Raw genomic sequence first — 190,645 nt, 5'->3', positions numbered from 1 at the left:
CTGAAAGACAATAACGTCATCTCGACGTGGCGGCTCTGAATCGCAATATCGGTGGCTCTCAAAGAGTCAAATATTCAATGAGGATAAGCCAGGGGGCAGACATTCACTACACTCGAATATTGTACCGATGCGTTCCTATCGGGGGAGGTACTATAGACTCCGTGATCCAGAGGATCCGTTGGTCTACTTTGCTTCATTGCCTAGAACCGTAAAATAACCAGCTGCACGTTGCCCTAAATACAGGCCTTAGGGGGCATAAAAACGTCATCCACGCTGTGAGTGCCACCAGCCTTCGGAGTTGCGTATCCTGTGGTACCTCAGTGCTTTATCTATTCTGTACCGGCAACGGTTTACGGGCAGGATTTTTTGTGAACATGCCGAGTGATGATTGCAACAGCATTGTCTGTGGGCGGTGCTATTCATTTTCGTCGCATTGGGTATAGCTCTCCAAAGCGATTTTTCGAGTCCTAGAACAACTAGGTTCACAGATCTTCGACTAGCACCAGAGACGGAGCGACTGACAAGATTCCATTTGGCAGCGTTCAACAGAGGGCATGGGCATTCCCTCTGTTCCTCGGATGGTAGATAGCCGAAGGCATCTTCTTGGTGTAGAAGTAATCGAGGTGGGTTGGTCGGATAGTGTTGCTACCTTGCTACCTTGCCAGCTCCGACGCTTACCCTCGAATCTAGTGGTACGGATCGAAAGGCAATATTCGGTGACACTCAAGGCTCCGAATACTCATGTATTCACGCATAGAATCATCGGCTTTCCAGTGGCGTCGAGGACGCTGATATTTGACCGTAGGTCCAAACTGAGCTCCGAATGCTCGAGCGTGTTCGGTTTAAAATTAGCTAGACGCGATCGGTGCTGGTCTCGCTAAAGCTCCGGTTCGTATTCAATAAATCAGAATATCTTGGATATGGGGCATGCTCTGTTTCACGTGAAACATGGCGCCATGGTTCGGCTGACATCGGAACTACATTGCGTGTCACCAATGTAGAAGGAACTAGCGGGCTGGATCGAATCCCAAAATCATAGAGTGATCATAGTAAGTACTGAGAACCGATGATGAGGATAATCTCTAGATGCTCTGCCAGGGGGCGCCTGCAGCGCATCTGAAGTCCAACACCGACATCGAGATTACCTACGACATCCAACACGCTGATTGAATTTCAGTTCAGACAAGTCGGATGGCAATATTTCTCAACCCTGCCGCCAACACTGTCAAAGCTGTAGCGGTTCGAGCTCAATCCTTAGATGATATCGATAGTTGGATCGGCATCACGACTAGATACAAGATACTTCTGAATGAATTTGGCACCGCCCAATCGATCACGGCGAATAATATCCTTGGAAGTCCAGCTGCACCATGGGAGTGCATGCTTCTATCCTGCAGCAATTTCTAGTGATACCCATGGTGGAACCCCAGTCACGAAGAAGATCAGGGGAGTAGGGCGTATGTGAAATATCGGGACCTTTCAGTTCTTGAGCGCTGAACAAGTGTCCGATGTAGAGGTTACCAAGAAGCGGTAGACAGGTCCGACTGACGAGATCAGGGGCGTAGCAGACGGGATGCATACCTTCGGAATGATCGGTGATCTGATGTCACTCCGACAGTACGGCACACGCTTCGATTGAAGTTGCGTTCGGTACTTTCGCGCGGTAGCTCCAAATCCCATACTCAATGAATACTGATCGAATATCTGGAGGTATGGGAGCCTCCGGATATACCCTTCCATAGCCACCAATGTGCTTGTTGAGGGCCCGAACCTTTCGGGAGGCACCACGTAACCGCAACAACATCCTATAGCCTAGTCCAAGGACCTTTTCTCCCTCATGTTGTAGCTCGTAGTATCGACTCAGATCGTATTTTGCCCGATCCGCTCCATGATCGCGTCCATGCAGGAATTTGAGTGTCACTCCGACTCTCGGGAATTGCTTAGACACCGTATTCCAGTCAGGCGGAGTGAACGAGCCCTAATGCTCCCCGAGGCCAGGGACTAAAAACTACCAAACAGGTTCCTATAGTTTGCCTGGGTTCCCGTTCCGGTGTTTTCGGTTTCTAATTCGGCATCTAGGACGTTGTATGCGTTGTTTCTGAAGATGTTTCGCGAGACGTCGATACTCCGCCCCGATATTCCTTCGACGGGAAGCAAGCGTGTCAGCTTCGCATTGTTTTATCGCACCAATTGCATTGCTCCCTCCAACAGATGTTGTCATATGGCGGAAGGATTCCAATTCATGGCTCTCAGGGGCGCCATTGGCGGTTCTGAGTGGCCATATTGGCGCTTTCAAATCGTCAAATATTCAACTGATCCGCTTCCCGAGCGATTTCACGATCGTATTTTTCTGAACGTCTACTCCTGTGGCAACCGACGGTACTACGTGTGGGACTATCCCAAAGAAACATGAATGTTCTCTTTGGGCACTGCCATAGGGTTCACCGGCATCGTTGGGATCTACGTTGCCGAAGGCTGCCCGACCCGACGAAAGAAGCCTGGCAGACTTCGCGAGAAGGATTCAATGGCTACGGTTACGTTCCACAAGTCCATAGCGATGAGAATAACGTCGCGATGGATGGAGTCTTGCCGGCATGTGCCAAGGAAAAATTGCTTCTGGTTCGGAACGTTGCTGCTTGGAGATATGCACGCCGCTGTTGTCGCTCAACGTTATCTTGTACTCAGTGTCTGGAGACTTAGTTACTCGGCATCGGCATCCGTTGCGAGATGAGATGGGCAGGCTCTTCCGCGGTACCATCTGGAACGTTTTCGAAAGGTTCAGAATACTGGAGATCATCCGTGCTGTTGGGCATGGACATTCGCATTGGCGGCCGCTGTATCTCCGGCACAAGTAGGTACCGTCTCCCAACGGAAATATCGGTAGCATCCAGCATGTCGCGCAATCGGGACAGGTGCGAAATGAAGGGCTTATCCCAGATGTAGTGGGGGAGAGGTACTAGGCAAATATCGGCTGTCTGCATCTCGTTCTCGTTTGCCGGCGTTTGAGAGCTACTAGGAGTTCCGCTCAAAAACGATGACTGTGCACTTGTGATTTCTCGCTGAAAGCCAGTGTGGGACAAAAGGTCATCTATCCAGATTAGGCACCTGACGAATCGATGAGAACATCCGACCGAATCACTGGCTGCTCCCGCAGTGATTCTGGAACTCATTACGGGTAATCGGGATGTGGCGCCAGGTTCTACAATGGCGTCTGCGACGAAACGGTTTTTATAGTTCTTGCTACCGTCTAGGCGTAGTGCTGATATTTTTCACTACACTTGGGGCAGTTCGGTTCGCGGTCCTCCTGATACTCATCATCTGCGCGTGTTTCACGTGAAACATTCTTCACTCACTTAAAGGTTGGAATTACAGAATCCATGGTGTTGTATAGCTGGCGACGAGAAAAGCCGCTCCATGTCAGCACAGGACGCAAATATGTTCTTCGGGTACAGAATTGTGCGCTACTGGTCCCTTCCATTATTGAAAACGGCGATCGTCGACGCGCGATTTCGAACGTCAATCAACGGAAGACAGAATGGAATCTAGCCCTTTCGAGGCCAGACCAGAAATGACGTTTGTTTCACGTGAAACAACGCTATTTGCGAGACGACATGGTATTCACCGTTCGACGATCGGGGGCGGGCGGACCTGATTGTCTGATAAATGAGGTTCGGTCGATTTCAGAACTGATTGCGGCTGCGCCAACGAACATTCACTCTTAACGTCAAGTTTTCACTGGCAGATCTCGGGACCTAACTAACCACCAGAAGGTGGAACAGTTCCGGGAGCGACACGTGTATTGATCCTCTGACAACGAAGCCTCTGGCATCAGCGGCTTGGTTCTGGGGTGCATGCGGACGCGATTATGGATCGAATCATTCACAATACGACGTGGTGCGAAACCGGGACGTACAACATGCGTGAGCAGTTGAACCTCGTATAGAAAGGAATACCGTTGGCGGCCAGTGGCACCCTTCAGGGCAGCTGCTGGTCCCCAACGGCAATAACGCTGGCTTTCAAAGGCAATATTGGGTGGTCCCCAAACCTACTAATATTCAACAACACCCTTGATCCGTAGACATGAGGGTTGCACCTACATGTTGAAGTTGCCCGGCTCAACCCAGATCCTATGCTGAACAAACCGATCCAAGTTCGTATCCGCGTGAACCCCTGAATTGAACCTGGCAGGCCAGACAGATTGCTTGTAGTGAGTGCAGAGCCTGTTGCCGTCGAGCCATACGGGCGTTGCTTCGCTTTCTACGACATCCGCCGAAAGTCTCCCCATAGAGGGTCTGCTTATTCAGAGGTCTTCAAGGGCTCTAAGGGTGGCTCAGACGGAAGATTTCGTGTTTCGTTGGCAAGGCCGCTGGAAGGCATTATTGCTGCCTCACAATGAGTCAAATGCTCTACTTGGGGGAGGTGAATCTATTCTAGGAGGACGGATGGCAAACTACCGTGGCATCATGCGTCCACTCGTTCGAGTACACAGACGCAGCGCTATCGTCAGACCCGGGAACTGTCCACCGTGGGCTGCCAACAACACTATGAAGGCCCCTGAACGACCAACTACTTACGACGACTATAGGTCACGTTGATAATCTCGGCGAGGTACAACTGGACCTGCGTTTTCCCAATAGATGACCCCAACAATACGCGTGCTTCTAGGAGCCTGCTTTCTCACCAGTAATCGAATCAATGAAGACCGATCGGTTCTTCTCGTTGCCGCGTTCCCGAGAAAGCTCAGTGAGTTGCTAGTCAGCGCAAAAGAGAAACGGGTATCCGAGATAGCGCCTTATTAGCCGAACCGCGTCGATATCCACGACTTGGCATCGACGCTCTAACACGAGTGCAGCGACTGGACAGCGAAGGTAGTTCAGCGGTCACCAATTCTCAATAACTGGTACACCAGTACCGGTTACGTGGACCGGTCTCCTGGACTTGCTGTATCGAAGTAGAGTAGCGACACATGGTTGCGAACGTTCTGAGGTCCATCCGGTCCGTTCTCGCTCCATGCTTCTGGTCCTGATTACTTGACACATTCAGTGAGGAGAGACGCTTGCCAGGTACGTCGTAGGGCGGGCCGTTACATTGAGAGACCCCCATCCAGCGTCTTCTTCTTTGAGCTCGCAAGGCACCGTTGCACGTCTTCTACTGCCGAATCTCGAAGGTAGTCTTTTTCCTGAATTTTCCTGGTCTATATCCCAAGCAACATAGGAATCAGGAACATGAAAATTTTAAAGATGAGTTCACTTCTGACTAGCACTACTGAGTTTCAAACGAGGATCGACTTGTGCATGGCAGCCTCGGGATTCATGACTGGTAAGAAGATTGGTGCCGCTAGCGGATGTCGTCATCTATGCAAAGTAATCGCCGAAGATGCTCATGTTGGTAAGCGGCTATCGATATCTGGAAGGTGCTCTAAACTACTTTGCACGCTAACGGGTTGCTTCGAAGAAAGTTGAAGTAGCCAGAGATCGAAGCGCACGTGCTACCTGCAGCCGGTTGGGTGAGCGCCGTGTTTTCCGTCGATATGTTGAATCTGACCAACAAACACACATGGAAATGAAATCTCCAATTTACTTGAGAGAAAACAAGCTATATTACTTGGTTAAATACGTCGTAGCTCTGAGGCGCGTTTTCTGAGCATAGCCACCACGCCCTGACTAGCGGTAGGGACAAAAATAGGCGTTGAGCTCGAAAGCTCAACGCCTATTTTGACAACTACTTAGGATCTACAGGTATTCTGCAAATTCCTTCTCAATGACAGCCTTTGGCTTAGCACCGAGCGAGGAGGCGACGTGCTCGCCATCCTTGAAAACGAACATTGCAGGAATGCTGGTGATGCCGTACTTCGCGGAAATCGCCTGGTTCTCATCGATGTTCAGCTTTACGATGGTGACCTTGTCTGCGTGCTCCTCAGCGATCTGATCCAGGATTGGGCTCAGCTGACGGCATGGACCGCACCACTCTGCCCAGAAATCTACGATTACTGGCTTCTCGGACTCCAGAACTTCTGCCTGGAAGGTTGCTTCGGTTACTGCCTTAGCGTTACTCATGTGAGTGAACCCCTTTCTGCGAATTATTAGTTGGTTACCTTGGCCGGGGTCTTGACGTTGGCCAAGTAATGCTCGACGTCCTGAGCAGCGGCGCAGCCGGAAGCTGCGGCGGTGATTGCCTGACGGTAGTTTGAATCGATGACGTCGCCAGCTGCGTAAACACCAGGCAACGAAGTACGCGAAGAACGGCCGTCGACGGCGATGGTGCCTTCTGCGGTTAGCTCCAGCTGATCCTTGACGAGATCCACGCGTGGATCATTGCCGATGGCTACGAAGATTCCGGTGACATCCAGGGTGGACTCTTCGCCGGTGTTGCGGTTCTTCACGACGAGGCCGTTGACCTTGTTTTCGCCGTTAATGCCGACAACCTCGGAGTCCCAGACGAATTCGATCTTTTCGTGTGCCAAGGCGCGATCCGCCATGATCTTCGACGCGCGAAGTTCGCTGCGGCGGTGCACCACGATGACCTTTGCCGCGAACTTGGTCAGGAAGAGAGCTTCTTCCATTGCGGAGTCGCCGCCGCCGATGACGGAGATCGTCTGGTCGCGGAAGAAGAAACCATCGCAGGTAGCACACCAGGAGACACCGTGGCCGGAGAGGCGTTTTTCGTCTGGAAGGCCCAGCTCGCGGTAGGCAGAGCCAGTGGAAACAATGACGGTGCGGGCGCGGTACACGGTACCGTCGGCCAACGACAGGGTCTTGATTTCGCCGTCGAGCTGCATCTCGGTGACATCATCGAAGAGCACCTCGGCGCCGAAGCGCTCGGCCTGCTTCTGCATGTTGTCCATCAGGTCAGGGCCCATGATGCCCTCGGGGAAGCCTGGGAAGTTTTCGACGTCCGTGGTGTTCATCAGTTCGCCACCGGCGGTGACTGAGCCGGCAATGACCAACGGGTTCAGGTTCGCACGCGCGGTGTAAATCGCAGCGGTATAACCCGACGGGCCGGAGCCGACGATGATTACGTCGCGGATTTCGTCGTTCTGTGCTGAAGTCACGAGGGTAGAACCCTTTCGTTCTAATAATGCGAAGTGGATAGCAAGGTCTAACCTCACTATCCACCTCAACGCATTGCTTTGGTAAAAAATTCCGCTTCTGTTACTTGGCGGAGAACTCGCCGATCTGCAAGCCGAATGGACGGGAGGCATTGGCGCCCGAAGCACGGCGTGGCAGGTCAGTGACGTTGAGGAATACGTGCGTGCCTGCCATCTGATCGGAGTCATCGCCCTTGACCGGAACGGAGATCGATGGACCGGAGAACGAGCCCTTGGCCACAGACTTCGCATCGCCCAGATCATCTGAGGTACCTACGAGGATCTCGTAGTCGCCACCGGTGGCATTCAGGCCCTCGAGATTGATTTCGGAGATTCCCGATTCCTCTTCAAGCTCCAGGATGAAGACCATATTCGAGGAGAAGCCACCGAAGTTGCTGGTGGTGTACGAGTAGGTCTTGTAGGTGCTCGAAGGATTGCCGTCGATCATGTCGCCGAGGGTGTTGTCGGTTTCCGCATTAAGCTGCTGGTTGCCTGGCACCAGACGCGAGACATCATCGACCTTTGGAGCCGGCAGTGAAGGCTCGCTTGGCGTTTCAGCCTCGTCCTGGGTCGGTGCGGCCGCGGTTTCGGACGGGGCGGTCGAAGGATCGGCAGTTGTGTCCTTACCTGCGCCACCCAAGAAGTTGAAGGCGAAAACGATGCCGATGATCAGCACCGCGATCAGCACGGCGCCCACGAGCAGACGTACGCCCTTCGAGGTGCCTTCGTCTTCCTCTTCCTCCAGTGGCTCTGGAACGTCCTGTGCAGGAACGCCCTTGGCGGCTGCAGGGAAGGTAGAAGCCTTCGGTGCGGAAGCTGCGGCGATGCCGGCCATAGCTGCTGCCTTTTTCTGCGCAGGCTTCTTTGGCTCTTCTTTTTTCGGCTCCTCTTTCTTAGGAGCAGATCCCTTGGACTGGGCCGCAGCCGCGAGGGCGGCCGTTGCGGTGACATTGGGTTCCTCATCGTCGTCCAGACGGGTCACCTTGGGCTTAGGGGTCGCAGAAGCCTTGTTTGCCGGTGAGATCGGGGTTGCCACCGTGGGGGTGGTTACCTGGGCATTGGGTGCGGTCTGATCGTCGGTATTTTCTTCGACGTACTCGTCTTCATCGACGGATTCCGCGGCGGTGGCATTCTTGCGGCCAAAACGGTTCTTCAAACCGGCGAACCCGCTGCTCAGCGCGTTGCCAACCTTGTTCTGTTCTTCAGGCTCGTCTTCGTAGCGCAGCTGTTCGTAGTATTCAGCATCGTCTTCGTAAGTCTCGGGTACCGACTGACGGGACTCGCCGAATAGCTCGGTGCCCAGGGTATCAGTGAAGAACGGTTCGACGTACGGCGCGTCTTGTGCCTCGAGCACCAGATCCAGCAGGTCGGCTGAGCGGGCGACGTTCGCCACTAAGTAGCTTTGATTCGTTTCGGTGATCCCAAGGTCCAGTACCTGGACGTTGGCCTGACGCTCGCCCATGGCAATTTCACGCGCGCTGGTGGCCAGCTGCGAGGAGTTGGCCGCGGAAGCGACCACGATGCTGACCGATCGGTTGAGCACCTGATCGATGCCGCCAAGCACCAGATCTCCCTCGGCTGTGGTCAGAACGGTTTCGGTGACCTGGTAGCGCCCGCTAAGGACAGAACCGACATCGATGGGCTGCGACACGTGCATCTCCAAGGTTTGATTGCTTCGAACGGCAGGCAGACCCACCATCCTTCATGTTACCTGCCCAAACCCGTCATTTGTTGGTCATTTGAGCAGAATCACGGCTTGGAAAGGCGCGGAATTCTGCGCATAAGCGGGCCGAGGAATCCGGCGAGCTCCGGGACCTTGGTCCGATGCAACAACAACACAAAGCTTATGGCCATAACTAGGCCCACAACACAGATCGTGACAGCGGCGCTGAACAGCGATTCATAAGCGAATCCGAAGCTGAAACCACCCAATAAAGCCAGGGGAATGCAGCCAATAATTGCAGACAGGGTGGCCATCCAACCGATTCGTATATAGGTGTCGATGACCTTGGTGACGCCATAGTCGCCGTAGCGTCGTTTGATCAGATAATGCGTGATGACTGCCGAGATGACATTGGTGATGCCGTAGATGAAGGCAATCGCTGCGGCAATATTTATCGGGTCGACCAGCCAGGCTGCCAACACGGCGCCGATCAGACCGATCGCGGCAATGCTGCTCTGGATCAGCATGGGAGTCCGGGTGTCTTCGTCGGCGAAAAAGACGCGCAACATGAAGAACTGGATCGACTTGAACGGAAGCCCCAGAGCGGTGAGGACCAGCAACTGGCCGATGGCGGCTGCCGCTTGAACGGAATTTTCGGAACTGCCGGCGAAGAGGCGCCCCAACGGACCGGCCAATACGATGAAGACCACGGTGAAGAAAATGATAGGGATTGCGGTAGAGCGCATGCCCTGGTTGAGCAGTGGTCCGATATCTTTGCGCCGGCGGTCGGCAAAGGCTCGGGTGAAGTCATTAAAAAGGACGGTGGCCACGGTCAGTGCGAACAGTGAATGTGGCAACACGGTGATTAGCTGCGAGGTATTCAGCGCGTATTCGCCGGCTACTGAGGCGGCCTGTTCGGCAGATAGTTCGGTACGGGCCGCCGTCGCTCCGGAGACGATTTTCGAGTAGATCAAAGAAGAGATGTTGCCGATGACCATCGCCGCCAGCGTCCAGATAGCTAGCCGGCCGACCCGGCGCAGTCCTATCCCACGCCAGGAGAAATCGAAGCGGAGCTTGAGGTGAGTCTTCTTCAATGGCCAGAGCAGTACGAGAGATTGCATGATGATGCCTAGGGTCGCACCGCCGGCAAGCCATATAGTTTTTCCGGTGCTCCAAGAATCCATCGGATCGCCCGAAGAATAGGCGCCGAAGACCAGCATGAACGAGCCGATTACCAATAATTGGATCAGGTTATTGGCCGCAGGAGCCCACATGAAGGCGGCGAATCTGCCGTGCGCATTGAGGACCTGCCCAAGCACCGCATATAGCCCGTAGAAGAAGATCTGTGGCAAGGACCAATAGGCGAACGCCGTGCCGAGCGCGATCATCGGATCGGTCCAGTTGTTAGTGAGCGCAATGATAATTGGTTGGGCGCACAAGGTCAGCACAACCGTCAGCGTACCCATCACCACGATGGTGAGGGTGACTAGCTTCGAGGTGTATGCGGCTCCACGGTCCTTGGCCTTGGAGGCCTTGATAAGTTGTGGAATCAACACCACGTTGAAGACGCCGCCAGCTAGCAGCATGAAGATGATCGTCGGGATGACGTTCGCCTTCTCGAAGATATCTGCCACCGAGGTGACCGAACCAATGGCCATGGCCAGCATGGCGGTGCGGACGAAGCCGAGCATGCGGGAAACCAATGTGCCCGACGCCATCAGCGCATAGGTTTTTGATCTTCCACCGGAAGCCGGGGCCGCTGGTGTCGCTAGTTCAGTAACCTGTTCGTGGGTTCCGGTATTCGGCTGATCGGGGCTGAGCGGTGAATTAGGAACCTGAGACATACTTCGTAAGGACCTCGCGTGCCAGGTCAGCGATCCGGCGTTCATTAGGGAAGGAAAGACGCTTACCGAGCGCATTCAAGGGTACCCATGCGACATCTACCGCCTCATGGTCTGGGTCGTTCTCGATCGTGAGGTGTCCGCCGGTGGCTTCCAGGAGGAAATGGTGCACGGTCTTATGAACCCGGTAATTGGTTACTGTGAACCAGTAGTCCACAGAGCCCAGCGGAGCGAGGATACGACCGGCAATGCCGGTTTCTTCTTCGATCTCGCGGACGGCAGCTTCCTCATTGATCTCTTCGCCCTCGGGGTGCCCCTTAGGAAGGCACCATTCCAAACGTCCACCGCGGTTGTACCGTGCAATGATTGCGACTGGAAAATCAGGGTTGTCAAAGTCAATAACAATGCCGCCGGAGGAAACTTCTTCGACCGTTGGAAGTGTCTGAGGACCGCCGGACGCCTGCGCAGAAGCCATTGACGCAGTCAATGGCGTGCGCTTTGGGGCAGACGGGATCGGACGGTTCATGAAACCACTCTATCGACTTTTTGGCGATCTACGCCTTAGCGACTTGGACAAGAGAGGTATCTCGCAAGGAAGTTCCGCGATTTTTCAAGCGAGAACACCAGAAATCTGGCACGCTTAAGGAACTATGTACGCACTTCCATCTCATGACGCCCTGCGCCAGATCCTGCCTTCGGTCATTTTCGAGCTCGCCGATCGTTTCGTTCGTGCCGGTCATGAGATTTCCCTGGTTGGTGGTCCGGTCCGCGATCTTTATCTTGGCCGTGTCTCTCCCGACCTGGATTTCACCACCAGCGCGAAGCCGGAGCAAACCGTTAAGGTGATCTCGGGATGGGCCGACAACATCTGGGATGTGGGACGCGAATTCGGGACCATCGCCTTGAAAAAGGGTGAGCACACATTAGAGGTCACGACTTACCGGGCTGACGCCTATGACAAGGATTCGCGCAAGCCAATCGTTGCCTTTGGCGATAACCTGCATGATGACCTGTACCGCCGAGACTTCACCATGAATGCCATGGCGTTACGTCTGCCCGATTTGGAACTGGTGGATCCCTTCGACGGGGTCAGTTCGCTGCGCGATGAACTAATCCGCACTCCAGGTTCCCCCGATATCTCCTTCTCGGATGACCCGTTGCGCATGATGCGAGCCGCACGATTCGCATCGCAGCTTCGCATCGAGGTGTCCTCCGAGGTTCGCCAGGCGATGAGCGAAATGACCGAGCGCATCGATATCATTTCTGCCGAACGAGTACGCGACGAATTGATCAAGCTGATCAACGGAGCCGACCCGCGTGCGGGCATAGATTTGCTGGTCGATTCGGGTTTGGCAGACAAGGTGCTGCCCGAGGTTTCAGCGCTGCGCTTGGAAATCGATGAGCACCACCGGCACAAGGATGTCTATCAGCATTCGCTGACCGTGCTTGAACAAGCCATAGGACATGAAACCGATAGCGAGGGCCCCGTTCCAGGGCCAGATTTCATTCTTCGCTTCGCGGCGTTGCTGCATGACGCTGGAAAGCCTGCAACTCGTAAGTTCGAGTCCAATGGCGCGGTTTCATTCCGCCACCATGACATGGTCGGTTCGAAATTGGTGAAACAGCGCATGCGCGCCCTGCGATTCGACAAGGACACCACCAAAGCGGTGGCGCGCCTGGTTGAACTGCACATGCGCTTTTACGGCTATGGAGACGCCGGTTGGACCGATTCGGCTGTGCGCCGCTATGTGACCGACGCGGGCGAACTGCTTGAGCGATTGCACCGCCTGACCCGGTCGGATGTCACGACCCGCAACCGCCGTAAGGCCGAGCGCCTCGGATTTGCCTATGACGATCTAGAGACGCGGATAGCTGAAATTACCGAGCAGGAAGAGCTGAAGTCCATTCGTCCAGATTTGAATGGTGAACAGATTATGGCTTTGCTGGACATTAAAGCCGGGCCATTGGTAGGTCGCGCCTACAATTTCATGCTCAACCTGCGTTTGGATGACGGGCCGCTGGGAGAGCAAGTCGCCGCAGAAAGACTCCGTGCATGGTGGGCGGAACAACCGGAATCTCAGCAACCAGCAGCCGAATAGTAGTTGCAATTAGCGCAGGTAGGGACGTTTTGGGGCAGGCCCAGAGCGTCCCTACACGGCTTTAAAGAAACTTATTGAAGAATTTGAGTAAATCACTGGCGCGTGCGAAATTCTCCATGTATGCTGAATATTGTGATTGGGAAGTCTCAATGAGACTTGCGGATCAAAAAGACAATACTAAGTGAGTCTCGGGCTTTTGCGCGATTGACTCGGACAGATTTTTAGGAGGTGGGAAACGTGATTACAAATCGAGATAACTGGAATTATGGCGGCATGCGATCAGGCAAAATGGCCTTTTCAAATTGCTGGTTCGGCTTTGCCGCGCGCCATGGCGTTTCCCCTGCCTCCGGAATGATGGATTCCTAGACTTCTACGAATTCAAGCAAAAGTTCCTGGGGCGGTCAGTCAGTAATCGACATTCTCCCTTAGGAACTTTTTTCATGTCTGCTCCACTTTTTGATAGCTCTGTTCAACGGGCCGTTCGAACCTCGGAACTCATCTTCGCAGGTCCCGAAAGCCTGAAAGCTCGCGCAGTTTCTACTACGCACCAGGACCTTCCCACCTCCCCGATCTGTTTAGAAGGGAGGGAACAATAATGAAAAAGCGTTTTGCTAAGAACCGGAAGCAACTTGATAGTGCCGAATTAAACCGCCGACTAAGTCAGCGGGAGTTGGTCAACCATGTGCCACCGGAAATGTACCTCCGTATCCGATAGTTGAGCTCAACGCCATTACCGTTGTTGCCAACTACAGGAAGGGGTGCGAAATGAACTCGCAAACAATTCAGCAGAGGCCCGCCGGCCTATCAGCCGGCGGGCTTCTCCGCGTCCGGGGCAAGCCGCGCGCTATAGAAGGAGCATACAAAAAGATCCGTGCATGGAACTCTATTCCAGAATTCCACGCACGGATCTTTTTTGCTTCGTCCCGGGGGACTTTCTAGCGTTCGATGTCGCCGCGGATGAAGGCTTCGACCTTTGCGCGAGCCGACTCGTCGTCGTACTGCTCTGGTGGGGACTTCATGAAGTAGCTCGAAGCCGACAGGATCGGGCCGCCAATGCCGCGGTCAAGCGCGATCTTGGCTGCACGCACAGCATCAATGATGACACCGGCCGAGTTTGGCGAGTCCCAAACCTCTAGCTTGTATTCCAGATTCACCGGAGCATCACCGAAGTTGCGTCCCTCGAGGCGAACGAACGCCCACTTGCGGTCATCGAGCCAGGCAACGTAGTCGCTAGGTCCGATGTGCACGTCGTCAGCGGTGAGCTTGGCCGAGGTGTTCGAGGTGACTGCCTGAGTCTTGGAGATCTTCTTGGATTCCAAACGATCGCGTTCCAACATGTTCTTGAAGTCCATGTTGCCGCCGACGTTCAGCTGGTAGGTGCGATCAAGCACCACGCCACGGTCTTCGAAGAGCTTGGCCATCACACGGTGTGTGATGGTGGCGCCGATCTGCGACTTGATGTCGTCGCCCACGATTGGCACGCCTGCATCGGTGAACTTCTGTGCCCACTCCGGGGTGCCGGCAATGAAGACCGGCAGGGCGTTGACGAAGCCAACGCCTGCATCGATAGCGCACTGAGCGTAGAACTTTGCTGCGTCTTCGGAACCCACCGGCAGGTAGCAGACCATGACGTCGACCTTGTTTTCCTTCAACGCCTTGACGACGTCAACAGGGTCGGCGGTCGACTCTTCAATGGTCTCCCGGTAGTACTTGCCCAGACCGTCCAGGGTGGGCCCGCGCTGCACGGTGACACCGGTGGCTGGTACGTCGGCGATCTTGATGGTGTTGTTTTCGCTGGCCAGGATAGCGTCGGATAGGTCGAGGCCGACCTTCTTCGCATCCACATCGAATGCCGCAACGAATTCAACGTCGGCCACGTGGTAATCACCGAATCGCACGTGCATCAGGCCCGGAATAGAGGCATTTTCGTCGGCACTTCGGTAGTACTCGACACCTTGGATAAGGGAAGTGGCGCAGTTACCCACACCAACAATGGCAACGCGAATCGGGCTCGCCGACACATGAACTCCTAATGAAATATACAAATCTGTGGGCAAAATGACCGCGCGATAGCACAGTCTATTAATGGGCCCTTAATGATCTTAAGACCTTTTGGCCAAGAAACATTCCCATAGTGGTTGCAATCACCGGATGTTTCAACGGAAGGCAGGCTGATCGTGGTGAGTTTGGCATGCAGCAATCCGGGAAAAGGCGGATCAAGGAGCTATTCTTGTACAAGAGCAAAGCCAATTATGCCTATGACTGCTACTGAAAGAATAACGAATTTCCTACGTCACTCGCATAGATAATTTTGATCATGACATGGACCTTGGGTTTGATTGTCGTGACAACTTCATGTGTCTGCGAATTTTCAGCAATACCCTGAGCACTGGTGTCGGAAGTGCCGTCCGGACCCGTTGACGAAGTGGTTGGTGCTTGATGAAAGCCAGAATCTCGGGATCTGTTTTTAGCTGACCGCCCCGGGCACGATGCGCGAGGATGGTCAAAGATTCATTGAACGTGTTGTCCACACGGTGAAAATAGTTTTCTCGTAGCCAGGGCTTGTTTGCCGGTTCAAAGTTCAGGTCCTCGAGGTCCTGCAGAGTACCGAGCAATCCGGAGGATTCGAAAACGACGTTGATCATCTGGGCATTTACGCCGAAGTCGGAGAGCACCATGGTCGGCAATCCGCGATCGATCGACTCGAGCGCTGCCGTGGATGAAACGGTCACGAGCGCGCTATGCTCCGTAAGCACTTCAGACATGCTGCCGGTCACGAAGCGCAGATGCGTGGACTTTCCCAACCGGCCAGAGCGAACAAGCTCTTCAAAAAGTAGGTCATAGGGGTAGGCCTCGAGATGCGTCTGCGGTTCGCCAGCGCGCGCTCGCAATTTGACCATGACTTCCAGTCCCGGATTGAGCCGAGCGGCCTGCTCGAGCGAGACCAGAATGCTCTCGCGTTCGGTTTTACCGACAGGCACCTTGGCCTGCGGTGCAAAGACCAGTCGCTTGATCGGGGCAGATGAACTGGTGGGAAAACCCGAGGAACGCAGAAAGGGAAGCTTGCTGACCATGATCGTTGGCTGATGACCCTCGTGGTCGAGGTTCATAAATGAAAAATCGCGCGCCTCGGCGTGTGAATGGCAGATGAATGCGTCACCTGGCCGGCGGTAATTCCATCCTTTGCGGGTGGCAGGATAGGCGACCCCGGGAAGCGCGGAGATCAGCGCGGTGCGTCGTTGGTCCACCGGCTCGGTGCGCAGCATTCGAGCATACAACTCGGCGACCACTGGCCCAGTGGCGGCGGCGAAGACGACATCTTCGCCAACGGTTTGCGCATTGAACTGATTCAAGGCTAAGACCTCTAGATCTGCGGGGTCGAGGTCGGTTCCCTCGAATGCTGCGGCGATCTGTTCTTCGGTGGGCATGACAGGGGTGCGCGCCAATACGACGCGACGGTCCCAACTCGGGCCCAGACGGTGCAGGAATGTGGTGGCGAGTTTCAGATACGAGTCTGAATCCGCGACCGCAAGAATTGCTGGTTTCACGAGGATCGTCACACCCTCAACGAGCTTGATAGATGGTCACGAAGATCTTGCGAGGTGCTCGGCGTCCACCAATGATCCGGCACCGGTTGCGCGTACAGGTTACGTGCTTCATTACCGAGCAGGAGGCGCAAGGAGGGTATGACGGTAGAAGGAAGCGCCCTGATTTCTTGTCCGGGACGCAAATCGCGCAATCGCATCTCGATCGGAATCGTATGCTCCTTCAGCACCACGTTGGGAATCTGCTGTAGTTCTTCCAATATCTGCGGAGTCTCTCGGCGGTGCGGGAAGAAGGCTACTGGCCCTTCTGCGGCGATGGAACGAATCCATTGCAGATACGGCGCGGCATGAATAATTCCGTCCGCCGCCATGGCCGAGCCGATGAGCAAGGTCGGTTCGGTGAATCGTTCGGCGACGGGTTGAGTAGCTAGCCACTCGAACCTGTGCTGGGCGAACTTGATGCCCAGCGCATCCATGCGCTTCCTGATTTCCGGTTCAACCTGCAAGGCAGAGACGATCAGCAGACGTCCCTCTCGAGCCAAGCCGCGCAGCCGGTGCCACATCGCCAAGCCCAGGCCCACGCGGGCAGCGGTGTTCTTCGCGCGGGCGCGCACCACAGCGGTAGGTTCCTCGCTGACCAGCTGCCGGATCAGCGCCAACGTGGCCAGCCCATCATCGATGATGACAATTTCCTTGGCCTTGACCCCGGTCAGCATGGTGCGCTGTATCCGGCCCGAATAGGCATCGCCGGTGACGTACCTGTCTCGCGCCGAGCTAGGCTGCGGTGGCCTTTTGGCCGCGGGCATGAAGTGCAAACCAGCCGGCGAATTTCTCAGCAGTGCGCCGGTGGTTGCCTCCAGCGGCATCCCGCGCCGCGGAATGATGCGCACCTCATCGCCGAGCAATCCGGCGGCGTGAGTTTCCACGGCCGAGAGCAGCTGCAGGGGAGATTCCACCCACACATGGGCGGTGCCAAAGCGTGGCCGTGGCACTTCCTGGGTGTCGGGTTGGGAAATTTTGATCATCGTATCGTTCATTTTGCCAGTCGACTCAGGGATTTGGACATGGTGTCCAAGGTCCGTGAGCCGTGGCGCAGCATGTGGCGGGATACGCCACGGACCTTGGCCGGCACCGAACGACGTGCTTGCAAGTGGGCCCACTGCGGTGGCAGCGCAAGCTTGGTGATGCGTCGACGCTTGAAGTGGGCGGAAAACACGCCGTAGTGTTCGGCGAGGAAAGCCTCGGCGACCGGGCGCAAATGCGGGAGCTGCGTGGACTGCATGCAATAAGAAATGGCACCGAGCAAGTCGCTGAGCATGTCGATGCTTCCGGCGCGAGCGGGAGCCGGCAGGTCCTGGACAAAGAGCCCGTGGATGATCGATAGCGGAATACGGTTCGAGTTCTCATAGGGGGCGAGAAGCTGCAGCATCTTGGCGGTACCCACGGCCTGAACCGGCGTACCGAGCACATAGTGGGCGGTGACCAGCGCCGTGGAGAAGCAGGAGATGACAACTTCCGGCTTCGCCGCGAGGATCACGGTTTCGGCCAGATGATCGGTATCGAGCAGATGGAAATCCAGCTCGAGGTCTTGGGCGCGGGCGCGCAATCGGGCCGCCGAGGTGGCGCTGGCCGACGGGTGGGCCTTGAACAAGATGGTGTGCAGCCCTCGGTCCTTGGCGGCTCGGAGCATCTGCTCGTGCAGCTCTAGTTCTTCCTCGGCATCCATCAGGCCGAGGGAACCCAGATACTGGCCGAGGATCAGGGCGGCGCCCTCGGGCAGCTGCAGCTGCGCCTCCCGTGCAAGTTGCGCAAAGACCGGCGCCAGCGCGGTTCCCTGCAAGACCAAGCGTGATGGTTGCTGCTCGGCGAGCAGCTGCGGCTCGAGGCCCGGCACCAGATCGACGTGTATGGTCCCGGCCAGGCGCTGGGCCATTGGGACCTGCAGCTTATTGCGCGTCGGACCGTAGGACATCAGACCGTCCGAATGCACCCAGATCGACGCGTCGAAGAAGATCCGCGCCAGCGCCCGAGCCGGGTTTACCTGGATCGATTCGAGAACTAGCGTCAGCCGTTCGTCTCCCAGATCCCAGGCACTGCGCAGCAAGCGTTCGAAGATGAGCAATTCGTCTTCGCGCGGGTTGAACTGGGCAGGCCGGCGCGGGGAGATCAGCGCGGCGAAATCCACCACCCGATCGAATCGGGCGGCAAGCTCGGCGAATCCCGGGGCTTCGTGAAGGGGCGTGGTCAGTTCGGGCAGCTGCGAGCCATTGGCGAGCACCAGAACATATTCATCTGCCTGCGGCAGCAGTCCGGCGTCGGCCATGGCGGCCAGGGAAGCTAACTGAAAATAGCTGCTGGCCTCGACTAAAGCGATCATTTAGCGGCCCCGACCTGAAGGAAGGAAAGGATGTGGCGGCGGCGCGCAATATCCATTTCGAGCGCTACCTGTTGTGCAATATTAACGTCGATGGTGGTGAATATCTTTCGTAGCTGCTGTTTCATTTCTAGCCGCACCTGTGGCGGGTAGTGCTTGGCGCGTTTCTCGTGATGGCACACGATCGCGAAGAACTGGCGCATCGCCTTGGGCAGGTGGCGGTCGGCGTGCTCATGGGCACGCACCTCCTCCAGGATCCGCGCATAGGCCGGAATGAAGCCGAGCTGGCGCTGGTCGAAGACCTGGGTGAGCGAACCGGGCAACCCGCGGCGGTAGAACACTCCGGGGTAGGAGATCACCGCGTAGCGGCTGGTGCGCAGATGCAGCTTCCAAAGCCACAGCCGGTCCTCGGCGCTGTGCAAGTCCGCGTCGAACAGGTAGGTGTCCTTGCTGCGCATCAGTTCGGTGCGATACATTCCCGCCCAAACGAAGGCATAGTCCACCATCGAGGGGGAGTCGATCGGCTCGATATCATCTGCCGGGTTCAGGGGCAGGCCGCGCAGCGCCTGCGGGGCGCGGTGCAGCACCCGGTTAGTTCCGGTCACCCGCACGTGGTCGGTGCGGACGAAGTCCACGTGCAGGTCTTCCAAGGCCGCGGCCAGGGTGGCGAGGTGTTCCGGAGCGTACCAGTCGTCCGGGTCCAGGAAGGTGAAGAATTCGCCGGTGGCCCGCTCGAGCCCGGCGTTGCGGGCCGCGGAGACTCCGGCGTTTTCGGTGAGGCTGACCAGCTCGAGGCCCTCGAGCTTCTGCTGGTAGCCGAGCACCAGATTCGCGGTCTGATCGGTGGAAGCATCATCGACCACCAGCACCTCTAGTTCCCACTTGCCCAGCTTTTGGCGGGTCAGCGAGGTGAGGGCATCGCAGATGTATTCCTCCTGGTTATAGGCGGGAATCACCACTGATATACGACCGGGGATCAAACTCATGGTTCCTTCTGGGCTAGGCGGGGCAAAAATAAACGGCGGTTGGACCCGTCGGTGAGTCCAACCGCCGGTTGTGTGCCGTGGCTAGGCGTCGACGCGGCGCAGGCGCGAAAGCGGTGCCAGCTCGCCCGGGAAGACCTTCTTCACGCCGTCGCCCATGGCCTGCTCGAGGATGCGGATGTCGCGGATCAGCGATTCGAAGCCCTTTGGCTCCAGCGAAGAAGCCTGATCCGAACCCCACATGGTGCGGTCCAGGGTGATGTGGCGCTCGACGGTGACCGCGCCCAAGGCGACGGCTGCCAGCGAGATCTGCAGGCCGCGCTCGTGGCCCGAGTAGCCTACCGGCACCTGGTAGCGCTCGCGCAGGGTCTCGACCATGCGCAGGTTTGCCTCTTCTGGAGGCAATGGGTAGGTGGAAGTTGCGTGCATCATAACCAGCTTGTCGGTGCCCAGGGTCTCCACCGCGGTATCGATCTGCTCGATGGTGGACATGCCGGTGGACAGGATGATTGGCTTGCCGGTCTGCGCGAGGGCCTTGAGCAGCTCGATGTCGGTGACCGAGGCCGAGGCGACCTTGTGGGTGACTGCACCCTGCTCTTCCATGAACTCAACCGAAGGAACGTCCCATGGGGAAGCGAAGGCGTGCAGGCCCTTGGAAGCAGCGTAGGAGATGAGCTCCTTGTACTGTGCCTGGTCGAACTCGACGCGGTAGCGGTAGTCCAGGTAGGTCATGTCGCCCCATGGGGTGGAGCGGATCTTGTCGCGCATGTCCATCGGGGTGGAGATCTCCGGGGTGCGCTTCTGGAACTTGACCGCGTTGGCGCCGGCCTCGGCCGAGACGTCGATCAACTGCTTGGCGATCTCGATGTCGCCATTGTGGTTGATGCCGATCTCGCCGATGACGTAAACCTGCTGGCCGGTGCCGAGCAGGGATTCGCCGATGGCTACTGGCTTGATTTCGGTGTTCACGGAGGTCATTGACTTGCCTTTCATTGGGAAAACTTGGGAATTCAAACTTGAGGATTGGAGCGGGCCGCGAGGACCAGCTCGGCGAGCTCACGGACCGCACCATTCCCGCCGGGGCGGGTCAGGCGGTGCCGTGCGGCTCGATGCACCTCGTCGCTGGCGTCGGCGACCGTGATCGGCCAGCCGACCAGCTCCATAGGTGCCAGATCATTGATGTCATTGCCTACATAGGCAACGCGGGCCGGGTTGATCGACTCGTCGACCAGCCAGCGGGCCAGGTATTCGGCCTTGTTGTCGATGCCGTGGGCGACCTCGACATTCAGTTTTGCCGCTCGGGCGGCGACTACCGGATTGCGTTCCTTGGACAGGATCAGGAACTTCACGCCGGCCGCTCGTAGCCGGGCCACGCCCATGCCATCGGAGCGCGAGACGCGCACGGTTTCGGTACCGTGTTCGTCCACGTAGGCGGTGTCCGGGGTATGCACCCCGTCAAAATCGGTGACTACCGCATCAACTAGGATCGGTTCGCTGTGCTGCGGGACGCGCAGTTGCGCCAGCGCCAGGTCCGCTTCGGTGTCGATGTCCATCCCGTGTTCCGGGGCGACCTCGCAGATGCGAACTCGGCCGAAGAACCGGTGCTTGGCTGCCTGGAACCCGGCGGTCTCCATGGCGTAGAACGCCCCGGTCTCCAGCCAGCGTGCCTCGCGGTCTTGGCGGCGCGGCCGGTTCGCCGCGTCATGTCCGCTGGCCAGCGCGAGCCCCTGGGGATCGGCGGTCCAATGAAATCCATGGTCGGGTACCGCGGCGAAGCTGACTTCGGCTCCGCCGTCGCGGACCGCGCCCACCGCAGCGTCCAGGTCCGCAGGATCGATCAGCGGGCTGGTGCATTGAATGAACAAGGTGATATCCGGAGTGTCGGAGACCTTGGACAAAACATCGAGAAGCACCGCTTCGCTGCTAGCCGTGTCTCCGGCGATATCTGCCGGTCGGCTGATCACGGTGGCCCCGTAGGCGAGGGCCTCGGCCTTGATTTGTTCATGATCGGTGCTGACCACGACTTCGCTGACTGTCGTCGCAGAACGCGCCGCAAGGATGGCCCTGCCCACCAGGGAGATGCCCCCGATGGTGCGTAGATTTTTGAGCTTGACGCCTTTGGAACCACCCCGGGCTGGGATGATCGCTAGGACGCTGGGCTTGTCGGTTTTACTCACATCCATGAGCCTAGGAAGCCGAGTTGGCCACCTGCCCTACATCAGGTTAACGCAGGGTGAAGAACAGGTTTAGCTTGCTGGGAAAACCCTGTATGCCCATGTCATTGAGCTTATCCAGTCGTTTTACGGTTCCCGGGCCGCTAGTTGGGCGCGCAGCACGGTCAAGTGTTCGTTTAGCTTTTGGCGTTCTTCACCGGCGAAGCGGCGGGCCTGCATATCAAGGACGGCCCGGGTGCCAGACTCGTCTACCTGCAACAGGTTGCCCAGGCTCGCCACGGCCGCGGCGCGCGAATCGACTTTTCGATTGCCGCGAAAACTTCCTCGCGCCGGTCGATGGCTTAGGTGATCGCCCGGAGGAGTTGCGCCGGCTGGCCCAGGCTTTCCTTGGATTGACTGTGCATAGTGGCATCCTGCCGCCTGCTCGAAGTCGATGGAAGCGGTGCGAATAACCGAATCAACGGACTAAATGGTGCAGTGCGGTGCCCCGGCAAACTAGGCTGGAACCTATGAGTGCCCCGAATAAACCGAGCCAGCGTGGTCCGCTGCGGATTACCGTCCCCTCGCGGGCCGACGGATTCCTGCGCCAGTTCACCGCGCTGATCGGTGGCCCGTTGGGTCGCCGCAGCGATCCGGGGCGAGTTAGTCCCGGATTCTTCAGTGTTGAACGCGTCATGATCCTGCTGACCACCCTCGGCGCGCTGTTCATGCTCTTGGCAAAGAACCCCTGCAGGCTTAATGGTTGGGGCGGTTCCAACCCCTACGTATATGCCTGCTACACCGACTGGGTGCCGCTCTTCGGGGCGCGCGGATTCGCCGACAACCCGTGGGTTCCGTTCAGCAGCGGGGCCGAATTCGAATACCCGGTGCTGATGAGCGCGGTGGCCTCGGCGGTTGCCGCGCTGGTCCCGCAGGGTCTGGAGAACCGCTCGCTGCTCTACTTCGATATGAACCTGACCATCGTGGCGATCCTCTGGGTGGTCACCGTGGTGTGCACGCTGCGCATGGGCGGGCGCCGTCCCTGGGACGCGGCGATGGTGGCGATCGCCCCGGGCATCATCCTGACCGCGAGCATCAATTGGGATATGTGGGCCGTGGCACTGCTTGCCATGGGCATGCTGTCCTTCGCCCGCGGACGCATAGTACTTGCCGGGGTGCTGATTGGCTTGGGCGCGGCGATGAAGATCTACCCGTTTTTCATCCTCGGCGCGATACTGGTGATCGCGCTTCGCACCGGAAAACTCAAGGTCTTCTGGGTGACCGGCGGCGCCGCCGCGGCCACCTGGGTCCTGGTAAATCTGCCCTACGCGCTGGCCTATCCGGACTCCTTTAGGCACTTCTTCACCTTTTCCTCGGAACGCGGTGCCGGGCTTTCAAGTTTCTGGCACGCGTGGAACGCGGTGGCAGCAAAAACCGATTCCATGGGTACCTTCGAGGCAGAACAGATCTCCCGTTACGGCCTGATTCTGTTCTTCAGCTGCTGCGCCGGTGTTGCGGTGCTCGGTCTGCTGGCCAAGCGTACTCCGCGCCTGGGGTCGCTGGCATTCCTGATCATCGCCTCCTTCGTGCTGGTCAATAAGGTCTACTCTCCGCAGTTCATCGTCTGGCTGATTCCGTTGTTCGCGCTGGCACTGCCACGCTGGCGGTTGTTCCTGGTCTGGATGATGGTGGAGGTCGCCCACTTCTACGGGCTATGGAACTATCTCGATGCATTCTCCGGAGAGCAAGACCCGCATAAAACCTTCCCGGAAATCGGCTACGTGGTGCTGGTGCTCGCGCATATGGGCATGCTTGCCTACCTGATGTTCCAGGTGGTGCGCTCGATCCTTGACCCGCGCCGCGATCCAATCCGTGCGGTAGGCCAGGAGGACCCGCTGGCTGGTGCCTTCGCCGGAGCCAAAGACGTTTTCACCTTGCGCGGACTGCGCAAGTCCACTAGTACTTCTCAGGAGCAACAGGTATGAGCTCGATTGCAGTGGTTGGTTCGGGACCCAATGGCCTGGCCGCCGCCGCCGTGGCCGCCCGAGCGGGACTGCAAGTTGAGGTCTACGAGGCAAATGAAACGATCGGCGGGGCCGCGCGAACTCAGCCCCTGGAGGGCTCGAGCGCGAAGTTCGACCTGGGTAGCGCGGTGCATCCGATGGCGATGCTCTCCGAGGCGATGCATGAGCTCAACGTGCACGAACGGGTCGACTTCATTGTCCCGGAGCTATCTTTTGCGCATGTCCTTGACGAACGCACGGCCTACGCCTGGCGGGATTTGAAGCGCACCGGTGAGGACCTGGGCGCACGGGACGGGGTCGCCTATACCCGGTTGCTTGGCCCTTTGGTGGACCGAATGACGCAGCTGGGGGACACCTTGCTGAACCCGTTGCTGAGGGTGCCGGCGCATCCGTTGACCCTGGGCATCTTTGGCGCCGCAACGCTCGGCGGCATGGCGCTGAAAGATGTGCTCTCAGGGAAGTTCCCGCAGGCGGCCGCACTCTATGCCGGTTGCGCCGCACATGTGGCTGGCGGATCGCGCGGCCCGGCCAACGCCGGGGCCGGGCTATTTCTCGCGGCCGCGGCCCACAGCCAGGGATGGGCTATCCCGCGCGGAGGGTCGCAGGCCATCTCGGACGCGCTCGCCGCGGAAGTCACCGCCCACGGGGGCAAAATCCATACCGGGCACAAGGTGTCGCATGTTGATGAGTTGGCTGCCGAGTCTATCCTGCTCGACACCTCTGCCGAAGACGCGGCGAACCTGACCAGCGGCAGAATTCCCGAGAAACTAGCCAAGGCGTTGTCCCAGACCCGGCGCTCGCCGGGGAGCTGCCTGATACATTTTGTGCTTCGTGAAGCGGTTCCATGGAAGGACCCGGTCCTCGGCCAAACCGGTACCGTCCACCTAGGCGGGACCGCTCGCCAAATCGGCCGGGCCGAACGCATCGCCAACCGGCGTACCGCCGAGCATCCATACCTGATCGTTGCCCAGCCCTCGGTCTTCGATGATTCGCGGGCTCCGGGTGGAGAACAGGTCATCTGGGCCTACTGCCATGTGCCATTGGGCTCTGCCGCCGATATGAAGCGCCAAATCACCGCTCAAATCGAAGCCGCGGCCCCGGGCTTCAGCGACTTAGTCAGGGAAAGCTATGTCGTTCCGGCCACCGGGTTGGAACGACAGAATGCCGCGCTGGTCGGTGGTGACCTTTCGGGTGGAACCATGGATCTGCTCGGCAGCATCATGCGCCCCCGGCTCTCCCCGGAGCCGTGGTACTTGCAGTCCAAGGGGCTGTACCTGGTTTCTTCGGCGACGCCTCCGGGCCCCTCGGTGCATGGCATGGCCGGCTACCTCGGCGCCAAGGCAATGCTCCGTCGCGAATACTCTCTGGGAAGCTAAGAACTGAGGACTTTGATGGATTCGACGTACTTCGGGGTTTTCCCGGCATTCATCTTGCTGATCGTGTGGGCGGTCTTCATCATTCGGTACCGCAAGGATCCGCGCCGGTTGAGCAACGCGATACTGCTCTTTCCGCTGGTGCTGGGGAGTATCTCGCTGAGCATCAACTTGCTGACCAGCCTGGTGCCCGGCCTCGGCTTGGTGCTTGTGCTGGTCTTCTTGCTGGCTCCACTGATCTATATCGTGTTTGCCGGAGCGTTAATCCACAACGGTGTCGTGATGTGGCGGCGTGAAGGCCCAAGGATGTCGAACCTGCTCTCGCTGGTCGCGGGCCTGGCGGTCCTTGGCCTGCCAGTCTCGGCGTTTGTGATCTTGTCCATTAATACTTGGTGGGCCTACGCGTTCGCCTTTGTCCTGTTCATGTCCTCCTCCTTGGCCGCTTGCCTCTTCTCGATGCTGCTGCTTTATGCCTGGGTGCAGGCGAAGTTCCCCTCCAAGGGGCAAGCAGCCGCGGTGGTAGTACTGGGGGCACGCACCATTAAAGGCAAAGTCACTCCCTTGCTGCGCGGTCGATTGGATAGGGGAATCTCGCTCTACGAAACCGCGTCCGAGCCTAAACCCTTGTTGGTTCCGACCGGTGGGCAAGGTGGCGACGAGGTGGAGCCCGAAGGCGTCAGCATGGCACGCTACCTGCAAGAGCAGGGCATACCCGAAGCGCAAATCATGGTTGAAGATCAGGCAAAGGACACGATCCAGAATCTGGTCTTCTCCGATGCGTTGGTGCGTCAGCAGAAAGTCGAAGGCCAACTGTGGGTGGTGACCAGCGACTATCATGCGCTGCGTGCAGGCTTTGCTTCTCGCCAGCTCGGGTTGGACGCACGGGCTTTCGGCGGCAAGACCGCGGCCTACTATCGGCCGAGCGCCTTCTTGCGCGAATGCGTGGCCATCGTGCGGGATCATAAGCTGACCATGGGGTTGCTAGCGCTGCCTTTCGCCGCGGTGGTCATCGGGGCCTTGATGCTTCTGTTGAACTACGACCAGGTGCTCTAAGCAGCAAATACGTGCACCTATAGGTGTATGCTCATCGCCGCCGAGCTGCTGGCTCAGTCTTTGGAGTGAGAGCCAAGATCAGCATTCGGGGCGGTGCTTTCCAACTGTGCGGTTTCTAAACTGGAAGTATGATTCAGGCACATGAGTTAACCAAAAAATATGGTGCGAAAACCGTAGTCGACAACGTGTCGTTTACGGTGCAGCCGGGAATGGTGACCGGATTCCTCGGCCCTAATGGCGCGGGCAAGTCAACGACCATGCGCATGATCGTGGGGCTAGCCAAGCCGACCGTTGGGCAGGTCACCGTCAATGGCCGGAAATTCGCCTCCTCTAAACACCCGTTGACCGAGGTCGGCGCGCTACTTGAAGCCAAATCGGTACATAAGTCGCTCTCCGCGCGCTCCCACCTGCGATCCATGGCGGCCACCGGGGGAATTCCCACTTCCCGGGTGGACGAGGTTCTGGAACTCACCGGCCTGAGCCAACTTAACCGCAAGAAGGTTGGTGGCTTCTCGCTGGGCATGGGACAGCGTCTGGGGATCGCCTCGGCGCTGCTCGGGGACCCGCAAGTGCTGATCTTGGACGAACCGGTTAACGGACTGGACCCGGAAGGTGTCGCCTGGGTGCGTAACCTGGCCCGCCAGCAGGCGGCCGAGGGGAAGACCGTATTCATCTCCTCGCACCTGATGAGCGAGATGGCGCAGACCGCTGATCATCTGATTGTGATCGGCCGCGGCCGGATCCTTGCGGATGCTCCGATCAACGAGTTCATCGATGACGGGCTCTCGCAAACCATTGTCCGCTCCAGCGATCTGGAGCTGCTGATGAGCAGCTTGGCAGCCGATGGGGTGCAATTGACCCGTCTGGATGCGGAAACCTTGCGCGTCGCCGGCCCGGATTCCGAATCGATCGGCCGCCGCGCCCTGGAAGCCGGAGTCGTGCTGAGCGAGTTGCGTCCAATGCAGCGGACCCTGGAAGACGCGTACATGGAATTGACCCGCGACGAGGTCGAATACAAATCACGAATTCTCAACGAAGCAGTTGCCGGAGGAACGAACTAATGAGTACCCAGCTCGCAACCCCAACACGCGGCAAGGTCACCTTCGGTGGTGTGCTGCGTTCGGAATCAATTCGTTTCTTCTCACTGAATTCCACTCGTATTCTGCTGCTTGTGGCGATCGTGCTCAATATGGGCATTGCCGCAATTGGCGTGTGGGGAGTTGGCTCCTTTGCCGGCGAGGCCCCACCGGTGCCAGGCGCCCCGGACATGTCAAGTGCGGCCTTTACCGCAGAACTCGTGGGTTCCGGCCTGGCGTTCTCCCAGCTGATCCTCGGTGTATTGGGCGTGCTGCTCATCAGCGGCGAATTCACCACCGGTTCGGCGGTGAGCACCTTCTTGGCCAGCCCGCAGCGTCTGCGCGTCTTCGCCGCCAAGGCTACGCTGATTACCCTGCTCTGCGCCGTAGTCCAGGTCATCGGAAGCACACTTGCCTACCTGGTATGCATGCCATTGGCCAAGAACTACAACATGGAGCTGGACTACTTCGGCGGCGATTTCCAGAACGTGCTCTGGTACGGAGTTTTGGCCGTGGTAATGGCTGCGCTGATCGGTTTGGCTCTGGGTGCACTGCTGCGCAACTCTGCCGGTGGAATTACCTCGCTGGTGGCGTTGTTCTTTGTGCTTCCCGCGGTCACCGGGCTGCTCACCTTGGTTGCCGACTGGGTCCAGGACATCGTCCGTTTCCTTCCGGACAATCTGAGCATGTCATTGGCTATGCCGCTGTCCTACCCCAGCGAGCTTGAGCAGTGGCAGCAGCTGCTCGGGGTAGCCGGATGGACGCTGATTCCGCTCATTCTGGGTGCTTGGCTGTTGAAGAGCCGAGACGTCTAAGAAGAGTTGTAGCAGTTGAGCAAACTAGACTGGATGACATGAGCCAAACATCGCTGCAGGAGCCGATAGTCTCCTTCGACGAGCTGGCGGCCAAGCGGATGGGCCGGGTACGCAGGTACCTGCGCACCCATCCGCGTGTGGTCGTTGTGGGAACCGTAGTAATCTACTTCTTCTTGGCGCTCCCCAACACCGTCATGATGGCCTATCTGCCACAGGTACCTCCGGCGCTGTATTTGCTGCTGACGGTGAGTATCGGGCTCGTGCTGCTCTGGCGTCGCAAGGCGCCGCTAACCGTGCTGAGCATCGTTTTTGTCCTTGAATTCGTCGGCATATTAATTGCCGGTCAAGGCGGCGGAATGGGCGGGGTCGGCATGACCATCGCCCTGTACACGGTGGGAACCAGTTATTCTGGACGGCGCGCGATCCCCATCGCGCTGCTCGCCGGCTGCTTCCAACTGTTGATGATGGTGTTGATGGGTTACCCGGACCTTTCGGATCTGACCGCGGAACCAGATGAAGAAAACCTCGATGACGCTGCGGCTTCCGGTATTCTCATCGGTGTCACCGGCGGATTCCTGATTGGTATTTACGCCGCCGCCGCGGCTATCGGTACGAACATCCGCAATGCGCGCATTCACGAGGCCGAGCTCAACCATTGGGCCTCACAGGTCTCGCGCCTTGCCCAGGTGCAGGAACGAAACCGTATTGCCCGCGAAATGCATGACGTGGTCGCCCACTCGCTTTCGGTGATGATTGCATTGTCCGAAGGGGCGCGCGTGGTCGGGCGGCGCGACCAGGAACGTTCCGAGCAGGTGCTCAAAGAACTCTCGGGCACCGGCCGGGCGGCGCTCGCCGACATGCGCCGCATGCTCGGGGTCTTACGCCAGAACGAGACCGGTGAGCCAGAGCTTAAACCAACCGGAGGCAGCCTCGACCAATTGCTTGAGGGCTTCCGTGTTGCAGGATTGCCGCTGACCTATACATACACCGGAAAGCAACTTCCCGAGGACGCCGCCTTCCAGCTGACGATCTTCCGTATTATCCAAGAGTCATTGACCAACTCCTTGCGCTACGCCCACAATGTCAGCAACGTGCAGGTGCGCATGGAACGCTGTGCGAGCCAGGTGCGGATCGAAATCATCGATGACGGTGATGCAACCCGTGTGCCAAGTGTCGGCACCGGTCAGGGACTGCGCGGGATGCGTGAACGCGTGGCGCTTTTTGACGGAACGGTGAACGCAGGGCCGGCGGCCAACGGCGGTTGGATCGTTAAAGCCTCCTTGCAATTGCCCGAATACAGCACGCAGAATCCAAGTCCCAAGGAGTAGCTCATGGAAGAAAATATTAAAGTGTTGCTGGTCGACGATCAGCCGCTGCTGCGCATGGGCTTCCGGCTGATTCTCGAAGGCGAAACCGATATGCATATCGTTGGGGAGGCTGCAGATGGCCTGGAAGCGTTGACGCAGACCGCGGCGTTGACCCCGGACGTGGTGCTGATGGATGTGCGCATGCCGAAGATGGATGGCCTTGAGACGACCGAACGGATCGCCAAGCAGCATCCGGAAACGAAGATCATCATCTTGACCACCTTCGACCTGGATGAGTACGCGTTTTCCGGTTTGCAGGCCGGTGCCAGTGCCTTCTTGCTCAAGGATGTGGCCCCAGAGGAGCTGGTCTCCGCGGTACGGCTGGTTGCTTCGGGGGACGCGGTTGTTGCACCGCGTGTGACCGCGCGACTGCTTGAGACCTATGTGCGCAACGGCGCTAGAGGCCAGCCTGCGAAGAATGCGGAGGCTGTGGAACGCGATCCGTTACTCGATGATCTGACGCCTCGTGAACAGGAAGTGCTGCGCGCCCTGTCCGAGGGGTTGTCCAATGCGGAGATTGCGCATCGGTTTTTCCTCTCCGAGGCGACGGTCAAAACGCATGTGCGACGGATCCTGACCAAACTTCATCTGCGAGATAGGGTGCAGGCCGTGGTCTATGCGTACGAGACAGGATTGGTCATCCCTTCGCAGGGGCTGGACTTCTAAGGCTTTCGCAAAAAAATCGCCGTTGGCGGCACCCGTATAGGGTGCCGCCAACAGCGATTCTGCGCTTAACGGCGCTTCTGAGCCTTGCGCTCTTTCCTGGCGGTGGCGCGCAACTGAATCACGCGGGCAGCCCCAGCTGCAGCAATCAACAAGCCACCGCCGACGGCGGCAATGAAGAGCGCCAGTCCAAGATTTACCTGGCCTTCGTAGGTGAAGTAGCGCAGCGTCACCTGATCCTGATTCTGGGCAATGAAAATGATGAGCAGCACCAGGACAATGAGCCCCAGCACGGATGCCGTCCAGATCCGTCCGAGCCTGGTGACAGGCAACTTGGCCTCCGGTTCAGGTGGCGGGGTCTTACCCTTGGATTTTTTCGGTTGGTCGACCGGACCGGTTACCGGTTTTGTTACCGCAACTTCGTCTGGATCTGGTGTTGGCTCGTGACCAACCGGGATCTCATCTGGGCTGTGAGGAGTCGATGTCATGATTTCGCTCGTTTCCTAGTTGGCTACTTTCTGCCAGCATTGCCCGAATATGGGCACTTCGTCAAGTGCAATACCTTTTGATTCGCTGGTCAGAGCTATTCGATGATCAAGAATGCCGAAGTTGAGCCATGCATCGGGTCAGCCCGTATGCGCCAAGCCAGCCCGGACTCCAAGGATCCGCAGGCAAGTTGCTGAAAACTCCATGGTGCATTCGTTGGCATAGCCGCTAACGGCAGAAGCCCACTAAGCTGGACAAAGCTCGGCAATTCAGGCCGACACCGAAACCTGATGAAAGAAGTGAGCACCCAGTTATGGCACAAGCCGCAGCAATGGCCCACATTGCAGACCTGGCCGAATACGTAGCGACCTCCCCGTCGAGCTTCCACGCGGCAGCCAGCGCCGCCAAACGATTGGATGCCGCGGGCTTCACCGCATTGGACGAATCGGCCGCGTGGAAGCTGAGCGCGGGCTCCTACTATGTGGTGCGTGACGGCGCCGTCATCGCCTGGGTCCAGCCCGAAGCCGCCACCGCAACCAGCGGTTTCCACATCCTCGGTGCGCACACCGATTCACCCGGTTTTAAGCTCAAGCCCAAACCAACCACCGGCTCCAATGGATGGTGGCAGGCAGGGGTTGAGGTCTACGGCGGTCCGCTGCTGAATTCCTGGCTGGACCGCGAACTGGTGCTCGCCGGACGTCTGGTGCTGCGCGACGGGTCCGTGCACCTGGCTCAGACCGAACCACTGCTGCGCATCCCGCAGCTCGCGATTCACCTGGACCGCCAGGTCAACGACGGCCTGACCTTGGACAAGCAGGCCCACACCAACCCCATCTTCGGCGCCGGGGAGCTGGCAGACGCAGACATTCTAGGTATTCTGGCGGCCGCAGCGGGCGTGGACCCGGGCTTGGTTGCAGGCTATGACGTGCTGACCGCTCCGGCCCAGCGTGGCGAGGTATTCGGCCACGGCAAGGACTTCTTCGCCAGTTCACGACTGGACAACCTCACTAGCGTGCATGCCGGGCTGATTGCGTTGACCGGTTACTCGCGGAACCCATCGGGCAACCACATCGCCATGCTCGCCGCCTTCGACCATGAGGAAATCGGTTCGGCATCGCGTTCCGGTGCCAGTGGACCATTCTTGGAAGAACTGCTGGGCCGGATCCAGGCATCCTTCGGCGCGAGCACCGAAGACACCGCCCGGGCGATGTCGGCCTCGGTCTGCCTCTCCGCGGATGCCGGCCACGCGGTGCACCCGAACTATGCGGAGCGCCATGACCCGGCCAACCGACCGCAGCTCAACGGCGGACCCTTGCTGAAGATCAACGCCAATCAGCGCTACGCCACCGACGCAGTCGGGGCAGCTGCCTTCGCGAATTGGTGCGAGAACGCAGGAGTTCCATACCAAGAGTTCGTCTCGAACAACCGGGTACCGTGCGGTTCGACCATCGGCCCGCTGACCGCCACCCGTTTGGGCATCCGCACCCTGGACGTAGGCGTCGCGCTGCTATCGATGCATTCGGCCCGCGAGATGTGCGGCGTGGATGATCCTTGGTACCTCTCGAAGGTCTCCCGCGAGTTCTTCGGAGCCTAGGGAAAATGATCTCAGCTCCAAATGAACTCAAGATCTTGCTTTGATTCCGAGTTCATTTGGAGTTTGAGTTGGTCGTTGCCGCTGAGTTCGCTGGCAACTTCGAGCCTCGAGGTACCGCGGCGCTTGATGGCATAATCGCCTTCATGACGATCTTCGCTCAGGACCTGTTGGTGTTCCAGCAGACCAAAAACATCTCGAAGAATGACTTCGCCATCAGGGACGGCGCTGGCGTGCAGGTTGCCCACGTTGAAACGGGTGGCAGCGCGCTGGGCCGGATGTTTGCCGGGGCCCGGCAGCTTACGGTTTTTGACGGTCCAGACAATCCGGTCATACAGGTGAAAGACACCATGACCTTAGGCCGCGACCGCTTGGAAATCCTAGATGGCCCGGGCAATCCGCTGGCTAGTCTGGTCAAGCGAATCACCTTCTTCAAAACTCGAATCACCATCGATTTTCAGGGTGAGGAGCTGGAAATGTCCGGTGATATTTGGGGATTCGATTTCCAAGTCACCGGAGCGGCGGGTGTGCTAGCCAGCGTTGCGCGCGAATGGTCGGGTGTGGGCAATGCCCTGCTCGGTAAATCCACCTATGCCTTGCGGCTTGCCCCAAGCCTCACAATTGGGCAGCGTCAGGCCGTCATCGGGTCGATCTTGGCCCTCGACCTCATTCGGGAGAAGCAAAAACGTAGTAGCTGAGCAGAATCCCGCACCTTAGCTCCCGGGCACGCGCATCGGCGAGGCAGGGAAGCCTGATATCGAGCCAGCAGTGCCCCGGAGCGGCAGGTGCATGGAGATACGGATTCTCTGGCTTCTTGCAGCTCCGGCGCAGGGGATTGGTACCTGCCGATGGCCTGCGAGTCATCGGATAGTTACTATCCGTTAACCCGGCGGTGGTCGGATAGAACTCTATGAGCTCCCCTCCTGCTGCCCCCAAGAACTTCCGGCCCGAGATCCAGGCGCTGCGTGCCCTCGCGGTCCTTTTGGTGGTTGCCTACCACCTGGAGCCTGGACTGCTGCCCGGCGGTTATATTGGCGTGGACATCTTTTTCGTGATCTCCGGCTTCCTGATCACCTCGCACCTATTGCGGGAGGCGCAGCGTACCGGGACGGTGAACCTGGCCTCCTTCTTCGCCGGGCGTGCCCGCAGGATCTTGCCAGCCGCAATGCTCGTCATATTGGTGGTCGTTGCGGCGGCCCTGGCCATCTTCCCCAAAACCCAGTGGGGGACACTGACCGTGCAGGGCCTCGCCTCGGCCTTCTCGGTGCAGAACTGGGTGCTGGCCGCGGATTCCGTGGACTATCTTGCGTCCGAGCAGGCACCCGGACCCCTGCAGCACTTTTGGTCCCTAGGGGTTGAGGAGCAGTTCTACCTGTTCTGGCCACTGCTGGTGCTGGCGGCCTGCCTGCTGGTCAAACACAACCTCCCCGGCCCGCGAGCCGATCGCTTTGCCTCCCGCCGCCGGATGCTGTGGATCGCCTTTACAGTTATCGCACTGCTTTCCTTGGGCTATTCGATCTTCACCGGATATTCCGGGGACGCCGCGGGCTACTTCGTGACAACTACGCGCATCTGGGAACTAGCGGCCGGAGGGCTGCTCGCCCTTGCAGCGGATGGGCATGCCAATGGCGCCTTCACGCTTCCGCGCTGGGTCAGCTCCTGGTCGGTGCGCAATGCGCTGGTGCTGCTCGCGCTCGCCGCAATTCTCGGTGCGGCCTTCAGCTATGACGCGCAGACCGTATTCCCCGGAATCGCTGCCGCCGTTCCGGTGCTTGGCTGTGCGGCAATCATTGCCGCAGGCACCACCTCGGGTCCCGGTTCGCTGCACGCGCTGGTGAATTTTGCCCCGGTGCAATGGATCGGGTTGGCCTCATACTCTTTGTATCTCTGGCATTGGCCGTTGATAGTTTTCGCCACCCATCTCACCGGGCATGATCCGACCCCGGTGGAATCATTGGCGCTCATGGCAGGATCCCTGGCGCTGGCCTGGGCCAGCCTGCGTTTCGTCGAAACCCCGGCACGCCATTGGCAGCCAGTGGCGGCCTCCGCGAAGCGCTCGCTGCTCGCAGGGGCCACCATGATCGCGGTGGTTGCGTCCGTGGCGCTGATTCCGGGCGTAGCGCAGCGCGAATCGATCGAGCGCGAGCAGCAACAAGTCGCGGCGCTGCTGCAGAACCCGCCGGCCGGCTTCGGCGCCGCCTCCGTATCCGCTGGCGCCCCGGCCTACCTGGCAGATCAGCCCCAGATCATTCCAGTGCCGGCAACGGCCGAAGATGATCAGCCGGATCTAGGCGAATGCGTGCAAGACCCGCAATCCACCCAGATCAAGGAATGCGAATTCGGCAGCAAGGACGCCACCCTTACGGTGGCCCTAGTAGGTGACTCCCACGCGGCCCACTGGTTCGAGGCGCTCGCCGGCCACGCCAAGGAGCGCGGCTGGAAGATCGTGACCTATTTGAAGAACTCCTGCCCGTTCAGCGCCGAAAGTCGCACCGCCGAACGCGAGGGAGGGATCAACTGCGCCGAAGCCAATGAGCAGACACTGATGAAACTCAGTGAACGCGAGGACCTCAACGCGGTCGTTGCGGCCAACTGGGGCGGCGCGAGCTTCGTCGGGGACGCGGCTCAGGGATACGCCGAGCAGTGGGGCAAGCTAGAAAACGCAGGACGCCAGGTGTACGCGGTGGTTGATACGCCGCGGCCGCCGCAGGATTCCTATGCACGCGACTGCGTGGAGGAACACTCCTCCAACCCCGAGCAGTGCTCCTTCGACAAGGAGTCCGCCTTCGAAGAGGGGGATGCCACGCGGCAGGCCGCGAAGCTTGAGCCGCGGGTTCAGGTGCTGGATTTCAGCGATCAGTTCTGCATCGACCAGCGCTGCCCGGCGGTCATCGGAAATGTGCTGGTCTACCGGGATAAGCATCATGTCTCGGACACCTATATGCGCACACTGGCGCCGGTTTTCGGTCAGCGTCTGGAAGCTGCAATGGACGGCGAGCAAAAATGAGTTCATGATCTAGGACACCAAGGGTTCTGCCCCGACCGACATCTCGGGTAGGATTGAAAGGTCTGTGCTACTGCACGCCCGAAACTTGGGTGCCGCGGAGCACGGATAACGCAAGAACCTCCTGTTGCGGAAATGCCGCGACCGTTTAGCCCAAAGGAGGTGGGTTCACATGCGTGCTTATGAACTTATGGTCCTCATCGATCCAGAGGTCGATGACCGCACCGTAGAACCAACCATCGAGAAGTACCTCGAGGTTGTTCGCGCTGCTGGTGGATCGATCGAGAAGGTCGATATCTGGGGACGTCGCAAGATGTCTTACGAGATCCAGAAGAAGGCAGAAGCCATCTACATCGTGGTGAACTACACCGCGGATCCAGCTACTTCGTTCGAGCTTGAGCGTCAGCTCAAGATCAACGAGCAGATCCTGCGCCACAAGGTCACCCGTCCGGAAGAGGCCCGCGTTTAATTACGCTGGCAACATCTTCCGTTGTACGACAAACGTTCATTCTGAGTAAGGAGAGTCAATGGCAGGCGAGACTGTTATTACCGTCATCGGAAATCTGACCGCCGATCCGGAGCTGCGATTCACGCCATCCGGTTCAGCCGTAGCGAACTTTACGATCGCTTCGACTCCTCGCACCTTCGATCGCCAGTCCAATGAATGGAAGGACGGGGAAGCCCTGTTCTTGCGTGCATCGGTGTGGCGTGAGGCTGCAGAAAACGTAGCCGAGACGTTCACCAAGGGCATGCGAGTCATCGCCCAGGGTCGTCTGCGCTCGCGTTCGTACGACACCAAGGAAGGCGAACGTCGCACCGTCATGGAGCTCGAGGTCGATGAAATCGGCCCGTCGCTCCGCTTTGCCTCTGCCAAGGTAACCCGCACCCAGCGCTCCGGCGGTGGCCAGGGCGGCTTTGGCAACAACGGTGGCGGTGGAGGTTTCTCCAACGCGCCGCAGCAAAATGCCCCACAGCAGCCGCAGCAGCAGCCGCAGCAGGGCGGTGGATGGAATGCTCCATCCAACGACCCGTGGAGCACCGGAGGCAACTCCGGCGGTAACAACGGCGGCGGCGGTGGCTGGGGCAACCCAGGCAACGACGAGCCACCTTTCTAACAATTATTTATTCACCATCCCGCAGATCTCTCTGCGGGCTCCAAACCTAAGGAGCTCCACGATGGCTAAGGCTGAAATCCGTAAGCCCAAACCAAAGTCCAATCCCTTGAAGGCCGCTGACATCACCGTCATCGACTACAAGGACGTAGCGTTGCTGCGCAAGTTCATCTCTGATCGCGGAAAGATCCGCGCTCGTCGCGTGACCGGCGTATCGGTTCAGGAACAGCGCAAGATCGCACAGGCAATCAAGAACGCACGTGAAGTAGCCCTGCTGCCTTACTCCGGCGCTGGCCGAGGCTAAGGAAGAGGGATAGCAAAATGGCAAAGATCATTCTGACTCACGAAGTATCCGGTCTGGGTGCTGCGGGCGACATTGTTGAGGTAAAGAACGGCTACGCCCGTAACTACCTCCTTCCACGCGGGTTCGCACTCGTGTGGACCAAGGGCGGTGAGAAGCAGGTTGAGTCCATCAAGGCTGCTCGTGCCGCTCGTGCCGTTGCAAACCTTGAGGAAGCTCAGGCAATTGCGGCGAAGCTGAAGTCCCAGCCGGTGAAGATCACCGTCAAGGCTGGCGCTAACGGCCGCCTGTTCGGCACCGTTAAGACCGCTGACATCGCTGACGCAGTTGAGGCTGCCGGTCTGGGTAAGATCGACAAGCGCAACGTTGAGGTCAACGACCACATCAAGTCGACTGGCAACTACAGCGCAACCGTTCGCATTCACGCGGATGTTGTTGCAAACCTGAAGCTTCAGGTTGTAGCTGCTGCCAAGAAGTAAGTCTGCCTAGACTCACCTCTTCTCAATGGGTGGTGCATTCTCCGCAAGGGGAGTGCACCGCCCATTGGCGTTTAGCGGGTCTTCCGGGAACGGCTTAGCGCGCGTGAGAAGTCGATGAGGATTCCAAGTGCGATAAAGCCCAACGCTGGGAGCCAGGTTTTGGCTATCGTTCCGAGCCCGTTGAGCCCATCGGGGTCTTGGGCGCGATCGATCAGCTGAAATGCTGGCCACAGTATTCCCAAGGCCACTCCGATCATCATGAACATTTGATGCCCCTTTGCCGCGCCCTTTTTGGGGAAGCTGCCGGCGTAGTCATTTGGCGTGCCGAAGTTGTCCGTTGCCTCTTCGTAGTTATTGCACTCTGAGCTCACTTCGCGCAGAATATCGCGAATGGTGTCGGCGTTCAGGTTGCGCAGTGAAAGGCTGAAGCGCAGCTCTTCGAGGTAAGTGTCAATATCTTGCATAAGGCGCTCCTAGCCAATCTGGCGTAGCCAGAGTCGAATTTCTTGCAGGGTCTGTTGGCCCTGCTCGGTGATGGTGAAGTTCTTGCGCGCCGGTCCGCGGTCGGCGATTTCCCACTCGGCTGCGATATCTCCGGCCTCTTCCATGCCGCGTAGCAGGGGGTACAAGGTGCCGCTCTTGATCCCGGTGATGCCGTGCTCATCGAATTTTGAAAGCATTGAATAACCGTGGCTTGGCCCCTGGAGCAATTGGCTCAAGATCACGACGGGCAGCATGGACCGTCTGATTTGATGAACTACCTTATTCTCGTCCATCCCTTAAGTATGATTCTTACATAGCTAGGTTTTCATCCTGCTTTCGGATGATATTTCCCGATTTTCCCTAGTCGTTCGCGCTTAACTACATTCCATGCCATGGCGAAACCCTGTGTTGGCCCATAATTCACCAAATTGACCGGAACTAATGTCGTCATAATCATTGGGGAACGCTGCTGCCGCCCATAGCCTCGAATGTGAGAGTGGCTATGGTTGACCTAAATAAAGAGAAGCGGTGGAACACATGGGCTTTGCGTATGCCGATCCAGATGTATTAACTGATTCCCAGCGCGACGCGGTTGCCGAGCATCGGCGTACCGTGCAGGAGGAATCCCGCAAGCTGTCACTACGCGAAATGCGCGAAGATGCGCAAATGAGCCAGGTGGAACTGGCCGCATCGCTGAAGCTCAGCGTTGATCGCGTGGCCCGCATGGAAACCGGAGATATCGATCGCGTGCAGTTCGCAACCTTGCGCCGTTACGTCGAAGCGATGGGTGGCAGGCTGCAGGCAAGGGTTGTCGGCGAAACCATTCACGTGGACCTGAACTAGGCCAAGGGGCCGCCGCAGGCTAGACCGGTCGGCGCAAATTGGACGCACCTCGTCGCTAATATCCCCACCTATCGCGGATAAGGCCTGGTAGAGGTCTAACTGCAGGCGAATAACGGCTAAAGTATTCCGGTGAGATGCAGGTTATAGACCTGCATCACAAGGAAGTTTAGAAGGGGTTATTTTGCACGAGCGTATTCACCACCGAGCCTTTGTTGACCGTTTGATGAGTGCCGAACAGGCGGCAACTTTTATCAAACCCGGCATGACTGTGGCCATGAGTGGCTTCACCGGTGCGGGATACCCCAAGGCGGTACCCGGCGCGCTCGCGGCGCAGATGGAACGCCAGCATGGCGAGGGCAAGGACTTCAAGATCAACGTGCTCACCGGCGCGTCGACCGCCCCCGAGCTCGACGGAGTGCTGGCCAAGGCCGAGGGCATGAATTTGCGCCTGCCGTACATGTCCGATCCGGAACTGCGCCGCCGCATCAACGACGGCAACATGGAGTACATGGACATTCACCTGTCCCACGTCGCCCAGCACGCCTGGTTCGGCTTCTACGGCAAGATCGATGTGGCTATCGTCGAGGTCGTCGGGGTGACCGCAGAAGGCGACCTGATCCCTTCCAGCTCGGTGGGCAATAACAAGACCTGGCTGGAAATGGCAGACCGGATCATCATCGAGGTCAACACTCAGCAGTCCGCCTCCTTGGACGGCATGCACGATATCTACTACGGCACCGCGCTGCCACCGCACCGCAAACCCATCAACCTGACCACGGTGCGCGACCGCATCGGCCAGAAATACCTGGACATCGACGTCACCAAGGTGGTCGCGGTCGTCGAAACCGACGCGCCCGACCGCTTGAGCCCCTTTGCCCCGGTGGACGAGACCAGCACGCAGATTGCCGATCACCTGCTGGACTTCCTGGATTACGAGATCCGCGCCGGACGGCTCACCGAGAAGCTGCTGCCACTGCAGTCGGGCGTGGGAAACATTGCCAACGCGGTGCTCGCAGGCCTGGCCCGCGGCGGCTACAAGGGCTTGACCGCCTACACCGAGGTCATCCAGGACGGGATGCTGGAGCTGATCAAGGACGGCACCATCGAGTTCGCCTCCGCCACCAGCTTCTCACTGTCGGCGGCGGGCATCGACGAGTTCAACAAGCACGTGGCCCACTACCGCGATCGCATCTTGCTGCGCGCCCAGGAAATCTCCAACCACCCGGAGATCATTCGCCGGCTGGGCTGCATCGCGCTGAACGGCATGATCGAGGCGGACATCTACGGCAACGTGAACTCCACCAACGTGCTCGGCTCGCATGTGATGAACGGGATCGGCGGCTCGGGCGACTTTGCGCGCAATGGCTACCTGTCGGTGTTCATGTCTCCGTCGGTGGCCAAGGGCGGCAAGATCTCGGGCATCGTGCCCATGGCCAGCCACGTGGACCACACCGAGCACGACACCATGATCCTGATTACCGAACAGGGCCTGGCCGACCTGCGCGGGCTGTCGCCGAAGCAGCGCGCCCAGCTGATTATCGACAAGTGCGCGCACCCGGCGTACCGCCCAATGCTCCAGGACTACTTCGACCGGGCCCGGAGCGAAAGCTACGGCAAGCACACCCCGCACCTGCTGGGCGAGGCCTTGAGCTGGCACCAGCGCTACTACGAAACCGGGGATATGCGCCTGGCCCAGTAGTCCGCCGCATACCGTGCAAGGAGCCCGCGAAAACCCTTGGGTTCTCGCGGGCTCGCGCGCGTTCACTGCCCCGAGTTCATCCCGGAGCAGACCAGGTCCGCGGCCAGGCGCAGCTCCATGGCGGACCGCTGCCCGCCGGTTGCCGCGCCCGGCAACGGCAGAGTCCTCAAATAGCCGGCCCAGAGCCGGCTGGCGGCCTGCAGAAATCGCTGATCCACCGCGGAACTCACGCTCAGGCTCAGCAGCTGCTCGATTGACTGCTCCAAATCATGCAGATAGCTTGCCAAGGCTGCCGCCACCTCCGCGTGGGTATGCTGTTCGCGCCACAGCACCACCCGGAGCATGGTGGAGCGCGCCTGCTCCGCGCAGTAGCGTTCGGCGATCATCACGAGGCCCGAGGCAGGATCGCCGGGAACTGCCAGCGCGCCGGAATCGATCTCCGTGCCCTGGAGGCGTTCCTCCAGCAAGGCCGTGAGCAGGGCGAACTTCGCCGGGAAATAGTAGAACAGGAGCCCTTTGGGTACGCCGGCATCCCTGGCGATATGCGAGGTAGGGGTCCCATCGAAGCCTTGCGCCGCGAACAGCTGTTCGGCTGCATTCAGGATGCGGGTGCGTGCGGAGGCTCCGGTTTCGTCGTTGGCACGAGGAGAGTGCTTGCCGCCGTGGGTCGGGGTGCGCAGGGGCATTGGGGAGATCCTTCCGCGATTGAGCTGCGGGCAAGAATGACGCGTGCGACTCAGCGGGCTCTGCCCGTTGTCCCGCACGCGTCCGGTTGCGTGTTGCAGATGGTTGTCAGTGCGCTGCCCGCGTGCCGCCGTGGGCTTCGTGGCGCATGTGCATCGCCGGTGCTATTGCCCAGAGAGAAGCAACCAGGCCGACGGCGCCACAGATCCACGAGACCCAAGAAGCAGTGGCATAGCCGCTTGCATAGGATCCGAGCCAAGGGGAGACGACCAAGAGCGCGCTGACCGCGGCCAGCACCCACTCCAAGCTGACCAGCCGTGGCATGGCGACACTCCATATGCCGACTACGACCATCAGGGCGCCAAGGCCCACCATCAGGTTCATGGACATCGTGGTGCCCGCGACCCATGTTGTCGACAGCGCGGCGTATGCGCCAGCCACCACGACAACCCAATCTTGCCACCGAGTCCACTTCTTCATTGAAAATCACCTTCCTAGAGGTCGGAGTGCTCCCTTTGGGAGTCAATTTCCAATTTATGTTTGATTGACCGCCCGGTCAATAGTTTATCCGGGGTACCGGACTGCGGCTGGGGAGCCGATTCGCGCCGCGCATGCCGCCGGGCAAGCAGCCCTCTGATGGTCGTATTTCCGGTAGCCAACGACGACTTTTTGCCGGTTCACCGGCGCTAGTGATGCAGGCTCGGGCGATAGATGAGCTCTTGCGTCCGGCCATCGAGCAGTCGGGACTCTACGAGTTCCAGGTCGAAGTCCTCGGCCCCCTCGAAGATCGGTGATTGCCCGGTCAGTCCGGTGAGCACCGGGAAGATGGTGACTTGGATATAGTCGACGAGGCCGGCTGCCAACAGCGAACGATTCATGGACAGCGAACCGTGAGAGCGCAGCGGCACCAGCGACTCGGCTTTCAGCCGCGGAACTACGGCAAGGGCATCACCGCGCTCAATGGCCGCGTCGGGCCAGTCCAGCGGGCCGACGAGGGAGTTGGAAATGACGGTGGCAGGCTGCTTGTGCATGGCCTCGCCCCAAGGGTCATCCACATCCGTATATTTCTCCGCCTCGGCCCAGAACTGGGCAAAGAGCCGATAGGTGTTTGCGCCGAAGACCATCCGGCAGGGTGGCGAGTAGTGCTCGAGCCGCCGAGCGAGCAGCTCCGGGCCCTGTTTGCCCCAGTAGCCGCCCCAATTTCCGGTGGCGCTGCCGAAGCCGTCGAGGCTGGAGAAGATGTCGAAGGTATATGTCGCTGCCATGGGAACTCCCCGTGAAATCGGCGCTAAGTGCACCTCACCTTACGCCTCGCAGGTGCGCGGGGGAACCCAAAGCAGGCATCAAGTCAGGCGTTCTCTGAATGCGCTGCAAGGCTTCGATTGCGCAGCACGTTCTTTTGCACCTTGCCGGTAGAGGTGCGCGGCAGATCCTGCGGGAACACGATGGTGCGTGGCACTTTAAATCCAGCTAGCCGTTCGCGGGCAAAATTGATCAGGGTCGCCTCGTCCAGGCTCGAACCTGTGGTGCGAATGACATAGGCGACCGGACGCTCGCCCCATTTGTCGTCGGGGACGCCCACCACCGCAAGATCCAGCACCTGCGGGTGCGCGGCGAGAGCCTGTTCGACCTCAATGGTGGAGATGTTCTCTCCACCTGAAATGATGATGTCCTTGGCCCGGTCACGGACCTGGAGGTAGCCGTCCGGGTGCATCACTCCCAGATCGCCGGTATGGAAGTAACCGCCGAAAAAGGCCTGCTCGGTGGCTGCCTCATCGCGGTAGTAGCCAATCATCACGTTGTTGCCGCGAAAGACGATCTCACCCATGGTTTGCCCGTCGGCGGGAACGTCCACCATATTCTCGTCGACGATGCGTGCGCTTTCGGCGGTCAGCATGCCCACGCCTTGGCGGGAGAGCATTGCGGCTCGCGTGTCCGCATCCAGTTGATCCCAGTCATCCTGGTATTCACAGATGGTGTAGGGGCCATAGACCTCGGTGAGCCCATATACATGGACCACCTCGATGCCCAGCTTCTGCAGCTTCGTGATGATTGCCGGGGACGGCGGGGCGCCGGCGGTGGTGATGCGCAGCGGATCGCCCAGGGCGTGGGCGCGCGGTGAGTCGGCAATGATCGAGCAGACCGTGGGGGCTCCGCAGAGATGTGTAGCGCAAAGATTCTCAATGGCGTCCCACACCGCATCCTCGCGCACGCCGCGCAAGCACAGGTGCGTGCCACCCGCGGCGGTGACCGCCCAAGGGGTGCACCAGCCGTTGCAGTGGAACATCGGCAGGGTCCACAGGTAACGGGTCTTTGCGGTGAAGCCTTGGTGATGGGCCTCGCTCAGCGAGTTCAGGTAGCTGCCGCGGTGCGAGTACAGCACGCCCTTGGGTTTGCCGGTGGTGCCCGAGGTGTAGTTCAACGTGATCGGGGCGCGCTCATCTGCCACCTCGTAGCTCAGGCGTTCCTCGCCGGCCGCGTCCAGCAGCTCGGAGAGCACCGCGTCCACGGCGACCGCCGGTCGCGCTCCGGCGTATTGGTCATCGCTGATCTCGATCAACGCTTCCAAGCTCGGAATCTCGGAACGCAGGGTCGAAGTATTTGCCAACAATTCGGTATCGGCGAACAGCAGCTTCGACTCGGAATGATCCATAATATAGCGCAGCTCGGGCGCCGACAGCCGGGTGTTCAGCGCGATCAGCACGCCCCCGGCCAGCGGAACCGCGTAGTGGGCCATGAGCATCTCGGGAGTATTCGGCGCAAGTACCGCGACGCGGTCCCCGGGCGCGATCCGCGCCTTGACAACCTGGGCGAAGCGCTGCACGCGCCGCTCGAATTCGGCGTAGCTGTACCTGCGGGTCCCGTGGATCACCGCGGTCTTCGACGGGTATACCTCGGCCGAACGCTGCAGGAATCGCAGGGGTGTGAGTTCCGAGTGGTTAGCCTGAGTCATGACCATGTGTGCGATATCCTTCGATTCGTATCCGTGGTTTCCTTCAGCCTGCGCCTGTGAGCTGAAGCACTTGCGACCTTCATGGTGGCATGGACCTCGGGTTCAATCCAAGAACCGCAGTATCAATTCGTTCAGTGGCCGAAATTCAGCGCCGGGTGGCAGTTCGGTCGATGAGCGTCTCCGGGGAGATGCCGAGAATCCTGTCGTCACCCTCTTGCGGGGTGCCGCGACCGTCGGTGTTATTCGTCAGCACCCAGAGCTCGCCGGTCTCGCTGGCCTTCACATCCCGCAGGCGCCCATGGTCACCTACGAGGAACTCGGTGGAATCGTGAGGCGTGCTCAGCTCCACGGTTCGCAGGCGCTCCCCGCGCAGGTTGGCGATGTAGAGGACCCCGTCGTAAATGGTGATGCCGCTGGGGCTCGCGGACTGCGTGCTCCATTGCTGGATCGGGTCGCGGTATTCGGGATCTTCCGCAATGCCTTCGTGCGCCGGCCAGCCGTAGTTGGCTCCGGGCTCAATAATGTTCAATTCATCCCAGCGGTTCTGCCCAAACTCGCTGGCATACATGGTTCCGTCGGGAGCCCAAGCGATACCTTGTGGATTGCGATGGCCGAAACTGAATACCGGCGAACCGGGGAAGGGGTTGTCGCCGGGGACCTCGCCCTGAATGGTCAGCCGCAGGATCTTTCCGCCTAAACTTTCCAGATCTTGAGCCGAGGATTCATTTCCAGCGTCTCCCACGGTCGCGTAGAGCATCGAATCCGGTCCGATGGCTAGACGCCCCCCGTTGTGAATTCCTGCCGATGGCAATTCGGACAGGATCGTCCGCGGATGACTCAGCGCGAGCGCACCGCTGTCGCCGGAAAGTTCGAATCGCTGGATGCGGTTGCCGTCTTCTGCGGTGGAGTAGGCGAAAAGGTAGGGCTGTTGAAAGGCCAGCCCAAGCAGTCCGCCTTCGCCACCATGAACTACGTCGTCCAAGCGGATGATTTGCCGGGCATTGCCCGCTGAATCTATTTCCACGATCCGCCCCGAATCGCGTTCTGAAACGATCAGCGTATTTTCGGCGAAGACCATGGACCAGGGGGCGGCTAGCTCGGCTGCGATCCTTCGCGGTTCGGGCGACTTGGTATCGACTGCCCTGCTGCTTGACGTGGCGCCGGGGGAACGCGGTGCTTCGGCGGCGCATCCGGTGAGCATCGCGGCGCAGGCGAGAATTCCAAGGAAAACCGTGATCTTCGGATTACCAGCTATTCGAGGCCGCATGGTTTCAGGCTAGCAAGATCCGTTCGCTATGCAAGAGGCTGGGCGCTTCGTATCGCACCGAAGGGGAGCGGTATCAGCGGGCCGCGCAGCCGCATCCGAACCCTCCTGTGATTGAATAAATTTCCGATGGACCCTCGAATACTTGTGGCTCATCGAATTTTGGGTTGAATATTTCGATTTGCGAAGCAATTTGTTTGACGCGCGGGAGCTTAGGCCAATATCGTTTTAATCAGAATCATGAGCGTCAGCTAAAGGCCCTGGCTAGCTGGCCGGCAACCCTCTATACGGTAGCGGGGTGCTCCAGGTGAAGATTCGGTGTCGCGCAACACCGCACGATACAAGTACCGCACATCGAGGCGTTAAACCTTCGACGGCGGGTAAGAGCAAGTCAAAGCTGCTTTAGCCTGCCGCCGACCGTCGCCGTACCGGTGGGCATGAAGCAAAGGAAGTCAAGGCATGTCTTTGAATCAAGAACTTGACGCACTGACGCTGCGCAAGGTTTTCGCCCAGCACCCATCGGGAATTGCCACTCTGTGCGCCGAAGTCAACGGGGAAAAGACGGGAATCGTCGCCTCCTCATTCACCGTAGGGGTTTCCTTGGAACCGGCGTTGGTGATGTTTGCCGTGCAGAAAACCTCGAACACTTGGCCGAAGCTGCAGGACGCAAATCGAATCGGCGTTTCGGTGCTCAGCGAGCGCAATGAAGGGGTCTGCAGGCAGATCGCTTCCAAGAGCGGAGATCGATTCCGCGGTGTGGACACCCACACCAGCGACGACGGCTCGTTGTTCATCCATGACTCAACGCTGTGGCTCGACACGACGATCTACAGTGAGGTTGAGGCCGGAGACCATTGGGTCATCCTGTTGCAGGTCCATGGCCATAAGGTCGCCGAGCATTCACCGTCGATTTTCCATGATTCACGATTTCACTCGTTACCAGTCCCGGAACTCGTCTAAATAGTTGTCTTCGCTTCGCGCCACCTGTCATTTTCGCTGACAAGTGGCGCGCAGTCGTTTAACTGGCCCGGCGAGCTTGGACCGCGCGGGCGCGTTAAGTTCATATGACCGCAGAGGGGTGCTCTGCATCGAATTGTGGATTACTCGCCTCGAAGTTACGTTTCAGTAGCTTTTTGGAGCGGTGACTACCGCGTTCTTCACGAAGATTCTTTCCACAAAACTATCCACACCTCTGTGGATGGTACGTTGATAAGTCGATGAAGCGGGTTGAAAACACCGGAATCCCGCGAGATATGCTGTGGATAACGTCATTTGCGAAGGTTGACTCTACAAAGAAATTAACTTTCTATCCACAGGTGTGCAAACAACAAACTCCAAGTCAGATAGTCATTAGCGCAACTTAAGTGGGGTAATCCACAAGCTTCTCCCCAAGTCGCACACAGGGTCATCCACAGCTAGAGGGGGATTATCCACAGATCTTGTGGATAACAGAGTTTGCGGCTATGGATAAGAGACCTACTGTTGGCTTTGGGACTGATATATCCACAGGTACCGCCGACACGATAACGTCGGTTGGCGGTGACATGCTTGAGTGTTGCCATCATGGCACAAGGGTATTTCCCAGAGGGTCAATAGGGGATGGAAGTGTCAGTTATGAGCGCGGAGCCGGTCTACGAGAGTCAGGGTTCGGAAGCGGGTCGCACCCCGCCGCAGGATATTCCTGCCGAAATGTCGGTTCTTGGCGGCATGATGCTGTCGAAGGATGCGATCGCCGACGTGGTCGAGGCGCTGCGCGGAACAGATTTCTATCGCCCGGCCCATGAATCCATTTTTGACGCAATCATCGATCTCTACGGACGAGGCGAACCAGCCGATGCCGTGACGGTCTCCGATCTGCTCACCAAGCGCAGCGAGATCGCCCGCGTGGGTGGCGCCGCCTATCTGCACAACCTCATCCAGCAGGTGCCCACCGCCGCGAACGCCGGCTACTACGCCGAAATCGTGCGCGAACGCGCCGTATTGCGCCGCCTGGTCGATGCCGGGACCCGGATCGTCCAGATGGGCTATTCGCCCGATGGTGAGGTTGACGCGATCGTCAACGAGGCGCAGGCCGAGGTGTACAAGGTCGCCGAGAACCGCAACAGCGAAGACTACGTGCGCCTGAGCGACATCATCGAGGGAACCGTCGATGAGATCGAGAATGCGGCGAACGCCGGCGACGGAATTACCGGCGTGCCAACCGGGTTCTACGAATTCGACGAACTGACCCAGGGGTTGAAGGGTGGTCAGATGATCATCATCGCCGCCCGCCCCGCAGTGGGTAAGTCGACCTTCGCCCTGGACTTCGCCCGTTCCGCGGCAATTAAGAACAACATGGCCACCGTCTTCTTCTCGCTGGAAATGGGCCGCAACGAAATTGCGATGCGCCTGCTCTCGGCAGAAGCATCCATCCAGCTGCAGGATCTGCGCAAGGGTTCGGTGGAAGACGCACAATGGACGAAGATTGCGACCACGATGGGTCGCTTGAACGAAGCTCCGCTGTTCATCGACGATTCGCCGAATATGTCCATGATGGAAATCCGCGCCAAGTGCCGACGGCTGAAGCAGCGCAACGAGCTGCGCATGATCATCCTCGACTACCTGCAGCTGATGAGCTCGGGCAAGCGCGTGGAATCGCGCCAGCAGGAAGTGTCCGAGTTCTCGCGTAACCTCAAGCTGCTGGCCAAGGAACTCGACGTTCCGCTGGTTGCCCTCTCGCAGCTGAACCGTGGTTCCGAGCAGCGCACCGACAAGAAACCAATGATCTCGGACCTTCGTGAATCGGGATCGATCGAGCAGGACGCCGATATGGTAATCCTGCTGCACCGTGACGATGTCTACGACAAGGAAAACCGTCCGGGTGAAGCCGACGTGATCATCGCAAAGCACCGTGCCGGCCCCACCAAGACCATCACCGTGGCGTTCCAGGGCCACTATTCGCGCTTCAGCAACATGCAGAACGACGGCTAGCCTGCCGAGGCAGGCCTACGGCACAGGGCAGGGTCCAGAAATCCGCAAGATTTCTTGGCCCTGCCCCTTGGTTCAGCTGCGTTCTCCGTGCATGGCTTCGTGCCGATGATAGTGCTGAAAGCGCCGTCCATTCGCGCCGCGCGTGGGGCTGGCTGCCTAGAAAAGGCCAAGGACACCGCTGGAGAGTATCCCGGTAGCTCCCACCATCAGCGCTAGGCAGAGCGCGGTGATCTTGACCAGTCGGCGACGCGTATCTTCGTTAAGCATGGGTTCAGCTTACAAAGCCATGCGGTGCATCCACTAACCATCGGTGCCGAATCGGCGTCCGAGAAGTTCAATGAAAGAATGGCCGCATGCCATCACCACGTGACTCTGCGGTAGATTCCGCAACGGTTGAGTCGATCTATGCCGCCAAATATTTGGCGACCACCCTGGGCATGTTCGTCCTGGTCTTCTTGGTGGGTTTCGAAGCGTTGGCGGTTTCCACGATCATGCCGCTGGTCAGTGAGCTGCTCGATGGACAGAAGTACTTCGCGCTGGCCTTTGCCGCACCGATTGCCAGCGCGATGCTTGGCATGGTTGCTGCGGGAGAGGTTTCGGACCGAAGAGGCCCGAAGATTCCGCTGTACGCTTCCGTGGCTATTTTTGCCGGCGGCCTGCTTATCTGCGGCACCGCGGCGGATATGCAGGTGCTGATCCTCGGAAGAATTTTGCAAGGCATCGGTGGCGGCGCCGTGACCGTGGCAATCTTTGTGCTGATCGCTCGGGCATATCCGGCAAAATTGCACAGCAAAATTTTCGCACTTTTCGCCGCCGCCGGGGTGATCCCGGCGTTGCTCGGACCGTGGATTGCGGGCCTGATCGCCACATACCTCGGTTGGCGTTGGGTATTCCTTGGGGTGCTGATCTTCATCGCCTTCGCGATCGTGGCGGTCATCCCGACCCTGCATCGCATGGATTCTGCACGCGATGCAACCCTCGGTCCGGTCTCCATCAAGCGGCTACTGCTCGCGGGGTTCACCGGGGCTTCGGTGATCGCCATGAACCTGCTTGGGCTCATGGACAATGGGTGGCCCTCCGTCGTCGCCCTGCTGTCAGCGTTGGCGCTCGCCCTGTTGGCGATCCGGCCGCTGCTGCCCGTAGGGACCTTCAGCGCCCGGCGTGGAATGCCAGCCACGGTGCTGACCCGATCGCTGGTGGCTGGAGCATTTTTCGGCACAGAGGTCTACCTGCCGTATTTGCTGCGCGAAGACTATTTTCTGCCTCCGGACCGCGCGGGTCTGGTGCTCACCGCCTCCGCATTGTCCTGGGCCCTGGGCTCGTGGCTGCAGGGGAAAGCCGGTGAACGTTTAAGCAATTCCGCATGCATCGGAATCGGCGCCCTGGCCGGGGCGTTCGCCATCTCCACCGCGCTTTATGCCGCGTTGTTCCACCCGTCGGTGGCCATCATCGTGGTTGGTTGGGCGATAGGCGGATTTGGAATGGGAATGATCTTCCCACGCCAAAACGTGAATATGCTGGCCCTCTCCGGCAAGCAGGAACAAGGGTTCAACTCCTCGGCGATGACCATGGCGGATGCGCTGGGCAACGCGGGAGTGACCGCGCTTGGCGGGGTCATCTTCGCCACGGTGGCAGTGGGGCTGGGCTTCGCCGCGGTCTTTGCCTTCTCGTTGTTCCTGATCATCGTACTGCTGGTCGTTACGCCGCGGATCGAATCCCCGGCGGCGGCTGGCCCTAAGTAGCCCAGGCGTATGGAAACTGAGCTCCCAGCCATCGGCGCACCGGCCACCAGGGCGCTGCTAAGCGCTGGTATCACGAGCCTCGAACAAGCGGGCGAAACCGGCGAGAAAGCGCTGCTTCGGTTGCATGGCGTCGGACCAAAAGCGCTGCGCATCCTCCGTGAAGCCCTGGACAAGCAGGGTCTTGAGCTGCGCAGCTAGGCGCGTGGCAGGACTTTCAGGTGCTCTGGGGTCGTCGCGACGAGGTGTGGCTGGTATTCGGCGTGCTTAGCGACATAGGCCTTGACGTACGGGCAAACTGCCACGATCTTGGCTCCACCGGCGATGGTGTTGTCCAACGCGAATTTCACCAGCACACTGGCCAGTCCTTGTCCGCCGTATTCTTCGTCCACGGTCGTGTGGAAAAAGATCCGCTCGGTGCCAGCGGAACCGGTGAATTCTCGAAAGTGGGTTGCGCCAATGACCTTTCCATCATCGTCCAGTGCATATCGCCGACGTTCGGGCAGGAAAACAGGGGTGATTTCGCTCATTTGGTGGCCGCTTTCTAGGAGGGGTTAACTCGTGTACGTAGTCGGACGGTAGGTAGCGCCGGCGCCGGCAATGGCGCGGGAGTGTTTTCCGGAAATGGGCCAAAGCGGTCCTCCGAGCTGTCTCCTGGTTCGGCGCCGATTTCCGCTTGGTACTGCGCGCGGAATGCGAGGACTTCTTCATGGCTGCGTCCCACGAAGTTCCACCACATGAGGATCTCCTCTTTCAGCGGCTCTCCGCCGATCAGCAAAGCGCGGACCGGCTGCTCGCCGGCAGTGATGCGCAGCGTGGTGCATCCGGCCCGGACGAAGCCCAGTTCGCGGTGCTCAAGTGGTTTGCCGTTGACCGTCGGGCGGCCCTGATCAACGAGTACACCGTGTTCGTGATGTGCGGGGACCACGATTTCGACCTCGGTATGCGGGTCGAGGTGCAGTTCGGCCCCGCTGAGTTCGGTATGCGTCTTCACCGGGGAGGTGAGGCTCTGCTCGCCAATCGCGAGAGTGCCGAGGAAAACGTTGAGCATCCATCCTTGGCCGTATATCGGTTCGGGACGGTAATTTTCGAAGGTTGGTTCCATATTGCGCACCCGGTCAGGCAGGGCGGTCCATAGCTGGGCTCCGTGCAAGATCGTGGTTTCTTCGCAGAGCATTTCGGAATGCGTGATTCCGTATCCAGCGGTCATGAGGTTCAATTCACCGGGGCGCACTTTGGCCTTATGCCCGGCCGAGTCGATGTGTTCGATTTCGCCGGAGAAGAGCCAGGAGACGGTCTGCAGTCCGGTGTGCGGATGCCGTGGAACGTTCATCCCGCCGGTGAGCGCTACGTCGTCCGGTCCGTAGTGGTCGAGGAAGCACCACGCGCCGATCAGGCTGCGCTGTTTCTGCGGAAGAGTCCGGGAGACCGTCATGGCTCGCGGGCCACCGAGGGGGACTGGGCGGGGCTCCAGCGCCTGAACCTCTGAGCGTGCATCGAGGTTGCTGCAGTCGATTTCCGCCGGTGCCTGTTCAAGGTTGCTCATAACCTAAGACTAGGCAGGATGCCTGATTCGTGCCACCCATAGGGCGATGGTTCCCGCCCAGCTGGCCACGGCCACCCAAATCACTATCTGCCCCAGCGTAAAGAGAGCCGAGAAATCCGGTATTGATCCCAGGGAAAGGCATGCGGTGGCGAGCATGCCCAGCGGGAAGACAATCGCCCAAAGGCCAGTTTCATAGCTCAGCGGGTGGCGGTGGATGATGTGCCGCCAGATTCCGAAGACCAGCAGCAGGGGGATGAACCATAACCCTATGGCGAGCAACGCCAAGGTGGTAAAGGCGATATTTGCTTGCAGCCAGTTCGGAATCTCACCGCGGTTTGCCAAGCCGAGTAGTTGCGAACCGGTCAATACGCTGATCGCGGTGGACCCCATGAAGATCCAATACGTCGGTGAAAGCGTCTCGGCGCGGTTCGGATAGCGGATCATGCGCACCGTCACGAGGGTAGCGGTCAGCAGATAGAGCGCGCAGCCTAGCAACCAGATAGCTAAGGCAAGCATGGCGGCCCAGGCGCCGAAGCTCGTATGATGCGCTAATCCGCCGGCAACGGATTGGGTGGCCACCACCCAGAGGAACCACGACCCATTTGCGTGGGTCAGTGCCGGTTCCGGACGTTCATGCAGCACCAGCCCGGCGGGAATCGCGTAGGTGGTGATCAGCCAAATGAGCGTCCCGAATATCAGCGCGGTCAGTGCGGCGCCCGGGAGCTTCAAAACCGCCAGTGCGAGGGCTAGGACATTCGAGGCCGCGACCACGGTGAAGAACCCAAAACCAACGGCCGGGTTCAGCGCATCAATTTGCACCGCCGTCGGATAGCGCACGACGCGCAGGACCAGCACCGTGAGTAGTCCGAGGAACATGATACCGGCCAGGATGCAGAAAGCCTGGCCGAGGGCGGAGAACCCGGAAAGCAGCAGACCCATGCCTACGATGCCGGTGGCCATCACGCTGGAGAATACCGACGGGGCAAGGGTGGCTACCCATCGGGTGAATCGTGAGCGGCTAGCACGCAGTTCTGGGTTCACCTAGGTCTCCTTGAAGTCTTCTTTGCCGAGATGTTGAGGCTAACGCCTGTGGCGCTCTGCCGCCAAGCCCCGTCTCAGGATGCTGGCGTACGATCTTAGTGTCGGTACCGGCATGAACCCCAAGGAGAACAAAACATCGTGGACAGCTCCAATCTTCGTCGTGATGATCTGCTCAAGCTTGAGCGGCAGTTGTGTTTTGGACTGGCTGTCGCCTCACGATCGGTGATTTCAGCTTATAAGCCGGTGCTCGACCCATTGGGGCTGACCCACCCGCAATACCTGGTGATGCTGGCCCTGTGGGAATCTGCTCCAATCGGTGCGCGGGAGCTCAGCGAAAAGCTGCATCTGGATCCCGGGACGCTCTCCCCGCTGGTCAAGCGCCTTGAAAAAGCCGGATTGCTCGAGCGCAGAAAGAATCCGCGCGATGAACGCGCGATCTTGATTGAGACTACCCAGAAGGGTGAAATGCTGCGTGAGCAGGCGTTGGATATTCCCCATGAGATGCTGAGTCGGCTGAACTTAAGCGAGCAAAAAGTCGTTGAATTGTGCAAGATTCTGGGCGATGTGGTGGACGCGGGAATCGCGGCGCCCGCCGAGTGATTAAGGATATAGTTGGTGCACCAACTATTGGAGTAGGCTTAAGTCACGGACGCAATTGGCTCCGGCGCCCTGACAAATTGAGGTTTCCCCATGGACGAGTCACCACTGCCCATCATCAGCGACACCACCGGCTTGAGTCTTGGATATCGTGCCCGATGGCGCCTGAAGTATTTGGGGTTGAGTATTTTCGGCCCGGCCGAACGCTCGATCATGACCAGCCCACGCGAACGCATTAAATGGGACCGCGCCATGATGGTGCTGCGCGCCCACGAGGCCGCCGGAACTCAGGCCGATGAGCTAACCGTATATACCGCTAGCCGCATGGAATCCCGTCGCCCCAAATAGCCGGCTTTAGATTCCCCGCCGAGAGCACGGTAAAATCCGAGTATGCAGGAAATGAATGAACTTGTCTTGTCCCGGCAATTCGCCGCTCCTCGTGCTGCGGTCTGGGCCGCATTCGTCGAACCGGAGATTATTACGCAGTGGTGGGGACCGCATGGCTGGACGGTGCAGGAGGGCTCGGTAATTCTCGAGCCGAAGGTCGGGGGACGCCATGAGCTGACCATGGCACAAAGCGATAACCCGGAAGCTCAGGTGCCGCTCAAGGCAGTGGTCACGATCTTTGACGAACAGGTATGCCTGGCCAGCGCCGATGGTCCGCATGAGATGACGCTGGATCTGGTCATTCACACCAAGCTGGACTTCAAGGAATTTGCCGGCCAGACCTATGTGACCTTGACGCAGGGCCCATTGCCACATGAAGTCATCGAGAGCAGCCAAAAGGCCTGGAATTCCGCGTTTGCAAAGCTTGAATCGTTCTTGGCCGAGTACTTCTAAATTGGCTTCGACACCAGATAGCTGCGCGCGGACTTGATCCGTGCGGTTTTCGCTGCTCCGGTAAAGCGCAGCACATGGCTAAAAGCCGCGGAGATATCCTGACCGTTGGTGATATTTCCATCGGTGCTTCCTTCGCGACCGTGAGTGAGCACGCTTTTGAATTCGAGTGATTTCGTATCTCCTGAAATCATTACCCAGCTACAGAGCGCCTCGATCCCGTGCAGCGTTTCAAAGCCAACTATTTCCCATTCAATGTCCTCGGTGAGCCACAGCCTGAGATGATCCAGATCTCGCCCGTGCAGCGCCACGATCACTTCCTGAATCACCAGATGCCGTGGGGCATTACCGCAATTCTCCGGATAGCTCACTTGCATTGCTGACGGTTCGGCGCTCATCTTCTCACTTGCCTGAATTTGGACTCTAAACGGTTCGTCCCACTATAGCCACCAGCTGAACTCCGCGCGCAAAGCGAACTAACCGCGGCCAATATAGGGCATCCCTGCAGCGGTAATGGTGAGCTGATTGACCGAGACGGTGAGTGGGCTGTTAGCCAGGAAGGCTACGGCTTGCGCTGCCTGTTGCAGGTCGAATGTTGGCTCAACCTTGCGCGAGCCGTCGGCTTGCAAGGCTCCTTGCGAGGTGCCGAGTTCGTCCATGATGTCGCTAGCAGTGTTGCCGATGTCGATCTGTGAAGCGCAGATGCCAAACGGGCGGCCATCGAGTTCAATGGACTTAGTCAGCCCCGTGATGGCGTGCTTGGTAACTGCATAGGCCACCGACCGTGGTCGGGGCACTTGAGCGGAAATTGATCCATTGTTGATAATTCTTCCGCCGCCATGCAGCTTCATATGCTTAAAAGCTTCGCGGGCACAATTCATCGCTCCGGTCAGGTTCACCTGGCAGACTTTCTCCCAGTCCTCCGCGCTTAGCTCATCGATGGAGACCGCGGGACCGAACGTTCCGGCATTGTTGAATAGCGTATCGAGACGACCAAAATGCTCGGTCGCCTTCGCAAATAGGCATCGAACCTCTTCGGCGGAGGAGACATCGGCTTGGACCACTAGAGCGTTGCCGTGGCCTTGTGCTGCTTCCTGCAGTGTCTGTTCGGTGCGTCCGGCCAAGACCACATTCCAGCCTTGGGCTAGTAGCAGCCGTGCGGTGGCCCGACCTATGCCGGTGCCGGCTCCGGTGATCAGGATGCTGGACGTCGGCATGTTTGCAGATGGCATATTAACTCCTTTTGGCATCTAGCCTAGTCGCAGGTGCCATGGCAGCCGCGTATGTGAATCCGCCGGAGCATGCCTGAAGTTCGGCAGGTCCAGCGAAGCCGATGCAGGTTGCCGCGGGAAGGACAACTAGGCTTGGAAAGACTCAAAAATGAACTTTGAAGGAGTCTTGTGTTCCTCGACGTGCTGTTCGGTGTCCTGCCGCTGTTCTTCGTGATGCTCATTGGCTACGCGGTCAGTTATTCACCGAAATTCCCGCCCAGCGTGGAACCGGCTCTGAACGTTTTTGTCTTTTACGTGGCACTGCCTGCATTGCTGTACAAGGTGGTTGCCCGGGCCGATGTTAGTCGGGGAGTTCCGTTCGATTTCCTGTGGGTCAGCATCGTCTCGACGTTGGCATTCGCCCTCATCTGTTGGGTCCTTTTCCGCTATGTGTTGCGCGTAGAGCGCGGGCGGAGCCTGGCTGGCATGCTCAGCACCAGCTTTGGCAACGTCTCCTATCTGGGAATTCCGGTAGTTCTCGGGGTGCTCGGCAGCCAGGCCGGTCTCGCCGCAGGCATGGGGCAGCTGGTCCACAACGTTATTTTTATGGTGGGTTTTCCCATCTTGGCCCAGCTGATGATGCCGGCAGGCCCGGGAAACAGGCATAAGCCCAGCGGTCGCCGGATCGCGTTGACGGTTCGCAATGCACTGCTTTATAGCCCGGTTTCCTGGGCCATGGTGTTTGGCGGAGCAGTGGTGATGTGGGGGATCCCCATTCCAAAACCGCTTGATGACACCGTAGACCTCATTGCCGCCGCGGCAGCCCCCGGAGCCTTGTTCGTAATCGGTCTATCCTTGCGGCGCACCGTTCAGCGCACCCTGGACCGGCGGGCGGGGACGGCGCATACCAAGGTGCGTGGAGCCAAGCGAACCATGCTGGTCATGGTGGTTGGCAAGCTGGCGGCATTGCCTCTGCTGACCGTTTCGATGCTCTGGATTTTCGCGCCGGATCTCGAATCGATGTGGTTCAACACCGCGGTGCTTATGGCAGCTATGCCGACCTCCGCCACGGCCTACATCATGGCTCACAATGACACCGGTGACGGTGAGCCGACGGCGCTGGCCATCGTGATTACCTGCGCCCTGTCGGTAATCGCGCTTCCGGTCTTGGCGCAGCTGGTGCTCAAGTAGATCCTCGCGGGCAGCACTTCTCTTCATGGTTGAAGCTCGCGCCGAAGCGGGTTCGTGGAACGATCCCGGTGCCAAGCACGCCAAGCACGCAGCGCAATGATCTTTCGATGCCTCCCTTGAGCCCCACGTCCGTTTGACGTGGGCCATTTAAGAACATAAAGGCCATGCTCGGCGCCTCCGGAACATGGCCTTTATGAAGTTTTGCACCCCTAGGGGTCGGCGAACTAGTTTCTGCGCAGCAGGCGGTCCAGGAAGCTCGGTGCCGAAGTGTTGATGCGTGCCCGCGGGGACATGTCAGGGTCCAGATTCTCGATTGGCTGGAACATGCCCGTCTGGAGCGCCGCGGTCGCCGAGAGGACCCGCGCTTCCTTAGGTGAGTAGTTGATGCTTGCCGACTGGTTGGCGGTCATGGCGACCCTCCTTTTGCGATAAGTTGATTCCGTAATGCGGAAGTTTATTTTTGTCCTACGAAAACAGTATGTCGGGTGAGCGCGGCTCCTGGCAAGGGTTTCGGCCTAAAAACTTCCCTGCGACCGAAATTTCCGACAATAAATCACACTTCAAAAAATTTCCCTCGAAAACCACTTGACGGAGGTAGTGTGAGTTGGCTTACAGTAGTGGAACGAAGATTCCACGATCCAAAAACATCGAGTCGAAGCCGATAGAACCATCGGTGGTAAGGGTGTTCAGCCATCGGATCGTGGTGTAAGAAAAGAGCTGATCACCCGATGGACCTGCATGTTTTTAACAACTTACCCGAGGCAGACGCTGCCGCCGTCTTGCGGCCATGCCTCGATGTGGAACGTTGGATCAACGAGCTTGTGGCCGCACGCCCCTATGCAGACAGTGCTGCGCTAACGGCCGCAGCCCAACGCAGTGCCGCGCCCTTTGGCGAGTCAGAAATCGCTGCGGCGCTGGCGCATCACCCCCGCATCGGCGAACGAGCCCAGGGAGATTCCGCCGAAGCCTCGCTCTCCCGGGGCGAGCAAGCAAGCCTGCGGCTCGATGACGATGTCACCTCCCGTCTGGCCGAAGCCAACCGCCGCTATGAAGCCCGCTTCAACAGGGTTTTCCTCATCCGTGCCGCGGGGCGGAGCAGCAATGAAATCCTCGCCGAATGCGAACGCCGCCTCGGCAATGACGAGGACACCGAATTGCGCGAAGTAGCCGAGCAGTTGCGTGCGATTGCGCTGCTCCGCATGTCCAGCGCGGTCAGCGGCTAAAGCCAACCCTTGAGCTAAGGAGTACTTCATGGATGAATCGACCGCAGCACGCAGTCACATCACCACCCACATTCTCGACACCGGGACCGGGAGGCCTGCCTCCGGTGTCAAGGCCACGCTGGAAGCCAACAGGGCATCCGGCTGGCAAGAAATCGGATCCGGACTCACCGATGCGGACGGCCGCATCAAGACTCTGGGGCCGGCTCAGGTTGAAGCAGGACGCTACCGGATTTCCTTCGAAACCGGCGACTACTTCGGGAAGCAGGGAACGGAAAGCTTCTTCCCCGCGGTAAGCATCGACTTTTACGTCAATGACGTCGACCAGCATTACCACGTACCTCTTCTTATCAGCCCGTTTGCATATTCCACGTACCGAGGAAGTTAGAACCATGACTACCGAAATCAATGCCCCAGCAGGAACCAAGATCGTGCTTGGATCCAACCAGTATGGCAAGGCCGAGGTCCGCCTGGTAAAAATCACCCGCGACACCGATCGCCACCAGATCCAGGATCTGAACGTCACCAGCCAGCTGCACGGCGACTTCACGGCCGCCCACATCGACGGAGACAACGCCCGAGTCGTACCCACCGACACCCAGAAGAACACCGTCTACGGATTGGCCCGCAACGGCGTGGGCGCTATCGAAGACTTCCTGGTTCAGCTGGGAAATCATTTCACCGGCGAATTCGACTGGATCACCGGTGGCCGATGGGCGGCGCAGCAGTTCTTCTGGGACCGCATCAACGATCACGACCACGCCTTCTCGCAGAACAAGTCCGAAATTCGCACGGCCGTCCTGGAAATCGGGTCCGACGGAGAAAAGAGCATCGTCGCGGGGCTGGAAGGCCTCACCGTCCTGAAGTCCACGGGCAGCGAGTTCCACGGATTCCCGGTTGATCGGTACACGACGCTGAAGGAAACCACCGACCGCATCCTGGCCACCGATGTCACCGCCCGCTGGCGCTATAACCCGGAGGCCGTCGCGGCCGGCATCGACTACGACGCCGTGTACAGCTCGGTGCGTTCGCTGATGCTCACCCAGTTTGCGCAGACCCACTCGTACGCGCTGCAGCAGAGCATGTACAACATGGGCCAAGCGGTTCTTGAGGCGCATCCGGAAATTGCGGAGATCAAGATGTCCCTGCCGAACAAGCACCACTTCCTGGTGGACCTGGAAGTCTTCGGCCAGGACAACCCAAATGAAGTGTTCTTTGCCGCAGATCGGCCCTATGGGCTGATCGAAGCTACCCTCTCCCGCGAGGGAACCGAGGTCAACCATCCGGTGTGGGCCAATATCCCTGCATTTATCTAACCCGATGTGAAAAGGGTGTGCCGGTGCGGACACACCGGCACACCCTTTATGGCAGCGACTGACGTAGGAGGTCAGCCTTGAGCGCTACACCTGATGAATCTATCAAAGCATTACGGCCAGAGGACGCTAAATTACCATTTGGCAAGTCACTGGCCTACGGGCTTCAGCATGTCCTGACCATGTACGGGGGAATCATCGCCCCGCCCTTGATCATCGGCGGTGCGGCGGGGTTGAGCAGCGAGGAAGTCGGATTGCTCGTGGCCAGCTGCCTGTTCATTGGCGGGCTGGCAACTATCTTGCAGACTGTAGGAATTCCCTTCTTCGGAGCTCAGCTGCCGCTGGTCCAGGGAACCTCCTTTGCCTCGGTCGCCACGATGGTTGCCATCGTCAACGGGGGAGGAGGCATCCAGGCGGTCTTCGGCGCGGTTCTCGTTGCCGCGCTCATCGGGTTCCTCATCGCGCCGTTCTTCGCGCGGGTGATTAGGTACTTCCCGCCGGTGGTCACCGGGGTGGTCATTACGATGATCGGCATCTCGCTGACTCCGGTCGCGGCGAACTGGGCCATGGGAGGAAGCGCCGAGGCTCCCGATTACGGTTCCTTGCCGAACATCGGGCTCGCCGCCGGTACGCTGCTCGCCGTGCTGCTGCTTTCCAAGGTCGGCAACGCCGCAATTTCGCGGATGTCGATTCTTTTGGCTATCGTCTTCGGCACCGTGGCCGCGGCCCTGCTCGGGATGGCAGATTTCTCCGCGGTCGGTACCGGCTCGGTCTTCGCCTTCCCGCAGCCGCTGGCCTTTGGCATGCCGGTCTTTGAGCTGGGCGGAATCATTTCCATGACCATCGTGGTCCTGGTTATCCTGACCGAAACCACCGCCGATATTCTGGCAGTCGGTGAGATCGCCGGATCCCGGGTGGATTCAAAGCGCATTGCCGACGGGCTGCGTGCCGATATGGCCTCCTCGGCCGTGGCTCCGTTGTTCAACACCTTCACGCAGTCGGCCTTCGCGCAGAACGTCGGTTTGGTGGCCATCACCGGGATCACCAGCCGCTTCGTGGTCGCGGCCGGTGGCGGCATTCTGGTGGTGCTCGGCCTGCTGCCGATCCTGGGGCGTGTGGTCGCCGCGATTCCTACCCCGGTGCTCGGCGGTGCCGGAATCGTGCTCTTCGGCACCGTGGCCGCCTCCGGAATTCGAACCCTGTCCAAGATCAAATATGACGGGATGAACCTAGTCATCGTGGCCGCATCGATCTCCTTTGGCTGCGTCCCGATCGTCAAGCCGGACTTCTATGCGAGCTTCCCAAGCTGGTTCGAAACGATCTTCCACTCGGGGATCTCTTCGGCCGCGATCATGGCGGTGCTGTTGAACCTGCTATTCAACGAACTGAAATTCGGGAATTCGAAGAACTCTTCGGTGTTCTCCGCCGCCCCGCCGCGCATGGTGAAGCGCGAAGAAATCTGCGGGCTGATAGAGGGAGACCACTATGAAGGTGGAAAGCTCATCGACAAAGAGGGTTACGAGATCCCCGTGGTCACGCCGGAAGAATTCGAGCAGATCCAGACGGGGGCCATCGAGATGCCTGTACCCAGAGTTGCCAAAACCGCGGAACACTGAGGAAACGGCTGAACCTGCCCCCAGCGTCGACGAAGTGCTCGATGACGAGAAATAACCATCAGCGGATAGTGCTCGCAAACCCCGGTTTGCGAGCACTTTCATTTGTGCTCCAACTATTCTCCGGCCGCACTTGCGCGGGCGATGATGCCCGCGGCAGCGAAGATGGTCTACCAGCGGACCCCGAGGGCATTGAATTCGGGCGTTCCCATGGAAACAAGCAATGCATTGAATTCCTTGGTCGATGGGCGCAGTGAACCGATTTCCTGTGGAGGCCCTGGGACGGATCCTTCCGGTGCATGCTGCACGAATTCGAACCTGGTGCGGCCACGTTCCGCTCGACGTTTTCCGCACTATGAGCAGTGGGCATAGTAAGCGAGGGAAATCTCGGAAATGGTACAAACCCCAATTCAGCCCTTAGCCGTTGGGTGTCTTCCCGGACTGCGACATCTCGCGAGCGGATGCTACCTTGTAGCCAATCATTTAACCCGGAGTTTAGACCCTGAATCGTTCGGGAGCAGCCCGCTTGGCGGGGGCGGGTCGAAATGAATCGTAGTTGGCGGTAAATAGCCTGCATGAGTCCTGAATTCGCAGGGATGCCAGATGGTGGGCAACGCGTGGAAGGTCGCGCCTGCGCGTGAACAGTCCTAGGCACCAGCGGCGCATTGGAACTGTCGGCGTTTTGCGAGGGTCTAAGCTGGATGACTGTGAGTCCAGCAAATCTTTCCATCGGCGTTGACATCGGTGGCACCAAAATCCTTGCAGCCCTCGTGGACGAAGAGGGGAACGCCTTCGGGCAGATCCGCCGCGAGACGCCCGACCATGATGTGGCGGGGACAGAACGTGCCCTGGCTGAGATGATTCGCGAGCTCTCGGAGGGCAGCGAAGCGTTGCCGGTGGGTATTGGCGCTGCTGGCTGGATGGACCGCAAGGGGCAGAATGTGCTGTTCAGCCCCCACCTGTCCTGGCGAAATGAACCGGTGCGCGACCGCCTGATGAAGCTCGTTGGACACGAGGTGACTCTGGTAAATGACGCTGACGCTGCCGGCTGGGCCGAGCACCGTTTCGGCGCAGGCCGCGGTGAGAGCGATATGGTGTGCCTGACCCTCGGAACGGGAATCGGCGGGGCAGTGATCCTCGGAGGGCAGATCCACCGAGGCAAGTCCGGCATTGCTGGAGAATTCGGGCACCAGGTGATCGTTCCCGGCGGCCATCGGTGCGCCTGCGGCAACCGCGGTTGCTGGGAGCAATACGCTTCTGGCAATGCCTTGGGCCGAGAAGGAGCCGAACTTGTGCGCAGCAAATCGCCGGTGGCCTTCCGGCTGCGCGAGGCCGTGGACGATGACCCGGAGGCCGTCACCGGCGCAGAGGTAACTCGACTTGCCGCAGAGGGCGACCCGGCCTGTGCCGATCTCATTGCGGATATGGGCGAATGGCTTGGTCTGGGCATCTCGAATCTGGTCTCGGTTCTGGACCCGGGAACCGTCGTTATCGGTGGCGGTTTGGGTGCTGCGTCGAAGCAACTGGTTTCCACGGCGGAGGAGACCTATCGCCGCACCCTGCCTGGCAGGGGATACCGTCCTTTTGCGAAGATCAGCCAGGCGGAATTGGGCCCGGTGGCCGGACTGATTGGGGCTGCTGATTTAGCGCGGTTTAATCAGCAACAATAATGAATAACATTGACAGGACATTAGGACTTATCTAGGCTCGGGTTGTTACGCAACATGGGAGCGAGGTCTTGGCATGGTCCTGCGCACAAAACCAAGCCGAATCCGCGGCTGGCCCTTGACTGTCGTTTTGGGGACCTATGCGGTCGCCATGTGCGGTACCACGATGCCCACCGCGTTGTATCCGATGCTTCAGGATGAATACGGCCTAAGCACCGCCGCCTCAACGCAACTTTTTGCGATATACGCCATCGTGGTGCTCGCGGTATTGTGCATCTTCGGTTCCCTATCTGATGCCATTGGCCGAAAACCCGTCATGATCCTGGGGCTTCTCGCTTCGGCCGCCAGCGGAATACTCTATGCAATGGCCGCCGAGGCACCCACTCTGTTCATTGCCCGCACCCTTTCCGGGGTGTGTGCCGGGCTGGTCACTGGAACGGCGACCGCCTATCTGACTGATCTGGTCTCCAGCTCCGGACGCGGTGCCAGCATTTCCAGCGTGGCCAATATGGTGGGTCTGGGCAGCGGGCCAGCCCTGGCTGCATTTCTGACCTTCTTCTTCCCATCCGTCCCGATGATTGCTTTCAGCGTTCACGCAGTACTTTCAGGTCTGTGCATCGCATTGCTTGCCATGGCCCCGGACAGCGTGATGCACCGCGGACACGGATTGAAACTCAGCCTTCCGCTGGTGCCACGCGTCACATTGCGCGACTTCTGCGTGGGCGGGCTGATGACCTTGGGCTTCGCGGTGATGGGCGGTTGCACCGCGATGACTTCCATTTTGGTGGTCCGTGCCTTCGGCATTACGGACCTGCGATTGCTGGGGCTCATCGGATCATTGATTTTTGTCGCCACGGCGGTGGGCCAGAAGGCCGGAGGGAAGCTGGTGAGCGAAAAAATTCACCTAGGGTATGCCGGCTTGGCGATTGGTGCGGTGCTGATAGCTCTAGCACCAAGACTTGGCGGAAGCTTGGCGATGGCGATGTATCTTGCCGGCTTGATCGTTGCGGGACTGAGCCACGGCGCATTGTTCCCGGTAGGCCTGGGAATCGTGTTGCGCCGCATTGAGCCGCGACATCGAGGCAGCGCCAGCTCAGCCTTTTGGGTGCTGGGCTACGCACTGACTGCACTGGGTGCCTTAGGGCTGGGCTGGGTAGGCCAGATCAGCGGCGAATCGATGGCGGTAACCTACTTTGGTGCAGCCATCGCGCTGTGTGCGCTCGGCTGTGCCAAGCTGCATCGCCGCTGGGCCGGTCCTGGGAATCGAGTGATCTCAACTAGTTTTTAGGGCCGGATTTGGCTCGGCAGGTGCTGGCCCAGAAGCCGTGGTTCACGCTTGCCGCTGTTCTCCATGTTGCATAGAACACGCTAATAATTGGAATGAGGCGAAGCTGTTCTTAGTTGGATATCGGTAGAAGAAGACCGAGCCCGGCAGTGGCCCAATCCAGTGGCCGCGGGCCGATCCGAAAGGTATGAGTATGACTATTGCATCTGACGAAACCCAGATCGGCTCCGGCGCGATCAACTCCATCTTTGGCGACTCACGCACCGCCAACGCCTTCGCCGGCGAAGTCACCGAGGCGCAGGCCCAGGAGATCTACGAGCTGGCCAAGTTCGGCCCAACTGCCTTCAACTCCCAGCCGCTGCGCGTGACCTACGTACGGTCCGACGCAGCACGCGCGAACCTGGTCGACGCGCTGTCGCATGGCAACAGGGCCAAGACTGCCGCAGCTCCGCTGGTGGCAATCCTCAGCTATGACACCGCATGGCACGAGCAGTGGGATAACTTCCTGCCAGGCTACAACGCACCCAAGGCCATGTACGACGCCGATGCCGACTTCACTGCTTCCACCGGCAACAACAACGCCCACCTGCAGGCAGGCTACTTCATCCTGGCTGCACGCAGCCTGGGCTTCGCCGTTGGTCCCATGACCGGTGCAGACTTCTCCGCCATTGATGCTTCCTTCTTCCCAGAAGGCGACCAGAAGAGCTTCTTGGTCCTGAATATCGGCCAACCAGCCGAAGGCGAAATCGGTGCACCAAAGGACCGCTTCGACTACGAAGCAGTCGTCCGCACTGTCTAGAGGCCGCTCGACGAACTTTAGCAACGCACAAGCGAAGCCCGGAATTCATTTTCGTGAATTCCGGGCTTCGCTAGTTGTTGAGCCAGTTTGCTAGCGGGTAGCCAGCGAAGACCTCAGCGCAGCATCGGCGTCGAGAAGTACCTTGGCGGCCACCTCAAGCCCCTCAACTGCACCCAATTCGGTATCCTCGTGCTCGATATTCACCAGCATCTCTGGGTCCACTTCGTGCAGGGCACGCAGGAACTCGGTCCAGAACGCGGTCCCGTGTCCCTTGCCCAAGGCCACGAAGTCCCAGGCCGAGTTATCCGGCCATTCATTAACCCATTCGTCCCCGCCCATATTGGTGCGTGGTTCGTCCGCGCTCTTTTTGCGGAAGCTGTTGTCCAGCACCCCTTGGATAGCCGCATGCGGGTTAATGCGCACGTCTTTGGCGGCGGCATGGAAGACCCATGAGCCAAGATCCCGAACCACGGCCACGGGATCCATCTGCTGCCAGAACAGGTGCGAGGCATCGAGCTCAACGCCGATGTTGCTGGTGCCGGCGCGTTCGATGAGTTCACGGAAGCTGGCCGGATTAAAAGCAAGGTTCTGCGGGTGCAGCTCCAGGGCGACCTTGACGTTGTTGTCCTGGGCCAGGATATCCATCTCCTTCCAGAACTCGGCCGCGAGGCCGTACTGGTAATCCAACTGCTCCAGTGCTGCCGAGTTCCAAGCGTTCACCACCCAATTGACTCGGGTGGCACCCGGTTCACCGCCGGGCAAGCCGGACATGGTCACAACACGATGCTGTCCCAGGCGCTGCGCGAGCCTAATGCTGCGGCGGATATCTTCGGCGTGCCGGTCGCCAATAACCGGGTTGGGATGCAAGGGGTTGCCATTGCAGTTCAGCCCGGCAATCTGCACGCCGGCGTGGTCAAAGATCTCCAGGAAGTCGTCCCGGGCGCTATCGCTTTGCAGAATCTGGTCGAAATTGGGCACATGGACTGCTGGCAAGAATCCGCCAGTGTTCAGCTCGATGCCGGTCAGTCCCAGGTCTTTGATGATCTTGAGCGCTTCGGGCAGGGGGCGGTCGTGGAGGATTGCGTTGTATACACCGAGTTTCACAGGGCTGCCTTCTTTCCGTCGTTGCCGGCGGACTGGACGACCGCCTGCAGGATTTGCATATTGTGCACTCCCTCGTCGAATGTCGCATTCGGGGGAAGGTCGGTGTCCAGGCCGCAGACTTCGTCGAGGAAGGCACGGGCTTGATAGCTGAAGGCGTCGTTTTGGCCGAAGCCGACACCTGGTGCGTCCATGGGCAGCCCGCCGCCGAGGTAAGCATGCTCCGGACCGAGGTTCACCGTGCGATAGCCGTTGGTCGCCGAGGGCCCTTCGCTGAGCATGATTTCGATTTCCGACGGACGCAGCTGGCTGAAGCGCGCGGCGCCCTTCTCGCAAAAGACCTCGAAGGCCAGTGAGTTCGGGTGGCCGGCGGCGACACGGGAGACTTCCAGGCTGCCGGAGGCTTCGGCGAACTGGACGTTGAACGCCGCATAGTCGTCGTTCTCCACCGGTTCCGATTTATCACTTAGTTTCACCAGGTCGTGTCCGGTCACGGCGCCGGCCGGCAGGAAGCGTTCGGTGATGCTGGTGCTCAGCTGCCCGCCGCTGACCGAAACGATGTCGCCTGCCAGGAATTCGGCGATGTAAGACAGGTGGCTTCCCACATCGGCCAGTGCGCCAGAGCCGGCCTCACCCTTGAACCGCCAGCTCATTGGAGCCTGTGGATTGTGGCCGTAGTCGGTCCAATAGCGACCAGAAAAATGCAATACCTTGCCCAGGGTGCCATCGGTGATTAGGTTCCGGATCGTGGCGATACCCGGGGTGCGGCGGAAGGTGAAGCCGACGCGGGCAATGGAGTTGGCGTTGCGGGCCGCTGTGGCCATGGCCTGGGCTTCTTCTAGGGTGTCGGCCAGCGGTTTCTCGCACAATACGTGCTTGCCGGCGGCCAGCAGACCTTCAACGGCTTCGCGGTGGAAGCGGTTTGCAATCACTACCGAAACGACATCGATGTCCGGATCGTTGGCCACCTCTTGCCAGGAGCCCAGTGCCTTTTCGTAGCCGTAGCGTTTGGCAACTTTGGCTGCGAGCTCGGTGTTCACATCGGCCACCGCGACGTAGCGCAGCGGTGGCAGGTTGGATTCGTAGAGGGTGGGGGCGGTGCGGTAGCCGGCGATGTGGGACAAGCCTGCCATGCCTGCGCCGATGACGGCGATGCCGATGCTTTTTGTCACGGATTCTCCTGGGTGGAAGTTGTTCAGGGGGATTTTGGAGCGCTCCAAAAAAGTGTAAAGGCGAATCCAAGTGGCGGTCAAGGGGTATTGAGCGGGGATTATCTAGGCGGGGCGAACGGGGGCGCAGGTGCCGCGCTCAACCAGTGCTGGCTCCAGTGACACCTTTTGCGCAGCGCGTTCAGGGTCCGCGAGCCGGGAAAGTACCTGCTCGGCCACGTGCATGCCGAGCTCGCGGTTGCGACTGTCCACGGTGGTCAAGCGCAGCAGGTGCGTGCCGGAGAGCGGCGAGTTGTCGTAGCCGATAATCGACAGATCCTCGGGGACCGAGAGGCCGTTCTCGCGGGCCGCGGCCAGCGCGCCCATGGCCATCGAATCATTGCCGGCCAGGATGGCGGTAATTTCCGGGGTTTCGCGCAGAAGCTGATTCGTGCACTGATAGCCGCTGTCCTCGGTGGTGTGCGGGGTGAGGATGACGATGCGCTCGTCCAGGTCCGCCGCGCTCATCGCATCTTGGTATCCGTTGCGCCTGAGCATTGATGCGCCTCCGCCGCCACCGATGTGCCCGATGTGCCGATGCCCCAGTGAAATCAGGTATTCGATGGCTCGACGTGCGCCAAACCGGTCGTCGCTTGCTGAAATATCCGCTCCGGTCACCTGTGTTGCTCGATTACCTGCCACGATCACCGGGATCTGGGAGGGGAAGCGCATGGCCGGTGTAGGTTCGGTGGCCAGGACCAAGGCCTCGACGCGGGTGCTGAGAAATCCATCCAGCGGGTCCGACTCCACATGCGCGTTCAGCGTGCGGTCCGAGACGGCGATGCGCAGTCCGGCATTGCCCAGACCTTCTTGCAGCCCGCGAAGCAATTCGACAAACCAGACGTTGGTGTAGTCGTCGATCACCACGCCGACGGTCTGGCTGGTGCCACCGGCCAGTGCGGCCGCGGCTTGGCTCGGGCGGTAGTTCAGCTGCTCGATGGCAGCCAGCACCGCGGCGCGGCGTGGTTCGGAGACGCTGGGGGAGCCGCGCAGCACCAGGGATACCAGCGATTTGGAGACGCCGGCGGCTTGGGCGACATCGTAAATCGTCGCGCGGCGGCGTCCTGCTGCCATGGTGCCTCCTGGGCTTGGTCCGGGTTCTTGTTAAGAGCCTAGCGTTCCGCCTGCTTCGAATGCGGCAACGTCAGCTTCGGAGCAGGAATTCCAAACTAGTCAGGTCTTAACGTCAGGACATAGTTCTCGAGAAGACCATAAACTTTTGTCGACTTGGCCTGGTTGATATCCGCAGAATTCCACGGTTTTCCACTCGCAGTGTTACTCATGTTGTAAATATGTCAGTACAAACCTTTGACAGAGCTAGATTCATGGTGCAAAGTATTTCTTGTGGCACCGTTCACATCTTCGGCAGCTGGCCGATCCCTGAACTTCTGACTCGAAAGGACGTCGATCTGCGTGACTTACGACGTACTCACCCTCGGACGCATCAGCGTTGACGTCTACCCGAACGACATCGGCGTTTCCCTCGCCGACGTGAACTCCTTCAGCAAGTATCTCGGTGGCTCTGCCACCAACGTCGCTGTGGCAGCTGCCCGGCACGGCCGCGCGGCCGGGGTGATCACCAAAATCGGCGACGACGACTTCGGCACGTTCCTGGAACGCGAATTGGACCGCTACGGCGTGGACCGCGCACAGGTCACCCGCGATGCCAGCTTGCAGACCCCAGTCACCTTTTGCGCCATCATGCCACCAGATGACTTCCCGCTGTACTTCTACGGACGCTTCCCGATGGCACCGGACTGGAATATCAAAAGCAGCGATATCGACCTCGACACGGTCAAGAACTCCAAGATTTTCTGGAGCACCGTCACCGGCTTGAGCCGAGAGCCTTCGCGCACCGCGCAGCTGGAAGCCTACGAGGCCCGCCCGGCCGGTTCGCTGGCCCCAGGGCAGTTCACCATCCTGGACTTGGACTACCGCCCAATGTTCTGGGACTCCGTTGAGCAAGCCCGCGAGCAGGTAGCCCGGGCTCTGCCCTCGGCCACGGTGGCCATCGGCAACGATACCGAATGCTCGGTAGCCGTTGGAGAAGGAACCCCGGATGAGCAGGCCGACCGCCTGCTGGAGGCCGGAGTGCAGATCGCCGTGGTCAAGCTCGGCCCCGAAGGCGTCATGGCCAAAACCCGCACCGAACGTGTGGTTTCCGCGCCGGTTCCGGTGCAGACCGCCAACGGACTGGGCGCCGGCGACTCCTTCGGCGGCGCCTTCTGCCACGGCCTGCTCTCCGGTTGGCCGCTGGAGCAGGTCTTGGACTACGCCAATGCCGCTGGGGCGATCGTGGCCTCGAAGGTCGCTTGCTCCGATGCGATGCCGGACCCAGAAGAAGTGAACGCCCTGCTGGCCGAGCGCGGCCGCACCGTACCCGCCTCCCAGAAAGACCTGGTCTAGTTATGAAACAGGCATCCGACCTGCACGTGGACCGCGAAGACCCGCGCCGCTACGAATCCATCACCCGCCAGCGGCTAGAAGACCCGGCAGCGGTGCAGCGCGCCGCCTCGCTGCGCCAGAAGCATGCCGGCCCGGTGCTGGGCCGGCAGAACTTCATCATCGCCGCCGACCACCCGGCCCGCGGGGCGCTATCCGTAGGCAAGCGCGCCACGGCCATGGCCGACCGCCGCGAACTGCTGGACCGGCTGCGGATCGCCTTGCAGAACCCCGCCTGCGATGGGGTCCTGGCCTCGCCGGATATCCTCGATGACCTGCTGCTGCTGGGCGCACTGGAAGGCAAGCTGGTTTTCGGCTCGATGAACCGCGGCGGGCTCGCCGGCCTGGTCAACGAGATTGATGACCGCTTCACCGGGCATAGCGCTGCGGCCCTGGCCGCCTTGGGCGCAGACGGCGGCAAGATGCTCACCCGGATCAGCTACGAGGATCCGGACACCGTGAAAACCCTGGCTGCCACCGCCGATGCCGTCTCCGATTTGGCTCGGCACCAGCTGGTCGCCATGGTCGAACCGTTCATCTCCAAGCGGGCCGAGGGCAAGGTAGTCAACGACCTGCGCCCGGAGGCAGTGATCAAGTCCATGGGCATCGCCTCCGGACTGGGCGAAACCAGCGCCTACACCTGGCTGAAAATCCCCGTGGTCCAGGAAATGGAGCGGGTTATGGCCGCCACCACCCTGCCCACGGTCCTGCTCGGCGGAGATCCCGCAGGCAGTCCCGATAAGGTGTTCGCCTCCTGGCAGGATGCCCTGGCCCTGCCCGGGGTACAGGGACTGACCGTGGGCCGGACCCTGCTGTATCCCGAGGACGGGGATGTGGCCGCCGCCGTGGCCACCGCCGCATCGCTCTTGAACACCACCACTCCTGTACGCAGCTGAGAAGGACAAAGCTCGATGACTACACGCAGAATGACCGTTGCTCAGGCGGTCGTAGAATTCCTGGGACGACAGTACACGGTGGACAACATCGGTGGAGCTGCCTATCGAGAGCGCCTGATTCCAGGAATGTTCGGCATCTTCGGCCACGGCAATGTCGCCGGGGTGGGGCAGGCCCTGAAGCAATGGCAGCTCAAAGACCCGAGCCTCATGCCGTACTACCAAGGTCGCAACGAGCAGGCGCAGTCGCATCAGGCGGTGGCCTATGCCCGGCATACCCGTCGCCGCGCCACCTATGCGGTCTCCACCTCCATCGGGCCTGGCTCCTCCAACTTGCTCACCGGTGCCGCGCTGGCCACCGCTAATCGTTTGCCGGTATTGCTCTTGCCCAGCGATACCTTTGCCACCCGTGCCGCCGATCCAGTACTCCAGCAACTGGAAATGCCGCACGGCTACGACATCACCGTTAATGATGCCTTCCGCCCGCTATCCAAGTACTTTGACCGGGTCACCCGGCCGGAGCAGCTGGCCAGCGCACTGCACCACGGTCTGCGCGTGCTCACCGATCCTGCCGAAACTGGAGCGGTGACCATCTCCTTGCCGCAGGATGTCCAGGCCGAGGCCTTTGATTTCCCGGAAGAGTTCTTTGCCGAACGCGACTGGAAGATCCGCCGCCCGGCCCCGGAAACCGAAGACATAGCTCAGGCTGCGCAGCTGATTCGTGCTGCCAAGCGCCCGTTGATCGTTGCCGGTGGCGGAGTGCTCTATGCCTATGCGACCGAGGAGCTTGCGGCCTTCGCTGAGGCCACCGGAATTCCGGTGGGCAATACCCAAGCCGGCGTTGGCGCCCTGCCTTGGGACTCGAAGTATTCGCTAGGAGCCATCGGTTCCACCGGTACTTCTGCGGCCAACGCGTTGGCCGCAGAAGCGGATCTGATCATCGGTATTGGTACCCGGTATGAGGACTTCACCACGGCCAGCCGCACGGCCTTCCAAAACCCCGGAGCGAAGTTCGTAAATATCAACGTTGCCGCACTTGATGCGTACAAGCACGCCACCGTGCTGCCGATCGTCGCGGATGCTCGCAAGGCGCTCATTGCCCTGCGCGAAGCGCTCACCGGGTATCGGGTGGAAGGCGCTCTTGAGGTGTTCACCGCCCAAGAGAAACAACGTTGGGATGCGACCGTGGATGAGGCATTCGCCGAAAGGCTCAGCCCGCTAGTCAGCCAGAATGCCATTATCGGCGCAACCAACCAGGCCATGGATTCCCGCGACGTTGTAGTGTGCGCGGCCGGATCTTTGCCCGGAGACCTGCATAAGATGTGGCGGGTTTCGGATCCTTTCGGATATCACGTGGAATACGGCTTCTCCTGCATGGGTTACGAAATCGCCGGTGGGCTGGGACTGAAGCGTGCGGTGCTTGCGGAGACCGCGCGCGGCGCGGAGAACCGTGACGTAGTGGTCATGGTCGGCGACGGCTCCTATCTGATGATGCACACCGAACTGGTCACCGCAGTGGCCGAGGGGATCAAACTGATCACGGTGCTCATCCAGAACCACGGTTATGCCTCCATCGGGTCGCTCTCCGAATCATTGGGATCCCAGCGCTTCGGCACCAAATACCGTGCACTGGACGCCCAAACGCACTCCTTCGACGAGGGGCAAACGCTGCCAATCGATTTGGCGCTGAACGCCGAATCATTGGGAGTCAAGGTCATAAGAATCGCCCCCGGAGATCGGGCCATCGAGGACCTGGCGGCCGCCATCGCCACCGCAAAGGCAGCGCCGGAAGGATCCGGCCCAATCCTCATCCATATTGAATCGGATCTCTACGCCGATGCACCTTCCAGCCAGTCTTGGTGGGACGTGCCGGTCAGTGAAACATCCGAGCTGGATTCCACGACGAAGGCCCGTGAAGTCTACGAAAGCCACAAGGCGCGGCAGAAGCCTTATCTAGGCTGAATCGCCGCACGTTATCGCCGGCCCAACACTTTTTCGCTACTAAAGGAAGACGAGAGCTAATCATGAGCACAACCGCCACCGAAATTACCGACATCAAGCACTTCATCAACGGGCAGCCAACCGCGGGCAGCGGAACAGCCACCCAGCCGGTTTACGACCCGGCAACCGGCGAAATTACCGGTCAGCTGCATTTGGCTAGCCCCGAAGACCTGGCCCAGACCGTGGCAGCGGCCCGCGCCGCCGCCGACAGCTGGGGCGAAGTCTCCATCGTCAAGCGCACCAAGGTCATGTTCCGCTTCCAGCAACTGCTCACCGAACACACCGATGACCTGGCCCGCTTGGTAACCAGCGAGCACGGCAAGGTACTCTCGGACGCGGCCGGCGAAGTAGCCCGCGGTATCGAGGTGGTGGAATACGCCGCCGGAATCTCCCAGTCACTCAAGGGGGAGTACTCGGACCAGGTATCCACCGGCATAGACGTGTTCTCATTCCGTCAGCCACTAGGCGTAGTTGCCGGAATTACCCCGTTCAACTTCCCGGTCATGGTTCCCTTGTGGATGGCGCCAGTTGCCATCGCTACCGGCAATGCCTTCATCCTCAAGCCTTCCGAGCGTGACCCTTCGGCTGCGCTGTTGATTGCCGAGCTTTTCAAGCAGGCGGGGCTTCCCGACGGAGTATTCCAGGTGCTGCATGGCGGCAAGGAAACTGTAGATGGTTTGCTGTCCCACCCAGATGTGGACGGAATTTCATTTGTCGGGTCAACACCCATTGCCAAGTACGTACACGAGACCGCAACCAAGTACGGAAAGCGCGTCCAGGCATTGGGCGGTGCCAAGAACCACGCGGTCATCATGCCGGATGCGGATATGGAGCAGGCTGCAGACCATATCAATGCTGCGGCATTCGGCTCGGCAGGCCAGCGTTGCATGGCGATCTCCGTGGCCGTGGCCGTTGGCGAGGCCGCTGACATCCTCGTGGACAAGCTAGCCGAACGAGCCCGTGGCGTGAACGTCTCCCACGGTTTTGACGAAAAAGCAGATATGGGACCGGTCATCACACCGGCATCAAAGACTCGCCTGCAGAAGATTGTTGGCGAGGCCGAACAAGCCGGTGCCGCGCTCATCTTGGACGGTCGGGAGCTAGTGGTCAAGGACCATGAAAACGGGTTCTTCGTTGGCCCGACCATCTTGGACCGGGTGAACCGAGAAATGAGTGCCTACACCGAGGAAATTTTCGGCCCGGTACTCGTGGTGCTTCGCGTTGATTCCTTGGATGAAGCCATCGACACGGTGAACGCCAACCCATACGGCAACGGCACCGCAATCTTCACCTCCTCGGGTTCGCACGCTCGCAACTACACCCGACGTATTCATGTGGGCATGGTTGGGGTAAACGTTCCGCTCCCGGTACCGGTGGCATGGCACTCATTTGGTGGTTGGAAGAATTCACTATTTGGCGAGCACCACATTTATGGACCGGACGGTGTGCGTTTCTACACCCGCGGCAAGGCAGTAACGCAGCGGTGGCCGGAGCCGGCACAGCTGTCCACCGCATCGTACAACTTCCCCTCAAACTAGGTTCCTGCACTGCAACTAATTTCCATCGTGCCGATGCCGGCCAGTAAACAGTCGGCATCGGCAATGAGCATCGAAAGATTCTGGTACATGCCATGGCACAGAACATCACCATTGGAACTGCCCCCGACTCCTGGGGCGTCTGGTTTGCCGATGACCCCAAGCAGACACCCTGGCAGCGCTTCCTCGACGAGGTAGCCGAGGCCGGCTACAAAACCATCGAGCTGGGTCCCTACGGGTACCTGCCGACCGACCCCGCCCAGCTGGCCGATGAGCTGGCCGCCCGCGACCTGAACGTCTGCGCCGGCACCGTCTTCACCGCCTTCCACCGCGGCATCGACGGCAGCGCCAGCGCATGGGAGGAAGCCTGGGAGCCAGCCCGCAAGGTGGCCGAGCTGACCGCCGCCATGGGCGGGGAGCATATTGTGGTGATCCCGGCCATGTGGCGCGATGACGTCACCGGGCAAGCCGTCGAATCCGGCACACTGGACGCCGCGGCCTGGGACTCGCTGGCCAAGGGCCATGACCGGTTGGGCAAGATCCTGCAGGAAGAATTTGGCCTGAAACAGCAGTTCCACTCCCACGCCGACTCGCATGTCTGCGGCCAGAGCGACATCGAGAAGTTCCTTGAGCTCACCGACCCGCAGTTCACCACCCTGTGCCTGGATACCGGGCATGCCGAATACGGCGGGGCGTCCAGCGTGGATCTGATCCGCCGCTTCCCGGAGCGCATCGGCTACCTGCACCTGAAGCAGATCAACCCGGACATCCTGGCCACGGTGCGCGCGCAGGACCTGACCTGGGCCGCGGCCAACCTCGCCGGGGTCATGTGCGAACCGCCATCGGGTCTGCCTGACCTCAATGAGGTCTTGGCGGAAGTGGAGAAACTGGGCCGCCCGATCTTCGGCATTGTCGAACAGGACATGTACCCGGTCGCCGACTTCACGGCGCCGCTGCCCATCGCCACCCGCACCCGCGACTACCTGCTCAGCTGCGGCTCGCACACCCGCGTCTAGGCCAGCTTGCCTAACTCAAACCAGGACCACCAAAAAATCTTGAAAGGACTCATCGTGCCAGAAATCCTGCGCGTCGCCGTCGTCGGAGCCGGACGCATGGGCGCCGACCACATCCAGCGCATCCACCACCGCATCTCCGGCGCCGAAGTGGCGGCCGTTGTCGATATTGACACCGACCGGGTCAACGCTGCCATCGCAGACATCCCGGGCGCCAAGGGCTACACCGACCTGCCCGCGGCGCTCGCCGACGGCAAGGTCAACGCCGTACTGCTGGCGACCCCCGGTTTCTTGCACCACGATGCGCTGCTGACGGTGCTTGCTGCCGATATTCCGGTGCTGTGCGAAAAGCCGCTGACCCCGGATGCCGCTTCCTCATGGGAGATCGTCGAGGCGGAGGCCAGACTGGGCCGCAAGCGCATCCAGGTGGGCTTCATGCGCCGCTTTGACGCCGAGTACCGGCAGCTGCGCCAGCTGATCGAGGACGAGAGCCTGGGTGAATTGCTGGTGCTGCACCACCAGCACCGCAACCCATCCACCCCGGACGGCTTCACCAATGAGATGCTGATCAACGACTCGGTGGTCCACGAGTTCGATGCCATTCGCTACTTCACCGGCGCAGAGATCACCTCGGTGCAGGTGCGCTTGGGCAAAGCCACCCGCAATGCACCCAACGGCCAGCATGACCCACAGCATGTGCTGCTGGAAACTTCTGCCGGAGTGCTCGCCGACGTGGAGATCTACGTCAACGCGAAGTTCGGCTACGAGGTGGCGACCCAGGCATCCTTTGAAGATGGCATCGTGTCCATCGGCAATGACGCCGGACCGTATGTGCGTACCGCCGGGCAGTGGGGCGGCAAGGTCACCCCGGGCTTCGAGGAGCGTTTCGGCGCCGCCTACGACACCGAAATCCAGTCCTGGGTTGACGCCGCGCTGCGCGGGGAATTGGGCGGGCCGAGCGCCTGGGACGGCTACGCCACCGCGGCATGCTGCGAGGCTGGAGTCGAGGCCCAGCGCACCGGCGAAAAGGTGGCAGTCAAGCTGAACAGCAAGCCGGATCTCTACAGCTAAGGGCATCATGAAATACGCACTGGACCCGACCCCGTTCCATTCCACGCACTCGCTGCTCCAGTTCCCGGAACTGGCAGCGGAGCTGGGCTATGACTGCATACAGCTGACCCCGCATGCGGATATGATTCCGTTCTTCACGCACCCCAAGGCCGACGATGACCTGGTCGCGCAGCTCGCTGCCCGGTGCAAGGCCACCGGGGTGGGGATCGCTTCGGTGCTTCCGGTGCTGCGCTGGTCCTCGCCCGAGGAGAATTTGCGCCAGGCCGCGGTGCGCTATTGGAAGCGCGCCATCCAGATCGCCGTGGATTTGGGCGTGAACCAGATGAACACGGAATTCTCCGGACGGCCGGAACGCGCCGAGGAGTCCGAGGCCGCGTTCTACCGTTCCATGGAGGAGCTGGTGCCGATCATTGAGCGCGAAGGCATTAACGTGGCCATTGACCCGCATCCGGATGATTTCGTCGAGGAAGGCTTGGCTGCTTGGCGGGTAATCCGCGGGGTGAATTCGCCGAATCTGTCCTTTGTCTACGTCGCCTCTCATTCCTTCCATATGAAGGATGAACCGCTGGAAATCATGCAGACCGTGGGGGAGCGGCTGCGAGTGGTGCATGTGTCTGACACGATGAACCATCATGCCTCGCACGGGTTGCGCTACATCACCAATCCGCCGGGCAATCCGGTGCGCGTGCACCAGCACCTGAAGCTTGGTGATGGGGACGTGGACTGGGATGGATTCTTCTCCGGTCTGGTGGCCAATGGCTTCACCGACCGTGAGGAGAGCGTCATGGTCTCCAGCGTATTTGCCGAGAACGAGAACGCCGTTGAAGTCTCCAAATTCCAGTTGGAGCAGATGCGCAGCCGTGTAGCTTCCGCCCAAGCTGCGCGTTCCTAGCAAATCAGGCAACGCCAAGTTGAGTTGCCGGATGACGAAAGCCGAACCCTTGCGGGTTCGGCTTTCGTCGTCCGGCCCGGGAGTCATCCTGAGCACAGGGCGGCTCGAGAAGAGCTCGCAGAATTCCAGATTGATTTGTGCGTACAGTCTCGGGAACTAGCGGTCGGCAGGGCCGGAGCGGCAAGAAAAACGGCATTTGTCAGGACTTAATAGCCAATAATGCTTGCTCGCTAAACACTGATGACGTATTGTCCTTACATAGGGGCTGTGAAGCCCATCACTTTCAGTTATCGGCAAGGAACCAGAATGATGCGAATTGGTTCCAGTCGAACCGAGTGGAGGAAGCCGGATCGCAGTCGATCCGATGGATGGCCCAAGGCCAGTAATGCTTTCACCCGGGCAATCCAAAGGAGTTCCCATGTCTAGTGCGCAGCAAGCTTCTGCAGAGTCAAGCCTGCCGCCCCTCACCGCGGGGCCTCATGTTAAGCGACTCGGTTTGATCTCCATCATCGCCTGTTTTGGCGGATTGCTTTTCGGATACGACACCGGTGTTGCCAATGGCGCCGAAGGTCCCATGGCAGCGGAACTCGGACTGAACCTTCTGCAAGTTGGCGTGGTGATCAGCTCACTGGTCTTCGCCGCCGCGTTCGGAGCGCTCATCGGCGGACAAATTGCCGATGTATGGGGTCGGCGCAAGACCATCATCTTGCTGGCAGTCCTGTTCTTTGCCGGAACCTTGCTCGTAGTCTTCTCGCCTGCCGGCCCGGAAGCGGGAACTTTCTCACCACTGGGTTTTGGTGTTCTGATCGCCGGACGCATCATGCTCGGATTGGCCGTGGGTGGCGCATCCACGGTCGTGCCGATCTACTTGGCCGAATTGGCCCCGTATGAAATTCGAGGATCCATCACCGGTCGCAATGAGCTGGCCATTGTCTCGGGTCAGTTGGCCGCCTTCGTGATGAACGCGATCATTGAAACCGTCCTGGGTGGAACCGTGGATGGCGTCTGGCGCATCATGTTCGCAATTTGCGCACTGCCAGCGCTGGCGTTGTTCTTCGGCATGCTGCGCATGCCTGAATCTCCGCGCTGGCTCGTGGAAAAGCGCCGCTATGCCGAGGCGCTGCGAGTGCTCAAGACAGTGCGTTCGCCTGAGCGTGCACTGGCCGAAGTCCACGAGATCGAGATCGTTGCCGACGAGGAAAAGCGGAACAACAAGCCGGTGGGCATCAAGGCCGTGCTGAAAAACAAGTGGTTGCTGCGCATCGTCGCCATCGGCATCGGCGTTTCCATGACTCAGCAGCTCACCGGCATCAACTCGATCATGTACTACGGAACACGCGTGCTGGAAGAGTCCGGCATGTCAGAGCAGCAGGCAGTCCTGGCGAATATCGCCTTCGGCGTGGTTGCCGTGATTGGCGGCATCATCGCCCTGCGCAATATGGACCGTATGGACCGCCGCAAGACTTTCCTGATCGGCTTGGCGCTGACCACCACCTGCCACCTGCTGGTAGCCATCGCGGGCATGCTGCTGCCGGTCGGCAGCCCTATCCGACCAGTGGTGATCCTGATCTTGGTGGTTGCCTTCGTGATGTCCATGCAGACATTCCTCAACGTGGCTGTCTGGGTGTGGCTGGCTGAAGTCTTCCCGCTGCATATGCGCGGGCTGGGAATTGGCATCTCGGTGTTCTTCGGGTGGGCCACCAACGGTGTGCTGGCGCTGTTCTTCCCCTCTTTGGTCTCCGGTGTCGGAATTACCGGATCATTCTTCATCTTCGCAGGCATCGGTGTGCTGGCGCTGATCTTCGTGGCCACCCAGGTTCCCGAAACCCGCGGACGCTCACTGGAAGCCCTGGAAGAGGACGTCTCCACAGGAGCGATCTACCAAGTCAAGCCGGCGGTCAACGCCTAAGGCGCGACCATTCGCTGAGCTAGTGAGCCCAGCCCCGCCAATTGGCAGGGCTGGGCCCACCGCTATGCCCGGCGCTGTCCGGTACTGCCGCGCACCACCAGCTGCGGCGCATGGGTGCTGGATGCTCCCGGGGAATTCAGGGCCGCCTGCATGGCGGCCTGAGCCAGGGCTGCGACATCTTGGCGAACGCTGGTCAGATCGGCATGCGCAAGCCTGGCGAATTCGCTGTCGTCATATCCGGCAAGGCAGATCTGCTCGGGAACCTGCAGGCCCGCAAGATCTATGGCTTGCCGGGCGCCGAGCGCCGCGCGGTCATTAAAGGCCAGTACCGCCGTGGCGCGTTCGGCCTGGGGCGTTTTCTCCAGATACTCTCGCAGGACCGCAAAAGCGGTCGCCTCGTCAGAACCCGCTGGAAGGATCTGGCCGCTGGCGTTGGCGCGGGCAGCGGATTCGATGAAGGCATCTCGCCGCTGTTTCGCCGAGACGGCGGAACCGCCATCCAGATGCAGCAGCCGAGTGTGGCCGCGCTGCACCAAATGGCTGACGACTTGTTCAACGCCGGCAGCCTCGTCGGTAATGACCGAGGGGATGCCTTTGACCTTGCGCAGCAGGCTGATGACGGGAAGCTGTTTGGACACCTGGACCAGCTGCGCGGCTGGCAGTTCGGGGAACACCCCGATCACCGCCTCGACGCCGGCGTCGATGAGGGTATTGAGCACACGGCGTTCATCTCGGTGTCTGCCGGTGGCGCCTAGAATGATTTCAAATCCGCTCTGGTCCGCCTGCGCGTATAAAGCATCTGCCAGTTCCGCGTGCAGCGGCTCTCCCAGCGCCAGGGCCAGGCCAAGCGTTCTGCTGCGGCTGCTGCGCAGCGACCGTGCACGCGAGTCCGGGCGGTAGCCCAAATCCGCGGCGGCCTGCTTGACCCGGGCCCGGGATTCTCCGCTGGCGCCCTCAGCCTCGCGCAGCACGATCGAGGCCAGTGCTACCGAGACCCCTGAGGCGCGGGCGACGTCGGCCAACGTAGGGCGTTTGGCGGGGCGTGGCGCAGATGCATGCGGCATTGGCGGAACTTTCTTCTAGAACGTTATAGACACCTGCTATCCAGTGTGCCATGATTTTCCTGAACACTTTATCTAGAACGTTCTAGGAGACGCTCCATGGCTTACCAATCCCTGCCAGAAAATTCCGCACGGCCACTGCGCATTGCGGTCATCGGCACCGGGTGGATCGGCGCATTCCACGCCCGCACTGTGGCACAGCACCTGCCAGATGCACAACTGCACGTCGTGGCAGATCCGGCACCAGGCCGCGCCGCCGAACTGGCCGCAGAACTGGGTTGCACGAACTACACCGAAGACATTGCGGACGTGTTTGCCGACGAAACCGTAGACGCTGTGGTCATCGGCGCGCCTTCAAGCTTCCATGCCGGCTTGATCGCCCAGGCCGCCGCGGCGGGAAAGCACATCTTCTGCGAAAAGCCGGCAGCGCACGCGCTGTCAGATCTCGACACCGCCTTGAAAGCAGTGGAGGATTCCGGAGTGCTGCTGCAGATCGGTTTCAACCGGCGCTTCTCCCGCGACTTCGCTGCCGTGGCAGAACAGGTGTATTCCGGTGCAATCGGCACCCCTCAGCTGCTGCGGTCGCTGACCCGCGATCCAGAAGTTGCAGGCGGGTTGCCCAACGCGGCGAAGATCCGCTCGCACGTGATTTTCACCGAAACCCTGATCCACGATTTTGACACGCTGAACTGGCTGAACCCGGGTGCAGAAGCCGTGGAAGTCCACGTCATGGCCGATGCATTGGTGGCGCCAGAGCACCGGGATGCCGGTTTGCTGGATACCGCCGTGGTGAGCCTGCGCTACTCGAACGGAGCAATTGCAGTGGCCGAGGCGAACTTCTCGGCCAGCTACGGATACGACGTGCGCGGAGAAGTCTTTGGTTCAAAGGGCATGGTGCAGGCAGGGAATCCAGTGCAGCTGGCAGCGGCCAGCTTTGACAGCGCGGGGGCCCATGCGCCAACCGAACGGCTGAACATCGAGCTCTTCGCCCAGGCCTACCGCGAGCAGCTCTCGATCTTCGCCCGCAAGATCCGTGGCCTGCGCGACGGTTCGGCCGACGCGGGCCTGGCGGTCCCCACCGGCGCGGACGCACGCGCGGCGCTGCGCGTGGCCCTGGCGGCCTTGGAATCCTCGGAAACCGGTCTGCCGGTGAAGCTGGAATCGGCCACCCGCCTTGCGGTGAACGCATGAGTGCGCAACTGGCGGTCTGTGCCGAAATGGTCTTCCTGGATCTTCCGCTGATCGACCGGGTCAAGCGCCTGGATGAGGCAGGCTTTGAAATCGAGCTCTGGGATATCAGGGACAAGGACCTTGCTGCGTTGGCGGCCACCGGGGCCCGCTTCGGCTCCATGACAGGCTACAGCGAAGGAAGCCTCTGCGATCCGGACAGCGCGCACGAAGTGGTTCGCACCGCCAAGGAATTGATCCCGGCAGCCCGGCAGCTGGGCATCAACCGGCTGGTAGTGCATCCGGCTCAGCTCATTGATGGGCAGGCCGCCATCCCACGTTTTCGGGCTACCGGAGACATGTGGCTCACCGCAGCGCGAACCCTGGAGGAACTGGGCCGGATCGGCGAAGAACATCAGGTCACTTTCATGCTGGAGAACCTGAATACGATTCTGGATCACCCGGGCATCCCGCTGGGACGCGCCAAGGACACGATGTCTCTGGTCAAGGCCGTAGGTCACCCGAACGTGAAGATGATGCTTGATCTGTACCACGCCCAAATTGGCGAGGGAAACCTCATCGAACTGGTGCGTTCGGCACTGCCGCATATCGGAGAAATCCAGGTCGCAGACGTTCCCGGGCGTTGCGAGCCGGGCACCGGGGAAATCAACTACCTGGCTGTTGCCCAAGCTCTGGCGGATCTGGATTACTCTGGCCCGATCGGCATGGAAGCCTATGCCAGCGCAGATTCCAATGCTGCCATCGCAGCCTTTGCCCAGGCTTTTGAACCGCTGGCCAGGCCCGTGGCGCGCTAGGGGATCATGTACCGGGCGGAGGATTGAGAGTTAAAGCCCAGCGGCGGCAGCAGGGGATCCTGCTGCCGCCGCTGGGCTTTGCAACCCGGGTGGCTACGCGCCGGCTCCGAAGGGCAATCGCGGATCCATGCTCTGCGAATCCCAAGTCTGGCGGATCCAGCCATGGTGGGGATCATCGCTGATCAGCCAATCGCGCACGCGTCCCGGGCCGGCCATGACGTTCAGATAGTAAAGGTCATAACCCGGTCCCGCCATGGCTGGACCATGCCAGCCGTAGGGGACCAAGACAACGTCCCCGGTGCGGACTTCGGCATTAACGTCAATGGGGCGTTCATCCGAGGCATAAACGCGCGCATAGCCGATGGGATCGGTGGCCGCTTCGGCGGGCATGCCCTGGGCTAGTTGCGTCTCGAAGTAATAGATTTCCTCGAGGCTGGTCTCGCCTTCCTTCTCCTGATCATGCTTATGCGGTGGATAGGAAGACCAGTTGCCCGCCGGAGTAATGACTTCGCAGACGATGAAACGGTCTGCTTCCAGTGCGGCCGGGGTGCCGAAGTTATGGACTTGGCGGGAGCAGTTTCCTGCTCCGCGCAGCTCCACCGGAATCTCTTCGGCCTTGATCAGGCGGGTTGGGTAGGACTGCTTGGCCGGGGCCAGCGCTACGGCGACCCGGCCCCCCTCGGCTGAGCTGATGGACAGCGCTGTGTTGATGCCGGTGTAGAGGGCATCAGCTGGTCCGGCAAAGACTGATTCGCGACCGCTGAGAACATATTCTTTGCCTGCGATAGCGACGTTGAATGATGCGCCGCTGAGCGGGACGACAATGCGTTCTTCGGCGGTGGCCGCCAGTTCGACTGTTTGACCGGGAGCCAGCTCGGCTACCTTGAGCCCGGTGTGGGCCCAGCCCTCGATGGAAGCGGTCGAGTCATGGGCGCCGAGCGAGATGCTCCAGTCTCCGTTGGCGGTGGAACCTGCAGGGTAAATCCAATCGGTCATCAGTCATTCCTTTCGACGGCGGTGCCAGGTGCCTAGCGTTGCACCAAGGTCATTTCAAAGCTGTAGGCATCAGCGCGATATACGTGGGCACCGGTCTCCACGTTGCGCCCGGTGTCATCCACGGCAGTGCGCTGCATGGTCACCAGGGCCGAACCTGCCGCCGTGTCCAAGGCCTTGGCTTGGATATCGTCGGCGGTGGTCGCCCCGATGCGCTGCTGGGCCAGCCGGAAGTTGACCCCTGCTTCACGCAGAAGCTCGTACAGGCCATGTGCTTGCAGGGACTTTTCATCCAGCTCAACAATGTCGTCGCGAACCCAGTTCTCCATCAGTGCCAGTGGGCTTCCGCTGGCAGAACGCAGCCGGGTGAAGTGGTAAACGCAGACATCCTTGGGCAGTGAGAGAAGTTCCTGGATCTCCGTTGGAGCTGGAATATGTTCAAAGCTGAGCAAGCTGGTAGAAGGCTTCTTTCCGGCGCGCTCGAGGTCATCATTCAGGCTGGATAGTTCAAGGTGCCGCCGGATCTGGCTGGAAACAACCTGCGTTCCCACACCGCGCTTGCGCACCAGAAGGCCGGACTGGACGAGGTCGTCCATGGCCTTGCGAATGGTGGGGCGTGAAAGCCGCAGTCGCTGGGCGAGCTCGATCTCATTTTCCAGTCGAGTGCCCGAGGCCAGCGAACCGTCGCGGATCGCGCCCTCGATGCCTTGCGCTACCTGGTGGTAGAGGGGAATCGGTGACGATCGGTCGATCTTGATGCTCAGGGGTGTGCTCACAGTTGCTCCTTGCCGGCGACCTTGTCTGGATATGTCGCTTTGACAGGACAAACTCTATATGAAAGTTCATGATTTGGGCATCTCTTGGCTGGATATCTTCGCGATCCATGGCTTTTTCGCTGCGCGGTGATGAAGGCCAAACGCTTGGCCAAGCGTCGCTTTGGACCTGAAATGCGATCGCGACAAGGGAATTTGGACAATATGGTCCGTTTGTCCAATTGTCCTGACAAAAATTCTGCCGAATTTCATTGCCCAAGGCTTCGAGCGGAACATATGGTTTTTGGAACGGTCCAAGACTTGGGACAAGCCGCGGAGGCCGCAGGGAATCACGGCGTGAAGCGCCACAGACAGGAGAAAATCATGAACGAACAGCGCAGCATCGGCGTGGGGCTGATCTCGGTGGGTTGGATGGGCAAGCTGCACGCTCGCGCCTACAGCTCAGTGCCCTATGTCTATCCAGAGTTGGGAATCAAGCCAAGGCTGGTCGCAGCCGCGGATACCGAGCAGTCACGAGTCGACTTCGCGATCTCAGCGCTGGGCTTTGAACGCGGAACGCTGGACTACCACCAGGTGCTCGCAGATCCCGAAGTGGATGTCGTCTCGATTTGCGCACCGAACTTCCTGCACGCCGAAATGGCGATCGCCGCAGCTGAGGCCGGGAAGCACTTCTGGATCGAAAAGCCCGCTGGTCGAAGCCTGGCCGAAACGCAGGCTATCGAGCAAGCCGCCATCCGCAACGGCGTAGTCACCTCCATCGGCTTCAACTACCGCCATGCGCCAGCTATAGAACGAGCGCGCCAGCTGGTGCGCGAGGGCCGGTTGGGATCCATCACCAATGTCCGCGCCAGCTTCCTTGCCGGATATGCGGCAGACCCCCGTGCGGCTCTGTCGTGGCGCTTCAACCGGGAACTTGCCGGCAGCGGCGTGCTTGCTGACCTATTCAGCCATGCAGCAGATCTATGCAGTCATGTTGTTGGCCCCATCCGGAGCATTTCCGCATCAACCAACGTCATGATCCCATCCCGGCCGAAACTGTCCATGGGACAGGGCACGCACTTCGACCTGATCGAAGGCGGCGAACAAGGTGAAGTCGAGAATGAGGACTACGCCGCCGCGTTGCTGCGTTTCAGCCCAGAAGGCGTGGCGGGCCGCGCGATCGGAACTATTGAGGCATCCCGAGTGGCCGTGGGCCCGCAGTGCGGCTATCGACTCGAAATCTACGGCACGGAAGGTTCGGTCAAGTGGGATTTTGAACGCTTGAATGAACTGGAGGTCGTGCTCGGTCGAGACAATGACGAACAGGGATTCACGACGGTGATTGGCTCGCCAAAACATGGCGAATACTCCCGGTTCCAGCCAGGCCCGGGAAATGCGATGGGCTTTGATGACCTCAAGACCATCGAGGCTAAGAAGTTCCTGCTGGCTGTCTGCGGTGGCGAGAAAGCGAACTCCACCATCGCCGATGCGGTGGCAGCGGCCGCACTGGTGGAAGCGGCCGAAGCATCTGCCGCAAGCGGCACATGGCAGGCGCTGGATGAGTCGGTGCGCGCTGCGACTGTGCAATACTGACCGCCATGCCTGACTCGCCGCGCCGCCGCCCCACGATCCGAGACGTCGCCAAGCGGGCCGGGGTCTCCAAATCATTGGTGTCCCTGGTGCTCTCGGATCCGAGCAGGGTCAGTTCGCTGCGGCGTTCGCTGGTAGAGGACTCCATCCGCGAGTTGGGCTATCAGCCCAACCTGGCGGCTCGCTCGCTGGTTGCCGCGAACCGGCATGCCATTGGTGTCGTCCTAGGGGAACTGCATAATCCCTGGGTTCTGACCGTCGCGGAAGTGGTTCGCGAACAGTTGCAAGCAGTGGGGTGTGACGTGCTGTTCAGTGCGGCCGCGATCCACGATGGTCTGGGTGTTGGCCCCGCGGAATTGCAGGCCCTGCGCGATTTGCGGGTCAGTGGAATCCTCGTCGTTGGATCAGCCGATGATGCAGCCAGCTTCGAAGCCGCGTTGGGTGAGACTCCCGCTGTATTTGTGGGCAGCGGGCGTCAGGCGCAATCAAATACTGCTGCGGTTTCAGTAGATGATGAGCAGGGCTTTGGCTTGGTGATTGACCACTTGGTTCACTGCGGGAATGAGCGGATCATCCATATCGCCGGTGGCGCTGGGCCGGTTTCGGCGGTGCGCGAAGCTGCCTATCATCGGGCGATGCTGCGCCATGGGTTGCGCCAGCAAGTGCAGGTGGTGGAAGCCGGACCAACGGTTCAGGCCGGCTATGAAGCCGTGGTGCGGTTGCTGGCCTCGGGGGCACGGCCTGAAGCGCTGGCCTGTTTCAATGATCTTTCCGCATTTGGCGCGCTGCAGGCTCTTGATGAGGCTGGCTTGTCTGCGGCGGTGACTGGCTACGACAATATTTCTCTATCGTCGCTGGGGAGAATCTCGTTGACCAGCGTCGACTCGGATTCGCAAGACCTCGGTCGCAGCAGCGTGCGGCTGCTTCTCCAGTTGATGCGGAATCCGGACGGAAAATTTGCACGTCAATTGATGATTCCGCCACGGCTTATCGTGCGTTCTTCATCCCTTCCGCGCCGTTGAACCAGGAGGAAGCAGCACCTGGCTTCGCCTGTTGAAGGTCGCAAAGTTCTCGTCTTCACATCCTCATGTCTTTACAAAGTCTTGACGGATCGCTTTTTGTCGCGCAGACTTTAGACATCTTGTGATTCAAGTCACGGAAATCTTGTTAAGGCGGCCCGCTCCAGGGGACTATCGGGGTGCGTCGACGTAGCCCTGAAGGGGAAAACGAATATGGGAAAGCCAACTTGGCGCAAACTCGCAATCACACTCGCCATCATTCCAGCCCTGGGATTGGCGGCTTGCTCATCAACGGGCGGGCGTGCACCAGAACCGGAAAGTAGTGCGGGCGGTGGGGCTGTTGCGGCCACCGATCGCATCAAAGTCGCAGTGATCACCCATGCGGCTCCGGGGGATACCTTCTGGGACATCATCCGCAAGGGTGCCGAAGAAGCTGCGGCCAAGGACAACGTTGACCTGCAGTACTTGAGCGACCCCGATGGCGGGCGCCAATCCCAGCTGATTGAGCAGGCCATTGACCAGGGAGTGGACGGCATTGCCGTAACCCTGGCTAAGCCGGACGCCATGGCCGGAGCGCTGAAAAAGGCCACGGACGCAGGAATTCCCATCGTCAGCCTGAACGCCGGCGAAGACCGGTTTAAGGACATCGGCGCGTTCGCCCACTTCGGGTCCAATGAGCAGCTCGCAGGCCAGGCTGCCGGCGAAAAGCTGAAGGATTCGGGCATCAAGAAGCCGATATGCGTCATCCAGGAACAGGGGCACGTTGGCCTTGAAGCCCGCTGCGCCGGCGTGAAGAAAGTTGTCCCAGGCACCGAAATCCTCTACGTGCAGGGCACTGACATGACCCAGGTCGAGTCAACAGCAACTGCCAAGCTCCAAGCGGACAAGCAAGCCGATGCAATCATCGGGCTGGGCGCGCCATTTACCATGACGCTGATCAAAGCCAAGGCTACGGCCAACTCAAAGGTCGAGGTAGCCTCCTTCGACATGAACTCGCAACTAGTCCAAGAAATCACCAAGGGCAACGTGCTGTTCACCGTTGACCAGCAGCCATGGTTGCAGGGCTACATGGCAGTTGATGCGCTGTGGCAGAACCACCGCGGTGGCTTCACGATCGGCGGTGGACAGGCGACTCTGACCGGCCCGGCCATCGTTGACAAGACCGTGGCCGAAAAGATCACCAGTTTCGCCGAAGAAGGCGTCCGCTAGCAACGATCCTCGGTGCGCGCCGAGCCTGCCGGTAGCGGCGAGCCGGCGCGCAGCCAGGACATGGAGGAAAACTCATGTCTTCAACAACAGCCTCACCCACGCATAAGAAACCATCCCTCACCCAAGACGAACGCGTTGGCAAGAAAAGCACGCTGTCAATTCTCCTGGGACGTCCGGAGATCGGTGCCCTCGTGGGCGCCGTCGCCCTGTTCATCTTCTTCGCCATCGTTGCACCGGTCTTCTTGAGTCCCGCGTCCTTGGCCACCGTCCTCTACGGCGCTTCAACCATCGGCATTATGGCCGTTGGAGTGTCCTTGCTGATGATCGGTGGCGAGTTCGACCTGTCCACAGGTGTGGCAGTGATTTCCTCGGCACTCAGCGCGTCGTTGATCAGCTGGTACTTCGGGCTCAACGTCTGGGTCGGCATCGCCCTGGCTCTGGTCGTCTCACTGCTGATCGGGTTCATCAATGGAATCATCCTGATCAAGACCAAACTGCCATCCTTCATCGTGACGCTGGCCAGTTTCTTGATGCTCACGGGCCTGAATCTGGGCCTGACGCGCGCCATTGGCGGATCGGTGTCCTCGCCATCCATTGCAGACATGGAAGGATTCCAGAGCGCCAAGGCGGTTTTCGCCTCTTCGGTGAATATCGGTGGGATCGACGTCAAGATCACCGTGTTCATTTGGCTAGCCTTGGTGATCATCGCTTCGTGGGTCTTGCTGCAAACAAAGATTGGCAACTGGATCTTCGCCATTGGCGGGGACGAGAAAGCCGCCCGCGCCGTCGGCGTCCCCGTGGTCCGCACCAAAATCGGGCTTTTCATGGCCGTCGGATTCTGTGGCTGGGTACTGGGCATGCACAACCTGTTCGCCTTCGACTCCGTGCAGTCAGGCGAAGGCATCGGCAATGAATTCCTCTACATCATTGCTGCGGTGATCGGCGGCTGCCTGCTCACAGGTGGTTACGGATCAGCCATTGGCGGGGCCATCGGGGCATTCATATTCGGCATGGCAAACAAGGGCATTGTGTACGCAGAGTGGAACCCGGACTGGTTCAAGTTCTTCCTGGGATTGATGCTGCTGCTGGCCACGGTTGTGAACATCGTCGTGAAGAAGCGCGCGGAATCCAGTAAATAGGAAGCCAAGGACATGAACATGAAAACTCGAAAGAACAAGAAGGCCGAAGAGCTGCTGCAGAAGCTCGAACCCAAGACCAATGACAACCTGCTCACGCTCAAAGGTGTAGGCAAGCACTACGGAAGCATTATCGCGTTGCGCGGTGTTGACATGGAAGTCGATCCGGGAAGGGTCACCTGCGTACTGGGCGATAATGGTGCGGGCAAGTCCACGTTGATCAAGATCATCGCCGGTCTGCACCAGCATGATGAGGGCGAGTTCACGCTTCACGGGTCAGCCATCAAGCTCAAGAGCCCGCGAGTCGCCTTGGATGCTGGGATCGCCGCGGTATATCAGGATTTGGCGGTCGTCCCGCTGATGCCCATCTGGCGCAACTTCTTCCTTGGCTCGGAACTGACTACCGGCGTAGGTCCCTTCAAAAAGCTTGATGTGCAGCGGATGAAGCAGATCACCAAGCAGGAACTGGCCGATATGGGTATCGATCTGCGTGATGTGGAACAGCCCATCGGGCAGCTTTCCGGTGGCGAACGACAGTGCGTGGCCATCGCCAGAGCCGTGTATTTCGGTGCGAAGGTGCTGATCTTGGACGAGCCCACGGCTGCTCTGGGTGTTAAGCAGTCTGGTGTGGTGCTGCGCTACATTCTCCAGGCCAGGGACCGCGGGCTGGGGGTCATCTTCATTACGCATAACCCGCACCACGCCTATCCGGTCGGCGACTCATTCCTGCTGCTCAAGCGTGGCCGCGCTATTGGCTACTATTCCAAATCGGAAATTACCGTGGAAGAGTTGACCGCCCAGATGGCCGGCGGTGCTGAACTGGCCGAGCTGGCACATGAGCTGGAACAGCTCGGTGGCCACGACGAGGAGTTGGCCGAAGCCGAGGCAGGTGCTGGACCTCAGGTTGCTCGATAGTTGCGAGCCAATTGCCAAGGTGGTGGCCACTTCGGTCTTGAAGTGGCCACCACCTTGTGCTCTTGCCGACGCCTTTTAATGCGTGCCTCGAGTACTTCTGGTTCTGTACAGGGGGACCGGGAAAGGCATATTTGACTAAATGTCTCAACCATTACGAGTCAAGAAACTGAAGATGCTCGAGTTGCGAGAATGAAGCATTGAACCAGATGAAACCTAGGTCTGATTCCTTCACGGAACATATATTCCTATCGTAGAATATAAATTTCGATGCTCCAGTCGATCCGAGTTCAGAGAGGCTGCTCCGGCCCGCGGGTTAGTGTTTGCAATAATGGCGGATGTGAATACATTCAAGCCTGAAGATGGCAACGCATCGGATCGACCGCCCTCGATGGCGGACGTGGCAGCCGTCGCCGGGGTCTCCCACCAAACCGTGTCGCGCGTATTGAATGATCACCCAAATGTCCGCGAAGGCACGCGAGTGCGAGTGCTGGAGGCCATCAAGGAGCTCGGTTATCGGCGCAACCTTGCCGCGCGCGCCCTGGCCACGGCGCAGACGCGCACCATCGGCATCCTGACCATCGGCAGCGAATTCTTTGGGCCGCAGTCCACCGTGCTCGCGGTGGAAGCCGCTGCTCGCGCACAGGGATATTTTGTCACCATGACCTCCATGGATAGTTATGACTTTGGCGGTGCGGTCACGGCCCTGAACCACCTCACCGACCAGAGCGTGGACGGCGTGGTGGTGGTCGCCCCGCATGACAAGGTCACCGCCGCGATTGACGACCTGAAGCTGAAAGTGCCGGTGGTGGTGGTAGCCGCACGGACCGATGTTCCGGCGGGGGATCCGGTGCACTACGTTTATGTCGATCAGCGCGACGGCGCCCGACAGGCGACGGAGCATTTGCTCTCCTTGGGGCACCGAAAGATCGTCCATGTTTCAGGCCCATCCGGTTGGTTTGATGCCACGGAGCGGAATATCGGTTGGCGTGAAGCCATGGCCGCAGCAGGCTATGACGCGGTGGAGTTCCCGGCGGAATCCTGGCTGGCCCCCAGCGGTTATGCCGCGGGGGTCAGCCTCGCACCTCGGGTGAAGGCCGGGGAAATAACCGCCGTCTTTGCCTCCAACGACTATTTGGCCATCGGGCTGCTGCGGGCGTTCTGGGAGGCCGGCCTGAGCGTGCCGGAGGACGTATCGGTGGTTGGCTTTGATGACCTGCAGATCGCCGAGTTCTACATCCCGAAGCTCACCACGGTGCGCCAGCCCTTTGCCGACGTGGGTCGCGCCGCGCTAACCGAGCTGCTCGGTGGCGAACGAGGGCTGCAGGAGCCGCGCATGATCGCGCCCACCATGGTCGTCCGAGCCAGTACCGCCCCACCACCGCGAAACTGAGTTCAGCCCAATCGACAGGTAGCTAATCTTCGTCATGTGTTGCGCATCGCATTTTGTTAGCGCTAACATAATGTAAATGTTCCGACCGAACCCTGTGATCTCTTCTTCCGAAGAACAGCGGTGCGGCGACGCAACGATAGCCACCTGCCGTGCGGGTGCGAGGACGGAGAATCCATGACTGGCCAGCAAGCAGGTTTGTCCGCGCCCGAGGTGATTGGTTCGGGGCAGGCAGTTCTGGGGATCGAATTTGGTTCAACGAATATCAAGGCTAGTCTCATCGGTCCCAACCACGAGCAACTCGCCACCGGCAACCACGGGTGGGAAAACCAGTTCGTGGATCGACGCTGGACCTATTCCCGCGAAGCAATGATTGCGGGTCTGCAGAGCTGCTTTGCGGATCTGCTGGTTGATACCCAGCACCAATATGGAGTGCGCCCCACTGCCTTTGCGGCCATTGGCGTCTCGGCGATGATGCACGGCTACCTCGCCTTTGATAAATCCGATGAACTGCTAGTTCCCTTCCGCACCTGGCGCAATACCTCGACCGAACAGGCCTCCAATCAGCTCAGCGAGGCCTTTGGCTACAACATCCCACTGCGTTGGTCGGTTGCGCACTACTATCAGGCGCTGCTGGATCACGAAGAACACGTAGGCGCGGTCTCAAGCTTGAATACCCTGGCCGGGTTCATCCATCATCAGCTCACCGGGCGCCGGGTGCTCGGTGCTGGTGACGCCTCGGGAATGTTCCCACTGGACAGCGCCGACCTCGGTTACGACAAGGCTTTTATAGAGACTTTTGACCGGTTGGCGAAGCCATTGGGAGCTGCAGGTTCGCTGGAGCAGCTCTTGCCGGAGGTCCTTGCCGCTGGAACCGAGGCCGGCAGCCTGACTGAGGCCGGAGCACTTTTGCTTGACCCCACCGGGCAGCTGCAGCCGGGAGCGATCTGCTGCCCGCCGGAAGGGGACGCAGGCACCGGAATGGTTGCTACCAACTCCGTAGCGCAACGCACCGCGAACGTCTCGGTGGGAACCTCCATCTTTGCGATGGTTGTCCTCGATGCCCCGCTGCGTGAAGTGCACCCCGAAATTGACATCGTCACCACTCCCACCGGAGATCCGGTGGCCATGGTGCACTGCAATAACGGTGCCAGTGAACTAGCCAGCTGGGCCGCGCTTTTCGGCCAGTTTGCCCAGGGGCTAGGACATGAAGCCTCCACGAATCAGGTCTACCAGACGCTGCTTGCCGCGGCACTGGACGGTGCAGCGGACGGCGGTGGACTGCTCGCCTACAACTACCTGTCTGGAGAACCGGTGACCGGGCTGCCCGAGGGGCGCCCACTGCTGGTACGCACCCCGGATTCAACGTTTAACCTCGCGAATCTGATGCGCACTCAGGTGTATTCGGTATTCGCCACGCTGAGCTTGGGCATGGAAATCCTCGCCGGCGAGGGCGTGAAAATCCATAAGCTGTTCGCCCATGGCGGCATCTTCCGGACCGCGCAGGCAGCGCAGCGGCTCCTGGCGGCGGCGCTTAATGTCCCGGTATCGGTAGGCAGCACCGCGGAACATGGCGGGGCCTGGGGAATTGCGGTGTTGGCAGCCTACCGGCACCGCGTCGCGACGAACTCGGCAGCCAGCCTCGCGGAGTACCTGAATTCGCAGGTTTTCGCGAACGCCGAATTGCAGGAGCTGGCCCCGCAGCAGCAGGACGTGGCCGGATACGCACAATACCTGCGCGCCTATCAGGCCGGTCTGGACATCGAACGCGCGGCCATCACGGCCATCTAAAAACACTTTCATCCCGGCACTTAGGAGAAACCGATGAGCCACGCTCAAACATTAGCCAGCTACCCGAACACCATGCGTCAAGAAGTTGCCCGCGTCCGTGAGGTCGTCGCTGCCCTGCACGCGGAACTGCCACGCTATGAGCTGGTCGTCTGGACCGCCGGCAATGTCTCGCAGCGCGTGCGGAATCCGGAGGTTCCAGACGGCAGCGCGGACCTGTTCGTGATCAAACCCTCGGGGGTCTCCTATGACGAGCTGACAGCCGAATCCATGGTGGTCTGCACGCTAGACGGTGAGCTCTTGGAGGGTACGCGCGCTCCGTCTTCGGATACCGCGGCGCATGCCTACACCTACCAGCACATGCCCCACGTTGGGGGAGTGGTGCACACCCACTCGACCTACGCCACCGCCTGGGCCGCGCGCGGCGAAGAAATCCCCTGCGTGCTGACCATGATGGCCGACGAGTTCGGTGGGCCAGTCCCGGTGGGCCCGTTCGCGATCATTGGGGATGATTCGATCGGTCGCGGCATCGTCCAAACGTTGAGCGAATCGCGTAGCCCGGCCGTGCTGATGCAAAACCATGGCCCCTTCACCATCGGCAATGATGCCCGTGCGGCGGTTAAGGCCGCGGTGATGTGCGAGGAAGTCGCCCGCACCGTCCATATTGCCCGCCAGCTCGGTGATCCACTGCCGATGCGAGGCGAAGATATTGACGCGCTCTACGCGCGCTACCAAAACGTTTACGGACAATAGCCGCTCGCTGGCGGCCAAAAACTTCAATCCGAAAGGACACCATGAGCAAAGCATATGAATCCAAGGAAATCTGGTTCTTCACCGGAAGCCAGGACCTGTATGGCGACGAAACCCTGCGACAGGTCGCCGAGCAATCGCGCGAGGTCGCCGAGGTGCTGGACGGCTCCGAGCAGGTCCCGGCGAAGGTCATCTGGAAGCCGGTGCTCAAGGACGCGGAATCGATCCGCCGGGCCATGCTGGAGGCGAACTCGAATGACAACGTGCTGGGCGTCATCACCTGGATGCACACCTTCAGCCCGGCCAAGATGTGGATCTCCGGGTTGAAGGCGCTGGCCAAGCCGTTGCTGCACCTGCACACCCAGGCGAACGTCGAGCTGCCGTGGGACACCATCGACTTCGACTTCATGAACTTGAACCAGGCAGCTCACGGCGACCGTGAATACGCCTATCTGGCCACCCGGATCGGGGCCACCCGCACTACCGTGGTCGGCCACGTTTCCAATCCGGCGGTTGCCGGACGCGTGGGCACCTGGGTTCGCGGTGCCGCCGGCTGGAATGCCACCCAGTCGATGAAGCTGGTCCGCTTCGGAGACAATATGCGCAATGTCGCGGTCACCGAAGGGGACAAAACCGAGGCCGAACTGCGCTTTGGCGTCTCGGTCAACACCTGGGCGGTCAACGACTTGGTCGAAGCCGTAGAAGCGGTTGCCGAGGGCGATGTGGACGCGCTGGTAGCCGAATACGAGCGTGAATACGATGTCGCCGCGGAGTTGCGCGCCGGCGGAGTCCGCCACGAGTCGCTGCGCTACGCCGCACGCCAGGAATTGGCCATCGAGTCGTTCCTGCGCGCGCTGGGCGCTTGGGCTTTCACCACTAATTTCGAGGACCTCGGCGGGCTCAAGCAGCTGCCGGGCCTCGCGGTCCAGCGGCTGATGGGCAAGGGCTACGGCTTCGGCGCCGAAGGCGACTGGAAGACCGCGGTGCTGGTGCGTGCCGCGAAGGTGATGGGCGCCGGGCTGCCCGGTGGCGCTTCGCTGATGGAGGACTACACCTATGACCTGGCCCCGGGCAAGGAGCTGATCCTCGGCGCCCACATGCTCGAGGTCTGCCCGTCGCTGACCACCGACAAGCCGCGTATCGAAATCCACCCGCTGGGCATTGGGGGACGCGAGGACCCGGTGCGCATGGTGTTCAACGCCGCGGCTACCACCGGCGCCGTGGTGGTTTCGATGGCCGATATGCGCGAGCGTTTCCGCTTGACCGCAAACGTGGTTGACGTGGTGACCCCGCCGCAGGATTTGCCGAACCTGCCGGTGGCGCGTGCCGTGTGGCAGCCGCGACCTGACTTCTCCACCTCGGCAGAGTCCTGGCTGACCGCCGGCGGAGCCCACCATACGGTCATGTCCACGGCCGCCGGAATCGAGGCCTTCGAGGTGTTCGCCGAAATCGCCGGCACCGAGCTGCTGGTGATCGACGAGAGCACCACGCGCCGCGGCTTTGCCGAACAGGTGCGGCTGAACCAGGCGTACTACCGCTTGGCTCAAGGCCTGTAGGCGCACAGGGACCTTAGGTTGGCCAGCACCACCGGGTGCTGGCCAATGCCTATTAAGGCCTGGACGGAAGCGAGTTTGCCTCGGCTCGGTCTCCCCGGGTCGGTGAACCCAAGCAGTGGGCCAGAGTTTGCTCGATTTGTGCGAAGCGGAAGTGGTGCGCGGCATCCAGCAGCTTCTGCGGGACCACCTGTTGATCTGCCATGGCCAATAGCTTGGCGCCTTGGGTTCCCAGCAGCAGTTTCGGGGCGGCTGCAGGCACCGGAATGATGGCCGGACGGCGCAGTGCCTTGGCCAAGGCGCTGGTGAATTCGGCGTTGCTGACCGGGTGAGGGGACACCGCGTTCACCGGGCCGCTCAGCTGTGTGTCCCACAAAGCCCGATGGTAGATATCAATGAGATCGTCGAGGCCAACCCAGGACAGGCGCTGTTCTCCCGTGCCCAAGCGGCCACCCAAGCCGGCGGCGAAGATCGGGCGCAGCACCGCGAGCATGCCACCCGAAGGGCTGAGCACCACGCCGGTGCGGATCTGCACCCGGCGCATGCTCGTCTCGCCTTGCCCGGTTGCTTGCTCCCAGCGTTGGACCACGCCGGATAAGAAGTCCGCGCCCCCTACTTCAGGAGGCGACTGCTCATCAATCGGGGCGGCTCCGGCCGAGGCGCCGTAGATGCCGATGGCCGAGGCGCTGATGAATCGGGAGACGCCGGAGCGATCCGCCAGCTCAGCCAGTGCCCGGGTGGGTTCGATGCGGCTTGCCTCGATTGCCTGCCGGTGCGAGTCGCTGAACCTGCCGAAGATGCTTGTTCCGGCGAGGTGGATGACCGCGTCGCAATCGTCTAGCAGGTCGTGCTCCGGAGCCAGCGGATCCCAACGTCGTTCGTCCGTGGATTGCGGCGCGCGGCGCACCAGCTTGATGACTCGGTGCCCGCCGGTGGACAAGAAGGCGCATAACGCGGTGCCGACCATGCCATTGCTTCCGGTGACCGCGATGGTCAACGGTTCCAGTCCGGCCTCGGACGCCCGCTCATGGGCGGCGAAATCGGCGGCGAGCTGGCGGTGGCGGTAGTCCAGCATCCGTTCGATCTGCGTTGCGGGCAGATTGGAGCTGACGCGGTCGGTGACGGTGGTGTGCCCGGATCCCGCGGGCTCGGTGAGGTGTTCATGACGCCAATGAGCCACGCGCGTGGGGGCCGCCCGCACGCCGCGAGCCTGCAGCTCGTCGACGAACCGCCGATTCTCGAGGTAGTCGGAGGGCTTGTGCTGGGCGTACCAGCGCAGGCCGCCAGGCAGCCCCAGTGCCGCGGTTCCCCCACGCAAGGAGCCGGCTTCTTCGATGACCTTGAGCGGAAGCCAGGGCGGCAGCAGCCGGCGAATCGCGCCCGGCCGGGCAAACCAGGCGGATACCTCGTCCGGGGGTGCCGGAAGAACGCTGGACCTTTGTGTAGTCATGGCCCAATACTATGTCCGGGATCCCTGCCGCCACGCGCACTGCGCGTCGACGGGCTTGCAAAGGCCATTCTCGCAGGGCTAACTGCGAGGGCTGCCGTGACAAGCATGGCCGTAGTAGCTTTACCTTGTCGTTCCTTGGGTGTTCCGAGCCTGCCATTACACACGCTGAAGGCGCTTCGGCAAGCCCCTTGGCCGCACTGCACCCGGGGGCAGTTAGGCGGTCATTCGCTCATGATCCACGTCAACATGCTGGAACCTCTAGGCTGTCTTGTCCGGTTAATATCAAATTGTTATCATCTGGGGTGGCGCAACTCACGTTGTTAGCGCTAACATGGTGTGAGCCCGGTCGCACTGCCGGGATGAATCGGAATACGCAGGAGGAAAAGATGGCACGGAATAACTGGGCTCGTCGAGCGGTAGCCACGTTTGGATCCCTCGCGCTCGTTGGCGCACTGGCAGCATGTGGCGGCAGCGGTGCCGGCGGTGGCGCGGGTGCCGAAGGCGAAAGCACGGCCCCGGAGGACATCCAGGTAGGCGTCGCAATGCCAACCGAAACCTCCGAGCGTTGGATCGCCGACGGTGAGGCCGTGAAGTCGCAGCTTGAAGAAGCCGGCTACGAGGTCTTCATGCAGTTCGCCAACGATGACATCCCGACCCAGCAGCAGCAGATCGACCAGATGATCACCAAGGGTGCAGACATCCTCGTGGTCGCTTCGATCGATGGCACCGCACTGTCCAACCAGCTGCAGGCAGCAGCAGACCAGGACATTCCGATCATCTCCTATGACCGCCTGATCAACGGCACCGAGAACGTCGACTTCTACGTCACCTTCGACAACTACAACGTCGGCGTGCAGCAGGCCACCTCGCTGCTGACCGGTCTCGGCCTGGTCGACGAGCAGGGCGAAAAGACCGGCAAGAAGGGGCCGCTGAATATCGAGCTCTTCGCCGGATCCGTGGATGACAACAACGCCCACTTCTTCTGGAAGGGCGCCATGGAAACCCTCAAGCCATTTATGGATGACGGAACCCTCGTGGTGAAGTCCAAGCAGACCAAGATCGAACAGGCAGCTACCCTGCGCTGGTCCCAGGAAGAGGCCCAGAGCCGCATGGAGGACCTGATCACCGCGCACTACGCCGGTGGCAAGACCAAGATCGACGGCATCCTCTCGCCATTCGACGGAATCTCCCGCGGCGTGCAGACCGCACTGACCAACGCCGGCTACGGCAAGTCCATCAAGGACGGCCTGCCGATCATCTCCGGCCAGGACGCCGAAATCGCTTCGGTGAAACTGATCGACGACGGCGTGCAGTACGCGACCATCTTCAAGGACACCCGCAAGCTGGCCTCCCAGGCAGTGACCGCAGTGAAGTCCTACGCCGAAGGCACCGAGCCGGAAGCCAACGACACCGAATCCTATGACAACGGCAAGAAGGTCGTCCCGTCCTTCCTGCTGGACTCCGACATCGTAACCGCCGATAACATCGAGTCGCTGCTCGTTGATTCCGGGTACTACACGGCCGAAGAGGTCAAGGCAGGACAGACCAAGTAGCAGCCGGTCTTCGCTGCGTCGGCGGGATCGCACCGCGCCCCGCCGACGCAGCAGCAGCGCTTCACGCAGTACACAGATCATGACAAGGACGGCTGCACTATGGACAGCACCATCCTGCAGATGCAGGACATCACCAAGACATTCCCCGGGGTCAAGGCCTTGGACGGAGTAAACCTTTCCGTCCAGCAGGGTGAAATCCACGCCATCTGCGGCGAAAACGGGGCCGGGAAATCCACCCTTATGAAGGTGCTTTCCGGCGTCTACCCCCATGGCAGCTATGACGGGAAAATCCTGTTCAACGGCCAGGAGCTGAAGGCCTCAAGCATCAAGGATTCCGAGGCCCAGGGCGTGGTGATCATCCACCAGGAATTGGCCCTCGTGCCCTATCTGTCGGTGGCCGAAAACCTCTTCCTAGGCAACGAGACCAAGCGCGGGGTATTCATCGACTGGAACGAAGCCAACCAGCGGGCGGCCAAGTTATTGGCCCGGGTGGGATTGGCCGAAACACCGGTCACCCCGGTAGGCCAGCTCGGCGTGGGCAAGCAGCAGCTGGTGGAGATCGCCAAGGCGTTGAATAAGGACGTCAAGCTGCTCATCCTCGATGAGCCTACGGCCGCGCTAAATGATGATGACTCCGCACACCTGTTGAATCTGTTGCGTGAACTGCGCGAGCAGGGAATCACCTGCATCATCATCTCGCACAAACTCGGCGAGATCGAAGATATTGCCAACAACACCACGATCATCCGTGATGGGCAGACCGTGGAATCCCTGGATATGGCCGACCCCGCCTCGACGCAGAGCCGCATCATCCAGGGCATGGTGGGCCGCGAACTGTCGGCACGCTACCCGGAACGCGAACCGGAGATCGGCCAGGTGGTCTTCGAGGTTCGCGACTGGACCGTACGCCACCCCACCCAGCACGATCGCATTGTCGTCGACAAGGCCTCGCTGGACGTGCGCGCCGGCGAAATCGTGGGCATCGCCGGGTTGATGGGCGCCGGACGCACGGAGCTGGCCATGAGCGTATTCGGCCACAGCTACGGCCGCGGGATCTCCGGCACCGTATTGATGGACGGGCGCAAGGTGGACACCTCCACCGTGGGCAAGGCCATCAAGGCGGGTATCGCCTACGTGTCCGAGGACCGCAAGAAGTTCGGCCTGAACCTCATCGAGGACATCCGGGTGAACACCACCGCCGCCGGGCTGGGAAAGATCTCCTCTGCCGGGTTCGTCAACGGCAATAAGGAAATCCAGATTGCCGAGCACTACCGCAAATCGATGCGGATCAAGGCACCGAGCGTACTGGCGAAAACCGGAAACCTCTCCGGCGGCAACCAGCAGAAGGTTGTCCTGGGCAAATGGCTGCATACCGCCCCCGAGCTGCTGATCCTGGATGAGCCGACCCGCGGAATCGACGTCGGCGCGAAATACGAGATCTACACGATCATCAATGAGCTGGCGGCCTCCGGCAAGGCGGTCCTGGTGATCTCCTCCGAACTGCCCGAATTGCTGGGTATCTGCGACCGCATCTACACCCTTGCCTACGGCCGGATGACCGGCCAACTCCCGCGAAGCGAAGCCACCCAGGAACGCCTCATGGAGCTTATGACCATCGAGAAGGAAAACGCCCGATGACACTGAAATCCGAGCTGAAAGACATTTTCACCAAGAATCTGCGCACCAGCGGCATCTATATCGCCTTCGTGCTCATCGTGGTGCTGTTTACCATCATGACCGACGGGTTGCTGCTCAGCCCGATCAACCTGACAAATATCATCCTGCAGTACTCCTACGTGCTGATCTTGGCCTTGGGCATGATCATGGTCATTGTCGCCGGGCATATCGACCTCTCGGTCGGCTCGCTCGTGGCGCTGACCGGCGCGGTCTCCGCGGTATTGGTCATCAAAACCGGGGCCCCGTGGTGGGTAGGCATTCTCGCCGCGGTAGCGGTGGGCGCGCTGTGCGGCGTGTGGCAGGGATTCTGGGTGGCTTATGTAGGCATTCCGGCTTTCATCGTCACCTTGGCCGGCATGCTGCTCTTCCGCGGGTTGACCTATGAGGTGCTGAACAACGTTTCGCTTTCCCCCTTCCCTGGCGAATACCAGGAGGTGGCCGGTGGCTTCCTCAATGGCTTGCTCGGCGGCTACGGCTTCGACATGTTCACCGTGCTCATCGGTGTGGTCGCGGTGGCCGGTTTGGTTTGGTCCCAGTATTCCACCCGCCGTGGACGCGTGAAGTTCGGCCAGGACGTCGAGTCGATGGCCATGTTCATCGCGAAGAACGCGCTGGCCGCCATCGTGATCCTCTGGTTCTTCTGGCAGATCTCCATCAGCCGCGGCATGCCGATTGTGCTGATGATCCTGGGCGTGCTGGTGATCGGCTACCACGTGCTGACCACGCGGACCGTCTTTGGCCGCCACATCTACGCGATCGGTGGCAACCTCTCGGCCGCGCGCCTTTCCGGCGTGAACGTCAAGAAGGTCAACTTCTGGATCTTCGTGAATATGGGCATGCTCGCCGGTATCGCCGGTGCGGTGTTCTCCTCGCGTTCCAACGGGGCGCAGCCCGGCGCGGGCAATATGTTTGAGCTTGATGCAATTGCCGCCTGTTTCATCGGTGGCGCCTCGACCACCGGTGGTGTGGGCCGGGTGACCGGCGCGATTGTCGGTGGCCTGGTGATGGCGGTGCTCTCCAACGGCATGCAGCTGATGGGTGTTGGCGCTTCCACGCAGCAGATCGTCAAGGGCCTGGTGCTGCTGCTCGCGGTGGCCTTCGACATCTACAACAAGCGTCGCGCGGGCGAAGCTAGCTAAATGTGGCAGACCCTTCCGCCGGTTGACTGGGCTAGTCCCGCAAAACACCGGCGGGAGGGTTTCGTTATGCGCTCAACAACGCATGGTGACGAGGAAAAGAAGACATGAGAACGAAGCAGAGCCAAGTACTGCCTACCGCGAACGGGCAGCTGATCAACCTGGAAGCCCACGGGTACAGCGCACAGATTGCCAGTGTGGGAGCCACGGTGGTGAGCTTGGAATACCGGCAGCGGCCGCTGGTGCGTGCCTTCGATCCGCAGCAATTGCGCCCGGTGTATTCCGGCGCGATCCTCGCGCCCTGGCCGAACCGGGTGATCGACGGACGCTATCGCTGGAACGGCACAGAGCTGCAGCTTCCGCTCAGCGAGGTGCCCCGTAGGCATGCGCTGCACGGGCTGGTGTTTTCCAGTGATTTCTCGATCCTCAGCCAGAGCGATGACCGCGTTGAGCTCCAGGTTTTGGTGCCGAAGCAGGAAGGGTATCCCTTCGCCTTGCTGCTGAACGTGAGCTACCAACTTGAAGCGACCGGGCTGCGCAGCACGATCAACGCGAGGAACCTCGGCACGGAACATGCCCCATATGGTTTCGGCTCGCACTGCTACCTGGTGGCCCCGGGACGAAGCGTGGATGACTGGCTGCTGGAAGTCCCCGCCGACCTGGTGCAGCAGGTGAGCGGCGAACGGCTGCTCCCGCAGGAAGTTGTGGCCGTGGAAGACGCAGAGTTGGACTTCCGTACACCGCGGCGCATCGCGCAAACCTTCGTGGACCATGCATTCACCGGGCTGCGATCGCACTCCGGGGAACAGTTCCGCGTGAAGCTCACCGACGTTAATGGCGTTGGCAGCTACCTGAGCTGGGATGAAAAATGCCCTTGGGTCCAGGTGCACACCGCGGATCAAGTAGATCCGCAGCTGCACCGCACCGGACTTGCGGTGGAACCCATGAGCTGCCCGCCGGGAGCCTTCAACGATGGGACCGGCGTGATCAGCCTGGCCCCCGGCGCCAGCCATCACGCCTCGTGGATCATCGGTGCGCTGCATCCAGCCTGATTAGCCATGTGCAGTCCCGCCATCGCCTCACCTAGCCACTACTGGAGTAGCACCATGCCACAGGGCACACAGCACAACGAGTCGCAGACCGCGCATCGGATCCACCACCTGGCCGACGGCCGTGAAGCGATCTTCTTCGCCGACCGCGGGCACCGCATTCCAGAGCAGGTCACCGATCAGCGCGCCCTGGATCCGCGCGGGGAACCCGGCGAGCTGCGCTACGACCGGCTGACCGGAGATTGGGTGGCCGTGGCCGCCCACCGGCAGACGCGCACGTACCTGCCGCCGAAGGAAGAATGCCCGCTATGCCCCAGCACGGGCACTCGGCACAGCGAGATTCCGGCCAGCGAATTCGACGTCGTAGTTTTCGAAAATCGTTTCCCTTCGCTCGGCCCGGCCCTGGGCGAGATCCCAACGCCAGATGAGGCAGCGGCGCTGCCCGAAGCGCAGATCCGGGCCGTGGGGCGCTGCGAGGTAGTGGTATTCACCCCGGATCATGACGGATCCTTCGGATCCCTGGGAGATGACCGGGCGCGCACCGTCATCGACGCGTGGGCACAGCGCACCGCCACCCTCTCGGCGATGCCGGGAATCAAACAGGTTTTTGTCTTCGAGAATCGGGGACAGGATATCGGGGTGACCCTGCACCATCCGCACGGCCAGATTTATGCCTACCCCTATGTGAGCCCGACGGCGGAAAAAATGGCTGCGCAGGCCCGCAAGCACCTGTCCGATACCGGGAAGGACTTGCTGGGGGAGATCCTGGACTCCGAGCTTGCCGACGGCTCGAGAATCGTAGCGCGCGGCGAGCATTTCTCGGTATTCGTCCCCTATGCGGCCCGCTGGCCCTTGGAAGCACATCTGGTCCCGCACCGGCACGTCCCTGACCTCGCCGCATTGGACGAAGCAGAAAAAGCCGAACTGGCGATCATGTACCGCGACCTGATGCGACGCTTCGACGGGCTCTATGACACGCCCACCCCATATATTGCAGCTTGGCACCAGGCACCGCTGAACGACGCGGACCGGGCGGCCTCACGCCTGCACCTGCAGTTGACCAGCCCACGCCGCGCCGCCGACAAGTTGAAGTTCCTTGCAGGCTCCGAGGCCGCCATGGGCGCGTTCATCAATGACGTTCCCGCCGAGCAGACCGCGGCCCGGCTGCGCGAGGTGACGCCTTGAGCACCAGCGACAGCAAGGAAACGGCACGGCGCATCGCAAAGCTGCGTGAGAAATTCGTGAAGATCTATGGGCATCACCCCGAAGGGATCTGGCGCGCGCCGGGACGGGTGAACCTGATCGGGGAGCACACCGACTACAACCTCGGCTATGTGCTGCCCTTCGCCATCGACAAAAACGCGCTGGTCGCGGTGCGGCGCAAGTCGCAGCTCGAACCTGAGGCCAATGTGCTGGACTTCGCCTCCACCTTTGGGCAGGGTGAAACCCCGGCAGTCACCTCGGTGAAGCTGGATGAACTGGCACCCGGGTCGGTGCCCGGGTGGGCGGCCTATCCGGCCGCCGTACTCTGGGTATTGAACCAGCTGGAGGGACTCGAGCTTTCGGGGCTCGAACTGCTGGTGGATTCGGATGTTCCGGTCGGCTCCGGGCTCTCTTCCTCGCACGCGCTGGAAGTGGGCACCATCGTGGCGCTCAACGACCTCTACAAGCTGGGGCTGGCCGAGACGGAAATGGCCCGGCTGACCCAGCGTGCCGAGAACGAATTTGTGGGCGCCCCCACCGGGATCATGGACCAGAGCGCCTCGCTGATGTCCCACGCCGGCCACGCATTGTTTCTCGATTGCCGAAGCATGGAATCCGAAGCGGTGCCGCTGCCGCTGCTGGAACAGGATGCGGTGGTGCTGGTGATCGACACCAAGGTGGAGCATTCGCACGTTGACGGTGGATACGCCGCCCGCCGGGACAGCTGCGAGCAAGCCGCCGCGGGACTGGGCGTGGCTTCGCTGCGCGAGGTCAGCAGCGTGGCCGAGCTTGAAGCACTAGAAGATCCGCTGGTGCGGCGACGCGCGAAGCACATCGTGACCGAGAACCAGCGGGTACTGGACACCGTGCGCGTCTTGCGCGAAGGTAATTTGAAGGCCGTGGGCAAGCTGCTCTACCAGTCCCATGAATCCATGCGTGATGACTATGAGATTTCCAGCGTAGAGCTGGACGTAGCCGTGGAAGCGGCCATGGCGGCCGGGGCGATCGGCGCGCGGATGACTGGTGGAGGGTTCGGCGGCAGCGCGATCGCACTGATTTCCGTGCAGCAGATTGCTCCGGTCAGCCAGGCGGTAGAGACCGCTTATGAACGGGCCGGGTACGCGCGGCCCGCCATTTTTACCGTGATTGCAGACGAGGGAGCAGGCAAAGCATGAGTTGGCTAGTGACCGGCGGAGCCGGATATATCGGATCGCATGTGGTGCGCTCGCTGACTCGGGCGGGACTGGAGCCGGTGATCGTGGACTCGATGTCCAGCGGTGTCCGCGGATTTGTGCCAGAAGAGGTGCCCTTCTATTCGGTGAGTGTGCTGCAAACCGAGAAACTCACCGAAATCATGAAACGGCACGAGATCTCCGGGGTGATCCACCTGGCCGGCTACAAGTACGCCGGGGAGTCGGTTAAGCATCCGCTGCTGACCTTCGAGCAGAATGTCACCGGCACGGCGCACCTGCTCGAAGCCATGGAGCATGCCCGGGTGCAGAATATGGTGTTCTCCTCCTCGGCCGCCGTGTACGGCACCCCGGATGAGGACCTCGTCACCGAGGCGACGGGCACCTTGCCAGAATCCCCGTACGGGCAGAGCAAGCTGATCGGTGAGTGGCTGATCCGCGACCAGGCGGTGGCCCACGGATTGCGGCATACCTCGCTGCGCTACTTCAACGTGGTCGGTTCGGGAAGCGAAGAACTCTACGATGCCAGCCCGCACAATCTGTTCCCGCTGGTTTTTGCCGCGCTGAACGCGGGCAAGGTCCCGAAGATCTTCGGCACGGACTACAACACGGCCGATGGCACCTGCGTACGGGATTACGTGCATGTGGCCGACCTGGCTCTGGCGCATGTCGAAGCGGCCAAGAAGCTGGCGGCCGGAGAAGAGCTGGAACCGGTCTACAACTTGGGTTCCGGCGACGGGGTCTCGGTACGCCAGATCATGGATGCGGTGGCCCGGGTGACCGGCGAGGAGTTCACCGCCCTGGAAGAAGCCCGCCGGCCGGGGGATCCCGCGAGGATTGTCGCCGATGGCAAATTAGCCGCCCGGGACCTGGGCTGGCAGATGCGCCACAGCCTGGATCAGATGGTGGACAGTGCCTGGCGGGCCTCGGCGCATCGGCGCTGAGCAGGTGCTTACCTAGCTCGCGCTCGCCGGGAGCGGTTCGGGCGAATCGAGTTCCGCATGGGTATCCACTCGAACGCCGTCCAGGTAGGTTCCAAGCACCTCGACGGTACACAGTTCCTCGGGGGAGATCGCCAGCGGATCTGCCGCGAAGACGGAGAGGTCTGCTGGCATGCCCAGAGTCAGGCGCCCGCCGGTCGTGCCGGTGCTTTCATAGACGTTGGCGGTGTAGCCTTCCAACGCCTCTCGTGCCGAGAGCCGGTGGCGTGGTTGTGCGCTGTCGCTGTCGGGCACCTCGGTACGCCGGCGGGTCTGCGCATCGGCCATGATCAATCGCGGGTCAAAGGGGGCGATAGGCCAGTCGGAGCCCAGCGCCAGCACCAGCCCGGCGTCCTTGACGTCGCGCAGCCGGAATGCGAACTGCGCGCGGCGCTCACCGAGGCGCCGGGACCAGGCGTCCGAGCCGTCGGCGCGCACAAAATGGGTGCAATGCGTAGGCTGCATGCTGATGGTTGCGCCCGAGGCCTGCAGCCGGGCGAAGTCCTCATCATTGATTTCTTCCAAATGCTCAATGCGGTGCCGTAATCCATCCTTGGGCAGGGCGGCAATCGCCGAAATGACAAAACCGATGCCCCGATCCCCAATGGCATGCGTGGTGGTGGTAATTCCGGCAGCGGCTAGCGCGTTGAGATTCCTGAGGTACTGCTTCGGATCCAAATACAGTGAATCCGTGGATTCGCCTTCGGTATCCGGTTCGTAGAGCCACGCGGTGCCGTTGTCCACGGTCCCGTCAATCATGAGCTTTGCGCCGCGCACCTGCCAACGCCGGCCGTGTTGTCCCTGGAGGTCGATGATCCGTTCCAGCGCTTCGGCGCCGTCGCTCGCCATCAGCCAGGGTGCAATCCGCAGCTTGATGGGCAGTTCGCCGTACTGTTCGAGGCGCCGGAAGACCTCTAGGGAATCGGGGTCGGCAAAATCGAGCATTTCTCCGCCGGTCAGTCCGCTGGCGGCCATCTCGCGCAGCAGCCGGTAGACGGCGTGCACCTTGTCGTCAATGCTCAAAACGGGCAGGGAGCTCTCGACAAGCGCCATGGCAGCAAACTCCCGCAGGAAGCCGGTGGGATTGCCCTGCAGGTCAACCACGACGCTGGAACCGTCGGTAAAGCTTTCCGTGCCGCTGATGTCCGCAAGCTGAAGCATTGCCTGCGAAGCGAGAGCCGAATGGGCATCGAAGCAGGTGACGTAGCTTGAACGGCCGGGTGCTGCCGCTTCGAGAAACTGCCCGTTGGGTTCGGCCGATCCGAAGATCGCCACATTCAGCCCATGTCCCAAAAGGATCTGATCGGATTCTCGCGTGCGTGCATACTCAGCGAAAAGGTGGGTCGCTTCTTCCACGGTTCGGGCATCGCCGAGGAAAATTCCGCGGGTGACAGACTGACCGAAAACCGGGTGGATATGCGCATCGACGAGCCCCGGGGTGATGGCGGCATCGCCGTGGTCGATAATTTCCGTATCGGCGGTGAGCCAATCCCGCGACTGGTCACGGTTGCCGAGATGCGAGATCACTCCGTCGGTGATTCCCAGTGCGGTTATTTCCTGCTCCTGAGTCAGCGTGTGTATGGTCGCTGCGTACAGCACCGTCTGGGGTCCGTGCATGGTTTCACTCCAAGATATTAATAGTGTTAATTATTTTTGAGTCTAACCTCGGAACCACCGAGTGTCCATGGTTGGATGGAGGTGGAATTGTCGAAGAATCGGGATGGTCTGAATGTCGCAACGAGTCGCCGGCCGGCCGGCCACGCCAATCCTGTCGCAGCAGGGAATTGTCGATGCCGCTTTCGCCCTGCTTCAAGACGTGGGGCCGGAAGAATTTTCCATGGGGCGGCTGGCCCGCGCCTTGGATGTGCGGACACCGGCGCTGTATAACCACGTGGAAAATCGGCAGCATCTGGTGAACCTGATGCGTCGAGACATGGTGCGTTCCATCGACCGAAGCATGCTTGCCGACCTGCCCTGGACCGAAGCGCTCTTCCACTTTGCGGTGTTATTCCGCGAAGCCTTGCTCCGTGTTCCCGCAGCCGTTGAGTTGATTGTCGCTACACCGATCTCCGAAGAGTCCGAATCGGGAGTGATCTACGAAGAGATGGGACGGCTCCTGCGCCGTGCAGGTGTTGCCGTGCCAAGAATCTTGATGGTGATGGTGGCCATTGAGTCGCTGGTGGTCGGCGCTGCATTGGACATCGTGGCACCCGGCGCGCATGTCGCCGCGCTACCCGAGCAGGGCGGTAAAGACGGTGGCAGCAGCCACGGGGAAGTCATGGAAAGCGGGGAAAAATATGCGCGGCAGGCTCGATCCACGGTCAGCGATCAATCCTTTGAATTTGGGCTACGTGCCATGATTGCTGCCATCGAGCGGGAAGTCGCCCAGCCTTAGTCTCGGTCGGGTTGAGCTGTCGCCATGTTTCAAACAAATTAATCTTATAAATTTCTTTTGAACATCGAGGTTGACTGAATGGGCTTCTTCGAGTTTTCCGAGTGATCAAAAAGTTCCAAGTCATTCTGCCTAAGTTGGCCGTAATTGCAGGGCTCAACTCGTTCTCCCGGTCGATCTCATGAGCTTTGAACGCCTTGCTGGCCACCATGCCCCCCTTGCTAATGGTGAGGCCTATCACTACATTAAGTGAACGGTCTTCATTATTTTCGATGGTGCGCCTTCGCGTGCTGGAAAGTCCGTCGCTTCACGCGATGGCAGCAGCGGGGCACCTGCAGAGAGGTAACGGTCATGAAACAGGCTCAGCAATATACGGAGGGCGTGACGGAGGCACCCACGCAGATGAACCGGGTACTAGGGCTTCCAAACCTCGTGCTCTTCGGCATGGTCTACATGGTGCCGCTGACGATCTTCAGTACCTATGGAATCGTCACGGAAATTACCGGCGGGCGGTTGCCGGTGGCCTATCTAATTACCCTGATAGCTATGCTGTTCACCGCCCGTTCCTACGGGCTGATGTCACGGGCATTTCCCGTCGGGGGTTCGGCGTATGTTTATGCGCAGCGGTCATTCGGTTCAAATATCGGGTTCATGGCCGGTTGGGCATTGCTGCTTGACTACCTCTTTTTACCCATGATCAACTACCTGCTCTTGGGGATCTACCTCAACGAGTTTTTCCCGTCGATACCTCCGTGGGCCTTCATGCTGGCCGGGATGGCGCTGGTTACCGTGCTGAACATTATCGGCATCGTCTCGGTGGCCCGGACAAATATCGTGATCATCGGCTTCCAGTTCCTGTTCATCATCCTCTTCATCGGATTTTCCCTCGCGTACCTGCGGGGTCAAGCCACGGTAGATCTGTTTGCGCCCCTGCGGGGGACCGGGGACCCGGGTGGCTTTGCTCCGCTTGCCGCGGGAGCGGCAATTTTGTGTCTCTCGTTCTTGGGGTTCGATTCAATCACGACTTTCGCGGAAGAGGCGCGCAATCCCAAGCGGGATTTGCCAAGGGCCATCGTGCTCACCACTCTGATCTGCGGATTTCTGTTCGTGGTGCTGGCCTACGTCTCGCATCTTGTCTACCCCAGCCACGAATTTACGAACGCTGATTCCGCTTCCATCCAAGTTGTCTTCGCAGTCGGCGGGCAATTCCTGTCGATCTTCTTCACGGCTGGTTTCATTTGCGGTGCAATGGGTTCTGCCTTGGTATCGCAGGCATCGGTGTCACGGATCCTCTACAGCATGGGCCGCGACGGGGTGCTGCCGCGCCGAGTATTCGGCTATCTTCATCCGCGGTTCAAGACTCCAACATTTGTCATCCTGATCGTTTCCGCCGTCTCACTCACCGCGCTTTTTGCCAGCCTGGAAATGGTGTCCGCCATGATTAGCTTCGGAGCGCTGGTGGCGTTTTCGGCAGTAAACCTCTCGGTCATCAAATATTTCTTCTTGGCCCACCGGCACCGCGGATTGGCAGCCACAATTAATTATCTGGTGCTGCCGCTCATTGGCGTGGCGCTGACTATTTGGTTGTGGACCAGCCTCAGCGCATTGTCCTTGACGTTCGGTCTGGCCTGGATCGTTCTGGGGCTGGGATATCTCGCCTATGTAACCGGTGGATTCAAGCGAAAGGCGCCGATGCTGGATCTTGCCGAGTAAGTCTTACCTGGTAGGCCCGATTCTTCGGGCTCATGCCAGGAGGAAGCCCTGCCGCCGGCCTACAGGTCCACAGCGTTGGCGAGTACGGGCAGTTGCCTTCGAGCGTGCGCGACCTGATCCAGATCAAGGTCAACTACCAGCAGCTGCGGTTCTGTGCCCGCCTGGGCAATGATCCGGCCCAAGGGATCCACCACCACGGAATGCCCGACTCCCAATGGTGCGGTGCCCGTAACCTGCCGGCCAATGCTGGCAGGGTCGGCCTGGTCAACGGCCACCACAAAAGTCGTGGAATCCAGGGCTCTGGCCTGAGCCAGAGTGGTCCACTGTTCGGCCTTGCCCTCGCCCTGGCCCCAGGAAGCGGCGATGATATTAACCTTGGCTCCCGCCCGGGCATGGTGGACGAACAATTGGGGGAATCGCAGGTCATAGCAGGTGGCCAGTCCGACAATGGTGCCCTGGTGGTCAAACTGCACCGGAGTGTTTCCGGCGGTCACGGTATCCGACTCGGAAAAACCGAAGGCGTCGTAGAGGTGGATCTTGTCGTAGTGCGTATCGACACCAGTGCCTGCGACCAATAAGGTGTTCCGCACCCGGCCTTCTTGCCCCGGGGTGAACATGCCCACGGCGATGGTGATGCCGATGTCGCGGGCCTGCTGGCGGACTAACGTAGCCCACGGGCCGTCTAAACGCTGGGCAAAGTCGGCTAGCGGGTGGCCAAAGGACACCTGCATGGCTTCGGGAAAGACCACCAATGTCGCGCCGGCTGCTTTCGCTTGCCGCGCATGATCACGGATGGTCACTAAGTTTCGCTGCGGATCTGCGGTGCTCAATACCTGAGCCAATGCGATTCTCATGGTGGGCTAGTCCTTCCTCGCCAAATACTGGAAATACCCTACGCTCGAAACTCTACGCAGTAGCGGTGATAAGCGGCAACGGGTGGGAGAGCTGAGCGGTTGAACAGCCAGTGCGGATGAATGCTCCGGGTTTAACCCGCGGAGCTCAGCACTATAAGTTCGCCATCTGCTGTTCTTCGCGGCCCTTGGAAACAGAATAGATGTCTCGTTGACGTTCGCCGTCGACTTGAGCGGCCAAGGCATCCAACTCGTTCATTGACAGTTCGGAGAGCCGAATGTTCAGCGCCTCCAAGTTGTCATCAAAATGGGCACGGAAGCGGGTGCCCGGAATTGGTGAAACGGTCACGCTGTGGCGGTCAGCCTGCTCGTAGACCCAGCTCAGCGCCACCTGCGCCGTGGAGAATCCTTCACGTTCGGCCACGGCCTCGATGACCTTTCGCAGCCGCAGATTCCGCTCCATGCTCGTTGGTTCGAAGCGTGGGAAATTATGCCGGATATCGCCGGACTCCAACTGCTCCAGCGAGTCCACCTGTCCGGTGAAGTAGCCGCGGCCCAGCGAGGCATAGGGCACCAAACCGACCCCGAGCTCGCATGCCGTCGGAAGCAGCCAGCGCTCAATATCCCGGCTGAAGATCGAGTACTCCATCTGAATTGCGGTGATCGGGTGGATTTGATGTGCCCGACGAAGCTCGTTGGAGGTTACCTCGGATAATCCGATGTGTTTGATCTTGCCGGCTTGAACCAGTTCAGCGTAGGCTCCGACGGTCTCCTCGATCGGCACGCGGCTATCCACCCTGTGGTAGTAGTACAGGTCCACTTCGTCGACACCGAGTCGTTGCAGGCTCGCATCGAGGCAGTCCTTGATGAAGGCCGGATCGCCATTGGCTCGTGGATCGCCCGGGTTTTTTGGGCGAACAATGCCAGCCTTGGTGGCCAGCGTAACTTCATCGCGGCGCGTCTTGAGCACCCGGGACAGCAGGGACTCATTATGTCCCTCGCCGTAGATGTTGGCGGTGTCGAGGAAAGTAACTCCTCTATCGATGACGTGATTTAGGGTGCGCAGAGATTCGTCATCCTCGGCCGGGCCATAGGGTCCGCTGAGTGACATGCTCCCGAACCCTTGACCGGTTATCTGCAGTCCTTGCCCGAGCTCGATGGTGCCTACCTTGATGTCCTGTGCCATGCGAATCCCTCATGTCTGCATTGTTATCTATTATCGAGCCTAACGAAGAGGTCCTAAGTATGACGTCAAAACGGGTTGATTGTTTAGATTCGTTAACTTGCCTCTATGCGACACGCCGAGAATAAATTGCCCCTGATATGGGCGAAGAGACTGAGTCTCAAAAGAGGTCGATCATCTCAGAGTAAAGTTTTTGCCATGGTCCCTGCGGTGCGTGAACGAGTGCGCGAGAAGATGAAGGTCGAGTTGGCAGAACAGATCTATACCCTGTTCGCCGAGCGAGGACTGGAGAACGTTACCGCGCAGCAAGCCGCTCAATCAGTGGGCATTTCCCGGGCCACCTTCTTCAGGTATTTCTCCTCGAAGGAAGATGCGGTGATCACCGCCCTAGGTTCGCTGAATGTGCATTTTTCTGAAGCGTTGGCGTCCATGGCCTCTCATCCCGGAGAAAGCCTGCTGGAACTTTTGCGCCGAAGCTTTGAATCGACGGTCGTGGCCGCAGAACAAGACCCAGAAGCCCTACGGGGACGAATTCAGCTGGTGTGGGGGAGTCCCGCGTTGCGCGCCAGCTGGCAAGAATTTAGACGTGAGCAGCAGGCTTCCCTGGCGCAGGCATTATCGTCATTTTGCGCCAACGTTCGTCGGGCGGAAACCTCTGCGCTGCTGGCCATGGCGCTCTATGACCACGCGTTAGTTCGCTGGGTTAGCGCGCCCGAAGAAAGCTTGCGCGAAATCCTAGATGAAGCATTCGACTTTGCCGCCATGATCGATGATCAGTGGGCCGGCGCGAAATAGCTTCCGCAGTGGGGCTACGGCAGGCGAAGAACTTTTATTCAGCACTTGAGCGACTGCGCGGCATCAATATCGCTTGACGACGCCGGGTGGAACCACGCGCCGAAAGTGACGATCCCAAACGCCACGCAAATATTGCGGACTTCGCACGATCCCCGGGGCCATGCAGGGCTTCCAAGGTGATTAACCAGTTCTCGGTAACCCAGCCAAGCATTGGCACGATCAGCCACTACACCGAGCCTTGTAAGGTCCGGTTGGCGCGGAAGAAGCCAGCGACAATTAATGCCCGGGCGGCAGGCATTTAGGTAGGGGGGGCAGACCGGTTGCGCGTCATTGAGCGCTGCGCGACCCGAAAGCCTTATTCCGCAACGGCGACCAGCTGCCGGCCCAGCTCGCGGGCGGCTTCCTGCAACTCCGGCACGGCTGATTTGATAAAGGCTTCGTCTACACGGGTGACTGGCCCGGAGACCGAGATGGCCATCGGAGTTGGTGCCCCCGGGACCGGCACGGCGATGCATCGGACGCCGAGTTCCTGTTCTTCTTCATCGATGGCGTACCCGCGCTCGCGGGTGGCTTCAACATCGGTAAACAGCTTGCCCAAGGTAGTAATGGTATTGGCCGTTTTTGGCGGCATTCCGGCCTGGGCGACCAAGCGCTGTACGCGCTCATCATCCAGTACCGAAAGCACCGCCTTGCCGACTCCCGAATTGTGGAGCATGGCGCGCCGGCCTACCTCGGTGATCATCCGCATTGAGTGGGGGGACTGCGCCTGGGCAATATAGGTGACCATGTCGCCGTCGAGTACCGCAATATTGGCTGATTCGCCCAGCTTGCCTACCAGCTCCTTGAGTACCGGGGAGGCCAAGGCGCCAAGTTGGCGATTGGCCACTTCGCCCAGGCGGATCAGCCGCGGGCCCAGCGAGTAGCGGCGGTTGGGCAGCTGGCGGACATAGCCGACGCCGACCAAGGTGCGCAGCAGGCGATGGATGGTGGGCAGCGGCAGGGGAGTGTCTGCGGCCAGCTCGCTGAGCGCCGCCTCGCCTCCGGCGCGGGCGATGACTTCCAGAAGTTCAAAGGCTCGTTCAACGGACTGAACTCCACCGGTAGTGGACTTGCTGGCGGTCTGCGTCATCTGCTGCTCCTTCTAGGGTACTGATTTTGGAAGTAGCTTACGTTTTAGTTCTACGATGCGAAATCCTAGCCCCAAGAATACCCCGAAAATCCCATTTTCTTCCACGATCCGAAAATAGTGGATAAAAAATCGTGCTTCAGCACACAAAAGCCTCTTGCATTTTCATTTTGAGGATAATAGTATCCACTATACGGAAAACTTTTACAGGAGGATCTGATGGCAGCACCAAGCCCGGGATATTCATTGACGCTTCGCGTAGAGACCCCAGCATCGATAACCGCGACCAGTGAACTGGCTGCGGCAGTAGGCTCGGCCGGTGCGCACATCACGGCCTTGGACGTCACCGAATCGCACCATACCCACATGGTGGTCGACGTTTCCTGCAACACCACCGACGTCGCCCACGGCGACACGGTTCGCGATGCCCTGAACAATCTTGACGGGGTGAATGTCCGCAACGTGTCGGACCGCACCTTCTTGATGCACCTTGGCGGAAAGCTCTCGGTGACGCCCAAGGTGGCGCTGCGCAACCGCGATGACCTCTCCCGGGCCTATACCCCGGGTGTTGCCCGCGTCTGCATGGCAATCGCAGAGAATCCGGCAGATGCCCGAAACCTCACGATCAAGCGCAATACCATCGCCGTGGTCACCGACGGTTCGGCCGTCCTGGGGCTGGGCAATATCGGCCCGGCCGCCGCTTTGCCGGTGATGGAAGGCAAGGCCGCGCTGTTCAAGCAGTTCGCCGACGTCGATGCCTGGCCGGTCTGCCTCGACACCCAGGACACCGACGAGATCGTCAACATCGTCAAGGCACTAGCCCCCGTCTACGGCGGGGTTAATCTCGAAGACATCGCCGCCCCGCGCTGCTTCGAGATCGAGGCCCGCCTGCGCGAGGAGCTGGACATCCCGGTCTTCCACGACGATCAGCACGGAACCGCCATCGTGACGCTGGCCGCCCTGGTCAATGCGGTGAAGGTAGTGGACAAGAAGCTTGCGGACCTGCGCATCGTGGTTTCCGGTGTCGGCGCCGCCGGCAACGCCATCATCCAGCTGCTCAAGGCGCGCGGTGCAAGCAATATCGTCGCCTGCGGGCGCAACGGAGCGATCAACCGCAACGAACAGTACACCGATGCGCACCGGACCTGGTTGGCCGAGAACACCAACCCGGAGAACTTCACCGGAACGCTGAAGCAGGCCGTAGTCAATGCCGATGTGTTCATCGGGGTTTCGGCACCGAATGTCCTGGACGAAGAAGATATCGCCGCGATGAACGAACGCGCGATCGTCTTCGCCATGGCCAACCCGGATCCCGAAGTGGATCCTGCGGTTGCCGGTCGCCACGCGATGGTGGTCGCCACCGGGCGCAGCGACTTCCCGAACCAGATCAACAACGTGCTGGCCTTCCCCGGATTCTTCCGCGGATTGCTCGACGCTGGCGTTGCCGATATAACCGACGCCATGCTCTTAGCCGCGGCAGATGCCATCGCCGCCCGGGTTGCGCCGGAAGAGCTGAATCCCGGGTTTATTGTCCCTTCGGTCTTTGACCCGCTGGTAGCCGGGAACGTGGCGGCAGCGGTGGTCCAAGCAGCCGGAAAGCAGTAAAACCCACACGTAAATATTGTCGCTGGAACACGACACTGACAGGTTAAGGAGCACCATGACCATCTCAATTACACGAATCCCAGAGGTAAGCGGCGCGGAAGCGATCCTCAGCGCCGAGGCGCTGGCATTCATTGAAAAGCTGCACGAAAAGTTCGCCGGCACGCGCAACGAGCTGCTGGAAGCACGCGGTGAGCGCCGCCAGCAGTTCTCCAAGGCACGCGCCATCGACTTCGACCCGGAAACCGAGACTGTGCGCACCGGGGACTGGAAGGTCGCCGAGGCCCCTGCAGCCCTGCGCGACCGCCGCGTGGAGATCACCGGCCCGGCAAGCCCGGCCAAAATGGCCATCAACGCGCTGAACTCAGGGGCCAAGGTCTGGCTTGCGGACCTGGAGGACGCCTCGACGCCGAGCTGGTCCAATGTCATCGACGCGATCGCCAACCTGAACGCGGCGGCCCGCGGGGAGCTGTCCTTCACCTCGCCGGAGGGCAAGACCTACGCGTTGCGCACCGACGCGGCACGCGCGGTTGTTGTGGTCCGCCCCCGCGGCTGGCACCTGCCGGAGAACAATGTGCTGATCGACGGCAAGCCGGCGATCGGTGCGCTGGTCGACTTCGGCCTGCACTTCTTCCATAACGCCAAGGTGCTGGCAGAATCGGGCCAGGGCCCGTTCTACTACCTGCCGAAGATGGAGCACTACCTGGAGGTGCGCCTCTGGAACGAGGTGTTCACCTTCGCACAGGCCGAGCTCGGCATCGACTACGGCACCGTGCGCGCCACGATGCTCATCGAAACGATTCCCGCGGCCTTCCAGATGGAAGAGTTCCTCTACGAACTGCGCGACCACGTCTCGGGCCTGAACGCCGGACGCTGGGATTACCTGTTCTCCATCATCAAGACCTTCCGCGAGGCGGGAGACGCGTTCATCATGCCGGACCGCTCGGCCGTGGCCATGACCGCGCCGATGATGCGCGCCTACACCGAGCTGCTGGTGAAGACCTGCCACAAGCGCGGGGCCTTCGCCATGGGAGGCATGGCCGCCTTCATCCCGAACCGCCGCGAACCAGAGGTCACCGCAGCGGCCTTCGCCAAGGTCCGCGAAGACAAGAACCGCGAAGCCACGGACGGCTTCGACGGCTCCTGGGTTGCCCACCCGGACCTGGTGGAAATCTGCAAGGAAATCTTCGACGGCGCATTGGGCGATAAGCCAAACCAGATCGACCGCCAGCGTCCAGAGGTTGAGGTCACCGCCGCGCAGTTGCTCGACGTGGCCAGCGCCCCGGGCGAGGTCACCGAGGCTGGCGTCCGCGCCAACCTGTACGTCGCGGTGAACTACGTGGCCGTGTGGCTTTCGGGCAATGGCGCGGTAGCCATCCACAACCTGATGGAAGATGCCGCGACCGCGGAGATCTCCCGCTCGCAGATCTGGCAGCAGATCCGCAACGAGGTCGTGGCCGCCGACACCGGCAACACCATCACCACGCAGTTGGTCTCCACGATCCTCGCCGAAGAGGTTGAGCGTCTGCGTTCCGAAGTGAACAACGAGGAGCAGTTCGCCGCCTTCTACCAGCCGGCAGCCGAGCTGATCGCGAAGCTGACCAGCGGCAAGGATGAGGACTTCGCTGACTTCTTGACCACCCCAGCGTACGAACTATTGGATAAGGAATTCGTGACCAAGCCATGAGCAATCTCTTCGATGAGTCAACCCTAGCGGCCGTGGAAGCGCGGCTGGCCGACACCGACAGGCTCCTCGCCCACGGCTACCCGGGGGAGAGCGGAGCGCGCCAGCCGGTGCACACCGTGTATGTTCCAGGGGACCGGTTCACCGGCGAGCTTACCGCGCAGTGGGGCGCCGCAGCCCTCGCGGTCGCCGGCGGTGCCGCGGGACTCGGCGAGCTGGCGGCCACGCTGGGACTCGCCGAGCCCGAGCGGCTCGGTGCCTTGGTGGCGGCCAAGCTAGAGGTTGAACCCATCGAAGATTTGCGTCTCGACTTCGAGGATGGCTACGGCAACCGGCCGGACGCCGAGGAGGACGCGCACGCACTAGCCGCCGCCGACTCGGTATCCGCCGCCGTAGCCGCCGGGCAGGCTCCGGCCTGTCTGGGCATCCGCTTCAAATGCTTCGAGGCCCCTACCCGGGCCCGCGGCATCCGCACCCTGGATCTATTCATCTCCCGGCTGCTTGAAAACGGTCCGCTGCCCGCCGGGCTGCGGCTGACCCTGCCCAAGGTCAGTACCGTGGCTCAGGTCGAGGCGATGGTGTTCCTCGCCGAGAAGCTGGAGCAGAACCATGGCCTCGAAGCCGGAGAGATCCGCTTCGAGGTGCAGGTAGAGACGCCGCAGGTGATCATCGCGGCCGACGGAAGCCACCCGGTGGCGCAGCTGATCCACGCTGGCCAAGGCAGAATTTCCTCCCTGCACTACGGCACCTACGACTACTCGGCCTCCCTTGGCGTCGCAGCCGCCTACCAATCGATGGAGCACCCGGTCGCCGACTTCGCCAAGGACGTCATGCAGGTGGCGGTCGCGGGCACCGGGGTGGAGCTATCGGACGGCTCCACCAACATCATTCCGGCCGGAGACCCGGAGAATATTGCGGCGGCCTGGGCTCTGCATGCCCGACTGGTGCGCCGCCACCTGGAACGCGGGATCTACCAGGGCTGGGATATGCACGCGAATCAGCTGCCCACCCGCTACCTGGCCACCTTCGCCTTCTTCCGCGAAGGATTGCAGGCCGCAGCGACGCGGCTGCGCAACTACGTCCACCGGATCGACTCGGCCATCATGGACGAACCGGCCACCGCGCGAGCCCTGGCCCGCTATATCCACCGCGGCGTGAGCTGCGGTGCGGTGGGCGAAGAAGAAGTCCAGGAACTAGCCCAAATCACAACCGCCGAACTCGAAGCAATCGCGCTAAACCGTTCACATGCCTAGGAGGAACATCATGACCGCAGCAGCCGCACAAAAAGCCGCGTACTACACCAACTTCGGCGGCCACCCGCCGCAAACCGACCTGTTGACCGATCGCGCGATCGTCACCGAGGCCTACACGGTCATTCCCAAGGGGGTGCTGCGCGATATCGTCACCAGCGTGTTCCCCGAATGGTCCAGCACCCGCGCCTGGGTGCTGAACCGCCCGGTGGCCGGGGGAGCCACCACCTTCGCCCAGTCGATTCTCGAAGTCTCTCCCGGCGGAGGAGCGGCCAAGCCGGAACCACAGGCCGAGGTGTCGGGCTTCATTTTCGTGCTGGGCGGCGAATTGACCCTGGTGATCGAGGGCCAAGAGCATGTGCTCGCCGATGGCGGCTACGCCTACCTGCCGGCCGGAGCCAGCTGGTCCGCACGCAACGACGGCGCCGAGGTGGCGAATTTCCACTGGATCCGCAAGCGCTACGAGCCGGTGGCCGGCGTGGCGGCACCGGGGCCGGTAGTGGGCAACGAACGCGACGTGGAACCGGGCGAGATGCCGGGCACCGACGGCAAATGGCGCACCACCCGGATGCTCGACCCGAATGACATCGCCTTCGACTTCGGGGTGAATATCGTGACCTTCGAGCCGGGAGCCTCGATTCCCTTCGCCGAAACCCACGTGATGGAACATGGCCTGTATGTCCTGGAAGGAAAGGGCGTCTACCGCTTGAACGGGGACTGGGTCGAGGTTGAAGCCGGGGACTACATGTCCCTGCGCGCCTTCTGCCCGCAGGCTTGCTACGCCGGAGGGCCGAGCAACTTCCGCTACCTGCTGTACAAGGATCAGAACCGCCAGGTCGCGTTGTAGGGCATTAAAGAACGCTGGCTGCGGAACTCGTTGAGTTCCGCAGCCAGCGTGAGCCTTGGGCGTGCCGGAGAGAAGTTCCGGGTGCGCGTGGGGCTTGCTACCAAGCAGGCAGGGCCGGGATCGGACCATCTGCCTCAATGTGCCGCGACTGGCCGCGGGCGAGCCATTCGATGAGGCCTTCGCGGTCCGAGCGGACCTTCAGCGCGCCGTCGCCGATAACCCATTCGTCGCCTTCTTCGGTGACCAGCGTCATGCCCGGGGCGTTCTTCACGCGCATGGTGCGTACCGCGGCCTCCACGGCGTTTTCTTGTGAATCCGGGTCCGCCTCCTCGATGGTCCAGGCGGTGTCCAGATCGTGGTGGTGGATGACGATCTCCGCGATCCGAAGCGCCACGATGGAGGTCGCCGGGATGATCTTGCCGTGCAGATCCACCTCTTCGACCGCTAGCTCGCCGGTGAGACGCTCGGACTGCTCGGCAAAGAACGTTGCCGCGTCGCGGAAACCCGCGAGCAGTTCTTCGCGGGGCAAGGCGGCAAGCTCGGCGATTTCTGCGTTGCGCGCCTCGGTGGACGCATAAAGCTGCTGCGGTTCGCCGGTAATGGCCCAATCGATGAGCTTGACCAGGGTGCGGCCGTTGGATGCGAGGTGGGCGATGACATGCGCTCGGCTCCAGCCCTCGCAGAGAGAATCGGCGGCCAACTCATCGGCGGACAGGGTGTCAATCGTGGCCATCATCATCGAGGTTTCACGGTTGAGTCGGGAGAGGTCTGAATGCAATCGGGCGGTGTTGATCATGCTGTCACCCTACCAATGGGTGGTTTGAAAATGACTCGGAAAACCGATCTATATCGAACGAGTATCGCCGTACCCGTCAGAAGTTTCAGTGCTTGGAGCCTAGCGCTGCAGCTGGATTTGAGTATAAGAAGTCGAAGTTTCAGGAGTAGGGGCTGATGAGTTCATACGCTTCGGTATTGCAATTGAAATTCAGAATCAGACGTACCAGTCCGCCGATCTGGCGCAGGGTTTTGGTTCCAGGTTCGATGCGGCTGGACCAATTGCATCAGGTGATTCAGTACAGTTTCGGTTGGTACGACGCGCACCCGCACCAGTTTGAGCTCAATGGTGTTAATGGGGTGAGCTTCGGTCCGGCTGGTTCCGAGATTAGATCCGATGTTGATGAGTCCACGGTATGCCTCGACGAACTGCTAAGTCATGGGCAGGGCAAGCTCGATTACGTCTATGACTTCGGTGACTACTGGGAAGTCCGTATCGAGCTGGAAGGACTGCCACCGGTCGACGCTGGCCCGTTGCCGCGGTGCATTGGCGGGCGCAGGATGGCTCCGCGGGAAGACTCGGGAGGGCCGCTTGGGTGGGCCATGGTGATCGAAGCGCTGAAGGACCCGGATCATCCGGATCAAGCGGAGTACCGAAAATGGCTCTTCCTGCGCGACGGTGAGCAGTTCGATGCTTCGCTTTTCGACAAGCAGCGCGTCAACGAAATGTTTGAGTATGCCCGCTAGCTGCTGACCGGACACATTGAGCCAGTCAGGTAAACGTGTGAAAAACCTTTACATGTCTTCTTGGATTCGAGGGCAAAGGTCGATCGGCAAAAGTAAGACTCCCCAGCAATGGCTTGGCCACTGCTGGGGAGCAAATGCGCTTGTAGGTAGGTTATCGCTGGGTTTCTTCGGGACTGACTTCTGTTGCCGGACCATCGGGGGTCGCCCCGCCTTCGTCGGTCCAGTCATGTCCCGCTTCATCGGAAAGCGCAGGATCCGAAATGTGATCCTCCAGCGTCTTATCCGAAATATCGGTGGAATTCGTTGGGACGTTTTCGTTCATATCTTCTCCCTTTACTCGAACTTCCGCCACCAGCCACTTGCCTGCCAATAATGGCCAAGGACTAAGGGGCTGAGCGATCCTTACTCGGCCAATGTAGCACCAGAAGTGCCGGTACGCGAGCGCTTTGGAGCAAGCTCCCAGCTAACTAATTAAGTACCTTCGGATGGGGCTGGATGATTCCCTGTGAAAAACGTGTCCTCGGGCGCAGGGTGATTTGGCTGCCGCGAGTCTCCAGCGGCTCGGCGCAGGAAGTCGCCGGACTGGCACCCCAGGAGACCCGCAGCTAGAGGCCAAATCGAAAATCTAACCGTCATAGTGCGGCCGTCTGTAGGCGCGGCTTGAGAAATTTCCGATGGACCTTTAGCTCCGCCGTTCGCCTATCGGTGATGATGGGTACTAAACGCGCTCTGCCATCCCGTCTTCAAGATTGGTCGCCCGGCGCAGCAGCCCCTTCATGACCAGCATCAGGAGAACGAACGCGCTTCCGCAGGTCGTGAGGGCGGCGATCGCCAGTGCGACACCGGGGCCGCCCACACCGACCGCACCGAGTAGGTGGATGCCAAGAGACAGGGCCAGAAATGTGGCCACGGCGATTGACGCAATGATGGTGTTGACCCAGCCGAAGGCCCGCAGGGTGAAGATGGTCCGGCGTTCCACCATGGTCAGCAACTTCCAGATAGCAGCCATTGAGACCTGCAGGCAGGCAATTGCGACTATGACCACCACCGTATAGGGGGTGGCCAGGAATGCGACTTCGGGAAAGAGTGCGGCATTCTGCGCCGCAAGCGTAGGCACAACCCACGCTTGCCACAGGAGTCCGCCGAGAAAGATCAGAATGAGGAATGCTCGAAGCAGGGCAAGCGGCAACATGTTCATAGATTGATTATCAACAATTAACTATCGAATATCAATAGATTTTGTATCCGGGGTGCTTCAGCGCCCCGACGGGATTGTGGCTGATCTCGGCGGAGTCGCCGCGTGGGAGAGAGCGGCGGAAATTATCCACGATTGAGGTTTCACATATTCTGAACGCCCGAATGATGGGGATTGAAACGGGAGGGCGGCCCTCAGTCGCTAGCTCGTCGGTTGATGCGTGAGGCCGCCGTGCCGAGTGTTGCTGATCGACGTCCTGGAGCCTGTTGCCGAACTGACCGGTCTTTGCCGTTCATAATCGCAAGAGCCGGATTTTCCAAGCTGCTCTGGTGCTGTGCAGAGTCGATGCTCGTGTCCTTGCTCGGCCAATGCCCCGCCGCAAAAGGCACGTGCTCTACTTCGGCCAAGCCGTGCCAGCGCCCGTTATTGCCGCAGTGGTAGCTTGGAGGGAATCAAGGAATACCAAAAACCTTGGTCTTCCTCATCTCCCGGAATACCGGACGCCAGATTAGGGGCATGCGATGACAGCAACGCCAGAAACCGACATGAGCAATCTTGGGATTGCCTCGCGGGCGGCGCTCAGGCCAATTTCCGAGATCGCCGAGTCGGCGGGGATCCCTGAAGCCGCAGTTGAGTCCTATGGCAGGTACAAGGCCAAGGTCGACCCGTCGCTTTTGACTGCTCGTGGTGTCCGCCCCGGAAAGGTCGTTCTGGTCAGCGGAATTTCCCCGACGCCCGCAGGGGAGGGGAAATCCACCATGGTGGTGGGTTTGGGCGATGCGCTGGCGGCCACCGGGGCCAAAACCATGATCGCCTTGCGCGAACCGTCCATGGGCCCGAACTTCGGCATGAAGGGCGGGGCCACCGGTGGCGGTTACTCCCAGGTGCTCCCCATGGATGAGATCAATATGCATTTCACCGGGGATTTCCACGCCATCACCAGCGCCAACAACCTGTTGATGGCGCTGCTCGACAATCACCTGCACCAGGGCAATGCCTTGGGCATCGATCCGCGGCGCATCACATTCAAGCGCGTTCTGGACATGAATGACCGCGCGCTGCGCCACGTGGTCATCGGCCTTGGCGGACCAGCCGAGGGAGTCCCGCGGGAAACCGGCTTTGAGATTACCGTCGCCTCCGAGGTCATGGCGGTCTTCTGCCTGGCCACCGGGCTAGAGGACCTGCGCGCCCGGCTTGGCCGTATGACCATTGGATACACCTATGACAAGGATCCGGTCACCGTTGATGACCTGGGCGCCGCGGGCGCCATGGCGATGCTGCTCAAGGACGCGATCAAGCCCAACCTGGTCCAGTCCATGGGCGGCACGCCCGCCTTCATCCACGGCGGGCCGTTCGCCAACATTGCACACGGCTGTAACTCGGCCATCGCCACCAACACCGCACGCGCGCTGGCCGACGTTGTGGTGACCGAGGCAGGCTTCGGTACAGACCTCGGTGCCGAGAAGTTCATGGACATCAAGGCCCGTTATGCCGGGTGCGACCCCGACACGGTGGTTATCGTCGCCACCATTCGCGCGCTGAAAATGCACGGGGGAGTTCCCAAGGGCGAGTTGGGCAAGGAGGATGTCGCGGCCGTGCGCGCTGGTTTATCAAACCTCGCGCGGCATGCCTCGAACATCAGGAAGTTCGGCATCCAGCCGGTGATCGGGATCAATCGGTTCACCGCGGATACCGAGGCAGAACTGGCGGTGGTCACCGGCTGGGCCGAAGCGCAGGGCGTGGAATGCGCGATTGCCGACGTCTGGGGCCAAGGCGGCGCGGGGGCCGGCGACCTGGCCTCCGCGGTCTTGCGGGCCATCGAAGCGCCAAACAATTTCGCTCCGCTGTACGAACTGGAGCTGCCCATCGAGGACAAGATCCTGACCGTGGTGCGCGAGATCTACGGGGGAGCGGATGTCGAATACTCCGCCGGTGCACGGCGGATGCTCGAGCAGATCCACGCCAACGGCTGGGACGACCTGCCGGTGTGCATGGCCAAGACCCAGTATTCCTTCTCCGACGACCCCAAGCTCCTGGGCGCCCCGGAGGGGTTCACCTTGCAGGTCCACGAGTTGATCCCCAAGACTGGCGCAGGCTTCATCGTGGCCATCACCGGGGCGATCATGACCATGCCGGGCCTTCCCAAGGTTCCGTCAGCCATGCACATGGACGTCGACGGCAATGGGAACGCCGTGGGGCTGTCGTAGGACAGCTAGCCGGAGAATGCCCTATTTCCGCTCTGGAAGCGCCTAACCCACGTAGTCTTGAAACAAAGATGTCCAAGCGCGTGAGGGAGACCCGGTGGCCAAGAAGAAGAAAAAGCAAGTAAATCAGGGGCACCCCGGACGTGTTCAGGCACCGGTGGTGTCCATGGGGCGAGTGAAGGTCGACCGCGGGCTGGACGCGCTGTCGCCTGAATTCGTGCGTTGGTATGGCGAGCGGCGGCAAGATTCGGAAACCGCCTTGCTTGCCTTGGCGGCCGTGCGCGAAACGCTGGGCATGTACGCCGAAGTCGTAGGACTGGAATCCGTCACCGAGTTCAACGCACCCAAGCTGTTCGGGGTGTTGAACTCCATGATCGAGTTCGAGGAAGCCGAAGAGCCGGAAGATCTCTCCGGGGAACTGCGCATGGTGCTCTACATGGCCTGGGCAGACTACCTTGATTTTATCGAGGATACCGGCCGCTGGACCCAAGACCTCGCCGAGCTGAGTTGGCTGCGCGGCAATCTGGAGACCGCGGCTCCGTTCAGCGCAGACGCTCTTTCCGCGCCCGGGAATCCTGGTGAGCTCGAAGAGCAGGCGCTCGCCGAACTGCGCCAGCTTCCCATCGTGGAATTGGCCCATGGCCTGGCCCGCTGGTGCATTGGGAAGGGCTCCGCCGAATGGGGCGCCGGCCCGGGAGAACAATTCCTGGCTTCCGCTGCCAAGGCCTTGGAGGGCGAACTTCCCAAGGGGCTGGACGAGGCGCAAGCCGAGCTGGTGCTTTCCCTGACCATTGCTTCGCTCGCGGTGGCCGGCGTCATCACTCTCGAAGCGCACGCGTCGCCGAAAGCCGGTCCGGCCGCCGGGGCATTCCAGAAGTCCGAGGGGCAGCAGGCGTTTTCCGCGAACTATGTTTTCCTGCAGGCATTCCTCGATCTCTTCCTCGAAGCGCCCGAGGACGCCGATGAAGAAACCCTGGAAGCCTGGGGACTGTCTAATCTCTGGTTGCTTGAGGCCATTGAAGGATCCGCGCATCGGGTGGCCGAGCCGCGAGATGAGCAATGGTCGCCGGCGGCCTGGGAACAGGCCCACCAGCGGCTGGACGAATTGCGGATCCTCGGCTTGGTCGAGGAAGGTGAGCACTACACGCTCCCACGCCTCGTCGCGGCGACTCTCACCGATCTGGATGATGATGAGCTCGATGAGGAAGATCTGCAAGACGAAGAGCTGGACGCGCTGTTCGGCTTCGATTCGGAAGAGCCCAAACGGGAAAAGCGTGCCGAACCATTTACCGGCAAGGTGCTGCAGCTGAAGCTGGGTCTGAAAGACGCCAAACCGCCGATCTGGCGCCGGGTGCTGGTGCCAGCTGACCTGCACCTGGGCGACCTGCACGACATCATCCAGGCAAGCTTCGACTGGTACGACGGGCATCTGCACGAGTTCCGCTCGGGCGGATACGGCGGCACCAGCTACGGACCCGATATCGAGCAGATGGAGTTTGACGAAGACGAATCAGGCGTCCTGATTTCCGAACTGCTCAAAGCCGAAAAGGACCGGCTGGACTACGCCTATGATTTCGGAGATGGCTGGGAGATCCGCATCGAGGTGGAAAAGGTACTGGAATCCGAGGCCGGGGCACTGCCGCGCTGCACCGGAGGCCGGCGCATGGCACCGCTCGAAGACAGCGGCGGCACCTGGGGATGGGCGGAAAAAGTCGCCGCCATCGGCGACCCCGCCCATCCGGAGCACGGGCAAGTCATGGAATGGCTCGAAGGCATGGGCCTGGACGAGATTGATCCGACGGCCTTCAGCATGCAGGAGATCAACGAAGCGCTAGACCAGGAGTTCTAGCCCAGGCTCGCTCAGCCGCACAAGCTTTGGCTAGCCTTGCGGTTGGTCGTTTTGACCGGAGCCTTTTCGGCTCCCTTGATCTCAAGGTAGTCCTGGCCGAGGAGCAACTGGACGCCGTCTATGGGCGCCTTGAGCGGACGAAGATCCAGGTCGAGTTCCTTGGCCAAGGCCTTGGCCGTCTGCCGGGCTTCCTGGGTGTCGGCGGCCAGCAGCCGCGTTGCCGCCTGGGGAGCTTCGGCGGTATCAATTTCGGAGATCGAGAAGCCCTGCGCGGTTGCTTTGGCAGCGAACTGCGATGCCAGCTGATTCACTCGCGCGCCGTTGGTGATTCGCACGGCAGCCTCGTGCGAGCTGGCCGCTGGCGCCGCTTCTGCTTTCGAGCTCTCTTTATCGCCTAGATTTACCGGGGTGTCTGCGCTCAACCGCTCGAAGATCGTGGACGCCTCGGGGGCGGGGACAACGCGGTTGCGGTTCTGCGGAGCCGGCTGCCAAGGCATGGTCATGAAGGTGATTTCCCCGGTGGGCACTGCTTGGATGCGGGTGGCCAAGGAGGCCAGATTGGCCAGCGAGCTGAGTCCCGGATCAACGGTCATCGATGAGGTGACCGCATCCAGGAAGGAATACAGCCGGTCCGGCCGGGTGAGCGTTTCACGACCCGTGGCCCGTTGCACGACGGCCGACATCACCATCTGCTGATGGCCCAGGCGGGCGATATCGCTGCCATCCCCGACCGCATGCCGGGTGCGGGCCAAGGCCAGTGCGTCTTCTCCCTTGACCGTTTGGTTGCCCGCCGGGAGATCCAGATTCGCCTTGGGGTCCTGCATCTGATCGGCTAGGCACACGTCGATGCCGTCGAGCGCGTCAACGATGGAAATGAAGCCCTCGAAATTGACCTCGATGAAGTGGTCGAGATTCACGCCGGTCAGGGATTCAACGGCGGCGACCGAGCAGGCGGGACCGTAGTTCAGTGCCGAATTGATCATCCCGTGGCCGCCTGCGTAATGCCCGTGGCCGGTATCCTCGCAGGCGGGAATCTCGAGCAATGTATCGCGCGGGATCTGTACCGCGTCGATGCGCTCATTGTCGGCAGCCAGGTGAACGAGCACCATGGAATCGCTGCGCGCCGATCCGTTGTCCTTGCCGAACTCCGTTGAGCTGAAGGTCCGGCTGTCCGACCCCAGCAGGAGGATGTTCATGCCCCGGCTGGAATCGGGTACCCGCTGCTCCGTGGCGCGCATCGCGGCGGTGGAGATATTTCCCTGAAGCCGGAACCAGGCGGCTCCGACTCCGACGACCAGTGCCAGGACCAGCGCCGCGGCGATGATGCGAAAATTGCGCTTGCGTCGCGAAGAATTTTTCCTGGTGGGCGTTGCGGGCCGCTGATGGGTCATAGCTCAGGTCTCCTGCGAAAGTCAGGCGGGAATATCTACACCAGCCGACCATGCAAGGCACGGACCGCGCCAATAGCCAAAGTGCGCGGACCCATGCATTTTCCCTATGTATCTGCCCGCCACCCCGGGCTTTCCGCGGGAGCGCAGATTCCGCGAGATCTGCGTCTCACAGGTGATCCAGGAACTCCTCCAGGGCGGGGTTCTTGAACGAGTCCTTGCGGAAGATCGCACCAATGGGCCGTCCGGCATCGGCGGCCAAGGGAACCTGCAGCCCGCCGAAGACTTCGGCGGTGCTGGCCAGCACCTGGGGAACCATGGTGATTCCGCCAACGGCGATGTTCAGCTGGACCAGGGCGTCGCGCTGCGTGGTGGTGATGATGCGTGGCGCGGTGGCGCCGAGATTTCGGTAGACCTCATCGGTGATCAGCCGGGTGGAAGTCCCCTGCGGCAAGGTGACCAGCGTAAGCCCGCCCAGCAGTTCGGAGTCCAACGCAGTGCGCACGGTATGCGCCAAATCGGTGGAAAGGACCGCCGTAAACCTTTGCTTGCGCACGAAGCGCGTCTGAAGGTCGGCGGGGATCCGCTCGTCCACGCCGAATGCGAGATCTGCGCGTCCCAGACGTACCGAGTCGATCAGCTGTTCGTGATCCTCGACGCTGACTATTTCGATTTGGATCCCGGGGTGATTGCGGTGGAACGGGCCGAGATATTCCGGAAGGACTCCGGCAATGAGCGAGGGCAGACCCGCGATGCGCAATGAGCCCGAATCCAGCGACCGGGTTGAGGAAGCCAGCGCGTCGATCGAGGAGATCTCGCGCAAGGCTCGCCGCCCGGCCGGGATGATGCTCCTCCCGGCTTCGGTGAGCAGCATGTTCCGCCCCGCGGCCCGGAAGACCGGCATGCCCAGGGTCTGCTCCAACGCTCGAATTCTGCGTGACAGCGAAGGCTGGGAAATTCCAAGGATATCCGCCGCGGCGGTGAAAGATCCATAGTCCACCACGGTGATAACGGCCGCAATCTGAGCTAGGGAAATATTGCTGGAGTTGAGGTGAGTGGCCATGAATCGGAGGTCCCTTTGAACTATGACTGCATCTGGCGTGATTGCAGGGAAACGCTAGCATGCTCCGGGGCTCCACCGAGCTCCAACACCTGCCTGCGGCATTATCTGGGGGAAGGCGCAGGAGCGTTGGCGGTGCCTGTGGTGGAGGCGCGGATGACCAGCTTCGGGGTGAAGACAAACTGCTCGCGGACCGCATTTTCGTCCGCTTCGGCTTCGCGCAACAGGACATCGACCGCGGTGCGCCCGATTTCTTCGGCCGGCTGGCGCACGGTGGTGATCGGGACGACCGCCGACTCGGCGAAAGCTATGTTGTCGTATCCGACCAGCGCAATGTCCTCTGGAACCTTCAGCTTCCCGGACATCACAAATGCCTGCAGGATGCCTAGAGCCAGTAGGTCGTTGGCGGCAAAAACACCGTCAGGGCGTTGCCCGGGCGCCATGGCCACGATGCGTTCTCCGGCGGCGCGGCCTTCGATGACGCTCAGCTGCTTGGTAGGCAGATATTCGAGGGATGCATCCGAAGCGCCGGCGATGACCGACTGCGCGCCTTCCAGGCGATGCCGGACCTGTTCGATGCTCTGCGGCCCGCCGACGAAGGCGATGCGCTTGCGTCCCAGCTCGACAAGGTGCTGGACGGCGATTCGGCCGCCCTCCACGTCGTTGACGGAGACCGAGGAGAAGCTGCGGTCGCCGCTTCCGCGGTCCACCAAGACCACCGGGGTGCCGGATTCGCGGATGCGCCAAAGCCGGCTCAGATCGCTGTGCATGGGGGAGATGAGCACCCCCGCGACGCGCTGCTGGTCAAATAGGTCAAGCAGCTGCTGTTCGGTGGTCAGCGAGCTATCGCTGGCGCCCATCAGCACCGTGTAGCCGTTTTCCAGGGCTCGGTGCTGGGCTCCCTGGGTGACGTCCATGAAGAACGGGTTTCGGGCATCGAGGATCACCAGCCCGAAGCTGCGGCTGTGCCCGGCCCGCAGCTGGCGGGCGGCGTCATTGCGCACAAATCCGAGCTTGTCGATGGCCTCGGTGACCTTGCGAACCGTCGCCGGTGCGACGACCTCTGGGCGGTTGAGTACGTTGGAGACCGTTCCGACCGAAACACCTGCCTCGCGAGCGACTTCCTTCACGCTTACCGACACGTAGTTTCCCGCCTTTGCCCCGATGGTCTTCTCCCGAGTATATCGTGCGGCGCCCGCTCGGCTTGCCACAGGGCGCGAGATTGAATGGATTCAATTAATTTTGGCAGATTTTTGGATTCTGCTTGAAATTGAGCCATGTTCTGGTCTAAAGTCGGTGAAGTTCGGTGATTGAAACGATTCATTTTGGGGCGATCGTCACCGACTCAGCGTCACAAGCATTCAACGAAGAGGGCAACGCATGAACAGGGTTTGTTTTCAGCTGCAGGTCAAGCCGGACCGGCTGGCCGAATACGCCGAACGCCACGCCGCCGTCTGGCCAGAGATGCTGCGGGCAATCAACGACGCGGGACGCCGCAACTACTCGCTCTTTCTCCGCGCCGATGGCTTGCTGATCGGCTACTACGAAACCGCCGACGACGCAGCCGCCCAAGCCGCACTGGATGCGGATCCACGCACCTCGGCCTGGGAAACGCAAATGTCCGAGTTCTTCATCTCCCTCGACGGACGCCCCGATCAGGGTGCGCCGCGCCTGAGCGAGGTATTCAACCTCGAAGACCAGCTGGCCCAGCTCTAAACGGCGACACCGGCAAACCAATTCCACCACCGAAGAATGGAGAGATCCATGGGCGCTAAGCTGACCCCCGAGATCCTGACCACCCTTGAACGATTGGCCATCGAGGTCCCTTCCTGGGCCTACGGCAACTCCGGCACCCGCTTTAAAGTGTTCGGCACCCCGGGCACCCCACGCGATGCCTATGAGAAGATCGCCGATGCCGCGCAGGTCAACCGCCTGACCGGACTGGCTCCGGCCGTGGCCCTGCACATTCCGTGGGATAAGGTGGCGGACTTCGGCTCGCTACGCGCCCACGCGAACGGGCTCGGGGTGGAACTGGGAACCATCAACTCCAACACCTTCCAGGACGACGAATACAAGTTCGGCGCGCTGACCCACGAAGATCCGAAAGTCCGCCGCAAGGCCATCGACCACCATATCGAGTGCGTAGACGTCATGGACGCCACCGGCTCCCAAGACCTGAAAATCTGGCTGGCCGAGGGCTCGAACTACCCGGGGCAGGCAGATATGCGCGGCCGCCAGGACCGGCTTTCGGATTCGCTGTCCGAAATCTACGCGCGGCTGACCGGCGAGCAGCGCCTGGTGCTTGAGTACAAGTTCTTCGAGCCCTCCTTTTATCACACCGATGTTCCGGACTGGGGCACCTCCTACGCCCAGGTCGCCGCGCTCGGCGAGCGGGCGTTGGTCTGCCTGGACACCGGACACCACGCCCCGGGCACCAATATCGAGTTCATCGTGATGCAGCTGCTGCGCCTGGGCAAGCTCGGCTCCTTCGACTTCAACTCGCGCTTCTACGCAGATGATGACCTGATCGTCGGCTCCGCCGACCCGTACCAGCTCTTCCGCATCATGGCCGAGGTGGCCCGCGGCGGCGGGCTGGATGTCGATACCCCGATCACCTTCATGCTCGATCAGTGCCACAACGTGGAAAACAAGATCCTGGGCCAGATCCGCAGCGTACTGAATGTGCAGGAAATGACCGCTCGGGCGTTGCTCATCGACCGGGTTGCGTTGACCGAGGCGCAGCTCGCCGGCGATGTGCTGGCCGCCAACGACATCTTCATGAACGCCTTCTACACCGATATTCGCAGCGAACTCGCCAGCTGGCGTGAATCGCGTGGCCTGCCGGGCGACCCGATGGAGGCCTTCCGCGTCTCGGATTACCAGAGCCGCATCGAAGCCGAACGCGCCGGCGGCGTGCAGGCCGGGTGGGGTGCCTGATGACTACGGCACTGACGAAAAAGCGCGGCATCAGCGGCTGGAAAGCCACCATTGCCGTGGCCATGAGCAATTACATCGAAGCCGGGGCAATTATTGCCTTGGCCACCAGCCTGACCCTTTGGCAGGGTGCCTTCGGATTTGATGACGGCATGGTCGGGGTCATCGCGGCGATCTCCGCCAACGCTTTCGGTGCCGCGGTAGGCGCGCTGATCGGCGGCCCATTGTGCGACCGGCTGGGCCGCAAATTCATCTACACCTACGACCTGATCGTCTTCATGATCGGCGCGCTGATGATTACCTTCGCCGCCAGCACCGTGCTGCTGATTATCGGTGTGATCCTCATGGGCATCGCGGTGGGCGCCGGAGTTCCGGCTTCCTGGACGTACATTGCCGAGGAGGCTCCGCAGGAGTCGCGCGCAGCCCACGTGGGAACCGCGCAGCTGGCCTGGTCCTTCGGGCCGGCGGTCGGCTTTGCCCTGGCCATCATGGTTGCACCACTAGGAGTGAATGGGTCCCGGCTGATCTTCTTCCACCTGTTCATCGTCGCCGCCATCACCTGGTGGGTGCGCCGCGGGCTTCCCGAATCCACCCGTTGGAAGCAGCAGCGCGCCGAAGAAATCGCCTCCGGAGCCAAGATCTCCTTCTTCTCCGGCGTCAAGGGGTTGCTGGCCGAACGCAAGAACTGGTCGGCGCTGTTCTTCCTGCTCGGCGTGTATGGATTGTGGAATACCGTGGCCGGCCAGGCCGGCATCTTCCAGCCACGCGTGTACGCGGCGGCCGGCGTCGAATCGGCCACGCAGCAGAACCTGCTGCAGGTTCTGGTCTGGGTGCTCACCGCGGCCGCCACCTACTTCGGCTTCATGAAGTACGGGGACCGCGTCTCGCGCCGCTGGCTGTACTTTGGCGGAGCCGCCCTGGGCGTTGCCGCCTGGGTTGTGCTGATCTTCGCCCCTCCGGGAGCCTTCTCGCTGCTGTTCTTCGCCTGCGCCTGGGGCATTTCCGCCGGTTTGGGAGCCCAAGCCTTCTACGGCCTATGGACCGCGGAACTCTTCGCCACCAAATACCGCGCCAGCGCCCAGGGCGTGCTGTTCATGCTCGCCCGCGTCCTGGTCGGCTTGCTGTCCCTGGTTTTCCCGGTCCTGCTTTCCGGCATCGGGCTGGAAAAGCTCGGCCTGCTGATCATCGGCCTGCTGGTAGTTGCCCTGCTGATCGGCACCATCTGGGCGCCGGAAACCCGCGGCAAGTCCCTCGAAGAAATCGAAGCCCAGCGCTACGGCACCAAGATCAACGCCTAATACGACTCAAGGATTGAACACAGACATGTCGAGAGAAACCATGACCATCAGCACCGCAGAACAGCTCATTACCCGTTCAAACCGCCTCGGTGCGGACAAGAAGAACACCAACTATGCCGGAGGCAACACCTCGGCCAAGGGCTTCGCGTCCGACCCGGTCTCCGGAGAACAGGTTGAGCTGCTCTGGGTCAAGGGATCCGGCGGAGACCTGGGCACCCTGACCGAGAAGGGCCTGTCAACCCTGCGGCTGGACCGGATGCGCTCGTTGGCCAAGGTCTACCCGGGCGTGGACCGCGAAGATGAGATGGTGGCGGCTTTTGACTACTGCCTGCACGGCAAGGGCGGAGCCGCACCTTCTATCGATACCGCCATGCACGGCCTGGTGGATGCGCCCCATGTGGATCATCTGCACCCGGATTCCGGCATCGCCATCGCCACAGCTAAGGATGGCAAGGAGCTGACCGCGCAAATCTTCGGTGACAAGGTGCTCTGGGTTGATTGGCGCCGCCCGGGCTTCCAGCTGGGACTGGACATTGCCGCAATCAAGGATGAAAACCCGAACGCAGTCGGCTGCATTCTCGGCGGACATGGCATCACCGCATGGGGCGAGACGTCCGAGGAATGCGAAGCCAACTCGCTGTGGATCATCGACACCGCGGCGGACTACATCCGCGAACACGGCAAGGCCCAGCCATTCGGTGCCCAGCTGCCCGGATTCGAAGCACTGCCGGAAGCCGAACGCCGGGCTCGCGCCGCCGCCCTGGCCCCGACCCTGCGCGGTCTGGCCTCGACGGACAAGCCGATGATTGGCCACTTCACCGACGATGAGCGAGTCCTTGATTTCCTGGCGAGCGAAAAACTAGCCGAACTTGCCGCACTGGGCACTTCCTGCCCGGACCACTTCCTGCGCACCAAGATCAAGCCAATGGTGCTGGATCTTCCGGCCACCGCTACCCTTCAGGAGCAGTTGGCCCGCCTGAGCGAACTGCACGTGGAATACCGTGCCGATTACCAGGCCTACTACGAGGCCCACAAGGATGAAAGCTCCCCAGCCATCCGCGGTGCAGATCCGCTGATCGTGCTGATCCCCGGCGTTGGCATGTTCTCCTATGGTGCCAACAAGCAGACCGCTCGCGTGGCCGGCGAGTTCTACCTGAATGCCATCAATGTGATGCGTGGCGCCGAGGCCCTGTCAACCTACACCCCGATCTCCGACGCGGAGAAGTTCCGCATCGAGTACTGGGCGCTGGAAGAAGCCAAGCTGGCCCGCATGCCTCAGCCGAAGAGCCACGCCGGGCGCATCGCCCTGGTGACCGGCGCCGCGTCCGGCATCGGCAAGGCGATCGCTGCCCGGCTGGCCTCCGAGGGGGCCTGCGTAGTCATTGCCGATTTGGATTTGGCCAAGGCGCAGGCCGCGGCCGCGGAATTGGGCAACGCCGATGTGGCCGTCGGAGTCGCCGCGAATGTGGCCGATGGCGCCGCTGTCCAGGCGGCCATGGACGCCGCGGTGCTCGCCTTCGGCGGTATCGACCTGGTGGTGAACAACGCCGGATTGTCGCTGTCCAAGAAGCTGCTGGAAACCACCGAAGCGGACTGGGACCTGCAGCACGACGTGATGGCCAAGGGCTCTTTCCTGGTCTCCAAGGCGGCGGCCAAGGCGCTGATCGACCAGCGCATGGGCGGAGACATCATCTACATCTCCTCCAAGAACTCCGTCTTCGCCGGCCCGAACAACATCGCCTACTCGGCCACCAAGGCCGACCAGGCCCATCAGGTGCGCCTGCTGGCCGTGGAACTGGGCGAACACGGGGTCCGCGTGAACGGTATCAACCCCGATGGAGTGGTGCGCGGCTCGGGCATCTTCGCCTCGGGCTGGGGCGCCAACCGCGCCGCCACCTACGGAGTGAATGAGGAAGACCTCGGCCAGTTCTACGCGAACCGCACCATCCTCAAGCGCGAAGTGGTCCCGGAAAACGTGGCCGACGCCGTCTACGTGCTCACCGGTCCGGAACTGACCCGCACCACCGGCCTGCACATCCCGGTTGACTCGGGCGTTGCGGCGGCCTTCCTGCGATGAGTTCGTATTTGGGCACTGCGCCGGTTGCGGCGATCGATCTGGGCGCCACCAGCGGCCGAGTGATGCTCGGCCAGCTGGTGGACGGCAAGGTCGAACTCAGCCTGGTGCATCGCTTCGCCAACGGCGCGGTTGCGCTGTCCACGCTGGGAGACGGGGCGGACACCGGAGCGCTGGCCTGGGACATCGACCAGCTGTGGGAAGAAATTCGCCACGGGTTGGCGATGGCCTTCGCCCAGCAACCCGACATCGCTTCCATCGGCGTGGACTCGTGGGCGGTGGACTATGCGCTGCTGAAAAATGGGCAACGTCTGGGGCAGATACGCCACTACCGGGATCCGCGCAATGAGCTCGCCGTCCCGGCGCTGGAAGCCAACTTTGACCGAAAGGAGTTGTTTGCCCGCAACGGCTTGCAGTTCCTGCCTTTTAATACGGTGTATCAGCTGGAAGCCGAACGGCAAGAATCCCGGCTGGCCCAAGCCGATACGCTGCTCTTGGTCCCGGACTACATCAACTATTTGTTGACGGGAATGGCGCGCAGCGAGTGGACCAATGTCTCCACCACCGGGCTGTTGAACCTGAATTCCGGGACGTGGGACGCGGAACTGAGCGAGCATTTGCAAGTCGCTAACTTGCTAGCTCCCTTGATTCGCCCGGGTGAAGTTGTCGGAACCTTGCGCGGATCGCTGGCTCGCGAGTTCGGTGCCCACGCTGAGGTCAAGGTGCTCGCTGTCGCCTCGCACGACACGGCAAGCGCCGTGGCGGCCACCCCGTTGACGAGCGCGCATTCGGCCTATATTTCGTGCGGCACCTGGGGATTGGTGGGGGTTGAGCTCCAGTCGCCGGTGCTTGAGCCACGTGCGCAGGAAGCGGGTTTCACCAACGAGCTGGGCCTCGACGGAACCGTCAGATTCCTGAAGAATATGACCGGAACTTTTCTGCTCAGCGAGGCAATACGAGAATGGAATGAGCAGGCCGAAGCCGACGGCAGCGACAGCGTGAAGCTGGAGCAGCTCTTGGCGCAGGCCGAACAGCTGGGGGTCCCTGACACGCTCATCGACCCGCAGGCCGATAGCTTCCTGGCTCCCGGGGCAATGCCCGAACGGATCAGCGACGCGGTCATCGAAGCAGGTGGCAAGAAGCCGGAATCCCGGGCTGAGATCATTCGAATCGTGATCGAGTCCCTCGCCGAGAGCTTCGCGACCCAGGCGTTTAGGGCCGCAGCACTTGGCGGGTTTGTGCCTGACACGATTCACCTTGTGGGTGGTGGTTCGCAAGGCAGTTTGCTCTGCCAGCGTACCGCCGATCGTGCGGGAATCCCGGTCATCGCCGGACCGGTCGAATGCACGGCCCTGGGCAATGTGCTGGTGCAATTGCGTGCCATGGAATCGCGCCCCTGGACCACGGGGGAAGTTCGTGAGCTGGTACGAAAATCTGTTGATTGGGTGAGCTACCAACCCAGGCTGGCAAAAAACTTGGTATGAGATCCGTGTGGGCATCTCGTATCAGCGCTGTTCATAGCCCATGAATAGTGCCAAGACCTAGTGAACGAAGATCTTCTTCATTCGCTAGGTCTTGTACTTTAATGCGCCGTGAGACAAAACTGGCGCAAACGAAGGCAGCCGCAAATTCGGCGGCTGCCTTCGGCGAGTGTGTTGACCGTGCCTAGTTGCCGCGCTGCACAAATACGACAGTATCTTCCAAGGTCGCCGGTTTGCCGTCGGGATCGGTGACCTCGCGTTCGACAATTTCGGCTCGCAGGATTGTCCACGCATTCGAGTCCAGGCTCAGCGATTCCAGCTCGGAATCCGGGGTGGGGAATCGATGCTGAGCCATTTGTTCGTTGGAGGCCCAGGAGGGGGCCGCGGCGTGCGAAACCGCCAGCAAATGCCCGCCCGGGGCTACGAGCGAGGCGGCCTTCTGCATGATTTCTGCCCGCGGAATTTCGAAGGGGGCTTGGAAAAAGCTCAGGGTCACCAGGTCAAATCGCTCTTCGCTGTCCCAGGTGGTGAGATCCTCCGCGATGAAGCTGGCGTCTTTCTCGCTGAGTCCCTGCTCCTTTGCCGCGGAGCGTGCCCGTTCAACCGCGGTCGCAGAAATATCGACACCGGTTGCTTGCCATCCCTTGTTCGCCAGCCAGATGGTGTCTGCACCCTCTCCGCAACCGAAGTCCAGAGACCTGCCCGCGGGAAGATCTGCCACGATCTCGGCAAGCATTTTGTTGACGTTCCCGGACCAGATCCGTTCGGACTGTCCGTAGTGGCTCTCCCAGAAGGCCACCGCGTCCGGTGCTGTGGTGTGGTGGTGTTCGTGCATTGAGTCCCCGCTTAGCGATCATTGAAAGTAATGCCTTCAGCCTAAGGTGATTCCGCGATGCTGGCATCCGAATTTGCCTCACGCGCAAAAAGTGGGATCGCAATCGATGAAATTCACTCGTGGAGAGCCAAAGTTCGAGATAATTCGCACCCCGGTGGATGCGGAGCGAATGAGTGCGAGCCGGGCTCAGCCCGTAGGCTTTAACAAAACGAATCCGCACAAGAACCAAGGACATTTCATGGCCAGCAAAAAGAAGCAGGGCAAGAAGAACTCGGGCGCAGGAAACCCCGCAAAAGCAGCACAGCGCGGCCGCAGCGTCTTCAAAGTCCAGGCAGAAATTTCGGTAGATGCGATGCGCGAGGACTACGCCGCGTGGGTCACCGAAACCGTGCCGGCCTTCGGCGCCGCGGAAGCCGCTCAGATCGCTGAGATCCAGCTGGGCGTGGTGCGCTCGGTCGGCGCCGAATATGCCGAACTGGCGCGCAGCTCCAATCTGCGAGATATCGACCCAGAGCTCTTCGGACAGGTATTCGCCGAATTCTTGGTGAACCTGCCTGAGGGCCTCGAAGCCGAGCCAATCTTCACCGCCTGGCTGGACTACTTCTCCTTCCTGACCTCCCGTGGAACCTGGGAAGGCGGGGAAGAGAACCTCACCGAACTACGTGAACTGCTCGACGACGCGCTGAAGGGTTTCGCCGAGGAAGACGCGGAGCTGTGCGCACTGCTGCGCGGCACTGAACTGTACGCCAAGGTCAAGGCCTTCTCCGAAGCTCTGGGAGACGGCGTGGACATCAGCGCGTTCAGCGAAGCCGACAATGAGGCACGGGTTCGCGTGATGAACGCGGTCGGTGTGGACGCGGCGACGGTGAAGGTCGACGAGCCAGCCCCGGATGTGTTCGCCCACGTCTGGAACGCGGCCATACTCTCAGTTGTTGACCCTTCCGGCGGCAAGATCGTTCGCGACGAAGAGGCCTTCGCGCACTTTGTCGAAGGCGAAGAATCCGAGAGCGCGCAGCTGCTCTTCGAGATGGGCGTCGGCTGCGTGCAAAGCCACCTTATCCCTAACGATGCCTTCACCGAACGCGACGAAGCATTCTTCCTGGTGCTGCGGAATCTGCTGGTCACCGCCGTCACCGGCCGTGAGGCTGACTTCGAAGGGCTACGCCGCAATTGCGGTCCGAAGAACTTCGACGCGGTTCTTCCCGAAGCTCGTGAGGCACTGGCCTCGCTGGCGGCGTTCGGGCTGCTTCAGGTCAAGGGCGAAGAGTACGGTGTTGACGAGCGACTGCTACCGGTCATTTCTGCAGGCCTGAGCGAAGCGGAGAGCCTGATCGAAGAATCGGAATAGGCTTGCCGGCTACTCCGGGGAATCCTCCGCTCTGGCGAAAGCAATTTTGATGAGCTGACGCAGGATCTCCATCTCGATATCCTCCAGCTTTTTCACGTAAACACAGCCTGCTCCCTCGGTGTATTTTCCTAGCCGGGGGAGCAGTTGTGCGCCAGCTTCCTGATCTTTCAACCCGTAGATGGACAGTTGCGCCTTGCGGGGAGAGAAACCGGTCTTGAGCCAGATTCCGGTGTTCCTGGAGTTTGATGGTGAGACGTAGGTGTACTGCCCGTAGCCAATAATCGATGGCCCCCACAGCACCGGTTCAGCCCCTGTGACCTCGCGAAAGATGCTGTTGAGCAGTTGGCCGTCTTCGCGTCGTTTTATCGGGGTGGCCGACTGGATGAAGTCCTCCACGCTTGCGTTGGTAGGTCGGGTTTTCGCGGTGCTCACGTGGTCACCGGTTCGGGCGCTTGGAAAATTCGAGAGAGCTTGCGGTATTGCTTGCTGCTCATGGCCAGCAAGGCCACAACCACCATGATTAGTCCCGCGCCGAGGAAGATGAGCGCGATACCTCGTGCATCGCCCTGGCCAACAAGCCAACCGAAGCTTGCATCGCCCTCTTCGGTCTTCATGAACGGAATGATCAGGTACTGGGCTACCGGGGCGATCATAAATGCGGTGATGGGCGCTGCCGCGGCCTCCATCATCTGCGCAAACCCGAAGACCCGTCCCTGCCGCCGGAAGGGCACGACTTTCTGGATCACGGTCTGCTCGGAAGCTTCAACCGCCGGGATCAGGATCATGTACAACCAGATCCCCACGATGTAGAGCCAGGTCCATTCTCGGATGGTGAAGAGCGCACCGAGCATGCCCATCACCACCACGGCCAGCAATAGGGTTCGAATCGGGTTCTTGCCCAAGCCGAACTTGGCGATGAGCAGGCCGCCTATGATGAAACCCGTAGAAGCCAGGCCAAAGACGATGCCCCAGGCTTCTACGCTCATGATGGTCAGCCCATAGGGATCCATCAGCGCCATGTAGACCCCGCCGATGAAGTTATTGAACATGGAGAAAATGATCAGGGCGAACAGGCCCGGGATAGCCAGAACGGTGGTGAATCCGAGTTTGAGGTCGGTTCGCTTGGTATGCCCCGGTTCCACCTCGGGTGCTTCCTCGGGCAGCGATACCGTCAGCAAATGTACGAGCGTCACCACGACCAGAACCAACGCCAGGGTGAGCGTCCACCCCATGCCCAGCAGGCCAATGGACAGCCCGCTGAACACGCTGGTGACGATGAATGCGATGCCCTGCACCGTACCGACCAGCCCATTGGCGTTGGCGTGGCGTTCCACGGGAATCAGCAGGGTTACGGTGGTCGACAAGGCGATGCCACGCATCTGCTCAACCACGGCGCCGATGAGGATGACGCCGCAGAACAACCAGAATTGCCAACCGCCGATATTCAGGATGGCTTCGGTGGGCAACCACAGGTAGATCAACGCTGCCAAAGTGAACATGAGAGCGGTGAACACCGCAGAGAACACGAACACCGATTTCTTCTTGTGGTTATCCACGATGGTTCCGAACACCATGGAGAACAGCGCGATCAGCAGCATGAAGGTACCGCCGATGATTCCGGTGGCCATCACGTTTTCGGTTTCGAGGTAGACCCAGAACGTCAGCGCAAACCACAAGTAGCTCGTGGTGAGGTTTGCTACGGCGGTGTTGACGAGGATATGCATGAAGGATCGCTGCCCGTCGCGTGGAACCCCTGGGTTCGGCGCGATCGAGTCTAGTTCACGATCCGGAGGTACATCGGTCATCGGAGGGTCCCATGTTCATATGGTGCGCCAGTGTGTAGTAGTGAAAAGAATACTGACAACTACCGACAATGTCAGCGGGTCGGATAGGGAGCAACAGAACTTGTTGGCTCACTTGCCTTCGCGCAAATAATTATTCGGCAGGTCACATCCGGGAAATCAGGTTGTCATCGGATGTTGCAAGGCTATGAATATGGAAATCATCTTCAGGCAAGTCAGCGCCGCCGATCCGGCCGTGGAATTATCGATCTCCGAGCATTTGCGTGAGCTGAGCCCGACCGCGCCGCCGGAAAGCCGGCACGCGCTGAACAGCACACAGCTCGGGGAAAATGACATGACGATATTTGCCGGCTACCTCGGAGGCCAGATCGTAGCCTTGGGGGCGTTGCGGAACCTGGACAAGTCGAGAGCCGAGTTGAAAAGCATGCGCACCGCAGCGGCGCACCGCGGCAGGGGATTAGGCCGCGCGATGCTGGAACGTCTGATCGGGCAGGCCCGTGCGACCGGCATCAGCGAGCTCTATTTGGAGACGGGAACACACGATCATTTCATTCCTGCCCGCAAGTTATATGCCTCGGCCGGGTTCACCGTTTGCGAAGCGTTCGGTTCCTATGCCGAGGACCCGCACAGCGTCTTCATGCATCATCGGCTCGACTGAATCGGGCGCTGCTGCGCCTTAGCCGCCGAGTTTCCCGCCCAAACGCTCACGCATTCTCAGGCTTGCCTCGTTGAGGCCCAGTACCTGAACCTGCTTGCCGTACTTCTCGTATTTGTCCGTCACGGAATCCAGCGCTGCGATCGTGGAGGCGTCCCACAGATGGGAGGCGGACATGTCGATGATGATCCGTTGCGGATCCCCGGCGTAGTCGAACTGGGTGTAGAGGTCGTTGGAGGAAGCGAAGAACAATTCGCCGTCGACGGTGTAGATGGCCGCTTGGCCGTCTTCCACCCCGGTGACGCTGCGTTTGACCGTCACGAAATGCGCCACCCGGTTGGCGAAGAGCACCACCGCGGTGAGAACGCCCAGGCCCACACCGATGGCCAGGTTGTTGGTGGCCACGGTGAAAACCACGGTGACAACCATGACCGCGGTTTCGCTCTTGGGCATCATCTTCAGTGTGCTCGGGCGGATGCTGTGCCAATTGAATGTCGTGAACGACACGAAAATCATGATCGCGACGAGCGCCGCCATCGGTATCTGCGCCACGATGTCGCCGAAGAGCACTGCAAGCAAGAGCATGAATACGCCGGCGAACATGGTGGAGATGCGGGTACGCCCGCCGGAGGCCTTCACCCCGATCATGGTTTGGCCGATCATGGCGCAGCCGCAGATTCCGCCAAAGAATCCGGTCACGATATTGGCGGTCCCCTGGCCCCACGATTCTCGGGTCTTGCTTGACGGGGTGTCGGTGATGTCATCTACGAGTTTGGCCGTCAGCAGCGATTCCAGCAGGCCAACGAATGCGACTGCCAACGCATAGGGCGCGATTACCTTCAAGGTCTCCATGGTGTAGGGAACCTGCGGGATGATGAAGAAAGGCAGCGAATCGGGCAGTTCTCCCTTGTCTCCCACCGTAGGCACGGTGACCTTGGCGAACACGGTGATCAGGGTCAGCACCACGATCGCGACCAGCGGGGCGGGAACCGCCTTGGTGATCTTAGGGAAGAAATAGACTATGCCGAGACCGAGCAGCACCAGCGGGTAGACGACCCACGGCACTGCCGTCAGCTCGGGCATCTGTGAGAGAAAAATCAGAATGGCCAAGGCGTTGACGAAGCCGAGCATCACCTGTCTGGGGATGAAGCGCATCAGCTTCGCCACACCTAGCAGGGCGAGGACGACCTGAAAGATTCCGGCCAGAATGACCGCGGCGAACAGATAGTCCACCCCATGGCTTCGCACCAGGGGAGCAACCACGAGGGCCACCGCGCCGGCAGCCGCGGAGATCATTGCAGGACGGCCACCGGTAAAAGCGATCACGATCGACATGGTGAACGAGGCGAAGATGCCGATTCTGGGGTCCACTCCGGCAATGATCGAGAAGGCGATTACCTCCGGGATCAATGCTAGGGAAACTACTAACCCGGCCAGCAGCTCGGTTTTCAGAAGTCTCGGGGACTTCAGCGTGCGCCATACGGATTGGCGCTCTAGCGGGGTCAGGTCGGTGGCCACGGTCGCCATAGGGGCTCCATTCAGTTAGACATCCCCGAATCGAAAATGCGGAGGGGATCTGACAAAATTATCTCATTTGCCGAAGCCTCAGCCAGCGCCGCGTGCATGATGCGTACTACATGTCCGAGGCGAGTAGCCCCAAACGCAATCTTCGATGAGTGCCCCGATGGATGCCCCGAACTACGCTGCCTCTGTGGACAACGTTTTATTTCTATTGGCGATCGGTGTGGGATTTTCAACCCGGGAAGCTCGTGTGCACCGTGGTGTGGGCGTGAGGGACATGGTCGGAGCCCAATTGTCACCACCGTTTTCTTACGAAATGCCTCGCCGCTCGAGGGCGCCCGGCTTAACCAAGAATTCCCGCCGGCTAAGCCGGCGGGAATTCTAACGATCATCACTCGCACCTTCAATGAGGTAACTCCAGACTAAGAGTCGACTCTGTGCTGGAGCTGAGTAATTCCGCGAGATAACCCGACAATCAACTATCGGCCCGCTGACGAGGATTATCTTGCCGATTAACAAGAGCATCCCGCCGGTTGCCCGGCGGGATGCTCCCGATCATCACTCGCACCTTCAATGAGGTAATTCCACTCTAAGATACGACTCTATGCTGGAGCTTTGGTTTGGCTCGGTATTCAAGCAACGGGTAGCTTGCAGTCGAACTACCTGGCGCCGGAACCTAGGATCCATCTGGAGGCGAAAGAAAAAGAACTACCGAGTAAATGATCTGGGTGTTGGCTATTGGAGCTTCTCGGGCAAGCGCGGAATTTTGAGTCTAAGGTCTTGTCGGCCCGCTCGGCAATCGACACCGGAGCGACCGGAAAAGTTTGCCGATCATTTCGTCGACAGAGTCCTGGCCTTGGGTTGGAACCGCCGGGCTCGTGCCGCACAGTGGGTTGAACGGCCAAAATTGAAAAGCTCCCGTTGGATACAATCCAACGGGAGCTTTACGATCATCACTCGCACCTTCAATGAGGTACTTATAACTCTAAGCGCGCTTTCTGTGCAGGCACTTTGGCTGCGCTTCGGGTTTCCCGGTTCTAGAGCGTGCCGGGTCCAACAGGTATCTCTTCCCCGACATATACCTTGCCACCGCTTTCAAGGAACTGCCGGCTTTTCTCAGCCATCCCGGCCAATGCAGCCTGTGCCTCGGCGGATCCATATTCATCCCGAATGTCTTGGGAGATCCGCATGGAGCAGAATTTCGGGCCACACATTGAGCAGAAGTGCGCGGTCTTCGCTGGTTCCGCCGGCAACGTCTCGTCGTGGAACTCCTGCGCCGTAACGGGGTCCAGTGAAAGGGAGAACTGGTCATTCCAGCGGAATTCGAAGCGCGCCTTGCTCAGCGCATCATCGCGCGCCGTGGCGCCCGGGTGGCCCTTGGCGAGATCCGCCGCGTGCGCCGCAATCTTATAGGTGATCACCCCGGTCTTCACATCATCCCGGTTGGGCAGGCCCAGGTGCTCTTTGGGCGTGACGTAGCAGAGCATCGCGGTGCCATAGCGGGCGATTTCGGTCGCGCCGATTGCGCTGGTGATGTGGTCATATCCCGGAGCGATATCGGTGACCAGCGGGCCGAGCGTGTAGAACGGCGCCCCGTCGCAAAGCTCCTGCTGGCGTTCCACATTCTCGCGCACCAGATGGAAAGGGATATGCCCGGGGCCTTCGACCATCACCTGAACATCATATTTCCAGGCACGCTTGGTCAACTCCGCCAAGGTATCCAGCTCGGCGAACTGGGCCGCATCATTCGCGTCCGCGATGGAGCCTGGACGCAGCCCGTCGCCCAGGGAGAATGAGACATCGTAACGAGAGAAAATCTCGCAGAGTTCGTCAAAGTGGGTGTAAAGGAAATTCTCCTGATGATGGGCAAGGCACCAACCGGCCATAATCGACCCGCCGCGGGAGACCATTCCGGTGACCCGGTTGGCGGTCAGCGGGATGTAGCGCAGCAGCACACCTGCATGAATGGTCATGTAGTCCACGCCCTGCTCGCACTGTTCGATGACCGTGTCGCGGAAGATCTCCCAGGTCAGTTCGTTCGCTTCGCCGTTGACCTTTTCTAGTGCTTGGTAGATCGGGACGGTGCCGATGGGAACCGGCGAGTTGCGGATGATCCATTCACGGGTGGTGTGGATATCGTCGCCGGTGGAAAGGTCCATCACCGTGTCGGCACCCCATTTGGTAGCCCACTGGAGTTTGGAGACTTCCTCGGCGATCGAGCTGGTCACCGCCGAGTTGCCGATGTTCGCGTTGATTTTTACCAAGAAGGCCTTGCCGATGATCATCGGTTCGGATTCCGGATGGTTGATGTTCACCGGAAGGATTGCCCGGCCGGCCGCTAGCTCGCTGCGCACCAGCTCGACATCGCATTCTTCGCGCAGGGCCACATAGCGCATTTCCGGGGTGATGACCCCTTGCCGTGCGTAGTGCATCTGGGTGACCCGAGTCCCGGGTGCCGAACGCAACGGTGGTGCCGAGCGCCCGGCCCATTCGGCGCTCGCCGTGCCGCGGCGGACCGCGGATCTGCCATCATCGTGCAGGTTGCGCTCACGCCCGGCATAGGTCTCGACATCTCCACGCTCACGAATCCACGACTCTCGAAATGGTTTCAGCCCCGTGGTCGGGTCGCTTCCCGGGCCGCTGGTGCGGTACACCTGCAGCGGTTCGTTCGGCTCGCCGTTGGGGGCATCTGCCAGCTGGATCTGCGTGACAGGAACCGAAATTCCCGCAGACTCACGGTAGGCAATGGTGTGGGCAGAGTGCTGTTCAAATTGTTCCACTGTGGGAAACTCACTTCCTTCGCCGGCATTACCCGGACAGGTTCAACGGTCGCGGACGGCGTTAGCCCGATCTCAGCCCCTGCGAGGGCACCCGTGTGGTCTCAAACAAGGTATCACGACTGGCAACGTGGACTTGCAAGGAAGACGAGAAACTTTAAAGTGAAAAGCTCCCATTGGGCAATATCCAACGGGAGCCTTACGATCATCACTCGCACCTTCAAGGAGGTGTCTACGACATTACCCGGGGTTTCTATGTCAAAGCTGAGCATAAACTCGGCAATTCCGAAGAGCCGGGGTGACTACTTGTTCAGGCTGAGTTCCTGCGACGCGTCGACTTCGATCGCGGTCTTCTTCGCGGCGCTGGGAATGCAGGCCGCCAAGATTGCCGCGACCACGGAAATGCCAGCTCCAAGTATCAGCGCCACGCGGAATCCGGATTCTGACGGTAGTGAAGCTCCGCCGAAATCGGTGGTCATCTGGGCCAGCACCAGGCCGATGACCGCGGCGCCGGTGGTCGTGCCCAGCGAACGCATCAGCGTGTTAAAGCCATTGGCCGCAGCCGTTTCGCTGCGGGGGACTGCGCCCATGATGATCGCCGGCATGGCGCCGTAGGCCAGAGCCACACCACCGTTGATGACGAGGCTGGTGAGCATCAGGCTCCACGCGCTACCCATGCCGAGCAGGGTCAGGCAGTAGCCGACGGCGATGACCGAAACGCCAAGTACCAGCGTGAACTTCGGGCCTCGTGCGTCGGAAAGCCGCCCGCCGACAGGGGAGAGCACCAGCATCATCAGGCCGCCTGGAGCCATCCAGAGGCCGGCTGCGAGAATCGACTGGCCCAAGCCATAGCCGGTCTGCGACGGCAGCTGCAGGATCTGTGGCATGACCAGCATGCTGGCGTACATTCCGAAGCCGACGAAAATCGAGGCGATATTTGTCAGCAGCACGCGCGGAATAACAGCGGTGCGCAGGTCAACCAGCGGATCCTTGGTCCGTGTTTCCCAAATGCCCCAGATCAACAGCGTGAGGGCGGCCATTCCGAACAGGCCCAGCGTCAGCGGTGCCGCCCAGCCCCAAGAGGAGCCCTTGGAGACGGCAAGCATGAGCGAGATCAGGCCAATGCCCAGCCCAATGGCGCCCAGCCAGTCGAAGCGCTGTCCGGCGGCGCCGGCCGGCAGGGCAGGAATGAGTTTCCAGATGGCGACAACTACCAGCAGCGTGACTACCGCGCTGCCGTAGAACAGGGCGCGCCAGTTGGCGAAATCAATGACGGCGGCGGAAATCGGCATGCCGATGGCGCCACCGACGCCCAGCGTGGCGCTGACCGTGGCAATGGCCGAAGACAGGCGTTCCTTCGGGACAAGGTCACGCAGCATGGCGATGCCCAGTGGCACCATGCCCGAGCCTAGGCCTTGCAGTGCGCGGCCGACGATCATGACCTCCACCGTGGGGGCCATGGCGCACACGATGGAACCGAGGATCAGTGGCAGCGCCAGGATGAGCAGCATGCGCCGTTTGCCAAAGAGGTCGCCCAAGCGCCCGGAAATTGGTACTGCCACCGCGGCTGCAAGTAGCGTGGCGGTGATGATCCACGCGGTGTTTGAGGCTGAGGTATCAAAAATGCCGGGCAGCTGTGGGATCAGCGGCGTGACCATGGTCTGGGTGATCGACGAAGCGATGCCCGCGGAGGCGAGAACGGCGACGGCTAGACCTGAGCCGGGAATCCCGGCAGAGGTGGGTTTGGACACGAGAGCCTCTCAGAGTGAATGTGTAAGATACATAAAATGTTCATAATACATGTTCGGGTATGATCGAATGAGTAGAAGTGGAGAATTAGGTACATGAAACGCCGCACAGCAGATATCGAGTATGAGCAAACGCTGCTCAGCCGCTACACCATCGCGCAGCGCCGAAGCGGTGATGGCTTGGATCGCAGCGTCTATCTGCTGATGAGCCGCATCGAAGTCCAGGGGCCGATGTCGATCGGTGAAATGAGCACGGTTTTTCTCCTCGACGCCTCGACCCTGCAACGTCAAACCACCACCGCTGTGCGGGACGGCTATCTCGAACGAATCCTCGATCCGGCGGGCAGTGTTGCGCGAAAGTTTGCCTTGACCGAACTGGGGCAGCAGCGGCTCACGGAGGTTCGCGAGCATTCGGTCAGCGCAATCGACCGCATTACCTCGGATTGGCCGGCCGAAGAAGTCAACAAATTCGCAGAACTTCTGCATAAGTTCAATGCGTCAATCGAGGACTACCGCGAACAGCAGGGCGGTAAATAGTCGGCTACGCGTCAAGGGTGCGTAATGCATATAAATCAGCTCGCTGGTGCTCAAAAGTATGTATGTCTGCCTATATTCCCGGGATTCAAGAGCACCTAATGTTGAGTCCATGACACAGCGCACGCCAGCCGCGGCCCAACCACTAAATGTGGCAATCGTTCCGGACTCCTTCAAAGGCAGCGCCCGGGCCAGCGAAGTCGCGGACGCGATCGCCGCAGGGGTGAATGCGGCTGCTACCTCTGTGGCCCGTACGGTATCGATCACCGCCGTTCCCTTTGCCGATGGCGGCGAGGGAACCCTCGATGCGTTGATCGACGCTTGGGGAACCGAAGCGAAGGTCGTTGAAACAACCGATGCGCTGGGCAGGACCGTCAACTCGCGTTTCGGGTTGTCTGCAGACGGAACGATCGCCGTGATCGAGGCGGCGGAAGCCGCGGGATTGCCCCAGGTCAGTGACGTACCGCGGCAACCACTTCAAGCCACCACTTTTGGGCTGGGCCCACTTGTCATTCAAGCCTTGGAGCTTGGAGTGCAGCGAATCATTCTTTGTCTTGGTGGCTCGGCCACCACCGATGGCGGAGCTGGATTGCTCGCAGCTCTGGGTGCGAAGTTCCTCGATGCTCAGGGCAAAGAATTGGCTGCGGGCGGTGGTGCGCTGAACGACCTGGCGAGCATCGATATCTCCGGTCTGGATTCGCGAGCTTCTCGAGTCAAATGGCAGATCGCCTGCGATGTCACCAATCCGTTGCTGGGAGAAAACGGGGCCGCCGCGGTTTTCGGACCGCAAAAGGGCGCCTCGCCCCAGGAAGTGGAAGCACTGAATGCGGGACTGGCTCGGCTCGCTGACACCTTGGAAACCGCGTCCGGTCGAAAGCTGCGCGAGCAGCCCGGCATGGGAGCCGCCGGCGGCTTGGCGCTCTGCCTTGGATCCTACTGCGAGGTTGAGCTCGTGCCCGGGTGGGAACTGGTAGCGCAGGCTTTGAACGCGCACCAGATTCTTGCCGACGCGCAGCTGGTCTTTACCGGTGAGGGGCGCCTGGATTCGCAATCCCTGCAGGGCAAGGTGGTCAGCGGGGTGCTGCAGGCTGCGCGCAGAGATGCAGACATTATCGTGATCGCCGGATCCGTAGACCTTGCCGAGGAGCTGCTCGCCGAGTCGGGAATTCTCGCAGCTTATTCGATAGCACAGGGCCCGGCCGATCTCGGTGAGCTTTCATCGCAGGCTTTGGAGCTCATCCGGCGCACCGCATATCAGGTGGCGCGCACTTACCTGCATTAAAGTAGGCGCCTATTCGGGCGCTTGCCGGATCGGCGCTGAGCAATCCGGCATTCATGATCACGCGCACCGGCTCCTCGTAATATTTGCCACTGTCCGCATGGCTCCCCGCGTAGTTCGGCAGAAGACCCGAATGATTACACACCTGAGTTGAATCCTTCACACCAAGATTTTCACACCAAATTGGGCGAGTGGCCGTGGTGTGCCGCTGCAGACGGACCCGACACAAACGCCTCGGTCCGGATCCAGCCCTATGGGCGTTGCGCAGGACCAGACGCCCGTGACGTGAAACGCGATGTTGAACAGGAGCATGCAGAGATTCTTGCTTCGGCCCTGGATCGCGATGCGCGATGGGCTGGTGAACTGTTGTGTAACGGCGCGGCGAGGCTCCCCTGTTCTCCGCACGAACCGTCCGCTTCCTGAACGCGTAGTTCAGGACGTAGCTGGTTGCGTAGGAGGGGAAGTCTAGGGCGAACAATCTGGGTCGGCCCGGAAATCGTGGTGTGTATGGAGCCAGGAACCGTGAAATTCAGCTGTTTTTGAGGCCAATCTTTCGAGTCTGAGATGCCGAGGTGGGGAGTGGCGTAGCTTCAGAAGCGAGTCGCTCAGGGTGGGCGCGCGCGGATGAATAATCTTTTGAATTGCTCCAAACAGGCGACCGGGCGGACAGCCGGGAATATCTAGCCTGCATCGTAGCTTGGCACCAGTATGGCAATCAATGACAAATCGGTACAGAGTGAACAACGCACAGCGCTCGTGGTTGGAGCGACGGGCATCGCAGGATCTGCACTTGTGGAGACCCTCGCCACCGCAGGATGGTCAGTTATTGCCTTGTCCCGCAGGCCGGGGGCTGATCGCGACGGAGTGCGCTGGCTTTCCGCGGACCTGACTTCGGCTGAATCAGTGGCGGCCGTTCTCGCTTCTGAACATCCGACGCACGTCTTCTTCACCGCTTGGTCGCGGCAGGACTCTGAGGAAGAGAACATCACTGTCAACGCAGGCATGTTGCGAGTTCTCTTGGCCGCGCTGCGGGACAAGCCGGTTGCCCATGTGGCTCTGATGACGGGGCTAAAGCACTACCTTGGTCCTTTCGAAGCCTACGCCGCCGGCGAGATGCCGGATACTCCGTTCCATGAAGAAGAACCGCGGCTGCCCGTTCGGAACTTCTACTACGCGCAAGAAGACGAGTTGTTCGCCGCGGCCGCCGAGCAGGGGTTCACCTGGTCCGTGCACCGCGCGCACACCGTCATTGGGCATGCTGTGGGAAACGCAATGAATATGGGGCTCACGCTCGCCACGCAAGCAACGCTGTGCAAGGAAACGGGAGAACCGTTCGTCTTCCCGGGCTCAGAAATGCAATGGAACGGGCTGACTGACATGACAGACGCCGGTCTGCTTGCAGAGCATATGCTCTGGGCTTCGACGACCCCTGGCGCCGCCAATGAGGCCTTTAATATCGTCAATGGCGATGTCTTTCGGTGGCGCTGGATGTGGCCGAAGCTCGCCGCGCACTTTGGAGTTGAATGGGAAGGCTACCAACAGGCGCCTCGGCCTCTCGAGCAAGCCATGAGCGGCCGGGAAAGGCAGTGGAGTGAGTTGGCGCTGAAGCACGGGTTGGCGGAACAAAAGCTGGATCGCATGGCTTCGTGGTGGCACGCCGACGGTGACCTAGGGCGAAACATAGAAGTGGTGGCAGACATGGGGAAGAGCAGGGTGGCTGGCTTTACCGGGTATCGTCGAACATTTGATGCTTTCGTGGCGCTGTTCGACCGCTATCGCGTGGATCAACTCATCCCCTAAGTAGCGTCTATCTCGGGGCCAGAGAGACGAGCGTCGCCGCAACGGCTTAGCCGTCCACGTCGAGAATAAACAGGCGCAGCAGCTGGGAATGCGCTGTTATCGAAGCATTTACCCGGCCTGGGCGGGGGATCAAAGGCTGGTGAAAACGGAATCTCCGTAGGTGGGAATTTTCGCGGGATTGCGGGCCGGCGTCGGGGCGTAGTTCTCCAGCGGAGAAATATCGCGGTTGAGCTGAGGGCGGGTCATTCCCAGTTTTGTGCACAGAACTGGGAATGACGTACGTAAAACTCGGCACTATGCGCTCTTGACGTCCGAAGAGGTTCTCGTAGCGATGGTCAATGACGAGCGAGATGCACAGCATCAGAACGAGTTTATGGAGTCGAGCGATGATCATTTCACCGAAGGCCACCCGTTCATGACGAAACTGTAGCCGGAGCAGGTTTGGGTACTTAACTTCACTGGAATTCCAGGTTCCATCGGCTGAGCAAGAACATGAAAGTTATTGTTAACCCAATGGATCATCTGGCTTAACTAGAACGTTCGCAGGAGTCACTTCCATGAATCGATCAGGGAGAAGCTGAGTCTTTTGGGCTCCTACTTAAGTATTATTGACACGGTGAAATTTATTTGATTTATGCTGTTTACCTGAGGTTAGTTAGATATTCAAAGAATAAAACTCGTAATAATTGAGAATATTCACCGCAGGAAACTCGACCACTGTTAGTTTTATTTACATCAACACCCGTTGATAACGTGGACTTTTATTCACATCGTACTTTCTGGAGGAATCATGGATCTGGTCAATACTCTCTTGGAGATCATTCTCGGCCTTCTCGGTGGGCTCGGCGGCTAAAGCCCCGCAATGTAGTACTTTTTGATAATGTCCCGCCGAAGGCAAAGCCTTCGGCGGGACATTATTTTTTATTTATGCATTGAAGAGACGGGTTAGTGGCTCGGGCTGAGGAGTCTTGGCCTCGACTCGACGCAATTCTTTATGCGGCGCCATCGGCACAATAGCGCGTTCCTGACGGGAATGTTCGGGCCAGATTCCTAGCTTGCCCGAGGGAGAATGGCTGTAGGATCCAGGGCATCCTTGATCTTTGGCCGTAGTCGGTGCGCAGTGTTGCGTTGAAAACAAATCCACCGAAACTGCGATCCACGTGCCTGCAGCATCCAGCAGCTCTGCATGCAGGGGATGGGTGTGGCGCACGCCGCCGATCGTCAATGCGCTGGGAACTCAGGATGCGGCTCTACTTGCGGGGGCCGTGCAGTGAGCGAACCGACGACTACTCGGTTCCTCGGCCTGGGGCAGGCCTCCATGGTCCTCCGCTACTGGGGGCGTGGTTCGGTCCGAGGCTTATCCACCGCCGAGTCCAGAGATCTCATGCCAGGGGTGGACTTGGAGTACGCACAGTTACACCCGTCCGCTGAGGACGTGGCGCCACAGGCTTTCATAGGCTTGTGTTGTGATGAAGAAAAACCTTGTTCCCTTGATAGCACTAGCCATTCCGACCACTTTGCTGCTGACCGGATGTGACGTCAGTCAGCTAACCGAAGACAAATATGAGCAGTCGGCCTCCAAAACCGCAAAGACTTCCGCAGAAGGCGTAGCTTCCGGGTTGCTTCCCAGCTGGGCTCCCAATGGTGGAACCGACGTCCGCCTGGAGCAACGCAGCACCGGGCACGAGCGAATTTTCACCATGGACTACTCAGGTGAACTTCCAAGCGGCAAATGCGAGCCGCTGGCTAACACCGGCGTTCCCAGCGCCAAGGAACTGGAAAAAGGCTACGCCGCCGATTCGCGGACCAAGGACATGGCACCAGAGGATTTCGTGACCTACCGAACCCTCGAAGCCGACTGGTGGCCGGCGGACGCTGAATTGCAGAGCACCGCGCTCTGTGGACGTTGGTGGGTGCACCAAGATGCAGGCAAGCTGTACGCTTTCGCGCCAGATGTTGCCAGCGTGGCCGAGGCAATCGTCAAGGAGCGCGCCGAGGCCGAGTAAGCCCGGCCTAGGAGGAGGGCGGCAGGGTCAATACTTGAGGCGCCCCCTCGGTGATCAGTACCGTGTGTTCGGTATGCGCGGTACGGCAACCCGTTGCGCTTCGCAAGGTCCAGCCATCGGGATCGGTGATGAGCTTCGCGGTGTTTGTCATAACCCATGGTTCCAGCGCGAGCATTAATCCGGGAACCAGCTTATAGCCTCGGTTGGGCCGTCCGTTGTTCGAAATGTGAGGTTCCTGATGCATTGTCGAGCCGATCCCGTGGCCGCCGTATTCGGTATTGATCGAGTACCCGGCCTCGCGCAAGACTGTGCCGATGGCATAGGAAATATCGCCAATTTTGGCCCCTGGCCGGGCCGCATCAATTCCGGCAGCTAACGCGTGTTCCGTGGCTTGGATCAGCTGGGTGCTTGCGGTGTCCTGGGTCGGCCCCACGATAAAGCTGATGGCAGCATCAGCGGCGATGCCTTCCTTGGAAATCGCAAGATCCAGGGTCAGTAAATCACCGTCGGCCAGTGCGTAGTCGTGGGGTAATCCGTGCAGCACCGCATCGTTGACCGCGGTGCAGATGTAATGGCCGAATGGTCCGCGTCCAAAAGCTGGTGCGTAATCGACATAGCAGGATTCTGCGCCTGCTCCGAGGATCATCTCGCGGGCCCAAGCGTTGATGTCCAAAAGGTTGGTGCCCACCACGCTGCGGTCCCGCAGGGTTTGCAGGATCTGCCCCACGAGAGCTCCGGTGACCTTAGCCCGGGCAGCTTCGTGGGAATTCAGGATCTCGATCATGCGAAGCCTTTCATAAAACCAATAACAATACCGTCCATACTATACCGGTACTATAATTGGTTTTATGGTTAGATTGCCCCTCACTTTTGAAGAACTCGAACGCGGCGAGCGCCTCGGCGCCCTCTTGCGCCGGGCAAGAGCCGAACGGACCATGGTTGACATTGCCTTTGACGCGGGAATTTCCCCGGAGACGTTACGCAAGATCGAGTCCGGGCGAGTGGCCACCCCCGCATTCTCAACTATTGCCGCCATCGCGGGGGTCCTTGGACTCTCGCTGGATGAACTTTGGAATTCCGTGCTTGCCCAAGAGCCGGACGCCAGCGGTGCCCGATCCAGCCGAATGGCGCGCGAGCGGCTTGCGAGCTAGTTCGCTGAAATGCTGCGCTTTCGAAGCGGATCACGCCCCTGGCGATCGCTCCGCTCTCCTGTGCCCAATAGTCCTCATTGATCTTTTCCAGCGGAATCTCCTGCGCGATCAAATCATCTAAGTTCAGCCGACCTTGTTGATGAAGTTCCGCATAGTACGGAGCGCCCTGGCGGGCGTTCGAGGGGCCCTTTCAAATCCCGTGCAGGCTGCGTTGGTGCATGGGCATGCCTAGCATGGCGTTGAGTCCTAGTGGCTTGCCCTGTGGCAACCCGATGAGGTGCACGTGCCCGCGGGTTCGATCTAAGCGAGGGCTTCCTTGCCCAGCGGCGGTCTTCATCTACTACCTGGATGCTGAAGCTGTCACCGGTGATAATGAAACGTGCTGAATGTATGCGTGCTCGAGTACATGGCCGCGGGCCTCGCAGAAGGTGCCGAACTGGTTACCTGCGGAGAACCGGTGAGCGCGGAGGGCCCTTCGTTCCGCCAACCGTCCTGAACAATGTGAAGCCGAAATGTCGGTGTCAAAAGAAGAGATCATTGGGCCGGAGCTCTCGGACACAAAATTCAGTGATGAAGATTCCCGCGCGGTCGTACTGCGCCAAGCCTTCGGCAATGGCTGCGGGCTGAATTCGATCATTTTCACCCGAGACATCTCCGAGGCGTTGCTGATTGCGAAGAAAATCCAGGCTGGCAATCTCCGCGTGAATACCGGAGCCGGCATGGACGCGAACATGCCATCTGGCGGTTTCAAGCAGTCCGGCTGGGGTATGGAAAGGGTCCCAGCGACTCGGACGGCTAGGATAAAACCATGAGCGAACAGGAGCAGCCCCGGCTAGGCAGCGCACTGGCGCAAAAGGTCGTCGACACCATCGCGCCGACGATTAACCGCCATGTCAATATCATGAATGCCCACGGGGTGATCATTGCTTCCACCGATGCGGCCCGCATCGGAACGCATCACGAGGGCAGCGCCGAGGCGATCCGCCGCAACCAGATCATCCGCGTCAGCCAGGCCGATGGCAGCGCCGGAACCCAGCCCGGGGTCAACGTTCCGCTCACATTGGATAATCAGCTGTGCGGGGTCGTCGGCGTCACCGGAGCCCCGCATGAGGTCGAGCCGCTAGCCGATCTGATTGCACTGACCGTGCAGTTGCTCTTCACCCAGGAACGCGAGCACTCGCGCAGTACCCGCCGTGAAACAGAAGCCCGGGACATTATCTCCGCGTTGCTGGCCGGATGGGCCGAGCCAGAAGCCATTGACCGGAGCCTGGCAGCGCACGGCCTGCGCGGACCAACGCAACTGGAGGCATGGATCCCGCGCAGCGCGCAGGATCCATTGCTGGATGTACCGGCCGTTGAGGGCCGGCGCACTTCCTGGATCAACCTCTCCGGTGCGTTCTGGCGGATCCGGCTGGCGAACGAACCGGCCTTCGAGGAAGACCAAGGCGCAACGGAGCGCTATCTTGCCTCCGCCCCGGCAGAAGGCGCCGGACACCTGCTGGCCGAAGCCGAAGCCCTCCGTGCCCTCGTGGCGCTCCCGGCGCTGATACCCCAGCGACGAAACCGGGAGATCTGGAGCCCGGAAATCGCCACCGCTATCGCGCGCACACCGGCGCAGAGCCTGAGCCATATTGCCCGGCCCGCCCGGGACTTGAGCGAAGAGCAAGCGAAGACGCTGCTGGTCGTCACTGCCGCAGCATCGATGACCCAGGCCGCAACCGAACTGCACATACACCGCAATACCCTGGTGCAGCGTCTGGAGCGCGTAGCCCTGATCGCCGGGGTGGACATCCGCCACACCGGCCAGGCGGTGCGGCTGCAGCATGCCATCTACGCAGCGGTCGCCCTAGACCAGAAACACATATTCTAGGAATTTCCGGCATAAGAATATGGGCGTGCGCCCATAGGTGATTGAGTCCGCAGTCCCTAGTATTGGCAAGATGCTCGAAGTTGAGCGCCCGCTGAACCGGTCCTCCCGGCCGATACAGCCTTCGCAGGAAAAGCCTGAGCAGCTTGACCTGGCGGAATAGCGGGCGGCAGCAACGGGCCGGAACTCGCACCCAGAACGACCGCCTGCGCCATTGCAGGTTCGGGCTGGGGGCCACAGATATTGGCAAAGGAGCCAACTCGCCGTGTATGAACTCCTCGTTCTGCTGATCCTCGTGGTGGCCATTGTGCTGGTCACCGCACGCTGGAAAATCAGCCCCTTCCTCGCCCTCATCGGCGCGGCCATCCTCGCGGCCTTCGCCTACAAGATCCCCATCGCCGAGGTCGCCTCCACGGTGACCACCGCCTTTGGCAGCACCATGGGCAATATTGGCCTCGTAATCCTCTTCGGCACGATGATCGGCATCATCCTGGAGCGTTCCGGGGCCGCGATCTCCATGGCCGATGCGCTGATCAAGGTGCTGGGCACCAGATTCCCCAACCTGACGCTGTCGCTCATCGGCTACATCGTTTCCATACCGGTCTTCTGCGACTCGGGCTACGTGGTGCTCAACTCCCTGCGCAAGGCCATCACCCTGCGCACCGGTGTTTCCACGCTGGCCACCTCCATTGCCTTGATGACCGGCCTGTATGCCACCCACACCATGGTCCCGCCGACCCCAGGACCGCTGGCAGCCGCCGAGTCCATCGGCATCGCCGACAACCTCGGATTGATCATCGCCATCGGCCTGCCGGTGGCAGTGGTCTCGGCCATGGCCGGGCTGTTCTATGCCAGCCGCTTCAACAAGTCCACCTGGACTCCGCTGCCTTCCGAGGATGAGAACGACATCGCCGAACTAGATTACGAGCAGCTGCGGGCGAGCTTCGGCAAGCTGCCAAGCCCTGGCTTGGCCTTCCTGCCGATCCTCGTGCCGCTGGTCTTGATCTGCGCGGCATCGATCGCCAAGCTTCCATCGCATCCCTTCGGCGAAGGCGCCGCACTGGAAGCACTGTCCTTCATCGGCACCCCGGTGATCGCGCTGATCTTCGGTTTGCTCGCCGCGACCTTGCTGCTGAACGGCAATAAGAAGCTTGCCGACTTCAACGAGCAGATGCACGAAGCCGTGCGCACCGCGGCGCCCATCCTGCTCATTACCGGTGCCGGCGCAGCCTTTGGTGCTGTGCTGGCAGCCTCGGAGCTGACCACGATCCTCTCCGATTCGCTCAGCGGCTTGGGTCTCGGACTGGCTGTGCCATTCCTGATCGCCGCGGCATTGAAGTCGGCGCAGGGCTCGTCCACCGTATCGATGGTGACCACCTCGGCGCTGGTCGCCCCGATGCTCGGATCCCTCGGTCTGGACTCCGAACTGGGCATGGTGCTCAGTGTCCTGGCAGTTGGCGCCGGCGCGATGGTCGTCTCGCATGCCAACGATTCCTACTTCTGGGTGGTCTCCCAGCTCAGCCGCATCCCGGTGATCACGGCCTACAAGACCTTGAGCGTGGCCACCGCCATCCAGGGCACCGCCGCATTTGCTACCGTCTGGATCCTCGGGGCAGTCCTGCTCTAGTAAATCCAAGAAGCCTGCATCAACGAATAACCGCGCCATCAGAGGATGGCGCGGTTATTCGTTTAACTGGCGGGATGGCCGCAATGGATACCTGATGGCGGCGGCCCGAATTGGTGGCGCACTCAGACGGTTCGTGGCAAGCCAAAGATCATCGCTGGCCAGCTATCCAAACCGCGATTTGCGTCCTTGAAGTGAATCCGAGCTTGGCCAAAATCCGTTCTACGTGCCCGTCGATGGTTCGCGGTGAAACCACCAGGCGCTGGGCGATCGAGCGGTTAGTCAACCCTTGGGCTACCAATGCTGCTACTTCGGTCTCCTTTTTGGTCAGCGGGTTCGGTACGGCGCAAGAGTCGAGTTTAGATTCGATGCCCAAGGCGTAGTCAAGAGCCTGGGCCTTGGATAGCGGGGCGCGGTCGGGGGCGCTGTATTCTCGACCCAGTGCCGTGTGAAGCAACCGCCGGCTTCGCGAGGAAGCATCTGCCATCTGCGGGCCAAAAGCCTGCACGGACGTTCCCAGCTCGGACCAGACCGAATCCACGGCACGGGCTAATTCGGCAGAGCGTTCGAAGTTTCCCTGCGAAACTGTGATCCACTGCAGAGCCTCTAAGCTGAGCGCAATGCAGATGCCGTCCTGGAAGGATTCGCGCTGGATACGCAGGGAAGCTAGAGCTTCGCTGGAAGCGCGGTCGTATTGCTCGAGCTTCCAATAGCTCAGTGCGCTGATCCAGTGCGCATACGCTCTGTTCCATAGCTCTCCGCACGCTTCGGAGCGGTCGATCACCAGCTGGCAGGTGTCCAAGGCTCGTTGCGGACAGTCATTGAGCACTTCAGCCATGCCAAGCTGGAAGAGCGCGGTGAGCTGCGAGGCGGTATCCCCCTGCCGGGCGTGGGCCGCGGCCACCTGCTCGTAAAGTTCGATGGCCCCGGGCAGATCGCCGCTGAACAGCTTGTGCAGCGCAATCCAGTGCTCGGCATGGGCGGCCAAGGCGCCGTTGCCGAGCCGTTGGGCAATGCTCAGGCACTGCCGCGCATAGTCCGCCCCTGCATCATGCTCGCCTTGGATGAGGCTCACCCAGGCGGCCACCCACAATGCGGAGGCGTGATCGCTGGAGGCGTTGTCCTCTTGCCGGTCAATGATCCGCTCCAGCAGGGCGCGTCCCTCAGTGATGAAGTTCCCGGAGACCCACTGGTAGCGCAGTAGTGACGCCAGCCGGGCAGCTGCCTTCTCTTCCCCGGGGGTGGACAGGGCCCAGTCGAAGGCCGCCGCGAAATTCGGGCGGTTAACCCGGACCGTGCGCAGGAAACGGCTTTGATCCGGACCGCACCACTGGCGCACCATGCTTTCGGCCAGCTGGAGATAGTGGCCGAAGTGCCGGGTCCTCAGGCTTGTGGTCTCTTCAGCATCGATGAGCAGTTGCTGGCCGTATTCGCGGATGCTGACCAGCTGATGGTAGGACAGGAACTCTCCCTCCCGGCGAACTGCCAAGATCGACTTTGCCACTAGGGAATCCAGCAGATCCAGTATTTCGGATGGCTCCAAGGCCTCGAACGCGCAGACTTCCTCGACCGCGTCCAGATCGAAGTTGCCGGGAAATACGGAGAGGCGGCGCCAGAGCAGCTGCTCGGACTCCGAGCACAATTCGTAGCTCCAATCGATCAGGGCGCGTAGCGTCTGCTGTCGTGGCAGAGCGGTCCTGTCGCCTTGGGTGAGCAGCTGGAAACGGCGATCGAGACGGTGCAGCAATTGGGTGGTCGACAGTGAGCGCAGGCGGGTTGTCGCCAGCTCAATAGCTAGCGGCATGCCATCGAGCTGGGCGCAAAGCTGTGCGACGACCGGGGCCGTGGCGGCATCGAGGGCAAAGGATGGGACGACGTTCCGAGCTCGTGCCACGAAGAGGGCCACTGCTTCAAAGCCTTCGATCTGGGCAAAAGGGACTTGCTCATCGGGGCCAGGAAAAGACAACGGCGGGATGGCATAGATGGATTCGCCGGCGATGCCCATCGGTTCCCGACTGGTGGCCATGACACGTACTCCGGGGGCCTGGGCGAGTAGTCGGTCGACGAGGAAGCTGACTTCGTCAAGCACATGCTCGCAGTTATCCAGCACGAGCAGCAGTTCCTTGTCCTGCAAGAAGTCTGCTAGGCGGTCCAATGCAGAACGCTTCGACTGATCGGAGATGTCCAGGGCAGCCGCGACGACGGGCGCCACTGCAGCATTGTGGTTCAGCGGAGCCAGCTCGGCTACCGCGACACCGTCCCGGTAGGCCCTGTGGGCCAACCGGGTGATTTCCCCCGCCAGGCGTGTCTTGCCCGCGCCGCCCGGGCCGGTCAAGGTCACCATCCGGGAAGTCGCCAATAGTGCCTTCGCCTCTTCCAGCTCCCGGCGGCGTCCAATGAAAGAGGTCGCTTCCAGTCGCCCTTCCGAGAATCTGGTATCTCTGAAACGCCTAGTCATCTATGAATTAGCTCCAATCTTGCGGGGCCTTCCCTGCGTGTCGCCGCGGTTGCTACCAGGCCGTGTGCTGCAACACGAAACACAGGTTCTGCTGGTTTATAGTCTCTCATTTTGGCACGCCCAATTGTGTCGCATGACACAAATAGGGCATGCGAGGGGGTAGTTCTACCCGTGTGCGCTGGCCGGGCATCGGCCAAGCTGGTGTGCACCATCGGAAGTTCGAACCCAGGAGCGAGCCATGAGCCAGCAGACCACTGATGCAGACCATTTGCCGAAGATCGACCAGCGCGAATTGCGCAACGCCTTCGGCAAATTCGCAACCGGCGTCACGGTGGTCACCTGCCGCACCCCGGATGGCGTACCGCACGGCGCCACAGTCAACGCGTTCACCGCGGTATCCCTCGACCCGCCGCTTGCCCAGGTCACGCTGATCCGGGGAAACAAGGTCTCCGGATATTTGGAAGAATCACCTTTCGCGATCAACATCATGTCCGCCAACCAGTTGGACACCTGCCTGAACTTTGCCGGCAAGCCCATGAAGGGCGAAGTGGCCTGGCGATCGGACGCGCAGGACATCCCGGTAATCGAAGGAAATATCGCCACCCTCGAATGCGAGCCCTGGGCCACCTACGACGGTGGCGACCACCTGATCGTCATCGGACGGGTGATTGCCCTGCACAGCGACAACGAGCTGGAACCCCTTGGCTTCTTCGGTGGCAAATTCCGCGATGTCGGCGACTACATCGGCGGTGCCCCTTGGACCTCCTGCGGAGACTCCCTTGCCTCCGGCTGGTTCGAGGGAAGCACCGATTTCAAATCCTTCTAAGCATCTCCAATCCGACCGACCCAACCCATAGGAGCTGAACACCATGACCCAGATATCCGAGCCCACCCAATCCGCCAGCGACATGTCCGCGCGGACCACCCCAGCCAACCCGAAATTACCGATGACCGGCGACGAGTACATCGAGTCGCTGCGCGATGGCCGAGAAGTCTACATCCACGGCGAACGCGTCAAGGATGTAACAACCCATCCGGCCTTCCGCAACTCGATCCGCATGGCAGCCCGGCTATATGACGGGTTCCACGACCCGGCGACCTCCGGCAAGCTGCTAGTCCCGACCGATACCGGATCCGGCGGCATGACCCACCCCTTCTTCAAGGTTCCGAAGTCCGTGCAGGATCTGAAGGACTCGCGCACCGCGATAGAGACCTGGTCCCGGATGAGCTATGGCTGGCTCGGGCGCTCGCCGGACTACAAGGCGGCGTTCCTGGGAACCCTGGGTTCCATGCCGGAGTTCTACTCGCCATACCAGGAGAACGCCCTGCGCTGGTACAAGGAGTCGCAGGAGAAGGTGCTGTACTGGAACCACGCGATCATCAATCCCCCGGTTGACCGTCACTTGCCGCCCGATCAGGTAGCCGACGTCTTCATGAAGGTGGAGAAGGAAACCGACAACGGCGTCATCGTCTCCGGGGCTAAGGTCGTGGCCACCGGCTCGGCGATCACCAACTTCAACTTCATCTCGCACTATGGGCTGCCGATCAAGAAGAAGGAATATGCGCTGATCTGCACCGTGCCGATGGATGCGCCTGGAGTCAAGCTGATCTCGCGCACCTCCTACGCGCAGAACGCCGCGGTCACCGGCACCCCGTTCGACTACCCGCTGTCCTCGCGCATGGATGAGAACGACGCGGTATTCGTCTTCGACAAGGTGCTGGTGCCGTGGGAAAACATCTTCGCCTACGGCGATCCGGAGCAAATCAACGGCTTCATGCCGCAGACCGGCTTCATCCAGCGCTTCACCTTCCAAGGCTGTATCCGCTTGGCAGTGAAGCTGGACTTCATCGCCGGACTGCTGCTCAAGGCCTTGGAAATCACCGGAACCCAGGACTTCCGCGGGGTGCAGGCAAGGGCCGGAGAAGTCATCGGCTGGCGCAACCTGTTCTGGGGCCTGGTCGACGGCATGATGCTCAACCCGGACCAGGGCCCTAATGGCTCGGTGCTGCCGAAGATGGACTACGGGCTGGCCTACCGCATGTTCATGGCCCAGGGCTACGGCCGGATCAAGGAAATCATCGAGCAGGATGTGGCCTCGGGCCTGATCTACCTGCCCAGCGGCGCGCTGGATTTCCAGAATCTGGAGATCCGCCCGTATCTGGACAAGTACGTCCGCGGTTCCAACGGAGTGCAGGCCGTTGACCGGGTCAAGCTCATGAAATTGCTCTGGGATGCTATCGGTTCCGAATTCGGCGGACGGCACGAACTCTACGAGCGGAACTATTCGGGAAACCACGAGAACGTGCGCATCGAAATGCTCATGCATGCCAAGAATTCCGGCGCCACCTCGCTGATGAACGGCATGGTCGAGCAGTGCATGGGGGAGTACAACCTGGACGGCTGGACGGTTCCCGATCTATTCAACAGCGATGACGTTAACGCCTACCTGAAGCGCGGTCGCTAATTCCACCCAGCCAGCGGGCGGGATGCCGGGCGGTGCGGGAAACCCTCGTTACCTATAAGAACTCAATGAAAGGAAACACATGTGCGAGATCCTCGGGCGGGCCGCGGCCGCCGGAATCGGCAGGCGTGCGATGCTTGCCAGTTTGGGGCTCGGCGCAGCTGCGGCCGGGCTGGGAGCCATGGCTGGCCCGGCGCGCGCGACTGATCCAGCAAGACGGGAATTCGGCCCGGCGCCAGCTGGCAGCAGCAACACCCGGCTGGTGCTGCTGGGCACTTCCGGCGGCCCTCCCTATTGGCCCGGCGGGTCCCGCGAGGGAATCTCCACCGCGCTGGTGGTGGGGGACCGCTACTACATCATCGATGCCGGCCATGGAGTTATGGGCCAGTTGCGCAAAGCCCGGCTGGGGATCAACTATGAAACAGATATGGACGGTCCGCTGGATGCGCTCGGCGGCATCTTCCTGACCCACTTGCATTCGGACCATGTCGCAGATCTGAATAACATCCTCAGTGAAGGCATCTTCAACGGGTTACAGCATGTGGAGAAGAAAGTGCCGATTTGGGGACCGGGAAATCGCGGGGAACTGCCCGAACTATTCGGCGGAGGCAAGGCGCCCAAACCCGTCAATCCGCGCAATCCCACCCCTGGGACCAAGCAGATGACGGACCTGCTGGTCCAAGCCTTCGCCACGGATTTCAACGATCGCCTTTTCGACAATCGAAAACCGCGACCGGACGAGCTCTGGGAAGCGTTCGATGTGCCTGTTCCCAAGGAGTATATGAAGAACCCCAACTCGGATCCCTGCCCGGCCATGGAGCCTTTCGACTTCTTCGAGGACGACCGCATTAAGGTCTCGGCCATCCTGGTCAACCACGCACCGGTATTCCCGGCTCTGGCCTATCGATTCGAAACCGAAGAAGGATCCGTCGTCTTTTCCGGGGACACCGGTTTGACGCCCAACATCACGACCCTGGCGCAGGGAGCCGATGTCCTGGTGCACGAGGTACTCGACAAGACATGGCCCGAGTCGCTGTTCCCGCAGCCGCGCAGCGACGCGCAAGAAGGCCTATACCAGCATCTGATACAGGCGCACACCTTGATTGAGGACGTGGGGAAGGTAGCTCAGGCGGCAAACGTCGGAACCTTGGTGCTCTCGCATCTGGTGCCCGGGAACCGCCCCGACGAGGTTTGGGCGCGTTGCGCCGAGGATTTCGACGGGAAGCTGGTGATCGGCCGAGACCTCGACGTCATTGGCGTCGGAACGCAGTAGGTCCAGGGGTGCGCCGTAGCAGGCGTATCCAGAGCATCGTGCGCAGGGGTGACAGTTGGCGGCAATCCGCCGCAACCTCCCCTGCGCTTCTTGCGTTGGCCCGAGAGCGAAAGGACTGGACCGCAGGACTGTGCGCAAAGGCGGTACAACGGCTTTCTGGTGGATGCTCCACGCCCTGGACCCTGGCCTAGTTTTACGAATTATTCTGTAATGTGCCAGGCAATAGTCGACATTTTTCTCCCCGACCCAACAATCCTGACTCCCTTCTGAGCGTCATATTGCCTCTTATGACTGCATTCTCGTTCGCTCGTACTTCAACTGCTTGACTCGAAGTACCAACCATCCAGAGCGGCTGAGAGACCTGGCTCGACGACGCCGCAGCAAGCCTGCCTTCCGCAGCTAGTGCTAACGCCAGGTTCGATGGATCAGCAGAAAGCAACTTTCTGCTTCCTTCGGAGCAAGACTCTAAGGGAGAACGAAAATGACCGTACTGAGCACGCAACTGCCCCGCGTTCCCTACACCGGGAGCGCAGATGAGGCCGAGCTCGCCCACTGGCGCGAGATCGCCGGCCGGGTCGCGGCCACCCTGGCCGCCGATGCGCTGGAGCGCGACCGCAAAAACGAGCAGCCCTTCGCCGAGGTGCAGCTGCTGCGCGAGGCCGGGCTGCTGAACCTGCTGGTTCCGGCCGAATTCGGGGGAGCCGGAGCGCACTGGGCCACCGCTTTTGAAACCATCCGCATCCTGGCCGCGGCCGACGGGTCCATCTCCCAGCTGCTGGCCTACCACTACATCAACCAGTCCGGCATCGCCTTCTACGCTCCGGCCGAAGCCCAGGCCGCGTGGTGGCAGCGGACCGTGGCCGGAGGCTGGCTCTGGGGCGATTCGGTGAATCCGGTGGACCCGCAGCTGACGCTCACCGCGGAGGACGATGGCTTCCGGCTGAACGGTTTCAAGCGTTTCTCCACCGGCTCCGGAGTCGGCGAGGTGATCGTCGTCAACGCCGAGGTCTCCGGAGGCCCGCGCCACGGCGAAGTGTTGGCCTTCGTCCTCCCGCGCGACCGGGAAGGGCTGGAAATCGTCGATGACTGGGATTACCTGGGCCAGCGCTTGAGCGCCTCGAACTCGTTGAAGTACCACAACGTGCGCATCGAGGCCGCCGATCTGCTCGGGGCGGTGACCGACGAGCCGGTGTCCACCCTGCTCACCCCCGGGATCCAGCTGGCCTTCGCGAACTTCTACCTGGGCATCGCCGAGGGCGCGTTGGCCCGCGGCAAGCAGATATTGCTGGGCCGCAAGAACGCCTGGTTCCTCTCGGCGGCGGAGACCTACTCCCAGGACGTCGTCTTCCAGCGCACCGTGGGCGAGCTGAAGGCGCGCACCGCCGCGGTGGCCGCGCTGGCCGAGAAGCTCGGCCGCAAATTCGATGCGCTGCTGGCCAAGGCGGGGAACGTCACCCAGCCTGAACGCGCGGCGCTGGCGGTGGAAATCGCCGAGGCCAAGGTGGTCTCCACCGAGATCGGCGTGGAGGTCGCCAACCGCATCTTCGAGGTCACCGGTTCCTCCTCTACGCAGAATGATGTGGGCCTGGATCTGTTCTGGCGCAATGTGCGCACCCACTCGCTGCACGACCCGGTGGACTACAAGAAAATCGAGGTCGGCGCGTACTTCCTGCGCGGGGAAACCCAGCCGCTCTCGCTCTACACCTAAACCTCAACCGCACCCACGGATTGGACCGAACTGATGACCGTACTTGCCACCGCCAACCGCCTGGCTGAATTGAAAACCCGCTTCGCCCCGCACTTTGAAAAGATCGCCGCCGGCGCCGCCGAACGCGACCGCAGCGGAGAACTGCCGCACCAGCAGGTGGCCGAGCTGGCCGCCGCCGGCTTCGGCGCATTGCGCGTCCCGGTCTCCCACGGCGGGGCAGGGGCCACCTTGGCCGAGCTCTTCGAATTGCTCGTGGACTTGGCCGCCGCGGACTCCAGCATCGCCCAGGCCTTGCGCGCCCACTTCGCTTTCGTCGAAGACCGCCTGGTAGCCGCCCCGGGGCCGGGGCGCGACAAGTGGCTGGCCCGCTTTGCCGCCGGGGAGCTGGTGGGGAACTCCTGGACCGAGATCGGCACCGTGAAGGTGGGCGAGGTGATCACCAAGGTCACCCCGGATGGCGAGGGAGGGTTCCTGGTCAACGGCACCAAGTACTATTCCACCGGCTCGATCTTCGCCGACTGGCTGGATACCTACGCCGAGCGCACCGATACCGGCAAGCGCGTGATCGCCGCGGTCAACCGGCACCAGCCCGGCGTGGTGCTGGCCGATGACTGGGACGGCTTCGGACAGCGCACCACCGGCACCGGAACCTCCACCTTCACCGACGCGGTCGTCGCCGAGGAGGACCTGATCGACTTCGACACCCGCTTCAAGTACCAGACCGCCTTCTACCAGCAGGTGCTGCTGGTGGTGCTGGCCGGGTCCGCCAAGGCCGCCGAACGCGACTTCGCCGCCGAGCTGAAGGCCCGCAAGCGCACCTTCAGCCACGGCGCCGCCAACGTGGCCGCCGAGGATCCGCAGCTGCTGCAGGTCATCGGCGAGGTGTCGGCGGCTGCGTTCGCGGCGGCCGGAACCGTGGAACGCGTGTCGCAGTCCCTGCAGGGAGCCTATGAAACCGCGCTGGCGCTGCACGAGGGCGAGGCGACGGCGGAGGAAGACGAGGCGGCCAATGATGCGGCCGAGCTGGCCAGTGCGCAGGCCCAGGTGGTGCTCACCCCGCTGGTGCTCAACGCGATCACCCACGCCTTCGACGCGCTGGCCGCTTCGGCTACCAGCGTTTCGAAGAATCTGGATCGGCACTGGCGCAATGCCCGCACCGCCGGCAACCACAACCCGTGGGTGTTCAAGGCCCGGCTGATCGGCGATCTGGCGGTCAACGGCACCGAGCTGCCGCGGGTTTGGGCCATCGGCGCCTCGAAGTAGCATCCACAGAGCGGGCAGGCCCAGCCCTCATCTTGAGCGCCGGGCCTGCTGCGTGTAGCGCAACAATCACCGAGCAGCTCGCCGGTACCCCCTGGATGCACCTCGCCCACAACAACTCGCTGCAGATAAAGCACTGGTAACTCGCGGTCCGCGGTGTCCTTCCGATAGTAGGCGGCGCTCGGACTCGGCGATTGCATGATTCCGTAGCGCATGTTCCCTGCAGAATCCGTGGCATATGGTGCCAGAAATGAATGCGCGAGGTAGAGGACATCTCCAGCGGCAATCCGATGCTCGCCGCAGTCGAAAACTCCGCGGGTCTCCCAGCTGACCTCGATGCTTGAAAGCTCTTGTTCGAGCCTGTAGCGCTGGCGCTCGTCTGCCACGACCGCGATGATCGGTTCGATGAAGTCCAGCTCGGGATAGGGGCTGGGCTGCTCCCCTCCCGAAGAGGATCCTCAGCGTATTTCTGAAAGTTCTGCATCGCGGCAACTTATATCCTCTTCAATAAGCGGGCATGCCTGAAGATAACGGGCATTTCGATTGTAGGTGTCCGCTCCAAGGCGCCTCCGACCAGGTTGTTCCGAACGGCGGTGCGCAGCATGCTTCATGGAATCCGCTTCGGTGGGTTTTAGGCCGCTGGCTAGACTGAGTGGGTGATCAACTACACCCTGCGTCAAATACAGTATTTTGTCGCCGTCGCCGAAACCGGGTCCATCTCCGCGGCCGCCGGCGCCTGCCATATTTCGCAGGCCGCCATGTCGCAGGCGATGGACGAACTTGAACGGGTGGTGGGATCGCAGCTGCTGGTGCGGCGCCGGGCGCGCGGCGTGGTCCTCACCGCGGTAGGTACGGACTTCCTCCACGATGCCAAGCAGCTGGTGCGCCATGCCGAAGAGGTGCAGGATCAAATCGTGGAACGCCAAACCAAGCTCTCCGGACCGCTGGTCATCGGCTGCTACTCCTCGCTGGCGGCCTTCTGGATTCCGGTGATCTGCGAACGCTTCACCAACGTGCACCCGGACCTGCAGGTGACCCTCCTCGAGGGAGATGGCGCCGAGCTGCAGGAGCGGATGCTGCAGGGGCATCTGGATGCGGTGCTCACGCACACTCGGCATCTCCTGCCGCACGTGGGGTGGCGCCGCGTCATGTCGGGGCGGCCGTATGTCCTGGTCGGAGGCAACCACCGTCTGGCCAAGCGAGGCAGTGTGGCGCTGTCGGAATTGGCGGGAGACGATTTCGTGTCCCTGGACATTCCGACGGTGCGCGATAACCAGCTGGTGAATCTGCGGATGTCGGGCCTGGATCCCAAGGTGCGTTGGAGTTCGCAGAGCTTCGAGGCCGTGCGCGGTTTGGTTGCCCGGGGTTTGGGCTACACGGTGCTGGTGCAGCGGCCCCCGGTCAATCTCAGCTATGACGGACTGCCGCTGGCGATCCTGGAAATTGAGGGTCCGGTCGGCGAGAGCGATATTTGTGTCGCCTATACTGCATCAAACCGTCCGAGCCTGCGGCTGCGCGCATTCCTCGACTTCTGTGAAGAGGTTGGAGCCGAAAAAGAAAACAGGGCTGGCTAGAGTCTTTGCGACTCCAGCCAACCCTGGATCTGTTCAGCGAGGCTACAGGTTTTCCGCTTCGAGATCCGCCTCGCGGCCCTCTTTCACCCCACGTATGGCAAGCCCGGCGACAATGAATGCGCCCGCCCAGACGGCGCCGGCGATCCACAGTGTTCCGCCACCGAGTAGCACCAAGCCGGTAACGATCATCGGGGTGAAGCCTGCCCCCACGGTGGAGGAGAGCTGGTACACCAGCGAAGCGCCGGTGTAGCGGATCCGGGTGGGGAACAGCTCGGCGGTGAAAGCGCCGAAGGGTCCGAAGATCGTGGCCTGGATGATGCCGTTGGCGATGAACAGGGCGATGGCGAAGAGCCACAGCTCGCCCATTTCCAGCATCCACATGATCGGCAGGGCCATTACCGCGCCGGCGGCGATGCCAACCATCATGACCGGGCGGCGACCGAGCTTGTCGGAGTAGCGGGCGGCGAACCAGATGCCGATAACGGTCAGCGTAGCGCCGATGGCCTTCACATTCAGCACGGCCGTGCGGTCCATGCCGACCTCTTCAACCACATAGGCGACGGCCCAGACGGTCATCAGGCCCTGCACCGTGTAGGAGCTCATGCCGACCAGCGTTCCGCGGATCACCGAACCGGGGTACTTGGTGATGACCTCCAGGAAAGGGGTTTTGCGTTCTTCGGCTTTGCCTTCCAAGGCGAGGAAGAGCGGGGACTCGGCGACCTTGAGCCGGATGATCAGGCCGATGCCTACCAGCGCGATGCTGATCAGGAACGGGATTCGCCAGCCCCAAGCCAGGAACTGGTCATCGGGCAGGATGGAGACCGCGGAAACTGCGAGGGTCGCCAGCACCGCACCGGCCGGTCCACCCATATTCGCGAAGCTCGCGGCGAAGCCGCGGCGTTCCTTCGGGGCGTGCTCCAGTGCCATCAGCATGGCGCCTCCCCATTCGCCGCCCACGGCCAGGCCCTGGACGATGCGCAGCGTGATCAACGCGATCGGCGCGATCATGCCGATTTGAGCGGCCGGAGGCAGCAGGCCGATCAGCGTCGATGCGCCGCCCATCATTGCCATCGAGGTGATCAGCACGCCCTTGCGGCCCACCTTGTCGCCGAAGTGGCCGAAGACGATTCCGCCCAGCGGGCGGGCCAGGTAGCCAACGGCAAGAGTGGAGAAGGAGGCGAAGAGCGCCACGCCGGGGGTGAGCCCGATGAAGAACACCTTGTTGAAGACCAGCGAGGCGGCCGTGGCGTAGAGGATGAAGTCGTAGAACTCGATCGCGCTTCCAATGAAGCTCGAGGCGAGGATGCGACGCATCTGCGGGGAATTGAGCGAGGGAACTTTGAGCTCACCATCGCCCGTCGGCTGGTTTTGTGGCTTCACTGCATTGCTCATCGGGATGCCGCCATTTCACTGTGGATGCGGGAGAAGGATATTTTATCGAGGTCGTCGGGGACCAAGTAGGTACCGGAGAACTTATCGGCGTGCGAATGCCAGACGGATAGCGGGGTCGTGCCCGGCACCAGGTGGTGCAGGGCCAGGGTGCGTGCCCCGGCTTGGGCCGCGATCTCGATGGCCTGTTCGGCCGAGGTGTGGGCCCGTCGGTGATGGTCCATGGAGGCTTGGGATTCCAGCGTTCCAATCGAACCGTAGGTGCGCTGGACCCATTCGAAATCGATGGCTTCATGCAGCAGCAGGTCCGTGTCCCGGGCCAGCGTGACAAGGTTCTGGCAAGGCGAGGTGTCTCCGGAAATGGTGACCGAGCCTTCGCTGGTGTCGAAGCGGAATGCGAAGGCCGGCGCAATCGGCGGATGCTTCACCAGCGTGGCGCTCACCGTCACCAATTCATCTTGGTAGATCACGAATGGCTTGAATGCCTCCGGCGTCGGGTTCTCATTCGGGTGATAACCGGTGCCCGCAGGAATCTGGATGTCTTGGGCCGAGAAGTGATCCAGCGGGGAGGGCCGCAAGGCGTTGATCACCCGGTCGTTGAGGTCCGTTGCGTAGGCCTGCATCAGATGATCGAACATCGAGGCGGTGCCCGGCGTCGGATTCTGCGGGTAGAGCGCCTGCGGCGGAACGCTCGCCCTCGGGGAAGCCGGTGGCAAGGCGCCGCGCTCGCCGGGGCCGACAATGGCGATGGGTTCCTTATCGGCGGGCAGCGTGAACAGCCCGAAGATGGCTAGCGAGGCCAGGTCGATGCTGTGGTCGGAGTGCAGGTGGGTGAGGAAGATGCCGCGCAGGTTCGCCGGGCTGTAGCCCGCCTTCATCAGCTGGTTTCCCACGCCGGTGCCGGCATCTACGAGGTAGACGCTGTCACCGACGACTACCGCGGTGGAGATTCCTGCCCGCTCGCCAGCGTGCTCGCCGGTCCACCAGCGTGGACCGCCTGCGGTGCCGAGGGTGACGACGTGGGGATTCAAATTGGTGGAGGCCATGTCTCTGCGACCTTTCGTTGTTCTAGTATCTACCAACCATTCTTATGCACTGGCTCACATTCGTAAAACTGTTTTTAACTACCATTAACAATGGTTTTACTTATGAATGGGTCTGTAGACTTCAACGCGACGCGAAGCATCCTCAGGCGATGAGGGAGCATTGCGCATGATGTACTGAGTGGAAGCAACACGTACCTGTAGGAGTGGCATGTCTGATCACGAACGAAGCCGCCTCTCGCGCTGGGTCCTGCCTCATGGCGCGGAGCCGGATCCCCGGTTTACGCTAGCCAACGAACGCACCTTCCTGGCGTGGATCCGCACCTCGCTGGCATTCCTTGCCGGTGGTACCGCGCTTGAGGCCTTCGCCGCCGAGGCTTTCCCCTCGCCGCTGCGCACTTGGCTCGCGGTGCTGATCATCGGCGTGGGAATTCTGATCGCCGCAGGTGCCGCGGTCCGCTGGGTCCGCGTGGAGCGCAGCATGCGCACCGGACGCCCGCTGCCGATACCTGCCATCGTTCCGCTCCTGGGCTTCGGCGCAGTGGCCGCTTCCATCGCGGCCGTGGCGATGATTGTCGGTTCGCGAGCCTGATGCGCGAGCCCATCCAGATCGCCGACCCGGGGCTGCAGCCAGAGCGCACGGTATTTGCGTGGAGCCGTACCCTGGTGTCATTCCTTGTGGTCAGTGCCGTCTTCTTGCGCTGGCTGCCGCACTATGGCGTGGGTATCGTGTTGATGATCGCAATTTCCGCGACCATGGCGCTGGGAATCTTTGCCTCGCAGCGCGCTCGCTACCGGCGCATGGCCCTCGGCGTGAAATCCGAGCGGGTCAGGCCGGATATCGTCGCGGTGCTGATGACTACCCTGGTGCTGATCGCCATTGGCGTGTTCGGAATGATCTTGGTGCTCGGCCCGAACTGAGGGCTGCGTGTACGGCTGTAGCCCCCTTTGGCTTTTCGCCGGCGCATGGGTGTTGCGGATTTCACTGGCAAGTGAGACGCGCGGAACGCGGGTCAGGTTCTAGACTTAGTTGGATAAAATCAACTATTTAGAGGAGCGCTCCGGCTCATGAACGCTGAGACTCAACCCAAAAGCCCGTTTAACTTCGTTCAGGTCCTGATTGCCGCCGCTGGTACTGGCTTCCTCAACGTCATCACCTACTTCATTGGCAGTTCCGCAGGAGCCACCATGGTGCTCGGTGAGAACACCGGTGAGCACGTTGGCTTCGCTCAGGTCTACGGTTTCACCTTGCTGCCGATCCTCATCCTCGGTGCGGTGGTCTTTGTTATCGGCCGCGCCAAGCCAGCATTCTGCAAGGTCGCCCAGTGGTTGGGTCTGGTCGTTGCGGTTGTTTCGATCATCTTGCCAATCATGGCCGCCGGCGACATCGCTACCGCGCTCACCTTAAGCATCATTCACCTCTTCGTGGGCCTTGGCTTGTTCTTCGCGGTGCACTACGGCAACAAGAGCCTGCACACGAACTAGCAACCGAGCTCTTGCAACTCGACGCAAAATGCCTGCTGCCCACGGATAGAAATCCGTGGGCAGCAGGCATTTGTGAGCTCGTAGTTATTGAGTTGTGCTCTAGAGCTGCAAGGCCTCGGGCTGGGACAATCCCAAGATTGTCCCGGCCTGCGGCCCTTAATTGATGGAGTCAGTCGGTCTACGAATCCTGCAGGACCATCGCCTCGGAGCGCAGCTTGCGACGGCTCGCCGCATGCTTGACCATGGTCAGCGCCACCGCGGCGATCAGCAGAAGATACATGATGATCGTGGTCGGCGAGGAGACCAGGTAGCCCAGGTCGCCCTCGGACACGGTCAGCGCCCGGCGCAGGGAGGTTTCGGCCAGCGGCCCGAGGATCACGGCGATCAGCACCGGGGCTACCGGGAACTGGTAGCGGCGCATGATGAAGCCGAGGATGCCGATGGCCAGCAGGAACCAAAGGTCGATCACCGAGGAGCTCACCGCATAGACGCCCAGCATGGAGAGCACGGTAATTCCTGCATACAGGTAGTGCCGTGGCACCAGCAGCAGCTTGGCCCAAAGCCCGGCGAATTGCATGTTGATGATCAGCAGCATCACCAAGCCCACGAAGAGCGAGGCGAGCAGGGTCCAGACCATGTCGCCCGAGCGTTCGAAGAGCAGCGGGCCTGGCTGCATGCCGTACTGCTGGAACGCGGCGATCATCAGCGCCGCGGTCGCCGAGACCGGAAGCCCCAGGGCCAGCAGGGCGCCCATGGCCATGCCGGCGGTCGCGTTTCCGGCGGCCTCCGGGGCGGCCACGCCGTTGATGGAACCGGTGGTTCCGAACTCCGGATCCTTCCGCTTGGCGGCCAAGCGCTTCTCGGTGCCGTAGGCAAGGAAGGTCGGGATCTCCGCGCCGCCGGCCGGGATGACGCCGAAGGGAACGCCGAAGGCGGTGCCGCGCAGCCAGGCCGGCAGGGCCTTGCGGAAGTCCGCGCCGCTGAGCCTGATCCGGCCGCTGGCCGGGATCCGCAGGGCGCTGGGGTCGCGGTGGATCCGCGAGGCCACATGGATGACTTCACCCAGGGCCAGCAGGCCCACGGTGATGACCACGATGGACAGCCCGTCAAAGAGCTGCGGCAGGCCGCCGGTGAAGCGCACGGAACCGGAGATTCCATCCACCCCGATCAGCGCCAGGACCAGGCCGATGGACAGTGCGCCCAGGCCCTTGATGATCGATTCGGAGACCACCGAGGAGATGGCGACGAAGGCGAAGACGGCCAAGGCGAAGTATTCGGCCGGGCCGAAGGCGGTCGCCAGTTTCACCAGCGAGGGGGCGAAGAACACCACCAGCGTGGTGGCGATCAGCCCGCCGATGAAGGCGCCCATCGCGGCGGTGGCCAAGGCCCGGGCCGCCTGCCCGCTCTTGGCCATCTTGTGGCCCTCGAAGGTGGTGGCGATGGCCGAGGAGGCCCCGGGCGTATTGAGCAGAATTCCGGCCGTGGAATCGCCGAACATCCCGCCGAAGTAGACTCCGGCGAACATGATGAACGCGGCCGTGGGGTCCAGGCTGAAGGTGACCGGCAGCAGCAGGGCGACGGCCATCGAGGAGCCGAGGCCCGGCAGCACGCCGACCGCCGTGCCCAGCAAGGCGCCGATGAGCACCCACATGAGGTTCACGAGCGTCAACGCACCGGCGAACCCCGCCATTAAGTGACTGAGCTGATCCATTTAGAGCAAACCTCCCAGGAGCCCGGCGGGCAGGCTGAGGCCCAACCCGAGGCCGAACGCCAAATAGCTGATCGAGGAAACCATGGCGGCGACCCCGATGTCGAAAATCGGGCGGGTGCTGCCCAGCGCCTTGCAGATGGCCCAGAACAATCCGGCCGCGGAAATAATCCAGCCCAGCACCGGAAGCACGAGGATGAAGCAGGCGATGCCGCCGACGATCCAGGCGATCGTGGCCCAATCCGAGTACAGGCGCACCCGGCCGGTGCGGCGCGGGCGCTGTGCGCTGGCACCGAGCACCTCGGTGCGCTGGGTGTCGCCCAATTCGGCCAGCATTTCGGCGGAGAAATCGGGGTTGCCGCTTTCGGTGCCCTGCGGGAAACGCCGGGTGCGCAGCACGGAAAGGCCATGCAGCACCGTCAGCGCATAGAGCACGATGCAGATGATCCAGGGGAAGAACTGCGGACCGGGCACGGTATCGCCCATGACGTTCATGGAGGCCGTGCCGATGGTCAGCGCGACGGCCAGGGCCAGCAGCAGCGCGGTGACCACCAGCTCGCTGCGGCCCGAGAAGAAACCGGTAATGCGTACGGTGTCTTCGATGGTTTCTCTGCTCTGGGTGGTGCTCATAGTCCGAGTCCTTCCACGAGATCCGTGGTCGTGGCGATCTCCGCGTCGATGAATGCGTCGAGCTCATCGCCGACCATGTAGCTGTCGGTCCAGTTATTCCGGGCCACGGCGTCCTTCCACTGCTCCGTGGCATGGAATTCGGCCACGATCTGCTGCAGTTCGGCCTTCTGCTCGGCGGTTATGCCCGGGGCGGCGACGTAGCCGCGCCAATTGGCCATGGCCGCGTCGACCCCGGCCTCCTTGAAGGTCGGCACATCCACGCCGGGCAGGCGCTCTTCGGAGGAGATCGCCAGGGCGCGCAGGCTTCCGGTCTCGATCTGGTCGGAGAGCTCGTTGTAGCCGGAAACGGCCGCGCTGGTGGTGCCCGAAAGCACAGAGGTGATCGCCTCGCCGCCGCCGGAGTAGGGAATGTAGTTGACCAACTGCGGGTCGATGCCCACCTCGCGGGCGGCCATGCCCATCAGCAGGTGGTCGATGCCGCCGAGCGAACCGCCGGCGATGGAGGTTCCGCCCGGGTCTTTCTTCCAGGCTTCAACGAAGTCCGCCAGGGTCTCCAGCTCGGAGTCGCCGGGGACCACGATCACCGCATAGTCATCGGCCAGCCGGGCGATCGGGGTGACGTCTTCCAGCGAGGTGCCCGAATCGGCGAGTTCGATCGCGCCGATCATCACCCCGCCGGTGACCATCAGCATGTCCGAGCGGCCGGTCATCTGCGCGAACTGGCTCAGCCCGATGGTGCCGCCGGCACCGGGGACGTTGACTACCTGCACGTTGTTGCTGATGCCATCGGATTTGATGGCCTGCTGCGCTTCGCGGGCAAAGCCGTCCCAGCCGCCGCCGGGAGAGGCCGGGGCCATGATCACGAGTTTCGCGCGCACCGTGTTCTCGCCGCCCGAGGCGGCCGAGGTCACCAGCGCGAGCGTGGCGATCAGAACGCTGGCGACCAGGAAGGCCACGTTCTTAAAATTGAGTTTGCTCATAGCTATCCGTAGGGTTCGAGTGATGAGGGGGATTCCGGCAGGCCGGAAGCGTCTTAGCTACGATCCCATGCAGTGATCCAAACCACTATCGAAAACGTGGTTTGGGTCATAGGTGCCATAAGAAAAATAAAGTTAACGCCGGAAGGCAGGTAATGAGACCCACCGCGACCCCGCTACCGCGCCGCCGTCGTTTGCGCCTGCAGCTGGCCGGGCTGCAGGTGGTCATCGTCCTGGCCGTCGTGCTCGCGGTGGCGGTCGCGGTGATGGTGGTCGAGGACCAGCGGGTGCAGGACCAGGCCTATGCGCGGGTCGGCACGGTGGCCAGCCATGTGGGCAACGAGCCGGCGGTGATCGCCGCGCTGAACACCGAGGACGCCGCACGGGTTATCGCGCCGATCGCCCAGCTGGCCCGCGAGGTGTCCGGGGTGGACTACGTCGTGGTGGTGGGGCTGGATAACATCCGCCTTTCGCACCCGGACCCGGAGCAGATCGGCCGGCCGGTGTCCACCGATCATTCGCTGATGCGCCAGGGGGAGAGCTTTTCCGGGATCGAATCCGGAACGCTGGGCCCCACCCTGCGAGTGAAGGCGCCGATCCGCGCCGACGGCCAGATCATCGGCACGATCTCCGTGGGGATCCTGCAAAGCGAGGTGCGTGCCCAGCTGAACTCCATCGTGGTGGGCTTCGCCCCGTGGATTCTGGGCGCCGCCGGCCTGGGCACGCTGCTCAGCCTGTCCGCGGCGCGCGCCATTCGCCGCCGCATCTTCGGGGTGGAGCCAGATGAGGTCCCGGGCCTGCTCCAGTCGCAGAATGCGCTGCTCTACGCGGTGAGCGACGGGGTGCTCGGCGTGGGACCCGCGGGGCGGATCACCCTGTGCAACGGGGAGGCCGAGACGCTGCTCGGATTGCGCGAATCGGTGGTGGGCCGCATCGCCGAGGAGGTGCTGGACCCGCTGCTCGGCGCGATGCCCGAGGAAGGGGCCCGGCAGGTGCTGGTGGGCGAACGGGTGCTGGTGGTCTCGCGGCGCAATGCGGTGGCCGGGGCTGCCCGGGCCGATGCAGGTTATACGCTGACCCTGCGCGACCGCACCGCGCTGGAGGCTTCGCTGCGCGAGCTGGCCGGCCAGCGCGGACTGGCCGATGCCCTGCGGGCGCAGACCCACGAGTTCGCCAACCGGCTGCATGTGCTCTCCGGCTACCTGTCCGTCGGTGCGCACCAGAAAGCGCAGGAATACATAACCCGGATCGCCGGTCCGCAGGAGCGCACCGCGGTGGAACTTCCGGACCCCGGGTTGGCCGGGGTGCTTTCGGCAAATGCCGCGGTGGCCCGGGAACATGGGGTGTCCTTCGAGGTGTCGGCGCAGTCGCTGGTCGCGGCGGGCGCCGGGGCCGACGGCGACCTGCTGACCGTGCTGGGCAATCTGCTCAGCAACGCGATCGAGGCGGCCGGCGACGGGGGCCGGGTCGAGGTCTTTGTCCGGCTGGCCGGGCAGCAGGCCGAACTGCGGGTGGAGGACAGCGGCCCCGGGGTGCCCCCGGAGCAAGCCGAACGCATCTTCACCCGCGGAGTCAGCGCCAAGGATCAAAGCACGCAGCCCCATGGGATCGGGCTGGCCCTGGTCCAGCGGATTATCCAGCGCAGAGGTGGGACAATCGAGGTTGGAGACTCCGCGCTGGGTGGCGCGCAATTCGCCGCCCGGTGGCCGGCGGCAACAGGGCAGGGGAACTAAGCTATGCGCCAGATCGAAACGCTGATCGTCGACGACGACCCGGATGTGCTGGCCATGCACGAACTTTTTGTTGCATCCACCGACGGATTCCGTGTCGCGGCCACCGCCACCCGCGCCGCGGAGGCGCTGGCCTGCCTGGAGGCGAATGCGGGAATCGAGCTGATCCTGCTCGACGTGCACCTGCCGGACGGAAATGGCGTCGAGGTCCTCGCCGAGGTGCGCGCCCGGTTCAGCCAGGTGGGGGTCATCATGATCACCGCAGCCGCCGATGCGCCCACGGTGCGCGGAGCCATCGGCCAGGGGATCGACGGGTACCTGGTCAAGCCCTTCGCCGTCGGGGAATTCCGCAGGCGGCTGGACCTGTTCCGCCAGGCGCGGATCGCCGCGCCGGAACGCTTGGCCCAGTCGGATATCGACGTGCTGCTGCGCGAAGAGGCCGAATCGACGGGATCCGTGCCGGCGCCGGCCCCGACCGGCAGCCTGCCCAAGGGCTACGCGCAGGCCACCCTGGATCTCATCGCCGACGCGGTGCGCGGGGTGGGCGCGGATATTTCGGCGGCCGAGGTCGCCGAGGCCTGCGGGGTCTCCCGGGTCAGCGCCCGGCGGTATCTGGACCTGCTGGAGCGGCGCGGACAGGTGGAACTGCGCCCGCGCTATGGTTCGGCGGGGCGCCCGGAACACCGCTATCGCTGGGTTCGCCGCTGAGCCGCCGGCGGCGCGCGGCTGTCAGCTGCCCTCGTTCCCATGTTTCTTTGACTCCCCGCGGGCTTTCTTCTTGTAGTACCGCTCCCGTGCCTTGTGGCCAGCTTGGCGTTTGATCTCCGCGGCATCTTCCGCGAAATATTCACTAGTCATCGCCTTGAAATCCTGGAACTTGGCTCGCTCCTCGTCCGGGGTTGGCCCGGGCTCCCAACTTCGCAGCCAGAGCACTTCGCTGGTGTTGATCACCGCAACGATGACAGTTATCAACACGGCTGCATCCATGGCTCCGGTGACTGCGAACGCAGAAGCGAACGCGATCAACACCGACGCCGACAACGGGAGCAGCACGTAGCCGAGCCCGCCGGGAGCGGCCCGATACTCCCGCACAACTATTGGGCGCTCGATGACGGCGCCGAGCACCTCCGAAACCACGAACGACACGATCAAGGCAATAACGAGTTTGCCGAAGGTCGCGTCCACGCTGATGAACCATGTGCACAGCCAGGCAACGGCCAGGGCCAGAAGTCCTTTCACCGCACCCGTCGTCAGTCGTCCCGCGATGGCGTTCCCGAGCGTCGGAAACCTGATTTCATCTGCACTCATTTTAATCCTGCCTACTACTTTTCTTACCCGGAACAGGCGGTGGCAGCGCCATCTGGGCCAAGAACTGCTTGCTGGCATCTGCAGGTCCTTGGCCCATCTGCGCGGTGAATGAACCACCGCGAATCGCGTCCCAGATTCCTTTGGCCCGCGCGAAAATGGCCTGCGTTTAATTCGGCATCTGGCATTGCAGCAGCTCCTGCTTGCGCATACCGAAGCAGGAGTGGCAACCATATCGGCAATCGACGCCCTGGCTTCCTGCACAAGGTTGATTCCCCGTCAGCGAGTTTTTGCGCTTCAATAAAATGTCAGCGTCCAACTACCGGTGTTCGTGACATGTTGGTGCATTGCGCATTCGAAAGTTTCCTTGTCGATTAGTCTCCTTTAAGACCCTAGCCCTGAGTAATTACCCTAGTCAACGAGCCGCCCTCATCCTTTAGTGGGAAGGGAGGCTGAAACTCGCACCGCTGATTCATGGATCCTGCGGAAAAGCTGACGCATCCACCGGAGAGGAGGGATTGCAGCAAAAGCGAAAGGACCGCCACAATGCGGGCGTATTGCCGGTGCAGTGGGTGGTCCTCATCGGTGACTTGATCCATCCGAGGCGAGGCTTGCCTGGAGTGCGTGGATTCGTCCCCTGCGCTGATCGTGATATCGCACTTCTGCGCCTGCTCTGGTGGTTTGCGAGACGCTGAGTTTGCCTAGCCGTCTTCGAGATGCTTGGCGGCGGCCAGCGTTACCCGTGCCTGGCGCAATAGCGGTTCATCGACCATCTGGCCTTCAAAGGCGAAGACCCCCGGATTGGTTTCGGCCGCGGCGAGGATCCGCTTGGCCCGCTCGAGCTCGGCCTCGCCGGGCCGGAAGGCTGCACGGATCACCGGCATCTGATTCGGATGGATGGAGGCCTTGGCGGCGAAGCCCGAGGCCTTGGCATCTCGCGCTTCGGCCAAGAGTCCGGCGGTATCCGGAATATCCAGGTAGACCGAGTCGATCGCTGCCTTGCCCTGGGCTACCGAGTGCAGCAGCACCTGGGAACGGGCGAAGCGTGCCACCTCGCGGTAGTTCCCCTCTTCCGTGCGCGAAGAGGTTCCGCCCAGCGAAGCCATGAGATCTTCGGCCCCCCACATCACCGCGACCACATTGGGAGCCGCCGCGATCTCGGAGACGCTGGTGATGCCCTTCGCTGTTTCGCACAGCGCAACCACCTCGTAGCCTTGCAAGCGCGCCGGATCGGCGGCCGATTCGCTCTTGGGCAGCATCACCGTGCGGTAGGCGGTCTGCCTCAGCGCCGCCAGATCCGCAGCGAAGAACTCGGAGTCCGCCGGATTGACCCGCACGACGGTCCGTGCCGGATCCAGGGCGCTGTCCAGCAGCGCCCGGCGGGCGGATTCCTTGCTGTCCGGCGCCACCGCATCTTCCAAGTCGATGATGACCGCGTCGGCGCGTGCGGCGGCCTTGGCATAGCGCTCGGGGCGGTCCGCCGGGCAGAAGAGAATCGCGGGGCCCATGGCGAAGCTACTCATTTGCGGCGGCTTCAGTGGAATCCAGGGAGTCCAAGTGCGCCTGCCGGGTCCACATCAGGCAGGTGCGGGTCGCGGTGGCGACGATGTCCCCGTGCTGGTTCCGCCCGGTGTGCGTCATCGAGGCCAGACCCTGTCCGGGACGGGACTTCGACTCGCGCAGGGCGGTGACCTCGGTTTCGGTGTAGAGGGTGTCCCCGTGGAACATGGGGTGCGGGAATTTCACATCATTGATTCCCAGCTGCCCCACGATGGTGCCCTCGGTGAGCTGCCCCACCGATTGGCCGATCATGGTGCTCAAGGTCAGCAAGGAATTCACCAGCGGCCGGCCGAACGGCTGGGTTGCGGCCCACGCCGCGTCGAGGTGCAAACCTTGATTGTTCATGGTCATGGTGGTGAACTGCACGTTGTCGGCCTCGGTGAGCGTGCGCCCGGGCTTATGCACATATGCGGCCCCGAGCTTCAGCTCATCGAAGTACAGTCCGCGCTGTTCGAAACGTTGTTGCGTAGGCTCGCTCATGCGTTTTGCTCCTGAATTTGTGGTTCCACCGTGGCCACCAGCTGCTTGGCCTTCACCAGATCGCCGACGCTCAGCCCGGTCATGCGCACCGTGCCGGTCGCCGGGGAAAGCAGCTGGTGCTCCATTTTCATTGCCTCGATGCTGACCAGCAGCTGCCCCTCGGACACCTGTTCGCCGTCGGCTACCTGGACCGAGATCACGGTGCCGGGCATCGGGGTCTCGACATGCGGGGAGAACGTGCCCGACGCCTTGGCCAGCGTGGCCAGGTGCCGTTCGAGCACCTCTTCGCGGGGGAGCTTGCGCACCGCTCCGGTCCACCCGTCTTCGCTGAGCCACAAGGTGCCGTCCGCGGCGAACGCGTGGTGAATCCCGGTGCGCTGCCCGTTGATGGAGTAGTTCCCGGAGCCCAGATCCCGCACCGCGTACTCGTCCCCGGCAAGCAGAATGCGGCTTGAGCTGTCCCCGCCGTGCACGGTGAGCGCAACTTGCCGCTCTTGCACTTCATAGTGCTGCGGTGTCCCGTGGTTGTGCTGCGCCCGCCAGCCGTCGCGGCGGGTCCACGGGGTATCCGCGGTGTGCAGCCGGCCGTGCTCCAAATGGGCCGCCAGCGCCAGTTCGCGCGCGCCGGGGGACCGGAAGGAGAACTCGTGCATCTTCCGTTCGATCAGGTTCGTGTCCAACCGCCCGGCCGCCACGTCCGCGTCGGCCAGCAGCAGGCGCAGGTATTCGCTGTTGGTCAGCACGCCGAGCACCACGCATCGGGACAGGGCGCGGTCAAGCCGGGATACGGCCTCGGTGCGGTTTTCGCCCCAGGCGATGAGCTTGGCCAGCATCGGGTCGTAGTGCGCGCTGATTTCGAGTCCATCGCGCAGCGAGCTGTCCACGCGCAAGTGTTCGCCGGCCGGTTCGCTGACCCGCAGGATGGTTCCGACCGAAGGAAGGAACCCTTCCGCGGGGTCCTCGGCGTAGAGCCGTGCCTCGATGGCATGCCCGGTGAGCGTGACATCGCGCTGGGCGAAGTCCAGTCGCTGCCCGGCGGCGATGCGCACCTGCCAGTCCACCAGGTCCAGCCGGTTGCCGTTGACCCTGGCTACCTCTTCGGTGACCGGATGCTCTACCTGCAGCCGGGTGTTCATTTCCATGAAGAAGAACTCGTCCGGGTTCTCGTCGCTGACCAGGAATTCGACGGTTCCCGCACCCACGTAACCCACCGACTCTGCGGCGGCCACGGCCGCCGCCCCGATGCGTGCGCGGATTTGCGCGCCCTGCTCGAGGTTCTCGAACAGCGGAGCCGGAGCTTCTTCGATCACCTTCTGATGCCGGCGCTGCAGCGAGCATTCACGTTCGCCCAGGTGCACGGTATTGCCGTGCGCATCGGCCAGGATCTGCACCTCGATATGGCGCGGGTTGCGCACCAGGCGTTCGAGGAACAAGGTTTCGTCTCCGAAGGCGTTGCGCGCGGTTCGCCGCGCGCTGGCCAGTGCTTCGGGAAGCTGGTCCGGGGATTCGACGGCGAACATTCCCTTGCCGCCGCCGCCCGCGGAGGGTTTGATCAGCAGCGGGAAGCCTACCTGTTCGGCGGCCTCGTGCAGCTGGGCATCGCTCAGCCCGGGCTCGGCGATGCCCGGCACGACGGGCACCTGGTGGGAGAGCACGTGATTCTTCGAGCGGATCTTGTCGCCCATGAGGTTGATCGAGTTCACCGGAGGCCCGATAAAGGTGATTCCGGCGTCCTGAAGGGCGCGGGCGAACTCCACGTTTTCGGAGAGGAAACCGTATCCGGGGTGGACCGCCTGAGCGCCGGTGTCCTTGCAGGCTTGGAGCACCGCGGGGATGCTGAGGTAGCTCTCATTGGCAGGGGATGCCCCGATGCGCACGGCGGTATCGGCCTCGCGCACGTGCAGCGCCCCGGCATCCGCGTCCGAGTACACCGCCACCGAACGGATCCCCAAGGTGCGCAGGGTGCGGATGATGCGTACGGCGATTTCGCCGCGGTTGGCGATGAGGACCGTGTCAAATAGTTTTGTATCCATGATTGTCTCCTCGCGCTACATCCGGAATAGGCCGAAGGAGGTCTCCGGCAATGGTTGACGGGCGCAGACGTCCAGGGCCAGGCCCAGGACCCGGCGGGTATCGGCCGGATCGATGACTCCGTCGTCCCACAGGCGTGCGGTGGAGTAGTAGGGGTTTCCCTGGCTCTCGTACTGCTCACGGATGGGCGCCTTGAAGGCCTCTTCGTCTTCGGCGCTCCAGCTTCCGCCCGAGGCTTCGATGCCGTCGCGCTTGACCGTGGAGAGCACGGAAGAGGCCTGGTTTCCGCCCATCACCGAGATGCGCGCCGCCGGCCACATCCACAGGAAGCGCGGGGAGTAGGCCCGGCCGCACATCGAGTAATTTCCGGCGCCGAAGGATCCGCCGATCACCACGGTCAGCTTGGGCACGCGTGCGGTGGCTACGGCGGTGACCATCTTGGCTCCGTGCTTGGCGATGCCATCTGCCTCGTAGTCGCGGCCCACCATGAACCCGGCGAGGTTCTGCAGGAAGAGCAGCGGAATGCCGCGCTGGTCGCAGAGCTCGATGAAGTGCGCGCCCTTCAGCGCGGACTCGGAGAACAGCACGCCGTTGTTCGCGATGATGCCCACCTGGTGGCCGTGGATACGGGCGAAGCCGGTGACCAGGGTGGTGCCGTACTCGGCCTTGAATTCATGGAATTCACTGCCGTCGACCAACCGCGTGATGACTTCGCGGACGTCGTAGGGGGCATTGACGTCTACCGGCACGCAGCCGGCCAATTCGCTGGCCGGGTAGCGCGGCTCGGCCACCTGCTCGGCGATTCTCCAGGCCGGGGCGGGATTCTCCGGGAGCGTGGAGAGGATGTCGCGGACGATCATGAGCGCATGTTCGTCGGTTTCGGCCAGGTGGTCCACCACTCCGGAGGTTTTGGCATGCAGATCCCCGCCGCCCAGTTCTTCGGCGGTAACGATTTCGCCGATGGCGGCCTTCACCAGGGGAGGGCCGCCGAGGAAAATGGTTCCCTGGTTGCGCACGATCACCGTTTCATCGCTCATCGCCGGGACGTAGGCGCCGCCGGCGGTGCAGGAGCCGAGCACCGCGGCGATCTGCGGGATCTTCTTGGCCGACAGGTTCGCCTGGTTGAAGAAGATCCGGCCGAAATGCTCGCGGTCCGGGAAGACCTCGTCCTGCATGGGCAGGAACGCTCCGCCGGAGTCGACCAGATAGACGCAGGGCAGGCCGTTTTCCAGCGCGATCTCCTGGGCGCGCAAATGCTTCTTGACGGTGATCGGGAAGTAGGTGCCGCCCTTGACCGTGGCGTCATTGGCGATGACCAGCACATGCCGGCCGTGCACCAGCCCAACGCCGGCGATCATGCCGGCGCCCGGGCTCGCCCCGTCGTACATGTCCTCGGCGGCCAGCGGGGCGATTTCCAAGAAGGGGGAGCCGTCGTCCAGGAGCTGGTTGACGCGGTCCCGGGGCAGCAGCTTGCCGCGGTCCACATGGCGCTGGCGGGATTTCTCGGATCCGCCGCGGGCGGCGCGCTCCAGGCGGCGGTGGAGCTCATCGGTGAGCGCCGTGTATTCGGCCGCGTTGCGCTGGTAGGCAGCGGAGCTGGTGTCGAGCTGTGAGTGCAGGGTCTTCACTGGGTTCCTTAGCTGACGGTCTGCTGGGCTTGGATGGTGGCCGGTTCGCTCGCGAGCCGGCGTGGAATGGCCAATAGGTCGCCGAGTTGCTGCGGCGCTTCGGTGACCGCAAGAATTCTGTAGGCCATGGCAACGAAGTTTTGCTGGACCTGGCTCAGGCTGAGCCTTCCGTCCGGGCGGTACCAGTGGGCCACGCCGGTGCCCATTTCCATCACCGCAAGTCGTGCCATGGTCAGGTCATCGGTGGCGAATTCGCCGGCCGCCTGGCCGGCAGCCAGCACCTTGGAGAAGAGCGATTCGTAGTGGTCCCGGAGTGCTTGCATTTGTTCCTGCGCCGGACCGGTCAGGGCGCGCATCTCGTATTCGGCGACACGCGCGGTGAGCGGATTGGTGGCGGTGAATGCCACATGGAAAGCGATCAGCCTCGCGAGCTGCCGGGTGGGTTGTTGCTCGCCGGCGATTGCTGCGCGGCCGCCGGCGATCATGGCGTTCAGGCAGTCGGAGATGATCCGCATGAGCAGATCCTGCTTGCTGCCGACATAGTGATAGAGGGTGGCCGAGTTGATGCCGGCCGCGGTGCCCAGTTCCCTGATTCCCGTGGCGGCGAAGCCCTGCTGGGCGAAGCGTGCGACGGCCGCTCGCTGTACCTGGTCGATGTCCATGCTCTTGAATCGCTTTCGCCCAAAGACTGAGAGTCAATCAATCAATCGATTGATTGACTCTCAGTCAAGTCGGAAATGCGAGCTGTGTCAAGGGTCACTTTAGCCAGTGCGGGGAGAAGGCTGCGGGCCGGGCCAAATGCTTGCGCATTCGGCCCGGCCCGCGGATTTGTCGGAAAGCTCCTCGTTTAGCGCTGGCGCAACCACACGGTGGTTGCCGCGGGAAGCTGGCCTTCTGCATCCAGCGGACCGCTCGCCAGCAGGACTTCACCGGCCGGCAGCTGCTGAGCCTGCGCGGTGAAGTTGGTGAAGCTCACCCAACCATTCGGCCGGGAAAAGCCGAGCGTGCCGGACTCGGTCGCCAGCCAGGAGAGCGATTCGTCGCTTTGCAGCTCGCGGCGCAGCTTCAATGCCTCGCGGTAGAGTTCCAGCGTCGAGCCCTCGACCCCGGACTGTGCCGCTACCGCGTACCGGCCAAAATCCTTTGGCTGCGGCAGATGCGCTTCGCCGGAGCCGAACCCGAAGGAGGAACCGCTCGCTTCCCAGGGCAGCGGGACGCGGCACCCGTCACGGCCGACTTCCACTGCCTTATTCCTGAAGAATGCGGGATCCTGGCGCTGCTCATCCGGAATGCCTGTCACCTCCGGAAGTCCCAATTCCTCGCCCTGGTACAGGTAAGCGCTGCCGGGCAGCGCCAGCTCCAGCAGGGTCGCCGCGCGAGCGCGGCGCAGCCCCAGCTCCACATCCACCCGGGCGGGATCCGCACCCTGCAGCAGCCAAGTCTTCGCTGCGTCCGGATCGCCGGTTGCTTCCAGCCCATAGCGGGTGGCGTGGCGAACCACATCGTGGTTCGAGTACACCCACGTGGTCGACGAGCCGGCGGCGGAAGCCTGAGCGAGGTTGAAGGAGATGATCTTCTTGAACGCCTCGGCTTCGAAGTCCGCCTGCAGCAGATCGAAGTTGAACGCTTGGCCCAACCCGGTGGCCCGGGCATAGGCAGGGCGGCGGTCGGCATTGGTCCACGCTTCGGCGACCGCAATGCGCGGTGGCTCGTATTCGTTGAAGACCTCACGCCATTCGGCGTAGACCTCATGCACCTCGTCGCGATCCCAGATCGGATGGGTGCCGTCCCATGGGTGGGCGTCGAGTTGTGCCTTATCCGGCAGCTCGGTCAACGGGATGTCCTTGGTCAGCGCGTGGGCCACATCCACGCGGAAGCCATCCACCCCGCGGTCGGACCAGAATCTCAAGGTCTTGCGGAAGTCTGCGCGGACTTCTTCATTGGACCAATTGAAGTCCGGCTGTTCCTTGGCGAAAAGATGCAGGTACCACTGGCCGTCGCCCACGGCGGTCCAACCCGGTCCGCCGAACAAGGATTCCCAATCGGCCGGCGGCAGCTCGCCATCCTGGCCCAGGCCGTCACGGAAAATATAGCGCTCGCGCTCGGCCGATCCCTTCGGTGCGGCGAGCGCCGCCTTGAACCACTCGTGGCGGTCCGAGGAATGATTCGGCACGATATCCACGATGACCCGAATGCCTGCAGCGTGCAGCGCAGCGGCCATCCGGTCAAAATCCTCCAGCGTGCCAAGGCGGGGATCAACATCGCGGTAGTCGTCCACGTCATAGCCGCCGTCGGCGAGGGCCGAGGGGTAGAACGGGGAGAGCCAGACGGCATCGATTCCGAGCTCCTTCAGGTAGGGGACCTTGGAGGTGATGCCGGGCAGGTCGCCCAGGCCGTCGCCGTTTGCGTCGGCGAAGCTGCGCGGGTAAATCTGATAGACGGCGGCCTGGCGCCACCAGTTGGCATCCGGCGAAAGGCCGGCGGAGTTCTGCGTATCTTGCAAGGTCATCTTGCTTCCTTCCGGAAATGTTGTCTGCTTCTAAATGTAGATGGTTCAGGGGAGGGGCGGCTTAGGATTTCACCGCCCCTTGGGTGAGCCCGGACATGACCCAGCGTTGGGTGAACAGGTAGGCCACGATGCTTGGCGCCATCGCCATCAGGTAGGAGGCGAAGGAGACGTTGTAGTTATTTGAGAACTGGGTCTGGAAAAGCTGCTGGACTACCGGCAGGGTCTGGTCGGCCTGTTCGGCAATGATCAGCGAAGGCATCATGAAGTCATTCCAGGAGGCCAGAAACGCGAAGATCGCCACGGTGGCACTCATCGGCGCCATCAGCGGGAAAATGATCCGCCAGTAGGTGGTCCAGGTGCCTGCGCCGTCGATGCGGGCGCTTTCCTCCAGCTCTCCGGGCAGGCCGCGCAGGAAGGCGGTGAAGAGCAGGACGTTGAAAGACAGCCCGAACATCACGTGCAGAATGGCTACGCCTACCGGGTTATCCAGCCCGAAGAGTCCGGTGAGCTTCACCTGGGAGAGCGCGAGCACCGGAAACGGGAGGAACATCGCGGCCAGCAGGTAGTAGAAGCTGAGCCGGTAGAGGCGCTTATGCCAGTTGCGGTGAATCGCATAGGAAGCCATGGAAGCGAGCATCACTCCGCCGAGCACCGTGGCCAGGGTGATCAGCAGCGAGATGGTGAAGGCGCGGGGGAAATTGACCAGCTCCCAGGCCGCGGTGAAACCCTCGATGGAGAACGGGCGCGGGAGCGAGAAGGCTTTCCCGTCAACTGCTTGAGCGGCCGACTTGAACGCCATGGAGACGGTCACGAACAAGGGGATGAGCACCGTGAGGGCGCAGGCCACCAGCGCTCCGGTGGCCCACCAATTGATGCGTTCGCGTCCAATTCGTGCGCGGGAACGCTTGTTCAGCCGTTGCTGGAGGGTAACGCTCATTTGGCCACTCCCTTACTTGTCAGGCGCAGCTGGAGCAGCGCGATCATCAGCGAAATGAGGAAAAAGACGGTGGCGTTGGCCATCTGGTAGGCGTAATCGCCGCGTTCAAATCCGGTGAAGATGGTCATGGCGATGGAGCGTGTGGCTACTCCCGGTCCGCCATTGGTCAGGCCGACGATGATGTCATAGGCACCGAGGAAGTTCTTGAAGCCAATGATCATGTTGATTCCGATGTACCCCACCATGAGCGGCAAGGTCACCGCCTTGAGCTGCCCGAAGGCGCTGGCTCCGTCGAGCGAGGAAGCCTCGTAGAGGTCATAGGGAATCGCCATCAGCCCGGCTATGTAGATCAGCATGGCCGACGGGATCGCCTGCCAGGCGGTGACGATCACGATGGAGATCCAGGCGTAGTCGGGGTTGGCCAGAATTGAGGACTTCAAGAAGTCCAATCCGATGGTTTCTCCGAAGGCCGGCAAGGTGTTGGAGAAGACGAAATTGAAAACGTAGGCGATCACGATGCCCGAAATGACCATGGGCATCACGAAGATGGCCCGTAGCGCGACCCGCGCACGGATCTGCGCGGTCAGCCCGATGGCGAGCAGAAAGGCGATGAGGTTGGTGATGATCACGGTGATGAATGCGAAACCAAGGGTGAAGCCGTAGGCGCCGATGATGGCCGGGTCGGTGAACAGAGCCAGGTAGTTGGTCAGGCCAATGATCTGGTAGTCGCCGAAGCCGACCGAGTCGGTGAAGCTGAAGAATATGCCCATCAATGCGGGAACCGTAATGGCGATGGTGAAGCAGATCAGCGCGGGAAGCAGGAATGCCAGATAGGTCCATTCGATACGCCGGCGCCGTGGCGGGCGCGCAGGCGCGGCGGGTTGAGCTTCGGGCGTGGGTTTGATTGAGGTCGTCAGAGCCATGATTCGTCCTTAGCTGACTAGCCGCGCTGGGCTAGTCGAGCCCAGTCCGCGTCGAGGGTGGCCAACGTCTGTTCTACGCTGCTTCCGGTCACGAGGCCCTGCATGTAGTTCTCGAAGGGGATGGTGCGCGGGATGGCGGTGGAAACTCCCTGGAAGACCTTGCCGCGATCGATATAGGGCTGCAGCTGCACCAGGCGTTTGTCCTTGGCCGGAGGGGAGTCCGAGCGCACTCCGAAACCGAGGGCCATCTCGTTATAGGGGTTCTGGACTTCGGGCCGGCAGAGGAATTCGAGCAGTTCACGCGCTTCATCCTGGTGCTCGGACTGTTCCGGGATCCAGAGCGCCAGGTCGATATTGACGCGGACCTTCAGATCGTCCGGATCCTCGGTCATGGGCAGCGGGAAGGTGCCGATATTGGCGCTGGGGTTGGTCTTGGAGATTTCGGGCAGTGCCCAGGGGCCTTGGAGGTACATGGCCGCTTGGCCGTTGGCGAAGGCGAGGTTGCCGTCGCCGTAGCCGCGGTTCGCCGCATCCTTATTGGAGAACTTGGCCAGTTCCTGCATGCGCAGCAGCGGGTCGGTGAAGGCCCGGGAGAAGGACAGTTCGGAGCCGGGAGTGAAATCCGCGCCGACGCTTCGCAGCGCGGCGAAGAATTTGTTGATGTCCACGGCTCCGCCCAGGGTGTAGTCCGCCAGTCCCTGGGATGCGGTCCACGCGTCCTTGAAGGTGGAGTAGATCGGGGTGACCTTCAGGTCCACGAGCTCTTCGCATAACGCCACGAATTCCGAGTAGCGCTGCGGGATGGCCAGCTTGTGCTTGGCGAAAATATCCTTGTTGTACAGGACGGCGGCACCCATCATCGAGTAGGGCAGCACCGAGGTGCGCCCCGGGTAATCCGGATAGAGCGCGAGCAGTTCGTTGACGAAGGGAGCGTTCATCTGGACCTGTGGCAGATCCGAAAGGTCCGATAGCGCGCCGCGTTCCTGGAAGCGTGCCATCTCGTAGTTGTAGTTCAAGCAGCCAAGATCCGGCGGGTCGTTGCGGGCAAAGGCCGCCGAGAGTCCGGCCGTCACTTCGTGGACCGCGGATATGGAAGATTGGGCGCCGTTGAACTCGCTGAGCAGGTCGCGGAAGTAGGGGACGACCTCCGGCTTTGACTGGTTGAATCGAATCGAGGTGCGAGTGCTGGTAGCGCCGCAGCCCGCGAGCATCAGGGTCCCTGCGGCTGCCAAAGACGAGATGAATGTTCTGCGGGACAGGGCTCTGGACAGCGTGGTAGATCCTATGTTCATGGGTATCTCCGACGGTCGAATGAAGTGGGTCACTTTATTTTCTCAGTAAATTTAGCATCTATATAAATATCCGTCTATACTCAAATGGTGAAATCAATGACCGATTCCAGCAACCAGCATTCCGCGACGGAGCCCGGCGCCACCTCCATGCGACGCCTGAATACCCAAAAGGTCCTCAAGGCGACCTGGGATCGCGGGCTGGTGACCGCCAGCGAGCTCATCGAGCTCACCTCGCTCACCCGGGCAACCGTGCTGAACCAGGCAAAAGAGCTCGTGGCCACCGGCTGGCTGCGTGAAGCGGAGGACACCCGTGCCGCCGGAGCATACTCGAAAGGCCGTCCGGCCCTGCGCTATGAACTCGACGCCGCCAAATCGGTAGTCGCCGGAATCGACGCCGGCCAACACCGGATCTCGCTGGCGCTCGCCGACCTGCGCGGCAAGGAGATTGAACGCCGGTCCCTGAGCGTGGAGCCGGGAGCATGCGGGGAAGAACGGCTTCGCATCACCGAGGAACTTCTTCGCGGAACCCTGGAGAAGCACGGAGTTCAAAAGCTCGGCGCCCTGGTTATCGGGGTCCCCGCTCCGGTGGATTCCGGTGGTTCTTCGCCAAAGGTGGCCGATGGCTTCTGGGCCGCGATGAACCCGGACTGGCGTGCGCAGCTGGCGGAATATACCCACCTGTTCTCGGTTGAAAACGACGCGAACCTGGCGGCGGTGGCGGAACTTGGACTCGAAGAATCCGATTCCTTCGCCGCGCTGATGGTCGGCGAACGATTCGGTGCCGGAGTGGTCATCGACGGGCACCTGTTGCGCGGAACCCACGGGCTAGCCGGAGAGATGCGCTTCCTTTCGCATGTCACCGGGGTGGGCGATGCGCTGGGGCTTGGCTACCTCGCACGAGAACAAGCGAGGCATGCACTGGCAGGCGGGGCCGAAAGCTCGCTTCGGCGGATTCCCGCCGAACTGGTGCGCGCCGAGGATGTTTTCCAAGCGGCCGCGCAGCAAGATCCGTTGGCACTGGAAATCCTGGAATCGCTCGGGCGGCGGCTGGCAAAGGTCGTGGCCGTGATTTCCGGTTTCGCCGGGCTGCAGAAGGTCATTCTCTCGGGTGCCATGGCGGGAATCCTGCAGCCGGTGATCGATATCGCCGACCGTGAATTAGCCAGGGAACCAGAGCTCACCTGTGTGCAGTTGGCCGTTTCCGAGCTGGGCGCGGAGGTGGCATTGCAAGGGGCCATCTCGCGCGGCATCGAATTGGTCCGGGCAACCGCGCCCTTCGAAACGCAGAACCGATGAATTCCCGGTGACCCCGACCTCCATCGATAGCGCCGACCGCCGGGCGCGCGGCGCGGTATCGGCCTTGTTTCTGACCAATGGTGCGTTGTTCGCAAATATGGCGCCGCGCCTTCCCGAGCTGAAGGACACTTTCGGGCTGGGCGAAGCGGCCTACGGTTTTCTGGTGATCGCTTGGCCGGTAGGCGCAATCATTGCCGGCCTGGCGGCCGGCTGGCTCATTCGCCGCTTTGGCTCGGCCCTCGTGGCCGTGGCCGGAACCATGCTCACCGGAGCTGCGCTGCTCGGCGCCGGCTCGGCCCCGAGCCTCGCGCTGCTCGCCGCGGGCTTCCTGCTCGGCGGCGCAATGGATGCCATCACCGATGTGGCGCAGAATTCCCACGGGCTCCTTGTGCAGCGACGCTATGGACGCTCGATCCTCAATTCTTTCCATGCATTGTGGTCGGTGGGCGCCGTCCTTGGCGGTTCCATGGCCGCCGGAGCCATGGCGTTGAACCTGTCGCTGAGCGTGCACTTGGGCATCTCGCTGCTGATATTCGCGGCCGTCGCCTTGACCGCCCTCAAATTCTGCCTTCCCATGGGAAAACCGCAAGCCGGACTCGAAGAGGTATCCGAGGACCGCCCTGCCGATCCCTCCCCGGGCACGGCGCGCACGCCGCGCAACCACACCCTGTGGATCATGGTCGCGTTGGTGCTGATTTCCACCGCGGGGGTCATGACGGAGGACGCGGGCAACTCCTGGGCCGCGCTGTATCTTGCCGATTCGCTGGGGACTTCGGCCTCTTTCGCGGCCCTTGGCTATATTTCGCTCGTCGGCGCCCAGTTTGTGGGTCGAATTCTTGGCGACGGCATGGTTGACCGCTTCGGACAGCGTTTGGTCGCCCAAATGGGTGCCGTCTGCCTCATCCTCGGCATGGGGTTGGCACTGGCCTTCCCGTCGGTGCCGGGAAGCGTGCTGGGTTTCGCGGCTGCCGGATTTGGCGTGGCGACCCTGGTTCCGGCCGCGATGGAACACGCAGACAGGCTGCCGGGCCTTGCCCCAGGCACCGGGTTGAGCGTGGTCTCGTGGCTGATGCGTCTGGGATTCCTGATCTCGCCGCCGCTGGTTGGATTT

163 protein-coding genes, 1 pseudogene and 3 riboswitches (1 of these 167 running past the window's edge) are annotated in these 190,645 nt (G+C 61.0%); of the genes and pseudogenes, 97 read left to right on the top strand and 67 right to left on the bottom strand.

Annotation, left to right across the window (positions count from 1 at the left end):
• Window positions 1-5,732 precede the first annotated feature (5,732 nt).
• The 5 genes from trxA to CQ015_RS09860 all read right to left on the bottom strand — a co-directional run bounded on the left by trxA (window position 5,733) and on the right by CQ015_RS09860 (window position 11,117).
• Window positions 5,733-6,056, bottom strand: a complete 324-nt coding sequence (trxA, locus tag CQ015_RS09880) for a thioredoxin (protein ID WP_096282898.1) — start codon at window positions 6,054-6,056, stop codon at window positions 5,733-5,735.
• Window positions 6,057-6,082: 26 nt separating this feature from the next.
• Window positions 6,083-7,051, bottom strand: a complete 969-nt coding sequence (trxB, locus tag CQ015_RS09875; RefSeq protein WP_105554046.1) for a thioredoxin-disulfide reductase — start codon at window positions 7,049-7,051, stop codon at window positions 6,083-6,085.
• 100 nt (window positions 7,052-7,151) lie between these two features.
• A complete protein-coding gene (locus CQ015_RS09870) occupies window positions 7,152-8,738 on the bottom strand; it encodes a hypothetical protein (protein ID WP_146112483.1) in 1,587 nt (528 codons plus the stop codon).
• A gap of 98 nt (window positions 8,739-8,836) precedes the next feature.
• On the bottom strand, window positions 8,837-10,594 hold the full coding sequence (gene murJ / locus CQ015_RS09865) for a murein biosynthesis integral membrane protein MurJ (RefSeq protein WP_258138155.1): 1,758 nt from the start codon (window positions 10,592-10,594) through the stop codon (window positions 8,837-8,839).
• Window positions 10,578-11,117: an NUDIX hydrolase gene (locus CQ015_RS09860; protein WP_105554043.1), complete on the bottom strand. Its 540-nt coding sequence runs from the start codon at window positions 11,115-11,117 to the stop codon at window positions 10,578-10,580. Before CQ015_RS09860 ends, murJ begins: the two co-directional genes overlap by 17 nt.
• Before the next feature lie 124 nt (window positions 11,118-11,241).
• On the opposite strand from CQ015_RS09860, the gene CQ015_RS09855 reads away from it, so the two are divergent.
• Complete coding sequence (locus CQ015_RS09855) at window positions 11,242-12,690, top strand: CCA tRNA nucleotidyltransferase (protein ID WP_096282889.1); 1,449 nt, start codon at window positions 11,242-11,244, stop codon at window positions 12,688-12,690.
• 935 nt (window positions 12,691-13,625) lie between these two features.
• On the opposite strand, the gene CQ015_RS09850 is transcribed toward CQ015_RS09855, so the two are convergent.
• From CQ015_RS09850 to CQ015_RS18965, 8 genes are all read right to left on the bottom strand, one after another.
• Window positions 13,626-14,711 (bottom strand): inositol-3-phosphate synthase, encoded by a 1,086-nt coding sequence (locus tag CQ015_RS09850; protein ID WP_105554042.1) that lies wholly within the window; start codon window positions 14,709-14,711, stop codon window positions 13,626-13,628.
• Between the two features lie 294 nt (window positions 14,712-15,005).
• Window positions 15,006-16,238, bottom strand: a complete 1,233-nt coding sequence (locus tag CQ015_RS09845) for a DUF6716 putative glycosyltransferase (RefSeq protein WP_258138156.1) — start codon at window positions 16,236-16,238, stop codon at window positions 15,006-15,008.
• Window positions 16,239-16,246: 8 nt separating this feature from the next.
• Window positions 16,247-17,272, bottom strand: coding sequence for a hypothetical protein (locus CQ015_RS09840; protein WP_105650024.1), 1,026 nt, complete (start codon window positions 17,270-17,272; stop codon window positions 16,247-16,249).
• Window positions 17,269-18,612, bottom strand: coding sequence for a polysialyltransferase family glycosyltransferase (locus CQ015_RS09835; RefSeq protein WP_096282882.1), 1,344 nt, complete (start codon window positions 18,610-18,612; stop codon window positions 17,269-17,271). Before CQ015_RS09835 ends, CQ015_RS09840 begins: the two co-directional genes overlap by 4 nt.
• Window positions 18,609-19,595 (bottom strand): glycosyltransferase family 2 protein, encoded by a 987-nt coding sequence (locus tag CQ015_RS09830; protein ID WP_096282880.1) that lies wholly within the window; start codon window positions 19,593-19,595, stop codon window positions 18,609-18,611. The genes CQ015_RS09835 and CQ015_RS09830 overlap by 4 nt, the downstream gene beginning before the upstream one ends.
• 81 nt (window positions 19,596-19,676) lie before the next feature.
• On the bottom strand, window positions 19,677-20,570 hold the full coding sequence (locus CQ015_RS09825) for an N-acetylneuraminate synthase family protein (RefSeq protein ID WP_096282878.1): 894 nt from the start codon (window positions 20,568-20,570) through the stop codon (window positions 19,677-19,679).
• A gap of 32 nt (window positions 20,571-20,602) precedes the next feature.
• The gene (locus tag CQ015_RS09820; protein ID WP_374955689.1) at window positions 20,603-21,769 is read right to left on the bottom strand and encodes a cytidylyltransferase domain-containing protein; all 1,167 of its coding nucleotides are present in this window, start codon (window positions 21,767-21,769) and stop codon (window positions 20,603-20,605) included.
• Between the two features lie 123 nt (window positions 21,770-21,892).
• On the bottom strand, window positions 21,893-22,045 hold the full coding sequence (locus CQ015_RS18965; protein WP_181150391.1) for a hypothetical protein: 153 nt from the start codon (window positions 22,043-22,045) through the stop codon (window positions 21,893-21,895).
• A gap of 230 nt (window positions 22,046-22,275) precedes the next feature.
• Here CQ015_RS18965 and CQ015_RS09815 point away from each other — a divergent pair, with 230 nt between their 5' ends.
• The 7 genes from CQ015_RS09815 (at window position 22,276) to CQ015_RS09785 (ending at window position 30,119) form a co-directional block, all read left to right on the top strand.
• Window positions 22,276-23,730 carry a glycosyltransferase family 87 protein gene (locus CQ015_RS09815; RefSeq protein WP_105650022.1) on the top strand — a complete coding sequence of 485 codons (1,455 nt, stop codon included), beginning with the start codon at window positions 22,276-22,278 and terminating at the stop codon, window positions 23,728-23,730.
• Complete coding sequence (locus tag CQ015_RS09810) at window positions 23,727-25,145, top strand: NAD(P)/FAD-dependent oxidoreductase (RefSeq protein ID WP_105554038.1); 1,419 nt, start codon at window positions 23,727-23,729, stop codon at window positions 25,143-25,145. The genes CQ015_RS09815 and CQ015_RS09810 overlap by 4 nt, the downstream gene beginning before the upstream one ends.
• Before the next feature lie 15 nt (window positions 25,146-25,160).
• Complete coding sequence (locus CQ015_RS09805; RefSeq protein ID WP_105569336.1) at window positions 25,161-26,195, top strand: YdcF family protein; 1,035 nt, start codon at window positions 25,161-25,163, stop codon at window positions 26,193-26,195.
• Between the two features lie 128 nt (window positions 26,196-26,323).
• Window positions 26,324-27,256 carry an ABC transporter ATP-binding protein gene (locus CQ015_RS09800; RefSeq protein WP_105554036.1) on the top strand — a complete coding sequence of 311 codons (933 nt, stop codon included), beginning with the start codon at window positions 26,324-26,326 and terminating at the stop codon, window positions 27,254-27,256.
• The gene (locus tag CQ015_RS09795; protein WP_105554035.1) at window positions 27,256-28,086 is read left to right on the top strand and encodes an ABC transporter; all 831 of its coding nucleotides are present in this window, start codon (window positions 27,256-27,258) and stop codon (window positions 28,084-28,086) included. The genes CQ015_RS09800 and CQ015_RS09795 overlap by 1 nt, the downstream gene beginning before the upstream one ends.
• 38 nt (window positions 28,087-28,124) lie before the next feature.
• Window positions 28,125-29,414: a sensor histidine kinase gene (locus CQ015_RS09790; protein WP_181148320.1), complete on the top strand. Its 1,290-nt coding sequence runs from the start codon at window positions 28,125-28,127 to the stop codon at window positions 29,412-29,414.
• A gap of 3 nt (window positions 29,415-29,417) precedes the next feature.
• Entirely contained in the window at window positions 29,418-30,119 is a 702-nt protein-coding gene (locus tag CQ015_RS09785; protein WP_105650021.1) for a response regulator transcription factor, read from the top strand.
• 65 nt (window positions 30,120-30,184) lie between these two features.
• On the opposite strand, the gene CQ015_RS09780 is transcribed toward CQ015_RS09785, so the two are convergent.
• Entirely contained in the window at window positions 30,185-30,604 is a 420-nt protein-coding gene (locus tag CQ015_RS09780) for a lipopolysaccharide assembly protein LapA domain-containing protein (RefSeq protein WP_105554032.1), read from the bottom strand.
• Between the two features lie 311 nt (window positions 30,605-30,915).
• On the opposite strand from CQ015_RS09780, the gene CQ015_RS09775 reads away from it, so the two are divergent.
• The 7 genes from CQ015_RS09775 (at window position 30,916) to rplI (ending at window position 37,089) form a co-directional block, all read left to right on the top strand.
• Complete coding sequence (locus CQ015_RS09775) at window positions 30,916-32,196, top strand: M18 family aminopeptidase (protein WP_105554031.1); 1,281 nt, start codon at window positions 30,916-30,918, stop codon at window positions 32,194-32,196.
• Between the two features lie 143 nt (window positions 32,197-32,339).
• Entirely contained in the window at window positions 32,340-32,891 is a 552-nt protein-coding gene (locus CQ015_RS09770) for an LURP-one-related/scramblase family protein (protein WP_146112482.1), read from the top strand.
• Window positions 32,892-33,103: 212 nt separating this feature from the next.
• Entirely contained in the window at window positions 33,104-35,200 is a 2,097-nt protein-coding gene (locus CQ015_RS09765; RefSeq protein ID WP_105650020.1) for an acyltransferase family protein, read from the top strand.
• Window positions 35,201-35,369: 169 nt separating this feature from the next.
• Complete coding sequence (gene rpsF / locus CQ015_RS09760; RefSeq protein ID WP_096282853.1) at window positions 35,370-35,666, top strand: 30S ribosomal protein S6; 297 nt, start codon at window positions 35,370-35,372, stop codon at window positions 35,664-35,666.
• 58 nt (window positions 35,667-35,724) lie between these two features.
• A complete protein-coding gene (locus tag CQ015_RS09755) occupies window positions 35,725-36,312 on the top strand; it encodes a single-stranded DNA-binding protein (RefSeq protein ID WP_105554028.1) in 588 nt (195 codons plus the stop codon).
• A gap of 61 nt (window positions 36,313-36,373) precedes the next feature.
• Complete coding sequence (gene rpsR / locus CQ015_RS09750; RefSeq protein ID WP_026820365.1) at window positions 36,374-36,613, top strand: 30S ribosomal protein S18; 240 nt, start codon at window positions 36,374-36,376, stop codon at window positions 36,611-36,613.
• Window positions 36,614-36,630: 17 nt separating this feature from the next.
• The gene (gene rplI / locus CQ015_RS09745) at window positions 36,631-37,089 is read left to right on the top strand and encodes a 50S ribosomal protein L9 (protein WP_096282849.1); all 459 of its coding nucleotides are present in this window, start codon (window positions 36,631-36,633) and stop codon (window positions 37,087-37,089) included.
• 71 nt (window positions 37,090-37,160) lie between these two features.
• Here rplI and CQ015_RS09740 read toward each other — a convergent pair whose 3' ends face one another.
• Window positions 37,161-37,553, bottom strand: coding sequence for a hypothetical protein (locus CQ015_RS09740; protein WP_105554027.1), 393 nt, complete (start codon window positions 37,551-37,553; stop codon window positions 37,161-37,163).
• 9 nt (window positions 37,554-37,562) lie between these two features.
• Complete coding sequence (locus CQ015_RS09735) at window positions 37,563-37,865, bottom strand: PadR family transcriptional regulator (RefSeq protein ID WP_105569339.1); 303 nt, start codon at window positions 37,863-37,865, stop codon at window positions 37,563-37,565.
• A gap of 244 nt (window positions 37,866-38,109) precedes the next feature.
• Here CQ015_RS09735 and CQ015_RS09730 point away from each other — a divergent pair, with 244 nt between their 5' ends.
• A complete protein-coding gene (locus tag CQ015_RS09730; RefSeq protein ID WP_105569340.1) occupies window positions 38,110-38,415 on the top strand; it encodes a helix-turn-helix transcriptional regulator in 306 nt (101 codons plus the stop codon).
• Between the two features lie 181 nt (window positions 38,416-38,596).
• A complete protein-coding gene (locus tag CQ015_RS09725) occupies window positions 38,597-40,114 on the top strand; it encodes an acetyl-CoA hydrolase/transferase family protein (protein ID WP_374955688.1) in 1,518 nt (505 codons plus the stop codon).
• Between the two features lie 62 nt (window positions 40,115-40,176).
• Here CQ015_RS09725 and CQ015_RS09720 read toward each other — a convergent pair whose 3' ends face one another.
• From CQ015_RS09720 to CQ015_RS09700, 5 genes are all read right to left on the bottom strand, one after another.
• Window positions 40,177-40,800, bottom strand: a complete 624-nt coding sequence (locus tag CQ015_RS09720) for a TetR/AcrR family transcriptional regulator (RefSeq protein WP_105554024.1) — start codon at window positions 40,798-40,800, stop codon at window positions 40,177-40,179.
• Between the two features lie 106 nt (window positions 40,801-40,906).
• Window positions 40,907-41,278 (bottom strand): hypothetical protein, encoded by a 372-nt coding sequence (locus tag CQ015_RS09715; protein WP_096282839.1) that lies wholly within the window; start codon window positions 41,276-41,278, stop codon window positions 40,907-40,909.
• Between the two features lie 206 nt (window positions 41,279-41,484).
• Window positions 41,485-42,063: a dihydrofolate reductase family protein gene (locus CQ015_RS09710; RefSeq protein WP_096282838.1), complete on the bottom strand. Its 579-nt coding sequence runs from the start codon at window positions 42,061-42,063 to the stop codon at window positions 41,485-41,487.
• An 83-nt stretch (window positions 42,064-42,146) separates the two neighbouring features.
• On the bottom strand, window positions 42,147-43,757 hold the full coding sequence (locus CQ015_RS09705; RefSeq protein WP_105650019.1) for an AMP-binding protein: 1,611 nt from the start codon (window positions 43,755-43,757) through the stop codon (window positions 42,147-42,149).
• 139 nt (window positions 43,758-43,896) lie between these two features.
• Window positions 43,897-45,018: a sorbosone dehydrogenase family protein gene (locus CQ015_RS09700; RefSeq protein ID WP_105650018.1), complete on the bottom strand. Its 1,122-nt coding sequence runs from the start codon at window positions 45,016-45,018 to the stop codon at window positions 43,897-43,899.
• A gap of 233 nt (window positions 45,019-45,251) precedes the next feature.
• A riboswitch (SAM riboswitch) is annotated at window positions 45,252-45,368 on the top strand.
• Window positions 45,369-45,474: 106 nt separating this feature from the next.
• Between CQ015_RS09700 and CQ015_RS09695 the strand changes: the two genes are divergently transcribed.
• From CQ015_RS09695 to CQ015_RS09680, 4 genes are all read left to right on the top strand, one after another.
• Window positions 45,475-45,975 (top strand): flavin reductase family protein, encoded by a 501-nt coding sequence (locus CQ015_RS09695; RefSeq protein WP_105650017.1) that lies wholly within the window; start codon window positions 45,475-45,477, stop codon window positions 45,973-45,975.
• 654 nt (window positions 45,976-46,629) lie between these two features.
• Complete coding sequence (dnaB, locus tag CQ015_RS09690) at window positions 46,630-47,985, top strand: replicative DNA helicase (RefSeq protein WP_096282830.1); 1,356 nt, start codon at window positions 46,630-46,632, stop codon at window positions 47,983-47,985.
• 353 nt (window positions 47,986-48,338) lie between these two features.
• Entirely contained in the window at window positions 48,339-49,727 is a 1,389-nt protein-coding gene (locus tag CQ015_RS09685) for an MFS transporter (RefSeq protein ID WP_105554020.1), read from the top strand.
• Between the two features lie 9 nt (window positions 49,728-49,736).
• Window positions 49,737-49,925 carry a DNA-binding protein gene (locus CQ015_RS09680; RefSeq protein ID WP_096282827.1) on the top strand — a complete coding sequence of 63 codons (189 nt, stop codon included), beginning with the start codon at window positions 49,737-49,739 and terminating at the stop codon, window positions 49,923-49,925.
• Here CQ015_RS09680 and CQ015_RS09675 read toward each other — a convergent pair.
• The 3 genes from CQ015_RS09675 to CQ015_RS09665 are packed head-to-tail and all read right to left on the bottom strand — an operon-like array spanning window position 49,922 to window position 52,311.
• Window positions 49,922-50,254: a GNAT family N-acetyltransferase gene (locus CQ015_RS09675; RefSeq protein ID WP_096282825.1), complete on the bottom strand. Its 333-nt coding sequence runs from the start codon at window positions 50,252-50,254 to the stop codon at window positions 49,922-49,924. The two genes, CQ015_RS09680 and CQ015_RS09675, sit on opposite strands and share 4 nt — an antisense overlap.
• 14 nt (window positions 50,255-50,268) lie before the next feature.
• A complete protein-coding gene (locus CQ015_RS09670; RefSeq protein ID WP_096282823.1) occupies window positions 50,269-51,270 on the bottom strand; it encodes a pirin family protein in 1,002 nt (333 codons plus the stop codon).
• Between the two features lie 9 nt (window positions 51,271-51,279).
• Window positions 51,280-52,311 carry a tellurite resistance/C4-dicarboxylate transporter family protein gene (locus tag CQ015_RS09665; RefSeq protein WP_105554019.1) on the bottom strand — a complete coding sequence of 344 codons (1,032 nt, stop codon included), beginning with the start codon at window positions 52,309-52,311 and terminating at the stop codon, window positions 51,280-51,282.
• A 138-nt stretch (window positions 52,312-52,449) separates the two neighbouring features.
• On the opposite strand from CQ015_RS09665, the gene CQ015_RS09660 reads away from it, so the two are divergent.
• The 3 genes from CQ015_RS09660 to CQ015_RS09650 all read left to right on the top strand — a co-directional run bounded on the left by CQ015_RS09660 (window position 52,450) and on the right by CQ015_RS09650 (window position 53,748).
• Complete coding sequence (locus CQ015_RS09660; RefSeq protein ID WP_105554018.1) at window positions 52,450-52,911, top strand: MarR family winged helix-turn-helix transcriptional regulator; 462 nt, start codon at window positions 52,450-52,452, stop codon at window positions 52,909-52,911.
• 90 nt (window positions 52,912-53,001) lie between these two features.
• Window positions 53,002-53,256, top strand: a complete 255-nt coding sequence (locus CQ015_RS09655; protein WP_096282817.1) for a hypothetical protein — start codon at window positions 53,002-53,004, stop codon at window positions 53,254-53,256.
• A gap of 42 nt (window positions 53,257-53,298) precedes the next feature.
• Window positions 53,299-53,748 carry an SRPBCC domain-containing protein gene (locus CQ015_RS09650; RefSeq protein ID WP_105554017.1) on the top strand — a complete coding sequence of 150 codons (450 nt, stop codon included), beginning with the start codon at window positions 53,299-53,301 and terminating at the stop codon, window positions 53,746-53,748.
• Here the strand turns inward: CQ015_RS09650 and CQ015_RS09645 are convergent.
• Window positions 53,745-54,143 carry a hypothetical protein gene (locus CQ015_RS09645; RefSeq protein ID WP_105554016.1) on the bottom strand — a complete coding sequence of 133 codons (399 nt, stop codon included), beginning with the start codon at window positions 54,141-54,143 and terminating at the stop codon, window positions 53,745-53,747. The genes CQ015_RS09650 and CQ015_RS09645 overlap by 4 nt on opposite strands.
• Window positions 54,144-54,221: 78 nt before the next feature.
• Window positions 54,222-54,977: an SDR family oxidoreductase gene (locus CQ015_RS09640; protein ID WP_096282811.1), complete on the bottom strand. Its 756-nt coding sequence runs from the start codon at window positions 54,975-54,977 to the stop codon at window positions 54,222-54,224.
• A 168-nt stretch (window positions 54,978-55,145) separates the two neighbouring features.
• On the opposite strand from CQ015_RS09640, the gene CQ015_RS09635 reads away from it, so the two are divergent.
• Window positions 55,146-56,147: an AEC family transporter gene (locus CQ015_RS09635; protein ID WP_105650015.1), complete on the top strand. Its 1,002-nt coding sequence runs from the start codon at window positions 55,146-55,148 to the stop codon at window positions 56,145-56,147.
• Between the two features lie 224 nt (window positions 56,148-56,371).
• Here CQ015_RS09635 and CQ015_RS09630 read toward each other — a convergent pair whose 3' ends face one another.
• On the bottom strand, window positions 56,372-56,557 hold the full coding sequence (locus CQ015_RS09630) for a hypothetical protein (RefSeq protein ID WP_096282807.1): 186 nt from the start codon (window positions 56,555-56,557) through the stop codon (window positions 56,372-56,374).
• 318 nt (window positions 56,558-56,875) lie between these two features.
• Here CQ015_RS09630 and uraD point away from each other — a divergent pair, with 318 nt between their 5' ends.
• The 7 genes from uraD (at window position 56,876) to CQ015_RS09595 (ending at window position 64,044) form a co-directional block, all read left to right on the top strand.
• On the top strand, window positions 56,876-57,370 hold the full coding sequence (gene uraD / locus CQ015_RS09625) for a 2-oxo-4-hydroxy-4-carboxy-5-ureidoimidazoline decarboxylase (protein ID WP_105554013.1): 495 nt from the start codon (window positions 56,876-56,878) through the stop codon (window positions 57,368-57,370).
• A 28-nt stretch (window positions 57,371-57,398) separates the two neighbouring features.
• A complete protein-coding gene (gene uraH / locus CQ015_RS09620; RefSeq protein WP_105569344.1) occupies window positions 57,399-57,755 on the top strand; it encodes a hydroxyisourate hydrolase in 357 nt (118 codons plus the stop codon).
• 4 nt (window positions 57,756-57,759) lie between these two features.
• Window positions 57,760-58,683 carry a factor-independent urate hydroxylase gene (gene pucL, locus CQ015_RS09615; protein WP_096282801.1) on the top strand — a complete coding sequence of 308 codons (924 nt, stop codon included), beginning with the start codon at window positions 57,760-57,762 and terminating at the stop codon, window positions 58,681-58,683.
• Window positions 58,684-58,760: 77 nt separating this feature from the next.
• Entirely contained in the window at window positions 58,761-60,296 is a 1,536-nt protein-coding gene (locus CQ015_RS09610) for a nucleobase:cation symporter-2 family protein (protein ID WP_176484040.1), read from the top strand.
• 704 nt (window positions 60,297-61,000) lie between these two features.
• Window positions 61,001-61,963 (top strand): ROK family protein, encoded by a 963-nt coding sequence (locus CQ015_RS09605; RefSeq protein ID WP_258133913.1) that lies wholly within the window; start codon window positions 61,001-61,003, stop codon window positions 61,961-61,963.
• Between the two features lie 73 nt (window positions 61,964-62,036).
• Window positions 62,037-63,248: an MFS transporter gene (locus CQ015_RS09600; RefSeq protein WP_105650014.1), complete on the top strand. Its 1,212-nt coding sequence runs from the start codon at window positions 62,037-62,039 to the stop codon at window positions 63,246-63,248.
• Window positions 63,249-63,438: 190 nt separating this feature from the next.
• Complete coding sequence (locus CQ015_RS09595) at window positions 63,439-64,044, top strand: malonic semialdehyde reductase (RefSeq protein WP_096282795.1); 606 nt, start codon at window positions 63,439-63,441, stop codon at window positions 64,042-64,044.
• A gap of 90 nt (window positions 64,045-64,134) precedes the next feature.
• Here CQ015_RS09595 and CQ015_RS09590 read toward each other — a convergent pair whose 3' ends face one another.
• From CQ015_RS09590 to CQ015_RS09580, 3 genes are all read right to left on the bottom strand, one after another.
• Entirely contained in the window at window positions 64,135-65,148 is a 1,014-nt protein-coding gene (locus tag CQ015_RS09590; protein ID WP_105569348.1) for a sugar phosphate isomerase/epimerase, read from the bottom strand.
• A complete protein-coding gene (locus CQ015_RS09585) occupies window positions 65,145-66,317 on the bottom strand; it encodes a Gfo/Idh/MocA family protein (RefSeq protein ID WP_181148324.1) in 1,173 nt (390 codons plus the stop codon). Before CQ015_RS09585 ends, CQ015_RS09590 begins: the two co-directional genes overlap by 4 nt.
• A gap of 102 nt (window positions 66,318-66,419) precedes the next feature.
• Window positions 66,420-67,427: a LacI family DNA-binding transcriptional regulator gene (locus CQ015_RS09580; protein ID WP_105650013.1), complete on the bottom strand. Its 1,008-nt coding sequence runs from the start codon at window positions 67,425-67,427 to the stop codon at window positions 66,420-66,422.
• A gap of 339 nt (window positions 67,428-67,766) precedes the next feature.
• Between CQ015_RS09580 and iolC the strand changes: the two genes are divergently transcribed.
• The 8 genes from iolC (at window position 67,767) to CQ015_RS09540 (ending at window position 78,109) form a co-directional block, all read left to right on the top strand.
• A complete protein-coding gene (iolC, locus tag CQ015_RS09575; protein ID WP_105554007.1) occupies window positions 67,767-68,759 on the top strand; it encodes a 5-dehydro-2-deoxygluconokinase in 993 nt (330 codons plus the stop codon).
• A 2-nt stretch (window positions 68,760-68,761) separates the two neighbouring features.
• The gene (locus CQ015_RS09570) at window positions 68,762-69,691 is read left to right on the top strand and encodes a deoxyribose-phosphate aldolase (RefSeq protein ID WP_096282787.1); all 930 of its coding nucleotides are present in this window, start codon (window positions 68,762-68,764) and stop codon (window positions 69,689-69,691) included.
• Window positions 69,692-69,721: 30 nt separating this feature from the next.
• Entirely contained in the window at window positions 69,722-71,650 is a 1,929-nt protein-coding gene (gene iolD, locus CQ015_RS09565; protein ID WP_105650012.1) for a 3D-(3,5/4)-trihydroxycyclohexane-1,2-dione acylhydrolase (decyclizing), read from the top strand.
• Between the two features lie 62 nt (window positions 71,651-71,712).
• Entirely contained in the window at window positions 71,713-73,227 is a 1,515-nt protein-coding gene (locus CQ015_RS09560) for a CoA-acylating methylmalonate-semialdehyde dehydrogenase (RefSeq protein ID WP_105650011.1), read from the top strand.
• 92 nt (window positions 73,228-73,319) lie between these two features.
• Window positions 73,320-74,240, top strand: a complete 921-nt coding sequence (locus tag CQ015_RS09555) for a sugar phosphate isomerase/epimerase (protein WP_105650010.1) — start codon at window positions 73,320-73,322, stop codon at window positions 74,238-74,240.
• A gap of 54 nt (window positions 74,241-74,294) precedes the next feature.
• On the top strand, window positions 74,295-75,308 hold the full coding sequence (locus CQ015_RS09550; RefSeq protein ID WP_105650009.1) for a Gfo/Idh/MocA family protein: 1,014 nt from the start codon (window positions 74,295-74,297) through the stop codon (window positions 75,306-75,308).
• 7 nt (window positions 75,309-75,315) lie between these two features.
• Window positions 75,316-76,200, top strand: coding sequence for a sugar phosphate isomerase/epimerase (locus tag CQ015_RS09545; RefSeq protein WP_105650008.1), 885 nt, complete (start codon window positions 75,316-75,318; stop codon window positions 76,198-76,200).
• Between the two features lie 418 nt (window positions 76,201-76,618).
• Window positions 76,619-78,109: a sugar porter family MFS transporter gene (locus CQ015_RS09540; protein ID WP_105650007.1), complete on the top strand. Its 1,491-nt coding sequence runs from the start codon at window positions 76,619-76,621 to the stop codon at window positions 78,107-78,109.
• A 62-nt stretch (window positions 78,110-78,171) separates the two neighbouring features.
• Here CQ015_RS09540 and CQ015_RS09535 read toward each other — a convergent pair whose 3' ends face one another.
• Window positions 78,172-79,173 (bottom strand): LacI family DNA-binding transcriptional regulator, encoded by a 1,002-nt coding sequence (locus CQ015_RS09535; protein ID WP_096282774.1) that lies wholly within the window; start codon window positions 79,171-79,173, stop codon window positions 78,172-78,174.
• Between the two features lie 96 nt (window positions 79,174-79,269).
• Here CQ015_RS09535 and CQ015_RS09530 point away from each other — a divergent pair, with 96 nt between their 5' ends.
• On the top strand, window positions 79,270-80,361 hold the full coding sequence (locus CQ015_RS09530; RefSeq protein WP_105650006.1) for a Gfo/Idh/MocA family oxidoreductase: 1,092 nt from the start codon (window positions 79,270-79,272) through the stop codon (window positions 80,359-80,361).
• Window positions 80,358-81,152, top strand: a complete 795-nt coding sequence (locus tag CQ015_RS09525; protein ID WP_096282770.1) for a TIM barrel protein — start codon at window positions 80,358-80,360, stop codon at window positions 81,150-81,152. Before CQ015_RS09530 ends, CQ015_RS09525 begins: the two co-directional genes overlap by 4 nt.
• A 93-nt stretch (window positions 81,153-81,245) precedes the next feature.
• Here CQ015_RS09525 and iolB read toward each other — a convergent pair whose 3' ends face one another.
• Both iolB and CQ015_RS09515 read right to left on the bottom strand, forming a co-directional pair.
• Window positions 81,246-82,148, bottom strand: coding sequence for a 5-deoxy-glucuronate isomerase (gene iolB / locus CQ015_RS09520; protein ID WP_105650005.1), 903 nt, complete (start codon window positions 82,146-82,148; stop codon window positions 81,246-81,248).
• A gap of 32 nt (window positions 82,149-82,180) precedes the next feature.
• Entirely contained in the window at window positions 82,181-82,921 is a 741-nt protein-coding gene (locus CQ015_RS09515) for a GntR family transcriptional regulator (RefSeq protein ID WP_105650004.1), read from the bottom strand.
• A gap of 360 nt (window positions 82,922-83,281) precedes the next feature.
• On the opposite strand from CQ015_RS09515, the gene CQ015_RS09510 reads away from it, so the two are divergent.
• The 9 genes from CQ015_RS09510 to araA all read left to right on the top strand — a co-directional run bounded on the left by CQ015_RS09510 (window position 83,282) and on the right by araA (window position 94,247).
• Window positions 83,282-84,490, top strand: a complete 1,209-nt coding sequence (locus tag CQ015_RS09510; protein ID WP_105650034.1) for a Gfo/Idh/MocA family protein — start codon at window positions 83,282-83,284, stop codon at window positions 84,488-84,490.
• A gap of 5 nt (window positions 84,491-84,495) precedes the next feature.
• Window positions 84,496-85,509, top strand: coding sequence for a LacI family DNA-binding transcriptional regulator (locus tag CQ015_RS09505; protein WP_105650003.1), 1,014 nt, complete (start codon window positions 84,496-84,498; stop codon window positions 85,507-85,509).
• 210 nt (window positions 85,510-85,719) lie between these two features.
• Complete coding sequence (locus tag CQ015_RS09500; RefSeq protein ID WP_105553996.1) at window positions 85,720-86,715, top strand: substrate-binding domain-containing protein; 996 nt, start codon at window positions 85,720-85,722, stop codon at window positions 86,713-86,715.
• A 74-nt stretch (window positions 86,716-86,789) separates the two neighbouring features.
• On the top strand, window positions 86,790-87,854 hold the full coding sequence (locus CQ015_RS09495; RefSeq protein WP_096282761.1) for an ABC transporter permease: 1,065 nt from the start codon (window positions 86,790-86,792) through the stop codon (window positions 87,852-87,854).
• 18 nt (window positions 87,855-87,872) lie between these two features.
• Window positions 87,873-88,766 (top strand): ATP-binding cassette domain-containing protein, encoded by an 894-nt coding sequence (locus tag CQ015_RS09490; protein WP_096282994.1) that lies wholly within the window; start codon window positions 87,873-87,875, stop codon window positions 88,764-88,766.
• A gap of 328 nt (window positions 88,767-89,094) precedes the next feature.
• Window positions 89,095-90,156, top strand: coding sequence for a LacI family DNA-binding transcriptional regulator (locus CQ015_RS09485; protein WP_374955687.1), 1,062 nt, complete (start codon window positions 89,095-89,097; stop codon window positions 90,154-90,156).
• A gap of 174 nt (window positions 90,157-90,330) precedes the next feature.
• Window positions 90,331-91,944, top strand: a complete 1,614-nt coding sequence (locus tag CQ015_RS09480; protein ID WP_105650002.1) for an FGGY-family carbohydrate kinase — start codon at window positions 90,331-90,333, stop codon at window positions 91,942-91,944.
• Between the two features lie 33 nt (window positions 91,945-91,977).
• Complete coding sequence (locus CQ015_RS09475; protein ID WP_105650001.1) at window positions 91,978-92,694, top strand: L-ribulose-5-phosphate 4-epimerase; 717 nt, start codon at window positions 91,978-91,980, stop codon at window positions 92,692-92,694.
• 41 nt (window positions 92,695-92,735) lie between these two features.
• Window positions 92,736-94,247 carry an L-arabinose isomerase gene (gene araA, locus CQ015_RS09470; RefSeq protein ID WP_105650000.1) on the top strand — a complete coding sequence of 504 codons (1,512 nt, stop codon included), beginning with the start codon at window positions 92,736-92,738 and terminating at the stop codon, window positions 94,245-94,247.
• Window positions 94,248-94,299: 52 nt separating this feature from the next.
• Here araA and CQ015_RS09465 read toward each other — a convergent pair whose 3' ends face one another.
• On the bottom strand, window positions 94,300-95,694 hold the full coding sequence (locus tag CQ015_RS09465) for a TIGR01777 family oxidoreductase (protein ID WP_105649999.1): 1,395 nt from the start codon (window positions 95,692-95,694) through the stop codon (window positions 94,300-94,302).
• Between the two features lie 386 nt (window positions 95,695-96,080).
• Here CQ015_RS09465 and chvE point away from each other — a divergent pair, with 386 nt between their 5' ends.
• The 7 genes from chvE (at window position 96,081) to galE (ending at window position 104,446) form a co-directional block, all read left to right on the top strand.
• A complete protein-coding gene (gene chvE / locus CQ015_RS09460) occupies window positions 96,081-97,247 on the top strand; it encodes a multiple monosaccharide ABC transporter substrate-binding protein (protein ID WP_105553990.1) in 1,167 nt (388 codons plus the stop codon).
• A gap of 99 nt (window positions 97,248-97,346) precedes the next feature.
• Complete coding sequence (gene mmsA, locus CQ015_RS09455; protein ID WP_105553989.1) at window positions 97,347-98,885, top strand: multiple monosaccharide ABC transporter ATP-binding protein; 1,539 nt, start codon at window positions 97,347-97,349, stop codon at window positions 98,883-98,885.
• Entirely contained in the window at window positions 98,882-100,063 is a 1,182-nt protein-coding gene (gene mmsB, locus CQ015_RS09450) for a multiple monosaccharide ABC transporter permease (RefSeq protein ID WP_105649998.1), read from the top strand. The genes mmsA and mmsB overlap by 4 nt, the downstream gene beginning before the upstream one ends.
• 104 nt (window positions 100,064-100,167) lie before the next feature.
• Window positions 100,168-101,112 carry an aldose 1-epimerase family protein gene (locus CQ015_RS09445; RefSeq protein ID WP_105649997.1) on the top strand — a complete coding sequence of 315 codons (945 nt, stop codon included), beginning with the start codon at window positions 100,168-100,170 and terminating at the stop codon, window positions 101,110-101,112.
• A 54-nt stretch (window positions 101,113-101,166) separates the two neighbouring features.
• The gene (gene galT / locus CQ015_RS09440) at window positions 101,167-102,294 is read left to right on the top strand and encodes a galactose-1-phosphate uridylyltransferase (protein ID WP_105649996.1); all 1,128 of its coding nucleotides are present in this window, start codon (window positions 101,167-101,169) and stop codon (window positions 102,292-102,294) included.
• Window positions 102,291-103,487, top strand: coding sequence for a galactokinase (gene galK / locus CQ015_RS09435; protein WP_105649995.1), 1,197 nt, complete (start codon window positions 102,291-102,293; stop codon window positions 103,485-103,487). Before galT ends, galK begins: the two co-directional genes overlap by 4 nt.
• Window positions 103,484-104,446: a UDP-glucose 4-epimerase GalE gene (gene galE, locus CQ015_RS09430; RefSeq protein ID WP_105649994.1), complete on the top strand. Its 963-nt coding sequence runs from the start codon at window positions 103,484-103,486 to the stop codon at window positions 104,444-104,446. The genes galK and galE overlap by 4 nt, the downstream gene beginning before the upstream one ends.
• A 12-nt stretch (window positions 104,447-104,458) precedes the next feature.
• Here the strand turns inward: galE and CQ015_RS09425 are convergent, their stop codons facing one another.
• Window positions 104,459-106,099 carry an amidohydrolase gene (locus CQ015_RS09425; protein ID WP_105649993.1) on the bottom strand — a complete coding sequence of 547 codons (1,641 nt, stop codon included), beginning with the start codon at window positions 106,097-106,099 and terminating at the stop codon, window positions 104,459-104,461.
• 112 nt (window positions 106,100-106,211) lie between these two features.
• Here CQ015_RS09425 and CQ015_RS09420 point away from each other — a divergent pair, with 112 nt between their 5' ends.
• Together CQ015_RS09420 and CQ015_RS09415 are read left to right on the top strand one after the other, a co-directional pair.
• Window positions 106,212-106,877: a TetR/AcrR family transcriptional regulator C-terminal domain-containing protein gene (locus CQ015_RS09420; protein WP_105649992.1), complete on the top strand. Its 666-nt coding sequence runs from the start codon at window positions 106,212-106,214 to the stop codon at window positions 106,875-106,877.
• Window positions 106,878-107,225: 348 nt separating this feature from the next.
• Window positions 107,226-108,587 (top strand): APC family permease, encoded by a 1,362-nt coding sequence (locus CQ015_RS09415; protein WP_096255233.1) that lies wholly within the window; start codon window positions 107,226-107,228, stop codon window positions 108,585-108,587.
• Window positions 108,588-108,646: 59 nt separating this feature from the next.
• Here CQ015_RS09415 and CQ015_RS09410 read toward each other — a convergent pair whose 3' ends face one another.
• Both CQ015_RS09410 and CQ015_RS09405 read right to left on the bottom strand, forming a co-directional pair.
• On the bottom strand, window positions 108,647-109,441 hold the full coding sequence (locus CQ015_RS09410) for a carbon-nitrogen hydrolase family protein (RefSeq protein ID WP_105649991.1): 795 nt from the start codon (window positions 109,439-109,441) through the stop codon (window positions 108,647-108,649).
• A 151-nt stretch (window positions 109,442-109,592) separates the two neighbouring features.
• The gene (locus tag CQ015_RS09405; protein WP_105649990.1) at window positions 109,593-110,624 is read right to left on the bottom strand and encodes an aldo/keto reductase; all 1,032 of its coding nucleotides are present in this window, start codon (window positions 110,622-110,624) and stop codon (window positions 109,593-109,595) included.
• Window positions 110,625-110,729: 105 nt separating this feature from the next.
• Between CQ015_RS09405 and CQ015_RS09400 the strand changes: the two genes are divergently transcribed.
• Window positions 110,730-111,416, top strand: coding sequence for a TetR family transcriptional regulator (locus CQ015_RS09400; protein ID WP_105649989.1), 687 nt, complete (start codon window positions 110,730-110,732; stop codon window positions 111,414-111,416).
• Between the two features lie 355 nt (window positions 111,417-111,771).
• Here the strand turns inward: CQ015_RS09400 and CQ015_RS09395 are convergent, their stop codons facing one another.
• The gene (locus tag CQ015_RS09395) at window positions 111,772-112,545 is read right to left on the bottom strand and encodes an IclR family transcriptional regulator (protein WP_105553964.1); all 774 of its coding nucleotides are present in this window, start codon (window positions 112,543-112,545) and stop codon (window positions 111,772-111,774) included.
• 216 nt (window positions 112,546-112,761) lie between these two features.
• On the opposite strand from CQ015_RS09395, the gene CQ015_RS09390 reads away from it, so the two are divergent.
• The 4 genes from CQ015_RS09390 to CQ015_RS09375 are packed head-to-tail and all read left to right on the top strand — an operon-like array spanning window position 112,762 to window position 117,925.
• Window positions 112,762-114,147, top strand: coding sequence for an NAD-dependent malic enzyme (locus CQ015_RS09390; RefSeq protein WP_105553963.1), 1,386 nt, complete (start codon window positions 112,762-112,764; stop codon window positions 114,145-114,147).
• A 55-nt stretch (window positions 114,148-114,202) separates the two neighbouring features.
• A complete protein-coding gene (aceB, locus tag CQ015_RS09385; RefSeq protein WP_105649988.1) occupies window positions 114,203-115,831 on the top strand; it encodes a malate synthase A in 1,629 nt (542 codons plus the stop codon).
• Entirely contained in the window at window positions 115,828-117,081 is a 1,254-nt protein-coding gene (locus CQ015_RS09380) for a DUF6986 family protein (RefSeq protein WP_105649987.1), read from the top strand. The genes aceB and CQ015_RS09380 overlap by 4 nt, the downstream gene beginning before the upstream one ends.
• Window positions 117,082-117,091: 10 nt before the next feature.
• Window positions 117,092-117,925: a bifunctional allantoicase/(S)-ureidoglycine aminohydrolase gene (locus CQ015_RS09375; protein ID WP_105553960.1), complete on the top strand. Its 834-nt coding sequence runs from the start codon at window positions 117,092-117,094 to the stop codon at window positions 117,923-117,925.
• A 97-nt stretch (window positions 117,926-118,022) separates the two neighbouring features.
• Here the strand turns inward: CQ015_RS09375 and CQ015_RS09370 are convergent, their stop codons facing one another.
• Window positions 118,023-118,721 (bottom strand): maleylpyruvate isomerase family mycothiol-dependent enzyme, encoded by a 699-nt coding sequence (locus CQ015_RS09370; protein WP_096282702.1) that lies wholly within the window; start codon window positions 118,719-118,721, stop codon window positions 118,023-118,025.
• A 155-nt stretch (window positions 118,722-118,876) separates the two neighbouring features.
• Between CQ015_RS09370 and CQ015_RS09365 the strand changes: the two genes are divergently transcribed.
• Window positions 118,877-119,446: a plasmid pRiA4b ORF-3 family protein gene (locus tag CQ015_RS09365; RefSeq protein ID WP_105649986.1), complete on the top strand. Its 570-nt coding sequence runs from the start codon at window positions 118,877-118,879 to the stop codon at window positions 119,444-119,446.
• A gap of 151 nt (window positions 119,447-119,597) precedes the next feature.
• Here the strand turns inward: CQ015_RS09365 and CQ015_RS18960 are convergent, their stop codons facing one another.
• Together CQ015_RS18960 and CQ015_RS09355 are read right to left on the bottom strand one after the other, a co-directional pair.
• Window positions 119,598-119,768 carry a hypothetical protein gene (locus CQ015_RS18960; protein ID WP_170947924.1) on the bottom strand — a complete coding sequence of 57 codons (171 nt, stop codon included), beginning with the start codon at window positions 119,766-119,768 and terminating at the stop codon, window positions 119,598-119,600.
• Between the two features lie 396 nt (window positions 119,769-120,164).
• On the bottom strand, window positions 120,165-120,644 hold the full coding sequence (locus CQ015_RS09355; protein ID WP_105649985.1) for a DUF2975 domain-containing protein: 480 nt from the start codon (window positions 120,642-120,644) through the stop codon (window positions 120,165-120,167).
• 518 nt (window positions 120,645-121,162) lie between these two features.
• Here CQ015_RS09355 and CQ015_RS09350 point away from each other — a divergent pair.
• Complete coding sequence (locus CQ015_RS09350) at window positions 121,163-122,848, top strand: formate--tetrahydrofolate ligase (RefSeq protein ID WP_105649984.1); 1,686 nt, start codon at window positions 121,163-121,165, stop codon at window positions 122,846-122,848.
• A 94-nt stretch (window positions 122,849-122,942) separates the two neighbouring features.
• Complete coding sequence (locus tag CQ015_RS09345; RefSeq protein ID WP_105649983.1) at window positions 122,943-124,694, top strand: plasmid pRiA4b ORF-3 family protein; 1,752 nt, start codon at window positions 122,943-122,945, stop codon at window positions 124,692-124,694.
• Between the two features lie 11 nt (window positions 124,695-124,705).
• On the opposite strand, the gene CQ015_RS09340 is transcribed toward CQ015_RS09345, so the two are convergent.
• The 3 genes from CQ015_RS09340 to CQ015_RS09330 all read right to left on the bottom strand — a co-directional run bounded on the left by CQ015_RS09340 (window position 124,706) and on the right by CQ015_RS09330 (window position 128,284).
• Window positions 124,706-126,085, bottom strand: a complete 1,380-nt coding sequence (locus tag CQ015_RS09340) for an LCP family protein (RefSeq protein ID WP_105679021.1) — start codon at window positions 126,083-126,085, stop codon at window positions 124,706-124,708.
• Window positions 126,086-126,251: 166 nt separating this feature from the next.
• On the bottom strand, window positions 126,252-127,145 hold the full coding sequence (locus tag CQ015_RS09335) for a LysR family transcriptional regulator (protein WP_105649982.1): 894 nt from the start codon (window positions 127,143-127,145) through the stop codon (window positions 126,252-126,254).
• 101 nt (window positions 127,146-127,246) lie between these two features.
• The gene (locus tag CQ015_RS09330; RefSeq protein ID WP_105650033.1) at window positions 127,247-128,284 is read right to left on the bottom strand and encodes a LacI family DNA-binding transcriptional regulator; all 1,038 of its coding nucleotides are present in this window, start codon (window positions 128,282-128,284) and stop codon (window positions 127,247-127,249) included.
• 238 nt (window positions 128,285-128,522) lie between these two features.
• On the opposite strand from CQ015_RS09330, the gene CQ015_RS09325 reads away from it, so the two are divergent.
• Genes CQ015_RS09325 through CQ015_RS09305 form a run of 5 tightly spaced genes read left to right on the top strand, consistent with a single transcriptional unit; the run spans window position 128,523 to window position 134,932 of the window.
• Complete coding sequence (locus CQ015_RS09325) at window positions 128,523-128,858, top strand: L-rhamnose mutarotase (protein ID WP_105649981.1); 336 nt, start codon at window positions 128,523-128,525, stop codon at window positions 128,856-128,858.
• 48 nt (window positions 128,859-128,906) lie between these two features.
• Window positions 128,907-130,079 carry an L-rhamnose isomerase gene (gene rhaI, locus CQ015_RS09320; protein ID WP_105569370.1) on the top strand — a complete coding sequence of 391 codons (1,173 nt, stop codon included), beginning with the start codon at window positions 128,907-128,909 and terminating at the stop codon, window positions 130,077-130,079.
• A complete protein-coding gene (locus CQ015_RS09315; RefSeq protein WP_181150389.1) occupies window positions 130,079-131,374 on the top strand; it encodes an MFS transporter in 1,296 nt (431 codons plus the stop codon). The genes rhaI and CQ015_RS09315 overlap by 1 nt, the downstream gene beginning before the upstream one ends.
• 40 nt (window positions 131,375-131,414) lie before the next feature.
• The gene (locus CQ015_RS09310; RefSeq protein ID WP_105649980.1) at window positions 131,415-133,451 is read left to right on the top strand and encodes a bifunctional aldolase/short-chain dehydrogenase; all 2,037 of its coding nucleotides are present in this window, start codon (window positions 131,415-131,417) and stop codon (window positions 133,449-133,451) included.
• Window positions 133,448-134,932, top strand: coding sequence for a rhamnulokinase family protein (locus tag CQ015_RS09305; protein ID WP_105649979.1), 1,485 nt, complete (start codon window positions 133,448-133,450; stop codon window positions 134,930-134,932). The genes CQ015_RS09310 and CQ015_RS09305 overlap by 4 nt, the downstream gene beginning before the upstream one ends.
• Before the next feature lie 181 nt (window positions 134,933-135,113).
• On the opposite strand, the gene CQ015_RS09300 is transcribed toward CQ015_RS09305, so the two are convergent.
• The gene (locus tag CQ015_RS09300) at window positions 135,114-135,764 is read right to left on the bottom strand and encodes a bifunctional 2-polyprenyl-6-hydroxyphenol methylase/3-demethylubiquinol 3-O-methyltransferase UbiG (protein ID WP_105649978.1); all 651 of its coding nucleotides are present in this window, start codon (window positions 135,762-135,764) and stop codon (window positions 135,114-135,116) included.
• A 238-nt stretch (window positions 135,765-136,002) separates the two neighbouring features.
• On the opposite strand from CQ015_RS09300, the gene CQ015_RS09295 reads away from it, so the two are divergent.
• On the top strand, window positions 136,003-137,112 hold the full coding sequence (locus tag CQ015_RS09295) for a hypothetical protein (RefSeq protein ID WP_096282686.1): 1,110 nt from the start codon (window positions 136,003-136,005) through the stop codon (window positions 137,110-137,112).
• Window positions 137,113-137,121: 9 nt separating this feature from the next.
• Here CQ015_RS09295 and CQ015_RS09290 read toward each other — a convergent pair whose 3' ends face one another.
• The gene (locus tag CQ015_RS09290) at window positions 137,122-137,544 is read right to left on the bottom strand and encodes a DUF1801 domain-containing protein (protein ID WP_105649977.1); all 423 of its coding nucleotides are present in this window, start codon (window positions 137,542-137,544) and stop codon (window positions 137,122-137,124) included.
• Window positions 137,541-138,917: an MFS transporter gene (locus tag CQ015_RS09285; protein ID WP_105553946.1), complete on the bottom strand. Its 1,377-nt coding sequence runs from the start codon at window positions 138,915-138,917 to the stop codon at window positions 137,541-137,543. Before CQ015_RS09285 ends, CQ015_RS09290 begins: the two co-directional genes overlap by 4 nt.
• Before the next feature lie 190 nt (window positions 138,918-139,107).
• Here CQ015_RS09285 and CQ015_RS09280 point away from each other — a divergent pair, with 190 nt between their 5' ends.
• Entirely contained in the window at window positions 139,108-139,572 is a 465-nt protein-coding gene (locus CQ015_RS09280) for a GNAT family N-acetyltransferase (protein ID WP_105649976.1), read from the top strand.
• Between the two features lie 18 nt (window positions 139,573-139,590).
• Here the strand turns inward: CQ015_RS09280 and CQ015_RS09275 are convergent, their stop codons facing one another.
• The 3 genes from CQ015_RS09275 to CQ015_RS09265 form a co-directional block, all read right to left on the bottom strand.
• Window positions 139,591-141,096: a SulP family inorganic anion transporter gene (locus CQ015_RS09275; RefSeq protein ID WP_105649975.1), complete on the bottom strand. Its 1,506-nt coding sequence runs from the start codon at window positions 141,094-141,096 to the stop codon at window positions 139,591-139,593.
• A 1,031-nt stretch (window positions 141,097-142,127) separates the two neighbouring features.
• Window positions 142,128-143,870 (bottom strand): phosphomethylpyrimidine synthase ThiC, encoded by a 1,743-nt coding sequence (thiC, locus tag CQ015_RS09270; RefSeq protein WP_105649974.1) that lies wholly within the window; start codon window positions 143,868-143,870, stop codon window positions 142,128-142,130.
• Window positions 143,868-143,975, bottom strand: a riboswitch (TPP riboswitch). (Overlaps the previous gene by 3 nt.)
• Window positions 143,976-144,169: 194 nt before the next feature.
• Window positions 144,170-145,618 carry an MFS transporter gene (locus tag CQ015_RS09265; RefSeq protein ID WP_105553942.1) on the bottom strand — a complete coding sequence of 483 codons (1,449 nt, stop codon included), beginning with the start codon at window positions 145,616-145,618 and terminating at the stop codon, window positions 144,170-144,172.
• A 93-nt stretch (window positions 145,619-145,711) separates the two neighbouring features.
• Between CQ015_RS09265 and CQ015_RS09260 the strand changes: the two genes are divergently transcribed.
• From CQ015_RS09260 to CQ015_RS09245, 5 genes are all read left to right on the top strand, one after another.
• On the top strand, window positions 145,712-146,152 hold the full coding sequence (locus CQ015_RS09260) for a MarR family winged helix-turn-helix transcriptional regulator (RefSeq protein ID WP_096257478.1): 441 nt from the start codon (window positions 145,712-145,714) through the stop codon (window positions 146,150-146,152).
• Window positions 146,153-146,261: 109 nt separating this feature from the next.
• Window positions 146,262-147,431, top strand: coding sequence for a glycerate kinase (locus tag CQ015_RS09255; protein WP_105649973.1), 1,170 nt, complete (start codon window positions 146,262-146,264; stop codon window positions 147,429-147,431).
• Window positions 147,432-148,136: 705 nt separating this feature from the next.
• On the top strand, window positions 148,137-149,228 hold the full coding sequence (locus CQ015_RS09250) for an SDR family oxidoreductase (RefSeq protein ID WP_105649972.1): 1,092 nt from the start codon (window positions 148,137-148,139) through the stop codon (window positions 149,226-149,228).
• A gap of 304 nt (window positions 149,229-149,532) precedes the next feature.
• A complete protein-coding gene (locus CQ015_RS19365) occupies window positions 149,533-149,658 on the top strand; it encodes a hypothetical protein (protein ID WP_258138188.1) in 126 nt (41 codons plus the stop codon).
• Window positions 149,659-150,697: 1,039 nt separating this feature from the next.
• The gene (locus tag CQ015_RS09245; RefSeq protein ID WP_105649971.1) at window positions 150,698-151,234 is read left to right on the top strand and encodes a hypothetical protein; all 537 of its coding nucleotides are present in this window, start codon (window positions 150,698-150,700) and stop codon (window positions 151,232-151,234) included.
• Window positions 151,235-151,241: 7 nt separating this feature from the next.
• Here CQ015_RS09245 and map read toward each other — a convergent pair whose 3' ends face one another.
• Complete coding sequence (map, locus tag CQ015_RS09240) at window positions 151,242-152,018, bottom strand: type I methionyl aminopeptidase (RefSeq protein ID WP_096257486.1); 777 nt, start codon at window positions 152,016-152,018, stop codon at window positions 151,242-151,244.
• Window positions 152,019-152,082: 64 nt separating this feature from the next.
• Between map and CQ015_RS09235 the strand changes: the two genes are divergently transcribed.
• From CQ015_RS09235 to CQ015_RS09220, 4 genes and pseudogenes are all read left to right on the top strand, one after another.
• Complete coding sequence (locus CQ015_RS09235; RefSeq protein WP_096257488.1) at window positions 152,083-152,385, top strand: helix-turn-helix domain-containing protein; 303 nt, start codon at window positions 152,083-152,085, stop codon at window positions 152,383-152,385.
• Between the two features lie 509 nt (window positions 152,386-152,894).
• A pseudogene (locus tag CQ015_RS09230) lies at window positions 152,895-153,197 on the top strand (aldehyde dehydrogenase family protein); the annotation flags it as partial.
• A complete protein-coding gene (locus tag CQ015_RS09225) occupies window positions 153,194-154,255 on the top strand; it encodes a sugar diacid recognition domain-containing protein (RefSeq protein ID WP_105649970.1) in 1,062 nt (353 codons plus the stop codon). The pseudogene CQ015_RS09230 and the gene CQ015_RS09225, both read left to right, overlap by 4 nt.
• Window positions 154,256-154,517: 262 nt before the next feature.
• Window positions 154,518-155,879, top strand: coding sequence for a GntP family permease (locus CQ015_RS09220; protein WP_105649969.1), 1,362 nt, complete (start codon window positions 154,518-154,520; stop codon window positions 155,877-155,879).
• A gap of 148 nt (window positions 155,880-156,027) precedes the next feature.
• Here CQ015_RS09220 and CQ015_RS09215 read toward each other — a convergent pair whose 3' ends face one another.
• Complete coding sequence (locus tag CQ015_RS09215; protein WP_105649968.1) at window positions 156,028-158,334, bottom strand: LuxR C-terminal-related transcriptional regulator; 2,307 nt, start codon at window positions 158,332-158,334, stop codon at window positions 156,028-156,030.
• Window positions 158,335-158,572: 238 nt separating this feature from the next.
• Between CQ015_RS09215 and CQ015_RS09210 the strand changes: the two genes are divergently transcribed.
• The 6 genes from CQ015_RS09210 to CQ015_RS09185 all read left to right on the top strand — a co-directional run bounded on the left by CQ015_RS09210 (window position 158,573) and on the right by CQ015_RS09185 (window position 166,611).
• The gene (locus CQ015_RS09210) at window positions 158,573-159,160 is read left to right on the top strand and encodes a flavin reductase family protein (protein ID WP_105569381.1); all 588 of its coding nucleotides are present in this window, start codon (window positions 158,573-158,575) and stop codon (window positions 159,158-159,160) included.
• A 43-nt stretch (window positions 159,161-159,203) separates the two neighbouring features.
• On the top strand, window positions 159,204-160,799 hold the full coding sequence (locus tag CQ015_RS09205) for a 4-hydroxyphenylacetate 3-hydroxylase family protein (protein ID WP_105649967.1): 1,596 nt from the start codon (window positions 159,204-159,206) through the stop codon (window positions 160,797-160,799).
• A 79-nt stretch (window positions 160,800-160,878) separates the two neighbouring features.
• Window positions 160,879-162,069 carry an MBL fold metallo-hydrolase gene (locus CQ015_RS09200; protein WP_258138194.1) on the top strand — a complete coding sequence of 397 codons (1,191 nt, stop codon included), beginning with the start codon at window positions 160,879-160,881 and terminating at the stop codon, window positions 162,067-162,069.
• A gap of 336 nt (window positions 162,070-162,405) precedes the next feature.
• Window positions 162,406-162,496: riboswitch (SAM riboswitch) on the top strand.
• Between the two features lie 54 nt (window positions 162,497-162,550).
• Window positions 162,551-163,777, top strand: coding sequence for an acyl-CoA dehydrogenase family protein (locus tag CQ015_RS09195; protein ID WP_181150388.1), 1,227 nt, complete (start codon window positions 162,551-162,553; stop codon window positions 163,775-163,777).
• 33 nt (window positions 163,778-163,810) lie between these two features.
• On the top strand, window positions 163,811-165,040 hold the full coding sequence (locus CQ015_RS09190; protein ID WP_105649966.1) for an acyl-CoA dehydrogenase family protein: 1,230 nt from the start codon (window positions 163,811-163,813) through the stop codon (window positions 165,038-165,040).
• 653 nt (window positions 165,041-165,693) lie between these two features.
• A complete protein-coding gene (locus tag CQ015_RS09185; RefSeq protein ID WP_105552525.1) occupies window positions 165,694-166,611 on the top strand; it encodes a LysR substrate-binding domain-containing protein in 918 nt (305 codons plus the stop codon).
• Window positions 166,612-166,653: 42 nt separating this feature from the next.
• Here the strand turns inward: CQ015_RS09185 and CQ015_RS09180 are convergent, their stop codons facing one another.
• Window positions 166,654-168,003: an MFS transporter gene (locus tag CQ015_RS09180; RefSeq protein WP_105552526.1), complete on the bottom strand. Its 1,350-nt coding sequence runs from the start codon at window positions 168,001-168,003 to the stop codon at window positions 166,654-166,656.
• The gene (locus tag CQ015_RS09175) at window positions 168,000-169,046 is read right to left on the bottom strand and encodes an MBL fold metallo-hydrolase (protein ID WP_105552527.1); all 1,047 of its coding nucleotides are present in this window, start codon (window positions 169,044-169,046) and stop codon (window positions 168,000-168,002) included. Before CQ015_RS09175 ends, CQ015_RS09180 begins: the two co-directional genes overlap by 4 nt.
• A 208-nt stretch (window positions 169,047-169,254) precedes the next feature.
• Here CQ015_RS09175 and CQ015_RS09170 point away from each other — a divergent pair, with 208 nt between their 5' ends.
• From CQ015_RS09170 to CQ015_RS09160, 3 genes are all read left to right on the top strand, one after another.
• Window positions 169,255-169,635 (top strand): YidH family protein, encoded by a 381-nt coding sequence (locus CQ015_RS09170; protein ID WP_105552528.1) that lies wholly within the window; start codon window positions 169,255-169,257, stop codon window positions 169,633-169,635.
• Window positions 169,635-169,964, top strand: coding sequence for a DUF202 domain-containing protein (locus CQ015_RS09165; protein WP_105649965.1), 330 nt, complete (start codon window positions 169,635-169,637; stop codon window positions 169,962-169,964). Before CQ015_RS09170 ends, CQ015_RS09165 begins: the two co-directional genes overlap by 1 nt.
• A 147-nt stretch (window positions 169,965-170,111) precedes the next feature.
• Window positions 170,112-170,528 carry a DUF6069 family protein gene (locus CQ015_RS09160; protein WP_105649964.1) on the top strand — a complete coding sequence of 139 codons (417 nt, stop codon included), beginning with the start codon at window positions 170,112-170,114 and terminating at the stop codon, window positions 170,526-170,528.
• Between the two features lie 178 nt (window positions 170,529-170,706).
• Here CQ015_RS09160 and CQ015_RS09155 read toward each other — a convergent pair whose 3' ends face one another.
• The 3 genes from CQ015_RS09155 to CQ015_RS09145 are packed head-to-tail and all read right to left on the bottom strand — an operon-like array spanning window position 170,707 to window position 173,846.
• Window positions 170,707-172,239: a tripartite tricarboxylate transporter permease gene (locus CQ015_RS09155; protein ID WP_105552531.1), complete on the bottom strand. Its 1,533-nt coding sequence runs from the start codon at window positions 172,237-172,239 to the stop codon at window positions 170,707-170,709.
• Window positions 172,240-172,866, bottom strand: a complete 627-nt coding sequence (locus CQ015_RS09150; protein WP_105649963.1) for a tripartite tricarboxylate transporter TctB family protein — start codon at window positions 172,864-172,866, stop codon at window positions 172,240-172,242.
• Window positions 172,863-173,846: a tripartite tricarboxylate transporter substrate binding protein gene (locus CQ015_RS09145; RefSeq protein ID WP_105552533.1), complete on the bottom strand. Its 984-nt coding sequence runs from the start codon at window positions 173,844-173,846 to the stop codon at window positions 172,863-172,865. The genes CQ015_RS09150 and CQ015_RS09145 overlap by 4 nt, the downstream gene beginning before the upstream one ends.
• 152 nt (window positions 173,847-173,998) lie before the next feature.
• Here CQ015_RS09145 and CQ015_RS09140 point away from each other — a divergent pair, with 152 nt between their 5' ends.
• Window positions 173,999-175,576, top strand: coding sequence for an ATP-binding protein (locus tag CQ015_RS09140; protein ID WP_105649962.1), 1,578 nt, complete (start codon window positions 173,999-174,001; stop codon window positions 175,574-175,576).
• A gap of 3 nt (window positions 175,577-175,579) precedes the next feature.
• The gene (locus CQ015_RS09135) at window positions 175,580-176,281 is read left to right on the top strand and encodes a response regulator (RefSeq protein WP_105649961.1); all 702 of its coding nucleotides are present in this window, start codon (window positions 175,580-175,582) and stop codon (window positions 176,279-176,281) included.
• 21 nt (window positions 176,282-176,302) lie between these two features.
• On the opposite strand, the gene CQ015_RS09130 is transcribed toward CQ015_RS09135, so the two are convergent.
• The 10 genes from CQ015_RS09130 to CQ015_RS09080 form a co-directional block, all read right to left on the bottom strand.
• A complete protein-coding gene (locus tag CQ015_RS09130) occupies window positions 176,303-176,881 on the bottom strand; it encodes a hypothetical protein (protein ID WP_096255398.1) in 579 nt (192 codons plus the stop codon).
• A 698-nt stretch (window positions 176,882-177,579) separates the two neighbouring features.
• Window positions 177,580-178,401, bottom strand: a complete 822-nt coding sequence (locus tag CQ015_RS09120) for a CoA ester lyase (RefSeq protein WP_181150387.1) — start codon at window positions 178,399-178,401, stop codon at window positions 177,580-177,582.
• Window positions 178,394-178,918, bottom strand: coding sequence for a MaoC family dehydratase (locus CQ015_RS09115; RefSeq protein ID WP_105649958.1), 525 nt, complete (start codon window positions 178,916-178,918; stop codon window positions 178,394-178,396). The genes CQ015_RS09120 and CQ015_RS09115 overlap by 8 nt, the downstream gene beginning before the upstream one ends.
• Complete coding sequence (locus tag CQ015_RS09110) at window positions 178,915-180,951, bottom strand: biotin carboxylase N-terminal domain-containing protein (protein WP_105649957.1); 2,037 nt, start codon at window positions 180,949-180,951, stop codon at window positions 178,915-178,917. The genes CQ015_RS09115 and CQ015_RS09110 overlap by 4 nt, the downstream gene beginning before the upstream one ends.
• A 15-nt stretch (window positions 180,952-180,966) precedes the next feature.
• The gene (locus CQ015_RS09105) at window positions 180,967-182,577 is read right to left on the bottom strand and encodes a carboxyl transferase domain-containing protein (RefSeq protein WP_105569396.1); all 1,611 of its coding nucleotides are present in this window, start codon (window positions 182,575-182,577) and stop codon (window positions 180,967-180,969) included.
• An 8-nt stretch (window positions 182,578-182,585) separates the two neighbouring features.
• Window positions 182,586-183,239, bottom strand: a complete 654-nt coding sequence (locus tag CQ015_RS09100) for a TetR/AcrR family transcriptional regulator (protein ID WP_096288754.1) — start codon at window positions 183,237-183,239, stop codon at window positions 182,586-182,588.
• Between the two features lie 185 nt (window positions 183,240-183,424).
• On the bottom strand, window positions 183,425-185,086 hold the full coding sequence (locus CQ015_RS09095; RefSeq protein ID WP_105649956.1) for a glycoside hydrolase family 13 protein: 1,662 nt from the start codon (window positions 185,084-185,086) through the stop codon (window positions 183,425-183,427).
• 61 nt (window positions 185,087-185,147) lie between these two features.
• A complete protein-coding gene (locus CQ015_RS09090) occupies window positions 185,148-186,023 on the bottom strand; it encodes a carbohydrate ABC transporter permease (protein WP_105649955.1) in 876 nt (291 codons plus the stop codon).
• Window positions 186,020-186,946, bottom strand: coding sequence for a carbohydrate ABC transporter permease (locus tag CQ015_RS09085; RefSeq protein WP_096288758.1), 927 nt, complete (start codon window positions 186,944-186,946; stop codon window positions 186,020-186,022). Before CQ015_RS09085 ends, CQ015_RS09090 begins: the two co-directional genes overlap by 4 nt.
• Before the next feature lie 17 nt (window positions 186,947-186,963).
• Window positions 186,964-188,238 carry an ABC transporter substrate-binding protein gene (locus tag CQ015_RS09080; RefSeq protein ID WP_105649954.1) on the bottom strand — a complete coding sequence of 425 codons (1,275 nt, stop codon included), beginning with the start codon at window positions 188,236-188,238 and terminating at the stop codon, window positions 186,964-186,966.
• 96 nt (window positions 188,239-188,334) lie between these two features.
• Between CQ015_RS09080 and CQ015_RS09075 the strand changes: the two genes are divergently transcribed.
• Together CQ015_RS09075 and CQ015_RS09070 are read left to right on the top strand one after the other, a co-directional pair.
• Window positions 188,335-189,534, top strand: coding sequence for an ROK family protein (locus tag CQ015_RS09075; RefSeq protein ID WP_181150386.1), 1,200 nt, complete (start codon window positions 188,335-188,337; stop codon window positions 189,532-189,534).
• Between the two features lie 7 nt (window positions 189,535-189,541).
• Window positions 189,542-190,645: the 5' portion of an MFS transporter gene (locus CQ015_RS09070; RefSeq protein WP_258138206.1), read on the top strand. Its footprint extends 114 nt past the window's final position; only the first 1,104 of its 1,218 coding nucleotides appear in the window; its start codon is at window positions 189,542-189,544; its stop codon lies beyond the right edge, outside the window.

Source organism: Arthrobacter sp. MYb221, from assembly GCF_002979835.1.
Classification (GTDB): domain Bacteria; phylum Actinomycetota; class Actinomycetes; order Actinomycetales; family Micrococcaceae; genus Glutamicibacter.
Note: the sequence above shows the minus strand (reverse complement) of the source record. Positions and strands in the feature narration are given on the sequence as shown.

Bases quoted from the DNA above. Each gene is read 5' to 3' on its own strand.
- CQ015_RS09390 (WP_105553963.1), top strand. From the start codon at position 112,762: ATGGCAGCACCAAGCCCGGGATATTCATTGACGCTTCGCGTAGAGACC.
- chvE (WP_105553990.1), top strand. From the start codon at position 96,081: ATGGCACGGAATAACTGGGCTCGTCGAGCGGTAGCCACGTTTGGATCC.
- CQ015_RS09395 (WP_105553964.1), bottom strand. From the start codon at position 112,545: ATGACGCAGACCGCCAGCAAGTCCACTACCGGTGGAGTTCAGTCCGTT.
- CQ015_RS09650 (WP_105554017.1), top strand. From the start codon at position 53,299: ATGCAGGAAATGAATGAACTTGTCTTGTCCCGGCAATTCGCCGCTCCT.
- CQ015_RS09685 (WP_105554020.1), top strand. From the start codon at position 48,339: ATGCCATCACCACGTGACTCTGCGGTAGATTCCGCAACGGTTGAGTCG.
- CQ015_RS09335 (WP_105649982.1), bottom strand. From the start codon at position 127,145: ATGGCCACTCACCTCAACTCCAGCAATATTTCCCTAGCTCAGATTGCG.
- CQ015_RS09630 (WP_096282807.1), bottom strand. From the start codon at position 56,557: ATGACCGCCAACCAGTCGGCAAGCATCAACTACTCACCTAAGGAAGCG.
- CQ015_RS09600 (WP_105650014.1), top strand. From the start codon at position 62,037: ATGGTCCTGCGCACAAAACCAAGCCGAATCCGCGGCTGGCCCTTGACT.
- CQ015_RS09785 (WP_105650021.1), top strand. From the start codon at position 29,418: ATGGAAGAAAATATTAAAGTGTTGCTGGTCGACGATCAGCCGCTGCTG.
- CQ015_RS09085 (WP_096288758.1), bottom strand. From the start codon at position 186,946: ATGGCTCTGACGACCTCAATCAAACCCACGCCCGAAGCTCAACCCGCC.
- CQ015_RS09110 (WP_105649957.1), bottom strand. From the start codon at position 180,951: ATGGATACAAAACTATTTGACACGGTCCTCATCGCCAACCGCGGCGAA.
- CQ015_RS09855 (WP_096282889.1), top strand. From the start codon at position 11,242: ATGTACGCACTTCCATCTCATGACGCCCTGCGCCAGATCCTGCCTTCG.
- CQ015_RS09800 (WP_105554036.1), top strand. From the start codon at position 26,324: ATGATTCAGGCACATGAGTTAACCAAAAAATATGGTGCGAAAACCGTA.
- CQ015_RS09485 (WP_374955687.1), top strand. From the start codon at position 89,095: ATGGCGGATGTGAATACATTCAAGCCTGAAGATGGCAACGCATCGGAT.
- CQ015_RS09835 (WP_096282882.1), bottom strand. From the start codon at position 18,612: ATGATCGCTTTAGTCGAGGCCAGCAGCTATTTTCAGTTAGCTTCCCTG.
- CQ015_RS09375 (WP_105553960.1), top strand. From the start codon at position 117,092: ATGACCGCAGCAGCCGCACAAAAAGCCGCGTACTACACCAACTTCGGC.
- CQ015_RS09205 (WP_105649967.1), top strand. From the start codon at position 159,204: ATGACCCAGATATCCGAGCCCACCCAATCCGCCAGCGACATGTCCGCG.
- CQ015_RS09720 (WP_105554024.1), bottom strand. From the start codon at position 40,800: ATGCCCCTGCGCACCCCGACCCACGGCGGCAAGCACTCTCCTCGTGCC.
- CQ015_RS09680 (WP_096282827.1), top strand. From the start codon at position 49,737: ATGGAAACTGAGCTCCCAGCCATCGGCGCACCGGCCACCAGGGCGCTG.
- CQ015_RS09755 (WP_105554028.1), top strand. From the start codon at position 35,725: ATGGCAGGCGAGACTGTTATTACCGTCATCGGAAATCTGACCGCCGAT.
- rpsF (WP_096282853.1), top strand. From the start codon at position 35,370: ATGCGTGCTTATGAACTTATGGTCCTCATCGATCCAGAGGTCGATGAC.
- CQ015_RS09480 (WP_105650002.1), top strand. From the start codon at position 90,331: ATGACTGGCCAGCAAGCAGGTTTGTCCGCGCCCGAGGTGATTGGTTCG.
- CQ015_RS09595 (WP_096282795.1), top strand. From the start codon at position 63,439: ATGACTATTGCATCTGACGAAACCCAGATCGGCTCCGGCGCGATCAAC.
- CQ015_RS09535 (WP_096282774.1), bottom strand. From the start codon at position 79,173: ATGCCGCATGCATCTGCGCCACGCCCCGCCAAACGCCCTACGTTGGCC.
- CQ015_RS09305 (WP_105649979.1), top strand. From the start codon at position 133,448: ATGAGTTCGTATTTGGGCACTGCGCCGGTTGCGGCGATCGATCTGGGC.
- CQ015_RS09645 (WP_105554016.1), bottom strand. From the start codon at position 54,143: ATGAGCGCCGAACCGTCAGCAATGCAAGTGAGCTATCCGGAGAATTGC.
- CQ015_RS09165 (WP_105649965.1), top strand. From the start codon at position 169,635: ATGCGCGAGCCCATCCAGATCGCCGACCCGGGGCTGCAGCCAGAGCGC.
- CQ015_RS09815 (WP_105650022.1), top strand. From the start codon at position 22,276: ATGAGTGCCCCGAATAAACCGAGCCAGCGTGGTCCGCTGCGGATTACC.
- uraH (WP_105569344.1), top strand. From the start codon at position 57,399: ATGGATGAATCGACCGCAGCACGCAGTCACATCACCACCCACATTCTC.
- CQ015_RS09370 (WP_096282702.1), bottom strand. From the start codon at position 118,721: ATGATCAACACCGCCCGATTGCATTCAGACCTCTCCCGACTCAACCGT.
- CQ015_RS09215 (WP_105649968.1), bottom strand. From the start codon at position 158,334: ATGACTAGGCGTTTCAGAGATACCAGATTCTCGGAAGGGCGACTGGAA.
- CQ015_RS09310 (WP_105649980.1), top strand. From the start codon at position 131,415: ATGACCATCAGCACCGCAGAACAGCTCATTACCCGTTCAAACCGCCTC.
- CQ015_RS09210 (WP_105569381.1), top strand. From the start codon at position 158,573: ATGAGCCAGCAGACCACTGATGCAGACCATTTGCCGAAGATCGACCAG.
- CQ015_RS09350 (WP_105649984.1), top strand. From the start codon at position 121,163: ATGACAGCAACGCCAGAAACCGACATGAGCAATCTTGGGATTGCCTCG.
- CQ015_RS09095 (WP_105649956.1), bottom strand. From the start codon at position 185,086: ATGACCTTGCAAGATACGCAGAACTCCGCCGGCCTTTCGCCGGATGCC.
- CQ015_RS09365 (WP_105649986.1), top strand. From the start codon at position 118,877: ATGAGTTCATACGCTTCGGTATTGCAATTGAAATTCAGAATCAGACGT.
- CQ015_RS09775 (WP_105554031.1), top strand. From the start codon at position 30,916: ATGGCACAAGCCGCAGCAATGGCCCACATTGCAGACCTGGCCGAATAC.
- CQ015_RS09780 (WP_105554032.1), bottom strand. From the start codon at position 30,604: ATGACATCGACTCCTCACAGCCCAGATGAGATCCCGGTTGGTCACGAG.
- CQ015_RS09765 (WP_105650020.1), top strand. From the start codon at position 33,104: ATGAGCTCCCCTCCTGCTGCCCCCAAGAACTTCCGGCCCGAGATCCAG.
- CQ015_RS09710 (WP_096282838.1), bottom strand. From the start codon at position 42,063: ATGGCAGCGACATATACCTTCGACATCTTCTCCAGCCTCGACGGCTTC.
- CQ015_RS18960 (WP_170947924.1), bottom strand. From the start codon at position 119,768: ATGAACGAAAACGTCCCAACGAATTCCACCGATATTTCGGATAAGACG.
- rhaI (WP_105569370.1), top strand. From the start codon at position 128,907: ATGGGCGCTAAGCTGACCCCCGAGATCCTGACCACCCTTGAACGATTG.
- CQ015_RS09655 (WP_096282817.1), top strand. From the start codon at position 53,002: ATGGACGAGTCACCACTGCCCATCATCAGCGACACCACCGGCTTGAGT.
- CQ015_RS09380 (WP_105649987.1), top strand. From the start codon at position 115,828: ATGAGCAATCTCTTCGATGAGTCAACCCTAGCGGCCGTGGAAGCGCGG.
- CQ015_RS09175 (WP_105552527.1), bottom strand. From the start codon at position 169,046: ATGGCCTCCACCAATTTGAATCCCCACGTCGTCACCCTCGGCACCGCA.
- CQ015_RS09225 (WP_105649970.1), top strand. From the start codon at position 153,194: ATGAGCGAACAGGAGCAGCCCCGGCTAGGCAGCGCACTGGCGCAAAAG.
- CQ015_RS09505 (WP_105650003.1), top strand. From the start codon at position 84,496: ATGCCTGACTCGCCGCGCCGCCGCCCCACGATCCGAGACGTCGCCAAG.
- CQ015_RS09340 (WP_105679021.1), bottom strand. From the start codon at position 126,085: ATGACCCATCAGCGGCCCGCAACGCCCACCAGGAAAAATTCTTCGCGA.
- uraD (WP_105554013.1), top strand. From the start codon at position 56,876: ATGGACCTGCATGTTTTTAACAACTTACCCGAGGCAGACGCTGCCGCC.
- CQ015_RS09500 (WP_105553996.1), top strand. From the start codon at position 85,720: ATGGGAAAGCCAACTTGGCGCAAACTCGCAATCACACTCGCCATCATT.
- iolD (WP_105650012.1), top strand. From the start codon at position 69,722: ATGACCGTTGCTCAGGCGGTCGTAGAATTCCTGGGACGACAGTACACG.
- CQ015_RS09180 (WP_105552526.1), bottom strand. From the start codon at position 168,003: ATGAGCAATGCAGTGAAGCCACAAAACCAGCCGACGGGCGATGGTGAG.
- dnaB (WP_096282830.1), top strand. From the start codon at position 46,630: ATGAGCGCGGAGCCGGTCTACGAGAGTCAGGGTTCGGAAGCGGGTCGC.
- trxA (WP_096282898.1), bottom strand. From the start codon at position 6,056: ATGAGTAACGCTAAGGCAGTAACCGAAGCAACCTTCCAGGCAGAAGTT.
- CQ015_RS09530 (WP_105650006.1), top strand. From the start codon at position 79,270: ATGGCTTACCAATCCCTGCCAGAAAATTCCGCACGGCCACTGCGCATT.
- CQ015_RS09100 (WP_096288754.1), bottom strand. From the start codon at position 183,239: ATGGACATCGACCAGGTACAGCGAGCGGCCGTCGCACGCTTCGCCCAG.
- CQ015_RS09145 (WP_105552533.1), bottom strand. From the start codon at position 173,846: ATGAGCAAACTCAATTTTAAGAACGTGGCCTTCCTGGTCGCCAGCGTT.
- CQ015_RS09190 (WP_105649966.1), top strand. From the start codon at position 163,811: ATGACCGTACTTGCCACCGCCAACCGCCTGGCTGAATTGAAAACCCGC.
- CQ015_RS09795 (WP_105554035.1), top strand. From the start codon at position 27,256: ATGAGTACCCAGCTCGCAACCCCAACACGCGGCAAGGTCACCTTCGGT.
- CQ015_RS09495 (WP_096282761.1), top strand. From the start codon at position 86,790: ATGTCTTCAACAACAGCCTCACCCACGCATAAGAAACCATCCCTCACC.
- CQ015_RS09415 (WP_096255233.1), top strand. From the start codon at position 107,226: ATGAAACAGGCTCAGCAATATACGGAGGGCGTGACGGAGGCACCCACG.
- CQ015_RS09405 (WP_105649990.1), bottom strand. From the start codon at position 110,624: ATGGCACAGGACATCAAGGTAGGCACCATCGAGCTCGGGCAAGGACTG.
- CQ015_RS09155 (WP_105552531.1), bottom strand. From the start codon at position 172,239: ATGGATCAGCTCAGTCACTTAATGGCGGGGTTCGCCGGTGCGTTGACG.
- CQ015_RS09570 (WP_096282787.1), top strand. From the start codon at position 68,762: ATGAAACAGGCATCCGACCTGCACGTGGACCGCGAAGACCCGCGCCGC.
- mmsA (WP_105553989.1), top strand. From the start codon at position 97,347: ATGGACAGCACCATCCTGCAGATGCAGGACATCACCAAGACATTCCCC.
- CQ015_RS09120 (WP_181150387.1), bottom strand. From the start codon at position 178,401: ATGAGTAGCTTCGCCATGGGCCCCGCGATTCTCTTCTGCCCGGCGGAC.
- CQ015_RS09160 (WP_105649964.1), top strand. From the start codon at position 170,112: ATGAACGCTGAGACTCAACCCAAAAGCCCGTTTAACTTCGTTCAGGTC.
- CQ015_RS09325 (WP_105649981.1), top strand. From the start codon at position 128,523: ATGAACAGGGTTTGTTTTCAGCTGCAGGTCAAGCCGGACCGGCTGGCC.
- CQ015_RS09580 (WP_105650013.1), bottom strand. From the start codon at position 67,427: ATGGCAGCAGGACGCCGCCGCGCGACGATTTACGATGTCGCCCAAGCC.
- CQ015_RS09545 (WP_105650008.1), top strand. From the start codon at position 75,316: ATGAAATACGCACTGGACCCGACCCCGTTCCATTCCACGCACTCGCTG.
- CQ015_RS09075 (WP_181150386.1), top strand. From the start codon at position 188,335: ATGACCGATTCCAGCAACCAGCATTCCGCGACGGAGCCCGGCGCCACC.
- CQ015_RS09135 (WP_105649961.1), top strand. From the start codon at position 175,580: ATGCGCCAGATCGAAACGCTGATCGTCGACGACGACCCGGATGTGCTG.
- CQ015_RS09245 (WP_105649971.1), top strand. From the start codon at position 150,698: ATGAAGAAAAACCTTGTTCCCTTGATAGCACTAGCCATTCCGACCACT.
- CQ015_RS09275 (WP_105649975.1), bottom strand. From the start codon at position 141,096: ATGGCGACCGTGGCCACCGACCTGACCCCGCTAGAGCGCCAATCCGTA.
- CQ015_RS09355 (WP_105649985.1), bottom strand. From the start codon at position 120,644: ATGAACATGTTGCCGCTTGCCCTGCTTCGAGCATTCCTCATTCTGATC.
- CQ015_RS09740 (WP_105554027.1), bottom strand. From the start codon at position 37,553: ATGCAAGATATTGACACTTACCTCGAAGAGCTGCGCTTCAGCCTTTCA.
- CQ015_RS09115 (WP_105649958.1), bottom strand. From the start codon at position 178,918: ATGAGCGAGCCTACGCAACAACGTTTCGAACAGCGCGGACTGTACTTC.
- CQ015_RS09830 (WP_096282880.1), bottom strand. From the start codon at position 19,595: ATGAGTTTGATCCCCGGTCGTATATCAGTGGTGATTCCCGCCTATAAC.
- CQ015_RS09730 (WP_105569340.1), top strand. From the start codon at position 38,110: ATGGGCTTTGCGTATGCCGATCCAGATGTATTAACTGATTCCCAGCGC.
- CQ015_RS09170 (WP_105552528.1), top strand. From the start codon at position 169,255: ATGTCTGATCACGAACGAAGCCGCCTCTCGCGCTGGGTCCTGCCTCAT.
- CQ015_RS09490 (WP_096282994.1), top strand. From the start codon at position 87,873: ATGAAAACTCGAAAGAACAAGAAGGCCGAAGAGCTGCTGCAGAAGCTC.
- CQ015_RS09465 (WP_105649999.1), bottom strand. From the start codon at position 95,694: ATGACTACACAAAGGTCCAGCGTTCTTCCGGCACCCCCGGACGAGGTA.
- CQ015_RS09640 (WP_096282811.1), bottom strand. From the start codon at position 54,977: ATGCCATCTGCAAACATGCCGACGTCCAGCATCCTGATCACCGGAGCC.
- CQ015_RS09200 (WP_258138194.1), top strand. From the start codon at position 160,879: ATGTGCGAGATCCTCGGGCGGGCCGCGGCCGCCGGAATCGGCAGGCGT.
- map (WP_096257486.1), bottom strand. From the start codon at position 152,018: ATGATCGAGATCCTGAATTCCCACGAAGCTGCCCGGGCTAAGGTCACC.
- CQ015_RS09840 (WP_105650024.1), bottom strand. From the start codon at position 17,272: ATGAACGATACGATGATCAAAATTTCCCAACCCGACACCCAGGAAGTG.
- CQ015_RS09445 (WP_105649997.1), top strand. From the start codon at position 100,168: ATGAGAACGAAGCAGAGCCAAGTACTGCCTACCGCGAACGGGCAGCTG.
- CQ015_RS09705 (WP_105650019.1), bottom strand. From the start codon at position 43,757: ATGGTCATGACTCAGGCTAACCACTCGGAACTCACACCCCTGCGATTC.
- CQ015_RS09790 (WP_181148320.1), top strand. From the start codon at position 28,125: ATGAGCCAAACATCGCTGCAGGAGCCGATAGTCTCCTTCGACGAGCTG.
- CQ015_RS09090 (WP_105649955.1), bottom strand. From the start codon at position 186,023: ATGAGCGTTACCCTCCAGCAACGGCTGAACAAGCGTTCCCGCGCACGA.
- CQ015_RS09715 (WP_096282839.1), bottom strand. From the start codon at position 41,278: ATGAAGAAGTGGACTCGGTGGCAAGATTGGGTTGTCGTGGTGGCTGGC.
- galE (WP_105649994.1), top strand. From the start codon at position 103,484: ATGAGTTGGCTAGTGACCGGCGGAGCCGGATATATCGGATCGCATGTG.
- CQ015_RS09140 (WP_105649962.1), top strand. From the start codon at position 173,999: ATGAGACCCACCGCGACCCCGCTACCGCGCCGCCGTCGTTTGCGCCTG.
- CQ015_RS09425 (WP_105649993.1), bottom strand. From the start codon at position 106,099: ATGCACGGACCCCAGACGGTGCTGTACGCAGCGACCATACACACGCTG.
- CQ015_RS09080 (WP_105649954.1), bottom strand. From the start codon at position 188,238: ATGAACATAGGATCTACCACGCTGTCCAGAGCCCTGTCCCGCAGAACA.
- CQ015_RS09670 (WP_096282823.1), bottom strand. From the start codon at position 51,270: ATGAGCAACCTTGAACAGGCACCGGCGGAAATCGACTGCAGCAACCTC.
- aceB (WP_105649988.1), top strand. From the start codon at position 114,203: ATGACCATCTCAATTACACGAATCCCAGAGGTAAGCGGCGCGGAAGCG.
- CQ015_RS09805 (WP_105569336.1), top strand. From the start codon at position 25,161: ATGGATTCGACGTACTTCGGGGTTTTCCCGGCATTCATCTTGCTGATC.
- CQ015_RS09250 (WP_105649972.1), top strand. From the start codon at position 148,137: ATGGCAATCAATGACAAATCGGTACAGAGTGAACAACGCACAGCGCTC.
- CQ015_RS09410 (WP_105649991.1), bottom strand. From the start codon at position 109,441: ATGAGAATCGCATTGGCTCAGGTATTGAGCACCGCAGATCCGCAGCGA.
- CQ015_RS09510 (WP_105650034.1), top strand. From the start codon at position 83,282: ATGAACGAACAGCGCAGCATCGGCGTGGGGCTGATCTCGGTGGGTTGG.
- pucL (WP_096282801.1), top strand. From the start codon at position 57,760: ATGACTACCGAAATCAATGCCCCAGCAGGAACCAAGATCGTGCTTGGA.
- CQ015_RS09540 (WP_105650007.1), top strand. From the start codon at position 76,619: ATGTCTAGTGCGCAGCAAGCTTCTGCAGAGTCAAGCCTGCCGCCCCTC.
- CQ015_RS09735 (WP_105569339.1), bottom strand. From the start codon at position 37,865: ATGGACGAGAATAAGGTAGTTCATCAAATCAGACGGTCCATGCTGCCC.
- CQ015_RS09860 (WP_105554043.1), bottom strand. From the start codon at position 11,117: ATGAACCGTCCGATCCCGTCTGCCCCAAAGCGCACGCCATTGACTGCG.
- CQ015_RS09255 (WP_105649973.1), top strand. From the start codon at position 146,262: ATGACACAGCGCACGCCAGCCGCGGCCCAACCACTAAATGTGGCAATC.
- rpsR (WP_026820365.1), top strand. From the start codon at position 36,374: ATGGCTAAGGCTGAAATCCGTAAGCCCAAACCAAAGTCCAATCCCTTG.
- galT (WP_105649996.1), top strand. From the start codon at position 101,167: ATGCCACAGGGCACACAGCACAACGAGTCGCAGACCGCGCATCGGATC.
- murJ (WP_258138155.1), bottom strand. From the start codon at position 10,594: ATGTCTCAGGTTCCTAATTCACCGCTCAGCCCCGATCAGCCGAATACC.
- CQ015_RS09475 (WP_105650001.1), top strand. From the start codon at position 91,978: ATGAGCCACGCTCAAACATTAGCCAGCTACCCGAACACCATGCGTCAA.
- CQ015_RS09810 (WP_105554038.1), top strand. From the start codon at position 23,727: ATGAGCTCGATTGCAGTGGTTGGTTCGGGACCCAATGGCCTGGCCGCC.
- CQ015_RS09285 (WP_105553946.1), bottom strand. From the start codon at position 138,917: ATGACCGATGTACCTCCGGATCGTGAACTAGACTCGATCGCGCCGAAC.
- CQ015_RS09560 (WP_105650011.1), top strand. From the start codon at position 71,713: ATGAGCACAACCGCCACCGAAATTACCGACATCAAGCACTTCATCAAC.
- araA (WP_105650000.1), top strand. From the start codon at position 92,736: ATGAGCAAAGCATATGAATCCAAGGAAATCTGGTTCTTCACCGGAAGC.
- CQ015_RS09280 (WP_105649976.1), top strand. From the start codon at position 139,108: ATGGAAATCATCTTCAGGCAAGTCAGCGCCGCCGATCCGGCCGTGGAA.
- CQ015_RS09400 (WP_105649989.1), top strand. From the start codon at position 110,730: ATGCGACACGCCGAGAATAAATTGCCCCTGATATGGGCGAAGAGACTG.
- CQ015_RS09825 (WP_096282878.1), bottom strand. From the start codon at position 20,570: ATGACCTCCGTGAACACCGAAATCAAGCCAGTAGCCATCGGCGAATCC.
- CQ015_RS09130 (WP_096255398.1), bottom strand. From the start codon at position 176,881: ATGAGTGCAGATGAAATCAGGTTTCCGACGCTCGGGAACGCCATCGCG.
- CQ015_RS09700 (WP_105650018.1), bottom strand. From the start codon at position 45,018: ATGCGGCCTCGAATAGCTGGTAATCCGAAGATCACGGTTTTCCTTGGA.
- iolB (WP_105650005.1), bottom strand. From the start codon at position 82,148: ATGACCGATTGGATTTACCCTGCAGGTTCCACCGCCAACGGAGACTGG.
- rplI (WP_096282849.1), top strand. From the start codon at position 36,631: ATGGCAAAGATCATTCTGACTCACGAAGTATCCGGTCTGGGTGCTGCG.
- CQ015_RS09675 (WP_096282825.1), bottom strand. From the start codon at position 50,254: ATGAGCGAAATCACCCCTGTTTTCCTGCCCGAACGTCGGCGATATGCA.
- CQ015_RS09770 (WP_146112482.1), top strand. From the start codon at position 32,340: ATGACGATCTTCGCTCAGGACCTGTTGGTGTTCCAGCAGACCAAAAAC.
- CQ015_RS09195 (WP_181150388.1), top strand. From the start codon at position 162,551: ATGACCGTACTGAGCACGCAACTGCCCCGCGTTCCCTACACCGGGAGC.
- CQ015_RS09420 (WP_105649992.1), top strand. From the start codon at position 106,212: ATGTCGCAACGAGTCGCCGGCCGGCCGGCCACGCCAATCCTGTCGCAG.
- CQ015_RS09235 (WP_096257488.1), top strand. From the start codon at position 152,083: ATGGTTAGATTGCCCCTCACTTTTGAAGAACTCGAACGCGGCGAGCGC.
- CQ015_RS09150 (WP_105649963.1), bottom strand. From the start codon at position 172,866: ATGAGCACCACCCAGAGCAGAGAAACCATCGAAGACACCGTACGCATT.
- CQ015_RS09695 (WP_105650017.1), top strand. From the start codon at position 45,475: ATGTCTTTGAATCAAGAACTTGACGCACTGACGCTGCGCAAGGTTTTC.
- CQ015_RS09295 (WP_096282686.1), top strand. From the start codon at position 136,003: ATGGCCAGCAAAAAGAAGCAGGGCAAGAAGAACTCGGGCGCAGGAAAC.
- CQ015_RS09315 (WP_181150389.1), top strand. From the start codon at position 130,079: ATGACTACGGCACTGACGAAAAAGCGCGGCATCAGCGGCTGGAAAGCC.
- CQ015_RS09300 (WP_105649978.1), bottom strand. From the start codon at position 135,764: ATGCACGAACACCACCACACCACAGCACCGGACGCGGTGGCCTTCTGG.
- CQ015_RS09260 (WP_096257478.1), top strand. From the start codon at position 145,712: ATGAAACGCCGCACAGCAGATATCGAGTATGAGCAAACGCTGCTCAGC.
- CQ015_RS09525 (WP_096282770.1), top strand. From the start codon at position 80,358: ATGAGTGCGCAACTGGCGGTCTGTGCCGAAATGGTCTTCCTGGATCTT.
- CQ015_RS09555 (WP_105650010.1), top strand. From the start codon at position 73,320: ATGGCACAGAACATCACCATTGGAACTGCCCCCGACTCCTGGGGCGTC.
- mmsB (WP_105649998.1), top strand. From the start codon at position 98,882: ATGACACTGAAATCCGAGCTGAAAGACATTTTCACCAAGAATCTGCGC.